206 protein-coding genes, 1 tRNA gene and 1 riboswitch (1 of these 208 running past the window's edge) are annotated in these 225,080 nt (G+C 71.1%); of the genes, 113 read left to right on the top strand and 94 right to left on the bottom strand.

All coding sequences use genetic code 11. The features are described from left to right. From rsgA to ACIQ6Y_RS25880, 3 genes are all read right to left on the bottom strand, one after another. Positions 1–770 carry the 5' portion of a ribosome small subunit-dependent GTPase A gene (gene rsgA / locus ACIQ6Y_RS25890; RefSeq protein WP_404042362.1) on the bottom strand. 241 nt of this gene lie to the left of the window's left edge, so the window shows 770 of its 1,011 coding nt (coding positions 1–770); the start codon lies at positions 768–770; its stop codon lies beyond the left edge, outside the window. Positions 771–787: 17 nt separating this feature from the next. Then, positions 788–2,104: a 3-phosphoshikimate 1-carboxyvinyltransferase gene (aroA, locus tag ACIQ6Y_RS25885; RefSeq protein WP_404042361.1), complete on the bottom strand. Its 1,317-nt coding sequence runs from the start codon at positions 2,102–2,104 to the stop codon at positions 788–790. An 85-nt stretch (positions 2,105–2,189) separates the two neighbouring features. Then, a complete protein-coding gene (locus ACIQ6Y_RS25880) occupies positions 2,190–2,897 on the bottom strand; it encodes a M50 family metallopeptidase (RefSeq protein WP_404042360.1) in 708 nt (235 codons plus the stop codon). Positions 2,898–2,947: 50 nt separating this feature from the next. On the opposite strand from ACIQ6Y_RS25880, the gene ACIQ6Y_RS25875 reads away from it, so the two are divergent. From ACIQ6Y_RS25875 to ACIQ6Y_RS25830, 10 genes are all read left to right on the top strand, one after another. Beyond that, positions 2,948–3,763, top strand: coding sequence for an SOS response-associated peptidase (locus ACIQ6Y_RS25875; RefSeq protein WP_404042359.1), 816 nt, complete (start codon positions 2,948–2,950; stop codon positions 3,761–3,763). A gap of 1 nt (position 3,764) precedes the next feature. Next, positions 3,765–4,403, top strand: coding sequence for an alpha/beta family hydrolase (locus ACIQ6Y_RS25870; protein WP_404042358.1), 639 nt, complete (start codon positions 3,765–3,767; stop codon positions 4,401–4,403). 261 nt (positions 4,404–4,664) lie between these two features. Then, positions 4,665–5,360, top strand: a complete 696-nt coding sequence (gene sigR, locus ACIQ6Y_RS25865) for an RNA polymerase sigma factor SigR (RefSeq protein ID WP_404042357.1) — start codon at positions 4,665–4,667, stop codon at positions 5,358–5,360. Then, positions 5,357–5,659 carry a mycothiol system anti-sigma-R factor gene (gene rsrA, locus ACIQ6Y_RS25860; RefSeq protein WP_404042356.1) on the top strand — a complete coding sequence of 101 codons (303 nt, stop codon included), beginning with the start codon at positions 5,357–5,359 and terminating at the stop codon, positions 5,657–5,659. The genes sigR and rsrA overlap by 4 nt, the downstream gene beginning before the upstream one ends. A 132-nt stretch (positions 5,660–5,791) precedes the next feature. Next, positions 5,792–7,105 (top strand): HD-GYP domain-containing protein, encoded by a 1,314-nt coding sequence (locus ACIQ6Y_RS25855; RefSeq protein WP_404042355.1) that lies wholly within the window; start codon positions 5,792–5,794, stop codon positions 7,103–7,105. Continuing rightward, complete coding sequence (locus tag ACIQ6Y_RS25850) at positions 7,102–8,367, top strand: HD-GYP domain-containing protein (protein WP_404042354.1); 1,266 nt, start codon at positions 7,102–7,104, stop codon at positions 8,365–8,367. Before ACIQ6Y_RS25855 ends, ACIQ6Y_RS25850 begins: the two co-directional genes overlap by 4 nt. 107 nt (positions 8,368–8,474) lie before the next feature. After that, entirely contained in the window at positions 8,475–9,455 is a 981-nt protein-coding gene (locus ACIQ6Y_RS25845; RefSeq protein ID WP_404042639.1) for a tetratricopeptide repeat protein, read from the top strand. 71 nt (positions 9,456–9,526) lie between these two features. After that, the gene (def, locus tag ACIQ6Y_RS25840; protein WP_404042353.1) at positions 9,527–10,177 is read left to right on the top strand and encodes a peptide deformylase; all 651 of its coding nucleotides are present in this window, start codon (positions 9,527–9,529) and stop codon (positions 10,175–10,177) included. Positions 10,178–10,517: 340 nt separating this feature from the next. After that, the gene (gene cyc1, locus ACIQ6Y_RS25835) at positions 10,518–11,600 is read left to right on the top strand and encodes an epi-isozizaene synthase (RefSeq protein ID WP_404042638.1); all 1,083 of its coding nucleotides are present in this window, start codon (positions 10,518–10,520) and stop codon (positions 11,598–11,600) included. After that, positions 11,597–12,970, top strand: a complete 1,374-nt coding sequence (locus ACIQ6Y_RS25830) for a cytochrome P450 (RefSeq protein ID WP_404042352.1) — start codon at positions 11,597–11,599, stop codon at positions 12,968–12,970. The genes cyc1 and ACIQ6Y_RS25830 overlap by 4 nt, the downstream gene beginning before the upstream one ends. Positions 12,971–12,982: 12 nt before the next feature. On the opposite strand, the gene ACIQ6Y_RS25825 is transcribed toward ACIQ6Y_RS25830, so the two are convergent. From ACIQ6Y_RS25825 to ACIQ6Y_RS25815, 3 genes are all read right to left on the bottom strand, one after another. Next, complete coding sequence (locus ACIQ6Y_RS25825) at positions 12,983–13,948, bottom strand: helix-turn-helix domain-containing protein (protein WP_404042351.1); 966 nt, start codon at positions 13,946–13,948, stop codon at positions 12,983–12,985. Positions 13,949–14,159: 211 nt separating this feature from the next. After that, positions 14,160–15,173: a ribonucleotide-diphosphate reductase subunit beta gene (locus ACIQ6Y_RS25820; RefSeq protein WP_404042350.1), complete on the bottom strand. Its 1,014-nt coding sequence runs from the start codon at positions 15,171–15,173 to the stop codon at positions 14,160–14,162. Beyond that, positions 15,173–17,536: a ribonucleoside-diphosphate reductase subunit alpha gene (locus tag ACIQ6Y_RS25815; protein WP_404042349.1), complete on the bottom strand. Its 2,364-nt coding sequence runs from the start codon at positions 17,534–17,536 to the stop codon at positions 15,173–15,175. The genes ACIQ6Y_RS25820 and ACIQ6Y_RS25815 overlap by 1 nt, the downstream gene beginning before the upstream one ends. Positions 17,537–17,657: 121 nt before the next feature. Then, positions 17,658–17,807: riboswitch (cobalamin riboswitch) on the bottom strand. 162 nt (positions 17,808–17,969) lie between these two features. On the opposite strand from ACIQ6Y_RS25815, the gene ACIQ6Y_RS25810 reads away from it, so the two are divergent. Next, complete coding sequence (locus ACIQ6Y_RS25810) at positions 17,970–19,208, top strand: RNA-guided endonuclease InsQ/TnpB family protein (RefSeq protein ID WP_404042348.1); 1,239 nt, start codon at positions 17,970–17,972, stop codon at positions 19,206–19,208. On the opposite strand, the gene ACIQ6Y_RS25805 is transcribed toward ACIQ6Y_RS25810, so the two are convergent. The 4 genes from ACIQ6Y_RS25805 to ACIQ6Y_RS25790 form a co-directional block, all read right to left on the bottom strand. Further along, entirely contained in the window at positions 19,205–19,723 is a 519-nt protein-coding gene (locus ACIQ6Y_RS25805; RefSeq protein ID WP_404042347.1) for a GNAT family N-acetyltransferase, read from the bottom strand. The two genes, ACIQ6Y_RS25810 and ACIQ6Y_RS25805, sit on opposite strands and share 4 nt — an antisense overlap. Before the next feature lie 130 nt (positions 19,724–19,853). Next, positions 19,854–21,473: a monocarboxylate uptake permease MctP gene (gene mctP, locus ACIQ6Y_RS25800; RefSeq protein WP_404042346.1), complete on the bottom strand. Its 1,620-nt coding sequence runs from the start codon at positions 21,471–21,473 to the stop codon at positions 19,854–19,856. Continuing rightward, positions 21,470–21,724 (bottom strand): DUF3311 domain-containing protein, encoded by a 255-nt coding sequence (locus ACIQ6Y_RS25795; RefSeq protein WP_404042345.1) that lies wholly within the window; start codon positions 21,722–21,724, stop codon positions 21,470–21,472. Before ACIQ6Y_RS25795 ends, mctP begins: the two co-directional genes overlap by 4 nt. Positions 21,725–21,837: 113 nt before the next feature. Further along, positions 21,838–22,602, bottom strand: a complete 765-nt coding sequence (locus tag ACIQ6Y_RS25790; RefSeq protein ID WP_404042344.1) for a GntR family transcriptional regulator — start codon at positions 22,600–22,602, stop codon at positions 21,838–21,840. A gap of 423 nt (positions 22,603–23,025) precedes the next feature. Between ACIQ6Y_RS25790 and ACIQ6Y_RS25785 the strand changes: the two genes are divergently transcribed. From ACIQ6Y_RS25785 to ACIQ6Y_RS25770, 4 genes are all read left to right on the top strand, one after another. Next, complete coding sequence (locus ACIQ6Y_RS25785; RefSeq protein ID WP_404042343.1) at positions 23,026–24,309, top strand: extracellular solute-binding protein; 1,284 nt, start codon at positions 23,026–23,028, stop codon at positions 24,307–24,309. Between the two features lie 95 nt (positions 24,310–24,404). Then, on the top strand, positions 24,405–25,388 hold the full coding sequence (locus tag ACIQ6Y_RS25780) for a carbohydrate ABC transporter permease (protein ID WP_404042342.1): 984 nt from the start codon (positions 24,405–24,407) through the stop codon (positions 25,386–25,388). A gap of 5 nt (positions 25,389–25,393) precedes the next feature. Continuing rightward, positions 25,394–26,254 carry a carbohydrate ABC transporter permease gene (locus ACIQ6Y_RS25775; RefSeq protein WP_404042341.1) on the top strand — a complete coding sequence of 287 codons (861 nt, stop codon included), beginning with the start codon at positions 25,394–25,396 and terminating at the stop codon, positions 26,252–26,254. A gap of 9 nt (positions 26,255–26,263) precedes the next feature. Next, positions 26,264–27,751 carry a glycoside hydrolase family 3 protein gene (locus tag ACIQ6Y_RS25770; RefSeq protein ID WP_404042340.1) on the top strand — a complete coding sequence of 496 codons (1,488 nt, stop codon included), beginning with the start codon at positions 26,264–26,266 and terminating at the stop codon, positions 27,749–27,751. A 189-nt stretch (positions 27,752–27,940) separates the two neighbouring features. Here the strand turns inward: ACIQ6Y_RS25770 and nagB are convergent, their stop codons facing one another. Together nagB and ACIQ6Y_RS25760 are read right to left on the bottom strand one after the other, a co-directional pair. Continuing rightward, positions 27,941–28,726 (bottom strand): glucosamine-6-phosphate deaminase, encoded by a 786-nt coding sequence (gene nagB, locus ACIQ6Y_RS25765; RefSeq protein WP_404042339.1) that lies wholly within the window; start codon positions 28,724–28,726, stop codon positions 27,941–27,943. A 181-nt stretch (positions 28,727–28,907) separates the two neighbouring features. After that, on the bottom strand, positions 28,908–29,660 hold the full coding sequence (locus ACIQ6Y_RS25760) for an SDR family oxidoreductase (RefSeq protein ID WP_404042338.1): 753 nt from the start codon (positions 29,658–29,660) through the stop codon (positions 28,908–28,910). A 106-nt stretch (positions 29,661–29,766) separates the two neighbouring features. On the opposite strand from ACIQ6Y_RS25760, the gene ACIQ6Y_RS25755 reads away from it, so the two are divergent. Both ACIQ6Y_RS25755 and ACIQ6Y_RS25750 read left to right on the top strand, forming a co-directional pair. Continuing rightward, on the top strand, positions 29,767–30,387 hold the full coding sequence (locus ACIQ6Y_RS25755) for a TetR/AcrR family transcriptional regulator (protein WP_404042337.1): 621 nt from the start codon (positions 29,767–29,769) through the stop codon (positions 30,385–30,387). A gap of 341 nt (positions 30,388–30,728) precedes the next feature. After that, positions 30,729–32,204, top strand: a complete 1,476-nt coding sequence (locus tag ACIQ6Y_RS25750; RefSeq protein ID WP_404042336.1) for a sensor histidine kinase — start codon at positions 30,729–30,731, stop codon at positions 32,202–32,204. Positions 32,205–32,428: 224 nt separating this feature from the next. Here the strand turns inward: ACIQ6Y_RS25750 and ACIQ6Y_RS25745 are convergent, their stop codons facing one another. Both ACIQ6Y_RS25745 and ACIQ6Y_RS25740 read right to left on the bottom strand, forming a co-directional pair. Beyond that, on the bottom strand, positions 32,429–32,686 hold the full coding sequence (locus tag ACIQ6Y_RS25745; RefSeq protein ID WP_003992873.1) for a WhiB family transcriptional regulator: 258 nt from the start codon (positions 32,684–32,686) through the stop codon (positions 32,429–32,431). Between the two features lie 319 nt (positions 32,687–33,005). Next, positions 33,006–33,974, bottom strand: coding sequence for a diacylglycerol/lipid kinase family protein (locus ACIQ6Y_RS25740; RefSeq protein ID WP_404042335.1), 969 nt, complete (start codon positions 33,972–33,974; stop codon positions 33,006–33,008). A gap of 216 nt (positions 33,975–34,190) precedes the next feature. On the opposite strand from ACIQ6Y_RS25740, the gene ACIQ6Y_RS25735 reads away from it, so the two are divergent. Next, positions 34,191–34,628, top strand: coding sequence for a hypothetical protein (locus tag ACIQ6Y_RS25735; protein WP_404042334.1), 438 nt, complete (start codon positions 34,191–34,193; stop codon positions 34,626–34,628). A gap of 40 nt (positions 34,629–34,668) precedes the next feature. Here ACIQ6Y_RS25735 and ACIQ6Y_RS25730 read toward each other — a convergent pair whose 3' ends face one another. The 3 genes from ACIQ6Y_RS25730 to ACIQ6Y_RS25720 all read right to left on the bottom strand — a co-directional run bounded on the left by ACIQ6Y_RS25730 (position 34,669) and on the right by ACIQ6Y_RS25720 (position 36,890). Beyond that, complete coding sequence (locus tag ACIQ6Y_RS25730) at positions 34,669–35,928, bottom strand: RNA polymerase sigma factor SigF (protein WP_404042637.1); 1,260 nt, start codon at positions 35,926–35,928, stop codon at positions 34,669–34,671. A gap of 17 nt (positions 35,929–35,945) precedes the next feature. Further along, positions 35,946–36,359 carry an anti-sigma factor gene (locus ACIQ6Y_RS25725; RefSeq protein WP_006136266.1) on the bottom strand — a complete coding sequence of 138 codons (414 nt, stop codon included), beginning with the start codon at positions 36,357–36,359 and terminating at the stop codon, positions 35,946–35,948. Between the two features lie 270 nt (positions 36,360–36,629). After that, positions 36,630–36,890, bottom strand: coding sequence for a UBP-type zinc finger domain-containing protein (locus tag ACIQ6Y_RS25720; protein ID WP_404042333.1), 261 nt, complete (start codon positions 36,888–36,890; stop codon positions 36,630–36,632). 57 nt (positions 36,891–36,947) lie between these two features. On the opposite strand from ACIQ6Y_RS25720, the gene ACIQ6Y_RS25715 reads away from it, so the two are divergent. Then, complete coding sequence (locus tag ACIQ6Y_RS25715) at positions 36,948–38,543, top strand: Na+/H+ antiporter (RefSeq protein ID WP_404042332.1); 1,596 nt, start codon at positions 36,948–36,950, stop codon at positions 38,541–38,543. Between the two features lie 16 nt (positions 38,544–38,559). Here ACIQ6Y_RS25715 and metF read toward each other — a convergent pair whose 3' ends face one another. The 3 genes from metF to ACIQ6Y_RS25700 all read right to left on the bottom strand — a co-directional run bounded on the left by metF (position 38,560) and on the right by ACIQ6Y_RS25700 (position 40,852). Next, positions 38,560–39,447 (bottom strand): methylenetetrahydrofolate reductase [NAD(P)H], encoded by an 888-nt coding sequence (metF, locus tag ACIQ6Y_RS25710; RefSeq protein ID WP_404042331.1) that lies wholly within the window; start codon positions 39,445–39,447, stop codon positions 38,560–38,562. Then, a complete protein-coding gene (locus ACIQ6Y_RS25705; protein WP_404042330.1) occupies positions 39,444–40,154 on the bottom strand; it encodes a LuxR C-terminal-related transcriptional regulator in 711 nt (236 codons plus the stop codon). The genes metF and ACIQ6Y_RS25705 overlap by 4 nt, the downstream gene beginning before the upstream one ends. A gap of 86 nt (positions 40,155–40,240) precedes the next feature. Continuing rightward, positions 40,241–40,852, bottom strand: coding sequence for a TetR family transcriptional regulator (locus ACIQ6Y_RS25700; protein WP_404042329.1), 612 nt, complete (start codon positions 40,850–40,852; stop codon positions 40,241–40,243). 157 nt (positions 40,853–41,009) lie between these two features. Between ACIQ6Y_RS25700 and ACIQ6Y_RS25695 the strand changes: the two genes are divergently transcribed. The 3 genes from ACIQ6Y_RS25695 to ACIQ6Y_RS25685 are packed head-to-tail and all read left to right on the top strand — an operon-like array spanning position 41,010 to position 43,613. Beyond that, positions 41,010–41,450: an ester cyclase gene (locus ACIQ6Y_RS25695; protein ID WP_404042328.1), complete on the top strand. Its 441-nt coding sequence runs from the start codon at positions 41,010–41,012 to the stop codon at positions 41,448–41,450. Further along, the gene (locus ACIQ6Y_RS25690; protein WP_404042327.1) at positions 41,450–42,859 is read left to right on the top strand and encodes an MFS transporter; all 1,410 of its coding nucleotides are present in this window, start codon (positions 41,450–41,452) and stop codon (positions 42,857–42,859) included. Before ACIQ6Y_RS25695 ends, ACIQ6Y_RS25690 begins: the two co-directional genes overlap by 1 nt. Next, positions 42,819–43,613: a BTAD domain-containing putative transcriptional regulator gene (locus ACIQ6Y_RS25685; RefSeq protein WP_404042326.1), complete on the top strand. Its 795-nt coding sequence runs from the start codon at positions 42,819–42,821 to the stop codon at positions 43,611–43,613. The genes ACIQ6Y_RS25690 and ACIQ6Y_RS25685 overlap by 41 nt, the downstream gene beginning before the upstream one ends. Here the strand turns inward: ACIQ6Y_RS25685 and ACIQ6Y_RS25680 are convergent. From ACIQ6Y_RS25680 to metK, 8 genes are all read right to left on the bottom strand, one after another. Beyond that, complete coding sequence (locus ACIQ6Y_RS25680) at positions 43,572–44,291, bottom strand: HAD family hydrolase (RefSeq protein WP_404042325.1); 720 nt, start codon at positions 44,289–44,291, stop codon at positions 43,572–43,574. The genes ACIQ6Y_RS25685 and ACIQ6Y_RS25680 overlap by 42 nt on opposite strands. Positions 44,292–44,363: 72 nt before the next feature. Next, positions 44,364–45,071, bottom strand: coding sequence for an AAA family ATPase (locus ACIQ6Y_RS25675; protein ID WP_404042324.1), 708 nt, complete (start codon positions 45,069–45,071; stop codon positions 44,364–44,366). A gap of 24 nt (positions 45,072–45,095) precedes the next feature. After that, on the bottom strand, positions 45,096–46,124 hold the full coding sequence (locus ACIQ6Y_RS25670) for an AvrD family protein (protein WP_404042323.1): 1,029 nt from the start codon (positions 46,122–46,124) through the stop codon (positions 45,096–45,098). Between the two features lie 3 nt (positions 46,125–46,127). Further along, a complete protein-coding gene (locus ACIQ6Y_RS25665) occupies positions 46,128–46,400 on the bottom strand; it encodes a phosphopantetheine-binding protein (RefSeq protein WP_404042322.1) in 273 nt (90 codons plus the stop codon). Further along, the gene (locus tag ACIQ6Y_RS25660) at positions 46,394–47,128 is read right to left on the bottom strand and encodes an SDR family NAD(P)-dependent oxidoreductase (protein WP_404042321.1); all 735 of its coding nucleotides are present in this window, start codon (positions 47,126–47,128) and stop codon (positions 46,394–46,396) included. Before ACIQ6Y_RS25660 ends, ACIQ6Y_RS25665 begins: the two co-directional genes overlap by 7 nt. Further along, positions 47,125–48,450, bottom strand: coding sequence for a class I adenylate-forming enzyme family protein (locus ACIQ6Y_RS25655; RefSeq protein ID WP_404042320.1), 1,326 nt, complete (start codon positions 48,448–48,450; stop codon positions 47,125–47,127). Before ACIQ6Y_RS25655 ends, ACIQ6Y_RS25660 begins: the two co-directional genes overlap by 4 nt. Before the next feature lie 155 nt (positions 48,451–48,605). Next, positions 48,606–49,541, bottom strand: coding sequence for a carbohydrate kinase family protein (locus ACIQ6Y_RS25650; protein WP_404042636.1), 936 nt, complete (start codon positions 49,539–49,541; stop codon positions 48,606–48,608). Between the two features lie 67 nt (positions 49,542–49,608). Continuing rightward, a complete protein-coding gene (metK, locus tag ACIQ6Y_RS25645) occupies positions 49,609–50,817 on the bottom strand; it encodes a methionine adenosyltransferase (protein WP_404042319.1) in 1,209 nt (402 codons plus the stop codon). Between the two features lie 191 nt (positions 50,818–51,008). Between metK and ACIQ6Y_RS25640 the strand changes: the two genes are divergently transcribed. Beyond that, positions 51,009–51,881: a helix-turn-helix transcriptional regulator gene (locus tag ACIQ6Y_RS25640; RefSeq protein WP_404042318.1), complete on the top strand. Its 873-nt coding sequence runs from the start codon at positions 51,009–51,011 to the stop codon at positions 51,879–51,881. Between the two features lie 107 nt (positions 51,882–51,988). Continuing rightward, positions 51,989–52,804 (top strand): methyltransferase domain-containing protein, encoded by an 816-nt coding sequence (locus ACIQ6Y_RS25635; protein WP_404042317.1) that lies wholly within the window; start codon positions 51,989–51,991, stop codon positions 52,802–52,804. 65 nt (positions 52,805–52,869) lie between these two features. Here the strand turns inward: ACIQ6Y_RS25635 and ACIQ6Y_RS25630 are convergent, their stop codons facing one another. Beyond that, a complete protein-coding gene (locus tag ACIQ6Y_RS25630; RefSeq protein WP_404042316.1) occupies positions 52,870–53,391 on the bottom strand; it encodes a MarR family winged helix-turn-helix transcriptional regulator in 522 nt (173 codons plus the stop codon). A gap of 133 nt (positions 53,392–53,524) precedes the next feature. On the opposite strand from ACIQ6Y_RS25630, the gene ACIQ6Y_RS25625 reads away from it, so the two are divergent. Then, a complete protein-coding gene (locus ACIQ6Y_RS25625) occupies positions 53,525–54,751 on the top strand; it encodes an MFS transporter (RefSeq protein WP_404042315.1) in 1,227 nt (408 codons plus the stop codon). A 112-nt stretch (positions 54,752–54,863) separates the two neighbouring features. Here the strand turns inward: ACIQ6Y_RS25625 and ACIQ6Y_RS25620 are convergent, their stop codons facing one another. Then, positions 54,864–55,775 carry a 1-aminocyclopropane-1-carboxylate deaminase/D-cysteine desulfhydrase gene (locus tag ACIQ6Y_RS25620; RefSeq protein WP_404042314.1) on the bottom strand — a complete coding sequence of 304 codons (912 nt, stop codon included), beginning with the start codon at positions 55,773–55,775 and terminating at the stop codon, positions 54,864–54,866. A gap of 219 nt (positions 55,776–55,994) precedes the next feature. Here ACIQ6Y_RS25620 and ACIQ6Y_RS25615 point away from each other — a divergent pair, with 219 nt between their 5' ends. From ACIQ6Y_RS25615 to ACIQ6Y_RS25580, 8 genes are all read left to right on the top strand, one after another. Further along, positions 55,995–57,401 (top strand): family 2B encapsulin nanocompartment shell protein, encoded by a 1,407-nt coding sequence (locus ACIQ6Y_RS25615; protein WP_404042313.1) that lies wholly within the window; start codon positions 55,995–55,997, stop codon positions 57,399–57,401. A gap of 643 nt (positions 57,402–58,044) precedes the next feature. Further along, positions 58,045–59,070: a family 2 encapsulin nanocompartment cargo protein polyprenyl transferase gene (locus ACIQ6Y_RS25610; protein WP_404042635.1), complete on the top strand. Its 1,026-nt coding sequence runs from the start codon at positions 58,045–58,047 to the stop codon at positions 59,068–59,070. Between the two features lie 244 nt (positions 59,071–59,314). Continuing rightward, positions 59,315–59,923, top strand: a complete 609-nt coding sequence (locus ACIQ6Y_RS25605; protein ID WP_404042312.1) for a GNAT family N-acetyltransferase — start codon at positions 59,315–59,317, stop codon at positions 59,921–59,923. 123 nt (positions 59,924–60,046) lie between these two features. Next, positions 60,047–60,631 (top strand): dihydrofolate reductase family protein, encoded by a 585-nt coding sequence (locus ACIQ6Y_RS25600; protein ID WP_404042311.1) that lies wholly within the window; start codon positions 60,047–60,049, stop codon positions 60,629–60,631. A gap of 342 nt (positions 60,632–60,973) precedes the next feature. Further along, positions 60,974–61,393: a YciI family protein gene (locus tag ACIQ6Y_RS25595; RefSeq protein WP_404042310.1), complete on the top strand. Its 420-nt coding sequence runs from the start codon at positions 60,974–60,976 to the stop codon at positions 61,391–61,393. A gap of 4 nt (positions 61,394–61,397) precedes the next feature. Further along, positions 61,398–62,606, top strand: coding sequence for an RNA polymerase sigma factor (locus ACIQ6Y_RS25590; RefSeq protein ID WP_404042309.1), 1,209 nt, complete (start codon positions 61,398–61,400; stop codon positions 62,604–62,606). 9 nt (positions 62,607–62,615) lie between these two features. Continuing rightward, on the top strand, positions 62,616–62,960 hold the full coding sequence (locus ACIQ6Y_RS25585; RefSeq protein ID WP_404042308.1) for a DUF952 domain-containing protein: 345 nt from the start codon (positions 62,616–62,618) through the stop codon (positions 62,958–62,960). Beyond that, positions 62,957–63,166 (top strand): hypothetical protein, encoded by a 210-nt coding sequence (locus tag ACIQ6Y_RS25580; protein ID WP_404042307.1) that lies wholly within the window; start codon positions 62,957–62,959, stop codon positions 63,164–63,166. The genes ACIQ6Y_RS25585 and ACIQ6Y_RS25580 overlap by 4 nt, the downstream gene beginning before the upstream one ends. Positions 63,167–63,380: 214 nt before the next feature. On the opposite strand, the gene ACIQ6Y_RS25575 is transcribed toward ACIQ6Y_RS25580, so the two are convergent. From ACIQ6Y_RS25575 to ACIQ6Y_RS25560, 4 genes are read right to left on the bottom strand one after another with little or no spacing between them, the layout of a single operon-like run. After that, positions 63,381–64,118: a VOC family protein gene (locus tag ACIQ6Y_RS25575; protein WP_404042306.1), complete on the bottom strand. Its 738-nt coding sequence runs from the start codon at positions 64,116–64,118 to the stop codon at positions 63,381–63,383. 43 nt (positions 64,119–64,161) lie between these two features. After that, on the bottom strand, positions 64,162–64,578 hold the full coding sequence (locus ACIQ6Y_RS25570) for a VOC family protein (protein WP_404042305.1): 417 nt from the start codon (positions 64,576–64,578) through the stop codon (positions 64,162–64,164). A gap of 18 nt (positions 64,579–64,596) precedes the next feature. Next, on the bottom strand, positions 64,597–64,998 hold the full coding sequence (locus ACIQ6Y_RS25565; RefSeq protein ID WP_404042304.1) for a helix-turn-helix transcriptional regulator: 402 nt from the start codon (positions 64,996–64,998) through the stop codon (positions 64,597–64,599). Next, a complete protein-coding gene (locus ACIQ6Y_RS25560) occupies positions 64,995–65,435 on the bottom strand; it encodes a winged helix-turn-helix transcriptional regulator (RefSeq protein ID WP_404042303.1) in 441 nt (146 codons plus the stop codon). The genes ACIQ6Y_RS25565 and ACIQ6Y_RS25560 overlap by 4 nt, the downstream gene beginning before the upstream one ends. Positions 65,436–65,541: 106 nt before the next feature. Here ACIQ6Y_RS25560 and ACIQ6Y_RS25555 point away from each other — a divergent pair, with 106 nt between their 5' ends. Beyond that, the gene (locus ACIQ6Y_RS25555; RefSeq protein ID WP_404042302.1) at positions 65,542–66,426 is read left to right on the top strand and encodes an NmrA family NAD(P)-binding protein; all 885 of its coding nucleotides are present in this window, start codon (positions 65,542–65,544) and stop codon (positions 66,424–66,426) included. 105 nt (positions 66,427–66,531) lie between these two features. Here ACIQ6Y_RS25555 and sodN read toward each other — a convergent pair whose 3' ends face one another. After that, entirely contained in the window at positions 66,532–66,927 is a 396-nt protein-coding gene (gene sodN / locus ACIQ6Y_RS25550; protein WP_404042301.1) for a superoxide dismutase, Ni, read from the bottom strand. 145 nt (positions 66,928–67,072) lie between these two features. Here sodN and sodX point away from each other — a divergent pair, with 145 nt between their 5' ends. Beyond that, positions 67,073–67,507 (top strand): nickel-type superoxide dismutase maturation protease, encoded by a 435-nt coding sequence (gene sodX, locus ACIQ6Y_RS25545; protein ID WP_404042300.1) that lies wholly within the window; start codon positions 67,073–67,075, stop codon positions 67,505–67,507. On the opposite strand, the gene ACIQ6Y_RS25540 is transcribed toward sodX, so the two are convergent. Further along, a complete protein-coding gene (locus ACIQ6Y_RS25540; RefSeq protein WP_404042299.1) occupies positions 67,411–68,040 on the bottom strand; it encodes a CGNR zinc finger domain-containing protein in 630 nt (209 codons plus the stop codon). The two genes, sodX and ACIQ6Y_RS25540, sit on opposite strands and share 97 nt — an antisense overlap. A 101-nt stretch (positions 68,041–68,141) precedes the next feature. Between ACIQ6Y_RS25540 and ACIQ6Y_RS25535 the strand changes: the two genes are divergently transcribed. The 3 genes from ACIQ6Y_RS25535 (at position 68,142) to ACIQ6Y_RS25525 (ending at position 70,295) form a co-directional block, all read left to right on the top strand. Continuing rightward, a complete protein-coding gene (locus tag ACIQ6Y_RS25535; RefSeq protein WP_404042298.1) occupies positions 68,142–68,918 on the top strand; it encodes a class I SAM-dependent methyltransferase in 777 nt (258 codons plus the stop codon). 127 nt (positions 68,919–69,045) lie between these two features. After that, positions 69,046–69,534, top strand: a complete 489-nt coding sequence (locus ACIQ6Y_RS25530) for a SigE family RNA polymerase sigma factor (RefSeq protein WP_404042297.1) — start codon at positions 69,046–69,048, stop codon at positions 69,532–69,534. Continuing rightward, positions 69,531–70,295, top strand: coding sequence for a hypothetical protein (locus tag ACIQ6Y_RS25525; RefSeq protein WP_404042296.1), 765 nt, complete (start codon positions 69,531–69,533; stop codon positions 70,293–70,295). The genes ACIQ6Y_RS25530 and ACIQ6Y_RS25525 overlap by 4 nt, the downstream gene beginning before the upstream one ends. Before the next feature lie 55 nt (positions 70,296–70,350). On the opposite strand, the gene ACIQ6Y_RS25520 is transcribed toward ACIQ6Y_RS25525, so the two are convergent. From ACIQ6Y_RS25520 to ACIQ6Y_RS25510, 3 genes are read right to left on the bottom strand one after another with little or no spacing between them, the layout of a single operon-like run. After that, entirely contained in the window at positions 70,351–71,157 is an 807-nt protein-coding gene (locus ACIQ6Y_RS25520) for an amino acid ABC transporter ATP-binding protein (RefSeq protein WP_404042295.1), read from the bottom strand. After that, positions 71,154–72,089, bottom strand: a complete 936-nt coding sequence (locus ACIQ6Y_RS25515) for an amino acid ABC transporter permease (protein WP_404042294.1) — start codon at positions 72,087–72,089, stop codon at positions 71,154–71,156. Before ACIQ6Y_RS25515 ends, ACIQ6Y_RS25520 begins: the two co-directional genes overlap by 4 nt. Positions 72,090–72,123: 34 nt before the next feature. Beyond that, positions 72,124–73,083, bottom strand: a complete 960-nt coding sequence (locus ACIQ6Y_RS25510; RefSeq protein ID WP_404042293.1) for an ABC transporter substrate-binding protein — start codon at positions 73,081–73,083, stop codon at positions 72,124–72,126. Positions 73,084–73,637: 554 nt separating this feature from the next. Here ACIQ6Y_RS25510 and ACIQ6Y_RS25505 point away from each other — a divergent pair. The 4 genes from ACIQ6Y_RS25505 (at position 73,638) to ACIQ6Y_RS25490 (ending at position 76,973) form a co-directional block, all read left to right on the top strand. After that, a complete protein-coding gene (locus ACIQ6Y_RS25505; RefSeq protein WP_404042292.1) occupies positions 73,638–74,873 on the top strand; it encodes an NADP-dependent malic enzyme in 1,236 nt (411 codons plus the stop codon). 229 nt (positions 74,874–75,102) lie between these two features. Then, complete coding sequence (locus ACIQ6Y_RS25500; RefSeq protein WP_404042291.1) at positions 75,103–76,068, top strand: zinc-binding dehydrogenase; 966 nt, start codon at positions 75,103–75,105, stop codon at positions 76,066–76,068. Positions 76,069–76,182: 114 nt separating this feature from the next. Further along, positions 76,183–76,392, top strand: a complete 210-nt coding sequence (locus ACIQ6Y_RS25495) for a helix-turn-helix domain-containing protein (protein WP_351836644.1) — start codon at positions 76,183–76,185, stop codon at positions 76,390–76,392. After that, a complete protein-coding gene (locus tag ACIQ6Y_RS25490; RefSeq protein ID WP_404042634.1) occupies positions 76,392–76,973 on the top strand; it encodes a Clp protease N-terminal domain-containing protein in 582 nt (193 codons plus the stop codon). Before ACIQ6Y_RS25495 ends, ACIQ6Y_RS25490 begins: the two co-directional genes overlap by 1 nt. A 369-nt stretch (positions 76,974–77,342) precedes the next feature. Here the strand turns inward: ACIQ6Y_RS25490 and ACIQ6Y_RS25485 are convergent, their stop codons facing one another. Together ACIQ6Y_RS25485 and ACIQ6Y_RS25480 are read right to left on the bottom strand one after the other, a co-directional pair. After that, positions 77,343–78,338, bottom strand: coding sequence for a helix-turn-helix transcriptional regulator (locus ACIQ6Y_RS25485; RefSeq protein WP_404042290.1), 996 nt, complete (start codon positions 78,336–78,338; stop codon positions 77,343–77,345). 1 nt (position 78,339) lies between these two features. Next, positions 78,340–79,365, bottom strand: a complete 1,026-nt coding sequence (locus tag ACIQ6Y_RS25480) for a DUF4097 family beta strand repeat-containing protein (protein WP_404042289.1) — start codon at positions 79,363–79,365, stop codon at positions 78,340–78,342. 148 nt (positions 79,366–79,513) lie between these two features. Between ACIQ6Y_RS25480 and ACIQ6Y_RS25475 the strand changes: the two genes are divergently transcribed. The 8 genes from ACIQ6Y_RS25475 to fxsT all read left to right on the top strand — a co-directional run bounded on the left by ACIQ6Y_RS25475 (position 79,514) and on the right by fxsT (position 92,496). Next, positions 79,514–80,356, top strand: a complete 843-nt coding sequence (locus tag ACIQ6Y_RS25475; RefSeq protein ID WP_404042288.1) for a hypothetical protein — start codon at positions 79,514–79,516, stop codon at positions 80,354–80,356. Positions 80,357–80,503: 147 nt separating this feature from the next. Continuing rightward, entirely contained in the window at positions 80,504–80,683 is a 180-nt protein-coding gene (locus ACIQ6Y_RS25470; protein WP_003992906.1) for a DUF6104 family protein, read from the top strand. Positions 80,684–80,853: 170 nt separating this feature from the next. Further along, positions 80,854–81,264 carry a CU044_2847 family protein gene (locus ACIQ6Y_RS25465; RefSeq protein ID WP_404042287.1) on the top strand — a complete coding sequence of 137 codons (411 nt, stop codon included), beginning with the start codon at positions 80,854–80,856 and terminating at the stop codon, positions 81,262–81,264. Beyond that, positions 81,261–83,357, top strand: a complete 2,097-nt coding sequence (locus ACIQ6Y_RS25460) for a trypsin-like peptidase domain-containing protein (RefSeq protein ID WP_404042286.1) — start codon at positions 81,261–81,263, stop codon at positions 83,355–83,357. The genes ACIQ6Y_RS25465 and ACIQ6Y_RS25460 overlap by 4 nt, the downstream gene beginning before the upstream one ends. A 157-nt stretch (positions 83,358–83,514) precedes the next feature. Beyond that, positions 83,515–84,540 (top strand): AAA family ATPase, encoded by a 1,026-nt coding sequence (locus ACIQ6Y_RS25455; RefSeq protein WP_404042285.1) that lies wholly within the window; start codon positions 83,515–83,517, stop codon positions 84,538–84,540. Between the two features lie 7 nt (positions 84,541–84,547). Next, on the top strand, positions 84,548–87,775 hold the full coding sequence (locus ACIQ6Y_RS25450; protein WP_404042284.1) for an SAV_2336 N-terminal domain-related protein: 3,228 nt from the start codon (positions 84,548–84,550) through the stop codon (positions 87,773–87,775). Positions 87,776–88,138: 363 nt separating this feature from the next. Then, positions 88,139–89,419: an aKG-HExxH-type peptide beta-hydroxylase gene (locus tag ACIQ6Y_RS25445; protein ID WP_404042283.1), complete on the top strand. Its 1,281-nt coding sequence runs from the start codon at positions 88,139–88,141 to the stop codon at positions 89,417–89,419. Positions 89,420–89,490: 71 nt separating this feature from the next. Further along, positions 89,491–92,496 carry an FxSxx-COOH system tetratricopeptide repeat protein gene (gene fxsT, locus ACIQ6Y_RS25440; RefSeq protein ID WP_404042282.1) on the top strand — a complete coding sequence of 1,002 codons (3,006 nt, stop codon included), beginning with the start codon at positions 89,491–89,493 and terminating at the stop codon, positions 92,494–92,496. 154 nt (positions 92,497–92,650) lie between these two features. Here fxsT and ACIQ6Y_RS25435 read toward each other — a convergent pair whose 3' ends face one another. From ACIQ6Y_RS25435 to ACIQ6Y_RS25415, 5 genes are all read right to left on the bottom strand, one after another. Further along, positions 92,651–96,463, bottom strand: coding sequence for a multifunctional oxoglutarate decarboxylase/oxoglutarate dehydrogenase thiamine pyrophosphate-binding subunit/dihydrolipoyllysine-residue succinyltransferase subunit (locus ACIQ6Y_RS25435; RefSeq protein WP_404042281.1), 3,813 nt, complete (start codon positions 96,461–96,463; stop codon positions 92,651–92,653). A 292-nt stretch (positions 96,464–96,755) separates the two neighbouring features. Further along, a complete protein-coding gene (locus ACIQ6Y_RS25430) occupies positions 96,756–97,865 on the bottom strand; it encodes an ATP-binding protein (protein WP_404042280.1) in 1,110 nt (369 codons plus the stop codon). Continuing rightward, positions 97,862–98,605, bottom strand: a complete 744-nt coding sequence (locus ACIQ6Y_RS25425) for a response regulator transcription factor (protein ID WP_404042279.1) — start codon at positions 98,603–98,605, stop codon at positions 97,862–97,864. Before ACIQ6Y_RS25425 ends, ACIQ6Y_RS25430 begins: the two co-directional genes overlap by 4 nt. A 113-nt stretch (positions 98,606–98,718) precedes the next feature. Next, a complete protein-coding gene (locus ACIQ6Y_RS25420) occupies positions 98,719–99,396 on the bottom strand; it encodes a spermidine synthase (RefSeq protein ID WP_404042278.1) in 678 nt (225 codons plus the stop codon). A 582-nt stretch (positions 99,397–99,978) separates the two neighbouring features. After that, on the bottom strand, positions 99,979–100,635 hold the full coding sequence (locus ACIQ6Y_RS25415) for a GNAT family N-acetyltransferase (protein WP_404042277.1): 657 nt from the start codon (positions 100,633–100,635) through the stop codon (positions 99,979–99,981). A gap of 175 nt (positions 100,636–100,810) precedes the next feature. Here ACIQ6Y_RS25415 and lon point away from each other — a divergent pair, with 175 nt between their 5' ends. Beyond that, on the top strand, positions 100,811–103,234 hold the full coding sequence (lon, locus tag ACIQ6Y_RS25410; RefSeq protein ID WP_404042276.1) for an endopeptidase La: 2,424 nt from the start codon (positions 100,811–100,813) through the stop codon (positions 103,232–103,234). Between the two features lie 93 nt (positions 103,235–103,327). Here lon and ACIQ6Y_RS25405 read toward each other — a convergent pair whose 3' ends face one another. Continuing rightward, the gene (locus ACIQ6Y_RS25405; RefSeq protein WP_404042275.1) at positions 103,328–104,146 is read right to left on the bottom strand and encodes a lysozyme; all 819 of its coding nucleotides are present in this window, start codon (positions 104,144–104,146) and stop codon (positions 103,328–103,330) included. A 230-nt stretch (positions 104,147–104,376) separates the two neighbouring features. Here ACIQ6Y_RS25405 and ACIQ6Y_RS25400 point away from each other — a divergent pair, with 230 nt between their 5' ends. Next, positions 104,377–104,868, top strand: a complete 492-nt coding sequence (locus ACIQ6Y_RS25400; protein ID WP_404042274.1) for a MarR family winged helix-turn-helix transcriptional regulator — start codon at positions 104,377–104,379, stop codon at positions 104,866–104,868. 9 nt (positions 104,869–104,877) lie between these two features. Here ACIQ6Y_RS25400 and ACIQ6Y_RS25395 read toward each other — a convergent pair whose 3' ends face one another. Continuing rightward, positions 104,878–105,666 (bottom strand): protein phosphatase 2C domain-containing protein, encoded by a 789-nt coding sequence (locus ACIQ6Y_RS25395; RefSeq protein WP_404042273.1) that lies wholly within the window; start codon positions 105,664–105,666, stop codon positions 104,878–104,880. A 369-nt stretch (positions 105,667–106,035) separates the two neighbouring features. Here ACIQ6Y_RS25395 and ACIQ6Y_RS25390 point away from each other — a divergent pair, with 369 nt between their 5' ends. Genes ACIQ6Y_RS25390 through ACIQ6Y_RS25370 form a run of 5 tightly spaced genes read left to right on the top strand, consistent with a single transcriptional unit; the run spans position 106,036 to position 111,531 of the window. Beyond that, a complete protein-coding gene (locus tag ACIQ6Y_RS25390; protein ID WP_404042272.1) occupies positions 106,036–108,741 on the top strand; it encodes a nitrate- and nitrite sensing domain-containing protein in 2,706 nt (901 codons plus the stop codon). Further along, positions 108,738–109,241 (top strand): roadblock/LC7 domain-containing protein, encoded by a 504-nt coding sequence (locus ACIQ6Y_RS25385; RefSeq protein ID WP_404042271.1) that lies wholly within the window; start codon positions 108,738–108,740, stop codon positions 109,239–109,241. The genes ACIQ6Y_RS25390 and ACIQ6Y_RS25385 overlap by 4 nt, the downstream gene beginning before the upstream one ends. Continuing rightward, positions 109,238–109,663 carry a DUF742 domain-containing protein gene (locus ACIQ6Y_RS25380; protein ID WP_404042270.1) on the top strand — a complete coding sequence of 142 codons (426 nt, stop codon included), beginning with the start codon at positions 109,238–109,240 and terminating at the stop codon, positions 109,661–109,663. Before ACIQ6Y_RS25385 ends, ACIQ6Y_RS25380 begins: the two co-directional genes overlap by 4 nt. Further along, complete coding sequence (locus ACIQ6Y_RS25375) at positions 109,644–110,288, top strand: GTP-binding protein (protein WP_404042269.1); 645 nt, start codon at positions 109,644–109,646, stop codon at positions 110,286–110,288. Before ACIQ6Y_RS25380 ends, ACIQ6Y_RS25375 begins: the two co-directional genes overlap by 20 nt. Before the next feature lie 13 nt (positions 110,289–110,301). Further along, positions 110,302–111,531 (top strand): styrene monooxygenase/indole monooxygenase family protein, encoded by a 1,230-nt coding sequence (locus tag ACIQ6Y_RS25370; RefSeq protein ID WP_404042268.1) that lies wholly within the window; start codon positions 110,302–110,304, stop codon positions 111,529–111,531. Positions 111,532–111,607: 76 nt separating this feature from the next. Here ACIQ6Y_RS25370 and ACIQ6Y_RS25365 read toward each other — a convergent pair whose 3' ends face one another. From ACIQ6Y_RS25365 to ACIQ6Y_RS25350, 4 genes are all read right to left on the bottom strand, one after another. Beyond that, the gene (locus ACIQ6Y_RS25365; RefSeq protein ID WP_404042267.1) at positions 111,608–112,666 is read right to left on the bottom strand and encodes an NlpC/P60 family protein; all 1,059 of its coding nucleotides are present in this window, start codon (positions 112,664–112,666) and stop codon (positions 111,608–111,610) included. Between the two features lie 300 nt (positions 112,667–112,966). Next, entirely contained in the window at positions 112,967–113,266 is a 300-nt protein-coding gene (locus ACIQ6Y_RS25360) for a hypothetical protein (RefSeq protein WP_404042266.1), read from the bottom strand. A 30-nt stretch (positions 113,267–113,296) separates the two neighbouring features. Then, the gene (locus ACIQ6Y_RS25355) at positions 113,297–113,947 is read right to left on the bottom strand and encodes a TetR/AcrR family transcriptional regulator (RefSeq protein ID WP_404042265.1); all 651 of its coding nucleotides are present in this window, start codon (positions 113,945–113,947) and stop codon (positions 113,297–113,299) included. A gap of 84 nt (positions 113,948–114,031) precedes the next feature. Beyond that, positions 114,032–114,970 carry a diiron oxygenase gene (locus ACIQ6Y_RS25350; RefSeq protein WP_404042264.1) on the bottom strand — a complete coding sequence of 313 codons (939 nt, stop codon included), beginning with the start codon at positions 114,968–114,970 and terminating at the stop codon, positions 114,032–114,034. A 166-nt stretch (positions 114,971–115,136) separates the two neighbouring features. Here ACIQ6Y_RS25350 and ACIQ6Y_RS25345 point away from each other — a divergent pair, with 166 nt between their 5' ends. Then, entirely contained in the window at positions 115,137–116,243 is a 1,107-nt protein-coding gene (locus ACIQ6Y_RS25345; RefSeq protein ID WP_404042263.1) for a ferritin-like domain-containing protein, read from the top strand. Positions 116,244–116,321: 78 nt separating this feature from the next. Here ACIQ6Y_RS25345 and ACIQ6Y_RS25340 read toward each other — a convergent pair whose 3' ends face one another. From ACIQ6Y_RS25340 to ACIQ6Y_RS25315, 6 genes are all read right to left on the bottom strand, one after another. Beyond that, complete coding sequence (locus ACIQ6Y_RS25340) at positions 116,322–117,794, bottom strand: penicillin-binding transpeptidase domain-containing protein (protein WP_404042262.1); 1,473 nt, start codon at positions 117,792–117,794, stop codon at positions 116,322–116,324. Continuing rightward, entirely contained in the window at positions 117,791–119,158 is a 1,368-nt protein-coding gene (locus ACIQ6Y_RS25335; protein ID WP_404042261.1) for an FtsW/RodA/SpoVE family cell cycle protein, read from the bottom strand. Before ACIQ6Y_RS25335 ends, ACIQ6Y_RS25340 begins: the two co-directional genes overlap by 4 nt. 77 nt (positions 119,159–119,235) lie before the next feature. After that, positions 119,236–119,589, bottom strand: coding sequence for an SH3 domain-containing protein (locus ACIQ6Y_RS25330; protein WP_404042260.1), 354 nt, complete (start codon positions 119,587–119,589; stop codon positions 119,236–119,238). A gap of 94 nt (positions 119,590–119,683) precedes the next feature. Next, positions 119,684–120,919, bottom strand: coding sequence for an ATP-binding protein (locus tag ACIQ6Y_RS25325; RefSeq protein WP_404042259.1), 1,236 nt, complete (start codon positions 120,917–120,919; stop codon positions 119,684–119,686). Continuing rightward, positions 120,916–121,635 (bottom strand): hypothetical protein, encoded by a 720-nt coding sequence (locus ACIQ6Y_RS25320; protein WP_404042258.1) that lies wholly within the window; start codon positions 121,633–121,635, stop codon positions 120,916–120,918. The genes ACIQ6Y_RS25325 and ACIQ6Y_RS25320 overlap by 4 nt, the downstream gene beginning before the upstream one ends. A 93-nt stretch (positions 121,636–121,728) precedes the next feature. Then, positions 121,729–122,235, bottom strand: coding sequence for a protein phosphatase (locus tag ACIQ6Y_RS25315; protein WP_404042257.1), 507 nt, complete (start codon positions 122,233–122,235; stop codon positions 121,729–121,731). Positions 122,236–122,339: 104 nt separating this feature from the next. Here ACIQ6Y_RS25315 and ACIQ6Y_RS25310 point away from each other — a divergent pair, with 104 nt between their 5' ends. Continuing rightward, positions 122,340–123,146 carry a nuclease-related domain-containing protein gene (locus tag ACIQ6Y_RS25310; protein ID WP_404042256.1) on the top strand — a complete coding sequence of 269 codons (807 nt, stop codon included), beginning with the start codon at positions 122,340–122,342 and terminating at the stop codon, positions 123,144–123,146. A 21-nt stretch (positions 123,147–123,167) separates the two neighbouring features. On the opposite strand, the gene ligD is transcribed toward ACIQ6Y_RS25310, so the two are convergent. Continuing rightward, a complete protein-coding gene (gene ligD, locus ACIQ6Y_RS25305) occupies positions 123,168–124,049 on the bottom strand; it encodes a non-homologous end-joining DNA ligase (protein WP_404042255.1) in 882 nt (293 codons plus the stop codon). 53 nt (positions 124,050–124,102) lie between these two features. On the opposite strand from ligD, the gene ACIQ6Y_RS25300 reads away from it, so the two are divergent. Then, positions 124,103–125,143 (top strand): Ku protein, encoded by a 1,041-nt coding sequence (locus ACIQ6Y_RS25300; protein WP_404042254.1) that lies wholly within the window; start codon positions 124,103–124,105, stop codon positions 125,141–125,143. A gap of 2,244 nt (positions 125,144–127,387) precedes the next feature. After that, complete coding sequence (locus ACIQ6Y_RS25295; protein WP_404042253.1) at positions 127,388–127,777, top strand: hypothetical protein; 390 nt, start codon at positions 127,388–127,390, stop codon at positions 127,775–127,777. 334 nt (positions 127,778–128,111) lie between these two features. On the opposite strand, the gene ACIQ6Y_RS25290 is transcribed toward ACIQ6Y_RS25295, so the two are convergent. After that, a tRNA-Arg gene (locus tag ACIQ6Y_RS25290) sits at positions 128,112–128,183 on the bottom strand. 120 nt (positions 128,184–128,303) lie between these two features. Here ACIQ6Y_RS25290 and ACIQ6Y_RS25285 point away from each other — a divergent pair. The 26 genes from ACIQ6Y_RS25285 to ACIQ6Y_RS25160 all read left to right on the top strand — a co-directional run bounded on the left by ACIQ6Y_RS25285 (position 128,304) and on the right by ACIQ6Y_RS25160 (position 155,871). Further along, the gene (locus ACIQ6Y_RS25285) at positions 128,304–128,810 is read left to right on the top strand and encodes a response regulator (protein WP_404042633.1); all 507 of its coding nucleotides are present in this window, start codon (positions 128,304–128,306) and stop codon (positions 128,808–128,810) included. 132 nt (positions 128,811–128,942) lie between these two features. Then, positions 128,943–129,947, top strand: coding sequence for an ArgS-related anticodon-binding protein NrtL (gene nrtL / locus ACIQ6Y_RS25280; protein WP_404042252.1), 1,005 nt, complete (start codon positions 128,943–128,945; stop codon positions 129,945–129,947). A 10-nt stretch (positions 129,948–129,957) separates the two neighbouring features. Further along, entirely contained in the window at positions 129,958–131,349 is a 1,392-nt protein-coding gene (gene lysA, locus ACIQ6Y_RS25275; RefSeq protein ID WP_404042251.1) for a diaminopimelate decarboxylase, read from the top strand. Positions 131,350–131,505: 156 nt separating this feature from the next. Continuing rightward, positions 131,506–132,798 (top strand): homoserine dehydrogenase, encoded by a 1,293-nt coding sequence (locus ACIQ6Y_RS25270; protein ID WP_404042250.1) that lies wholly within the window; start codon positions 131,506–131,508, stop codon positions 132,796–132,798. A gap of 6 nt (positions 132,799–132,804) precedes the next feature. Continuing rightward, the gene (gene thrC / locus ACIQ6Y_RS25265; protein WP_404042249.1) at positions 132,805–133,863 is read left to right on the top strand and encodes a threonine synthase; all 1,059 of its coding nucleotides are present in this window, start codon (positions 132,805–132,807) and stop codon (positions 133,861–133,863) included. 273 nt (positions 133,864–134,136) lie between these two features. Next, positions 134,137–135,066, top strand: coding sequence for a homoserine kinase (thrB, locus tag ACIQ6Y_RS25260; protein ID WP_404042248.1), 930 nt, complete (start codon positions 134,137–134,139; stop codon positions 135,064–135,066). A 400-nt stretch (positions 135,067–135,466) separates the two neighbouring features. Then, the gene (gene rho / locus ACIQ6Y_RS25255; protein WP_404042247.1) at positions 135,467–137,431 is read left to right on the top strand and encodes a transcription termination factor Rho; all 1,965 of its coding nucleotides are present in this window, start codon (positions 135,467–135,469) and stop codon (positions 137,429–137,431) included. 81 nt (positions 137,432–137,512) lie between these two features. Continuing rightward, the gene (locus ACIQ6Y_RS25250; protein WP_404042246.1) at positions 137,513–139,153 is read left to right on the top strand and encodes a trypsin-like serine protease; all 1,641 of its coding nucleotides are present in this window, start codon (positions 137,513–137,515) and stop codon (positions 139,151–139,153) included. 206 nt (positions 139,154–139,359) lie between these two features. Further along, complete coding sequence (locus ACIQ6Y_RS25245) at positions 139,360–140,499, top strand: LCP family protein (protein ID WP_404042245.1); 1,140 nt, start codon at positions 139,360–139,362, stop codon at positions 140,497–140,499. Positions 140,500–140,697: 198 nt separating this feature from the next. Beyond that, the gene (rpmE, locus tag ACIQ6Y_RS25240; protein ID WP_019326867.1) at positions 140,698–140,922 is read left to right on the top strand and encodes a 50S ribosomal protein L31; all 225 of its coding nucleotides are present in this window, start codon (positions 140,698–140,700) and stop codon (positions 140,920–140,922) included. Between the two features lie 107 nt (positions 140,923–141,029). Beyond that, complete coding sequence (gene prfA / locus ACIQ6Y_RS25235; RefSeq protein ID WP_404042244.1) at positions 141,030–142,106, top strand: peptide chain release factor 1; 1,077 nt, start codon at positions 141,030–141,032, stop codon at positions 142,104–142,106. 38 nt (positions 142,107–142,144) lie between these two features. Beyond that, complete coding sequence (prmC, locus tag ACIQ6Y_RS25230; protein WP_404042243.1) at positions 142,145–142,990, top strand: peptide chain release factor N(5)-glutamine methyltransferase; 846 nt, start codon at positions 142,145–142,147, stop codon at positions 142,988–142,990. A gap of 52 nt (positions 142,991–143,042) precedes the next feature. Continuing rightward, on the top strand, positions 143,043–143,690 hold the full coding sequence (locus ACIQ6Y_RS25225) for an L-threonylcarbamoyladenylate synthase (RefSeq protein ID WP_404042242.1): 648 nt from the start codon (positions 143,043–143,045) through the stop codon (positions 143,688–143,690). Next, a complete protein-coding gene (locus tag ACIQ6Y_RS25220) occupies positions 143,687–144,355 on the top strand; it encodes a protein-tyrosine-phosphatase (RefSeq protein WP_404042241.1) in 669 nt (222 codons plus the stop codon). Before ACIQ6Y_RS25225 ends, ACIQ6Y_RS25220 begins: the two co-directional genes overlap by 4 nt. A gap of 110 nt (positions 144,356–144,465) precedes the next feature. Further along, entirely contained in the window at positions 144,466–145,704 is a 1,239-nt protein-coding gene (gene glyA, locus ACIQ6Y_RS25215; protein WP_404042240.1) for a serine hydroxymethyltransferase, read from the top strand. A gap of 175 nt (positions 145,705–145,879) precedes the next feature. Then, entirely contained in the window at positions 145,880–147,199 is a 1,320-nt protein-coding gene (locus ACIQ6Y_RS25210) for an MraY family glycosyltransferase (protein WP_404042239.1), read from the top strand. 299 nt (positions 147,200–147,498) lie between these two features. Next, on the top strand, positions 147,499–147,936 hold the full coding sequence (locus tag ACIQ6Y_RS25205) for a hypothetical protein (protein WP_404042238.1): 438 nt from the start codon (positions 147,499–147,501) through the stop codon (positions 147,934–147,936). A gap of 210 nt (positions 147,937–148,146) precedes the next feature. After that, positions 148,147–148,983, top strand: a complete 837-nt coding sequence (gene atpB / locus ACIQ6Y_RS25200) for a F0F1 ATP synthase subunit A (protein ID WP_404042632.1) — start codon at positions 148,147–148,149, stop codon at positions 148,981–148,983. Positions 148,984–149,061: 78 nt separating this feature from the next. Next, positions 149,062–149,298, top strand: coding sequence for an ATP synthase subunit C (locus ACIQ6Y_RS25195; RefSeq protein WP_030042676.1), 237 nt, complete (start codon positions 149,062–149,064; stop codon positions 149,296–149,298). Between the two features lie 43 nt (positions 149,299–149,341). After that, positions 149,342–149,890 carry a F0F1 ATP synthase subunit B gene (locus tag ACIQ6Y_RS25190; protein WP_404042237.1) on the top strand — a complete coding sequence of 183 codons (549 nt, stop codon included), beginning with the start codon at positions 149,342–149,344 and terminating at the stop codon, positions 149,888–149,890. After that, positions 149,887–150,702 (top strand): F0F1 ATP synthase subunit delta, encoded by an 816-nt coding sequence (locus ACIQ6Y_RS25185; protein WP_404042236.1) that lies wholly within the window; start codon positions 149,887–149,889, stop codon positions 150,700–150,702. The genes ACIQ6Y_RS25190 and ACIQ6Y_RS25185 overlap by 4 nt, the downstream gene beginning before the upstream one ends. Positions 150,703–150,835: 133 nt before the next feature. Further along, complete coding sequence (atpA, locus tag ACIQ6Y_RS25180) at positions 150,836–152,428, top strand: F0F1 ATP synthase subunit alpha (RefSeq protein ID WP_404042235.1); 1,593 nt, start codon at positions 150,836–150,838, stop codon at positions 152,426–152,428. A 21-nt stretch (positions 152,429–152,449) separates the two neighbouring features. Continuing rightward, on the top strand, positions 152,450–153,367 hold the full coding sequence (locus ACIQ6Y_RS25175) for a F0F1 ATP synthase subunit gamma (RefSeq protein WP_404042234.1): 918 nt from the start codon (positions 152,450–152,452) through the stop codon (positions 153,365–153,367). Further along, entirely contained in the window at positions 153,367–154,803 is a 1,437-nt protein-coding gene (gene atpD, locus ACIQ6Y_RS25170; protein WP_404042233.1) for a F0F1 ATP synthase subunit beta, read from the top strand. Before ACIQ6Y_RS25175 ends, atpD begins: the two co-directional genes overlap by 1 nt. A 116-nt stretch (positions 154,804–154,919) precedes the next feature. Next, positions 154,920–155,294 (top strand): F0F1 ATP synthase subunit epsilon, encoded by a 375-nt coding sequence (locus ACIQ6Y_RS25165; RefSeq protein ID WP_404042232.1) that lies wholly within the window; start codon positions 154,920–154,922, stop codon positions 155,292–155,294. A 130-nt stretch (positions 155,295–155,424) separates the two neighbouring features. Beyond that, positions 155,425–155,871, top strand: a complete 447-nt coding sequence (locus tag ACIQ6Y_RS25160) for a DUF2550 domain-containing protein (protein ID WP_404042231.1) — start codon at positions 155,425–155,427, stop codon at positions 155,869–155,871. A 10-nt stretch (positions 155,872–155,881) separates the two neighbouring features. On the opposite strand, the gene ACIQ6Y_RS25155 is transcribed toward ACIQ6Y_RS25160, so the two are convergent. From ACIQ6Y_RS25155 to ACIQ6Y_RS25145, 3 genes are all read right to left on the bottom strand, one after another. Beyond that, positions 155,882–157,711, bottom strand: a complete 1,830-nt coding sequence (locus ACIQ6Y_RS25155) for a glycosyl hydrolase family 18 protein (protein WP_404042230.1) — start codon at positions 157,709–157,711, stop codon at positions 155,882–155,884. 135 nt (positions 157,712–157,846) lie between these two features. Then, positions 157,847–158,488, bottom strand: a complete 642-nt coding sequence (locus ACIQ6Y_RS25150; RefSeq protein ID WP_404042229.1) for a response regulator — start codon at positions 158,486–158,488, stop codon at positions 157,847–157,849. Continuing rightward, positions 158,485–159,666 (bottom strand): sensor histidine kinase, encoded by a 1,182-nt coding sequence (locus tag ACIQ6Y_RS25145; RefSeq protein WP_404042228.1) that lies wholly within the window; start codon positions 159,664–159,666, stop codon positions 158,485–158,487. The genes ACIQ6Y_RS25150 and ACIQ6Y_RS25145 overlap by 4 nt, the downstream gene beginning before the upstream one ends. 154 nt (positions 159,667–159,820) lie before the next feature. On the opposite strand from ACIQ6Y_RS25145, the gene ACIQ6Y_RS25140 reads away from it, so the two are divergent. After that, positions 159,821–160,399, top strand: a complete 579-nt coding sequence (locus tag ACIQ6Y_RS25140; RefSeq protein WP_404042227.1) for a hypothetical protein — start codon at positions 159,821–159,823, stop codon at positions 160,397–160,399. Here ACIQ6Y_RS25140 and ACIQ6Y_RS25135 read toward each other — a convergent pair. Then, positions 160,396–160,968 (bottom strand): cob(I)yrinic acid a,c-diamide adenosyltransferase, encoded by a 573-nt coding sequence (locus ACIQ6Y_RS25135; protein WP_404042226.1) that lies wholly within the window; start codon positions 160,966–160,968, stop codon positions 160,396–160,398. The genes ACIQ6Y_RS25140 and ACIQ6Y_RS25135 overlap by 4 nt on opposite strands. A 156-nt stretch (positions 160,969–161,124) precedes the next feature. Between ACIQ6Y_RS25135 and ACIQ6Y_RS25130 the strand changes: the two genes are divergently transcribed. The 3 genes from ACIQ6Y_RS25130 (at position 161,125) to ACIQ6Y_RS25120 (ending at position 165,399) form a co-directional block, all read left to right on the top strand. Next, positions 161,125–161,973: a 3-hydroxyacyl-CoA dehydrogenase family protein gene (locus ACIQ6Y_RS25130; RefSeq protein WP_404042225.1), complete on the top strand. Its 849-nt coding sequence runs from the start codon at positions 161,125–161,127 to the stop codon at positions 161,971–161,973. Between the two features lie 186 nt (positions 161,974–162,159). Beyond that, on the top strand, positions 162,160–162,483 hold the full coding sequence (locus ACIQ6Y_RS25125) for an STAS domain-containing protein (RefSeq protein ID WP_399644967.1): 324 nt from the start codon (positions 162,160–162,162) through the stop codon (positions 162,481–162,483). A 273-nt stretch (positions 162,484–162,756) separates the two neighbouring features. Further along, positions 162,757–165,399 (top strand): ATP-binding protein, encoded by a 2,643-nt coding sequence (locus ACIQ6Y_RS25120; protein ID WP_404042224.1) that lies wholly within the window; start codon positions 162,757–162,759, stop codon positions 165,397–165,399. A gap of 78 nt (positions 165,400–165,477) precedes the next feature. Here the strand turns inward: ACIQ6Y_RS25120 and nucS are convergent, their stop codons facing one another. Continuing rightward, positions 165,478–166,149, bottom strand: coding sequence for an endonuclease NucS (nucS, locus tag ACIQ6Y_RS25115; protein WP_404042223.1), 672 nt, complete (start codon positions 166,147–166,149; stop codon positions 165,478–165,480). Positions 166,150–166,433: 284 nt separating this feature from the next. Here nucS and ACIQ6Y_RS25110 point away from each other — a divergent pair, with 284 nt between their 5' ends. Further along, a complete protein-coding gene (locus tag ACIQ6Y_RS25110; protein ID WP_399644961.1) occupies positions 166,434–166,826 on the top strand; it encodes an SCO5389 family protein in 393 nt (130 codons plus the stop codon). Positions 166,827–166,910: 84 nt separating this feature from the next. Here ACIQ6Y_RS25110 and ACIQ6Y_RS25105 read toward each other — a convergent pair whose 3' ends face one another. Continuing rightward, the gene (locus ACIQ6Y_RS25105) at positions 166,911–167,939 is read right to left on the bottom strand and encodes an LLM class flavin-dependent oxidoreductase (protein ID WP_404042222.1); all 1,029 of its coding nucleotides are present in this window, start codon (positions 167,937–167,939) and stop codon (positions 166,911–166,913) included. Positions 167,940–168,170: 231 nt separating this feature from the next. Between ACIQ6Y_RS25105 and ACIQ6Y_RS25100 the strand changes: the two genes are divergently transcribed. After that, complete coding sequence (locus ACIQ6Y_RS25100; protein WP_404042221.1) at positions 168,171–168,506, top strand: ATP/GTP-binding protein; 336 nt, start codon at positions 168,171–168,173, stop codon at positions 168,504–168,506. A 6-nt stretch (positions 168,507–168,512) separates the two neighbouring features. Here ACIQ6Y_RS25100 and ACIQ6Y_RS25095 read toward each other — a convergent pair whose 3' ends face one another. The 7 genes from ACIQ6Y_RS25095 to mce all read right to left on the bottom strand — a co-directional run bounded on the left by ACIQ6Y_RS25095 (position 168,513) and on the right by mce (position 178,574). Then, the gene (locus ACIQ6Y_RS25095) at positions 168,513–169,364 is read right to left on the bottom strand and encodes an ABC transporter permease (RefSeq protein ID WP_404042220.1); all 852 of its coding nucleotides are present in this window, start codon (positions 169,362–169,364) and stop codon (positions 168,513–168,515) included. Further along, entirely contained in the window at positions 169,361–170,701 is a 1,341-nt protein-coding gene (locus ACIQ6Y_RS25090; protein WP_404042219.1) for an ABC transporter ATP-binding protein, read from the bottom strand. The genes ACIQ6Y_RS25095 and ACIQ6Y_RS25090 overlap by 4 nt, the downstream gene beginning before the upstream one ends. A 112-nt stretch (positions 170,702–170,813) precedes the next feature. Next, a complete protein-coding gene (locus ACIQ6Y_RS25085; RefSeq protein WP_404042218.1) occupies positions 170,814–171,584 on the bottom strand; it encodes an ABC transporter permease in 771 nt (256 codons plus the stop codon). A 2-nt stretch (positions 171,585–171,586) separates the two neighbouring features. After that, entirely contained in the window at positions 171,587–172,540 is a 954-nt protein-coding gene (locus ACIQ6Y_RS25080) for an ATP-binding cassette domain-containing protein (RefSeq protein ID WP_404042217.1), read from the bottom strand. An 85-nt stretch (positions 172,541–172,625) separates the two neighbouring features. After that, positions 172,626–173,561 carry a cellulose-binding protein gene (locus ACIQ6Y_RS25075; RefSeq protein ID WP_404042216.1) on the bottom strand — a complete coding sequence of 312 codons (936 nt, stop codon included), beginning with the start codon at positions 173,559–173,561 and terminating at the stop codon, positions 172,626–172,628. A gap of 182 nt (positions 173,562–173,743) precedes the next feature. Continuing rightward, positions 173,744–177,922 carry a polarized growth protein Scy gene (gene scy, locus ACIQ6Y_RS25070; protein ID WP_404042215.1) on the bottom strand — a complete coding sequence of 1,393 codons (4,179 nt, stop codon included), beginning with the start codon at positions 177,920–177,922 and terminating at the stop codon, positions 173,744–173,746. A gap of 211 nt (positions 177,923–178,133) precedes the next feature. Further along, on the bottom strand, positions 178,134–178,574 hold the full coding sequence (gene mce / locus ACIQ6Y_RS25065) for a methylmalonyl-CoA epimerase (protein WP_404042214.1): 441 nt from the start codon (positions 178,572–178,574) through the stop codon (positions 178,134–178,136). 147 nt (positions 178,575–178,721) lie between these two features. On the opposite strand from mce, the gene ACIQ6Y_RS25060 reads away from it, so the two are divergent. Next, complete coding sequence (locus ACIQ6Y_RS25060) at positions 178,722–179,927, top strand: acetyl-CoA C-acetyltransferase (protein WP_404042213.1); 1,206 nt, start codon at positions 178,722–178,724, stop codon at positions 179,925–179,927. 41 nt (positions 179,928–179,968) lie between these two features. Beyond that, positions 179,969–180,925, top strand: a complete 957-nt coding sequence (gene meaB, locus ACIQ6Y_RS25055) for a methylmalonyl Co-A mutase-associated GTPase MeaB (RefSeq protein ID WP_404042631.1) — start codon at positions 179,969–179,971, stop codon at positions 180,923–180,925. 105 nt (positions 180,926–181,030) lie between these two features. On the opposite strand, the gene ACIQ6Y_RS25050 is transcribed toward meaB, so the two are convergent. The 4 genes from ACIQ6Y_RS25050 to ACIQ6Y_RS25035 form a co-directional block, all read right to left on the bottom strand. Next, entirely contained in the window at positions 181,031–181,507 is a 477-nt protein-coding gene (locus ACIQ6Y_RS25050; RefSeq protein WP_404042212.1) for a MarR family winged helix-turn-helix transcriptional regulator, read from the bottom strand. A 94-nt stretch (positions 181,508–181,601) separates the two neighbouring features. Continuing rightward, on the bottom strand, positions 181,602–182,384 hold the full coding sequence (locus tag ACIQ6Y_RS25045) for an AIM24 family protein (protein WP_404042211.1): 783 nt from the start codon (positions 182,382–182,384) through the stop codon (positions 181,602–181,604). Beyond that, complete coding sequence (locus tag ACIQ6Y_RS25040) at positions 182,381–183,031, bottom strand: AIM24 family protein (protein ID WP_404042210.1); 651 nt, start codon at positions 183,029–183,031, stop codon at positions 182,381–182,383. Before ACIQ6Y_RS25040 ends, ACIQ6Y_RS25045 begins: the two co-directional genes overlap by 4 nt. Position 183,032: 1 nt before the next feature. Then, positions 183,033–183,665 (bottom strand): AIM24 family protein, encoded by a 633-nt coding sequence (locus ACIQ6Y_RS25035; RefSeq protein ID WP_404042630.1) that lies wholly within the window; start codon positions 183,663–183,665, stop codon positions 183,033–183,035. A 168-nt stretch (positions 183,666–183,833) separates the two neighbouring features. On the opposite strand from ACIQ6Y_RS25035, the gene ACIQ6Y_RS25030 reads away from it, so the two are divergent. The 5 genes from ACIQ6Y_RS25030 to ACIQ6Y_RS25010 all read left to right on the top strand — a co-directional run bounded on the left by ACIQ6Y_RS25030 (position 183,834) and on the right by ACIQ6Y_RS25010 (position 187,211). Further along, positions 183,834–184,178: a DUF3817 domain-containing protein gene (locus ACIQ6Y_RS25030; protein WP_404042209.1), complete on the top strand. Its 345-nt coding sequence runs from the start codon at positions 183,834–183,836 to the stop codon at positions 184,176–184,178. Further along, positions 184,175–184,468 (top strand): MTH1187 family thiamine-binding protein, encoded by a 294-nt coding sequence (locus ACIQ6Y_RS25025; protein WP_404042208.1) that lies wholly within the window; start codon positions 184,175–184,177, stop codon positions 184,466–184,468. Before ACIQ6Y_RS25030 ends, ACIQ6Y_RS25025 begins: the two co-directional genes overlap by 4 nt. 62 nt (positions 184,469–184,530) lie before the next feature. Next, a complete protein-coding gene (locus ACIQ6Y_RS25020) occupies positions 184,531–185,040 on the top strand; it encodes a MarR family winged helix-turn-helix transcriptional regulator (RefSeq protein WP_404042207.1) in 510 nt (169 codons plus the stop codon). A 56-nt stretch (positions 185,041–185,096) separates the two neighbouring features. Next, a complete protein-coding gene (locus tag ACIQ6Y_RS25015; RefSeq protein WP_404042206.1) occupies positions 185,097–185,435 on the top strand; it encodes a DUF3817 domain-containing protein in 339 nt (112 codons plus the stop codon). Positions 185,436–185,510: 75 nt separating this feature from the next. Continuing rightward, on the top strand, positions 185,511–187,211 hold the full coding sequence (locus tag ACIQ6Y_RS25010) for a methylmalonyl-CoA mutase (protein ID WP_404042205.1): 1,701 nt from the start codon (positions 185,511–185,513) through the stop codon (positions 187,209–187,211). A 188-nt stretch (positions 187,212–187,399) separates the two neighbouring features. Here ACIQ6Y_RS25010 and ACIQ6Y_RS25005 read toward each other — a convergent pair whose 3' ends face one another. Beyond that, entirely contained in the window at positions 187,400–188,029 is a 630-nt protein-coding gene (locus ACIQ6Y_RS25005; RefSeq protein ID WP_404042204.1) for a TetR/AcrR family transcriptional regulator, read from the bottom strand. A 253-nt stretch (positions 188,030–188,282) separates the two neighbouring features. Between ACIQ6Y_RS25005 and ACIQ6Y_RS25000 the strand changes: the two genes are divergently transcribed. The 4 genes from ACIQ6Y_RS25000 (at position 188,283) to ACIQ6Y_RS24985 (ending at position 192,599) form a co-directional block, all read left to right on the top strand. After that, complete coding sequence (locus tag ACIQ6Y_RS25000) at positions 188,283–189,254, top strand: tetratricopeptide repeat protein (protein WP_404042203.1); 972 nt, start codon at positions 188,283–188,285, stop codon at positions 189,252–189,254. A 577-nt stretch (positions 189,255–189,831) separates the two neighbouring features. After that, positions 189,832–190,464 carry a DUF6230 family protein gene (locus tag ACIQ6Y_RS24995; protein ID WP_404042202.1) on the top strand — a complete coding sequence of 211 codons (633 nt, stop codon included), beginning with the start codon at positions 189,832–189,834 and terminating at the stop codon, positions 190,462–190,464. A 190-nt stretch (positions 190,465–190,654) separates the two neighbouring features. Then, positions 190,655–191,245: a DUF6114 domain-containing protein gene (locus ACIQ6Y_RS24990; RefSeq protein WP_404042201.1), complete on the top strand. Its 591-nt coding sequence runs from the start codon at positions 190,655–190,657 to the stop codon at positions 191,243–191,245. Beyond that, the gene (locus tag ACIQ6Y_RS24985) at positions 191,235–192,599 is read left to right on the top strand and encodes a hypothetical protein (RefSeq protein WP_404042200.1); all 1,365 of its coding nucleotides are present in this window, start codon (positions 191,235–191,237) and stop codon (positions 192,597–192,599) included. Before ACIQ6Y_RS24990 ends, ACIQ6Y_RS24985 begins: the two co-directional genes overlap by 11 nt. A 96-nt stretch (positions 192,600–192,695) precedes the next feature. Here the strand turns inward: ACIQ6Y_RS24985 and pyk are convergent, their stop codons facing one another. From pyk to pta, 3 genes are all read right to left on the bottom strand, one after another. Further along, the gene (gene pyk / locus ACIQ6Y_RS24980) at positions 192,696–194,126 is read right to left on the bottom strand and encodes a pyruvate kinase (RefSeq protein ID WP_404042199.1); all 1,431 of its coding nucleotides are present in this window, start codon (positions 194,124–194,126) and stop codon (positions 192,696–192,698) included. Between the two features lie 83 nt (positions 194,127–194,209). Continuing rightward, entirely contained in the window at positions 194,210–195,421 is a 1,212-nt protein-coding gene (locus ACIQ6Y_RS24975; protein WP_404042198.1) for an acetate kinase, read from the bottom strand. Continuing rightward, positions 195,418–197,508 (bottom strand): phosphate acetyltransferase, encoded by a 2,091-nt coding sequence (gene pta / locus ACIQ6Y_RS24970; protein ID WP_404042197.1) that lies wholly within the window; start codon positions 197,506–197,508, stop codon positions 195,418–195,420. The genes ACIQ6Y_RS24975 and pta overlap by 4 nt, the downstream gene beginning before the upstream one ends. A gap of 256 nt (positions 197,509–197,764) precedes the next feature. On the opposite strand from pta, the gene ACIQ6Y_RS24965 reads away from it, so the two are divergent. Then, positions 197,765–198,790: an ATP-dependent 6-phosphofructokinase gene (locus ACIQ6Y_RS24965; RefSeq protein ID WP_404042196.1), complete on the top strand. Its 1,026-nt coding sequence runs from the start codon at positions 197,765–197,767 to the stop codon at positions 198,788–198,790. A 44-nt stretch (positions 198,791–198,834) separates the two neighbouring features. Here the strand turns inward: ACIQ6Y_RS24965 and ACIQ6Y_RS24960 are convergent, their stop codons facing one another. The 5 genes from ACIQ6Y_RS24960 to ACIQ6Y_RS24940 form a co-directional block, all read right to left on the bottom strand. Next, positions 198,835–199,551 (bottom strand): helix-turn-helix domain-containing protein, encoded by a 717-nt coding sequence (locus ACIQ6Y_RS24960; protein WP_404042195.1) that lies wholly within the window; start codon positions 199,549–199,551, stop codon positions 198,835–198,837. A 109-nt stretch (positions 199,552–199,660) separates the two neighbouring features. Further along, positions 199,661–200,482: a carbohydrate ABC transporter permease gene (locus ACIQ6Y_RS24955; RefSeq protein WP_404042194.1), complete on the bottom strand. Its 822-nt coding sequence runs from the start codon at positions 200,480–200,482 to the stop codon at positions 199,661–199,663. A 5-nt stretch (positions 200,483–200,487) separates the two neighbouring features. Continuing rightward, positions 200,488–201,348, bottom strand: a complete 861-nt coding sequence (locus ACIQ6Y_RS24950) for a carbohydrate ABC transporter permease (protein ID WP_404042193.1) — start codon at positions 201,346–201,348, stop codon at positions 200,488–200,490. Next, positions 201,345–202,703 (bottom strand): ABC transporter substrate-binding protein, encoded by a 1,359-nt coding sequence (locus tag ACIQ6Y_RS24945; protein WP_404042192.1) that lies wholly within the window; start codon positions 202,701–202,703, stop codon positions 201,345–201,347. The genes ACIQ6Y_RS24950 and ACIQ6Y_RS24945 overlap by 4 nt, the downstream gene beginning before the upstream one ends. A gap of 117 nt (positions 202,704–202,820) precedes the next feature. Beyond that, positions 202,821–203,657 (bottom strand): 5'-methylthioadenosine/S-adenosylhomocysteine nucleosidase, encoded by an 837-nt coding sequence (locus ACIQ6Y_RS24940; protein WP_404042191.1) that lies wholly within the window; start codon positions 203,655–203,657, stop codon positions 202,821–202,823. Positions 203,658–203,703: 46 nt separating this feature from the next. On the opposite strand from ACIQ6Y_RS24940, the gene ACIQ6Y_RS24935 reads away from it, so the two are divergent. Continuing rightward, positions 203,704–204,273, top strand: a complete 570-nt coding sequence (locus ACIQ6Y_RS24935; protein WP_404042190.1) for a hypothetical protein — start codon at positions 203,704–203,706, stop codon at positions 204,271–204,273. A gap of 19 nt (positions 204,274–204,292) precedes the next feature. Further along, positions 204,293–206,722: an ATP-binding protein gene (locus ACIQ6Y_RS24930; protein ID WP_404042189.1), complete on the top strand. Its 2,430-nt coding sequence runs from the start codon at positions 204,293–204,295 to the stop codon at positions 206,720–206,722. Here ACIQ6Y_RS24930 and ACIQ6Y_RS24925 read toward each other — a convergent pair. Both ACIQ6Y_RS24925 and ACIQ6Y_RS24920 read right to left on the bottom strand, forming a co-directional pair. After that, positions 206,613–207,293: a response regulator gene (locus ACIQ6Y_RS24925; protein WP_404042188.1), complete on the bottom strand. Its 681-nt coding sequence runs from the start codon at positions 207,291–207,293 to the stop codon at positions 206,613–206,615. The genes ACIQ6Y_RS24930 and ACIQ6Y_RS24925 overlap by 110 nt on opposite strands. Further along, the gene (locus ACIQ6Y_RS24920) at positions 207,290–208,909 is read right to left on the bottom strand and encodes an ATP-binding protein (protein WP_404042187.1); all 1,620 of its coding nucleotides are present in this window, start codon (positions 208,907–208,909) and stop codon (positions 207,290–207,292) included. Before ACIQ6Y_RS24920 ends, ACIQ6Y_RS24925 begins: the two co-directional genes overlap by 4 nt. A gap of 144 nt (positions 208,910–209,053) precedes the next feature. On the opposite strand from ACIQ6Y_RS24920, the gene ACIQ6Y_RS24915 reads away from it, so the two are divergent. Further along, positions 209,054–210,451 (top strand): cation:dicarboxylate symporter family transporter, encoded by a 1,398-nt coding sequence (locus tag ACIQ6Y_RS24915; protein ID WP_404042629.1) that lies wholly within the window; start codon positions 209,054–209,056, stop codon positions 210,449–210,451. 92 nt (positions 210,452–210,543) lie between these two features. Here ACIQ6Y_RS24915 and ACIQ6Y_RS24910 read toward each other — a convergent pair whose 3' ends face one another. Continuing rightward, positions 210,544–211,161 carry a TetR/AcrR family transcriptional regulator gene (locus tag ACIQ6Y_RS24910; RefSeq protein ID WP_404042186.1) on the bottom strand — a complete coding sequence of 206 codons (618 nt, stop codon included), beginning with the start codon at positions 211,159–211,161 and terminating at the stop codon, positions 210,544–210,546. Positions 211,162–211,302: 141 nt separating this feature from the next. On the opposite strand from ACIQ6Y_RS24910, the gene ACIQ6Y_RS24905 reads away from it, so the two are divergent. Then, a complete protein-coding gene (locus tag ACIQ6Y_RS24905) occupies positions 211,303–213,012 on the top strand; it encodes an MFS transporter (RefSeq protein ID WP_404042185.1) in 1,710 nt (569 codons plus the stop codon). 191 nt (positions 213,013–213,203) lie between these two features. Then, on the top strand, positions 213,204–214,673 hold the full coding sequence (locus ACIQ6Y_RS24900) for an AAA family ATPase (protein WP_404042184.1): 1,470 nt from the start codon (positions 213,204–213,206) through the stop codon (positions 214,671–214,673). Here the strand turns inward: ACIQ6Y_RS24900 and ACIQ6Y_RS24895 are convergent. Both ACIQ6Y_RS24895 and ACIQ6Y_RS24890 read right to left on the bottom strand, forming a co-directional pair. Next, positions 214,661–215,554, bottom strand: a complete 894-nt coding sequence (locus ACIQ6Y_RS24895; RefSeq protein ID WP_404042183.1) for an aldo/keto reductase — start codon at positions 215,552–215,554, stop codon at positions 214,661–214,663. The genes ACIQ6Y_RS24900 and ACIQ6Y_RS24895 overlap by 13 nt on opposite strands. 1 nt (position 215,555) lies before the next feature. After that, on the bottom strand, positions 215,556–216,485 hold the full coding sequence (locus ACIQ6Y_RS24890) for an NAD-dependent epimerase/dehydratase family protein (RefSeq protein WP_404042182.1): 930 nt from the start codon (positions 216,483–216,485) through the stop codon (positions 215,556–215,558). A 45-nt stretch (positions 216,486–216,530) separates the two neighbouring features. Here ACIQ6Y_RS24890 and ACIQ6Y_RS24885 point away from each other — a divergent pair, with 45 nt between their 5' ends. Beyond that, positions 216,531–217,040 carry an Lrp/AsnC family transcriptional regulator gene (locus tag ACIQ6Y_RS24885; protein ID WP_404042181.1) on the top strand — a complete coding sequence of 170 codons (510 nt, stop codon included), beginning with the start codon at positions 216,531–216,533 and terminating at the stop codon, positions 217,038–217,040. Between the two features lie 178 nt (positions 217,041–217,218). Next, the gene (locus ACIQ6Y_RS24880; RefSeq protein WP_404042628.1) at positions 217,219–219,447 is read left to right on the top strand and encodes a HelD family protein; all 2,229 of its coding nucleotides are present in this window, start codon (positions 217,219–217,221) and stop codon (positions 219,445–219,447) included. Positions 219,448–219,527: 80 nt separating this feature from the next. On the opposite strand, the gene glgB is transcribed toward ACIQ6Y_RS24880, so the two are convergent. After that, positions 219,528–221,852, bottom strand: coding sequence for a 1,4-alpha-glucan branching enzyme (glgB, locus tag ACIQ6Y_RS24875; protein ID WP_404042180.1), 2,325 nt, complete (start codon positions 221,850–221,852; stop codon positions 219,528–219,530). Here glgB and ACIQ6Y_RS24870 point away from each other — a divergent pair. Then, positions 221,812–222,303: a hypothetical protein gene (locus tag ACIQ6Y_RS24870; RefSeq protein ID WP_404042179.1), complete on the top strand. Its 492-nt coding sequence runs from the start codon at positions 221,812–221,814 to the stop codon at positions 222,301–222,303. The two genes, glgB and ACIQ6Y_RS24870, sit on opposite strands and share 41 nt — an antisense overlap. 5 nt (positions 222,304–222,308) lie before the next feature. Here ACIQ6Y_RS24870 and ACIQ6Y_RS24865 read toward each other — a convergent pair whose 3' ends face one another. Then, positions 222,309–223,697, bottom strand: coding sequence for a maltokinase (locus ACIQ6Y_RS24865; protein WP_404042178.1), 1,389 nt, complete (start codon positions 223,695–223,697; stop codon positions 222,309–222,311). 99 nt (positions 223,698–223,796) lie between these two features. Further along, a partial coding sequence (treS, locus tag ACIQ6Y_RS24860; protein WP_404042177.1) for a maltose alpha-D-glucosyltransferase occupies positions 223,797–225,080 on the bottom strand: 1,284 nt, incomplete at its 5' end.

Below are 225,080 nucleotides of genomic sequence, written 5' to 3'. Positions count from 1 at the left end.
TCCGCCGCGTCGAGCGGCAGGGCCAGCGCCGAGGTCGTCGTGTGCCGGCCGCGACCCGTGACCACGTTGACATGGCCGGTCAGACGCCTGCGCTCCTCCGGCACCAGCGCGTTGACCAGCGTCGTCTTGCCCACGCCCGAGTGGCCCACGAAGGCCGTCACCTTGCCGTCCAGGTGCTCGCGCACCCGGTCCGCCGCGCCGCCCGTCTCCAGCTCCTCGCGGCTGGTGACGACGTACGGGATGTCGAGCGCGCCGTAGAGCTCGAGGAGCTTGTCCGGCGGGGCCAGGTCCGACTTGGTCATGACCAGCAGCGGGGTGAGACCGCCGTCGAACGCCGCGACCAGGCAGCGGTCGATCAGCCGCGGGCGGGGTTCGGGGTCGGCCAGGGCCGTGACGATCGCCAGCTGGTCGGCGTTGGCGACGACCACCCGCTCGAACGGATCGTCGTCGTCGGCCGTGCGGCGCAGCACCGAGGAGCGCTCCGCGATGCGGACGATCCGTGCGAGCGTGTCCTTCTTGCCCGACAGGTCGCCGACCAACCACACCCGGTCGCCGACCACGGCGGCCTTGCGGCCCAGCTCGCGGGCCTTCATGGCCAGGACGGGCCGGTCGTCGACCAGGCAGGTCAGCCGGCCCCGGTCGACGGTGAGGACCATGCCCTCGGCCGCGTCCTCGTGCTTGGGCCGGATGTTGGTCCGCGGCCGGTTGCCCTTGCGGTTGGGGCGCTGGCGGATGTCGTCCTCGTCGGTGTGCTTGCCGTAGCGGCGCATGGTGTTTCCCCGCGTCCCTACGCCCCGAGCATCCCGGTCCAGAGTTCGGGGAAGTCCGGCATGGTCTTCGCCGTCGTCGCCACGTTCTCGATCTGTACGCCCTCGACCGCCAGGCCGATGATCGCGCCGGCCGTCGCCATGCGGTGGTCCTCGTAGGTGTGGAAGACGCCGCCGTGCAGCGGGCGCGGGCGGATGTGCAGGCCGTCGGCGGTCTCGGTGACGTCACCGCCGAGTTCGTTGATCTCCTTGGTGAGCGCGGCCAGCCGGTCCGTCTCGTGCAGCCGCAGATGGGCCACGCCCCGCAGGGTGGACGGGGAGTCGGCGAGGGCCGCGACCGCGGCGATGCCCGGGGTGAGTTCACCGACCTCGGAGAGGTCCACATCGATACCGTGGACGGCACCCGAACCGGTGAACACCAGACCGTAGTCGGTCAGCTCGCAGGTGCCGCCCATCTCGGTGAAGATCTCCCGCAGCCGGTCACCCGGCTGGGTGGTGCGGGCTGGCCAGTCCGGGATCAGCACCTTGCCGCCGGTCACCAGCGCCGCCGCCAGGAACGGCTGGGCGTTGGACAGATCCGGCTCGATCACCAGGTCCCGGCCGAGCAGCGCGCCCGGCGTGACCCGCCAGACGTTGGGCTCGCCGCCGGACTCCGGGGTGTCCACCTGGGCGCCGACCGCGCGCAGCATGTCCACCGTCATCCGGATGTGCGGCATCGACGGCAGGTTCGAGCCGGTGTGGCGGACCTCGACGCCCTGGTTGAAGCGCGGGCCGGAGAGCAGCAGGGCGCTCACGAACTGCGACGACGAGGACGCGTCGATCTCCACCGGGCCGCCGTCCAGGGCACCGCCGCCGTGCACGGTCAGCGGCAGCGCGCCGCGGCCGTCGTCGTCGATCCGGGCGCCCAGGACCCGCAGCGCGTCGATGACGCCGTTCAGGGGACGCTCGTACGACCTCGGGTCGCCGTCGAAGCGGATGGGGCCGTCGGCGATCGCCGCGACCGGGGGCAGGAACCGCATGACCGTGCCCGCGTTGCCGACGTCGACCGTGGCCGGGCCGTGCAGCGCGGTCGGGATGATCCGCCAGAACTCGCCCGTCCCGTCGGGGCCGACACCCTCCTCGATGCCGACGCCCATCGCCCGCAGGGCGCCCGCCATCAGCAGGGTGTCGCGGGAGCGGAGGGGGCGGCGCAGCCAGCCCGGTTCTCCGGCGAGGGCGGCGAGGACGAGGGCGCGGTTGGTGACGGACTTGGACCCCGGCACATGGACCGTTGCGTCGACGGCCTCGCGAGCGTAGGGGGCCGACCAGAGGGCGGTTTCTGCGGGGGTTCGGGACATGGGTCCACTCTATAAGGGTGGGGTTATGTGGGTTGTCTGTCGGGTGCGGCGCCATCGTGGTTGATCGCGCAGTTCCCCGCGCCCCTTAAAAGAGCCACCGTGTGCCGCCCACCAGCGAGCTCAGGGACACCACGTGGAAGAGGAAGAGCCACAGGGCCGCCGGGGTGTGTGTCAGCCTCGCCAGCTGGTCCGCGTCCGAGTCTCCGGCTCCTCCCCTTGACCTCTTTGACTGGAGCTCGAAAGCCGGTCGTACGCCCCCCAGCAGCAGGAACCACACCACCGCGTACGCGAACCCCGCCTGCACCTGGGGTCCCGCCAGCCAGGACACCAGCAGGAAGGCACCGCCGGTCAGGACCACCGTCAGGACGCCGTAGGCGTTGCGGATCATGACCAGCATCACCAGCAGCAGGGCCGTCGCCAGCCACAGCAGCAGCGTGATGCGGCCGGCGGCCAGCAGGGCGGCGCCGCCGAGGCCCAGCAGGGGAGGTGCGGTGTAGCCGGCCGCGGCGGTGAGGATCATGCCCAGGCCGTACGGCTTGCCGCGGCTGACCGTGAGGCCGCTGGTGTCGGAGTGCAGCCGTATGCCGGTCAGGCGGCGGCCGGTGAGCAGCGCGACCAGGCCGTGGCCGCCCTCGTGGGCGATGGTGATCGCGTTGCGGGCGACGCGCCAGACGCCGGGCGGGACCACCACCGCGAGGGCCGCGACCCCGGTCGCGATCACCACCCACAGGTCCGGGTCGGACTGCGTGCCGACGAGCTCGTCCCACAGGGAGGTCGCTGTGCTGGTGTCCATGTTTCCGGGCTGCTCCCTGTGTCGCGGCGGAGTCTGGCAGTGTGGCACGCATGTGCGGACGGTATGCAGCGAGTCGGAGGCCCGAGGATCTCGCCGGGATCTTCGAGGTCGAGAAGTGGGAGCCCGAGGAGACGCTGGCTCCCGACTACAACGTGGCGCCGACGAAAGAGGTCCACGCCGTCCTCGACCGTCCCCTGAAGGACGCGGCCGACCCGCGTCCGGTTCGCCAGCTGCGCAGGCTGAAGTGGGGGCTCGTGCCCTCGTGGGCCAAGACGCCCGAGGGCGGCGCCCGGATGATCAACGCGCGCGCGGAGACCGTGCACGAGAAGCCGGCCTTCCGCCGCGCCTTCGCCGCCCGGCGCTGCATCCTGCCCGCCGACGGCTACTACGAGTGGGTCACCGGCAGGCAGGAGCGCGACCTGGAGGTCGAGGGGAAGAGGAAGCGGCCGCGCAAGCAGCCGTACTTCGTGCTCCCGGCCGACGGGTCGGTGTTCGCCATGGCCGGGCTGTACGAGTTCTGGCGCGACCGCACTCTGCCCGATGACCACCCGCAGGCCTGGTGGGTGACCTGCTCGGTGATCACCACCGAGGCCGAGACGAGCCCGCTGGCCGAGGCGCCCGCCGAGGGCCCGCACGCGCTGGCCGACATCCACCCGCGGATGCCGCTGATGCTCACCCCGGACCGCTGGGACGCCTGGCTGGACCCCGCCCGCACCGACCCCGACGACCTGCGCGAACTCCTCGCGGCCCCGCCGGCCGGACTCATGCGCGCCTACCCGGTGTCCACCACGGTCAGCAACGTCCGCAACAACGGCCCGGAGCTGCTGAAGGAGCTGGAGGGGCCCGAAGAGGGCACACTCTTCTGACGTGACCCGAGAGATCACCGAGATCATCAGCACGGACGCGGGGGACGCCCGCGTCACCTGGCACAGAGCGAGGAAGGCACGCCTCGTCCTCGCCGTCAGCCATGGTGCGGGCGGCGGCATCGAGGCCCGCGACCTCCAGGCACTGGCCGCCGCCCTGCCCGCGCACGGAGTGAGCGTCGCCCTCGTGGAGCAGCCCTGGCGGGTGGCGGGCAAGAAGGTCGCGCCCGCGCCGAAGACCCTCGACGTCGGCTGGCGGGGCATCTGGCCCGCGGTGGCCGAGCCCGGGCTCCCGGTGATCTCCGGCGGGCGCTCCGCCGGGGCCCGCGTGGCCTGCCGTACGGCGACCGAGCTGGGGGCCGCCGCCGTCCTCGCGCTCAGCTTCCCGCTGCACCCGCCCGGCAAGCCCGAGAAGTCCCGCGCCGACGAACTGCTCGGCGCCGGGGTGCCCACGCTCGTCGTCCAGGGCGGCAACGACCCCTTCGGAAAGCCTGAGGAATTCCCGAAGGGCGCTCATGAACTGGTCGAGGTCCCCTACGGCGACCATGGCTTTGCCGTGCCCAAACGGGCCGGCATCAGCCAGGAAGAGGCGCTGGCGCTCCTCACCGACGCGGTCGTCGAGTGGACCCGGTCACTCGGCTGAACGGCCGGGAATGCGCAGGCCCCGGCCTTGGTTGAGGCGGACAGATGTGCCGAGAGCCACCGGCACTTCACCGTCGTAGGAGAGGAAGTCCGCCGCATGGGTTCGACCTACTGCCCGAGCCGCAGTGCCCGCGCTGACCTGGACTGGACGGTGCTGCACGCGGCGAAGACCGCCCCTATTCGGGCGGCGGCAGGTGGGGATAGTCGTCTATTCTCCGATTCCAGTGGGACCGGCCTCGGTCCCGCCCGGGATCTTGAGGAGGTGGGTCCGGTCACTGGGACCGACGCAGGGACCGACAACGGCCAGGCGGAGCTGCCCGAGGGCCAGGGCACAGGCGCGGACGCGAGCGACGAGTCGGCCGCGGAGCGCACCGCGCGCTTCGAGCGGGACGCGCTCGAGTTCCTCGACCAGATGTACTCGGCCGCGCTGCGCATGACGCGCAACCCGGCCGACGCCGAGGACCTGGTGCAGGAGACCTACGCCAAGGCGTACGCGTCCTTCCACCAGTTCCGCGAGGGCACGAACCTCAAGGCGTGGCTGTACCGGATTCTCACCAACACCTTCATCAACTCGTACCGCAAGAAGCAGCGCGAACCGCAGCGCTCCGCGGCCGAGGAGATCGAGGACTGGCAGCTCGCCCGCGCCGAGTCGCACATGTCGACAGGTCTGCGCTCCGCGGAGTCGCAGGCGCTCGACCATCTGCCCGACTCGGACGTGAAGGAAGCACTTCAGGCGATCCCCGAGGAATTCCGCATCGCCGTCTATCTCGCGGACGTAGAGGGCTTTGCGTACAAGGAGATCGCGGACATCATGGGGACACCCATCGGTACGGTGATGTCCCGGCTGCACCGGGGCCGCCGGCAACTGCGCGGCATGCTCGAGGACTACGCGCGCGAGCGCGGACTGGTCCCGGCCGGCGCCGGAGAGTCGAACGAAGCGAAAGGTTCGGGCTCATGAGCTGCGGAGAGCCGCACGAGACGGACTGCAGTGAGGTACTCGATCATCTCTACGAGTTCCTCGACAGTGAGATGCCGGACGTCGACCGCGACAAGTTCAAGCAGCACTTCCAGGAGTGCTCGCCGTGCCTGGAGAAGTACGGCCTGGAAGAGGCCGTGAAGAAGCTCGTCAAGCGCTGCTGCGGACATGACGACGTGCCCACCGACCTGCGTTCCAAGGTCCTGGGCCGGCTCGACCTGATCCGCTCCGGGCAGGCCGTGCCCGAGCACGACGTCACGGCCGCCCCGCAGGAGTCCTGACTCCCGGAAGACCGAACACCCCCCGGGTCACCCGAATGTGCTAATCCGCGGGCTTTCTGCCCGCGGACGCCTCCCTCCCCGCCCTAGGCTCCGAGCCTGGACAGGCACGGGCGTGCCCGGGGAGGGGCGGTCATGGAGGCGATACCGGGGCGGGCGCGCGTGTACGTCGCCTGTGTCGTCTGTCTCGTCCTCGTCGCCCTGAGCGGGCTGCTGCCGCTGCCGGGCGTGCGCGTGCCCTGGTGGGCGGTGGCCCTCCTCGCCGGTCTGTACGCCGCGGGGGAGCGGATCGCCCGCCGCCGGCTCGCCGGCCCCTTCTACCCCGTGCTGCTCGCCGGGGCCTTTCTGCTGCCGCCGCCCGCCGCCGTGCTCGTCGCGCTGCCCGGGGCGCTGCTCTCCGGCACCGACCGGCGGCCCGTCCCGCTGCGCCGGATCTGGCGCGCCGCCCAGCTCTCCCTCGCCGTGTGGGCCGCCTCCCGGGTGCACCGGGCGCTCGGCGGCCCGGACGCCGTCGCCGGCTCCGGCCTCCCCTCCGCGCTGCTGCCCGCGGGCGCCGCGGTCGTCGTGTTCTGCCTGGTGCTGACCGCCCTGGACGGCGGCATCCTCGCGCTCGCCGAGCGGGTGCCCGTACGACGGGCCTGGCGCGGGCTGTTCCTGCGCTCGCTGGGCCCCCTGGCGGTGCACGGGCTCGCCGGGCTGATGATGGCCGTGCTGTGGCGCAGCCCCTACGGGCCGGTCGCCGCGCTGCTGGTGCTGCTGCCGATGTGCGTGTCCTGGTGGGTGTTCGCCCAGTACCACCGCGAGCGCGCCGCCCACCAGGCGACCATCCGCGCCCTCGTGCAGGCCGTCGACCTCAAGGACGGCTACACCCGCGGGCACAGCGAGCGGGTCGGCCGGGCGTCGATGCTCATCGCGCGCGAGCTGGGCATGGACGACGAGCGCGTCGAACTGCTCCGCTTCGCCGGCATCCTGCACGACGTCGGCAAACTCGGCGTGCCCACCCGGCTGTTGCGCAAGGAGGGGCCGCTGACGCCCGAGGAGCGGCGGGTGATCGAACTGCACCCCGAGTACGGCCACGAGATCGTGCGCGGCATCTCCTTCCTCGGCGAGGCCCGGGCCGCCGTCCTGCACCACCACGAACGCCTCGACGGCAGCGGCTACCCCTACGGGCTCGTCGGCGACCAGATCCCCGAACCCGCACGGGTCGTCGCCGTCGCCGACGCGTTCGACGCGATGACCTCCACGCGCTCCTACAGCCAGGCCCGCCCGGTCCAGGCCGCCCTCGCGGAGCTGGAGCGGTGCGCCGGCGCCCAGTTCGACCCCCGGATGGTCAGGGCCCTGTGCCGGGTGCTGCGCCGCGACGGCTGGCACCCGGCGGTCACCTCCGACGAACCCCACCCGCCCCGGCCCCGCGCATCCGCCGAGGGGCGGACAGGGGCCCACCGGTGAGCCCCAGGTGCGTCCGGCGGCCTCCCGTCCTGCTCGTGCTGGTGCACGGCGGCGCCGCGCTCCTCGCCGTCGCCTCGCTCGCCGTCACCGTGGACGCCGGGCTCACCGAGCGGCCCGTCGCCGTCGCCTTCGGGGTGCTCGTCGCGGTGGGGGAGCTGGCCCGGTGGACGGGCGCCCGGGTGCGCGAGGCCGCGCCGCTCGGGGGCGCCGGGGCGCTGGCGTACGCGCTGCTCGGGGAGCACGCGGGCCGGCACACCGAGCACGGTGCCGCCCAGGTCGTCGGCGTGGTCCTCGCGGGCGCGCTGCTCGGCAGCGTGCCGCACATCGCGCGGGGGCGCGGCCCGAGCGCCGACCAGCTGGCCCGGCGGTTGCTCACCGTCGGCTTCGCCGCCGTGTGCTTCCAGCCCCTGTACAACCAGGGCGCGTTCGACGGCTGGAGCGGCTCCGCGTACGCCCTGCTGCTGGTGGCGCTGCTCGCCCTGACCGCGCTGTGCGACGCCGTGCTCGCCGCCGCGCTGGCTCACTCCCGCACCGGCTGGCCGTTCGCCCCGCTGCTGCGCGAGGAGCTGCGGGCCATGCCGGGCATCGGCTCCGCCGTCGTCGCCACCGGCGTGGTGATGGCCCTCGCGGTCGCCGTCGTCGGGCTGTGGGCGCTGCCCGTGTTCAGCCTGCCGCTGCTGCTCACCCAGCTGTCCTTGCGCCGGTACGCCGCCGTGCGCACCACCTACCGGCAGACCATCGCCTCCCTGGCGCGGGCCACCGAGATCGCCGGGTACACCCCGGCCGGCCACGCCCGTCGCGTCGCCGCGCTCAGCCTCGCCGTCGGCCGGGACCTGGGGCTTTCCGGACCGGAGCTGACCGTCCTGGAGCACGCCGCCCTCATGCACGACATCGGGCAGCTCAGCCTCGTCGACCCGGTCCCGGACGGCGCCACCGCCGGCCTGCCCGCCGCCGAACAGCGGCGTATCGCACTGCTCGGCGGGGCCGTCGTACGGCAGACCGGGGTGGACGCGGCGGTCGCCGTGGTCGTCGAGCGGCAGGCCGACCCCTACCGGGAACAGCCGCCGGCGGCGAGGATCGTACGGGCGGTGAACGCGTACGAGGAGAAGGCGCACGGCGCGGGACCGGGCGGGCCGCTGAAAGCGCTGGAGGCGCTGGAGGAGCTGCGGCTCGGGACGGCCGGGGACTACGCGCCGGAGGTGGTGGAAGCGCTGGCCCGGGTACTGGCCAGGGACTGTCTGACCCTGCCCCTGGCTGGGTAACCCATGGGTAATGAGCGCCCTTCCGGCCGTACGTGGTTGGATGCGAAGGAGAGGGAGTGTCCGGGGGCACTGGCCAGCCCACTCCACGGAACTGGCAGGCGGGAATCGTGAGGATCTTCGGCAAGGGACGGCACCGGCCCTCCGCCTCCTGGCGGCAGGCCACGGACCGTGCGTTCACGCTGATCGGCGACGGCCGGTACGAGGACGCGGGCGCGCTGCTGACACGGGCGGCCGATCTGGAGCCGTGGCTGTCGGAGTCCTGGTTCAACCTCGCCCTGCTGCACAAGTTCCGGCACGACTGGGAGCAGGCCCGCACCGCCGGGCTGCGCGCGGTCGCCCTGCTCGACCGGGAGACCGGCGCACCCGACTGGTGGAACGTGGGCATCGCCGCGACCGCCCTCCAGGACTGGCCGCTGGCCCGGCGCGCCTGGCAGGCGTACGGGCTCGCCGTGCCGGGGGGTGCGGCCGACTCGGGCGAGCCCGTGGGGATGGACCTGGGCAGTGCCGCGGTGCGGCTGTCGCCGGAGGGCGAGGCCGAGGTCGTGTGGGGGCGCCGGCTGGACCCGGCCCGGATCGAGGTGCTGTCGATCCCGCTGCCGTCCTCGGGGCGCCGCTGGGGCGAGGTCGTCCTGCACGACGGCGTGCCGCACGGCGAGCGGACCACCTCCGCCGGGCACGCCTACCCGGTCTTCGACGAGATCGAGCTGTGGGCGCCGTCGCCCGTGCCGACCTGGGTCGTTCTGCTGGAGGCGGCGACCGAGGCGGACCGGGACGCGCTGGAGCAGCTGGCCGCCGACGCCGGGTTCGCCGCGGAGGACTGGTCGTCGTCGGTGCGGCTGCTGTGCCGGATGTGCTCGGAGTCGCGGATGCCGGCGGACGAGGGCGACGGGGAGCATCTCGACCCGCACGATCACAGCGAGCCGGGGCATCCGGGGCCGCTGGGGCATCGGACCGACGGGCAGTTGTGGGTGCCCGAGCGGGAGTGTGGCGTGGCCGCCCCCGCCTCGTTGGTCAGGGGGCTGCTGGACGGGTGGGTCGCGGACAGCCCGGACTCCAGGGACTGGCGTGATCTCGAAGAGGTCTGCTGAGAGAGCCGTACGGCACCTTTAGGCTGTACTCGGATCCATTTCTCCAGCTTGCAGGAAGGCATACGTCGGTCATGGCGCAGCAGGACACCGATCAGCAGCACGCGGGCGTGCTCCCCGTGGACGACGAGGGCTTCGTCATCGACACCGAGGACACCGAGGCCCGGGAGAAGGCGTGGCGCGAGACGGGGACCTCGCGGCCGATCACGGTCGTGGGCAACCCGGTGCTGCACAAGGAGTGCGAGGACGTCACCGAGTTCGGTGAGGAGCTGCGGCAGCTGGTCGCGGACATGTTCGCCAGCCAGCGCACCGCCGAGGGCGTGGGCCTGGCCGCCAACCAGATCGGCGTGGACAAGAAGGTCTTCGTCTACGACTGCCCGGACGACGAGGGCGTCCGGCACGTCGGCGTCGTCTGCAACCCCAAGGTGGTCGAACTGCCCGCCGACAGGCGCCGGTTGGACGACAGCAACGAGGGCTGCCTGTCCGTGCCGACGGCGTACATGCCGCTCGCCCGCCCCGACTACGCCGAGGTGACCGGGCAGGACGAGAAGGGCAACCCGATCAAGGTGCGCGGCACGGGCTACTTCGCCCGCTGCCTCCAGCACGAGACGGACCACCTGTACGGGTACCTCTACATCGACCGGCTCTCCAAGCGGGACCGCAAGGACGCGCTGCGGCAGATGGCCGAGAACGAGCCCCGCTACCCGGTCGTCGCCAACGACTGAGCCGACGGCCGAGCCGACGACTGAGCCGAGGCCGAGCCGGCCACCGAGTCGCTGATGTGTCAACGGACGGCGTCCGTCCGGGAGTTGATCCCAGGCGGACGCCGTCCGTCTTCTCCCGTTCGTCTGTCCGTCGCACGTTCGCTCCCATAGCACCCCGAGGCTGCTGCACACCAGTCACACAAGGGGTGCTTCTCAGCATGCTGGGGTAGTGAATGGAGCAAATCCGTTCCCAGAACGGTCAGTTGTGGTGCTGAATGGGAAGTGCGGGGATACGCAACGGCGCACGCCCGGCACAGCGGGAGGGGTGTGCGCACTCTGGTCGGCTGAGAGGGGTTTGTTCGTGTCTTCTTTCCCACACGGCACCACATCGACGACGGCGCTCGCGGTACCACCATCACTCTCTCTGCCGGTGATCGAGGCGGCGTTTCCCCGGCAACTGCACCCGTATTGGCCCCGGCTCCAGGAGAAGACCCGCACCTGGCTGCTGGAAAAACGGCTCATGCCCGCGGACAAGGTGGAGGAATATGCCGATGGCCTGTGCTACACCGACCTCATGGCGGGGTACTACATCGGCGCCCCGGATGCGGTCCTCCAGGCGATAGCGGACTACAGCGCGTGGTTCTTCGTCTGGGACGACCGCCACGACCGCGACATCGTGCACGGCAGGCCCGCCGCCTGGGAACGGCTGCGGCAGCGCCTGCATGTGGCTCTGGACTCCCCGGCGTCCCATCTGCACCACCCTGACCCCCTGGTGGCGGGGTTCGCGGACAGCGTCCAGCGGCTGTACGCCTTCCTGCCCGACACCTGGAACGCGCGCTTCGCCCGGCACTTCCACGAAGTCGTCGAGGCCTACGACCGGGAATTCCACAACCGCACCGAGGGATACATCCCGACGGTCGAGGAATACCTCGCCCTGCGCCGGCTCACCTTCGCGCACTGGATCTGGACCGATCTGCTGGAGCCGAGCGCGGAACTCGAACTCCCGGACACTGTAAGGAAACACCCCGCATATCGGCGGGCGGCACTGCTCAGTCAGGAATTCGCCGCCTGGTACAACGACCTCTGCTCACTGCCCAAGGAAATCGCGGGCGACGAGGTCCACAATCTCGGAATCAGTCTCGTCACCCATGAGGGACTGACGCTCGAAGAAGCAGTCGTGGAACTGCGCCGGCGCGTACTGGAATGCATCGACGAATTCCTCGTCGCCGAACGGGAGGCGCTGCGCTTCGCCGACAGCCTCGCCGACGGCACTGTACGGGGAAAGGAACTGAGCACTGCCGTACGCGCTTGCCTGGGAAATATGCGGAACTGGTTCAGTTCCGTGTACTGGTTCCACCACGAGTCCGGCCGTTACCGGGTCGACAGCTGGGACGACCGCGCCACACCCCCGTACGTCAACAACGAAGCGGCAGGTGAGAAATGACCGTCGAGTCCGTCAGGCCCGCACAGGCCGAAAATCGCGCATGGCGTGAGCCGCCCCTGGCCGGTGGCGGGGTACCGCTGCTCGGCCACGGCTGGAAACTGGCCCGTGATCCGCTCAGCTTCATGTCCCGGCTGCGCGAGCACGGCGACGTCGTCCGCCTCAAGCTCGGCCCCAAGACGGTCTACGCCGTCACGGCCCCGGACCTCACCGGAGCGCTCGCCCTCAACCCCGACTTCAAGATCGACGGGCCGCTGTGGGAGTCGCTGGAGGGCCTGCTCGGCAAGGAGGGCGTGGCCACCGCCAACGGGCCGCGCCACCGCCGGCAGCGGCGCACCATCCAGCCCGCCTTCCGGCTGGACGCGATCCCGAACTACGGCCCGATCATGGAGGAGGAGGCGCACGCCCTCACCGAGCGCTGGCAGCCCGGGCAGACCGTCGACTGCACCGCCGAGTCCTTCCGTGTCGCCGTCCGCATCGCGGCCCGCTGTCTGCTGCGCGGCGACTACATGGACGAGCGCGCCGAGCGGCTGTGCAACGCCCTGGCCGTCGTCTTCCAGGGCATGTACCGGCGGATGGTGGTGCCGCTCGGCCCGCTGTACCGGCTGCCGCTTCCGGCCAACCGCGAATTCAACCGCGCCCTGGCCGATCTGCATCTCCTCGTCGACGAGATCGTCGCCGAGCGCCGCGCCTCCGGGCAAAGGCCCGACGATTTGCTGACGGCATTGCTGGAGGCGAAGGACGAGAATGGCGACCCCATCGGGGAACAGGAGATCCACGACCAGGTCGTCGCCATTCTCACGCCCGGAAGCGAAACCGTCGCCTCCACGATCATGTGGCTGCTGCAGGTGCTCGCGGAACACCCGGAGCACGCCGACAAGGTGCAGAAGGAAGTTGAATCTCTGACCGATGGCGCTCGTCCCGTCGCATTCGACGACGTCCGCAGGCTCACCCACACCAACAATGTCGTCGTCGAGGCGATGCGATTGCGACCGGCCGTGTGGATATTGACCCGGCGGGCGGTCGCCGACACCGAACTCGGTGGCTATCGGATTCCGGCCGGGGCCGACATCGTCTACAGCCCGTACGCGATCCAGCGCGACCCGCGTTCGTACGCGCACAACCTGGAGTTCGACCCCGACCGCTGGCTTCCGGAACGCGCCAAGGAGGTGCCGAAATACGCCATGAGCCCCTTCAGCGTGGGCAATCGGAAGTGCCCGAGCGACCACTTCTCGATGGCCCAGCTGACGCTGATCACGGCGGCGCTGGCCACCAAGTACCGCTTCGAGCAGGTGCCCGGCTCCGACGACGCCACCCGGGTCGGCATCACCCTGCGGCCGCAGAAGCTGTTGCTCAGGCCCGTCCTGCGGTGAACCCCCAGGCCCTCAGGCCGCCTCCGGTCCCCGGAAGGTGCGCCGGTAGGTCTGCGGGGTGACCCCCACCGCCCGGACGAACTGATGCCGCAGCGCGGCCGCGGTGCCGAAGCCGGTCCGGCTCGCGATCGTGTCCACGGTCACGTCCGTCGCCTCCAGCAGCCGCTGGGCCAGCAGCACCCGCTGACGCAGGACCCAGCGGTACGGCGTCGTCCCGGTCTCCTGCTGGAAGCGGCGGGCGAAGGTGCGCGGGGACATGTGCGCGCGCTCGGCGAGCTGCTCGACGGTGACCTCCTCGTGGAGGTTGCGCTCCATCCAGGCGAGCACCTCGCCGACCGTGTCGCACGATGCGGCGGGCAGCGGCCGGTCCACGAACTGCGCCTGGCCGCCGTCCCGGTGCGGCGGCACCACCATGCGGCGGGCGATGGCGTTGGCGACCTCGGGCCCCTGCTCCTTGCGCACGAGGTGCAGACAGGCGTCGATGCCGGCGGCCGTGCCGGCCGAGGTGATCACCGGATCGTCGTCCACGTACAGCACATCGGGCTCGACGGCCGCGCGCGGGAAGCGCCGGGTCAGCTCGTCCACATGCCGCCAGTGCCCGGCACACCGCCGCCCGTCGAGCAGCCCGGCCGCGCCGAGCACGAAGACACCGGAACACACGCTCAGCACCCGGGCACCCCGCTCCACGGCCCTGACCAGGGCGTCGAGCAGCGCGGGCGGATAGTCCCGGACCGCGAAGTCGCTCCCGGCCGGCACCGTGATCAGATCGGCCTCCTCCAGCCGGTCCAGGCCGTAGGGCGTGGAGACGGTGAGGCCCGGGACATGGGTGGTCAGCGCCGGGCCCTCGGCCGAGACGACGGCGAAGTCGTACACCGGAAGGCCCTGGTCACTGCGGTCGAGGCCGAAGACCTCGCAGACGACACCGAGCTCGAAGGGATGCACGCCGTCGAGCAGGACGGCGGCCACGTTCTGCAGCATGCCCCCAGTGTGCCGCCCGGCTGGCAGTAAATCGAGGGTGTACGGCAGTCCTGCCACTGTCAGTGGTGTTCATGCGGAATGACACTGACGACATGAACGCACTCATGGAATACGCGGGAGTCGTCGTCCTCTTCCTGATCCTTGCGGGACCGGCGCTCGTGGGGGCGGCCCACGAGCGCCGGATCGACCGCCAACTGCGAAAGGCCGAGGCTCAGAAGTCCTCGTCCAGGTCGACGGTGCCCTCCACCGCGACCTGGTACGCCGACGGGCGCCGCTCGAAGAAGTTGGTCAGTTCCTGAACGCCCTGGAGCTCCATGAAGGAGAACGGGTTCTCCGAGCCGTACACCGGCGCGAAGCCCAGCCGCGTCAGCCGCTGGTCGGCGACGCACTCCAGGTACTGCCGCATCGACTCGGTGTTCATGCCGGGCAGGCCGTCTCCGCACAGGTCGCGGGCGAACTGCAGCTCGGCCTCGACCGCCTCCCGCAGCATGTCGGTGACCTGCTGCTGAAGCTCGTCGTCGAAGAGCTCCGGCTCCTCCTTGCGGACGGTGTCGACCACGTCGAACGCGAACGACATGTGCATCGTCTCGTCGCGGAACACCCAGTTGGTGCCCGTGGCGAGACCGTGCAGCAGGCCCCGGCTGCGGAACCAGTAGACGTACGCGAAGGCGCCGTAGAAGAACAGGCCCTCGATGCACGCGGCGAAGCAGATCAGGTTGAGCAGGAAGCGGCGCCGGTCCGCCTTGGTCTCCAGCCGGTCGAGCTTCTCGACCTCGTTGATCCACTTGAAGCAGAAGCCGGCCTTCTCGCGGATGGAGGGGATGTTCTCCACCGCGTCGAAGGCGGCCGCACGGTCCTCCGGGTCGGGCAGGTAGGTGTCCAGGAGCGTCAGATAGAACTGGACGTGGACCGCTTCCTCGAAGAGCTGCCGGCTGAGGTACAGCCGCGCCTCGGGGGAGTTGATGTGCTTGTACAGCGTCAGCACCAGGTTGTTCGCCACGATCGAGTCGCCCGTCGCGAAGAACGCGACCAGACGGCCGATCAGATGCTGCTCGGCCGGCGTCAGCTTCGCCAGGTCGGCGACGTCCGAGTGGAGGTCGACCTCCTCGACGGTCCAGGTGTTCTTGATGGCGTCCCGGTAGCGCTCGTAGAAGTCGGGGTAGCGCATGGGGCGCAGGGTCAGCTCGAAGCCCGGGTCGAGGAGATTGGTGTTGCGTTCGGACATCACTGGCAGGCCTCGCAGGACTCGGGGTTCTCAAGGGAGCAGGCGACGGCGTCGGGGTCGGCGGCCTGCTGGACGGGGATGGGGGCTTGCGCCTGTGCCGCGCGGGCGATCCTCGTCGCCGGGCGCGAGCGCAGGTAGTACGTCGTCTTCAGCCCGGACTTCCAGGCGTACGCGTACATCGAGGAGAGCTTGCCGATGGTCGGCGTCTCCAGGAAGAGGTTCAGGGACTGGGCCTGGTCCAGGAACGGCGTACGCGCCGCCGCCATGTCGATCAGGCCGCGCTGCGGGATCTCCCACGCCGTGCGGTACAGCGCCCGGACCTCCTCGGGAATCCACGCGAAGCCCTGCACCGAGCCGTTGGAGTCCCGCAGCGCCTCCCGCGTGCGGGCGTCCCACACGCCGAGGTCCTTGAGGTCCTGCACCAGGTAGGAGTTGACCTGGAGGAACTCGCCCGACAGCGTCTCGCGCTTGAACAGGTTGGACACCTGCGGCTCGATGCACTCGTACACGCCCGCGATGGAGGCGATGGTCGCGGTCGGCGCGATGGCGAGGAGCAGGCTGTTGCGCATGCCGACCTCGGCGATACGGGACCGCAGCGCCGCCCAGCGCTCCGGCCAGGTCAGCTCCACGTCGTAGTGGTCGGGGTGCAGCACGCCCTGCGCGGTACGGGTCTTCTCCCAGGCCGGCAGCGGGCCGTTGCGCTCGGCGAGGTCGGCGGACGCCTCGTACGCGGCGAGCATGATCCGCTCGGCGATCCGGGTGGACAGTGCGCGCGCCTCGGGCGAGTCGAACGGGAGCCGCAGCTTGAAGAAGACGTCCTGCAGGCCCATCGCGCCGAGGCCCACCGGGCGCCACTTGGCGTTGGAGCGGCCCGCCTGCTCGGTCGGGTAGAAGTTGATGTCGACGACCCGGTCGAGGAAGGTGACGGCCGTGCGGACGGTGGCGTCCAGCCGCTCCCAGTCGATGTCCCCGGTCGTCTTGTCGACGAACGCCCCCAGGTTCACCGAACCCAGGTTGCACACCGCCGTCTCGCCGTCGTCGGTGACCTCCAGGATCTCCGTGCAGAGGTTGGAGGAGTGCACGACGTGGCCCGGCAGGGCCGTCTGGTTGGCGGTGCGGTTGGCGGCGTCCTTGAAGGTCATCCAGCCGTTGCCGGTCTGCGCGAGGGTGCGCATCATGCGGCCGTAGAGGTCACGGGCGGCGATGGTCTTCTTCGCGAGGCCCTGCTCTTCCGCCTTGCGGTACGCCGCTTCGAACTCCTCGCCCCACAGGTCGACCAGCTCGGGCACGTCGGCGGGCGAGAACAGGCTCCACTGCTCGTCGGCGTTGACCCGGCGCATGAACTCGTCCGGGATCCAGTGCGCGAGGTTCAGGTTGTGCGTACGGCGGGCGTCCTCGCCGGTGTTGTCGCGCAGCTCCAGGAACTCCTCGATGTCGGAGTGCCAGGTCTCCAGGTAGACCGCGGCGGCGCCCTTGCGGCGGCCGCCCTGGTTCACGGCGGCGACCGAGGCGTCGAGGGTCTTCAGGAACGGCACGATGCCGTTGGAGTGGCCGTTGGTGCCGCGGATCAGCGAACCCCGCGAGCGGATGCGGGAGTACGACAGCCCGATGCCGCCGGCGTGCTTCGACAGGCGGGCGACCTGGTGGTAGCGGTCGTAGATGGAGTCCAGCTCGTCCAGGGGGGAGTCCAGGAGGTAGCAGGACGACATCTGGGGGTGCCGTGTGCCGGAGTTGAAGAGCGTGGGGGAGGAGGGCAGGTAGTCGAGGCGGCTCATGAGCCCGTAGAGCGCGGCGACTTCGTCGACGGAGCGGACCGTGTCGTCCTCGGCGAGGCCGGAGGCGACCCGCAGCAGGAAGTGCTGGGGCGTCTCGACGACCTTGCGGGTGATCGGGTGCCGCAGCAGGTAGCGGCTGTGCAGGGTGCGCAGGCCGAAGTAGCCGAAGCGGTCGTCGGCGGCGCGGTCGACCAGCGCGTCGAGCCGCTCGGCGTGCACGCGCACGAACTCCGCGGTCCGGTCCGCGATGAGCCCCTCACGGTGCCCGACGGCGACGGACTCGGTGAAGGAGGTGACACCCTGCGAGGCGGCCTCGGCGGCGATGGAGATCGTCAGCAGTCGCGCGGCCAGCCTGGAGTAGGCCGGGTCCTCGGAGATCAGCCCGGCCGCCGCCTCGGTGGCCAGCTCGCGCAGCTCCGCCTCGTCGGCCCGGGCGGAACGGCCCCGCAGCGCGGCGGCGGCCACTCGGCCGGGGTCGGCGTCGGGCAGGTCGGCGGTCAGCTCGGTCAGGGTCCGCAGCAAGGCCGTTCCCGGGGCGTCCTCGTCGGTCGGGACGGCTGAAGCCGGGTCTGCTGGCGCGATGGTCACGTGGAGGCTCTCCCTCGCTCGGCACGGGGCCTTCGCGAGGGGTACGGCAGCACACGAGCGCACGCGGCGTCGCGTCCACCGGCCCATTCCACGAGGCCCGGACGTCGGGGCACCCGACCGGTCGGCCGGTGCCACTGTCGGCAGGTCCTCGGACTGACGCTTATGCATGCATAAGTACACCGTTGCGGGACAGTTCCGGATTCGCACCGGATTCCCCTGCGACGACAGCGAGCATGAGCATACATCTTGTGCCGGGTGCGGGTGACGCCCCTATATGTTGTGTCGGCATGACTTCATAGCGTGTCAGGTGCGATGCAGTCCGCTGTCTGGCGAAAAGCCCGAACGGGGAGCTGTTTGCCGATGGGTCGCTCGATCGGGTGATCGATCTCGAATGAACTGCGTCCCGTCGTGCATGTGTCTACTTTGAATGACCGTGAAGTTGGTAACGCAGATCAGGCTGCTGCCGACGCCTGGGCAAGCGGCGGCACTTGAGGCGACCCTGCGCGCCTGCAACGAGGCGGCCAGCTGGGCCAGCGAGTTCGCGTTCGACAAAGGCGTGCAGCGGACCTTCGCGCTGCGCGAGCACACCTACCGCGAGATCAGGGCACGGTGGAACCTCGGAGCCCAGGCGGCCCAGCACGTGATCAAGAAGACCTGCGACGCGTACGCCGCGCTGAAGGCGAACCTGAAGGCCGGGAACCTGGGCAGGCCCGGCACGAGGCGGTACCGGAAGGCCACCGGGAAGCCGGTCGCCTTCCGGGCCGGCAGCGCGCAGCCCTACGACGACCGGATGCTGTCCTGGCAGATCACCGAGCGGAGGGTGTCGATCTGGACAACGGTCGGGCGGATCAAGGACGTGGTGTTCACCGCCTCGCCGGAGCAGTTGGTCACGCTGGCGCTGTACCGCAGGGGTGAGTCCGACCTCGTGTGGCGGGACGGGATGTGGTTCCTGCTGGCCACCTGCGAGGTTTCAGAAGCCCCACTGAACACCGCGCCGGTGGACTTCCTCGGCATCGACCTGGGCATTGTGAACATCGCCACCACGTCCGACGGCGAGATCCTGGCCGGACGCGAACTCAACCGGATCCGGGTGCGGGAACGGACGCTGCGCACCAAGCTCGAGAAGAAGAACACCCCGTCCGCCAAGCGTCGGCTGAAGAAGCGGCGCCGCAAGGAGGCCCGGCGGGCGAAGGACATCAACCACAAGATCGCGAAGCATGTGGTGGCCGAGGCGGAACGCACCGGTCGCGGGATCGCCCTGGAGGACCTGACGGGCATCCGTGAACGGGTACGGCTTCGAAAGCCCCAACGGGTTACCCACTCCAGCTGGGCCTTCGCCCAGCTGGGCAGCTTCATCGCGTACAAGGCCCGCCGGGCGGGAGTGCCGGTGGTGTACGTCGATCCGGCATACACCTCGCGCACCTGCGCCGAGTGCGGACACATGGAGAGGGCGAACCGGGTCTCGCAGGCCTGGTTCGAGTGCCGGTCCTGCGGATTCGTTGATCACGCGGACCGGAACGGCTCCCGCAACATCCGGGCTCGTGCCTGGCAGTTGTGGCGACGCGGGGCGCAGTCAACCGCCCCCGACCCACCTCCCGGACAGGGCCGTGGGACAGGACGCAAACGCAGCGCCACAGCCAGTGGCGCCCGTTGTGCAAGCCCGTCGCTTTAGCGACGGGTAGTTGACAGCGTCAACTCGTAGGTGAGCAGAGTGAAGTCGCTGCCCGGGATCGGCTGCCAGTCGCGGTGCGGGGCGCGGACGAAACCGAGGCGTTCGTAGATGCGGTGGGCTGCGCGCATGGCCGGCTGGGTGGACAGGACGATCGCCGTGCAGCCCGGGGTGGCCCTCGCACGGTCGACGCAGGCGCGTACGAGTGCCTCGCCGACTCCTCGGCCCCGGGCGGCGTGGGCGACGGCCAGCATGCGGATCTCGGCCTCTCCGGGGGCGGCCAGGTCGGCCATGGGGCCGGGGGCCGGGACGAAGGTGACCGTGCCGAGCAGTTGGTCCGCGTCCGTCGCGGCGAGGACCTCGGCGGCAGTGGCCCGTTTGGCCACGTTCTTGAGTTCGCCCAGGTACCAGTCGCTCTCGCCGAAGGTGAGGAGGGCGTCCTGGAGGTAGGCCTGGGCGGTGATCTCGCCGATCTCGTCGTATTCGGTCGGCTGTGCTTCACGGATCACGATGTCCATGGTCGTCAGTGTGTACGACAGCGGGCCGCCGTTGGTGCTTCTGTCGGCGGCCCGCTGCGGGTTGTGTGTGGCTGGTCGTGCCCACGCGGCGGAGCCGCATATCGATGCAGCCCCGCGCCCCTGGGTGCCCTTAGTGAGCTGCGTCCAAAGGCAGATCCTTCTTCACGCCCGGGTCGCCCGCGTCCGCCGTGTAGTCCTCGGGGCGGGTCTCGTCGATGCCCTCGGGGGCCTTGGCGGCCTTCAGGACGAAGGTGAGGACCACCGTGACGGCCACGTTGAGGACGAACGCCGTGAGGCCGATGTAGCCGATCTCGCCGATGCCGGGGATCTCCTTGGCGGAGCCGCCGAAGTGCTTCTGGGTCGGGGAGGCGACGCCGTACGCGGCGATGGTGCCGTACAGCATGCCGACCGCCCAGCCGGCGAGGAGGGCCCAGCGGTGGAACCAGCGGGTGAACAGACCGCCGACCAGCGCGGGGAAGGTCTGCAGGATCCAGATGCCGCCCAGCAGCTGGAAGTTGATGGCGACCGTCTTGTCCATGGTCAGGACGAAGACCAGCGCGCCCACCTTCACCAGCAGGGACACCAGCTTGGAGACGCGCGTCTCTTCGGCGGCTGTCGCGTCCGGCTTGATGAAGTCCTTGTAGATGTTGCGGGTGAACAGGTTCGCCGCCGCGATCGACATGATCGCCGCGGGGACCAGCGCGCCGATGCCGATCGCCGCGAAGGCGATGCCCGCGAACCAGTCCGGGAACATGTCCTCGAACAGCTGCGGGATGGCCAGCTGGCCGTTCTGCACCTTCACCCCGGCCGCGATCGCCATGAAGCCCAGCAGGGCGAGCAGGCCCAGCATCAGGGAGTACAGCGGCAGGATCGTGGTGTTGCGGCGGATCACGTCACGGCTCTTGGAGGAGAGCGTCGCGGTGATCGAGTGCGGGTACATGAACAGCGCGAGGGCGGAGCCCAACGCCAGCGTGGCGTACGTCCATTGGCCCGCCTCGGCCGGCACCAGCGCGCCGCGTGGCTTGCCCGTGGCCGGATTCGTCTGGCCGAACGCCTCGGAGGCCTTCGCGAAGATGTCGTCGAAGCCGCCCAGCTTGATCGGGATGTAGATGATCGCCACCGCGATGACGATGTAGATCAGCGTGTCCTTGACGAACGCGATCAGCGCCGGGGCGCGCAGTCCCGAGGAGTAGGTGTACGCCGCCAGGACGCCGAAGGCGATCAGGAGCGGCAGGTCCTTGACGAACCAGTTGGTGTCCTCGCCGCCGCCCACGCCCATCACGTCCAGCACGGCCTGGATGCCGACGAGCTGGAGCGCGATGTACGGCATCGTGGCCAGGATGCCGGTGACCGCGACCGCCAGCGACAGGCCCTTGGAGCCGAAGCGGCCGCGCACGAAGTCGGACGTCGTGACGTAGCCGTGCTTGTGGGAGACCGACCACAGGCGGGGCAGGAACGTGAAGATCAGCGGGTAGACGAGGATCGTGTACGGCACCGCGAAGAAGCCCGCCGCGCCGGCCGCGTAGATCGCCGCCGGCACCGCCACGAACGTATAGGCCGTGTAGAGGTCGCCGCCGAGCAGGAACCAGGTGATCCAGGTGCCGAAGGACCGGCCGCCCAGGCCCCATTCGTCGAGGCTGTGCTCGTTCTCGGCCTTGCGCCAGCGCGCGGCAAGGAAGCCCATGACCGTGACGGCCAGGAAGAAGATGATGAAGACGGCGAGCGCGACGCCGTTGACCCCGTCGTTCACCTGGAGCCTCCCCGACGGGCGCGCTGGTCACGCTGCCACAGCTTGTACGCGATCATCGTCAGCGCGGTCGAGATGACCACCCAGGCCATCTGGTACCAGTAGAAGAACGGGATGCCGCCGATGGACGGGTCGGTCTTGGCGTACGAGCCGACCCACAGCATGGCCACGAACGGTGCGACGAGACAGAGGCCGATGACGACGCGCACTGGCGTCACCACCGGGCCTCTGTTCACTTCTGGGGCTTGCGACATCGGGCGACTCCGTCCCCTCACTGATCACCTGCGTAATGGGCTGGCAATCTAGGTCACGGTGTCGCGGCTGCGGAACCCCTCGTCCGTATATCGGTATCGCCTTTACAAAGTCGCTACTCGGCGGGCCGCTTCAGCCTGGCCACGAACTTGTACCGGTCGCCCCGGTACACCGAGCGCACCCACTCCACCGGCTGGCCGTCGCGGTCGAGGGAGTGCCGGGACAGCATCAGCATCGGCAGGCCCACGTCGGTGCCGAGCAGGCCCGCCTCGCGCGGGGTGGCCAGGGAGGTCTCGATGGTCTCCTCGGCCTCGGCGAGATGGACGTCGTAGACCTCGGCGAGCGCGGTGTAGAGGGACGTGTACTTCACCAGCGAGCGGCGCAGGGCGGGGAAGCGCTTGGCGGAGAGGTGGGTCGTCTCGATGGCCATGGGCTCGCCGTTGGCCATGCGCAGCCGCTCGATGCGCAGCACCCGGCCGCCCGCGGTGATGTCGAGGAGCTGGGCGAGACGGTCGTCGGCGGTGATGTAGCCGATGTCCAGCAGCTGGGACGTGGGTTCCAGACCCTGGGCGCGCATGTCCTCGGTGTAGGAGGTCAGTTGCAGCGCCTGGGAGACCTTCGGCTTGGCCACGAACGTGCCCTTGCCCTGGATGCGTTCGAGCCGGCCCTCGACGACCAGTTCCTGAAGGGCCTGGCGCACGGTGGTGCGGGAGGTGTCGAACTCGGCGGCGAGCGTGCGCTCGGGCGGGACGGGCGTGCCGGGCGGCAGCGTCTCCGTCATGTCCAGCAGGTGCTTCTTCAGGCGGTAGTACTTGGGCACACGCGCGGTACGGACGGTCGCCCCACCCTCGTTCTCCGCACTGCTGACGTCGGTGCTCATGCTCTGCCTTCCCGGCTCCGGGTGCCGAAGCGACCGACATCCCGTCGGCCGCGGCTCACATCGTGGCACGGCTTCGTGGGTGGGTGACCTGTGTGGGTGTCCTCCGCACGCTCCGTGATCTCTCTGTATACCGGCGGGGCCCCCGTTGGTCTAGTCCAGCGCGCCACTCGGGGGCAGTGGTCCAGTGGCAGTGGTCCGTCCGTTTGGTCGCTTGCGGAATGAAAGGTCCCTGCATATCTCGGTCCCATCACGGACGCCTGGAGGCCGCTTGAACACCCTTGACAGCCCTATTGGTCTGGGCCAAGCTCCCCGTACTGGTCTACACCATTGGTCCAGGTCCCGGCCCCACGGACGGTTCGCACGGCGTTGACGCCAATTACCGCGGGGACGAGGGGGGTTTGTGGCATCCCTGAGGAGGGTGGCGTGAAGCGCAAGCTGGTAGCCGCGATCGGTATCGCGGGCATGATGTTCTCGATCGCGGCGTGCGGGGACAGTGACGACAAGGGCAGCGGCGGCGCCGGCGGGGACGCCAAGGAACTGACCGTCTGGCTCACGGTCGACGCGCAGAACAACTGGCCCGAGCTGGTGAAGGCCGCCGACGACGCGGTCACCAAGAAGCACCCCGGCATCAAGATCAAGCACGAGTACTACGGCTGGCCGGACAAGAACGCCAAGCTCGACGCCGTCCTCGCCACGGACAAGGCCCCCGACGTCGTCGAGATGGGCAACACCGAGATGCTGCCGTACGTCGTCAAGGGCGCGTTCGCCCCGGTCGACCCGGCGAAGTTCGACCAGTCCGACGCCTGGCTCGACGGCCTCAAGGACTCGGTGACGTACGAGGACAAGACCTACGGCGTGCCGTACTACGCGGGCACCCGCGTCGGCAACTACCGCAAGGACGTCTTCGGCGAGGTCGGCGTCAAGGCCGCCCCGAAGACCTACGCCGAGCTCACCGCCGCCCTGGACAAGGTCCAGAAGAAGCAGGGCGACAAGTTCAGCGCCTGGTACCAGCCCTCCCGCGACTGGTACGCGGCCATGTCCTTCGTCTACGACGCCGGCGGCTCCATAGCCAAGGAGGAGGGCGGCCAGTGGAAGGCCAGCCTCTCCTCGCCGGAGTCCCTCAAGGGCCTGACCGAGTTCAAGAAGGTCCTCGACTCCTACATGCACGGCGACAAGACCAAGGACGAGTCCGACCGTTACATCGTCTACGGCCAGGGCAAGTCCGGCATGATCTTCGCCCCGGCGTGGGAGGGCGGCAGCGCCGCGGACCCGAAGAACGACAAGACCGGCAAGCTCAAGGGCAACGTCGAGAACTTCGTCATGCCCGGCCCGTCCGGCAAGAACCTCCCGGTCTTCCTGGGCGGTTCCGACCTCGCCGTCCCGGTGAAGTCCGACGCGCAGGACGTCGCCGCCGAATGGATCAACGCCCTCACCGGCGCCGCCGGCCAGAAGGGCCTGATGGCCAAGGGCAACCTGCCCAACAACAAGACCGACCTCGCCACCCTGAAGAACGACCCGGCCACGGTCGTCCCGGCCACCGCCGCCGAGTCCAACTGGTTCGTCCCCATGGCCCCCGGCTGGGGTCAGGTCGAGAAGGCCCAGGTCCTGCAGACCATGCTGCAGTCCATCGGCACCGGCAAGAAGTCGGTCGAGGAGGCCGCGAAGGACGCGGACGCCGCGATCGACAAGGTCATCAACACCAAGTGACCTCCCGGCGGGGCTCCGTTGCAGGCGGAGCCCCGCCGTCTTTCCGTAACGCCCGTACGACCGGTACGACCTGAGGGACCGCTGAGGAGCGCGCGATGAGTGCCGACACGACCACCCCTGCCAAGGTGCCGCCGCCGCGGCAGGCACCGCCGCCGGCCGCACCGGACCGGCCCCGCGCGAAACGGACGTACGGCCCGGCCGCCACCGCCTGGCTGCTGCTCGCGCCCTGTCTGCTGATCCTCGCCCTGGTCATGGGCTATCCGCTGGTCCGCCTGGTCACCCTGTCCTTCCAGAAGTTCGGCCAGCCCCAGCTGTGGGGCTTCCAGCCGGCCGAGTCGGTGGGCTTCGAGAACTTCACCAAGGTCCTCGGCGACAGCGAGTTCTGGACCGTCGTCCTGCGCACGGTCCTCTTCGCGGCCGGCGCGGTGATCTTCACGATGGTCATCGGCATGCTGATCGCCCTGCTGCTCCAGCGGGTCTCCGGCTGGGTGAAGACCCTGATCAACATCGCGCTGGTGGCCAGCTGGGGCATGCCGGTCATCGTCGCGACCACCGTCTTCAAGTGGCTCTTCGACGCCGACTACGGCATCCTCAACGCGGTTCTGAGCAAGCTGCCGGGCGTCGACCTGATCGGCCACAACTGGTTCGCCAGCTCCACCCAGGGCCTCGCCGTGATCATGCTCCTCGTGGTCTGGGGAGCCGTGCCCTTCGTCGTGATCACCCTCAGCGCCGGACTCACCCAGGTCCCCAAGGAGCTGGAGGAGGCGGCCCGCCTCGACGGCGCCGGCGCCTGGGGCGTCTTCCGGTACGTCACCCTGCCCATCCTCAAGCCGATCATCGTGATGCTCACGACCCTGTCGGTCATCTGGGACATGGGCGTCTTCCCGCAGGTCTTCGTGATGCGCAACGGCCATCCCGAGCCGGAGTTCCAGATCCTCAACACCTACTCCTACGACCGCGCCTTCGTGGTCAACGACTACGCCCAGGGCTCGGCGATCGCCCTGATCACCGTGGTGCTGCTGCTCGGTGTGGTCGCTGTGTACATGCGTCAGATGCTGAAGATCGGGGAAGTCGAATGAGCGGCATGAGCGCGGTCGTCACCAAGGGCGCCGATTCCGGGACCTCCCGGAAGCGCTCCAAGCTCGGCTGGAACCTCGTCGGTCTGCTGGTCTTCGCGATCGCCGGCTTCCCCGTGTACTGGATGCTCAACACGGCGTTCAAGCCCGCCAAGGACGCCATCGACCCGGACCCCAGCCTGTTCCCGACCGGCCTGACGCTGTCCAACTTCGACCGCGCCCTGAACATCGCCGACTTCTGGGGCCCGGTCTGGCGCAGCCTCGTGGTCTCCGTGATCGTCGTCCTGATCGGCATCGCGATCGGCCTGCTCGCCGCGCTCGCCATCTCCCGGTTCGCCTTCCGCGGCCGCAAGATCGTGATCGTCGGCATCCTCGCGGTGCAGATGGTCCCGCTGGTCGCCATGATCATCCCGGTGTTCCTGCTGCTCAACGACCTGGGGCAGTACGACAGGCTCACCGGCCTGATCATCACGTACCTGACCTTCATCCTCCCGTTCACGGTGTGGACCCTGCGCGGCTTCATCGTCAACATCCCCAAGGAACTGGAGGAGGCCGCCATGGTCGACGGCTGCTCCCGCACCGGCGCCTTCGTCCGCGTCGTCTTCCCGCTCCTCGCCCCCGGCCTGGTCGCCACCTCCGTCTACGGCTTCATCCAGGCCTGGAACGAGTACCTCTACGCCCTGATGCTGCTCAGCCAGCAGAACCAGACCGCCACCGTCTGGCTCGGCAACTTCACCACCAAGCACGGCACCGAGTACGCCCCGATGATGGCCGGCGCCACCATGATGGCCGTGCCGATCGTCGTCCTCTTCCTCCTCGTCCAGCGCAAGATGGCCGCGGGTCTGACCGCCGGCGCCGTGAAGGGATAACGCCATCCGATGACGACATTCGCCAGCGGAACCGACACTCTGACCCGCGATGCGCTGACCGTCCTCCAGCCCGGCTTCCCCGGCACCAGCGCCCCCGACTGGCTGCTGCGCCGCCTGGGGGAGGGCCTCGCCTCCGTCGGCCTGTTCGGCCGCAACGTCGCCTCGCCCGAGCAACTGGCCGCGCTGACGGCCCAGCTGCGCGCCGAGCGCGACGACGTCCTCGTCGCCATAGACGAGGAGGGCGGGGACGTGACCCGCCTGGAGGTGCGCACCGGTTCCTCCTTCCCCGGCAACCACGCCCTCGGCGCGGTGGACGACGTCGCGCTCACCCGCGAGGTCGCCCACGAGCTGGGCCGCCGCCTCGCCGCCTGCGGCGTCAACTTCGACTGGGCCCCGTCCGCCGACGTCAACTCCAACGCCGACAACCCGGTGATCGGCGTCCGCTCCTTCGGCGCCGACCCGGCCCTGGTCGCCCGGCACACCGCCGCCTACGTCGAGGGCCTGCAGTCGGCCGGCGTGGCCGCCTGCACCAAGCACTTCCCCGGCCACGGCGACACCAACGTCGACTCCCACGACGCCCTGCCCCGCATCGACGTGGACGCCGATGTGCTGGCCGAGCGCGAACTGGCCCCGTTCCGCGCCGCGATCGCGGCCGGCACGCGCGCCATGATGAGCGCCCACATCCTGGTCCCCGCGCTCGACCCGGAGTACCCGGCGACCCTCTCCCGCCGCATCCTCACCGGCCTGCTGCGCGGCGAACTCGGCTACGACGGCCTCATCGTCACCGACGGCATGGAGATGCAGGCCATCGCCTCCACCTACGGCATCGAACGCGGCAGCGTCCTCGCCCTGGCCGCCGGCGCCGACGCCATCTGCGTGGGCGGCGGCCTCAACGACGACGAGACCGTCCGCCGGCTGCGCGACGCCCTCGTCACCGCCGTCCGCCGCGGCGAACTCCCCGAGGAACGCCTCGCGGACGCGGCCGAGCGGGTACGGAAGCTGGCCCGCTGGACGGCAGCGGGCGCCGGCGCCGGGGAGGCCGGGGGCACCGACCCCGAGGTCGGCCTGCACGCCGCCCGCCGCGCGCTGCGCATCACCGGCGCGGACACCTTCACCCCGCTCACCGAGCCGCCCTACGTCGCCACCCTCACCCCGGTCGCCAACTTCGCCGTCGGCGACGAGACCCCCTGGGGCGTCGCCGCCGAACTGTCGGCCCTCCTCCCCGGCACGGCCGCGGACACGCACACGGGCGCCGACGCGGCCCGCGCGGCCCTCGCAGCGGCGGGGGAGCGCAGGATCGTCGCGGTCGTGCGCGACGAGCACCGGCACCCGTGGATGGGCGCCGCCCTGGACACCCTCCTGCGGGAACGCCCCGACACCGTCGTCGTCGAGATGGGCCTCCCCCAGGCACCCCCGCGGGGCGCCCTGCACATCGCCACCCACGGCGCGGCCCGCGTATGCGGCCGGGCGGCGGCGGAGGTCATCACGGCCTCCTGACGCCACCCGCCAACCGAAAGGCGCCGGTTCCCACGGGAGGGGAACCGGCGCCTTTCGTGTGCCTGCGCTTCAGGTGCCTGCGCTTATTCACGCGCCTTCAGGGGGCGCCCTCAGGGGCGCGGGGAACTGCGCGAGCAACCACCCACGACCCGCACCCCGAAGACGTCAGAAGGAAGCAGACGGAACCGCTCAGATCCCCTGCCACTCCGGCTTGTTGGCAAAGGTATGCCGGAAGTAGTCCGCAAGCTTCAGCTTGGAAGCAGCCGCCTCATCCACAACAACCGTCGCATGCGGATGCAGTTGCAGCGCCGAGGCCGGACACACCGCGGCAACAGGCCCCTCCACCGTCGCGGCAACGGCATCCGCCTTGCCCTCACCGGTGGCCAGCAGAACAAGATGCCGCGCCTCCAGAATCGTGCCGATCCCCTGCGTGATCACGTGATGCGGCACCTGCTGGATGTCCCCGTCGAAGAACCGCGCGTTGTCCACCCGCGTCTGCTCCGTCAGCGTCTTGATCCGGGTCCGCGAGGCCAGCGACGAGCAGGGCTCGTTGAACCCGATGTGCCCGTCCGTGCCGATGCCGAGCAGCTGGAGGTCGACCCCACCGGCCTCGACCAGCGCACGGTCGTACGCCTCGCAGGCCGCCTGGACATCGGCCGCCGTGCCGTCGGGCCCCATGAACGCGTCCATGGAGATGCCCAGCGGCTCCAGCACCTCGCGGCGCAGCACCGAGCGGTAGGACTCGGGGTGGTCGGCGGGCAGCCCGACATACTCGTCGAGCTGGGCGATCCTCGCCCGGGAGGCGTACACGGCGCCGGAGCGGACCTTCGCGGTCAGCGCCTGGTAGATGGGCAGCGGGGTCGAGCCGGTCGCCACGCCCAGCAGGGCGTCGGGCTTGCGACGCAGCAGCTGCGCCATGGCCTCGGCTATGAGTTCGCCGCCGGCCTCGGCATCCGGAACGATGACAACTTCCACGCTGGGCCTGCCGTTCTGGAGAGGGGACTCGAAGGCACCCGGAGGGGATATGTGGTTTAGACCAATCTAACAGAGCGGACCCGCCGAGGCAGCTTGGTCCGTACCGTTCCCTCTCCATGCAAAGCCCCCCGGCACCCGCGCGCGTGCCGGCCTCGGGGTCAGGGCATCGAGCCCGGTCGGATCAGGGCATCGAGCCTCCGGTCGCGTCCAGCCAGTGCCCCGTCACCCAGCGGCCGTCGTCCGAGACGAGGAAGGCCACCGCGTCGGCGATGTCGGCGGGCGTGCCGACCCGGCCCAGCGCCGAGTACGCGGCGGCGCCCTGCCACGCCTCGTCGCTCGCGCGCAGCCACTCGGCGTTCACATCGGTGTCGACGATGCCGGGCGCGACGGAGTTCACGGTGATGCCGCGGGGGCCCAGCACCTTGGCGAGATCCCGGGTGAGGACGTCGAGCGCGCCCTTCGTCATGGCGTAGGCCATCACGTGCGGCATCGCGGCCGTCCGGGCGAGCCCGGAGGATATGTTCACGATCCGCCCGCCGTCGCGCAGCCGCGTCAGCCCCTGCTGGACGAGGAAGTGCGGCGCCTTCACATTGACCGCGAAGAGGCGGTCGTACTCCGCCTCGTCGATCTCCTCGAAGGGGCGGGACGTGGCGATCGCCGCGTTGTTCACCAGGATGTCCAGCCCGTCCGCGTGCCGGTCGAACTCCTCCCACAGGGCGGCCGCGTCCCCCGGCAGGCCCAGCTCGGCGCGGATCGCGAAGGCCGAGCCGCCGGCCTCCTCGATCGCGGCGACCGTCTCCTTCGCCGCCGTCTCGTTGCTGCCGTAGTGCACGGCGACCCGCGCTCCGTCGCGCGCCAGGCGCTCGGCGACGCCCCGTCCGATCCCCCTGCTCGCCCCCGTGACGAGTGCGGTCCTGCCCGTGAGCACGCCCATGAGCGCGCCCCCCTTTCATGAGCCGAGATTTATCTATCGGTCGCTACAGAAGGACCGTACAGCAGGCTGCGGGCATTTCTCTAGCCCGCGCTATAAAATCCACCCCATGGTGAGCACTCCGCAGTCCGCACCGGGGTCCAAGCCCCGCGGCCGTCCCCGCTCCTTCGACCGCGAGACGGCCCTGGAGAAGGCGATCATGGCCTTCTGGGAGCACGGCTACGAGGCCACGTCCGTGTCCGACCTCACCCGCACCATGGGCATCGGCGCCCCCAGCCTCTACGCGGCCTTCGGGGACAAGCAGGCCCTCTTCGCCGAGGTGGTCCAGGAGTACGGCGAGCGGTACGGCGCGTTCTTCGCGCGCGCCCTCGACGAGGAGGCCACGGCCCGCGCCGGTGTCGAGCGCGCGCTGCGCGAGGCCGCCGTCGAGTACACGGTGCCCGGCCGTCCGCACGGCTGCCTGGTCGTCCACGCGGCCATCAACTGCACCAGCCGCGAGGTGGAGCAGTCCCTGCGGGAGCGGCGCAACGCCACCATCGCCGCCCTGGAGAGCCGTATCGAGGCGGACATCGCCGCGGGGGAGCTGCCCGCCGGCACCGATGCCGCCGCCCTCGCCCGGCACACCGGCGCGATGGTCCAGGGCATGTCCCAACAGGCGCGCGACGGCGCAAGCCGGGAGGAACTGGAGGCGCTCGCCGAAATTGCCATGTCCATCTGGCCCCGTACCTGACCCGGGCGGGTTAGGCTTCCGCGGACAACAAAACACGTTCCGACGCATGGACACGCCCAATGGTCTAGTCCACAATGCGTAGAGGGAACCGAGAAGAACACACAAGACGTCCGTCTTCCCCGCACAGGAGGACGGCACGAGGAACCGCGGCTCTCTGCCCTGACTGCCCCGGCTCCTCACCTTCGGCCGACGGGACCGCACACCCCCCGGCCGTTGCTGCTCCGGGCTGCGGTGCCGGGAGGGTTGAGGGTCCCTCTCAGGCGCCGCGGCCCGCGGGTGTTTCCGGGGCCGGAGAAGTCGGTATTTCAGGGCCGCACAAACCCCCAGGTACGCTCGCAGACGTGCCCTCCATGAACGAACTGGTCCGCCAGCACACCGCCCTCGACGACTCCGACCTCGAGTGGCTCCATCTGCTGGTCTCGGAGTGGCAGCTGCTCTCCGACCTGTCCTTCGCCGACCTCGTCCTGTGGGTACCCACCCGCGACGGCACCCGCTATGTCTCCGTCGCCCAGATGCGGCCCAACACCGGCCCCACCTCCTACCAGGACGACATGGTCGGCCACCTCGTCCCGCGCGGCCGCCGCCCGATGCTGGACGCCGCCCTCGACGAGGGCCGGATCGTGCGCGAGGGCGACCCCGAGTGGCGCGAGGAGGTCCCGGTCCGGGTCGAGTCCATCCCCGTACGACGGGACGGGCGCGTCCTCGGCGTCATCGCGCGCAACACGAACCTGCTCACCGTGCGCACCCCGAGCCGCCTGGAGCTGACCTACCTCCAGTCGGCCTCCGACCTCGCGCAGATGATCGCGGCGGGCTCCTTCCCCTTCCCGAACCAGCAGGTCGACATGGACGCCTCGCCCCGCGTGGGCGACGGCCTGATCCGGCTCGACGCCGACGGCATCGTCCAGTACGCCTCCCCGAACGCGCTGTCCGCCTACCACCGGCTCGGCCTCGCCGCCGACCTCGTCGGCCAGGACCTCGGGCAGACCACCGCCGAACTCGCCCCGACCCGCGGGCCGGTGGACGAGGCGCTCGCCAAGGTCGCCAGCGGCTGGGCCCCGCGCGAGTTCGAGATCGAGGCCAAGGACGGGGTCATCCAGCTCCGGGCCATCCCGCTCAAGCCCAAGGGCACCCGCATCGGTTCGCTCGTCCTCCTCCGGGACGTCACCGAACTGCGCCGCCGCGAACGCGAGTTGATCACCAAGGACGCCACCATCCGGGAGATCCACCACCGGGTGAAGAACAACCTCCAGACGGTCGCCGCGCTGCTGCGCCTCCAGGCCCGCCGCATCGAGTCCGAGCGCGGCCGCGCGGCCCTCGAAGAGGCCGTACGCCGGGTCGGCTCGATCGCGATCGTGCATGAGACGCTGTCCCAGAACCTGGACGAGCGCGTCGAGTTCGACGAGATCGCCGACCGGGTGCTCGCGATGGTCGCGGAGATCTCGCCCGGCAAGGTCACCGGCCGGCGCACCGGCCGCTTCGGCATCCTCGACGCCGAGGTCGCCACCCCGCTGTCGATGGTCCTGACCGAAGTGCTGCAGAACGCGCTCGAGCACGGCTTCCGCGAGGGCGACACCGGCACGGTCGAGGTCTCGGCGGTCCGTGGCGGTACGTCGAAGGAAGCCCGCCTCCTCGTCACCGTCCAGGACGACGGTGTCGGACTCCCGCCCGGCTTCGACGCGCGCACCTCCGGAAACCTGGGGCTGCAGATCGTACGGACTCTGGTGGAAGGCGAGTTGGGCGGCAGCTTCGACATGGTGCCGGCGCCGGAGCGGGGGTGCCAGGTGATTCTGGACATCCCGGTGCGGGCGCAGAAGTAAGCCCCCTGGGGGCGTGTGGGAAGTCAGCGCCTTGGGGGCGTGTGGGAAGTCAGCCCCCTGGGGACAGCAAAGAGCCTCGGACCATCCTGTGGTCCGAGGCTCGTGCTCGCTGCTGCTTACTTGCTCAAGCGCATCGGGGGTACTGCGCGCTGCGTGCTCGGGGGCGGGATCGGCGTACTCGCTGTACGCGCCGCCAAGCTCAGGCTGTCAGCGGGGTGGGTATGTCAGGCGGAGGCCTGACGGGCCCGGTTGCGGGCGGCGCGGCGCTTCATGGCGCGGCGCTCGTCCTCGCTGAGACCACCCCAGACGCCGGAGTCCTGACCGGACTCGAGCGCCCACTGCAGACACTGCTCGATCACCGGGCAGCGACGGCAGACGGCCTTGGCTTCCTCGATCTGCAGCAGCGCAGGACCGGTGTTGCCGATGGGGAAGAAGAGCTCGGGGTCTTCCTCGCGGCAAACGGCGTTGTGACGCCAGTCCATGGCTGCTACCTCTCCTTGGTATTACGTGCAGGGTTGCTTGTGAATGTGAACGCTTTCACGAATCCCTCAACAAGGGAAGGGCCGACCGCCAGGTTCCCTGGCGTGGTCCTTGGTTTGGTGAGGGGTTCCGGTGATCTGTGCTAGCCGGTGTTGCGGGCTGTCCCGATCGCCACGTAGAGACTCGCAAACCTCAGCGGCGGATACAACCCCTTCCGGAAAGTTTTTTTTGATTCCTCGGTGTCGACTAGGTCACAGCCGTACTTCCATGGGGTGGATCCTGGCCTAAACGTTCGAGTGAAAGGACTTCAGCCCTTTCTGCTCACACAATCACACGCAGTGCACGGCGTACGCCTGTGAACGTCACGCTAGTGCGCAGCCCCAGGTGGTCACCGTCCATCTGGAGGGGGAGTGGGACCTTCGAATGCAAGGTGAACTCGCTCAGATCGTGCAGCGAGGCCGCGTGTTTTCCCTGAGGTCCGCGCTCGGGGGACGAAGTGAGCAACTGGGTCGCATACCGGGCAACCGCGGCCGTGGAGAGCCGGCTGAGGCCGAGCACGTCGAGGCCGGTATCGAACGACGCCTTAGGTGACGCGTACACCGGACGATTGCCCAGATAGGTCCACGGGGCGGTGTTACAGACTATGGACAGCACCAGATCGGTCACCGGGTCCTGACCCGGCGCCTCCAGGGTGATCGTGCCGTGTCTGCGGTGCGGCTCGCCCAGGAACTGCCGCAGGGCCTGCCGTACGTACAGCGCGTGCGTCGACTTCTTGCCGCGCTCGCGGTGCTGCTCGACGCGGCCGACCACGCCGGCGTCGAACCCGAGTCCGGCGTTGAAGGTGAACCAGCGGGGCGGCACGGCCTCGTCCTCGGTGCCGGGCGTGCCGGAGGTGAGTCCGAGCCCGACCGTGCGCTCGCTTCCCTCCCGCAGGGCGTCGAGGAGGGCGCCGGTGGCCTCCACGGCGTCGTTGGGCAGGCCGAGCGCCCGCGCGAAGACATTGGTGGAGCCGCCGGGGACCACCGCGAGACCGGGCAACTGCTCCGGGTCGGGTCCGGCGTGCAGCAGGCCGTTGACCACCTCGTTGACGGTGCCGTCACCGCCGAGCGCCACGACGAGATCGATGTCGTCGCTCTCCGCCGCCTGCCGGCCCAGGTCGCGCGCATGCCCGCGGTACTCGGTGGTGACCGCCTCCAGCTTCATCTCGCTGGCGAGCGCATGGATCAGGACATCGCGCGTACGTGCGCTTGTGGTGGTTGCCGCCGGATTGACCACGAGAAGTGCACGCATGCGTTGCACATTACCTACTGGGCGGTACCGATCCCAGACCGAGGCGGGGATCAGATCAGACAAACGGGCGTGAACATCACCACGGTCGCCTGCGGCGCTTCGGCGGCGCGACGCGCTCACTGCCCCCGGGCCCCGCCCGCGTCGGCGTGCTCGCCGCCCAGGCTCCGCCCCGCCTCGGTCCTCAGTGGCCTGAGGCCCTGGGGCTACCCTTCTGGGGTGAGCAGTGAGCAGAGCCCCAGTACCTCGGACGTCATCGGTCCTCGCCCCCGTCGGCTGACGTATGCCGCCGCACTTGCCGGGCTGGAGGGGCTCGCGCTGGTGATCGGGGGGGTCTGGATCCTCGTTCTGGGGATGACCGGCGAGCCCGATGACCGGCAGCAGGCCGTCACCGGGGGCATCACCTTGATCGTGCTGGCGCTGTTGCCGCTGCTCGCCGCGCGCGGGCTGCTCGCGCGGCGTGGCTGGAGCCGGGGGCCCGCGATCATCACGCAGGTCGTGGCGCTGCCGGTCGCCTACAACCTGCTGACGTCCGACGGCTCGGCCATCCCGGCCGGTATCGCGCTGGCGGCCGCCGCGGTGACGGCGCTGGTGCTGCTCGTGAACGCGGAGACGACCGAGGCGCTGGGCATCCGCGGACCGGGTCGCGCGGAGTAGGCACCACAGGGGGCTGCCCCGCAGCCCCCGGCGGTCCGGCTCACTCCTCGACGAGGAGCTTCTCCCGCAGCTGGGCCAGCGTGCGGGCCAGCAGGCGCGAGACGTGCATCTGGGAGATGCCGACCTCCTGCGCGATCTGCGACTGCGTCATGTTGCCGAAGAAGCGCAGCAGCAGAATCCGCTTCTCGCGCGGCGGCAGATCCTCCAGCAGCGGCTTGAGGGACTCGCGGTACTCGACGCCCTCCAGCGCCTCGTCCTCCGCGCCGAGCGTGTCGGCGACCGCGGGGGACTCGTCGTCGGTGTCGGGGACGTCCAGCGACAGCGTGGAGTAGGCGTTCGCCGACTCCAGGCCCTCCAGGACCTCCTCCTCCGAGATCGCCAGCTTCTCGGCGAGCTCATGGACCGTGGGGGAGCGGCCGTGCTGCTGGGACAGCTCGGCCGTGGCCGTCGTCAGCGCCAGGCGCAGTTCCTGGAGCCTGCGCGGCACCCGCACCGCCCAGCCCTTGTCGCGGAAGTGCCGCTTGATCTCGCCGACGACCGTGGGGGTGGCGTATGTCGAGAACTCCACGCCCCGGTCCGGGTCGAACCGGTCGACCGACTTGATCAGGCCGATGGTGGCGACCTGCGTGAGGTCGTCCAGCGGCTCGCCGCGGTTGCGGAAGCGGCGCGCGAGGTGCTCGACGAGCGGCAGATGCATGCGTACGAGGCGGTTGCGCAGCTCCGCGTACTCGGGGCTGCCCTCCTTGAGCTCCCGCAGCTCCAGGAACAGCGCGCGGGCGCCGCTGCGGTCCTGCGGGTCGTGGTGCGTGCGGCCCTCGGTGCCCGCCGCACGCGCCGTACCGGTGGCCACCGGGGCGGCCGCTGCACCGCCCGGCGCGTCGTCCTCGGAATTTCGCTCGTGCTCGCTCATCGTCCCGCCCGTCGCCCTTCCCCGAGCTTTGGCCTCTCGGACCGGGCGGACCCCGTCGTGCCCTGCCGAAGGCGCGCCCTTCCCGGCGCCGCCCGCCCGGACGCCGACGCCCTCGGTGGCCCGGACACCGGCGCCACCGGCGCCGTCGGCCGCCCCGACGCCGTCCCCGTCCGGCCGCCCCTCGCGCGGGGCGCCGGTCTCCGGGGAGTCCTCCGGATGCGGCCGGGCCTGCTCGGGGATGCCGTCGATGCCGTCAGCCACGCGCCGCGAACCGCCCGGAGCGGACTGTCCGGCCTGGCAGGCCTGGCCGAGGCTCTCGGCCCCGGACGAGAAGGGGCTGCCCCCGTCCTCGGCCCGCAGCTCCTGTGTGCCGCGCTCTTCGTCCCGCACCGGCCCGTCCCCGTTCTTCACGCCGGCCCGGGTCCCGCGCCGCGCTGTTTGTAGAGGCTGATCGAAACGGTTCTGTCCTCGTCCACCGCGGAGGAGACCTTGCCCGCGAGGGCGGACAGGACGGTCCATGCGAAGGTGTCCCGCGAAGGGGCGTGGCCGTCCGTGGTCGGCGCCGAGACGGTGACCTCGAGTGAGTCGTCGACGAGCCGGAAGACGCAGCTGAGGACGGAGCCGGGCACGGCCTGCTGGAGCAGGATCGCGCAGGCCTCGTCGACCGCGATGCGCAAATCCTCGATCTCGTCGAGGGTGAAGTCCAAACGGGCCGCGAGACCGGCCGTGGCCGTCCGCAGCACCGACAGGTAGGCACCCGCAGCCGGCAGCCGGACTTCCACGAAGTCCTGGGTAGCGGGCTCGCCTGCGATCTGGGACACCCTCACCTCCAAGGTGGTACAAGCTGTTCGGAGCCGAGGGTCACCCCCCGGGGTACGCGATGTGTGGTACAGCGGTGACGCTATCGCGCTCTCGACCGTACTGTCCCCGGGACCCCAACCCCCTGGCGTCACTCACAGTAAACCTGCGGATACGCTCCGTGTCTAGGGGTTCTGCGGGCCCAAATGGGAAGACCGCGCGCCGGGTTGACGTACCCAGACGTCAGAGAGTCGAACCGTCCCGGTCCAGGGTCACACGAGAACCGCCTTTGGTCACACGAGTACGTGATCCACGAAGCACCAGCGCCAGTCCTCGCCCGGCTCGAAGGTGCGCATCACGGCATGCCCCGACTCCTTGTAATGACTGGTGGCGTGCCGCCCCTGCGAGGAGTCGCAGCAGCCGACATGGCCGCAGGCGAGGCACAGTCGCAGCTGCACGGGGTGCGTGCCGGCCGCTTCGCACTCCTGACAGGTCTCCGTCAGCGGGGCCGGTTCCGGGTGCGGCAGCTCGTCCACGTGCGTGCACTGTTTCATGATTGCCAGGTTACGACGGGCGTGCGCATGACCGCGCGGAAAAAGGGTGGGCGAGACATGGACGTGATGCCACTGCTGTTGCTGGTTGCGGGGAGCGCGGCGGTGGCGGGTGCCGCGCGGCGCACCCCCGTACCGGCGCCGCTGCTGCTGGTGGCCGCCGGACTGGCGCTGTCGTACGCCCCAGGTGTCCCCGACTACCACCTCGACCCGCATGTGGTCCTGCCGCTCGTGCTGCCGCCGCTGCTGTACACCGCCGCCGTCGACAGCTCCTACCTCGACCTGCGGGCGCAACTGCGGCCCGTCGCGCTGCTGTCGGTGGGCTATGTGCTGTTCGCGACGGTCGCGGTCGGCTGGGCGGCGTATCTGCTCGTCCCCGGCCTGCCGCTGACCGCGGCGCTGGTGCTGGGCGCGGTCGTGGCGCCGCCGGACGCCGTCGCGGCCACGGCGATCGCCCGCCGGGTCGGCCTGCCCTCCCGGATCACGACCATCCTCCAGGGCGAGTCGCTGGTGAACGACGCCACCGCGATCACCGCCTACCGGGTGGCCGTCGCGGCCGCCGTCGGCGAGGGCGCGAGCTGGGCCGGGGGCGTGGGCGAGTTCCTGCTCGCGGCGATCGGCGGCATCGGCATCGGTCTGCTGCTGATGGTGCCGATCCACTGGCTGCGCACCCATCTGAAGGAGGCGCTGCTGCAGAACACCCTGTCGCTGCTCATCCCGTTCGTCGCCTACGGCGTCGCCGAACAGGTCCACGCCTCCGGCGTCCTCGCCGTCGTGGTCGTCGCCCTCTACCTCGGACACCGCGCGTGGGAGGTCGACTTCGCCACCCGCCTCCAGGAGGACGCGGTGTGGAAGATGGTCGCCTTCGTCCTGGAGTCGTCGGTGTTCGCGCTGATCGGCCTCCAACTGCCCGTCGTACTGCGCGGGCTCGGGGAGTACGAGGGTGTCGACGCGGCCTGGTACGCGGTGGCGCTCTTCCTCGTCGTGGTCGTGACCCGGTTCGTGTGGGTGTACCCGGCGACCTTCCTGCCCCGCATATTGTCCGCGCGGATCCGCAAACGCGAGGACAACCCCACCTGGAAGGGCGCGTTCGTCATCTCCTGGGCCGGGATGCGCGGCGTGGTCTCGCTGGCCATCGCCTTCTCCATCCCGGTGACCATGGAGGGCGACGAGCCCTTCCCCGGCCGCAACCTGATCCTCTTCCTCACCTTCACCACCGTCATCGGCACGCTCGTCGTCCAGGGCCTGAGCCTGCCCGCGCTGATCCACCTGCTGAAGCTCCCCGGACGCGACCAGCAGGCCGAGACGCTCGCCGAGGCCAACGCCCAGGCCCAGGCCTCCCGCGCCGCCGAACAGCGCCTGGACGAGCTGCTGTCCGACGAACGCAACGCCCTGCCCGGCCCGCTCGCCGACCGGCTGCGCACGGTCCTGGAACGCCGCCGCAACTCCGTCTGGGAGCGCCTGGGCCAGCCCAACCCCATCACCGGCGAGACCGCCGACGACACCTACCGCCGGCTCTCCCGCGACATGATCGGCGCCGAACGCGAGGTCTTCGTCAAACTCCGCGACATGCGCTACATCGACGACGAGATGCTCCGCACTCTGCTGCGCCGCCTGGACCTGGAGGAGGCGGCGGCGTACCGCGAGACGGCGTGAGGCCCTGGCCACACGATCAGCCCGGCACCGGTGACGGACACACGGCCCGGTGGATCTCGACCGCGGCCGTGGACCGGTTGAGGGTGATGTAGTGCAGGCCGGGGGCGCCCTCCGCCAGGAGGCGTGCGGCCATCTCCGTCGCGTGGCCGACTCCGATGCGATGCCCCTCGGCCGGGTCGTCCCGCGCCGCCTCCAGGCGTTCGGCCAGCGAGCGGGGGAAGCGGGCGTTGCTCAGCTGCGCGAAGCGGCGCACCTGGCGGATGTCGGTGGCGGGCATGATCTCCGGGACGACCGGGGTGTCGCAGCCGGCGGCGGCGAGCCGGTCGCGCAGCCGCAGGTAGTCCTCGACGTCGAAGAACATCTGCGTGACCGCGTAGTCGGCGCCCGCCCGGCACTTGGCCACGAAGTACCGGATGTCGCTCGCCTGATCCGGTGAGCGCGGGTGCCGCTCCGGGAAGGCGGCGACTCCGACGCTGAAGTCCCCCGACTCGCGGACCAGCCGGACCAGTTGGGACGCGTACGACAACCCCTGGGGGTGCGGGACCCACTCGCCGCGGGGGTCCCCGGGCGGATCGCCCCGCAGCGCCAGCACATCACGGACCCCGGCGGCGGCGTAGTGCCCGATGATGTTGCGCAGTTCGTCCACCGAGTGCCCGACCGCGGTGAGATGGGCGACGGGGCGCAGGGTCGTCTCCTGGGCCAGGCGCCGGGTCACGTCGATGGTCCGCTCGCGCGAGGAGCCGCCCGCCCCGTAGGTCACGGAGACGAAGGTGGGCGCGAGTGCCTCCACCCGCCGGATCGCCTGCCACAGGGTGCGCTCCCCGGCCGGAGAGCGCGGCGGGAAGAACTCGAAGGAGAACGTACGTCCGCCGGCCGCGAGCACCTCGCGCAGGTTCGCCGTCATGCCCCCACCGCCGTGTGTCCGTCGGGCCGGCAGAGCCCTTCGCGCAGCGCCCTGGCCACGGCCATGGTGCGGTTGGGGCTGTCCAGCTTGCCGAGGATGTTGGCGACGAGACGCTTCGCGCCGTGCTCGGAGATGTCGAGCCGGCGGGCGATCTGCTTGTTGCTGCACCCTTCCACCAGCAGCCCCAGCGTCTCCTGCTCGCGCGGGGTCATCCGCACCCCGCGCCGGGCGTCGCCCCCGCCCCCGTTTCCGCCGGCCAACTCCAGTAACGAATAGGCCAGTTCGGGCGGCATCGGCACCTCGCCGGTGCAGATGCGGTCCAGGGTGCTGCGTAACGACTCCTTGTCCAGGTCGGCGCTGGCCAGAAAGCCGGTGCCGGACACGCCTGCCAGATGGGCGAGTTGGGCGAGGTCGGGCTCGTCGACGAGCACCAGGACGCGGTTGCCCCTGGCGGCGGCCTGCCGGAGCAGCACGCCCACACGCGGATCGGCCTCTCGCAGGGAGACGATCAGGATGCCGGCCCGGCCGGCGCCGATCGCGGACCGCGCCGCCTGTTCGGCGTCGCCCAGCGAGAGGTACTCCCTGCCCAGGCCCTTCAGCATCTGTTCGATGCCGAAGCGCTCGAGCTGGTTCCGCATGCCCACCACGACGTGGGAGCAGGCGTTCCTCGGTTCCTGTACGGCGGTGATCTCCTGGACAACGGACACGGTTCCCCCTGAAGGCTGAAATCGCCCGATTGCTCGATCCTCAGGGGAGCATCACCGATGGACCTACCCTCCGGCTTTCGGAATCCTTACGTCCACCGCTCTCCCGGGGCGTCGGGTGCGGCCAGCCGGCGCGCCGCCCACACCACCGCGGCCCGGCGGCGCAGGTGTTCGTCGTCGGTGTCCTCGGTACCGGTGACCATGCGGGTGACATGGGGAACGGCGAACCACCAGGCGGTCAGGGCGAGGACCATCATCACCAGGTGGGAGGCCTCCGGCGCCTGCGGCAGCCCTCCCTCGGCCTGGGCGACGGCGAACGCGTCCACCTTCTTGCGGTAGTACCTGCTGCGCTCCGGCTCGTCCGGCACCCGGCCGGGCAGCGACAGACCCTCCCAGTGCATCAGGCGAACGAGTTCGGGGTGAGCGACGTTGTAGTCGTACACCCGGCCGGCGAAGTCGCCCAGGTCGTCGGCGTTCATCGAGGTGAGCGGAACCGCTTTGCTGATCTTGATCAACTCGTGCGAGAGGACCGTGGTGAACAGTTGCTGTTTGTTCCCGAAGTATTTGTAGAGCCGTTCCTTGTTGACCCCGGCACGCTTCGCGATTCGGTCCACGGTCGTGCCGTGAAGACCGTAGGTGGCGAACTCCGCGGTGGCGGCATCGCGTAACTTTCGCTGCGTTTCTTCTGTATTCCAGCTCACGTCACGCAGTGTAACGACTTTCGATGTTCGTGACCAGTGGCGGATTTGACCAAGTCTTGGCAGACGCGTCCTTGACCCTTAGTCGGGTGCCTCGTACGTTGAACTCCAACGATCTAGTTGGAGTGCAGTCACGGCTGTCTGGAACCGGGGGATGATCATGTCGGCTGAAGCGTCCTTAGAAACGACGCCGGAAGCTCGGAAGAAACTCATCGGTCTGCTTTTCGAGAGGATCATCACGCACGGCGAGCTGGAACTCGCCGACGAGATCTTCCATGAGGATTTCTACTGGCCTCAATTCGATCTGCGCGGCCCCGACGGGGTGCGCACCTGGGTCCGGAATTTCCGGACCGCATTTCCGGACGTGATCGACACCGTCCAGGAGCAGTACGCCGAGGGCGATGTGGTGGTCACCCGGGTCGCCCTCACCGGCACCCAGCTCGGCCCCTACCTCGGCATGCCGCCCACCGGCCGCTCCGCTCGATGGACGGCCACGGGCATCGACCGCTTCCGCGGCGGCAAGGTCATCGAGCGCACCGCGCTCTTCGACCCACTGGCTCTGATGAAACAGCTCGGGCACACCTCCATCACCCTGGTCTGATGGCCCAGGTGCTGCGCCCCGCGCCGGCCCGGGCAGGGCGGGCGGACGCCCTCGTGCTGTGCCTGCTGTGCACGGGCCAGTTCATGGTGGTCATGGATATGGCCGTCATCAATGTCGCGCTGCCGTCCGTGCGGGACCAGTTCGCCCTGTCGCCCGGCGCGCTCCAGTGGGTGACGACGGCATACACGCTCAGCTTCGCGGGGTTCCTGCTGCTCGGCGGCCGGCTGGCCGACCTGTGGGGCCGGCGCCGCGTGTTCCTGGCCGGCCTGGCGCTGTTCACCGGCGCCGGTCTGGCCGGCGGACTCGCACCGGGGCCGGGCCCCCTCATCGCGGCCCGGGCCGCCCAGGGGCTGGGCGCGGCGCTGCTCTCCCCGGCCACCCTGACCCTGCTGACCACGACCTTTGCCGAGGGTGCCGGCAGGGCGCGGGCCACCGGCATCTGGAGTGCCACCGCCGCGGCCGGAGGCGCCGCGGGCGCGGCCCTGGGGGGCCTGCTCACCCATGCCCTGGACTGGCGCTGGACCCTGCTGGTCAACGTCCCGCTGGGGCTCGGCGTGCTGGCCGCCGCCCGCAGGCTGCCCGCCGATCCGCCGTCCGGCGCCGACCGCGGCCGCCTCGACCTGCTCGGTGCCGTGCTCGCGACAGCGGGCCTGATGGCCCTGACCGCGGCCGCCACGGAACTGGGCGAACGCGGCCCGAGTGATCCCGTGCCCTACGGCTTCGCCCTGGCGGCCGCCGTCCTGCTGGGGTCGTTCGCCCGGCACGAACGCCGTGTGCCGCACACCGCCCTGGTGCCGCCGCGCGCGCTGCGCTCCCGCCGACTGAGCGCCGCGAACGCGCTGATGCTGCTGATCGGGGCCACGTCGTTCAGCACCTACTACTTCCTTCAACTGCGCCTTCAGGACGACCTCGGGCTCGGTCCGCTCGCCGCCGGCCTGGTCTTCCTGCCGTTCGCCCTGGCCACCGCGGCCGGGGCCCGCAGCGCCGCCCGGCGGGCCGGCCGTAGCTCACCCGTCCGGCTGCTGACGGCCGGTGCCCTGTACGCGGTGGCCGGCCGGTTGTGCCTCGCGGCAGCTCCGTTCGGCGGCGCCGTGCTGCCCGACGTCGTGCTGCCCGGCGTACTCGCCTGCTACGGCATCGGCCTGGTGACCACCCCGGCCACCCTGTGCGGGACCGCCGGCGCCGCCGCCGGTGACGCGGGTCTCGCCTCGGGGCTGCTGCAGACCTCTCGGCAGGTGGGCGCGACCCTCGGCATCGCGGTCCTGGGCGAGCTCCACAGCAATCGCGGCGCCCTGCTGGGCTGCGCCGCGACCGCTGCGGCGATCGCGGTCGTCGCACGGACCTCACTTCCGCCATCCGGAGCTTTCGATGCGCTACGAGATACTCGGTGCAAAAATCACCATCAGTGAGGGAGGTGAACGCAGGTACCTCATCCAGCGGAAAGTCCGCGTGGTTCTCGCGGCACTGCTCATCAATCGCAGCAGTGTGGTCTCCAAGGACCAGCTGATCGACGAGATATGGGTCGGCATGGATTCCCCGAGGACCGCCGTTCCCGGTGTTCATGTGGCCATTTCTCACTTGCGTAAGATGTTGTCCCAGGGGGAACGCCGTTCCTCTCGCCTCATCACCTCTTCACCTGGCTATTTATTGCGCCTGGAACCGGGGGACGAGCTTGATGTACTGGATTTCAAGAGGCTGCTCGTCGAGGGCCGGAACCATGCTCGGGAAGGCCGTCACAAGAAGGCGATCGACACCCTGCGTGCGGCATTGCTGCTGGGTGAGGGAACGGCCCTCGCCGACCTCGCGGCAGGACCCATTGTCAATGGTTTCGTGGCCTGGCTCGGCGAGGCCCGCCTGGAATGCCACGAGATCATCGTGGACTCCTCGCTGCGGATGGGCCGCTACCGCGAGGTCGTCAGCCTGCTCCAGCAGCTGATCGCGGAGAACCGCCACCACGAGGCCTTCTACCGGCTGCTGATGCTCGCGCTGGTCCACAGCGGACGCCGCGTGGACGCCCTGCGGACCTACCAACTGGCCTACGACCGGCTGACGTCGGAGATGGGCCTGGAGCCCGGCAGCGACCTCAAGCGCATCCAGCAGGCGGTGCTGCTGGGGCACGGCCTACCCGACCTGGCGCTGCCCGAGCCGGCCCGCCGCGCCTGAGGTCCCGGCCCCGGCGGGCGTCGGCCCGGGCAGGGTGAGCCAGTCGTGGCGGCGGGCATGCTCGGCCAGCTCGGGGTCCGCCCCGACCGCCACGGGATGGCCCACCATCTCCAGCAACGGCACATCGGACAGATGGTCGCCGTACGCCCAGGACCCGGCCAGATCCAGCCGGCGCGTGGCCGCCAGGGCGCGCACCGCCGCGGCCTTGAACGGGCCGATCATCGGCGTGGTCAGTTCCCCGGTGTAGCGCCCGTCCCGCACCCCGGGCAGGGAGCACAGCAGCTCGTCCGCGTCGACGAACTCGGCCACCGGGTCCAGGCACGCCGGGAAGGAACCGGAGACCAGGACGATCAGCCGGCCCGCCGCGCGGTGCCGGCGCAGCACGTCCAGAACGGCCGGGTCGAACAGGCCGCCCGCCCGCAGCTCCGCGGCGAACCAGGCCGCTCCTCGCTCGGCCACCTCCTCCACCCGGCGCCCCGCGAAGGCACGGTAGAAGACCCGGTTGGTGTCGGCGCGGGGCGCCCCGCCCGCCCTGAGCGCGCGCATCTCGTCACGCGTCCTGTCGTACAGCCAGGGCTGGTTCTGTGCCGCGCAGTCGTAGCGGAGGAAACGGAACATGCTGGTGACGGTGATCAGAGTGTCGTCGACGTCGAAGAACGCCGCCTGTCGTGGGGTCATGCCGAATCCCTTCTCGACCGCGTTCGGCGCGACCGCGAGAGCGGCCGCGCCGAACGGCGTGGGGGTGTGCGGTCAGGCCGCCGAGCCGGAACGCTCGGTCTCCAGGCGCAGGTCCTGGCGCCCGTAGTCGATCTCCGCCTTCTCGACGGCCTGCTCGACCGACATGACGGGCGTGAGGTGGAAGAGGCCCACGATCGTGTCCAGCCGCTCGGCCACCGAGCCGCCGATCACATGGTGCTCGACGCCCAGCTCGGCCAGGGTGCTCAGCACCATCTCGTCGCAGGTCGAGCGGAACCGGTCGTTCATCGGGCGGTGTCCGTCGTTGCGCACCGGCAGTTCGTTGCGCAGGTGCACGAAGGCGTCGTAGGTGTCCCGCACATGCTGCTTGAAGGCGTGCCCGAGCTGGGCGAACACCTCGCCGAAGTAGCGCATCTCGTCGCTCTGCGCGAGCTTCTCGGGCTCCGCCACGTCCGCGGTGGCCGCCGGGTCGATGCCGTACACGACGCGTGCGGTGCCGTACGACCATTCCTGCAGCGACGAGCCGTCGGCCACGAAGCTGTCCAGCCTGGCCTCGTTGACGGCCCGCTCCACATGCCGGCGCACCACCAGCTGCACGAACTCCGCCGAGCTGCACTCGGCGAGGGTCTTGCCCGGCACCGCGTCGGGCAGGATCTCCCGCATGGTCTTCGCCATGGTGCGGGGCAGACCGGTGTAGTGCGACAGTGCCATCACCGTCAGGGTCTTGCCCGACGAGTACGTCCCGGAGATAGCCAGCTTCATCTGTTCAGGCTCCTGATACGGGTGTCAACGGGCCGGGGAGACGGCCGAGGCGGGCAGTTCGTGGGCGAACGAGCAGCGCAGCGCGACTCCGCCGCAGTCGCCGGTGATGTCGACATTGCGCCAGGTGGCGCCGCGCAGCGGAAGCAGGTGCTTGCGGGCGATGGAGCAGGTCACCGGGGTGGGCTCGGCGACGGGACGGGGCACGGCGGGCAGCTCCAGGCTGGTGTGCAGCATCCACAGCGTGTTGCTCTCCGCCCGGGTGACGCCGTCCAGTTCGTACATGAGCACCTGGGCGAGCTGGAGGGAGGAGACGAAGGCGTCGATGGCGGACAGCGACGGCTGGACCAGGCCGTCCACGCCCTGGCGGGGAGTGTCCGCGCTGTCCTCCAGGCCGAGTTCCGCCCGGGCCTGCAGCGTGCGGGGGTCCACGGTCACTTCGGTCAGCCGCTGGCTCCGGCGCTTGAACCCGTCGCCGAAGTAGCGGTCGTCCGCCGGGCCCAGCAGCGCGTCGAACCCGGCGAACGTCCGCTCCTCGCAGGCGGGTTCGCCCTCGGAGTGCTCGATCTCGCAGCGTGCCCGCATGACACCGGCTGAGGTGTCGAAGACGGAGACAAGGCCGCCGACCGCCTCCGCTTCAGGGCGGGTCTCCAGCAGCCGGGCGGACAGGGGCACGTCCCGGAGCTCCTCCTGCGGTGTGGTGCCGGCGCGCAGCACCACCCGCCGCAGCCGGGCCGCCCGCCGTGCCTGCGCGGTCAGCCCCTGGCCGTGCGCCAGGAAGGCCTCGGCGAGCTGCACGCCCAGGACGAGCGCGTCCACCGTGCTCAGATGCGGTCGCAGATCGATGTCGTCGGACTTCCTGGACCAGTCGCCGGGGTACCGCAGTGTCGCCGTCGCGCGCACCCCCGCGTCCGCGCCGGCGGCGGACACCGTGACGGCGCCGATGTCGTAGTCGACACGGCGGAAGCCGTGCGAGAAGAAGCGGGTCTCACCGGGACCGAGATAGTCGTCGAGCGAGGGCAGCCGCAGCGGGCGCCCCGTCCGGGTCTCCGTCACCGGTCAGACCTCCACGCGGCGGGACAGCGCCTTCTCGTACGTCGCCACAAGGTCGCCGACGCTGCGGATGTCGGCGAGGGAGGCGCCCTCGGCGAACGGGTCCGTGCCGGTCTCCTCCTCCAGGACGATGATGAGCCGGGCGAGCAGCAGGGAGTTCAGGCCCAGGGCGATCAGCTCGTCCCCGGGCTGCGGGGAGATCTGGTCCCCCGAGGACTCCTCCAGCAGTCGCTGGAGCTGCTGGACCACGGTCGAATGGACATCAGCTGGGGTCAGCATGTGATACCTCCGTCGACAACCAAGGACTGTCCGGTGATGAAGGACGCGGCAGGTGAGAGCAGGTAGAGCACGGCGTCCGCGATCTCCTCGGGCGTGGCGAGCCGGCCGAGCGGGGTGCGCCGCCGGATCCGCTCCCGGTTCTCCGCGCTGACCTCACCGGTCATGTCGCTGTCGAAGAAGCCGGGGACCAGGCAGTTGACCTGGATGCCCAGCGGGCCGAGTTCGCGGGCGAGCGCGCGGGTGAATCCGTCGAGGCCGGACTTGGCCGCCGTATAGGCGGCGACACCGCGGTAGCCGCGGACGGCGTTCACCGACGAGATGTGGACGATGCGACCGCCACCGGTGCGGCTCATGGCCCGGGCGCAGGCCTGGGCGAGGAGCACGGGCGCGGTCAGGTTGGCGGTGATGAGCATGTCGATCGTCTTCGGCGCCGTGGTCAGGAACAGCTCCTGGTGCTGGAGCACCCCGGCGTTGTTCACCAGGGCGTCCACCCGCCCGAACCGCTCCACGGTGTGCCGCACGAACGCGCGGAGCGCGGCTGGCTCGGTCAGGTCGGTGGGCTGCCACAGGAAGTCGTCCGGCCGCTCGGCGGTGAGCTTCTCGGTGAACGCGTTCGGGGTGCGGCTGAACGTGGCGACCCGTCGGCCGTCGGCGAGGAGCCGCTCCACCAGCACCCGGCCCAGTCCCCGGCTGCCGCCGCTGACGACCGTCACCAGCGGGGCGTTCATACCGTGCTCCGGATCTTCTTGAAGCGGTCCGAGTGCTGCGCGGTGCCGGCGATGTCTATCGCCGCGGGGATCTTGAACGGCTCCAGCCGGCCGGCACAGTACGCGCGGATCCGCCGGGCGACCGAGGCCCGCTCCTCGGGTGCGGCGAGACTCACCGTCGCCGCGACCACCATGCCGGTCACCGGGCTGGGCCGGCCCGAGACCACCACGTCGGTGATGTTCGGGACCTCCAGCAGGACGCCCTCCACCTCGACGGGGTAGACCTTCTCCCCGCCGACGTTGATGATCTCCGAGGTGCGGCCCAGGATGCGCACCCACTCGCCGTCGGTCTCCACCACGTCCTGGGTGTCGAACCAGCCCTCCTCGTCGAAGGGGGCGGGCGCGTTGAGGTAGCCCAGCATCGCCATGTCGGAGCGGATGCGCAGCACCGAGTCGACGATCTTGTACTCGAAGCCGGCGCTCTGCCCGAGCTTCACCCAGAGCGTGTCGTCCCCGCGGGACTTGGTGGGCAGGATGCCCAGCTCCGACAGGCCGTACGTCTGCTTCAGCCGTACGGCGGGCAGCGCGCGGCGCAGGGCGCGCAGGGTCTGCTCGGGCATCGGTTCGGTGCCGTAGGTGATCAGCCGGAGACTGGAGGTGTCGTGACGTTCGTGGGCGCCCGAGATCAGCACCATGTTGAGGAACGTGGGGGTGGTGGGCAGCACCTCGACGCGGTGCGCGGCCACGGCGGAGAACACCGCGTCGGGGGTGCGTTCGGCGACGGTGACGAGTGTGCCGCCCTGACTGAGCGTGTGCAGCAGTGTGTTGATCCCGCCGATGTGGTCGATGTTCATGAAGGAAAGCGTGCGGCGCGGCTTGACCGGCTCTCCGTAGCGCTGCAGCACTTTCGAGAAATCCAGGACGGACGCTTTGCTGCGGCCCGTCGTACCGGAACTGAACAGCACCAGGCCCGGTGTCCGCCCGGCCCGCAGGCGTTCGTATATCTCATGCCGCGCACGGCGTCCGGTCCGGTGGAATTTCACGGTGTTGTGCTCGCCGTCGACGGTCAGGACCGCCTCGGCCTGCGAGATCTCCTCGAATTCCCGCCGCTTGGCCTCCGGGAGCCCGGTCATGGGCACCACGATCGCGCCCCGCTCGACGAGGGCGAGGAGACCGGCGCAGGTCTCGGGGGAGTACGTGGCCTCCAGCGCCACGACCTGGCCGGGTCGCACCTCGTGCCCGGCCAGCCGGGAACGCCAGCCGTCGAGCAGTTTCAGCAAGTCCGCGTAGGTGCAGATCTCTTCATGGAAGATCAAGGCCTCGGTTTCGCCGAATGTTTTCATCCTGGACACAAGAGGAAGCGGCACATCGCCCTCCGCGCTGTGTGGTCGTAAGGATGAAATCAGCTTAGAAAGCATGGAGTTCGGCGGACAACGCCTGAATTAGTGCACGCGATTCATGCACATCGACCGGGGTAGCCGTTCGGGTAGGCCGCCTTTCACGGAAGGCTCACCTCCGCGAAAGCGCCGGCCGCCTGTGGTCCGTAGACGCGGGCCAGCCGCGTCGCGAGACCGGCGTCGTCCACCGCGTACTCCTGGGTGCCGACGGACTCCAGCGCGTACGCCGCCAGCGCGCACCCGGCCTGCGCCGCCGGGGTCAGGGCGGTGCCGCGCAGCCGGGCCGCGGTGAAACCGGCGCGGAAGGCGTCGCCTGCGCCCGTCGGGTCGGCCATCCGCGCCGGCGTCACCGCGGGCACCTCGACGGCCGGCTCGCCGGCCCGCTCCAGGCGCACGCCCTTCTCTCCGAGCGTGGTGATCCACACACCCACCCGGCCGAGTACGTCCGCCGTGGTCCAGCCCGCCCTCCTGAGCAGCAGGGCGCCCTCGTACTCGTTGGTGAACAGATACGTCGCCCCCGTCACCAGGGCACGCGCCGCCGACCGGTCGATCCTGGCCAGTTGCTGCGAGGGGTCGGCGGCGAAGGCGTAGCCCAGCGCACGACAGGCGGCGGTGTGCCGGAGCATGGCGTCCGGGTCGTCGGGGCCGACGAGCACCAGGTCCGGCCGGCCGGTGCGAGCCGTGACATCGGCGAGGTCCAGGCCGGCCGCCTCGCTCATCGCCCCCGGGTAGAAGGACGCGATCTGGTTGCCCGCACGGTCGGTGGTGCACACGAAGCGGGCCGTGCGCCGGGACGCCGACACCCGCACCGACGCCAGGTCCACACCGTGCGAGCGCAGCCTGCGGCCGTAGTCGTCGAAGTCCTGCCCCACCGCCGCCACCAGCGTGGGCCGCTCGCCCAGCCGGGCCAGCCCGTAGGCGATGTTCGCGCCGACCCCGCCGTGGCGCACCTCGAGATCGTCGACGAGGAACGACAGCGAGACGTGGTCGAGCCGGTCGGCCATCAACTGGTCGGTGAAACGGCCGGGGAAGGTCATCAGATGGTCGGTGGCGACCGAGCCGGTCACCACCACGGTCCGGCCGCTGCCGGTACGGGCCGCCACCTCAGAGCCCCGCCGCCGTGCGCAGCGCCTCGGCGCGATCGGTGCGTTCCCAGGTGAAGTCGGGCAGTTCACGGCCGAAGTGGCCGTAGGCGGCGGTCTGGGCGTAGATCGGGCGCAGCAGGTCCAGGTCACGGACGATCGCGGCAGGACGCAGGTCGAACACCGTGGTGATCGCCTTCTCCAGCACCTCCTGGGCGACAGCGGCGGTGCCGAAGGTCTCGACGAACAACCCCACCGGCTCCGCCTTGCCGATCGCGTACGCCACCTGTACCTCGCAGCGGGCGGCCAGCCCGGCCGCGACGACGTTCTTGGCCACCCAGCGCAGCGCGTAGGCCGCCGACCGGTCCACCTTGGACGGGTCCTTACCCGAGAACGCGCCGCCGCCGTGCCGGGCCATGCCGCCGTACGTGTCGATGATGATCTTGCGGCCGGTCAGTCCGGCATCACCCATCGGACCCCCGATCTCGAACCGGCCGGTGGGGTTCACCAGCAGGCGGTGGCCCTCGGTCTCCAGCTCGACGCCGTCCTCGGCGAGTTCGCGCAGCACGTGCTCGACGACATGGCGGCGTATGTCGGGTATCAGCAGGGCGTCCAGGTCGATGTCGCCCGCGTGCTGCGCGGAGACGACCACCGTGTCCAGCCTGACCGGGCGGCTGCCCAGGTACTCGATGGTGACCTGCGTCTTGCCGTCGGGCCGCAGATAGGGGACGGCGCCGCTGCGCCGGACGTCGGCCAGGCGCTTGGCCAGCCGGTGCGCGAGGAAGACCGGCAGCGGCATCAGGGTGGGCGTCTCGTCGGTGGCATAGCCGAACATCAGGCCCTGATCACCGGCGCCCTGCCGGGCGAACTCGTCGCCGCCGCCCTCCACGCGGGCCTCGTAGGCGGTGTCCACGCCCTGTGCGATGTCCGGGGACTGGGCGCCGATGGACACCGACACACCGCAGGAGGCCCCGTCGAAGCCCTTGGCGGAGGAGTCGTAGCCGATGGCGAGGATCGTCTCGCGGACCAGCGAGGCGATGTCCGCGTACGCCTTCGTCGTGACCTCGCCGGCGAGGTGCACCTGCCCCGTGGTGATCAGGGTCTCCACGGCGACCCGGGACGCCGGGTCCGCGGCCAGGAGCGCGTCGAGGACGGTGTCGCTGATCCGGTCGGCGATCTTGTCGGGGTGGCCCTCGGTGACGGACTCCGAGGTGAACAGACGACGGGACATGGAGGACTCCCTGGGGTCGCAGCGGCTGCTGACTGGTCGCGGCGGCCCGGCGCGGGCAGGTGCCGGCCGCCGCGGGCTCAGCCTGACAACGTCCGGCCGTGCGGCGGAAGGACGTACCGTTCCTGGGGACTGCCGGACCCGGATCCGCGTTCCGGGTACTGGCAGGGCCACCCTGCGGACACAATGCCCCCATGGACAACGAACTGGGGGAGTTCTTACGTACGCGCAGGTCGCGCGTGGCGCCCGAGCAGGTCGGCATGGCACGCGCCGCCGGTCCGAGGCGCACACCGGGCCTGCGCCGGGAGGAACTGGCGGCCCTGACCGGCATCAGCGTGGACTACTACACGCGCATCGAGCAGGGCCGGGCCCGGCAGCCGTCACCGGCGGTCCTGGAGTCGATCGCGGACGCCCTGCGCCTGGACGACGGTGAGCGGGCGCATCTGTTCGCCCTGGTGCACCGGGACGTGCCGCGGGAACGCGGCGCGGCCGACGAAGGGCGCGTCAGCGCGTCGATCCGCCGACTGCTCGATGCGCTGCCCACGCCCGCCTGGGTCGTCAACCACCGCCTGGACGTGCTGGTCTGGAACCGCGGGGCGGCGGCCCTCATCACTGACTGGGCAGAACTCCCGGTGCGGGAGCGCAATCTGCTGCGGTTCGTCTTCCTCGATCCGCGGGCGCGCGGTCTGTGGGCCGACTGGCCCGGCACGGCCGCCGAGTACGTGGGAAAGCTGCGCTCCGCCGCCGCCCGCCGGCCGGACGACCCCACCATCGTCGACCTGGTTGCCGAACTCTCCCGGGCGAGCGAGGAGTTCGTGCACTGGTGGAATCGGCACGACGTGGCGATGTCCGGCCGCGGCCGCGTCGAGTACCGCCATCCCGAGGTGGGCCGTCTCTGCGTCGACTACGAGTCCCTTCGCCTGGCCGGCCCCGGTGAACAGCGGTTGATCGTGGTGAACGCGGAGCCCGGCTCGCGGACCGCCGAACGCCTCCGCACGCTGGCCGACCCCACCCGGGGTAGCCGTCCGGGTACTCCGAACGAGCCCGTGACTCCGCTGGATTGCTAGTCCGGGCTGGCATTGTCCGGCCCCGCGGATACTTGCGAGGGTGAGGCCGTCCCCGGTCCCGGCAGCGCCCGGGCGCGGCATCGACCTTGCGAGGAGAGCAGCGGACCATGGCATCGAGTGTGGGCAACCTGGTGGAGTTCACGGGCGTCGACGGCACCGACGACGCCTCGTGGTTCATCCGCTTCATGGATGTGGCCAACGCCCATCCCGAGTACCGGGACATCGATCTGGCCCTGATCAGGGCGATGGGCGGGGTGAGCGGCAAGACCGTGCTGGACGCGGCCTGCGGCACGGGTGACGACGCACGCGAGATCGGGCGGCAGGTGGGCGGGTCGGGGCGGGTGGTCGGTATCGACCTCAGCGCGGCGATGGTCGCCGAGGCCCGCCGGCGCAGCGCCGGTTCGCCGTGGCCGGTGGAGTTCGCCACCGGTGACATACGCAAGCTCGACTTCCCGGACGCCTCGTTCGACGCCGTACGGGTCAAGCTGGTGCGTCAGCACTGCGACGACCTCGACGCGGCCGACGCCGAGCTGATCCGGGTGACCAGGCCGGGCGGCCGGATCGCCGTCTTCGACTTCGACTTCGAGGCCATGCTGGTCGACCATCCGGACCGGGCCACCACCCGCGAGATCCTGCACAGCTGGACGGACGAGTTCGAGCACGGCTGGACCGGCCGGCAGGCCGCGGGCCGACTGCGCCAACGCGGCTTGACGGACGTCACGATCACCCCGGTCACGGTCCAGTGGCCCTACGACTTCTTCCGGATGTCCCTGGTCGGTCCGCTGGCCCGGGCCCAGGCGTCCGGGGCGCTGCGCCTGTCGGAGGAGCAGCTGCGGCAGTGGTGGGAGCCGCTGGCGCGGGCCGAGGAGCAGGGGCGGTTCTTCTGCGCGCAGACCGGTTTCGTGGTGGGCGCCACGCGCTGATCCGGACGTTCCCGCCGCGGCGCCGTTGTCCCGGACACCGGCGCCGCTGTGCTGCGCGGTCCGGGTCAGACCTGCGTGGCCCCGGTGGGCGCGGGCTGCTCGATCGTGATGAGCAACTTGCGCAGCAGCGCGACGAGTTGTTCCTGCTCCTCGGGGGCGAGCCGGTGGACCAGGTCGGCGGTCGTGTCGGAGTGGGCCATCACCGCCGACTCCGCGAGGGAACGACCGGTGGGGGAGAGGGCGACGAGCAGGGAGCGGCGGTCGTCCGGGTCCAGATAGCGGGTGACGAAACCGCGCTGCTCCAGCCGGGTCAGACGCTTCGTCAGGCCGCCCGAGGAGATCATCAGTTGCTGCTTGAGCGCCGTGGGGGTCAGCTCGTACGGCGGTCCGCTGCGCAGCAGTGTCGCGAGCACGTCGAACTCGCCGGGGTCCAGCTCCAGCGGAGCCAGTGCGGCGGCGTCGAGGCGCGCGAGGTGCTGCGCGATCCGCGCGACGCGCTTGGAGACGGCCAGAGCCTGCAACGGCAGCTCGTACTCACCGGACGCCCACTGATCGAGCAGCTGATCGACGGTGTCGTGGCCATCCATGCGCCCAGCGTAGCACCGGCCTCCGGAGAGTTATCCCGCTGGAAAGTAGTTTTCCAGGAAGTAGTTTGCTAGCGTGGCATCGAGTGAGCGCATGCCTCCGTCCCCCTGTCACCCTCCGACTTGGAGACCGTTCATGAGCAGCACCAACGTCACCCGACGCCAGGCCTTAGCCGAGGCCCCGCCCAGCGTCGCCGCCGGGGCGCGACTGGGGCTCGTCGTGGCCTTCGTCACCCTGCTGGTCCTGGGAACCGACCTGTTCATCGCCTCGCCGCTGCTGCCGGACATCGGCAAGGAGTACGACATCTCCGCGGGCATGGCCGGCAACTCCGTCACGGCCTTCTCCGTGGCCTACATCATCGGCGCGCCCACCGCCGGCGCGCTGACCTACCGGGTCGGGCCGCGGACCGTGCTGGTGCTGGGCCTCGCCGGCTTCGCCCTCGGCAACCTGCTGACGGCGATGTCGCCCTGGTTCTGGATGCTGCTGGTCGTCCGCATCCTGGCCGGCTTCTGCGCCGCCGCCGTCACCCCGACCATCCTCAGCCTCGTCGGACAGGTCGCCCCCGCGGAGCGGCGCGGCGTATGGATGTCCACCGTGATCGCCGGGTTCCTCATCGCCCTCACCACCGGCGCGCCGCTCGGCACGTTCATGGCCGAACGCTGGGGCTGGAAAGCGCCTTTCCTGGCGATCGCCGTCGCCTCCGCCGTCCTCATCGCCGCCAACCGGATCACCTGGCGCTCCGCGGCCTCCCCGGCCGGCCAGGCCGCCGGCTCGGCCGGTGACAAGCTGCCCCTGAGCACCAAGCTGCGCGCGGTGGGCGTCACCGGGTTCTGGTCCTTCGCCGTCTACTGCTTCTACACCTACCTGGGAACGGCCCTGGAGGAGGACGCGCACTTCTCCACCGGCATGATCGCCACCACCCTCGCCGTCTTCGGCGTCGGCGCGGTCGTCGGCAGCTTCGGCGGCGGCGCCCTCGCCGACCGCTTCGGCCAGCAGCGCATCGCCGTACTCAGCCTGCTGCTGCTCTCCGCCGCCCTGGTGCTGATCGACCTCACGCTGACCGGGCCCAAGTGGGTGCTGATCGCCGTACTCTGCCTGTTCGCGCTGGTCGCCTACCCGTGCCTGCCGGCCCACCAGTCCCGGCTGGTGCACACCTTTCCGCAGCATCACATCGGCTCGATGTTCGCCTGGGACGGCTTCTTCATGTACCTGGGCACGTCGATCGGCGCCGCCATCGGCAGCGTGCTGATCACCCAGATCTCCTTCGAGTCCATCCCGGTCGTGTGCGCGGTCGTGGGCGTCCTCGGTGCCTTCTTCTACCGCGCGGCCTTCCCGCGCTCAGGTGCGCCGCAGTCCGTCTGACCCGGGCTCGGCCGAAAGACTCCGCGTTCACGCATTCCCCCGTCGCGAACGCGGACAGGGTTCCGGCCCGCCGCCACCCACGGCAGCGGACCGGAACCCTCGCGCGTGCGGCTCAGCCGGCCGGTGGCGCGGGAAAGGGGCTGCCCGTCACCGTCGCCGCGAGGCTTGTCCCGCGGGGGAACGCGCCCTCCTCCGTCAACGCGACAAGGGCGTAGAGCATCTTGGCGACGTAGAGGCGCTCGACGGGCAGGCCGTGGCGCTGCTCGAAGTCGTCGGCGAAGGCGTCCAGCTCGGGTGTCGTGCGGGCGTATCCGCCGAAGTGGAAGCGCTCGTCCAGTGACCAGGTGCCCTGCGGGCCCCCGAAGGCGGCCTCCTGGAGCCGGCGTATGTCGGCGGCCAGGAAGCCGCCTTTGAGCACCGGGACGCCCAACGCCCGCTGCCCCGCGCCCAGTCCGGCGGCCAGGCCCGCCAGGGTGCCTCCGGTGCCGCAGGCGATGGCCACGACATCCGCCACGCCGCGCAGCTCTGCGCCGAGGGCCGTACAGCCGCGCACGGCCTCGGCGTTGCTGCCGCCCTCCGGGACGACGTACGCCTCCTCGGCGCGGACCGCGCGCAGGATCGCCGCCAGCGTCTCGGGTTCGGCCTTGTGGCGATACGTCGACCTGTCGACGAAGTGCAGCCGCATGCCGTCGGCCGCGCACCGGGCGAGCGAGGGGTTGAGAGGGCGGTCGGCCAGTTCCTGACCGCGGACCACGCCGACCGTGGGCACGCCGAGGAGGCGGCCCGCCGCGGCGGTGGCGCGCAGGTGGTTGGAGTAGGCGCCGCCGAAGGTGACGAGCGGGCGGCCGGCCGCCGCCTCCAGGTTGGGTGCGAGTTTGCGCCACTTGTTGCCGATCAGCTCCGGGTGGATCAGGTCGTCGCGCTTGAGCAGCAGCCGTACGCCGTGACGCTCGAACCGGTCGTCGGCCATTTCCCGCAGCGGCGAGGGCAGGCGGGGCCGAAGAGCGGAGTCGAGGCTGGTCACTCACCCATTGTCGAACATCCGACCGGCTCGGACCGGCGCGTGTGGGCCACTCGCCCGGCGGCCGCGTGAAAACGCGATCCCTGTATGTGCCCAGACTGACAGTGATCCATTCCCGCTCTTTCGTGTAATGGCACGGATACGCTCAGTAATGGAAGGCTTGCCCGAGATATCGGTGCCCACGCAGATCGCTGTCGGGCAAGACCGGGAGGGCAGTTCCTTATGTCGGTAGGCGAAGAGGTCCGCACGGAGCAGGACAAGCCGCAGCAGAGTCTCGGCACCGCGGCTGCGCGGAACCTGGCCACCACCACCAAGTCCGTACCGCAGATGCAGGAGATCAGCTCCCGCTGGCTGCTGCGCAACCTTCCCTGGGTGGAGGTGCAGGGCGGCACGTATCGCGTCAACAGGCGGCTCACCTACGCCGTCGGGGACGGGCGTGTCACCTTCGTGAAGACCGGCGACCGGGTCGAGGTCATCCCGGCCGAACTGTGCGAGCTGCCGGCCCTGCGGTCCTACGAGGACGACGAGGTCCTCGGAGAGCTGGCTCAGCGCTGCAGGCAGCGCGAGTACGCGGCGGGTGAGGTCATCGCCTCCTTCGGCAGCCCGACCGACGAGGTCTACCTGCTGGCGCACGGCCGGGCCGAGAGGGTCGGCGAGGGCCCCTACGGCGACGACGCGGTGCTCGGTGTCCTCGCCGACGGCGCCTACTTCGGCGACACCGCGCTGCTGGACGCGGACGCCATCTGGGAGAACACCGTCCGCGCGGTCACCGCGTGCACCGTGCTGATCCTGTCCCGCCAGGACGTCGAGCAGATCGCCGAGCGTTCGGACTCCCTGCGCGAGCACCTCCAGGAGCTGCGCTCGGTTCCGACGCAGCGCACCAACAAGTACGGCGAGAAGGTCGTCGAACTCGCCTCGGGCCACTCCGGAGAGCCGGACATCCCGCACACCTTCGTCGACTACGAGGCCAAGCCGCGCGAGTACGAGCTGAGCATCGCCCAGACCGTGCTGCGCATCCACTCGCGCGTGGCCGACCTCTACAACCAGCCGATGAACCAGACCGAGCAGCAGTTGCGGCTCACCGTCGAGGCGTTGAAGGAGCGCCAGGAGCACGAGCTGGTCAACAACCGCGACTTCGGCCTGCTGCACAACTGCGAGTACGACCAGCGGCTCCAGCCGCACGCCGGTGTGCCCAGCCCCGACGACATGGACGAGCTGCTCAGCAGGCGGCGCGGGACCAAGCTGTTCCTCGCCCACCCGCGCGCGATCGCCGCGTTCGGGCGTGAGCTCAACAGGCGGGGCCTGGTGCCGGAGACGATCGACATCGGCGGCAACCGCATCCCCACCTGGCGCGGTGTGCCGATCTACCCCTGCAACAAGATCCCCGTCACCGAGGCCCGCACCACCTCGATCATCGCCATGCGTACCGGCGAGCAGGACCAGGGCGTGATCGGCCTGCGCCAGTCCGGCATCCCGGACGAGATCGAGCCGAGCCTGTCGGTGCGGTTCATGGGCATCAACGAACAGGCGATCATCAAGTACCTGGTGACGGCCTACTACTCCGCCGCGGTCCTGGTGCCCGACGCGCTCGGCGTGCTGGAGAACGTCGAGATCGGCCGCTGGCAGTGACCCTTGCCGTCCGTCCGGCGCCGTGCGTCCGCCCCTCGTCGGGGCGGGCGCACCCGTCGTCACGCACCCGCCCCGGCGGAGCGCAGGCACCGGCGTTCCGGGGCTTCGACAGGGGGGTCGTATGGCCGAGTTCATGACGGACACCAGACAGCGCCCCGGCGGCGCCCGGCGCGGCGGGGAGGGACGGGGGCCCATCGGGAGCCAGACGGCGAACGGCGACGGGCGAACGGCTCCGCTCGACGAGGGCGAGCTCGAGCGCGACGGCGAGGGCGCGGGCGAGCGCGAGCGTGATGCCGAGGCCGACGGCGACGGTGACTGCAACGGCCTGGACGGTGGCGGTACCGGCGGTGCGCCGGGGTCGCCGGAGGTCCGGGCGGGCGCCGGTGCTGGTGTGGATGGCAGTGGTGCGGGTGGTGGCCGGTCGATTCCGTCCGCGCGTGATGCTGCGGACAGCGGCGGTGCCGGCAGTGGTGGCGATGCCGACAGCGGCGAGTCCCGCAGTGGCAGCGGTGCCGACATCGACCGTGCCTGCACTGGTGGCGGTGCTGACGTTGGCCGTGTCGGCAGCGGTGGCGGTGTTGACGTCGGCCGTTCCGGCAGTGGCAGCCGTGCCGGCGGCGACGACTCCGCCCCCTCCGGGGCCATCGACGCGCATGAGGCCGTGGCCATTCTGGAGGGTGTCCGGGAGTCGGTCGATCCGGTTCTGCGGGCCGCCCTCGACTCGTTGCCGAGCGGGATGCGGCGGGTCGCGCTCTACCACTTCGGCTGGGAGCGCGCGGACGGTACGCCGGCCGCGGGCAACTCCGGCAAGGCGATCCGGCCGGCGCTGGTGCTGACGGCTGCCGCGGCGCTCGGCGGGCCCGCGGCGCGGGCCGCGGCCGTGCGGGCGGCGGCGGCCGTGGAGCTCGTCCACAACTTCACGCTGCTGCACGACGACGTGATGGACCGCGACACCACCCGGCGGCACCGGCCCACCGCCTGGGCGGTGTTCGGCCACGCCGACGCGATCCTCGCGGGCGACGCCATGCAGGCCCTGGCGCTGCGCCTCCTCGCGGAGGACCCGCACCCGGCGTCCGCGAGGGCCATCGCCCGGCTCACGGCGTGTGTCGTCGAGCTGTGCGAGGGCCAGCAGGTGGACACGGCGTTGGAGCGGCGCGCGCCCGCCGAGGTCGGCCTCGACGAGGTGCTCGCCATGGCGGAGGCCAAGACGGGGGCCCTGCTGGGCTGCGCGTGCGCGCTGGGCGCGCTGTACGCGGGGGCCGCGCAGGAGGACGTCGAGGCGCTGGATGCGTTCGGCCGGGAGGCGGGCCTCGCCTTCCAGCTCATCGACGACGTCATCGGCATCTGGGGCGACCCGGGGCACACCGGCAAGCCGGCCGGAGCGGATCTCGCGGCGCGCAAGAAGTCGCTGCCGGTCGTCGCCGCGCTGACCTCGGGTACGGCGGCCGCGACCGAGCTGGCCGGGCTGTACGAAGTCCCGTACGCGCAGGAGGATCTGGAGCGCACCGCCCTCGCCGTGGAGCGGGCCGGCGGGCGCGACTGGGCCCAGGCCCAGGCCGCCGACCGCATGTCCCGGGCCATGTCCGAACTGGCCCGCGCCGTCCCCGACCCCGAGACGGCGGGCGGCCTCCTCTCCCTGGCGGAGTTCGTCACCCGCCGCACGAGCTAGGGGAGAGGCGCTTCAGAGGCCCGGCGGCCTCCGCGGCTCCGGCCCCGGCGCGGTCCTGACCCCGCGCGGGCGCCGGGGCCCCGGCCGGCCCCTTCGACGCCCTCGGCCTCTCCGACCACCCCGGGCACCTCCCCCCGGCCTCTCCGACCACCCCGGGACCTCCCCCCTCGGCCCCTCCCACCCCACCACACCCCCCGCTAGGCTCAACCCCCATACGATCATGGTCCGTTGAGAGGCGTGCGGCATGGGTGTGGGCATACGGGTGGCAGGGGAGGGCGACCGGGAGGCGGTCGTGGCGTTGTTGGACCGGGCGTTCATGGACGACCCCGTGAGCGGCTGGGTGTTTCCCGGGGAGGCGTACCGGCGGGCGACGCATCACCGGCTGATGGCGGCCTTCACGGACATCGTGCTCGCGGACGGGTGGGTCGACCTCACCGAGGACGGCGCGGCCTGCGCGCTGTGGTTGTCCGTACCGGCGCAGGAGCATCAGGAAGAGGGCGACGAGGACGGGTTCGCGCAGATGCGGGAGGCCGTCGATCCGGAGAACGAGCGCGTCGAACTCATCGGGCGGCTGACCGCCGGGATCCATCCTTCGGACCGAGCCCACGCCTACCTGTGGATGATCGGCGTGGACCCGGCCCAGCAGGGGCGCGGACTGGGGACCGCGCTCGTCGAGCACGTCCTGGAGCGCTGCGACCGCGACGGACTGCCCGCCTATCTGGAGGCCAGCAACGCCCGCAGCCGGGCGCTGTACGAGCGGCTCGGGTTCGAGGTGCTCGGCGCCCCGCTGGAGCTGCCCGGCGGTCCGTCGATGTGGCCCATGTGGCGCGAGCCGCGAGGAAACCGCGCGTAAACCCCTTGAACCACTCCGACTGAAGTACTACAACTGGAGCGGTCAAGAAACGCGGTCAAGAAACGCGGTCAAGAAACGCGGTCAAGAAACGCATCGTGCGGCAACCCACGGAAAGAGACCCGCTTGCGCAAGCTCACGTACTTCATCGCCTGCTCCCTCGACGGCTTCATCGGAGACCCGTCCGGCGACGCATCGGCGATGATGGCCCTCCTCGACGAGGAGTTCATCGGCTACCTCGCCACCGAGTGCCCCGACACCCTCCCCGCCCCCGCCCGCGCGGCCATGGGGCTCGCCGACCGGCCGCTGGAGCGGTTCGACACGGTGATCCAGGGCCGCGGCAGCTACGAGGTGGGCCTGAAGGAGGGCGTCACCAGCCCCTACGCCCACCTGCGTGAGTACGTCGCCTCGCACAGCCTGACCGAGTCCCCCGACCCGAACGTCGAGATCATCTCCGGGGACCTCGTCGCCAAGGTCCGTGAACTCAAGGCGGAGGACAGCGAGTTCGACATCTACCTGTGCGGCGGGGCCACGGTCGCCGGTGAACTGCTCGACGAGATCGACGAGCTCGTCATCAAGACGTACCCGCTCGTCTACGGCAGCGGCATGCCGATGTTCGCCGCCGGCGTGTCCCTCACGTACTTCACCCTGGACTCGGTGCGCACCTTCGGCAACGGCGCGCTGGTGCGGACGTACAGCAGGAAGCGCTGAGCCCCCGCCCGCCCTACCCTGAAGGCATGGACAGCGAAGAGCCCGTCTGTCCCGTCTGCGGACAGCCCGTCGAAACGGTCGTCCGGCGTCACAAGACGCTGGGCGCATGGGTTCCCAAGTGGGAGCCAGGCCCCTGCCGAAACCCGGAGTGCGAGGCGTACGACACGGAGGGCGCCGAGCGTCCGCACGGACACGGCCACGCCCCCGCACGGGAGGACGAGCCGCGGACCGGACAGCCGGCTCCGGAGAATTCCTGAACCCCGCTGTCGAGAATTCCCGGCCGGCTCCGACGTCCCCTGTGAGAGCCGCCCACCGGGGGCGGCCCGGCCGAAGGAGCCGACGATGAAGTACCTGGTCATGGTGCAGGGCAGCCAGGCGGACTACGAGGCGATGCGGGGCAACGGCTCCGCGCAGTCGCCGGCCTGGACCGAGGACGAGGTCAAGGCCATGTACGCGTACATGAGCGCCATCAACGACGACCTCGCCGAGACCGGCGAGCTGGTCGACGGGCAGGGCCTCGGCGAGCCCGCCGGCACCCGGCACGTCACGCTGGGCGAGGACGGCAAGGCGGTCGTCACGGACGGGCCGTACGGCGAGACCAAGGAGCTGCTGGCCGGCTACTGGGTGCTGGACTGCGCGAGCCTGGAGCGGGTCACCGAGATCGCCGAGCGTGTCATCCGCTGCCCCCAGCCCGCGGGTGCCCCGGTCTATCCGGTGGTGATCCGGCAGATCATGGAAGGCGCCGGGGACGACGTCTGCTGACCCCGTGTCCGAGCCGTACGCGATCGAGGACCTGCTGCGCAGCCACGTGCCGCAGGTCCTCGGCGCGCTCGTCCGCCGCCACGGTCACTTCGACGCCGCCGAGGACGCCGTGCAGGAGGCCCTGCTCGCGGCGGCCCGGCAGTGGCCCGAGCAGGGGGTGCCCGACAATCCGAGAGGCTGGCTGATCAGGGTCGCCTCGCGGCGGCTCACCGACGCCCTGCGCAGCGACGAGGCGCGGCGCGAGCGGGAGCGCCGGGCCGTCCGGCTCACCTCGCGCGACGCGCCGCCCGCCGACGACGGGGCACCGCGCGAGGACGACACCCTCACCCTGTTCTTCCTGTGCTGCCACCCCGACCTGCCGCCCTCCGCCCGGATCGCCCTCACCCTGCGCGCGGTCGGCGGTCTGACCACCGCCGAGATCGCCCGCGCCTGTCTCGTCCCCGAGGCGACCATGGCGCAGCGGATCAGCCGGGCCAAGAAGAAGCTGCGCGGGGTGCGCTTCGGCCGCCCGGACCACTGGGAGGAGCGCCTCCCGGACGTCCTGCACACCCTCTACCTGATCTTCAACGAGGGCTACACCGCCACCTCCGGCAGCAGCCTCCAGCGGCGTGACCTGGCCCGCGAGGCCGTCAGGCTGGCCCGCGCCCTGCACCGGCTGCTCCCCGGCGACGGCGAGGCGGCCGGGCTGCTGGCCCTGATGCTGCTCACCGACGCCCGCCACGAGGCCCGCAGCGGTCCGCACGGCGAGCTGATCCCGCTCGACGAGCAGGACCGCGGCCGCTGGGACAGGGCCGCGATCGAGGAGGGCGTCGCCCTGGTGACCCGGGCGCTCACGGCAGGACCGGCCGGACCGTACGCGCTGCGCGCCGCCATCGCCGCCGTCCACGACGAGGCCCCGACCCCCGAAGCGACCGACTGGCGCGAGATCCTGGGCCTGTACGACGTGCTCGTCGGTCTGGTCCCCGGCCCCGTCGAGCGTCTGAACCGGGCCGTGGCCCTCGCCATGGTCCACGGCCCGCGCGCGGGGCTCGCCGCGCTGGACGCCCTCGACGGCGAACTGGGCCACCGGCTGGACGCCGTACGCGCGCATCTGCTGGAGCGGGCGGGCGAGCACCGGGCCGCGCGCGCCGCCTACGAGTCGGCGGCCGCGAAGACCCTCAGCCTGCCCGAGCAGCGCTATCTGCGGCAGCGGGCGGCACGGCTGAGCGGCTAGCGTGGGCCCATGCCCGAACAGCCGTCCAACCAGCCGTTGATCCTGCACATCACCGAGCGCTCCCTGTGGGACGCGGCCCGCGAGCGCGGCGCCTACGAGATGTCGACCCGCGGCCGCACCCTCCAGGAGGAGGGCTTCATCCACTGCTCGACCCGCGAGCAGCTCCCGCGCGTCGCCGCCTTCCTCTACGGCTCCTACGACGGCCCCGACGAGCTGGTCGTCCTGGTGATCGACCCGGCGCGGCTCGCATCGCCGCTGAAGTACGAGGCACCCGAGCCCGGCGCCGAGGAGTTCCCGCACGTGTACGGGCCCGTCCCGGTGGACGCCGTGGTCGACGTGGAGGTCTGGGCGTGAGCCGGTTATGGCGGCGGGCGGTCCTGTGCTGGGCGGTCCTGGTCGCCGTCGGGGGCGGGCTGACCCTGTGGCTCCAGGACTCGGCGCAGCCGCCGCCGCGGGCCCGCTGGGAGGAGTCCCGCACCCCCGTGCCGGTGCCCAGCGACTACACCTGCCCGACGCAGGACGCCGACCTCGTCGTGTGCGCCTACGCCACCATCGGCTAGGCCCTGTCTTCCGGATCATGCCGGCGTCGCGGGGTCTGGCACGCACTCCCCCACTGCCTTAAGGGCGTGGGGGGACCCCCAGCCGCGTTGTCGTCACTCGCCGACGCTCCGCGTCGACTCCCTCCTCCGCCTTGCAGCTGCACGCACCAGACCCCGCTCGACCCGGCCAGGAGGCAGAAGCGCCTCGCAGCCGACCTGATCCGGAAGACAGGCCCTAGCGCCCCGGCAGCGCGCCCGTCTCCGGGTCCCGGCCGGTCAGGCAGTACGTGCCGCCCGCCGGGTCGCGCATCACCGTCCAGTGGCCGCCGCGGGCCACGAGCTCGGCGCCCAGCTTCTCGTGTTCCGCGCGGGTCGCCTCGATGTCCGCGCAGGCGAGGTCGAGGTGCGCGGAGGCGGGCCGCTCGGTGCCCAGGCGTTGCAGCAGCAGCCGTACGGGCAGCCCGGGCGGCGGCATGAGCACATGGAACTCCGGCCGGGAGCCGGGCAGCGACTGCCAGCCGGCCAGCAGGCCGGTCCAGAAGGCGACTTCGGCGTCGTAGGCGGAGGGCGGGACGTCCAGGGCGAGCTGGTCCAGCCGGCTGCCGTGCACCACGGGCGGCCGGACCGCCTCACCCTGCCAGGGCACCGCGCAGAACAACTGCCCGGCCGGGGAGCGCAGTACGGCCCACCCCTCGTGCCCGGCGGCCAGGTCCGCGCCCAGCCCCAGCGCCTGTTCGGTGAAGGTGTCGACGTCGTCGACGGCGAAGTCCGGATGCGCGCCGCCCTCGCCCGATGCGACCCCCTGCACCTTCACGCACGGGTCGGCGCCGTCCGGCAGCAGTGTGGTGAACTCGCCCAGGTCGCCGCGGAGTTCGGACAACCGGGTGTCCGTCACCGCGGTCCAGAACGCGCACGCCTCCTCGAAGCGCGCGGCGGGCCGGTCGGCGAAGGCGTACGTCCAGCGGATGCTCATGCCGGTGATCGTAGGCGCGAAGTCCTGTGCGGCCGCCGGAATTTCAGTGCGCGGGCCGCTGCAGGAAGCGCAGCATGTTCCCGGCCGGGTCGCGGAACGCGCAGTCGCGCACCCCGTACGGCTGGTCCATCGGCTCCTGGATCACATCGGCGCCCGCCTCGCGCACCCGGTCGAACAGGGCGTCGCAGTCGGCGGTGGTGAAGTTGACCCCGCGCAGCAGCCCCTTGGCCAGCAGCACGGCCATCGCCTCCTTGTCGGCCGGGGAGGCGTCCGGGTCCGCGGCCGGCGGCTCCAGGACGATCTCCACGTCCGGCTGGAGCGGCGAGCTCAGCGTCACCCAGCGCATGCCCTCGAAGCCGACGTCGTTCCTGACCTCCAGGCCGAGGACGTCACGGTAGAAGATCAGCGCCTTGTCGTGGTCGTCGACGGCGATGAAGCACTGCCTGAGTTTGAGGTCCATGCCCTCACGCTAGGACGCTCAGCGCTGGGGCGCACGACGCGGCCGCGTGTACTTGCGTGCGACGCACGGCGGGATCACCGCACTGTCCTCGTGCGAGCGCGCCCGGTACGCGCTCGGCGTCTCGCCCACGAGCTGTGTGAAGCGGGCGCTGAACGAGCCGAGCGAGGTGCAGCCCACCGCCATGCACACCTCGGTCACGCTCAGGTCGCCGCGCCGCAGCAGCGCCTTGGCCCGCTCGACCCGGCGCGTCATCAGATAGCCGTACGGTGTCTCGCCGTACGCCTCGCGGAAGCTGCGCTGGAAGTGGCCGGGCGACATCAGCGCGGTCGCCGCGAGCGCCGCCACGTCCAGCGGCTCGGCGTACTCGCGGTCCATGCGGTCCCGCGCCTTCCGCAGCCGGACCAGGTCGTCCCTGTTCACGCCCTCAGCATGGCACGGTCCGGCGCGCCCGAGGTCTCCTCGGCGTGCTCGGCGTCCCAGCGGGCGCGGGCCTCGGTGATGGCCGGGGTGTGCGCGCGGGACCAGTCGGCGAGGCCCTCGATCATCCCGGCGAGACTGCGGCCCGTCGCGGTCAGGGCGTACTCGGTCTGCGGCGGGATCGTCGGGTACACCGTGCGCTCCACCAGGCCGTCCCGGCACAGCCGCCGGGTCGTCACGGTCAGCATGCGCTGGGAGATGCCGGGGATCGCGCGCTGGAGCTCGCGGAACCGCCGAACGCCCTTGGCGAGTTCGACGACGACCAGCACCGACCACTTGTCGCCGATGCGGTCCAGCACCTCCCGGATGCCGCAGTCGTCGTCCCCGCAGGGGCCGTGCGCGGCCTCGGGGGTGGTTACCGGTGTGTGCCCCACTGACATGAAAGTGCCTCCTTACGCCCGGAGCCGATCCCGGCGAAGCTGGTCGTGGCGATCATCCAACGCGATGATCACTCGATCCAACCACCGTCGATGCGGAGGCATTTCCATGATTCTCGTGACCGGCGCGTCCGGAGCGCTCGCGGGCCTCGTCCTGGACCGGCTCAGGGCCGCCGAAGCGGCCGGTGGCCCCGAGGTGGTCGCCGGCACGCGCGCGCCGGCGCCCGGTTCGGGGCAGCGCCGCGTCGACTTCGACGACCCGGCGTCCCTCGCGGAGAGCTTCGCGGGTGTCGACGTCCTGGTGTTCGTCTCGGCCGGGTACGCCGAGGACGACGTGGTGATGGACCGGCACGGGGCGGTGGTCGACGCGGCCGCGGCGGCGGGCGTACGTCATGTGATCTACACCAGCCTGGCCGGCTCGGGCGAGCGGATCACCCTGTCCGTCGCGCACCGCTGGACCGAGGAGCGCCTGGCCAAGGCCCCCTTCGCCACCACCGTGCTGCGCAACGGCCTGTACGCCGAGATCCCGGCCGTCCTCGCGCTCGCCGCGGCCGCCGCTCCGCCGGCCGTGACCGGCGTCTTCGGCGCGCCCTTCGGCGACGGCCGGGTCTCGGTGGTGGCCCGCGAGGACCTCGCCGACGTCACCGCGAAGGTCGCGCTGGAGGCGCACGCCGAGCCCGGCCGGCACGCGGGCCGGACGTACGAGCTGGAGGGCGTGGAGACCCTGCACGGGGACGACATCGCCGCGGCGCTGACGGACGCTCTGGGCCGGCCGGTGCGCTACGAGCCGACGCCCCTGGGCCCCGCCCGTGAGGTCCTGGCCGCAGGCGGCCAGCTCCCCTACCAGATCGGCCACACCGTCTCGTTCTTCGCCAACCACCGTGCCGGCTGGCTCACGGCCGACCGCAGCGACCTGCCGGAGCTGCTGGACAACCCGCCGCGCCCGGTCCGGCCGCTGGTCGTGGCCGCGGTGGAGGGCGCCGGGGCACACTGACCGCAAACGACTCAGGGGTCCGGCCGATGGTTCGGCCGGACCCCTGAGTCGAGGCGATGGACCCGCGGTGGTGCACCGACCGCCGGTCAGAGGGGGTTGCCCTCGTCAGCCCTTCTTCGTCTCCGCGAAGATGACGGCGATCTGCTCGATGAGCTCCAGAGCCTTCTCGCCGGTCTTCGGGTCGGTCGACGCCTTGGCGGCCGAGAGGGCCTTCAGGGTGTCGTTGACCAGCTGGTGCAGCTCCGGGTACTTCTCGAAGTGCGGGGGCTTGAAGTAGTCGCTCCACAGCACCGAGACGTGGTGCTTGGCGAGCTCGGCACGCTGCTCCTTGATGACCGTGGCACGCGCCTGGAAGTGCGGGTCGTCGTTGGCGGCCATCTTCTCCTGCACGGCCTTCACCGACAGCGCCTCGATTTTGGCCTGGGCCGGGTCGTACACGCCGCAGGGCAGGTCGCAGTGCGCGCTGACCTTGACCGTGGGGGCAAACAGGCGGGAAAGCATGGAGCGTTCCTTCCTCGTGATCGTCTTCTCAGGTGGGACATTACTCCCTGAGCCACGGGTTTTCGCGAGTGCCCCCATGGGCTTAGGACAAAAGTCCAGGGTCAGACTGAGACTGGTGGAGGATGAACCGGGGAGGTGCCGGGTGATGCCGGAGCTGTCGCAGGACACCGAGCGCAGGGGCGCGCTGCTGCCCTTCGGGCTGGCCGAGGTGACCGGGCCGTCGATGGTGCCCACGCTGTACCACGGCGACCGGCTCGTCGTGCACTACGGCGCCCGGATCAGGCCCGGTGACGTGGTCGTCCTGCGCCATCCCTTCCAGCAGGACCTGCTGGTCGTCAAGCGGGCCACGGAGCGCCGCGAGGGCGGCTGGTGGGTGCTCGGCGACAACGCCCGCGCGGGCGGGGACAGCACCGACTACGGCGTCGTACCCGAGGAGCTCGTGCTGGCGCGGGCGCGGCTGCGGCTGCGGCCCCGTACGCCCGGTCAGCGCGGGCCGCTCGCCGTACTGGGCTGGGCGCTGTCGGCGGTGCGGCCCGTGCTCGCCGTGCGGTCGGCCTCCTGGCGCTTGCGGGCGCGGTAGGCGGCGACGTTCGCGCGGGTGGCGCAGCGGTCGGAGCAGTAGCGCCGGGAGCGGTTGGTCGAGGTGTCCAGGAAGGCGTTGCGGCACGGCGCCGCCTCGCACAGGCCCAGCCGGTCGACGCCGTACTCGGTGAGGTGGAAGGCCAGGCCCATCGCGGCGATGGCGGCGTAGCCCGCGGTCGCGTTGGAGGGGTGGTCGGCCAGGTGCATGTGCCACAGGGGGCGGCCGTCGTCGTCGCGGTGGTCGTGGCCGGAGATCTGCGGGCTGACCGGGAACTCCAGCAGCAGGGAGTTCAGCAGGTCCACGGCGAGGGTCTCGTCGCCCTGGTCGGCGGCCTCGAAGACCGCCCGCAGCCGGGAGCGGACCGAGCGGAAGCGCGTCACGTCCGCCTCGGTGGCGCGCCGGGCCGCCGACTGGTTGCCGCCGAACAGCTCACGGACGGCCTCGACCGAGGTCAGGCTGTCCGTGCCCCGGGCCGGTTCCTCGCTGTTGACGAGTCGTACGGCGTAATCCGAGTAATAGGCCAGTTCCACTTGTAGTCCTTACGGAGGCGATCTATCGTCGTGGCGTGCGGTCGGTAACAGCTGATCGTGCATCCAGGGTATTACGGGACATGCGTGGACGGAGGGCGTCGATGACGGACACCACCACCGGCTTCACCGCGGCCGGGGCCGACTGGCCGGCCTGGCAGCGCAGCTGGGACCGGCAGCAGGAGTGGTACATGCCCGACCGCGAGGAACGCTTCCGCATCATGCTCGACATGGTGGAAGCCCTCGTCGGTTCCACGCCACGCGTCCTCGACCTCGCCTGCGGCACCGGCACCATCACCGCCCGGCTCCTCGCCCGCCTCCCCGGCGCCACCAGCACCGGCGTCGACCTCGACCCCGCCCTCCTGACCATCGCCGAGGGCACCTTCGCCGGCGACGACCGCGTCACCCTCGTCACCGCCGACCTCAAGGACCCCGACTGGACGGCGAAACTGCCGTACGACTCCTACGACGCGATCCTGACCGCCACCGCCCTGCACTGGTTCCACAGCGAGCCGCTCGCCGCCCTCTACGGCCAGGTCGCCGGGCTCGTCCGCGCCGGCGGTGTCTTCATGAACGCCGACCACATGATCGACGAGACCACCCCGCGGATCAACGCCGCCGAGCGCGCCCTGCGCCACACCCGCATGGACCGCGCCAAGGACGGCGGCGCCCTCGACTGGTCCGAGTGGTGGCAGCTCGCCGCCCAGGACCCCGTCCTCGCCGCGCCCACCGCCCGCCGCTTCGAGATCTACGGCGAACACGCCGACGGCGAGATGCCCTCCGCCGCCTGGCACGCCCGCGTCCTGCGCGACCACGGCTTCGGCGAGGTCCGGCCGGTGTGGTGCTCGCCCTCGGACACACTGCTGCTCGCGCTCAAGTAAGCAGCCCGTACGACGGCACAGAGGCGGTACGACGAATTCGTACCGCCTCTGGTGCGTCCTGACGCGCCCCCCACCGCACTGAAGAGGTGAGACGGTCCGTATCCGGTGGGCCGGGAGAGGGGGAGCGATGACGCGGGGCGATGACGCGGCGCTGCACGCCTTCGTCGACGGCAGACGCACGGCGCTGTTCCGCAGCGCCTATCTGCTGTGCGGCAACCGCGACGAGGCCGAGGACCTCGTACAGACCACGCTGGTCAAGGTCGTCCTCGGCGCGCGCAGACACGGGCGGCTGGACAACCTGGAGGCCTTCGCGCGCAAGACGCTCGTCAACACCTTCATCTCGGCCCGCCGCCGGTTCTGGCGGCGCGAGCAGGCGTACGGCGAACTGCCCGACATCCCCGGGCACAGCGCCGACCGCGACACCGGGCTGATGGTGCGGGCCGCTCTGGCAGGGCTCGCGCCCAAACAGCGGGCGGTGCTGGTGCTGCGCTACTGGGAGGACCTCAGTGTCGCCGCCACCGCCGAGCTGCTCGGGATGCGGGAGAGCACGGTCAAGAGCCACACGGCGAGGGGACTGGCGGCCCTCAGGGCCGCGGTGCGGGAGGAACACGTATGAACGAGACAGAGACAGAGGAAGTGCGCTCGCTGCTCGGACGGGCCGTCGACGGCGTGCCCGCACCGGCCGGGCGCGGCGCCGAGGCCGTCTTCACCCGCGCCGCGCGCCTACGGTGGCGTCGGCGGGCCGCGGTGACCGGAGCGGTCGCGGCCGTGCTGGCCGGGGGAGTCCTGCTCGGGCCGGGCGCGCTGCCCGGGGGCGGGCAGGGGGCGCCGGTCGCCGCCTCGCCCACCGGCGGCGGCCTCGGCACGGGCGCCGACGGTTTCGCGAAGCTGCTGCCCGAGGACGTGGGCGACCTCCGCGAGGTGTCGCTGATGCGCCTGATCAAGCAGGCCCCGGACGCACAGCTGCCCGAGGACGTGGGGCCGTACGACGGTGACTACGCGGTCGAGCGCGACGGCGGGGTCGGATACCTCACCGTACGGGCGTACGGGCCGAAGGAGGCCGAGCTCAAAGGGACGCTCCAGGACCCCTGCGCGCTCGCCGACGAGGACACGGGCATGACCGACTGCACGACCGAGAAGCTGCCCGACGGGGCCCGGCTGTCGCTGTGGCGATGGACGTACGCCGACGACGGAGGGCAGCCGCAGTGGGGGCCCGAGCTCACCGCGAGCCTGCGGCTGAAGGACGGCACCGTGCTGCGCCTGCGGGACACCACCGGCTTCCTCGGCCGGGGCTCCCAGGGCCCGCTGCTGAAGGAGTTCCCGCTGGACCGTGACCAGCTGCGCGAACTCGCCCTGAAGCCGGAGCTGTTGCCGTAAGGACATGCGTGAGGGGCGGTACGGGTCTGCCGTACCGCCCCTCGACGCGTGTGGATCAGAGGACCTTGGACAGGAACGCCTGGGTCCGCTCGTGCTGCGGGTTGGTCAGGACCTCGCGCGGGTTGCCGGCCTCGACGACCACGCCGCCGTCCATGAAGACCAGGCTGTCGCCCACCTCGCGGGCGAAGCCCATCTCGTGGGTGACGACGACCATCGTCATGCCGGACTCGGCCAGGTCGCGCATGACGTCGAGGACGTCACCGACCAGCTCCGGGTCCAGCGCCGAGGTCGGCTCGTCGAACAGCATCAGCTTCGGGTCCATGGCGAGGGCCCGGGCGATGGCCACGCGCTGCTGCTGGCCGCCGGAGAGCATCGAGGGGTAGTTCCCGGCCTTGTCGGCCAGGCCCACGCGCTCCAGGAGCTGCGCGGCGCGCTCCCTGGCCTCGGCCTTGCTCTTCCCCTTGACCTGGATCGGGGCCTCCATGACGTTCTCCAGGGCCGTCATGTGCGGGAAGAGGTTGAACCGCTGGAACACCATGCCGATGTCCCGGCGCTTCAGCGCGACCTCGCTGTCCTTGAGCTCGTAGAGCTTGTCGCCCTTCTGCCGGTAGCCGACCAGCTCGCCGTCGACGTACAGCCGGCCGGCGTTGACCTTCTCCAGGTGGTTGATGCACCGCAGGAAGGTCGACTTGCCGGAACCGGAGGGGCCGATGAGGCAGAACACCTCGCCCTGCCTGACCTCCAGGTCGATGCCCTTGAGGACCTCGATGGGGCCGTAGTTCTTGTGGACGCCCTCGGCCTTGACCATGGGAACGCTGGAGTGCTTCACGGGCTCGTCCGTCTTGCTGAGCTTGTCGGTCATCGGGTCGCCCCCTGCCGGTGCGAGAAGGCGGCCAGGTTCGCCTTGACCTTCTGCCACGGTGTGGGCGGCAGCTGGCGGCTGGATCCGCGGGCGTAGTAGCGCTCGACGTAGAACTGGCCGACGCTCAGCACGGACGTGAGGATCAGGTACCAGGCCGCCGCGAGGAACAGCGCCTCGACCGTGGCACCCGAGCTCGTGCCGATGTCCTGGGCGTACCGCAGGAGCTCGTAGTACTGGACCGCCGCCACGAGCGAGGTGGTCTTCAGCATGTTGATGACTTCGTTGCCCGTCGGCGGCACGATCACGCGCATCGCCTGCGGGATCACGATCCGGCGCAGGGTCTTGCTGTGGCTCATGCCCAGCGCGTGCGCCGCCTCGCTCTGCCCCTCGTCGACGGCGAGCAGACCGGCACGGCAGATCTCCGCCATGTACGCGGCCTCGTTGAGGCCGAGGCCCAGCAGCGCCGTCAGGAACGGGGTCATGAAGTCCGACCACTCGTCCTTGTAGAACGGCCCCAGGTTGACGTACTCGAACACGAAGCCCAGGTTGAACCAGACGAACAGCTGGACCAGGACCGGGGTGCCCCGGAAGAACCAGATGTAGAACCACGCGATGGACGAGGTCACCGGGTTCGTCGACAGCCGCATCACGGCCAGCATGAGGCCGCCGGCGATGCCGATGACCATCGAGAGGAACGTCAGCCAGAGCGTCTCGCGGACACCCTTGAGGATGCGGTCGTTGAAGAAGTAGTCGGGGATCGCGCCCCAGTTGATGTCGCCGTTCGCGAAGGCCCAGATGATCGAGCCGAAGATCGCGAGCGCGATCACCGCGGAGACGTACCGGCCGTAGTGCCGGACCGGGACGGCCTTGATGGCCTCCGGGCCGGCGGACGGGGTGTCCGCCGGGCCGTCCGTCTTGTCGATGTCAGTCACGGGTGTTGCCTTTCAGTGGCCGCGAGCCGAGCGGTCACTTGCCGCCGTTGACGGCGGCTTCCTTGACGGCGCCCTCGGCAGCGCCCCACTTCTCCAGGATCTTCTGGTACTCGCCGTTCTCGATGATCGCGTTCAGCGCGGCCACCAGGGCGTCCCGCAGCTCCGTGTCGTTCTTGGCGACGGCGATGCCGTACGGGGCGGCCTCGACCTGCTCGCCGACCAGTTGGAAGTCCTTGCCGCCGCCGGAGGTCTTCACCGCGTACGCGGCGACCGGGAAGTCGGAGGACCCGGCGTCCGCGCCGCCCGAGCGCAGGCGGGTCTGGGCCTGCTGGTCGTTGTCGAAGGCCTCGATGGAGAGCTTCTTGCCCTTCGGACACTTCTGGGCCTCGGCCTTGGCCAGGTCCTCCGAGACCGTGCCGCGCTGGACGACCAGCTTCTTGCCGCACAGGTCCGACCAGGTCTTGATGCCCTGGTCGTCGCCCTTCTTGGTGTAGATCGACACGCCGGCCGTGAAGTAGTCGACGAAGTCGACGCCCTCACCGACCTTCTTGCCGGTGTCGGCGTCGATGCCCTCCTGACGGTCCTTGGTGTCCGTCATGGCCGACATGGCGATGTCGTAGCGGTTGGAGCGCAGACCGCCCAGCAGGGTGTCGAACGTGCCGTTCTCGAACTCGAACGTCACGCCGAGCTGCTTGCCCATGGCGTCGGCGATGTCCGGGTCGATGCCGACCGTCTTGCCGGAGCTGTCCTTGAACTCGACCGGGGCGTACGCGATGTCCGAACCGACCTTCACGACACCCTTGTCGCGGATCGCCTTGGGGAGCTTGTCGGCGAGCGGGGCCGCCGAGGTGGCGGTGTCCGCGGTGTCGGAGCCGCCGTCCTTGGTCTGGTCACCGCAGCCGGTGAGAAGCAGAGCGCCTGCGACCGCGATCGAGCCGACCGCTGCCAGCCGGGAGCGCGCGGCGGTCGTACGACGGGTGGTGCTTGCGGTCATGGTGGGTTCCTCCGGCGGATGGGTGGAGTTGCCGATGGGTCGACGAGAACACACACCTTCGGGTGTCGCGACCTCGTGTGATTACCGCATCTTGCCATTCGGACTCGGCCATTCAGGGGGGCCGCAATGTCAAAATCGGATAACGGGATGACGGTGAACCCCCTCCGTCCCGTCCTTCCAGGCCGAATCATCTGTCGGCATCCCGTATTTCGGCCGGAAGATCTTCGGTTTGTCTCGGCATGCGGATGGCTGGTCCCCGGTCGCATCGACCGCTTGGGCGGTTGTAGCGGGTTTGTCCAGGCCTTGTCCCGATATCGCGGCATGAGTCGGGGCACCCGCGTGTGACCTTCGCGTTATGGACTCGTCCGGAACGCGGTCCGTCCGGTAAGAAGGTTCTTTACACCCCTCATCCGGGGCCCAGGGCGCGTGTGCGGCGCGCCCGTCGCGTACATGTCCGTATGCATCACTCAGCAAGGGACGTACGCGGTGCCCGCCCACCCCTCACCGGGAGTGGACCAAACCCTCAACCTTGAATACTTAAGGGGTAAAGAGAAGTGGCAGCGGAGATCGTCAATCCTCGCAGCGACAGTGACACCGGTACGGGCAGGGAAGCCGGGGGCGAGCCCCTCGATTCCTTCGATCTCGACCCGGCGTTCGCGCTGCACCGCGGCGGCAAGATGGCAGTGCAAGCCACCGTGCCGGTCCGTGACAAGGACGACCTGTCCCTGGCGTACACGCCCGGCGTCGCGAAAGTGTGCACCGCGATCGCCGAGCAGCCGGAACTCGTCCATGACTACACGTGGAAGTCGTCCGTCGTCGCCGTCGTGACCGACGGCACGGCCGTGCTCGGACTCGGTGACATCGGGCCCGAGGCCTCCCTTCCGGTGATGGAGGGCAAGGCCATCCTCTTCAAGCAGTTCGGCGGTGTGGACGCGGTTCCCATCGCCCTGGCCTGCACCGACGTCGACGAGATCGTCGAGACCGTGGTGCGTCTGGCCCCGTCCTTCGGTGGCGTGAACCTGGAGGACATCTCGGCGCCGCGGTGCTTCGAGATCGAGCGCCGGCTCCAGGAGGAGCTGGACATCCCGATCTTCCACGACGACCAGCACGGCACGGCCGTCGTCACCCTGGCGGCCCTGCGCAACGCCGCGCGGCTGAGCCGGCGCGAGATCGGGCAGCTGCGCGCCGTCATCTCCGGCGCCGGCGCGGCCGGTGTCGCCATCGCGAAGATGCTGGTCGAGGCCGGTATCGGGGACGTGGCGGTGGCCGACCGCAAGGGCGTCGTGTCGGCGGACCGGGACGACCTCACGCCGGTCAAGCGTGAACTGGCCGGGTTCACGAACAAGGCCGGGCTGAGCGGGTCCCTCGAGGACGCCCTCGTCGGCGCGGACGTCTTCATCGGCGTCTCCGGCGGTACGGTGGCGGAGGAGGCTGTCGCCTCCATGGCCGAGGGCGCGTTCGTGTTCGCCATGGCCAACCCGAACCCCGAGGTCCACCCGGAGGTCGCCCACAAGTACGCGGCCGTCGTCGCGACCGGGCGGTCGGACTTCCCGAACCAGATCAACAACGTGCTGGCGTTCCCCGGGATCTTCGCGGGCGCCCTGCAGGTGCGGGCCTCGCGCATCACCGAGGGCATGAAGCTGGCCGCCGCGGAGGCGCTCGCCTCTGTCGTCGGCGACGACCTCGCGCCCGACTACGTCATCCCGTCGCCGTTCGACGAGCGGGTGGCTCCCGCCGTCACCGCGGCGGTCGCTGCGGCGGCTCGGGCGGAGGGTGTGGCTCGGCGGTGATTCGCTGAGTCGGCCGAGTGGCCCCGTCCTTTTCGGGCGGGGTCATTTTTTACTTTGGGGCTGGGTCTTTCGGGTGATTTCTTCGGGTGCGGGTCGTCTGTGGCTGGTCGCGCCCACGCGGCGGAGCCGCATATCGATGCAGCCTCTCGCCCCTGGGAAGTTGCAAGAGGGTGTGTGTCACACGGGCTCGGCGTTCCCCCTTGGGTCTCGGGAACCTAGGGTCGGCTCTATGTTCGCTGTCTACGCCGCCCGAATCGATCGTGAGCAGCCGCTTCGCGGCCTGGAGTTGGGGGAGCGTCCGGCTCCCGAGGCCCGGGCCGGGTGGGCGACCGTCGATGTGAGGGCCGCTTCTCTCAATCACCATGACCTCTGGTCCCTGCGCGGGGTGGGCCTCGCGGAGGACAAGCTGCCGATGATCCTCGGCTGTGACGCCGCCGGTGTCGACGAGGACGGCAACGAGGTCGTCCTGCACTCCGTCATCGGGCAGACCGGCCACGGGGTCGGGCCGAACGAGCCCCGGTCCATCCTCACCGAGCGCTATCAGGGCACCTTCGCCGAGCGGGTGGCCGTGCCGGTCTGGAACATCCTGCCCAAGCCGAAGGAACTGTCCTTCGAGGAGGCCGCCTGCCTGCCGACGGCCTGGCTGACGGCGTACCGGATGCTGTTCACCAATGCCGGGGTACGGCCCGGGGACTCGGTGCTCGTGCAGGGCGCGGGCGGCGGTGTCGCCACTGCCGCCATCGTGCTGGGCAAGGCGGCCGGGCTGCGGGTGTTCGCCACCAGCCGGGACGAGGCCAAGCGGAAGCGGGCGCTGGAGCTGGGCGCCGTGGAGGCGGTGGAGCCGGGGGCGCGGCTGCCGCAGCGCGTCGACGCCGTGATCGAGACGGTGGGTGCCGCCACGTGGTCGCACTCGGTGAAGTCGCTGCGCCCCGGCGGCACGATCGTCATCTCCGGTGCCACCAGCGGGGACCGGCCCTCGCACGCGGAGCTGACCCGGATCTTCTTCCTGGAACTGAAGGTCGTCGGCTCGACCATGGGCACCAAGGACGAGCTGGAGGACCTGCTGGCCTTCTGTGCGGCCACCGGGGTGCGGCCCGTGATCGACGAGGTGCTTCCGCTGGACCGGGCTCGGGAGGGCTTCGAGAAGATGGAGTCCGGTGAGCTGTTCGGGAAGGTCGTTCTGACCAATTCCTGAGCCCTCCGGGGTGTTTGGGGCGGGCGGGTCCTTGGGTGGGCCCGCCCGCCCCTTTTTCGGCCGCTGCTGTCAACGTCGGTTGACGTGGCCCTCGCGTCAACCTATGTTGACAGCATGACCGAAGCAACGGATCTCGCCGAGCGGGCGGGGGACCGCGACCCACGGGTCGGACTGCGGGCCGTCGCCGCGCTGCGGAGGCTGCTGGAGCAGTTGGAAGCGGTACAGGTGCGCAGCGCGCGCCATCAGGGCTGGTCGTGGCAGGAGATCGCCGCGGAACTGGGCGTCAGCAGGCAGGCCGTGCACAAGAAGTACGGGAGGCGATGATGTTCGAGCGGTTCACGAAGGAAGCCCGGGCCGTGGTCGAAGGGGCCGCGGCGCATGCCGAGAAGGCGGGTGCCGAGCAGGTCGACGAGACGCATGTGCTGCTCGCCCTGCTCGACCGGGACGGCAGCCGCGGGTCGTTCGCACTGTCCGCGCTGGGGCTGTCCGATGAGCTCCGGGAGCGGGTCGCGCGCGACCTTGCCGAGGCGCGGCGCAAGGGCGGGCTCTCCCGCGCGGACGAGGAGGCGCTGTCGGGACTGGGCATCGACCTCGCGGCGATCGTGTCGCGGGTCGAAGAGGCCCACGGGCAGGGCGCGCTGGCCCGCGACGGCGGCCGGCGCCTGCGTCGGCGCCCGTTCGGGCGGGGCGCCAAGGACCTGCTCACGCAGACCCTCCGTATCGCCCTCGCCCACAAGGACCGCGCCATCGGCGACGAGCACCTCCTCCTCGCCCTCACCGCCCGCCCCGGTGTCCCCGCCGAGGTGCTGGCCGACCACGGGGTGACGTACGACGGCGTCGTCCGGGTGCTCTATGGCGCCGACGGCGCCGACAGCGCCAACGGGGGTGCGGCGAAGGCCGGCTGAACGGTGACGGGGGGCGGGGGTCGCCCGCGGCGGTCCTCAGGGCTTCGGTGCCGGCCGGCTGGGCGGCGGCGAACCCGGGGGGCGCTCGCCGTCGGTCGTCAGGGCTCGGTGCAGGCCGGCTGTCCGGAGGCGACGGCGAACGGTCCAGGCCGTCCGGGTGGCGGCGACGGGGTGCGGTCCAGGCCGTCCGGGTGGCGGCGACGGGGTGCGGTCCAGGCCGTCTGGACGGTGGCGAACGGGGTCCGGTGCAGGCCTGCCGGGCGGGGGCGAACCGGGAGGCGAGAGCGCTCGCCGTCGGTCGGCACGGCTTCGGTGCAGGTCGGCCGCCCGGTGCAGGTCGGCCGCCCGGGGCCGGCCTGCCCGCGGGTGTCAGGGTTTTGGTGCCCGCAGCAGGGCGCCGATGTGGGCGGCCGCCGTGGAGAGATGGCGGCGGGTGTCGTGGAGTTGCTCCGCGGTGACGCCGTGGTCGCGGGCCGCGTCGCGGATGTCGTCGCGGAAGCGGTCGAGGAGCCGGTCGAGGTCGCGGGCCGGGTCGCCGGTGCCGGGCTCGTGGGCCCAGGCCGGTTCGTAGTCGGCGGGGAAGTCCTCGCGGGTGACGGTGTACTCCGGCTCGGAGGGCGGGCGGTGCGTGCCGTTGCGGCCGAAGGGGAAGTCGCGGCCGAAGTCGCCGAACTCCTTGGCCAGTTCCGTCAGCCCCTCGCGCACGCCCGACGGCCAGTCGCCGCGCGCGAAGTGGTCCTGCACCTGCTCCTGGACCCGGCGGGCGATGCGCTGCACCTCCTCCTGGGCCTGGGCACGGGCCCGGTCCTGGGCCTCCTTGGCCTGGCGGCGGGCGCGCTGGGCCTCCTCGCGGGCGCGGCGGCTCTCGTCCTTCGCGCGCCGGGCCTGCTCCTTCCACTCCTGCCGGACCCGGCGCATCTCCTCCTTGGCGGCGCGCCAGGCCTCCTGCTCGGTGGGCTGCTCCTCGGCGGGGCCCTGCCGCGCCTCGCTCGCCGCGGCCCGCATCTCGCGCCGCAGGTCGCCCGCAGCGCCGCGCACGTCGGCCCGGATCTCGGCGGCCAGTTCGGCGACGGACTCGCGGATCTCCAGCTCCAGGTCGGCCAGCTCCCCGCTGCGGTCGGCCAGTTCGGCCCGGCCCGCGTCGGTGATGGCGTACACCTTGCGGCCGCCCTCGGTGGTGTGGGTGACCAGGCCCTCGCTCTCCAGCTTGGCCAGGCGCGGATAGACGGTGCCCGCCGAGGGGGCGTACAGACCCTGGAAGCGCTCCTCCAACAGACGGATGACCTCGTAGCCGTGGCGCGGGGCCTCGTCCAGCAGCTTCAGCAGGTAGAGCCGCAGACGGCCGTGGGCGAAGACGGGGGGCATGTCAGAGCACCTTCTTGTCGGTCGGGCCGTCAGCCTGGTCGGGGGTGGCCTGTTCGGTCTGGCCGGATACCGCATTGTCTCCCGGGGTGCCCGGTGTCCCGCCTCGCGGTGCCTCGTCCGACGGCTCCCCGCCCTGCGGTGCCTCGTCCGACGGCTCCCCGCCCCGCGGTTCCCCGTCCCGCCGTGCCTCGTCCCGCGGCTCCCCGCCCCACGGCTCCTCGTCCGTCTGCGGGCGGCGCAGGAGGGCGATCGAGCCGGAGACGGTGGTGGCCTTCAGCCGGCCGTTGCCCGCGCCCAGGCGGCCGGTGATCCGCTTGGCGCCCCACTGGCCGCTGACCCGCAGGTCCTCGAAGGCGTTGGAGACGGAGCCGCTGGCGGTGTTGGCCTCCACCCGCGCGTCGGCCGGCTGGGGCAGCCGGATGGCGATCTCGCCGGAGACGCTGGTGAGGTCGATGTCGGTGGGTCGGCTCGCCGGGTCGAGGTCGACGACCATCGAGCCGCTGATCGAGTCGGCCTTCACCGAGGAGCCCGCCTCGACGACCGTCAGATCGCCGGAGACGGAGTTGAAGCGCAGGTCGCCGGTGAGGGCCTGGGCCTCCACGGCCCCGGAGACGGTGTCCGTGCGCACCGGGCCCGCGAGGCCCACCAGGGTGGTGTCGCCGGAGACGCCCTTGACCTCGGCATGGCCGTCGACGCCGGAGACCACGGCGGCGGCGCTGATCACCCCGACCTCGACCCGGGTGGCCGCGGGCACGGCCAGGGAGACGACGGCGCTGCGGCGCCAGCCCTTGCGGTCGAGCCACTTCAGGAAGCCCTTCCAGGGCAGGTCCTCGTACGCCACCGTCAGGACGCCGTCCCGATGGGTCACCAGCAGGGGTGGGCCCTCGACGTCGGTGACCTCCAGGCGGGCGGAACCCTCGTCCGTGCCCACCACGTTCACCGTGCCGTTGACGATGCGGACCTGAAGCTCGCGCACGGGCTCGTCGAAGGTGAGCTTCTGGGGCTCGGCGACGGACCACTCGGACATGTGCAGACCTCCGGCGACTGGATGGCGGATCAACGCGGCATATCGCGTCTCCTTGCATTCACGATATATCGCGGATAGGCAAAGTCAAGACACTCGTTCTGGTGATCAGCCGCCCGTGCGAGGGGATGAATTGTCCTAGCGTGTGACCATGTCGACGGATGAGTCCCGCTTCGGTGCCCGAGGTGTCCGCGCCCCCGGCGCCCTGCTGCTCTGCCGGGCGGATCCCGACTCCGTCGCCCCCGCCGCCCAGCTGCTGCGCGAACCCGTGCTGCTCGCCCCGGCCGGCGACGGCTGGAGCGTGCTCGTGCCCGAGGGGAAGCCCTGGCTGCAGGGCGGCGAACCCGTCGACCGCGTTCTCACCGGCTGGGCCACCGCCCTCGCCGTCGCCGCGCCCTGGCCCGTGCTCGCCCTGTGGTGGGACGCCGACCGCAGCGGCTACACCCTGGCCTCCGGTTTCCGGCGCGGCGTCGGCTACGTCTGGCTCGCCGACGGCACGCCCGCGGGCGAGGACGAGGCCATGCGCACCTTCGCGGCACGGCTCGGGCTCGACCCCGTCCTGGATGTGCAGGCCCTGGACCGGCTGGCGAAGCCGGACCCCGACGCCGACGGGCACACGCGTGTGCAGGGCGTGATCGCCGTTCTCACCCGCGTGGGCGTGTCCCTGCCCGACGGCCTGGCCCCCGGCGAACCCGTGGACCGCCTGCGCGAGGCGGCCCGCAGCCATCCAGAGGTACGGCAGATCGAATGGGCCGGCCTGCGCGAGGCCGTCCGCGCCGAACTCGACGTGGTCGAGCGCGGCCCCCTCGGCCCCCGCCCGCCCTCCGGCGGCACCGAGGCCCGCCTCTTCGCCCTCGCCCAGGTCGCCCTCGCCGTCCCCTTCCTGGTCCACGGCGCCCGTCGCCGCAGCGGCGGCTGGCTCGCGGCCGGCGCGGTCCTGCTCACCCACGGGGCCGTCGGTCTGGCCCAGGCCGTGATGCGCCCCCGCGACTGAGCGGCTCCAGGGCGCCGGGGTTCCAGGGCGCCGGGGCTCCAGGGCGCCAGGGCGGCGGGGCCCCGGGCCTGAGGCCCTGGCCTGCCGCACCTCCGCCTACGCTTGTCGTACCGGAACGTCACCCCCGTACGCAGGAGAGAACACCCCATGTACTTCACCGACCGCGGCATCGAGGAGCTGGAGAAGCGGCGCGGCGAGGAGGAGGTCACCTTCGAGTGGCTCGCCGAGCAGCTGCGGACGTTCGTGGACCTCAACCCGGACTTCGAGGTGCCGGTCGAGCGGCTCGCCACCTGGCTGGCGCGGCTGGACGACGAGGACGACGAGTGACCGTACCCGCCCGCGGACGAGTGCCCGCCTCCGACCGGCGGACTGTCTGAACAACCGCTCCACTTCAGCCAGTTGATCGTTCTCCCTCGCTCCCCGACTTCATCGGGAGTTAGCCTTTCCCTCCCATTGCGGTAGAGCCACAGCAGTACCTGCGAACGGACGGGGGCGCCATGGGTGGAGGAATCCAGCGGATACGGCTCGACGACGGGACCGTCGTCTGGGCGAGGATCGGTACGGACGAAGAAGGAGCGCCCCACGGGGGCGGATACCGGGACACCGGCGCAGGGGACCGGGTCATGGAACTCGCGGGCGGCCTCGCCGGCACCGTCGGCGGAGTCGTGCGCTCCCTGCGCGCCGGTCTCGACACCACGGCACCTGTGGAGGTCGGCGTCAGCTTCGGCATCGAACTGTCGGCGCAGGCCGGCCGGATCGTGAGCGCCATCGCGAGCGGCGGCGGCCAGGCCACGCTGTCGGTGTCCCTGACCTGGACCGAGCCCCCGGGCGACGGCGGCGCGGCCGGCCCGGGCACGGGCGACGGCGCCGCCGCGGGGGCCGCCGACCCGGCCTCCGGCGTCGTATGAGCGCCCTCGAGGAGATGGTGCGCCCCTCGCTCGCACGCATCGTCGCGCCGCGTGACGGGTATGCACCGGACCGTGACGGATATTGGGGCAGTGGATTCTTCGTCGCGCCGGGTTGGTTGCTGACCTGCGCGCATGTGGTGGCGGAGGGGGGAGCGGCTGTGTGGCGAGGGGAGAGCGCTGTGGGCGTCACCTGGCAGGGCGGCCGCACCACCGGTGAGGTGGTCCTCGCCAAGCCCCGGCCCGAGGAGGCCGACGCCGGCCGGCGTCACTGGGACTTCCCGGACGTCGCCCTGGTGCGCGTGCCCGACGCCGTGGACGCGCGGTGCGTGTGGCTGAGCGACCGGGCACCCGTGCTCGGCACCCCGGTGAGCCTGCACGGCTGGTCCCGCCAGACCGGCGAGCTCGGCGTACGGGACGTCACCGGCGAGATCCAGGGCGTCGACGACAGGGCGCTGGTGCTCGGCGGCGGCCGGCTCGTCGACGGCGTCTCCGGCGGGCCGGTCGTCGACCTGCGGCACGGCGCGCTGGTCGGCATGAACAAGGGCCGCAACGAACACGAGGGCGCCGCCGTCGCCGTCACCGCCCTGCGCGAGCTGTTCGACGTCCGCGGCGGCGACCTGCTGCACACCGTCGTCCGCGAGCACGACCTGCACCACCTCCAGCAGTACCTCGACGGCTCGGCCGACGCCGACTGGACCACCGTCCAGAGCGGCCTGCCCGGCTACGCCGCCTCCGGTGTCACCCCCGAGCTGCGGGTCCACCTCTACGGCCACTTCGCGCATCTGCCGCCGCCCGGCCGCAGCGGCGAGGTCATGACCCTGGTGCACAACGTCCGCCGCCGGGTCACCGGCGTCGGCCAGCCCTCGCCGATCCTGCACGAGCCCCGCACCTGGCGCGAGGGCGCGGGCCTGCTGCTCGGCCTGCGCGACCGCCAGGCCCTGCGCAGCAGATCCGAGGCCGAACTCGACGCCGTCCTGCTCTACGCCGCCGAGGTCGCCCGCCACACCGTCGAGACGCACCCCGCCGGCGTCGACCGGGCGCGGCTGCGCGCGTTCGCCGACTGGATCACCGAGCACGCCCGCCGGCACGCCCACTGGGGCGCCCGCGACACCATCGACGGCCTGCTGCGCGGCCTGTTCATCACCACCCGCCCCGCCGAACCCCGGCTGCGCGCCGACGTCCTCGTCCGCGTCGGCGACCGCGTCTACGGCGACCTGTACCCGTGGAGCGTCCAGCTCCTGTACGACGGCCAGGACGTCACCCCGGTCGCGGCCGACGACCGCGGCGTACCGCTCGACGGCCTCTACGACGCGATCCGCGAGCCGCTGCTGCGGGCCCTGCACCAGGGCGACCAGGGCGAACACCTGGCCGCCGTCGAGGTCTTCCTGCCGCGCCGGCTGTTCGACCTGCCCGTCGACGAGTGGCGGCTCGTCCCGGAGGAGAACCCTCCGGCCGAGGAGGACGACCTGGACCTCGACCTCGATGCAGACGCCGACGCCGACTTCGAGTTCGACTTCGACGAGGACTCCGTGCCGCTCGGCCTGCGCCGTACGGTCGTCATCCGGGACCTCAAGCGCAACAACCGCGCCCCGAGCCCCGAGTGGCGCACGCGCTTCGGCGGCGTACGGCGCGGCAGCCTGGGCCACACCCCGCTGCGCGCGGAGGCGCCCGCCGAAGGGCATGCCCCGGGCGTCCGCCGGGAGTCGGCCGTCGCCGCGTACGGCAGGCTGTCCACGCTGACGGACGGGCGTGTCCCCGTGCACTGTGGCCCGGTCACCGGCCGCGAGGGCCGTGAGGCGATGGCGGCCGCGCTCACCGCGGGCCATGCGGTGCTGCTGTGGCGCCGCGACGGACACGACCACGCCGACTGCGCCGCCTTCCATCACCAGGCCGCCCGGGTGCTGGAGCTGGCCGGCCGGGCGGACGGACTGCACGAACCGGTGCGCGAGCTGCGCATCAGCCTGGCCGATCCCGAGACCGCCCGCGCGCAAGGTCTCAAAGGCAAGATCGCCGTGCTTTTCGATCCCCCGGACCGGCCCCCGCACGGGGAGGACACCATGCAGCCGCCGCCGCTGGTCGGCCCCGACAACTGAATGTCCGTCAACCCCACTGTCCTGTACGGACTTTCGGTGGATCGGAAATGAGACCCGAGGCGTCCGGGAACTCGGCAGGCCCGGCCGCCTGACGGTAACGTCGTACGTCGAACGGCCGGACCCACAGCACGATCACCACAGCCGGGAGGAGACCGAGGTGAACGACTGGCGGATCTACCGCGGCGTGGGTCAGCCGCACGACGGTGTGCGGCAGTTACCCGAGCCGCCCCCGTGGCGCGACTTCGCGGCCGGCCGCAGCGACCCGGAGGCGGGCCCGGAGGACCCCAGCAGCGCCCGCCGCCTCGGCGTACGCCGCCGGATGGTCGAGAACTACGCGCCCCGCCCCGCCGAGGTCGACGCCGTCAACGCGGCGCTCTATCTGCGCCGCCCCCTGCTCGTCACCGGCAACCCCGGCACCGGCAAGTCCACCCTCGCCTACGCCGTCGCCCACGAACTCGGCCTCGGCCGCGTGCTGCGCTGGCCCATCGTCAGCCGTACGACCCTCCAGGACGGCCTCTACCGCTACGACGCCATCGGCCGGCTCCAGGACGTCCAGCTGGAGCGCGCCCAGGGCGCCGAGGCCGGCGCGGCGGCCGCGTCGGCCACATCGGGCATCGGCTCGTACATCCGGCTCGGCCCGCTCGGCACCGCGCTGCTGCCCTCCGAAGTGCCGCGGGTGCTGCTCATCGACGAGCTCGACAAGAGCGACCTCGATCTGCCCAACGACCTGCTGAACACCCTGGAGGAGGGCGAGTTCGCGATCCCCGAGCTGGAGCGGATCGCCGACCGCGAGCCGGTCGTGGAGGTGCTCACCCACGACGGCCGGCGCGTCGAGGTGCACGGCGGGCGGGTCGCCTGCACGGCCTTCCCGGTGATCGTCCTGACCTCCAACGGCGAACGCGACTTCCCCGCCCCGCTGCTGCGGCGCTGCGTCCAGCTCGAACTGGAGCCGCCCGGCGAGGAGCAGCTCACCGCCATGGTCGCCGCCCACCTCGGCGACGACAGCGTCAGCACCGGCCGCGATCTGATCGACCGCTTCCTCGACCGCGAACCCGGCGAGGTCGTCGCCGCCGACCAGTTGCTGAACGCGCTCTTCCTCACCCAGCACGCCCCCCACGCGGAACGCGTCACGCGCGAGCGGATCGCGGACCTGCTCATGCAGCCACTCGACCGTTCGAGGTGATGACCGGATGCCGGGGATGCATCTGGACGAGCTGATCCGCAGGCTCCGCCAGGGCGGCCTCGACCTCACCGCCGAAGAGGTCGCGGACGCGGTCTGGCTGGCCCGGCGGATCGGCTCGCGCCCGCCCCGCGACGCCCCCGCGGACCCGGCGCCCGGCGGGGGCGCCGTGCTGCCGCCGGACACCCGCCGGGACTCCCCGCCCGACGACGCGGCCGACGACGGTGCCGACTCCGGCGACCCGGGTGAGGCGCCGCGGCCCGCGCCCGACCGTTCCTCCGACGTCGTACCCCTGTACCGGTCGGGCGGCGGAGCCCCGCGCTCGCGCGACGCGGTGAACACCGAAAACACCGAGGACACCGCGCCGTCCTTCCCGGTACGGGTGCCCGCGGCCAGCGCGCTGCCCGGGCTGCTCGGCCTGGAGAAGGCGCTGCGTGCCCTCGGCCGCTACCGCGTCACCGCCGACACCGCGCAGGACGGTGGCATCGACGAGGAGGCCACCGCCGAACGCGCCGCCGCCAGCGGCATCCTGCTGCCCGTCCCGCGCACCGGCCGCCGCCGGCGCTGCGACATCCAGCTGCTGATGGACACCGGGCCCGCCATGGCCGTCTGGGGCCAGATGGTCGAGGAACTGCGCCAGGCCTGCCAGCAGTCCGGCGCCTTCGACTCCGTACGCGTCCACCATCTGTACGCCGACGGCGGCGGCACCCCGCTCGTCGGGACGACCGCCGGACCCGGCCGGCACACCCGGCTGCGCTCCGCCGAGGAACTGCACGACCCCACCGGACGCCGCCTCACCGTGGTGATCAGCGACTGCGTCGGCCCGCTGTGGCAGAACGGCAGCGCCCAGCGGCTGCTGCACGCCTGGCCCCGCACCTCCCCGATCGCCGTCGTCCAGCCCCTGCCGCCGCGCCTGTGGGGGCGTACGGCGCTGCCCGCCGAACCCGGCACGCTCGTACGCCCCGGTGAACTGGGCGGCCGCATCGACTTCGAGCCCGACGAGGAGCCCTGGGACGAGCCCGCGCCCGACGCCCGGCCCGTGCCCGTCCTGCAGCCCACCCCGGAGGCCTTCGAGGCCTGGGCGCGGCTGCTGTCCGGCACCGGCCCCACCAGCGAGCGCGCCTGGGCCGCCTGGACCGCCCCGCGGCCCGCCGGACCGGCCGCCGTGCCCACGGGCCGCGCCCGCACCGACGAGGAGCTGCTGCGCGCCTTCCGGGCCGGTGCCTCACCCGGCGCCGTCCGCCTCGCCGTCTACCTCGCGGCCGCGCCGCTCACCCTGCCGGTCATGCAGCTCGTGCAGCGGGCCATGCTGCCCGACACCGGCCCCATGGAACTGGCCGAGGTGCTCCTCGGCGGCCTGCTGCGGCAACTGCCCGGCACCGGCGACCAGCCCTGCTTCGCCTACCCCGGCCGCCTCCAGGACCTGCTGCTCGGCTCCCTCGACCAGGACACCGCCGTCCTCGTCCTCAAGCACTGCTCCGCCTACGTCGAACGCCACTTCGGCAAGGGCACCCGCAACTTCGCCGCCCTGGCCGCGGCCCGCCTCGCCGACCACGCCGCCCCGGACCCCGACCCCGCCGAGGCCCTCGCGGAGGCGGCTGAGCCGGACGCCCACGGCGACGCCCGGGCCGAGCTGTTCGCCCGCATCCCCGCGCGCGTGCTGCGCCACTACCTGCCCGACCTGGTCGCCGCCCAGCCGGTCGCCGCCGCCCGCAGGCTGCTCGGCCAGTACCGCAGCCTCGCCGACCCCGCGGTGCTGCACCGGGCCAGGGAGGAGGCCGAGGCGGCGGTACGGGCCGTCGACACCCGGCCCGGCGACAGCGCCCAGGCCGGCGAGACCGCCCAGCCCCTGGGCGTGCAGGCCCGCCTCGTCCTCGGCCAGATCCTGCGCGCCGAGGCCGGCACCGCCGCCGCCCGCACCGGTGACCGCCGTACGGAGCTGCTGCGCGAGGCGGTGACGGAGCTCGCCGCCGCGCACGGCGGGGCCTCGCCCGACAGCGTCGAACAGGCCGAGGCGGCCCTCGAACTGGCCGCCGCCCGGCACGAGTTGTGGCGGCTGACCGGACAGCGCGAGCTGCTCACCGCCGCGCTCGCCGTACTGGCTCCCGACACCGCGCCCTGGCCCGAGGCCGCCCGCCGCGCCGCCCCGCCGGACCAGGCCGACCCCTGGCCCGCGGCCCACCGCTCCCGCCTGCTGCACCGCGGCCGCCTGCTGCTCGCCCTGCGCCGGCCCGGCGCGGCCGCGCCCGAACTGCGCGAGGCCTGCGCCCTGCTGGACGCCGAGGGCGCCTCCGCGTCCGTCCGCAGCCGGGCCCTGCTCGACCTCGTCGCGGCCCTGCGCGGCGCCGGGGCCGACGACACCGGCATCCGCGACGCCCTCGACCGCGCCGAGGAGGCCGCGGGCCGCGACCCCGAGCTGCTGCTGCCGGTGCTCGCCGCCCGCGCCGCGTTCCACGACGCGGCCGGCGAGGCACGCGCCGCGGACCAGGCGTACGAGACCGCCGCCATGCTCGCCCCCGCCGACAGCGCCCGCCGCTGCGAACTCCTCACCGCCTGGGGCGAGTCCCTGCTGCGGCGGGCCTCCGCCGAGGACGGCGCCGTTGTCGTCGACCGCGCCGAGAACGTCCTGCGCGAGGCCCTGAAGGCACTGCCCGCCCGCTCCGGCCAACGCGGCCGCCTCCAGGGCCTGGTCGGCAGCGCGCTCGCCCAGCGCTTCCGGCATCTGGGCTTCCTGCCGGACCTGTTCGAGAGCCGCCACCTGCTCGGGCAGGCCGTCCGCGCCGCCGCCGACGCCGGCGTACGCGCCGAAGCCTGGCTGCAACTGGGCCGCGTCCGCCTGGAGGGCTGGTACCGGGCCGGCGCCCCCGTCCTGGTCGACGCCCTCCAGGCCTACGAGAACGCCGAACGCGAGGCCCGCGCCGCCCACGGCGCCGACCCCGGCTCGATGACCGCGGCCCGGGCCCGGCACGCCTGCGGAGCGGTCCTCGCGCTCATGGGCCGCCCCGGCGCCGCGCGAGAGGCCTACCGGGCGGCCCGGGAGCAGTGGCAGCGGCTGGTGGGGGCGCTGCGTGAGGTGGACTGGGGGGATGTGGAGCTGACCCGCGCGGCCGAGCGGGTGCTGGACGCGAGCGCCCCCGCCCCCGCCGGGCTCACCGAGCCGGACTGGAACGAGGCCGCACCGCCCTGGTGGCCCTGGGCGCGGGAATGGTCCACCAGCGCCTCGACTGACCGGAGTTGATCCACACAGGGTTTCCGTGCTGGGCCCGTCGGGAAGAACTGGGCAGCCAATGCAGCCGTGCGGGGCGGTGGCGGGCAGGGAGGAGCCGAGGGTGCCGGAGCAGAGGGAGAGGGCGGCAAGCCCTGGCGCGCGCACCGTACGGACCGCGCCCCTGCCCGACCTCACCTACGTCGACCTGCGGGCATTGCGTGCCATGGACGATCCCGGGCTCATCGCGGCGGTGGACCGGGTGCTGAGCCGGGCCCGCGAACCGCACATGATCTGGTACGCCAACCCCGACCCGGACGGCGTGACGGATCGGCCCCGCGTACGTCCATTTTCGGCCGGTCACGGAGACTCCCCCCGGGGTGAGGACCCCGGGGCATGACCCCGGCGCCCGGCTCCTTCGAGATTCTCTCCCCGCTGGCGCGGACCCGGCCGCGGCCCGCCCTCACGGCGACACTGCGTGCCGCGCTCCACTCCCATCGGCTCCTGCTGCTCAAGGCCCTGCTCGTCAGGGCCGACCGCACGGGCGACCGTCTCTCGGCCGCTGTGCGGCGCCGGCTGGAGGACGACTGGACGCTCCTGGTCCGGGCCGAACAGACCGACGCGGCCGCCGTACGGGACGTCGTCGACTACCCGACCATCGGCGCCTGGCTGGCCGAGGCCCTGGCCGCGCCCGACGGGCCGGAGTTCGAGGAGCACCTGGGCCGGCTGACCGGGCCGGCGCTGGCCGCAGCGGTGCGCGCGGGCTGCCGTTTCGGGACCGAGCGCGTCCTGACCGCCCCCACACTGAACCTTCCCGGCCTCGGCCTGCTGCGCTGCCGTCCCGGCCACGTCACCCTGACCGCGGGCGCGGACGGCCTGCGCGTCACCGCCGACGGCGACTGCGTCCTCGCCACCCCCGTCGCCGGACCGAACCCGCGCGCAGGGAACGGCGCCCTGTCCTGGTCCGCGCTGCGGCGCCTGCCCGACAGCACGGCCGTCCTCGACGACCAGGACCCCTACCGGGCCCCGCCCGACGGGATCGGGCCCGCGGCCCTGCGTGCCGCCGAACGCCCCCACACCGACCACCCGGCCTGGGCCGCGCGCTGGCGCGACGCCCGGGTCCTGCTGTCGGCCACCGACCCCGGGCGCGTCGCCGAGACCACCGCCCTCGTACGGGCCGTCGTACCCCTGGCGACCCCGGCCCGCCCCGGCACACCCACCAGCGCCACCCTGCACACCGCCCCCGGAGCCGTCCTCAGTCAGCTGCCCGCCACCCCTGCGGACCTGGTGGAGCTGCTGGTGCACGAGACGCATCACACCAAACTGGCCGCGCTCGACGAACTGCTCCCGCTGTGCCGCCCCGACGGCCGCACCCTGCACCGCGTCGGCTGGCGGCGCGACCCGCGCCCCGTCCCCGGCGTCCTGCAGGGCGCCTACGCCCATCTGGCGCTGCTGGACCTGTGGCACCGGGCCCGGGACTCGCCCACCTCCTTCACGGCGTGGCGCCGACGGGCCGCCGAGCGCTTCGAGGCCCACCGCGAGCGGGTGGGCGAAGCCTTGTCCATCTTGCGCGAATCCGATGAACTGACCTCTGCAGGAAGGGAGTTCGTCCACGGCATGGTCGCCTGTCATGAAAGGCTCGGCAGTGCGGCCGACCGGCCGGGTAACCCTGCGTAGAACGTCGATTGCGTTACGTTATGCGGTGCGGCCGTCCGACAGGGAGACAGCCGCAGGAACAAGGAGCGGCGATGGCGGAACAGCGGCGGTCGGGCGGGGACGGAGCGGCGGCCTCCGAGCACTTCCTCGTGGTCTTCCCGGGGTACCACCGCTCATGGGCAGCCTGGATCGCCCACTGCCTGGAGCGCAACGGCCACCGGGCCACCCTGCAGCGCTGGGACCCGCCCCGCGAGGTGCCGCTGGAGGACTCCCTCGGTGACCTGCTGCTCGCCCGGGGCCGGGTGCTGCTCGTCCTCAACGACTGGTTCTTCGAACTGGGCCCCCGCCCCGCGGGCGAGTGGAACGACGTGCTCCGCGGATTCGTCGCCGCCAACTCCGAGCGCTTCGCCGCCGTCAACCTCACCAACCGCCCGCTGCTGCCCGCCACCGCCGTCCTGGAACCGGCCAGCCTGTGGGGGCTCGGCGAGGCCGCCGCCGAGGAGCGGCTGCTCAGCAGACTCGGCCTGGAGCGACTGCGCCCGCCGCGTGCCACGCAGGGCCGCGTCCGCTACCCCGACACCCGCGCCGAGATCTGGGGCGAGATCCCGCGCCGCAACCCCCGCTTCACCGGCCGCGACGACCTGCTGAACGAACTGCACCAGCGCCTCGCCGACGCCGAGCGCGGCGCCGCCGCCTGCGCCCTCGTCGGAATGTCAGGCATCGGCAAGACCCAGCTCGGAGCCGAATATGCCCACCGCTTCAGCACCGACTACGACCTGGTGTGGTGGGTCAACAGCGACGACCGCAACATCCAGCGTGACCGCCTCGGCGAACTCGCCGTGGAACTCGGCCTGAGCATCGGCAACGAGCCCGGCGAACGCATCCGCGCCGTGCGCAACGCCCTGCGCCGCGGCGAGCCGTACGCCAACTGGCTGGTCATCTTCGACGGCTGGGACGACGTCGAGGGCGCCGCCGCACTGCTGCCGCAGGGCCCCGGACACGTGCTGATCACCTCCCGCAACCGCGGCTGGAGCGAGCACACCGACGTCCTGGACATCCCCGCCTTCGTCCGCCCGGAGTCCACCGGCTACCTGATGCGCCGCGCCCCGCACATCACCGCCGCCGAGGCCGACGAGGTCGCCGCCGAGTTCGGGGACGTCCCGCTGCCGCTGGTGCAGGCCGCCTCCTGGCTCGGCGAGTCGGGCATGGAGGTGTCGGAGTACCTGCGGATGGTCCGCGAACGCAAGCTGTCCACGGTGGACGAGCCCGCCGCCACCGGCGACGGCTACCCGCAGTCGTCCCTCACCTCCTGGTCGATACTGCTCAACCGGCTGCGGCGGGCCCAGCCCCAGGCCATCGACATCCTCAGCCTGTGCACCTCGTTCGCCCCCGGCCGTATCCCGCTCGGCCTGATCCGCGCCTACCCGCGGGCCGAACTGCCCGAGGAACTGCGCTGGATGACGACCGACCTGCCGGCCTGGACCCGCGCCCTGGACACCCTGGTCAACTACTCGGTGCTCACCCGCGAGACCCGCGGTCCTCTCGCCGCGGAGATGGGCCCGCACCAGGAGTCGGTCCACATGCACCGGCTGGTGCACGACATCGTCTCCAAGCTCACCAGCGACGACAACCGCGACCTGCACCGCAGGGCCGTGCGCACCCTCCTCGCCGAGGCCGACCCCGGCAACCCGGCCGACAGCCGTACCTGGCCGACGTACGCCGAACTGCTGCCCCATCTGGAGCCGTCCGGCGCGCTGGAGAGCCGCCAGCCGCGTGTGCAGGAACTGGTCCTGAACTGTCTGCGCTACTGCGTGCGCAGCGGCGAGTACAACGGCGGCCTGGCGCTGGCCCGGCGGGTCAGGGAGTGGTGGCCGCGGTTCATGGACCCGGTGGACCAGCCCATGCTGGATCTCGCCACCCAGGAGGGCAACCTGCTGCGGGCCGGCGGCCGGTTCCGCGACGCCTACGAACTGCACCGGGGCGTCCTGGCCAAGCTCCAGGAGGCCCCCGAGCGCGACCCGCTCGGCGAGCTCGTCACCAAGAGCGCCGTCGCGGCCGGCCTGCGCCACCTCGCCCGCTACGAGGAGGCCTACGAACTCCAGCGCGAGGTGCTGGAGGGCAACGAGCAGCTCCTCGGCGCCGAGGAGCCCCAGACCCTCGTCGCCCGGCACAACCTGGGCGTCGCCCTGCGGCTCCTGGGTCGCTACGCGGAGGCTCTGGAGCTGGACCTGGAGACCCTCACCCGACGCGAGAGCGTGCTGCGCGCCCGGCACATCACCACCCTCAACTCGGGCAACGCCGTCACCCACGACCTGCGACTGCTCGGCCGCTACCGCGACGCCCTCGCCCGGCAGGAGCCGATCGTCCGCCTCCACGTGCAGGTGCTCGGCGCCCAGCACCCGCAGACCCTCGCCGCACGCGCGCAACTGGCCATGTGCCGCCGCCGCGAGAGCGGGGCCTCACCGGACGTCGGCCCCTCCATGGCGAGCCTGCTGGACCAGCTCGTCCAGCTGCACGGCCGCGAGCACTACCTCACCCTGTCGTTCATCACCAACTACGCCAACTTCCTGCGCGAGCACGGCGACCTCACCCAGTGCCGCCGGCTCATCGACGAGGCCGAGGCCGGCTATCGCGCCCTGCTCGGTCCCGCCCACCCCGTCGCCACCGGCATGCTCAGCAACACCGGGCTGGTCATGCAGGCCGCCGGGGAACGCGCCGAGGCCCTGTCCATGTTCGAGGCCGCGCTGGCCGGCCTCACCGCCACCCTCGGCCCCGACCACCCGTGGGTGCTGGGCTGCGCCCTCAACGCGGCCAGCGGACGCAACTTCACCGGCCGGATCTCCGACGCGGTGGAACTGAGCCGCGACACCCTGCGCCGCGCCCGCCACACCCTCGGCGAGGATCACCCGCTGACCCTGTCCTGCACGGTCGCCCTCGCCGCGGACCTGCGCGCCGCCCGCGAACAGGAAGAGGCCACCAAGCTGGAGGAAACCGGCCTCCTCGCTCTCACCCGAGCCCTCGGCGCCCAACACCCCCACACGATCTCGGCCCGCCAGCGCACAAGGCCGTACTGGGACTTCGAACCGTACCTGGGCTGAAAGCGCCCCCAAAGGGGCGCGGGGAACGGCGCGACCAGCCATCCACAACCCGCACCCGCACACGAACAGCACAACCCCGTTGGGTAGGCGAAAGGGCCCGCCCCCGAGCAAGAACTCGGGGCCGGGCCCTCAGGGCTGCTGAACCGCCGGAGGCTTACGCCTCGAACACCTCACGCACCAGCTGCTCCTGCTCGGCCTGGTGCCGCTTCGCGGAGCCCACCGCCGGGGACGAGCCGTGCGGGCGCGAGATGCGCCGCAGTCGCTCGCCGTGGGGGACGTCCGCGCCGACCGCGAGGTCCAGGTGGTCGATCAGGTTGAGCGCGATGAACGGCCAGGCACCCTGGTTCGCCGGCTCCTCCTGGGCCCACAGGTACTTCTCGGCGTTCGGGTACTTGGCGATCTCCGCCTGGAGCTCGGCACCCGGCAGCGGGTACAGCCGCTCGATGCGGATGATCGCCGTGTCCGTGACGCCGCGCTTGACCCGCTCGGCCTCCAGGTCGTAGTAGACCTTGCCCGCGCAGAAGACGACCTTGCGGACGGCCGCCGGGTCCACCGAGGCGTCGCCGATGACCGGGCGGAACTGGCCCGTGGTGAACTCCTCCGCCTTCGACGCGGCGGCCTTCAGGCGCAGCATCGACTTCGGGGTGAAGACGACCAGCGGCTTGTGGTGCGGGTTGTGCACCTGCCACCGCAGGAGGTGGAAGTAGTTCGACGGCGACGTCGGCATGGCGACCGTCATGTTGTTCTGCGCGCACAGCTGGAGGAAGCGCTCCGGGCGGGCCGAGGAGTGGTCCGGGCCCTGGCCCTCGTAGCCGTGCGGGAGGAGCAGCGTGACGCCGGAGGTCTGGCTCCACTTCTGCTCCGCCGAGGAGATGAACTCGTCCACGACCGTCTGCGCGCCGTTGACGAAGTCACCGAACTGCGCCTCCCAGAGCACCAGCGCGTCCGGGCGGGCCAGCGAGTAGCCGTACTCGAAGCCCATGGCCGCGTACTCGGACAGGAGCGAGTTGTAGACGTTCAGCCGCGCCTGGTCCTCGGAGAGGTACTGCAGCGGCGTGTACTCCTCGCCGGTGCTGCGGTCGATGATGACCGCGTGGCGCTGGCCGAAGGTGCCGCGCTGGGAGTCCTGGCCCGCGAGGCGGACCGGCACGCCCTCGAGGAGCAGCGAACCGAAGGCCAGGGTCTCGCCCATGCCCCAGTCGATGGTGCCGTCCTCGACCATCGCCGCCCGGCGCTGCAGCTGAGGCAGCAGACGCGGGTGGACGGTGATGTGGTCCGGGACGTTGACCTGGGACTCGGCGATCCGCTTGACGACCTCCGCGGACACCGCGGTGTGCACGGCGACCGGGAACTCGGGCTGCGCGTCGGGGACCTCCACCGCGGCCGGCTGCGAGGTGGCCTCGCGGACCTCGGTGAAGACCTTCTCCAGCTGGCCCTGGTAGTCCTGCAGCGCCTGCTCGGCCTCTTCCAGGGTGATGTCGCCGCGACCGATGAGGGACTCGGTGTAGAGCTTGCGCACCGAGCGCTTCTTGTCGATCAGGTCGTACATCAGCGGCTGGGTGAAGGCCGGGTTGTCCGACTCGTTGTGACCGCGGCGGCGGTAGCAGATGAGGTCGATCACCACGTCCTTGTTGAACGCCTGGCGGAACTCGAAGGCCAGCCGCGCGACGCGGACCACGGCCTCCGGGTCGTCGCCGTTCACGTGGAAGATCGGGGCCTCGATCATCCTCGCCACGTCCGTCGCGTACATCGACGAGCGGGAGGACTCGGGCGCGGCCGTGAAGCCGACCTGGTTGTTGATGACGATGTGGACCGTGCCGCCGGTGCGGTAGCCCCGCAGCTGCGACATGTTCAGGGTCTCGGCCACCACGCCCTGGCCCGCGAAGGCCGCGTCGCCGTGGATCGCCACCGGCAGGACGGTGAAGTCCGTGCCGCCCTTGTTGATGATGTCCTGCTTGGCGCGGGAGACGCCCTCCAGGACCGGGTCCACCGCCTCCAGGTGCGAGGGGTTCGCGACCAGGGAGACCTTGATCTGCTCGCCGTCCAGGCCCGTGAAGGTGCCCTCGGCGCCCAGGTGGTACTTCACGTCGCCGGAGCCGTGCATCGACTTCGGGTCGAGGTTGCCCTCGAACTCGCGGAAGATCTGGGCGTACGACTTGCCGACGATGTTGGCGAGGACGTTCAGCCGGCCGCGGTGGGCCATGCCGATGACGACCTCGTCCAGGCGCGACTCGGCAGCGGAGTCGAGCACCGCGTCGAGCAGCGGGATGACGGACTCGCCGCCCTCCAGCGAGAAGCGCTTCTGGCCGACGTACTTCGTCTGCAGGAAGGTCTCGAACGCCTCGGCCGCGTTCAGGCGGCGCAGGATGCGCAGCTGCTCCTCGCGCTCCGGCTTGGCGTGCGGGCGCTCCACGCGGTCCTGGATCCACTTGCGCTGCTTGGGGTCCTGGATGTGCATGAACTCGATGCCGGTGGTGCGGCAGTACGAGTCGCGCAGCACGCCGAGGATGTCGCGCAGCTTCATCATCGACTTGCCGGCGAAGCCGCCGACGGCGAACTCGCGCTCCAGGTCCCACAGGGTGAGGCCGTGCTCGACGATGTCCAGGTCGGGGTGCTTGCGCTGGCGGTACTCCAGCGGGTCGGTGTCGGCCATGACATGGCCGCGGACCCGGTAGGAGTGGATCAGCTCGAAGACACGGGCGGCCTTGGTGACGTCGTCGTCGTGCGACGCGTCGATGTCCTTCAGCCAGCGGACCGGCTCGTACGGGATCCGCAGCGCCTCGAAGACGTCGTCGTAGAAGCTGTTCTCGCCGAGCAGCAGGTTGGCGACGACGCGCAGGAACTCGCCGGAGGCGGCGCCCTGGATCACCCGGTGGTCGTACGTCGAGGTCAGCGTCATGACCTTCGAGACGCCGAGCTTGTTCAGGGTGTCCTGGGAGGTGCCCTGGAACTCGGCCGGGTAGTCCATGGAGCCGACGCCCATGATCACCGACTGGCCGGGCATCAGACGCGGCACGGAGTGGACCGTGCCGAGGCCGCCCGGGTTGGTCAGGGAGACCGTGACGCCGGTGAAGTCGTCCATCGTCAGCTTGCCGTCACGGGCGCGGCGGACGATGTCCTCGTAGGCCTGCCAGAACTCGAAGAAGTTCAGGGTCTCGGCCTTCTTGATGGCCGCGACGACGAGCTGGCGGTCGCCGTTGGGCTTCACCAGGTCGATGGCGAGGCCCAGGTTGACGTGCGCCGGCTTGACCAGCGTCGGCTTGCCGTCCTTGATCTGGTACGACCAGTTCATCGACGGCATCGACTTGATCGCCTGCACCATCGCGTACCCGATGATGTGCGTGAAGGAGATCTTCCCGCCGCGGGCGCGCTTGAGGTGGTTGTTGATGACGATGCGGTTGTCGAACAGCAGCTTCACCGGGACGGCGCGGACCGAGGTGGCGGTCGGCATCTCCAGCGAGGCGTCCATGTTCTTCGCGACGGCGCCGGCGGGGCCGCGCAGCGTCACGAACTCCGGACCGGCCGGGGCCTCGGTCGCCGGGGCGGCCTTGGCGGCGGCGGCCGGCTTCGGGGCCGGGGCAGCGGCGGGCTTCGCCGGAGCCGGAGCCGGAGCGGCCGGGGCCTGCGCGGCCGGGGCCTGAGCCGGGGCGGCCGGTGCCGGGGCGGCGGGCGCGGGCGCGGCGGCCTGTGCGGGAGCCGCCGCGGTCGCGGCCGGAGCCGTGGTGGGGGTCTCCGCGGCCCCCGCGGCCGCGGCACCCGACGCAGCCTGGGACGCGGCGGCCCCGGGCTTGTAGTCGGCGAAGAAGTCCCACCAGGCACGGTCTACCGAATTCGGGTCCTGGAGGTACTGCTGATAGATCTCGTCGACGAGCCACTCGTTGGCGCCGAACGCGGCCGCGGGGTTCTTGCCCGCTTGGTCGGCGTCGGTCGAGATGCTCGATGAGTTACTGGGGGACTGTGGCGACACGGCGGCAACCGCCCTCTTCCGCTTCACAAGGTGATGGACAGCGGGAATAAAGGCTACGCCTCCCAGACCGAGAAGGTCAGGTCGGGCCCGTTCATCGTCGCGTAAGTCACATTGCAGGGGGTGTTTCGGCGCCGTAAATGGCGGGAAACAAGCGGGGTTCCGCTTCTGTGAGGGTACGCAAAGGGTGCGTCGATGCAGGTCCGGCGCCTGATCGGCGCGGACCTGTGCCTGATCACACGTGTCCGTCAGCGCGGACGCTCGTGGATCTTGGGACTGCGGTTCGAACCCTACGTCAACTTCCCGACCGGGGGATCCCCGGAAGGCTGACAAGGATCCGGCAGCCCCGCTCGGATTCGGCCACTCCGATCCGGCCGCCGTGCAGATCCACCGCCCAGCGCGCGATCGCCAGCCCCAGACCGGTGCCGCCGTCGCTGCCCGGGCCGTGCGGCCGGGTCACCGCGCCGCGGTTGAACCGCTCGAAGACCTTGTGCCACTCCGACCGCGGAATGCCGGGGCCCTCGTCGAGGACCTCCAGTTCCAGCGACTCCGGATACGCCCCGCGCCGCGCCTTGACCGTGACCCGGCCGTGCGGCGGGCTGTGCTTGACCGCGTTGTCGATGAGATTCGCCACGACCTGGTGGATGCGCTCGGGGTCGGCGTGCGCGGTCAGCTCCGGCGGCGACACGTCCAGCGCCAGATGCACGTCCGCGCGGGTGTGGCTGCCCGAGCCGGAGGCGATCCCCGCGCGCGCCGAGGCGACCATGTTGGCCTCCTTCAGCACGCCGGAGAGGTACGGCCACACCTCGAAGCGGCGGGTCTTGAGGGGGACGACGCCGTTGTCCAGCCGGGACAGGTCCAGCAGCGTCTCCACCAGCCGGCCGAGCCGCTCCGTCTGCTTCAGGGCCGTGCGCATCGTCTCGGGGTCGGCCTCGGTGACCCCGTCCACGATGTTCTCCAGCACCGCCCTGAGCCCCGCGATGGGGGTGCGCAGCTCGTGCGAGACGTTCGCCACCAGCTCCTTGCGCTGCCGGTCCTGCGCCTCCAGCTCGTCGGCCATCACGTTGATGGTCTGGGCCAGGTCGCCCAGCTCGTCCCGGCGGTTCTCACGCACCCGGCGCGTGTAGTCGCCGTACGAGATCGAGCGCGCCACCAGATTCATCTCGTCCAGCGGCGACGTCAGCGAGTGCGCCACGAACTGCGTGATCAGCAGCGTGGCGATCATCGAGAAGACGGTGATGAAACGCAGCTCCGTCTTCGTGTGCACCGCGATCACCGAGAGGCCGGTGGTGATCAGCACCGAGATGACGACCAGCGCGCCCAGCTTGGTCTTGATCGAGAACGGGCGTACGCCGCCCCAGGGCTCCCCGGGGCTCCTCCGTGCGGCTCTCCGCCCGTCGCTCATGGCGTCGGCGTCTCCAGCGCGTAGCCCACGCCGTGCACCGTACGGATCCGCTCCGCGCCGATCTTCCGGCGCAGCGCCTTGATGTGGCTGTCGACGGTCCGGGTGCCCGAGGCGTCCGCCCAGTCCCACACCTCGGCGAGGAGCTGCTCGCGGGAGAGCACCGCGCGCGGCGTGTTCGCCAGGCAGACCAGGAGGTCGAACTCGGTCGGCGTCAGATGGACGTCCTCGCTGCGGACGCGTACCCGGCGCTGCGCGTGGTCGATCTCCAGCTCGCCGAGTCGGAGGATGCCGCTGCGGGGCGTCGTCGCCGCCAGTGCGGCGCGCTCGACTCTGCGCAGCAGGACGTGCACGCGCGCCGCCAGCTCGCGCATCGAGAACGGCTTCGTCATGTAGTCGTCCGCGCCGACGCCCAGGCCGACCAGCATGTCCGTCTCGTCGTCACGCGCCGTGAGCATCAGCACCGGCACCGGGCGCTGGGCCTGCACGCGGCGGCAGACCTCCAGGCCGTCGAAGCCGGGCAGCATGATGTCGAGGATCAGCAGGTCCGGCTGCCAGGCCTCGGCCGTGTCGACCGCGGCCGGTCCGTCGCCTGCGGTTTGCACCAGAAATCCCTCGGCGCGCAGGCGGGCCGCGATGGCGTCGACGATCGTCGCGTCGTCCTCGACCACCAGCACCCGGCGCTGCGCGCCCGGTGAGGTCGTCGCCGTGCCGTTGTTGTGGGAGGTGTGTGTCTGCTCCATCGCCCGCCCCTGAAGTGTGCTTTCCGGAATCAGTGGGGTGATCCCATGTCTGCGATTGACGCTTGAATGATCGGCGTCAGGGAAGCAGCGTACGGGGAGTCACCACGGCATTGCTATTCAGGTCGGATGCCGAGGTGCACGACGTCCGGAACGCCCCGGGCAACGGGGATCTCTTCGGTACGCACACGTTGGAATCCGGCATTCCACAAGGTTTCTTCAAAACCCGGGGAGGGCTGGGCGGACCATACGGCGAGTACCCCGCCGGGTCTCAACGCCCTTGCGCAGCTTGCCAGTCCGGGGGGTGAGTAGAGGCTGTCGTTGCCCTCCGAGACGGTCCAGTCGGGGCCGTTGTCGATGTCGAGGCAGAGGGCGTCGTACGTGGCGTATGTCTCATTGACGTGTGTGAGGAGATCGGCCTCGACGATCCGGGTGCGGGGATCTTTCAGTGCCTCGTCGGAAAGTTCCGTGAGGGGGCCGTCCCGATGCCAGTCGATGACGGCGCGCTCCCGCTCGACCACGGTGATGCGTCCCCAGCGGGGGTTCGCTGTGGCGTGTGCGAGCGAGAAGCCGACGCCCAGGCCGCCGACCAGCAGGTGAGGGCGGGGTCTGTCGTCGAGGGCGTCCAGTGCGGCGTCGACGAGCAGGCGCTCCGAGCGTCCGTCCGAGGTGTCCATCAGGAAGCAGCCGTTGGCGATGATCTGCAGCAAATTTCCGTGCCGGCGCAGGACGATCTCACCGTACGGGCCCTCGCGACGGTCCAGGACTTCGGGGATGTCGTAGGAGGTGGCCATCCGGCCATCCTGGCACTTTCCTGACGGGGTGTCGGGGGAATTGGGGCCGGCTCAGGCTTTGGTGGCTTCGACCACCGGATGCCTGCGGCGGCCTGCGCGGCTTCGGTGGGGGCTGATGTAGCGCATTCGGTTCGGTTGTGGGCCGGGGCCGGGCCGGGGGGTTGTCCGTCCTCGGTCCGGCGATCTGGTCGGCTACAGGGGTCGAACTGGGTTTCCGCCGGCCGCTGCGGGCGGACAACCCCCCGTCCCGTCCCCTCCCCGCCGTACGCGACTGACCGCATTGCCCACCGCCCGTGGTGGCTTACGGCCGTACGCGGCTGACGGTGGCGTCCTTAAGGGGCGCGGGGAACTGCGCGACCAGCCGACGACGGCCCGCGGTCGCATACGGCGGGAACGGCCCACGTCCTTTAGGGGCGCGGGGAACTGCGCGACCAGCCCACGGCGGCCCGCGGTCGCATACGGCGGGAACGGCCCACGTCCTTTAGGGGCGCGGGGAACTGCGCGACCGGCCCACGACGGCCCGCGGTCGCATACGGCGGGAAGGGGGCAGGTGGGATGGCGGTCGGGGCGCGGGGCCCCGGGTCAGTGGGGTCCCTCGCTGCCCAGGTGCTTCGCGCTGGTCAGGAGGGCCTCCACGCGCCAGCCCAGTGACTCGTACAGGCCGCGCCCAGCGGGTGTGCCGGCCAGTACGGCGGTGTGGGCACCCTGGGTGGCGGCGGCGTGGTGGAGGGTGCGCATGATCACGGAGCCGAGGCCCCTGCGGCGGTGGTGGGGGGCCGTTTCGATCTGGTCGGCCACGGCGGTGGGGCCGGTCACCGCGATCTGGCCGCGGGCGGCGAGGGAGCCGTCCTCGGCGGTGAGCATCACGCGGGTCACCCCGGCCCTCGTCCAGGAGGTGAGGCGGTAGCCGGAGGGGGTGTCGGGGGCGGCCGTCGAGGTGAGGGGGAGGGACATCAGGTAGCCGGTCTCGGGGTCGATCCACCAGTTGCCGCGCAGCCAGCCCGCCGTGTCGGCCGGGTCGCGGAAGATCTTCAGCCAGACGCCCTCACCGGTCACCGAGTCGGCCACCTTGCGGACGACCGTCTCCTCGACGTCGTCGCCGACCGCCCCGAGGACGTGCCGGGTGACCTCCTTCAGCTGGCCCGAGTCGATCGTCCAGCCCCAGGGCTCGGCGTACGGCTCCGCCGCCCCGCGCGAGACGACCCAGCCGTCGATCCAGGCCCGTACGAACTCGTTCATGTCCCGCCCCCGTAATAGGTGATGATGCGTAGTGGCTATTACCTGGGCCTACCGTAGGTGGGGCGCCGGTCGTCCGGCAGAGGTGATCGCTCAGAGCGAACAGCGGGTCGGGAACATCCCGGGGCTCACATGCATTGAGTCGGCATAGCTCAACTTGACTGCCGAAGGGGAGATCATGGCTGCTGAGTCCACGGCGTTCACACCGCTGGCCCTGCCTGTGCTGCCGCTCGACGACGAGGTCGTGCTGCCCGGGATGGTGGTTCCGCTGGACCTCAACGACACGGACGTACGGGCCGCGGTGGAGGCCGCCCAGGCCGCCGCCCGCACGGAGCCCGGCAAGCCCAGGGTGCTCCTGGTGCCGCGCATCGACGGGACGTACGCCGGCACGGGCGTCCTCGGGACCGTGGAGCAGGTCGGCCGGCTGGCCGACGGCGACCCGGGCGCGCTGATCCGCGGGCGGGGCCGAGTGAAGATCGGCGCCGGGACCACGGGGCCCGGGCGCGCACTGTGGGTCGAGGGCACCCGGATCGACGAGACGGTGCCCGAGCCGCTGCCCGGTGCCGTCGCCGAGCTGGTGAAGGAGTACAAGGCCCTCGCCACGACCTGGCTGAAGAAGCGCGGCGCCTGGCAGGTCGTCGACCGGGTGCAGGCCATCGACGACGTGTCCGCGCTGGCGGACAACTCCGGCTACTCGCCCTTCCTGACCATCGAGCAGAAGGTCGAACTGCTGGAGACCAGCGACCCGGTCGCCCGGCTGAAGCTCGCCACCCAGCAGCTGCGCGACCACCTCGCGGAGCAGGACGTCGCCGAGACCATCGCCAAGGACGTCCAGGAGGGCGTCGACAAGCAGCAGCGCGAGTTCCTGCTGCGCCGCCAGCTGGAAGCCGTACGCAAGGAGCTGCGCGAGCTCAACGGCGAGCAGGAGGGCGAGGAGTCCGACGACTACCGCGCCCGTGTCGAGGCCGCCGACCTGCCGGAGAAGGTGCGGGAGGCCGCGCTCAAGGAGGTCGACAAGCTGGAGCGGGCGTCCGATCAGTCGCCCGAGGGGTCCTGGATCCGGACCTGGCTCGACACCGTTCTGGAACTGCCGTGGAACGAGCGCACGGAGGACGCGTACGACATCCAGGGCGCCAAGGCCCTGCTCGACGCCGAGCACGCGGGCCTGGAGGACGTGAAGGAGCGCATCACCGAGTACCTGGCGGTGCGTAAGCGGCGTACCGACCGCGGGCTGGGTGTCGTCGGCGGGCGGCGCGGTGGGGCTGTGCTGGCGCTCGTCGGGCCTCCCGGTGTCGGCAAGACCTCGCTGGGGGAGTCCGTCGCCCATGCGATGGGGCGCAAGTTCGTCCGGGTCGCCCTCGGCGGTGTGCGCGACGAGGCCGAGGTGCGGGGACACCGGCGTACGTACGTCGGTGCGCTGCCGGGGCGCATCGTGCGGGCCATCAAGGAGGCCGGGTCGATGAATCCGGTCGTGCTGCTGGACGAGATCGACAAGGTGGGGTCCGACTTCCGGGGCGACCCGGCGGCGGCTCTGCTGGAGGTGCTGGACCCGGCGCAGAACCACACCTTCCGGGACCACTACCTGGAGGTGGAGCTCGATCTGTCGGACGTGGTCTTCCTGGCGACGGCGAATGTCCTGGAGGCCATCCCCGAGGCCCTGCTCGACCGGATGGAGCTGGTCCGGCTGGACGGCTACACCGAGGACGAGAAGGTCGTCATCGCCCGGGACCACCTGCTCCCGCGTCAGCTGGAGCGGGCCGGCCTGGACAAGGACGAGGTCGTCCTGGAGGAGGGCGCGCTGCGCAAGCTGGCCGGGGAGTACACCCGCGAGGCGGGCGTGCGCACGCTGGAGCGGTCCATCGCGCGGCTGCTGCGCAAGGTCGCGGCCCAGCACGAACTGGGCGAGCGGCAGCTGCCCTTCACCGTCGGTGCCGATGACCTGCGGGGTCTGATCGGGCGGCCGCACCACGTGCCCGAGTCCGCGCAGGACCCGGCCGAGCGCCGTACGGCGGTCCCGGGTGTGGCGACGGGCCTGGCGGTGACCGGGGCCGGTGGTGACGTCCTGTACGTCGAGGCGTCGCTGGCCGACCCGGAGACGGGCGCGGCCGGTCTGACCCTGACGGGCCAGCTGGGCGACGTCATGAAGGAGAGCGCCCAGATCGCGCTGAGCTTCCTGCGCAGCCACGGGGCCGAGCTGGAACTCCCCGTCGCCGACCTGAAGGACCGGGGCGTGCACATCCACTTCCCGGCCGGCGCGGTCCCGAAGGACGGCCCGAGCGCGGGCATCACGATGACGACGGCCCTGGCCTCGCTCCTGAGCGGCCGCCTGGTCCGTACGGATGTCGCGATGACCGGCGAGGTCTCCCTGACCGGACGCGTCCTGCCGATCGGCGGTGTGAAGCAGAAGCTCCTGGCCGCCCACCGCGCCGGGGTCACCACGGTGATCATCCCCAAGCGCAACGAGCCCGACCTGGACGACGTCCCGGCCGAGGTGCTCGACAAGCTGGACGTCCACGCCGTCACCGACGTCCGCCAGGTCCTGGAACTGGCCCTCACCCCGGCCACCAGCACCGCGACCCCCGAGGTTCCCGTGGCGGCGTGACGGACGCCATGGGGAGAAGAGCGAAGGCCCGGGTCCCGTGAGGGAGGCCCGGGCCTTCGCCCTGTTGTGGGGAGCGCGGAGCGGGAGCTCGGATCAGCCGAGCGCCAGCGCCTGGACGCGGTCCAGTGCGCCGTTGAACTTGTCGTGGTCACCGACCGTCGGGCCGCTCGAGGTGTACTGCCACATGGTGTAGTACGCCCATCCGGCCGGCAGCTCGCCCACCTCGGTGGCGTACCGGGCGATCCAGAGGGGGTTGTAGGAGGCGAAGCCGCCGTAGTTGCCGGTGCACTGCTTCCACCAGCTGGTGGCGGTGTAGATGACGGCGTCGCGGCCGGTGCGGGCCTTGTACTGGTTCAGGAAGTCGCGGATCCAGGTGACCATGCCGGACTGCGTCTTGCCGTAGCAGGCGGCGCCGTACGGGTTCCACTCGATGTCGAGGGCCCCGGGGAGGGTCTTGCCGTCGCGGGACCAGCCGCCGCCGTGGTCGACGAAGTAGTTGGCCTGGGTGGCGCCGCTCGTGGTGTCCGGGGTCGCGAAGTGGTACGCGCCGCGGATCATGCCGACGTTGTAGGAGCCGTTGTACTGCTGGGCGAAGTACGGGTTGGTGTAGTACGTCCCCTCGCTCGCCTTGACGTAGGCCCACCTGACGCCGCTGTTCCACAGGGTCGTCCAGGCGACGTTGCCCTGGTGGCCGCTGACGTCCACGCCCTCGGTCTGGGTGGCGTCACCGGGGACGGGCGTGCCGTCCTGGCCGTCGTGGGCGATGACGCCCATGCCCATGTGGGCGGAGCCGCGCGGCGGTACGTCGGCCGCCGAGGAGGGCGTGGTGAACAGCAGGGAGAAGGCCGCGGCGAGGGTGCCGGCGAGCGTGAGGCGCCGGCGGCGAGTGGTTCCGGGTCTGTGCACGAGCATATGACGTGCCTTTCGAAAGACTCGGTGGTGCTCGGTGGGGGGAAACGCGTGGCATGGCGTGGGCATGCCAGTATGTGCAGGGTTACGAAGCTACGCACGTAGACCTCCGTGAGGGAAGAGGGTCCGGATACCGCCGTTGGTCTACGCCTGCGAAATACTGACCGAGCTGCGGCGATGGTCGCCTTTGGCGGAAACTTTCAGGAACGGGAAACCGGAGCAGGGGTGCTGACGTGCACGAGCGCGGTAACGGTGGCGGGCGGCCGGGCGAATCCGACGCCCCGCCGAGTGGTGTGGACCAGGAATTCCTGGCCCTCGAACGCGAGCTGACCGTCTTTCTGCGGCGGGCCCGCGCCAACCAGGGCGAGATGGCCCGCGAGGTCCATCCCGACCTGGAGTCCTCCGCGTACGGCCTGCTGGTCCGGCTCGACGAGAGCGGCGGACAGCGCGCCACCGACCTCGCCGGCTACATCGGCGTCGGCAAGGCCACCATGTCCCGCCAGCTGCGCGCCCTGGAGGAGCTGGGCCTGATCGCCCGCGAGCCCGACCCCGCCGACGGCCGCGCCTGGCTGGTCCGCCTCACCGAGGAGGGCCGCACCCGCGTCGGCCGCGTCCGCGAGGCCCGCCGCGCCCGCTACGTCAGCAAGCTCGCCCACTGGGACCGCCACGAGGTGGCCGAACTCGCCCGGCTGCTCCACCAGCTCAACCGCGGCTTCGAGAAGTAGCTCCCGGCCTCACAGCTCCGCGTACACCACCGTCGCGTCGTCGTGCGTCTTGCCGCGGCCCAGATGCCTTCGCTCCTCGGCGTCCGCCCGTTCCAGTTCCCGTACGCGCTCGATCAGGGCGCGCGGGCCGAGCTTGCGTACGTACGTGAACAGGTCCGTCCAGTCGCCCTCGTGGAACTTCTCCGTCCAGCGGGTCGCCCCGTCGGTGAGGGCCGCGAGGGCGCTGACCTGTGAGCGCGCCACCGTGCCCGTGACCGCGTGGGCGGCGACAGCCGGGTCGGCGGCGGCCGTGAAGAAGCCGCCCTCCTTGTTGCGCGCGGCGGCGTCCAGCACCTCGTCGGAGACCCGCAGATGGCGCGGGACCCGGTCCAGGCGGTCGTCGAGTACGGCGGTGACGGCGCCGTCGGGGGACTCCAGCAGCAGCGCCGAGTCCGAAAGGACCAGGTACTCCAGCGTCTCCGCGTCCCAGCGCGCCAGGACCACCGTGGCCTGAGGGGTACGTGGGTGAGAAAGGTCACAGGTGTTCGCGTGGTACTCGGCGGTACGCGTGAGGGCACGGGAAAGGGCCTCGGCGAGGGAGACATCCAGGAGTGAAACGGTCAGTTCGGTCAGGGCGCCGCCCAGCCGTGCCGTGTACCAGGGGACGGAATGCAGACACCCCGTGCCGCCCTTCGGGGGCGTCACGCCGTCCAGCACGACGAGCGAACCGCCCTGTCCGCAGGCGGATGTGCCGACACTCGCGAAGTCCTCGTTGGGGCGTGTGCGGGTGCCGGGTTCGCAGACGACTTCGGTTCGCATCCGGCCAGTCTGCACGACCCCTTCACGTCCTTCGCCAAAGGCTGGCAACCGCCCGGGAATCGACGCACCGGCGCAGGTCACGCGCCTGGTTTGGGGTGGAATACCGCACTCCGGGAAGGCGTGGTGGCGAATCCTGTCAAAGCCCGTCGCCCACGTCCAACCGGCCCGCCGCACAAGGCCGTCGCACCGGCCACGGGAACTTGCCCGCCAACTCCCCTCCGATGTTCACTCCTTCGGGTGGCGGGTCTGGTGATGCGCGCCCCCTGCCGACCGGCACTGGGAGGGTCTGGAGCCGTAACCCGGTGTGCGCGCACCAGTTGCAGCGATTGACGGAGCGTCACCCGGGCCCATGGGTACACGAGTACAGGAATGCGAGCACCGGTGCAGAAGATGCGGCCTCGGCGCACAGGCAGGCAGACGGCTCCCACGGGGAGCCCGGAGCAGCAGCCCGGCACCCCGGCCGGCAAGGGGCGGCCCACCCATGTGCGCAACCGGCTCATCGTCGCGTGTGCCGTCGTGGCGGCCGCCGTCGCCGGCGCGGGCGCACCCTCGGTGCTCGCCGCGTCCGGGCAGCTGAAGGACACCCAGGACCTGGTGACCCTCGCCGAGCAGACCCGGGACGCGCTCACCCTCGCCCACTCCCTCGCCGACGAGCGTGACGAGGTCACCTCCTTCGTCGCGGCAGGCCGCCCGAAGGCCAAGGCGCCCTCGGAGCAGCGCAGTGCCCGCGTCGACCGGCAGGTGGACGAGCTGCGCGCGAACAGCGACACGCCCGCCGCGCTGCGGGAGGACCTGGACGCCGTCGCGGCCCTGCGCCGAGCGGCGCTCACCGGCCAGAGCACCGCTCTCCAGACGCACGAGGCCTACTCCGCGGCCATCACCGAGCTGCACCGCCTCGCCGAGGACCTCGCGGAGCAACTGCCCCCCAGGGCCGGCTCCGGCGCCTACGCGCTGGCCGAACTGGACGCCGCCGTCCAGCAGTCCGCCGCCACCCGCGGCCTGCTGCTGGCCGCGCTGAACGTGCCGAGCGAGACCGAGACCGTCTGGGACCCGGTCACCGGCCAGAACGTCGAGAACAGCGTCTCCTCCGACCCCAAGCAGCGCGACGCCCTCACCGCCGCCGCCCAGCAGGCCCGGCTGCGCGCGGACGCCGCCCTCGCCGACTTCTCCGACACCGCGACCGCCAAGGCCCGTACCTCCTACGAGTCCACGGTCACCGGTGCCGAGGTCAACTCCGCCGAGAAGTACCTCGCCTCCCTCACCGACGAGCCCACCCTCTCCGACGACGAGCTCGGCACCAGCCCCGAGAAGCTGGACGCCGCCCTCACCGCCCGCATCGAGACCATGCGCGGCGTGGAGTCGGCCCTCTACAACCAGCGCGTCAAGGACCTCGCCCAACTGCGCGACGACGACGTCACCGCGCTGGAGATCCGGGTCGCCGTCCTGGGCGCCCTGATGCTGCTGGCCATCGGTATCGCCACCGGCATGGCCCGCACCCTCACCCGCCCGCTCGCGGTGCTGCGCCTGGGCTCCAAGCGCCTGGCCGAGGCGGCCGACCCGGCCGCGGAGGAGCCGGTGAAGTTCACCGGCCGCAACGACGAGTTCGCGCAGGTCGTCCGCTCCGTCAACGCCCTGCACGCGCACGCCGCCGGCCTGCACGAGCGGATCGCCACGCTGGAGTCCGACCGCAAGCATCTGGTGGGCCAGCGGCAGAGGATGGCCGACGCCCGCGAGGAACTGCGCGCCGAACTCGGCGAGTCCACCGCCGCCCTGGAGCGGCTGCGCGGCAGCATCGGCTCCACCTTCGTCAACCTCGCCCTGCGCACCCTCGGCCTGGTCGAGCGGCAACTCGCCGTCATCGAGGGCCTGGAGGAGCGCGAGCAGGACCCGGAGCGGCTCGCCACCCTCTTCAAGCTCGACCACTTCGCCACCGTCATGCGCCGGCACAGCGAGAACCTCCTCGTCCTGGCCGGCACCGAGCACGTCCAGCAGACCGCGCACCCCGTGCCGCTGGTCGACGTCGTGCGCGCCGCGGTCAGCGAGATCGAGCGCTACGAGCGCGTCCGGATCGCCGCCCTGCCGCCGCACGCGCACATCGCCGGGTTCGCCGCGGACGACCTGAGCCATCTGCTGGCCGAACTCATGGAGAACGCCACCTCGTTCTCCCCGCCCGACCTGCCCGTCGAGGTCTCCGGCTGGCTCCTGGAGAACGGCGAGGTCATGCTCTCCGTCCAGGACGAGGGCATCGGCATGGCCGCCGAGCGCCTGGAGCGCCTCAACTCCCGCCTCGCCGACTTCGACCCGGAGACGCCGTACGACCAGGAGGGCGAGGACGGTCTCGGCCTCGGCCTCTACGTCGTCGCCCGCCTCGCCCACCGGCACGGGGTGCGGGTGCAGCTGCGCGAGCAGAAGCAGGGCGGTGTCGCGGCGGTCGTCGTCCTGCCGACCTCGCTGCTCGCCGCGGCCCCGCAGACCCCGGTCCCACCCACGGCCGTCACCGCCCCCGGCGGCACCCACTCCTTCTCCCTCCCGGGCGCCGACGCCGAGGCCAACTCCAACGTCCTGCCCGGCCGCACGGCGAGCGCCGACCCGCTGGTGGACCTGGCGGAGAAGGCCGTACGGGAAGCGGAGGCGGAACCGGCGGCGGCAGAACCGGCGGAGGCGGGGCCGAAGGCGCCGCCGGAGACGCCCTCCGAGACGACCATGGAGCTGCTGGCCCCGGTCCCGGCGGTGGAGGAACCCGCCGCGCCGGCCCCGGAGGAGCCCACCACCCACGACCGGGTGCCCGACGACCAGGACGAGCCCCTCACCGACAAGGGCCTGCCCAAGCGCACCCCGAAGATCACCGCTCCGGCGCAGGCACCGCGCCAGCGCAGCCGTTCCGTGGACGCGGACGCCCTACGGCGTCGCCTCGGCGGCTTCCGCCGGGGGGCGGAGGCCGGTTACCGGGACGTGGAGGCGGAGATCGCCGAGCACACCGCACAGACCGAGGCACCGACCGCAGGAACCGTACGAGAAGCACACGCACACGCTGATGAAGCCACGGGGGGCACAGTCGAGGAGGCAAGCAGTTGACCGCGCCCAGTACCTTCGGACTGAGCAGTGAGGCCCGCAATCTGCACTGGCTGCTGACCAATCTGGTCGAGGAGGTGCCCGGCATCCTCTCGGTCGCCGTGGTCTCCTCCGACGGCCTGCTGCTGCTCTCCTCCGACCCCGGACGGAACGAGGCGGCCCGGCAGGCGCCCGAGGGCCGGCCCACCGGACCCCGCGGCTCCGCCGCCGACCTGGCCACCGTCGTCTCCGGCATCGGCAGCCTCACCGTCGGCGCCGCCCGCCTGCTGGAGTTCGGCGGCGTCAAGCACACCATGGTCGCCATGGACGAGGGCAGCCTGTTCGTGATGTCCATCAGCGACGGCTCCCTGCTCGGCGTGCACGGCTCCGCGGACTGCGACATGAGCGTGGTGGCGTACCACATGGCGCTCTTCGTGGGCCGGGCCGGCCATGTGCTGACCCCCGAACTCCGCAGCGAGCTGCGAAAATCCCTGGAGACCGAGACCGCCGGGAGCGTGCGATGACCGCGGGCGGGCCGAAGAACCGGCTCCCCGTCCGCGGCGGCGAGCGCAAGCCCGCCCGCGTGCGCCCCTACTCGCTCACCGGTGGCCGCACCCGCTTCGGCCATGTGCTCCTGGTGGAGACCTTCGTGGCGACCACGGCCGAGTTGGAGGCGCCGGAGCAGCGCCGGGAGCTGGCGAATGGTTCCCTCAGCACCCGGGTCATGCCGGAGATGCGGGCCATCGTCGAACTGTGCCGCCGTATGCGCACGGTGGCCGAGATCGCCGCGCTGCTGAAGATGCCGCTCGGCGTGGTCCGGGTGCTCCTCAGCGACCTCGCGGACCAGGGAAAGATCAGGGTGTACGGCACGGGCACCGGCCACGGCACGGGCCGTCCGGACCGCGCACTGCTCGAAAGGGTGATGAGTGGACTCCGTCGTCTCTGACGTCGCCTCCTCCTTGGGCGTCGCCCCTCTCGTCGACGAGGACGAGAACCTGAAAGCCTGGCAGACGGACCGCACCCGCGCCCCCATCGCCACGAAGATAGTGGTGGCCGGCGGCTTCGGTGTCGGCAAGACCACCCTGGTCGGCGCCGTCTCGGAGATCACGCCTCTGCAGACGGAGGCGCTGATGACCGAGGCGAGCGAGGACACCGACGACCTGTCGGCCACGCCGGGCAAGCTCACCACGACCGTGGCGATGGACTTCGGCCGCATCACGCTCGACGACGACCTGGTGCTCTACCTGTTCGGTACGCCGGGCCAGCAGCGGTTCTGGTTCATGTGGGACGACCTGGTGCGCGGCGCGATCGGCGCCGTCGTGCTGGCCGACACGCGCCGGCTCAAGGACTGCTTCCCCGCGCTCGACTACTTCGAGAGCTGCGGGATGCCGTATGTCGTCGCGGTCAACCACTTCGACGGCACCGAGCTGTTCGAGCCGGAGGATGTGCGCGAGGCCCTCACCGTCCCTCCGCATGTGCCTGTCATGATCATGGATGCGCGTCGCCGGATCTCCGTGATCGAGACCCTCCTGGCCCTGGTGGGCCACGCGCTCGACGAAACCCCCGAGTAGGAGACACCCCCGCATGCGGAAGATACTCGTCGTCGGAGCCGGCCAGTCCGGTCTCCAGCTCGCCCTCGGGCTCCAGTCGCACGGCTACGAGGTCACCCTGATGTCCAACCGGACCGCGGACGAGATCCGCTCCGGGAGGGTCATGTCGACGCAGTGCATGTTCCACACGGCACTCCAGCACGAGCGTGACCTCCAGCTGAACTTCTGGGAGTCCCAGGCCCCGAAGATCGAGGGCGTCGGCGTCTCCGTGGCCGGCCCCGAGGCGCAGCGCGTCATCGACTGGGTGGGCAAGCTCGACGGCTACGCCCAGTCCGTCGACCAGCGCGTGAAGATGGCCGGCTGGATGGAGACCTTCGCCCAGCGCGGCGGCCAGCTCGTCATCCACGGCGCCGCGGTAGGCGACCTCGACTACTTCTCCCGCGCCTACGACCTCGTCCTGGTCTCCGCAGGCAAGGGCGAGCTCGTCCAGATGTTCGGCCGCGACGCCTCCCGCTCCCCGTACAGCGAGCCGCAGCGCGCCCTCGCGGTCGCCTACGTCCACGGCCTCGGCCCGCGCCCGGAGCACCCCGAGTTCGACGCGGTCCGCTGCAACCTCGTCCCCGGGGTCGGCGAGCTGTTCGTCATGCCGACGCTCACGACGTCCGGCCGGGCCGACATCCTCTTCTGGGAGGGCGTCCCGGGCGGGCCGCTGGATGTGTTCCAGGGCGTCAAGGACCCCTCCGAGCACCTCGCGCTGACGCTGGAGCTCATGGAGAAGTTCCTGCCGTGGGAGTACGCGCGGGCGACCAAGGTCGAACTGACCGACGCCGGTGGCACGCTGGCCGGGCGTTACGCCCCCACCGTGCGCAACCCCATCGGGCGGCTGCCCGGAGGCGGGCTCGTGCTCGGTGTGGCCGATGTGGTCGTCGCCAACGACCCGATCACCGGGCAGGGCTCCAACTCGGCGTCCAAGTGCGCCGCCGCCTACCTCGCCTCCATCCTCGAGCACGGGGAGAAGGAGTTCGACGAGGCCTGGATGCAGGCGACGTTCGACCGGTACTGGGCCACGGCGCAGCATGTGGTGAAGTGGACCAACGCCATGCTGGCGCCGCCGCCGGAGCATGTGCTGAACCTCATCGGGGCGGCCGGGCAGATCCAGCCTGTCGCCGACCGGTTCGCCAATGGGTTCAACGATCCGGGGGACTTCGAGGAGTTCTTCTACGAGCCGGAGAAGACCTCGGCGTACCTGGGGTCTTTCGCCTGATCGTCGTTCGGGTTCTGCTGCGTGGGCGACTGCCCGTTGGTTGTGGTTGTTCGCGCCCACGCGGCGGAGCCGCATATCAGACAGAGCCCCGCGCCCCTTCCGGGCGTACTGCACCCAGGACCGGTAGAGAGGCCAGGGGAGCGACCTTGACGCTCTCTCCCGTTCTCGGGGCGTGGACGATCATTCCCTCGCCCAGGTAGAGGGCTACGTGGGTGGCGTCCGGGTGGTAGATGACCAGGTCGCCCGGGCGCAGGTCGCTCAGGGGGATGTGGGGGAGCTGGGCCCACTGCTCCTGGCTGGTGCGGGGGATGGGGATGCCTGCCTTCGCCCAGGCCTGGGAGGTCAGGCCCGAGCAGTCGTACGTCTCCGGGCCCTCGGCGCCCCATTCGTAGGGTTTGCCGATCTGCTGGACGGCGTACCGCAGGGCCGTGTCGCCGGCGCGGGAGGGCTCCAGTGAGGTGCCCGGGGCGCCGGGGGCGGACATGATCTCGCGCTGCGCCTGGTCGATGCCCTTCTTCTCGAAGTCGGCCAGGGCGGTGAGCTGTTCGGGGGTGAGGCCGGCGAGCAGTCCCTCGATGTCGTCGAGCCGGTCGCGGACGTCGTCGCGCTGCTTCTTCCGCTTCTGGGTGAGGGTGAGCTGCCGGTCGAGGGCCTCGCGGGCCTTGCGGGCCAGTTCGTCGGCCTTGCGCTCGGTGCCGGTGAGGCGGCCGACCGTCTCGGCGCGGTCGCGGGCGAGTTGGCCGATGACATGGCCCTGGTCGAGCGCCTGCTGCGGATTACGGGCGAGCAGCAGCCGTACGTAGGGGGAGATGTCGGTGCTGCTCTGGTACTGCTGGCGGGCCAGCCGTCCGGCGGCGCCCCGGCTGTCGTGCAGGGACAGCCGGACGCGCGCCAGTTCGCCGTCGAGCCGGGAGACCCGGGCGCGCTGCTCCTTCAGCTTCTCCTCGGTCGCGTTGTAGGTCTCGGTCGCCTGCTCGGCCTCGCGGTACAGCCGCTGAAGGTCCGTCAGCAGCTCGGCGACGGGCCGCTGACCGGCAGGGTCCGGTTCGGGCGCGGCCGTCGCGGGGACGGCCACGAGGACGGCCTGGGCGGCCACCGCCACCGTGCAGACCAGACGCAGAAGCCTTCCTGACACGTCATCACCTCCGGTGCGTGAGGAGCGGTCGCTCCGCACCGCGAGCATGGGACGGGTCCGGGCAGGTCCGCGCGCCGAGTGTCGGTGAGGTGGCCCAACACCGTCACCCGTCGGTGTCGTCCGATTTGCCGCCCGGCGTGGCGTGTGGCTTCCGGCGGGGCCGCCGCGCGCAGCTGCCTGGGCAGCTGTGGCCTGCTTTCGTCGCGCGGCCCACACCGGTGCGTCGGCGCGGTCACTCGGCGCCGCGGGCACGCGTGGGCCGTCCGGGCAGGTCCGCGCGGCGGCCTGAAGGCGTGACCGTCAGGTGCCGTCGGCTTCGCCGCCCGGTGTGGCGCGGGGCTTCGACCAGGGCCACCGCAGGCCGCTGCCGCCCTGGTCGCCCTGCGGGTCGTAGCGGTACTTCCAGCGGTTGCGCAGTCCGACGGGCCTGCCCTCGTGACGCGGCACGCGCCGGTACACCAGCACGGCCGGGCTGCCGCCTGCCGGGTCGGGCACGGGGATCTTGTACGTCTTGGGCGGGTGCCCGGTCATGCCGAGCAGGACCGGCAGCACGCGGCCGTCCATCGGCCCGCCCTCGAACGGGGTGTCTTCGCTCTTCACGGCACCAGTGTGCGCTTCAGCGCACCCGGGTCAGCCGTCCGCCCCGGCGAGCGCGGCCACGATCGCCTCCGTCTGGGGGTCGCGCCCGGCGGTCACCGTGAGCATCGCGAAGAACTGCTCGACCAGCCAGTCCCGCAGCTCCGTCACGGGCGGCTGCTTGTCCTCGTCCAGCCAGATCAGGGAGGCCGCCTCCACGGCCGTGATCCAGGTCCGCACCGTCATCCGCAGCCGGGGCCCCGGTTCGGCGACCTGGAGATGGCTGAGGATGTGCTCCGCCGCGGACCGCCGTACGCCGTCCACGATGGCCGTCGTACGGGAGGTCTCCACCACGCTGCCGCCCTGGAGCAGCGCGCTGAAACCGGCGTCGTGCTCGTCCACGAAGGCGAGATAGCGGTCCAGGGCCCGTGCCAGCCGCATCAGCAGCGGGCCCTCGCGCGGCTCGTCGAAGCAGTGCTGGAGCTCCTCGGCAGCCGACCGCAGGGCAGCCTCGTACAGCTGCTGCTTGCCGCCGGGGAAGTACCGGTACACCAACGGCCGGGAGACCCCGGCCGCCTCCGCCACGTCGTCCAGCGACACGTCCTCGGGCGCGCGGTGCGCGAAGAGGGAGAGGGCGGCGTCGAGGAGCTGTGCTCGCCGCTCCTCGACGCTGAGCCGACGGTAGGCGGGGGCGGAGGGACTCATGCATGGCAGCGTAGTCCCAGGTGAGGTAGTTCAGGGGCGCGGCGAACTGCGCGACCGGCCACATACGGACGCGCAAGCCGGAACTCAGGCCAGCAGCCCCGAAGACCTCCAGAGCTTCCGGCCGACACCCCTGAGCACCCCGATGTCGTCGAGGAAGTCGGTCAGCCGCTTGGCCCCGTTCTGCATGACCTCCCGCCGGTGCCCGCTCGCCTTCACCTGGGCCATGGCCTCCCGCTTGTCCAGCCCCACGTTCGTGTAGACGTCGGGATTCACGAACGCGACGGAGAACACCCGGGCGAACTCGCCGGAGGTGACCCGCGTGAACTCCTGCGACCAGCGCGGCGCGGTCACCATCTGGCGGCGCAGCTCCTCACGGGCGTACCGCACATGCCGGGCCTCCTCCACGACGTGGATCCGCGTGACGCCCCGGACCAGGGGCTGTACGCGCTCGTCCGGGAAGGTCAGCCGCTGCATCCAGTCGAGGACCTCCTCACCGAGCAGGGTCGCGGTGAAGGAGCCGGGGGTGGTGGAGATGGTCTTGAAGAGCCGGCCGAGGTTCTGGTGGACGCGGCTGACCGGGTACCAGGGCGTCTCGCCGCGCGAGATCAGCCGGGCGAACATCTTCGAGTGCCGGCACTCGTCCTCGATCTCGGTGAGGGCGTAGCGCACATGCGCGCTCGTGGCGGCCTTGTCGTAGATGTGCCGGCACAGCAGCTGCATCAGGATGATCTCGAACCAGATGCCCAGTGAGGCAAGTGCTGCCGCCTCGTGCTGGGAGAGCAGGATGCGCTGCTCCTCGCTCATCCGCTTCCACATCGGGGTGCCGTACAGCGACACCAGCTCGGGCGGCCAGAACCACTTGCCCGGCTCGAAGGGCGCGTCCCAGTCCAGCTCCTTGTCCGGATCGAAGGAGTGCTTGGCGGAGGAGGCGAGCAGCCGCTCGGCCACCTGCTCCCGGTCCTTGAGCAGACCGAGCGCGTCGCGCAGCCCGTCCAGCGCGTCGGCTTCCGTCAGGGTCGTCATGGCTGATCCACCTCGTCGTACGGGGGCGTGGCGGGTTACCCGCCGGTCACTGCTCTTATAAGACTGCCTGTCAGCAAGGTCGTCAATCCCTCGCGCACGAACTTGTCCTTCCGGTGTGAGCGAGACCCTGTTGCTTCGGTGTCGTGTGCATGTGAGCCTGCGGGGCATGTCGACGTATGAGCTGTACGCCCGTGACCCCGGAGATCCGCAGTGGCAGGTGCCCGCGAGCGGCGCGGCCCGCTTCGGCTGGGAGTACGACGACGGACGCGAACGGCTCCTCGCCCTGTACCAGAAGGGCAAGGACAAGCAGTGGGACGGGCAGCTGCGGATCGACTGGGACCTGGAGGTCGACCCGTACGACCCGCTCGGTACCCCTGACCAGGCGATGAGCCTCTACGGCACCAAGCACTGGGCCAAGCTCACCGACAAGGACAAGGCCGAGTTGCGCCGGCACACCGCCTCCTGGCAGTTCAGCCAGTTCCTGCACGGCGAGCAGGGCGCGATGATCTGCGCCGCGCGGATCGTGGAGTCGGTGCCGGACATGGACGCCAAGTTCTACTCCGCGACCCAGACCATGGACGAGGCCCGGCACGCCGAGATCTACGGCCGCTTCCTGCACGAGAAGATCGGGATGCTCTACCCGATCAACGACAACCTCCAGTCGCTCCTCGGCGACACCCTGCGCGACAGCCGCTGGGACATGCCCTACCTGGGCATGCAGGTGCTGATCGAGGGCCTCGCCCTCGCCGCGTTCGGCATGATCCGCGACACCACCGACAAGCCGCTGCCCAAGCAGATCCTTGCCTACGTCATGCAGGACGAGGCCCGTCACGTGGCCTTCGGTCGCATGGCGCTGCGCGACTACTACAAGCAGCTCACCGACGCCGAACTGCGCGAGCGCGAGGAGTTCGTCATCGAGGGCTGCTACCTCATGCGCGACCGGCTGCGCGGTGTCGAGGTGCTGGAGAACTTCGGCATCCCCAAGGCCGAGGCCGAGGCCCTCAGTGAGCAGTCCGAGTTCCTCGCGCTCTTCCGCAAGCTTCTGTTCTCGCGCATCGTGCCCTGCGTCAAGGACATCGGTCTGTGGGGCAAGCGGCTTCAGCAGGCCTACGTCGACATGGGCGTCCTGGAGCTGGGGGACTCCGACCTGGACCTGTTGATGTCCCAGGACGAGGAGATCGCGGAGAGGCTGGACGCCGAGCGGTTCGTGGTGGAGGAGCGGGAGCGGGTGGCTGAGGTGGAGCAGGCGATCGAGGAGGGTGCGCAGTCCTGAGCGCCGGGGTGTCCTCCCGTCGTGGTCCGGTCCAGCGCGGGGGTCCCCGCGCCCCTGGGGACGTGCCCCCGAAGGGCGTCAGCCGCCGGTGCGTGGTGTGGTCAGGACCGCCTTCATCACCGCTCGGGCGATCGGGGCCGCCATCCCGCCGCCGGTGATGTGGTCGCGGTCGATGGAGCCGTCCTCGACGACCACCGCGACGGCGACCTTCGGCTCCATGTCGCGCGCGCCCTGGGCCCAGGAGACGAACCAGGCGTAGGGGATGCCGGAGTTGCCGACGCCGTGCTGGGCCGTGCCGGTCTTGCCGCCGACGACCGCGCCGGGGATGGCCGCCTTCTTGCCGGTGCCCTTCTCCACGACATCCCGCATCAGCTCCCGCAGCCGTTCCGCGGTCATCGGGCGCATGGCCTGGCGGACCGGGCGCGGGCCGGGTGTCATCAGGGTCGTGCCCCGGGCCGTCGTCGTACGGTCCACCAGATACGGCGCCCGCACCTGCCCGCCGTTCGCGACGGCCGCCGCCACCATCGCCATCTGCAGCGGCGTGGCCCGCGTGTTGTACTGCCCAATCGACGACAGCGCGAGCTGCGCCCGGTCGACGCTCGTGTCGAAGGTGCTCGGCACGACCGAGAAGGGGATGCGCAGCTCGGTGTCGTTGAACCCGAACGCATGTGCCGTGGCCGCCATGTCGGCCAGCCCGACCTGCACCCCGAGCCTGGCGAACACCGTGTTGCAGGACCACTCGAAGGCCACCCGCAGCGGGGCGTTCTCGCAGCCGTCGGACTCGTTCGTCAGCGAGGTGGTGGTGCCCGGCAGGGTGTAGGGGGCGGGCGAGTCGGTCGGCTCGTCCACGTCCCGGACCACGCCCGCGTCCAGCGCCGCCGCCGCGGTGACCACCTTGAACGTCGACCCCGGCGGATACGTCTGCCGCACCGCCCGGTTCAGCATCGGCTGCTCCCGGTCGCCGTTCAGCCGCGCCCAGGCGTCCGTCACCTCGGGCCCGTTGCCCGACAGCACCGCCGGGTCGTACGACGGTGTCGACACCAGCGCCAGGATCCGCCCGGTCGCCGGCTCGATCGCCGCCACCGCGCCCTTGCGCGCCCCGAGCCCCGCGTACGCCGCCTTCTGCGCGGCCTCGTTCAGCGTCGTTGCGACGTCGCCGCCCGGGTTGCGCGCCCGCGTGAGGTCGCTCCACAGCTGCAACGGCGTCAGCATCGGGTCCGTGCCGGACAGCACCGGGTCCTCGGCCCGCTCCAGCAGACTCGTGCCGTACTTCTGCGAGGCGAACCCGGTCACCGGGGCGTACAAGGGCCCGTTGCTGTACGTGCGTTCATGCCGCAGTTGCTCGTGGGTGTCCAGGGAGCCGGTGACCGGGCGCCCGCCCACCAGGATGTCGCCGCGCGGTTGGCCGTACTGGGCGATGACGGGCCGCCGGTTGGCCGGGCTGTCGTCGTAGCGCTGGGCCTGGAAGACCTGGATGCGGGCCGCGTTGACCAGCAGCGCCGTCAGCAGCAGCGCGCAGAAGGCGGCCGCGTGCCGGATGTAGCGGGTCATACGGCGGCCCGCCCGTCGTAACTCCGGCGCGCCGAGTGGCTGATCCGGATCAGCAGGGCGGTGATCGCCCAGTTGGTGACCACGGAGGAGCCGCCCTGCGCCAGGAACGGCATCGCCATTCCGGTCAGCGGGATCAGCCCGGTCACCCCGCCCGCGATGACGAACACCTGAAGCGCCACGATCGAGGCCAGCCCGACCGCCAGCAGCCGCCCGAACGGGTCGCGCAGCGCGAGCCCCGCCCGGTAGCCGCGCTCCACCAGCAGACCGTAGAGCAGGAAGATCGCCGACAGTCCGGCCAGGCCCAGTTCCTCCCCGGCCGTCGCCAGGATGAAGTCCGACTTGGCGGCGAAGCCGATCAGGATGGAGTGCCCGAGCCCCAGGCCCGTGCCCAGGACGCCGCCGGCTGCGAAGGCGAACAGCGACTGGGAGAGCTGGTTGGGGCCGTCGCCCGCCTCGATCGACGCGAACGGGTGCAGCCAGTCCTCCACCCTGCTGTGCACATGCGGCTCCAGCCAGCCCACGGCCACCGCCCCGGACGCTGCGAGCAGCAGGCCGACCGCGATCCAGCCGGTGCGGCCGGTGGCGACGTAGAGCATGACGACGAACAGGCCGAAGAACAGCAGCGAGGTGCCCAGGTCGCGTTCCAGGACGAGCACGCCGACGCTCAGCAGCCAGATGGTGACGATCGGGCCGAGCACCCGGCCGGTCGGCAGCTGCACGAACCACACCCGGCGGCCCGCGTACGCCAGCGCGCCCTGGTTCGCGGCCAGATACGCGGCGAAGAACACCGCGAGCAGCACCTTCGCGAACTCGCCCGGCTGGATGGAGAACCCGGCGATCCGGATCCAGATGCGGGCGCCGTTCACCGCGGGGAACAGGATCGGCAGCGACAGCAGGGCGAGGGCCGCGGCCCCGCACACGTACGCGTACCGCTGGAGCACCCGGTGGTCGCGCAGGGCGGCCACGACCAGGGTGAACAGCCCGACGCCCAGGGTGGACCACACCAGTTGGGTGAGGGCCGCCCGGTCGCCGGGTGTCTGCAGGTCGAGCCGGTAGATCAGGACCAGGCCCAGCCCGTTGAGCAGCACCGCGATCGGCAGCAGCAGCGGATCGGCGTACGGGGCGCGCAGCCGCACCGCGAGATGCGCCAGCAGCGCCAGCACGCCCAGCCCGGCGCCGTAACCGGCGGCGCCGGGCGGGACGGTGCCGTTCCGGGCGAGGCCCACCGCACAGTAGCCGTACACCGACAGCAGGACGGCGAGGACGATGAGGGCGAGTTCGACGCCCCGGCGCCGGGGGAGGCGCACCGCGGGAGCGGGCGTGCCCGTAGCCGTCGCGGTGATTCCGGTTCCGGCCTTGGTCATGTCCGGAACTTACCCAAATGGAGCTCCTTGTGAGCCTTGCGGCCCGCTGACGCCTTGCGGTGTCGCGTCGATGTCGCTCAGCACCAGCGGGGCGCGGTCCCGATGGTCTTGATGTAGTACGCCGACGCAAAGGCCCAGCTGCCGTCCCTGAGGAGGTACCAGCGGTTGTTGCCGTAGATGTTCTCGCCGGTCGTCTTGCAGAAGATGTTCACGATGTCGCCCTTGCGGACGGACCCGATGATCTGGCCGCCGCGGTTCGGCGCGCTGCGCAGCAGCAGCGTGCTCGCGGTGACCTGGCCCTTGTACAGGCGGGGGGCGAGAGTGCCTCGCTGACCGGCCCCCTCGTCGTTCGCGACGGCGGGCGTCGCCAGGGCCCCGGCGGCCAGGGCGGCGACGGTCAGGGATATGCCGAGACGGGAGCGCAAGGACATGCGGACCTCCGTGAAGGGGGGCGGAACTGACTAATCGCCACGCTAGGAGGACCGACGGGCGCCTGCCCGCTGAGCTGGGCCAAACGAAGGCGCCCTACCCGCCCTGGCGCAACGTCAGCGTCGCCACGGCCCCACCGTCGACGGCGTTGGAGAACTCCAGCCGCGCCCCGAGCACCTCCGCCTGCCCGCGCGCGATGGTCAGCCCCAGCCCGTGCCCCTTCGAACCCCCCTCCGTGCGGAACCGCTGCGGCCCGTGCCGAAGGAGGTACTCCGGATACCCCTCCCCGTGGTCCCGCACCGTCACCACCGGCCCCTCCACGGTCAGCACCACCGGCCCCCGTCCGTGCCGGTGCGCGTTGGCCACGAGATTGCCCAGCACCCGCTCCAGCCGTCGCCGGTCCGTCTCGACGGTGACATCCCGTACGACCCGTACCTCGGTCTCGCCGCCGGCCCCGCGCACGACCCGCCCGGCCAGCGCGCCCAGCTCCACGGTCGTCAGATCCAGCCGCTCACGCCCGGTGTCCAGCCGGGAGATCTCCAGCAGGTCCTCCGTCAGCGTCCTGAGCGCCGCCACCCGGTCGCGCACCAGCTCCGTCGGCCGCCCCGGCGGCAGCAGCTCGGCCGCCGCGTGCAACCCCGTCAGCGGTGTGCGCAGCTCGTGGGCCACGTCCGCCGTGAACCGCTGCTCGGCCAGCAGCTTGCCCTGCAACGACGCCGCCATCGAGTCCAGCGCGGCGGCCACCGCGGCCACCTCGTCCTGCGGGCGCCTCGGGTCCTTGGAGCGGCGGTCGTCCACCCGCGCGTCCAGGTCACCGGCGCTGATCCGCCGGGCCACCCGCGCGGTGGCGTGCAGCCGTCGGGTCACCCGCTGCACCGCGAGCGCGCCGACCAGCAGCGTGGCGCCGATCGCCAGCGCCGAGGACCACAGGATCGCCCGGTCGAGTCCGTCGATGGTGCGGGCCTGCTGCGAGTAGTCGACCCGCACCGCGAGGACGCGCCCGCCGTCGGCCGGACCCGCCGCCCACATCGTGGGCCGGCCGTGGTGCCGGGCGACCATCGTGCCGCGCTCGCCGCCCGCCGCCAGCTCCCGCAGCCGCGTGGGCAGCCCCTCCGGGTCCACGCCCGTGCCGGGCATCGGGGTGTCCCCGGCCTCGAACGCGTCCGTCGCCTGCGCCAGCCGGTCCAGGGCCAGGTCGCGGGCCTGGCCGACGGTCTGGTTCGTCACCGACACATGCACCAGTACGCCGAGCAGCGCGGCCAGCGCGCAGCACATCACCGTGATGAACACGGCCGACTTCACGGCGAGCGTGCCGGTCGGGGCGAGCCTCATCGGGGGGCCGCCGTGAGGGAGGGGGTGGGGGTGGGGGTTCGTCCGCTGGTGCGCAGCATCTCGTCCTGGGTCAGCAGCATCGCCTTCTGGTCCGGGTCCCAGGTCCACTGCAACCGGTACTCGTAGCCCGCGACCTCCGACGGCGAGCGGATGATCACCGAGTGCCCGGCCAGCTCGACGCCGCTCAGGGCGTCCTCGTAGTGCATGACCTGCACCAGCCGGTGCCGGTCCACCGTGTACACGCGTACGGCGGTCAGCGTGCCCGACAGCTGCCGGAAGCCCAGTGTCAGATCGTCGCGGCCGTCTCCGGTCAGGTCGCGGTAGTACGGCCGCAGCACCGGGCAGCGTCCCTTGCCGGGGCCGTCCGCGCAGTCCGCCATCCGCCGGCCGGTCTCCCGGAACTCGGCCTTCTCACCGGCGTAGCGCTTGGGGTCGCCGTCGACCTCCGCCCTGACGATCGCCACGGGGTCGACCTCGTGAATGCCGCCGGTCACCCGGACGCCCTTGATCACCTTCGTCTCCGCCTCGTCGAAGTCGAAGGCCGGCGAGGAGGCGGGCGCCAGCTCGGGCCACAGCCGCGCCGGCCCCACCGCGGTCGGCGTCGCCCCGGCACCGCGCAGCCCGCCCGCGTCACCGCAGCCGGTCACCACCGCGAGCACGGCAACGGCCCAGACGGCGAGAAGAGCCCGCGGGGGGCGGCGAAGGGGCGACGGCACGGGACTCCTGCGGATCGAACGGCGACGGGACGTGGCCGGGGCCCCGTAACTGTAGTAACGCGAAACCGGGGGGTGCGCACGCGGGAGGCTCCGCTACTCCGCGAGTTCCTCCAGCAGCCGGGCCGTCGGCAGGCCGGTCCGGAGGTAGTCCTCGAACAGCCCGTTGTGCAGGGCCCAGGGCGAGCGGCGGGTGCGGATGAGCCGGATGGCGTCCTCCGGGCGATGACCGCGGCGCACCAGGGCGTGGGCGACGACGAGGCCGGAGCGGTTGTAGCCGTGGAAGCAGCGCACCAGCACCCGCCGGCCCGCGTCCAGCGCGTCGCACGCGGCCTCGGCCAGCCGGATCACCCCCGCGAGCTGCGTGCCGTCCAGCGGCCCGTCCGGGATGGGCCACACCTGGTGCTCGACCCCCTGATCGGGCCCGTACCCCGGCAGCCGCAGCAGCGTCTGCACGAGGTCGAACTCGTCGCGGACCACCACGGTCTCCACCTGCCCCGTACGGCCCCGGACCTCGTGCCCGCCCATCCACAGACCGGGCACGACCTCGTCCCACGGGCGTTCCGGAGCGGGTACGTCGGGTTGCTTCCTGCGGGTACGCAACGGCGCCTCCCCAACCCCGGGACCTGCCCAACTGCTCTCCAAGGTAACCGGGTTCTTGCCCCGGGAGCACCCCGCCTGGTCCCATGGTCATGGGGTGATGGTGCATGAGCGGACTGCGCGTCATACCGACCTGGCGACACGGCCGTGAGCGGCTCTACGTCTGTCTCACCGACGGCCGGAACATCGCCTGGTACGACAGGGAGGGCGGCCGGGTGAACCTGATCGGGGAGGACCGCAGAGCCGACGTCCTCGAAGCCCTGGATCCCTTCATCACGGGCCCCGTCACGGTCGGCCCGCCCCCGCCGCCGACCCCCGCCGAGCTGGCCCGGCTCGCCCTGCATCCGGACGACGACCTGGCGCCCAACCGCCCCGGCGAGGCCCTCCAGATCGCCCTGGACCGCGACCCCGGCCACGCCCACCGGCTGCGTGCCGACCCGCGGCGCAGGGCGCTGCTGGCCGAGCAGGCGGTGGGGGAGGCGCTGGACCGGCTGGACGGTGCAGGGTGGCACGCCCTGCACTCCCTCCCGCTGCCCGGCGGCGACCGCGTCCACCACCTGGTGATCGGGCCGGGCGGCCTGTTCGCCGTCCACACCGTCTACGCACGCCGGCTGCGCGTCCTGATCGCCGACCCGATGGTGACCCTCGGCCGCGCCGAGCCGACTCCGCTGCTGCGCCGCGTCCGTGCCGCCGCCGACCGCGCCTCCTACGCCCTGACCGCGGAGGTCCGCCCCGTCCTGGCCCTGGTCGGCCCGACCGGCCGCCGCACGGTCACGGCCGAACCCCGGGAGGTCCGCATCCTGGAGGACACGGACCTCGGCGGCCTCGCCCGCCTGGGCGGCGTACTCAAACCGGCGGACGTGGAGGCCCTGCACGCGATGGCCCGCGACCGGAACACCTGGAGCCGGGTCTAGCCACGTACGGACGCACCCGGGCTACGGCAGCTCGCCCGCGTGGGCCGGATCGAGCAGGGGCGCCAGCAGATCGCCGTAGTCCTGGAGCCGGGGTGCGAGGTCGGCGGCGCCGAAGGACAGCTGGTCCGGGGCCCCGCACTCCTCGACCTCCGTCCAGGTCACCGGCGCGGACACGAGCGGCTCCGGCCGGGCCCGCAGGGTGTACGGCGTGGCGGTGGTCTTGCGCGCGGCGTTCTGGCTCCAGTCGACGAACACCTTGCCCGGCCGCAGGCTGCGCGTCATCCGGTGCACGACCAGCCGCGGCATGGCCCGCTCCGCCTCCACCGCCAGCGCCTTGGCGTACTCCGAGACCCGTTCGGAGGACGCTCCGCGTACGGCGGCCAGCAGATGCAGCCCCTTGGAGCCGGAGGTCTTGGCGTACGCCTCGATGCCGTCCGCGGCGAGCCGTTCGCGCAGCCAGAGCGCGACCTCGCAGCACTCGACGATCGTGGCGGGCGGCCCGGGGTCGAGGTCGAAGACCAGCCGGTCGGCCTCGCCGGGGTCGTCGACCAGCCACTGATGGGTGTGGAACTCGGTGACGAGGTTGGCCGCCCACATCAGTGAGGGCAGATCCTGGATCACCACCATCCGGGCGGGCCCCTCCGACCGCGGCACCACGGCGACGGTGACCCACTCGGGCGTACCCGGCGGCACGTTCTTGGTGAAGAACACCTGCCCGTCGGGGCCGTCCGGGTAGCGCAGGAAGGACACCGCCCGGTCCCGCAGATGCGGCAGCAGGGCCTCGGCGGTGGTCGCGTAGTAGTGCAGCACCTCGCCCTTGGTGAACCCGGTCGCCGGGTACAGCACCTTCTCCAGATTGCTGAGCGCGAGCCGCCGCCCCTCCACCTCTGTGATGGGCGTCATACGATGAGAATCACACGAATCCGGGTCAAACCACCGTGAAAGGTGTGCTGCACGTGCGATCCATATGGAACGGAGCCATCTCGTTCGGCCTGGTCAGCATCCCCATCAAGCTGGTGAACGCCACCGAGAGCCACTCGATCTCCTTCCGCCAGATCCACACCGAGGACGGCGGACGCATCCGCTACCGCAAGGTCTGCGAGCTGGAGGAGCGCGAGGTCAGCCAGGCGGAGATCGGCAAGGGCTACGAGGACGCCGACGGCACCATCATCCCGATCACCGACGAGGACCTGGCCCACCTGCCGCTCCCCACGGCCCGGACGATCGAGATCGTGGCCTTCGTGCCGGCCGACCGGATCGACCCGCTCCAGATGGACGCGGCGTACTACCTCGCGGCGGGCGGCGCCCCCGCGGCGAAGCCGTACACCCTCCTGCGCGAGGCCCTCAAGCGCAGCCACAAGGTGGCCATCGCCAAATACGCCCTGCGCGGCCGCGAACGCCTCGGCATGCTCCGCGTCGTCGGCGACGCCATCGCCATGCACGGCCTGCTCTGGCCGGACGAGGTCCGCGCCCCCGAGGGCGTGGCCCCGGACACCTCCGTCACCGTCCGCGACAAGGAACTGGACCTCGCCGACGCCCTGATGGACACCCTCGGCGAGGTCGACCTCGACGACCTCCACGACGAGTACCGCGAGGCCGTGGAGGAGGTCATCGCCGCCAAGGCCGCCGGCGAGGCACCCCCCGAGGCCCCCGAGCCCGCCACCGGCGGCAAGGTCCTCGACCTCATGGCCGCCCTCGAGAACAGCGTCCGCGCCGCCAAGGAGTCCCGCGGCGAGGAACCCGCCGAGGTCACCCACCTCCCCCAACGCAGATCCAGCCGCGCCCAGCCGAAGGAACCGGCGGGCAAGAAGTCGACCGCGAAGAAGACGACAGCCGCGAAGAAGACGACGGCGAAGAAGACGACGGCGGCGGCGAAAGAGACGACGGCGAAGAAAACCTCCGCCACCAAGTCGACGTCCAAGTCCACGACCAAGTCCACGTCCTCCGCCAAGAAGACCCCGGCCAAGAAGACGACGGCCCGCAAACGCACAGCGTGACGGACCGGCGCCCCCAGGCCGCGAACGCCCCCTGCCCTCCCGGCACATGCAAAAAGACCTCACCCTCAGCATCTCTGCTGGTGGTGAGGTCTCGGCACACTTGCACAGTGTGCCCCCGGCAGGATTCGAACCTGCGCACACGGCTCCGGAGGGCGCTTCGGTCCCGGACGTATGCGCAGGTCACAGGCTTTCGACTGATCGATTAGCGGAAGCCCGTCCACAGATAGTCCACGAGGCGTGGTTGCCTGCCATCCCCTCGATGCGAACTACAGGCGGGTAGGTCGCCGACCTCTGCGGGCCTAGTCAGCCAGCCTTTGAGGAGCCAGAACATACGCGGACGGTCAGCAGGGTTGCTGTACTCCGCTGCTGTACCGACTCACCGAAGAGGACAGCCATCAGGGCGAGAACGTCAGCGTACGCGCTCACCACGTGAGCCGCTGTACTGAACGTGATCACGACGACTACCACCACTGTGATCACCCACGGTTTCGGGCCGCGGTTTGACAGCCTGCATGGGGGAAGGGTCAGACTCATTCGTGAACCTCCTACAGGTTCGGTGCCCACCCGGTCGCCTCGCCGGGAAGCCTGAGCGACTGGGTGGGCGTTTCGTGGGCCCGAGCGTGGGAGCCATCTGGGTTTCTGGGATCGGTCCTGTGCTGCCCGTGCTCCTTGTCGAGCCGTTGGCTGCAGCCCGGAAGGACACCTTTCGCTTTCGGGCACAAGACCACCCCGCCCCCATTTCTCGGGCTGCGACTGGCGTCGCATAGTTGGATTCTTCAGTATGTCGGCGAGCGATAGCAAATGTGCAGGTCAGGGGGCCTGCCACCCGCTCAATTAGTTGTCGACTTAGTTGTCAATTAAGTCGCCGACTAGATTCGCTAATTAGATCCGCGCGTAAAGTTAGCCAACTAAGTTCGCCAACTAAGTTAGCCAAGTAAGTTCGCCGACTAGATTCGCTAACTGGATTCGCGCGCAAAGTTAGCGAACTAAGTTTGCCAACTAAGTTCGCGAACAAAGTTGCGCTGGAGTCGAGCCAAGTGTGTGGGTTAGATGGTCGAGCGGTCGGCGGAGCGACTTTGGCCGGGAGCTGCTTTGGCGCGAGTGATCATGGCCCCGTAAGCTTCCGGCGCGTCGGGCAGTCTGTGGACCTGCCCGCTAAAGCACGACGTTGGGGCCATGATCTTCGAGGCTCGCGCCAAAGTGGCTGGCTAAAGTCGCGGAGCCGACCGCCCCAGCCACAGAGGGTTTTCCTACCTCCGCCCGCATGCACGCAGCGCGCCGCCGGGCGCGGCCAGCCGGGGCGAAGACAGGAGGCAGGCCGCGCCGCAGAGGCGGCGCGCGCCCGCGCCGTGCGCGGGCCTTGATGAAGTAGAGAAAGTTTGTCCGCGCTGCTGGCCCTGGCTACGGCTCTGATCTTCCCAGCTTGCGTGATCAACCCCCTCACCACGGCTTTTGTGGCGTCTCACATTGGCATATGCGTATTGATGGAGACGGCTTGTCTCATGTGAGACAGCTCGGGACTCTGGATTCATGCCCAGCCGCCGGAACCGAGCCAAGCTCGCTCCTCAACGTCCTCGTGCGGCCGCCTCGACGCAGTCGCCCCCTGCCACTCCGGAGGATGTACGTGCTGCCGCGGTGCGCCGCCTCCTCGACCCCGGGCGGCAGCGTCAACGCCTCGCAGAAGAACTCGCGGCAGTCGATGCGGCTTTGCGCCCTCTGGTCGTCGATGCGGTCGAGGCCGGCGTGCCGTGCCGACGCATTGCCGAACTGACGAGCCTCTCCCGCGCAACAGTCGCGCGGTGGGGCAAGGAGGGTGGGCAGAAGGGCCCATAGAACCTCGCGGGCCGTGCCCGATGACAGCGGACACGGCCCGACCGATTCGAAGGAGTCGAAGCCATGTCGAATCGATCCGTATCCATCCTTGCAGAGGATCAAGCTTCTGCGAATGAGCGACTGCGAGGTGCCTTGATCGCTGCGAACGTAACTGTGGAAGGACTGGCCAAGCGCTTGGGGATGGATCCGAAGAGTGTGGAGCGATGGATCACCACGGCACGCGTTCCGCACGCCAGGAATGCACACAAAGCAGCCAAGGTGCTCCGCGCTGACCCATATGACTTGTGGCCGACGCTCGACGAGCGGCACCGTTCCAATGTGAGCCCACGAGACGAGCTCTTGGCCTGCTACCCGAGTCGGGGAGCCGTCCCTTACGACTTGTGGCGGACAACCCTGCAACAGGCGACAGGCGTGGTTGATCTCGCCGTCGCCAACGTCCTCTTCCTGGCCGATGCGGTGTGGGATCTCCGCGGCGTCCTTACCGAGCTGATCGAGGGCGGTGTCCGCGTTCGCATGGCTGTACCGACCCCAGGGCGAGACCAGTCGGCGACCGTGGAGGACGTCTTCCCCTCACTGTCGAACACGCCCGGTCTGAAGCTCGTCGTGCACCCGGAGTTGCGAACGGATGTGTTCAGAGCTGACGACGATCTCCTGGTGACCAGCCTCGTCGACGGGTTGGCTCCGGCGCTGTCCCCGGTGCTCCATCTGCGTCGCATCGGCCCTGCGCCCCTTACCGCGGGCTACCTCACCGCGCTTGACCACGTCTTCGACAGGGCCACTCCATGGCCAGGGGGAAGGTGATCGACGCCTGCTGACTCAACCGAAGGGGCACACCGGGGACATGCCGGACTGAACGCGGCTCTGGAAACGCATCAGGGCCAGGCGGAGGGATGATCCCCTAACCGGGCGCTAAAGACCACAGTGTGAGTCGGACTAGGCTTCAGGCCCTCGGATACGTCCGGGGGTCTTCGCCGTTCCCCGGACTGACCAGGCGCGATGCCGCAAGATCGTGTCCACGAATAGTCCACGGAACTCGTCATAGGGCTGCTCAGCGCTGCATGCGGCTGCACATACGCGAAGACCCCGGCCTCAGCGTTTCCGCTGGTGACGGGGTCTTTGGGCACCTGATCCAAGGTGCCCCCGGCAGGATTCGAACCTGCGCACACGGCTCCGGAGGCCGTTGCTCTATCCCCTGAGCTACGGGGGCGTGTCGGTGTGGAGCGTGTTGCTCGCGGCGACGGGTAGAACACTACCAGCTCTGTCGGGGTGATCCGGAACGGGTTTCGGGGAGGCCGGTGGGGTGCTGGGTCCCCCCGCAGGGGTGGAAGTGGGGAAAAGCCGGACGGGATGGCCGGTCCGGACCTACTCTCAAGTTGTGCCAGGCGCGTCGGGCCGGGTGCTTGTTGTGGACGACAACAAGGTCATCCGGCAGCTGATCAGGGTCAATCTCGAGCTGGAGGGCCTCGAGGTCGTGACCGCGGCCGATGGTGTCGAGTGTCTGGATGTCATCCATCAGGTGCGGCCCGATGTCGTGACGATCGATGTCGTCATGCCCCGCCTGGACGGACTGCGGACCGTCGCGCGGCTGCGTGCCGACCCGCGGACCCGTGATCTGCCCGTCGCCATCGTCAGCGCCTGTACCCCGTACGAGGTCGAGACCGGCCTCGACGTCGGCGTCGACGCCTTCCTTGCCAAGCCCTTCGAGCCCACCGAACTGGTCCGGCTCGTCCGGCAGCTCATCGAGCGGCCCCAGGACGGCGATTCAGAGGACGGCGAACAGGCCGCCTCCTTCGGAGACACCTTCGAAGGCGCCCTCGGCGGCGGCGAGGCGTAGCCGGGCGCAGTCGGGCCTAGTCGGGCATTGTCGGCCGACGGGCGGACCCCTGCCCGTCCCCTCCGTCCACATCGCGGACCATCGTCCAAACCGGCTCGCCTACCCACCCCCCTCCTCCCATACGCTTGTCCCGTGACCCCCGTCGAGCTCTCCCGTACCGTCCTGCACGCGGTTCGTCGTGCCGTGGACGAGGGTGAGCTGAGCGTGGCCGTGCCGGAGAAGGTCAAGGTCGGGCCGCCGGGGCCCGGGGGGCGTGGGGACTACGCCACCAACGTGGCGTTGCAGCTGGCCAGGCCCGCCGGGCGGCCTCCGCGGCAGGTGGCCGAGGTGCTGCGGTCGTATCTTGCCGGGGCCGAGGGTGTCCGCGACGTGGCCGTCACCGGGCCCGGGTTTCTCAATATCAGCCTCGCCCTCGACGCCGGCGCCGAACTCGTACGCAAGATCCTGCGCGACGGCGCGCGGTACGGGCACTCCGACGCCCTCGCCGGGCAGGTGCTCGCGCTGCGCGTGCCGTACGAGGTGCGCGCCGAGGTCGTCGCCGATGCCCTCGGCCGGATCATCGCCTCGCAGGGCGGCCGTGTCGAGGTGCTGCGTGGCAGTCGTAGTGGCGCTCGCGGTGAGGTCCCGCACGGCGAACCCGTCGATCTGCGCCCCGTGCCCGCCCCGCAGGACCCCGCGTCGCTCGGGCCCGACGCCGCCCGCTGGGCCCTGCTGTACCCCGCTCCGCACGACAGGCCCCGGATCGGTGCCGAGCACCTCGTGCAGCGGGAGAGCAACCCTCTCTTCCGTGTCCGGTATGCCCACGCCCGGACCCGGGCGCTCGGTCGCAACGCCGCCGACCTCGGCTTCGGCGCCGAGCCCGGTCCCGGTCCCGGTGGCGACGCCCTGGTCGCCCTCCTCGCCGACCACCCCCGCATCCTCGCCGCGTCCGCCGCTCACCGCGCTCCGGACCGGCTCGCCCGGCATCTCGTCACCGTCGCCGATGCCGTCCTCGCCCTGCTGCCCGGCGTGCTCCCGCGCGGTGACGAGAAACCCTCGGCCGCCCACCGCGCCCGGCTCGCCCTCGCCGAAGTCGCCGGGACGGTGCTGGCCGGTGGCCTGTCCCTGCTCGGCATCGACGCACCCGACCATCTTTGAAAGAGCCACGATGAGCCGTTCCGCCCACCCCGCCGGGCCCCGTCACGCCGATGTCCTGCCCGAGGGCCACTACAGCGCCCCGCCCGCCGATCTGAACGCCCTCGACCCCAAGGTGTGGGCCGAGACCGTCACCCGTGACGACAACGGCGTGCTCACCGTCGGCGGCATCCCCGCCACCCGGCTCGCCGAGGAGTTCGGCACCCCCGCCTACATCCTCGACGAGACCGACTTCCGCGAGCGGGCCCGCGCCTGGCGCACCGCCTTCGGGCCCGACGCCGACGTCTTCTACGCGGGCAAGGCGTTCCTGTCCCGGGCCGTCGTGCGCTGGCTGCACGAGGAGGGGCTCAACCTCGACGTGTGCTCCGGCGGCGAGCTGGCCACCGCCCTGTCCGCCGGGATGCCCGCCGACCGCATCGCCTTCCACGGCAACAACAAGTCCCCCGAGGAGATCCGCCGCGCGATCACCGAAGGCGTTGGGCGGATCGTGCTCGACTCCTTCCAGGAGATCGTGCGCGTCGCCCACATCGCCCAGGAGCTCGGCAAGCGGCAGCGGGTGCAGATTCGTATCACCGTCGGCGTCGAGGCGCACACGCACGAGTTCATCGCGACCGCTCACGAGGACCAGAAGTTCGGGATTCCGCTCGCCGGCGGGCAGGCCGCCGAGGCCGTACGGCGGGCCCTGAAGCTCGACGGGCTCGAGCTGATCGGCATCCACTCGCACATCGGGTCGCAGATCTTCGACATGTCCGGCTTCGAGGTCGCCGCCCACCGGGTGGTCGGCCTGCTGAAGGACATCCGCGACGAGCACGGCGTCGAGCTGCCCGAGATCGACCTCGGCGGCGGCCTCGGCATCGCCTACACCAGCGACGACGACCCGCGCGAGCCGCACGAGATCGCCAAGGCCCTCACCGAGATCGTCACCCGTGAGTGCGAGGCCGCCAAGCTGCGCACGCCCCGCATCTCCGTCGAGCCCGGCCGCGCCATCGTCGGACCGACCGCCTTCACCCTCTACGAGGTCGGCACCGTCAAGCCGCTCGACGGGCTGCGGACGTACGTCTCCGTGGACGGGGGCATGTCGGACAATATTCGTACCGCGCTCTACGACGCCGAATACAGCGTGTCTCTCGTCTCCCGGACCTCCGACGCCGAGCCGATGCTGACCCGGGTCGTCGGCAAGCACTGTGAGAGCGGTGACATCGTGGTGCGGGACGCGTTCCTGCCCGCCGACGTGGCGCCGGGCGACCTGATCGCCGTCCCCGCGACGGGTGCGTACTGCCGGTCCATGGCCAGCAACTACAACCACCTCCTCAAGCCGCCGGTCGTGGCGGTGAAGGACGGGGAGGCCCGTGTCATCGTCCGCCGGGAGACCGAGGAGGACCTCCTGCGGCTCGACGTCGGGTGATCGTCGGGTGATCGGCGAAACCCCCAGGTGGAAGATCTTCGGTCTGCCACCCCTGCACAGATGAAATAGATGTCTCACGATCCGGACCAGGGGCAGAAACTCCGGTCCGGTGAGTGAGACTGGACCAACCTAGACGGTATGAGGAAACGAGGTCGGATGATGCGTACGCGTCCGCTGAAGGTGGCGCTGCTGGGCTGTGGAGTGGTCGGCTCAGAGGTGGCGCGCATCATGACGACGCACGCCGACGACCTCGCCGCGCGCATCGGCGCGCCCGTCGAGCTCGCGGGTGTGGCCGTACGACGGCCCGACCGGGTCCGTGAGGGCATCGCGCGGGAGCTGATCACCACCGACGCCACCGCCCTCGTCAAACGCGGGGACATCGACGTCGTCGTCGAGGTCATCGGCGGCATCGAGCCCGCCCGCACCCTCATCACCACCGCCTTCGAGCACGGCGCCTCCGTCGTCTCCGCGAACAAGGCGCTGCTCGCCCAGGACGGCGCCGCCCTGCACGCGGTGGCCGAGGAGCACGGCAAGGACCTCTACTACGAGGCCGCCGTCGCCGGTGCCATCCCGCTGATCCGCCCGCTGCGCGAGTCGCTGGCCGGCGACAAGGTCAACCGGGTGCTCGGCATCGTCAACGGCACCACCAACTTCATCCTCGACAAGATGGACTCCACGGGCGCCGGCTACCAGGAGGCCCTCGACGAGGCCACCGCCCTTGGCTACGCCGAGGCCGACCCGACCGCCGACGTCGAGGGCTTCGACGCCGCCGCCAAGGCCGCCATCCTCGCCGGGATCGCCTTCCACACGCGCGTGCGCCTGGACGACGTCTACCGCGAGGGCATGACCGAGGTGACCGCCGCCGACTTCGCCTCCGCGAAGGAGATGGGCTGCACCATCAAGCTGCTCGCGATCTGCGAGCGGGCCGCGGACGGGCAGTCCGTCACCGCGCGCGTGCACCCCGCGATGATCCCGCTGACCCACCCGCTGGCCTCGGTGCGCGGCGCCTACAACGCCGTGTTCGTCGAGTCCGACGCCTCCGGCCAGCTCATGTTCTACGGCCCCGGCGCGGGCGGCTCGCCCACCGCCTCGGCCGTGCTCGGCGACCTGGTCGCCGTGTGCCGCAACCGGCTCAGCGGGGCGACGGGGCCCGGCGAGTCGGCGTACGCCGCCCTGACCGTCTCGCCCATGGGCGAGGTCGTCACGCGCTACCACATCAGCCTGGACGTCGCCGACAAACCGGGCGTGCTCGCCCAGGTCGCGACCGTGTTCGCGGAGCATGGAGTGTCCATCGATACGGTGCGCCAGCAGGGCAAGGACGGCGAGGCCTCCCTCGTCGTCGTCACCCACCGCGCGTCCGACGCGGCCCTGAACGGGACCGTCGAGGCGCTGCGCAAGCTCGACACCGTGCGCGGTGTCGCCAGCATCATGCGGGTTGAAGGAGAGTAACCAGCAATGACCCACCAGTGGCGCGGAATCATCGAGGAGTACCGGGACAGGCTGCCGGTGTCGGGCAGCACGCCGGTCGTCACCCTCCGCGAGGGCGGTACGCCGCTCGTGCCCGCGCAGGTGCTCTCCGAGCGCACGGGCTGCGAGGTCCACCTCAAGGTCGAGGGTGCCAACCCGACGGGGTCCTTCAAGGACCGCGGTATGACCATGGCCATCTCCAAGGCCAAGGAGGAGGGCGCGAAGGCGGTCATCTGCGCCTCCACCGGCAACACCTCCGCCTCGGCCGCCGCGTACGCCGTGCGCGCGGGCATGGTCTCCGCCGTGCTCGTCCCGCAGGGCAAGATCGCGCTCGGCAAGATGGGCCAGGCCCTCGTGCACGGCGCGAAGATCCTCCAGGTCGCCGGCAACTTCGACGACTGCCTCACCCTCGCCCGCGGGCTGAGCGAGAACTACCCGGTGGCGCTGGTCAATTCGGTCAACCCGGTGCGTATCGAGGGCCAGAAGACGGCCGCGTTCGAGATCGTGGACATGCTGGGCGACGCGCCCGACATCCACGTCCTGCCGGTCGGCAACGCGGGCAACATCACCGCCTACTGGAAGGGGTACACGGAGTACGCCGCCGACGGCGTCGCCTCGAAGACCCCCCGGATGTGGGGCTTCCAGGCCTCCGGCAGTGCCCCGATCGTGCGCGGCGAGGTCGTCAAGGACCCCTCGACCATCGCCACCGCCATCCGCATCGGCAACCCGGCCTCCTGGCAGTTCGCGCTGGCCGCGCGGGACGAATCGGGCGGTCTCATCGATGAGGTGACGGACCGTGAGATCCTGCGCGCCTACCGCCTGTTGGCCGCGCAGGAGGGCGTCTTCGTCGAGCCCGCCTCCGCCGCGTCGGTCGCCGGTCTGCTGAAGGCCGCCGAGCAGGGCTTGGTCGACCCGGGCCAGCGCATCGTCTGCACCGTCACGGGCAACGGCCTGAAGGACCCCGACTGGGCCGTCGCCGGCGCCCCGCAGCCGGTCACCGTCCCGGTCGACGCGGCCACCGCGGCCGAGCGCCTCGGTCTGGCCTGACCCCGACGCCGTCACGGGAATTCCCGGTAGTACGGGTTTTCCCTGTGACGGGTGCACAGGGGGCTCGCGACACGCATCGTGCGCCTCCTGTGCGCCCTATGTCGCCACAGAACCTTCCTTCGATAGGCTGTACCTAACCCGCCTGCCGCATATGCCCGAGCGTCGCGCTCGGGGCCCGCGTCTGCGCCGCGGCCCGAGGGTTCCTCGTACGTCATCGAATGTCTGTCGAGCGACTTCCGACAGTCACCGCAGCTCAAGGAGAGTCATCGAGCGATGGCCGGTCCAGCCTTCCGCGCCGCCGCCGTCAGGGTGCGCGTCCCCGCCACCAGCGCCAACCTCGGCCCGGGCTTCGACGCCCTCGGCCTCGCGCTGGGGCTCTACGACGACGTCGTCGTCCGGGTGGCCGACTCCGGGCTGCACATCGACATCGCGGGTGAGGGCAGCGAAACGCTCCCTCGCGACGAGAAGCACCTTCTCGTCCGCTCCCTGCGCACCGCCTTCGACGCGCTCGGCGGACAGCCGCGCGGCCTGGAGATCGTGTGCGCCAACCGCATCCCGCACGGCCGCGGCCTCGGCTCCTCCTCCGCCGCGATCGTGGCCGGAATCGTCGCCGCCCGCGCCGTGACCATAGGCGGCGAGTCCAAGCTCGACGACGCCGCTCTGCTGGAGCTGGCCACCGAGATCGAGGGCCACCCCGACAACGTGGCGCCGTGTCTGATCGGCGGGTTCACCATCGCCTGGATGGAGTCCGGTGCCGCCCGGGCGATCAGGCTGGAGCCCAAGGATTCCATCGTTCCGGTGGTTTTCGTCCCCGGGAAGCCGGTGCTGACCGAGACCGCCCGCGGCCTGCTCCCGCGCACCGTGCCGCACGTCGACGCCGCCGTCAATGCGGGCCGTGCCGCGCTGCTCGTCGAGGCCCTCACCCGGCGCCCCGAGCTGCTGCTGCCGGCCACCGAGGACCGGCTCCACCAGGAGTACCGCGCCCCGGCCATGCCGGAGAGCGCCGCACTGGTGGAGCGGCTGCGCGCCGACGGCGTACCCGCCGTGATCTCCGGCGCCGGACCCACCGTGATGGCCCTGGCCGACGCCGAGTCCGCCGACAAGATCGAGGCCCTGGCCGGTCCCGAATGGGCCGCCAACCGGCTCGGCCTCGACCTGCAGGGAGCGAGCGTCCTGCCGCTCGCGTCGGCGGGCGGGGAGTAGGGCACGCGTTGCCGGATTTGGAGAGGGGGAATGTTTGTTGGATCCGGTAGTGTTAATCTCAAGTCTGCACCCGACCCCACCATGGCGAGGTGCCTCGTGTCCCCGTCCGGGACAGACATTCTTCCGGGAGCCCCCCAAGCCGCACTGTGTTCCGTACGTCATACGCGGGCAGTACGCCGTATGCGGACACTGAGCGGTCCGCCGGGCACGCTCCGGAATCGGTGCGACCACGCCACGTGACACCAGGTGCCACGGCTCGAGGAAGCGCCATCACCAGATATCTCTTCCGCCGCTTCGGCGGATTACCGCCCCGGCCGGTCCACAGCAAGGACCGAAGCCGGACAGCACAACCGGTCGCCGAGCCAGACAGGCCGACGTCCGCTCCAGGGAAGGACCCTTCGTGAGCGACACCACCGATCTGATGGGCGCACGTGTCGAGGAGACCGCTGCCGCGCCCGCCACGGACGCCTCCGCGCCTGCCGCCGGTGCCGGCTCCCGGCGGCGCCGCGGTACCGGCCTCGAGGGCATGGTGCTGGCCGAGCTGCAGCAGGTCGCCTCCGGCCTCGGCATCAGGGGCACCGCGCGGATGCGCAAGAGCCAGCTGATCGAGGTCATCAAGGAGGCGCAGGCCCAGGGAGGTGCCGCGGCTCCCAAGGCGGAGACCGCCACCGAGACCAAGCCCAAGCGCCGCGCCACCTCCAAGGCTCGTACGGGCGACGACGCCGCCGCGAAGAAGGCGGACGCCAAGGCCGAGGCCCCCGCCGAGAAGGCCGTGGCCCAGCAGCAGATCGAGATCCCGGGTCAGCCCGCCAGCGACGACGCGCCCACCGAGCGCCGCCGTCGCCGCGCCACCGCCGAGGCCGGCAGCCCCGAGACGGTCGCCGCCGAGGCCAAGAGCGAGCCCAAGGCCGAGACGCCCGCCCCGCAGGGTGACGCCAAGTCCGACTCGGACGGCGGCGAGGGCCGTCGCCGCGACCGCCGTGAGCGCGGCCGTGACCGCGGCGACCGCGACCGTGACCGCGGCGACCGCCGTAAGGGCGACGACCAGCAGGGTCAGCAGCGCGGTCAGCAGCAGGGCGGCGGCCGCCAGGACCGCAACGCCGGTCCGCAGGACGACGACGACTTCGAGGGCGGCCGGCGTGGCCGTCGCGGCCGTTACCGGGACCGCCGTGGCCGTCGTGGCCGCGACGAGATGGGCACCCCCGAGCCGCAGATCGCCGATGACGACGTCCTGATCCCCGTCGCGGGCATCCTGGACATCCTCGACAACTACGCGTTCATCCGTACGTCGGGCTACCTTCCGGGCCCGAACGACGTGTACGTCTCCCTCGCCCAGGTCCGCAAGAACGGCCTGCGCAAGGGTGACCACATCACCGGTGCGGTCCGTCAGCCCAAGGAAGGCGAGCGCCGCGAGAAGTTCAACGCGCTGGTCCGCCTCGACTCCGTCAACGGCATGGCGCCCGAACACGGCCGTGGCCGCCCGGAGTTCAACAAGCTGACGCCGCTGTACCCGCAGGACCGCCTCCGCCTGGAGACGGACCCGGGCGTGCTGACCACCCGCATCATCGACCTCGTGTCGCCGATCGGTAAGGGCCAGCGCGGTCTGATCGTTGCCCCGCCGAAGACCGGCAAGACCATGATCATGCAGGCGATCGCCAACGCGATCACGCACAACAACCCCGAGTGCCACCTGATGGTCGTCCTGGTCGACGAGCGTCCGGAAGAGGTCACCGACATGCAGCGGTCGGTCAAGGGCGAGGTCATCTCCTCGACCTTCGACCGCCCGGCCGAGGACCACACCACGGTCGCCGAGCTGGCCATCGAGCGCGCCAAGCGTCTCGTCGAGCTGGGCCACGACGTGGTCGTCCTGCTGGACTCCATCACGCGTCTGGGCCGTGCGTACAACCTCGCCGCGCCCGCCTCCGGCCGCATCCTGTCCGGTGGTGTCGACTCGACCGCCCTGTACCCGCCGAAGCGCTTCTTCGGTGCGGCCCGCAACATCGAGGACGGCGGCTCGCTGACCATCCTCGCCACCGCCCTGGTGGACACCGGGTCCCGCATGGACGAGGTGATCTTCGAGGAGTTCAAGGGCACCGGCAACATGGAGCTCAAGCTCGACCGGAAGCTCGCCGACAAGCGCATCTTCCCCGCGGTGGACGTCGACGCGTCCGGTACCCGTAAGGAAGAGATCCTGCTCGGCAACGACGAGCTGGCTGTCGTCTGGAAGCTGCGCCGGGTGCTGCACGCGCTCGACCAGCAGCAGGCGATCGAGCTGCTGCTCGACAAGATGAAGCAGACGAAGTCGAACGGCGAGTTCCTGCTGCAGATCCAGAAGACGACGCCGTCGCCGGGCAACGGCGACTGACGGTTGTTCTTCTGAAAGGGCCGCCCCTTTCACCAGGGGCGGCCCTCTTTTTGTACAGCTTTCACCCCTAAGGGGACTGGAGTGGAGAAGTCCACATCCGAGGGTCGCAGGCGCCGTACGCGGATCGCCCTGCCCGTCGCCGCAGCCGCTGTCGCCGCCGTCGCCGCCGTGGTGTTCACCCGCGTCGCGGGGGCCGCCCCCGCCGTGCCCGAGCCGACGCTGACGCCGCCCGGGTACACCACCCTGGCCTCCGGCGAGCTGGAGCGGCGCGTGGCGGGTGCGCTCGATGCCGCCCCGTCCCCGAGTCCCTCCGCCCGGAGCACCACCACCGGCTCGACCGCCCCCTGGCTGGCCCAGCTCTGGTACCACGACGACCGCGGCACCGCCGCCCGGACCGACGACGTGAGCTTCTTCTGCACCGGCACGGTCGTCGCCCCGACGAAGATCCTCACCGCCGCGCACTGCGTCAAGGGCTACAACTGGTACGCGTACGGCGCCGTCGTCACCGGCACCACCGACCTTCCCACCCCCGGCACCCGTGGAGCCGACCTGCACGGCGGCACCGCCTCACTGCCGCTGCGCCAGTTCTACGACCCGGCGTACAACGCGGACACCTTCGACAACGACATCGCGGTCCTCACCCTGGACGCCCCCGTACGGGCCACCCCGATCCGTCTCACGACGGCCACGGACACCGCCGCCTACGCGCCCGGCACCGCGGCCAGGACCTTCGGCTGGGGGCACACCCGCACGGCCACGCTGCCGATCCGGCCGGACGCCGACTGCGCGCGGCAGCAGGACTTCGTCCCCGGCCACATGGTGTGCACGGGCGACACCGGCAGGGCCGAGCCCGGCGCCCCGCTGGTCGTCGGGGACCGCGTCGTCGGAGTCGCCGCCGCCGACGGCCGGTTCCTCGAGGTCCGGCACTACCTCGGTCCGGTCCGCGCGCGCATCGACGACAGCAACTTCAGCCGGGACCACCGGGCCGATGTGTTCGTCCGCCGCTCCGAGGACGACATGGGCTACTTCAAGGCGTCCAAGGGCAGCACCCTCGACAACCGCGACGAGGCCGGCAACTGGGGCGCGGCGGAACTGGTGCTGCAGACGGACCTGGACCGCGACGGCTTCGAGGACCTTCTCTGGCGCCGGGCCGACGACGGCGCGGTCTTCCTCGCGCACTACGCGCCCTCAGCCAAGACCTGGCGGACCACGGAACTCCCCGGCGACTGGGCTTCCCGCACCCGGCTCGTCGCCCCGGGCGACGTCACCGGCGACGACCTGCCCGACCTGCTCTCCGTCGACTCCGCCGGCGTGCTGTGGATCCACCCCGGCAACGGCGACGGCACCTTCGCCGCACAGGTGAAGGTCGGCCCCGGCTGGAACCGCTACGACTCCGTGGTGGGCCACGGCGACTTCAGCGGCGACGGCAAGGCCGACCTGATCACCCGGAGTGAGGACGACCACCACCTCTACCTCCACCCGGGCACCGGCACGGCGGGCCCGGACGCGTTCGCCCCGCGCATCGAGGTGCGCACCTGGCCCGACTACGACCTCCTCGACGCCGTCGGTGACGTCAACGGCGACAGCAGGGCCGACCTGCTCGCCCGCGACCACGGCGGCACGCTGTGGCTGTACAAGGGCACCGGCAAGGCCTCGCCGGAGATCTTCGCCACACGCGTCCCGGCGGCCCCGGACTTCGACCAGTACGACCTCCTCGGCTGAAATCGCTGGTCACCCAGGCATCCTCGACCTGCTCCGTGACGCTCCGTGATCGCCTGAACCACAGGGTGGTCACAGAACGCTGTGCAACCCTGTCCCGGGTTCCACCGTCTGACCGTTTGGAGTGACGATGGAGCGGTGCAGGTCGAAATGACCTGGCCTGTCCGCCGACCCAGGGGGTAACCGACCGGACGAGAGCCGAGGAGCACATGTCTGCCGACAGCACGCCGGGACCCGGCATACCGGGAACGCCCGGCACCAGCGGGGCGCGCCACCGCGCCAAGGGCCGTCGCCGCAAGCCCCGTGGCAGGCGCGGCAAGGGCCTGACGGTCGCGGCCTGGACCGCGGCGGGCGTCGTCGTCCTGGGCGGCACCGGGGCGGGCTACGTGTACTTCAAGCTCAACGGCAACCTCAACAGCGTCGACATCAACCAGGCGCTGGGCACCGACCGCCCCGGCAAGGCCGACAACGGCTCCGAGAACATCCTGGTCCTCGGCTCGGACACCCGCTCCGGCAGCAACCGGAAGCTCGGCGGCGGCGAGGACGACGGCAGCGCCCGCTCCGACACCGCGATGATCGTCCACGTCTACAAGGGCCACAAGGCGGCCAGCGTGGTCTCGATCCCGCGCGACACCCTCATCGAGCGCCCCGAGTGCACCGACACCGACGGCGTCACCCATGACGCGGCGAGCGGCGTCATGTTCAACTCGGCGTACTCCACCGGCGGCGCGGCCTGCGCCGTGAAGACCGTCGAGTCGATCACCGACCTGCGCATGGACCACTACCTGGAGGTCGACTTCGCCGGCTTCCAGAAGCTCGTGGACGAACTGGGCGGCGTGGAGGTCACGACGAACCAGGACATCAAGGACACCGAGAGTCATCTGAACCTGAAGTCCGGCACCCACCAGCTCACCGGCGAACAGGCCCTCGGCCTCGTCCGCACCCGCCACGGCGTCGGCGACGGCTCCGACCTCGGCCGCATCCAGCTCCAGCAGGCCTTCATGAAGGCCCTGGTCGCCCAGGTCAAGGACGTGGGCGTCTTCACCAACCCCAAGAAGCTCTACGACCTCGCCGACACCGCCACCAAAACGGTCACCACCGACTCCGACATCGGCTCGGTCAACTCCCTCCTGTCCTGGGCCAACGGCCTCAAGGGCATCAGCCCGTCCCACATGACCATGGTCACGATGCCGGTCCAGTACGACCCCGCGGACCTGAACCGCGTACTGCTGGACGAGCAGAAGGCCGACCTGGTGTGGACGGCCCTGAAGAACGACCAGCAGATCCCGAAGGCAGCAACGACAGGCACAGCCACAGGCCAGGCGAAGTCGGTGGTGAGTAGCTCTTGAGGGGCGCGGGGCCGTATCGATGTGCGGCTACCGCCGCGTGGGCGCGAAGAGCGACCACGGTCCGCACGGAATAGATAAGGGCAAGCCCCGGTTTTGGGAGATGGCCCCAGTCCTGGCAGACTGGTACGTCGGCTCCGGTTCACGCCCCCGCACCCCGCGGCAGGCGACCCGGCGCCCTCCCGAAACCTAGGAGACACCTTGAAGCGCGACATCCACCCCGAGTACGTCGAGACGCAGGTCAGCTGCACCTGTGGCGCGTCGTTCACCACCCGCAGCACGATCGAGAGCGGCACCATCCGCGCCGAGGTCTGCTCCGAGTGCCACCCGTTCTACACGGGTAAGCAGAAGATCCTCGACACCGGTGGCCGTGTGGCCCGCTTCGAGGCCCGCTTCGGCAAGGCTGCCGCCGGCTCCAAGAAGTAGCGAGCCCCAATTCGCCGGTCCACGGTCGCTCCCCCGCGGGGGTGCGCCCGGGACCGGCGTTTTTGGTCGCCCGCCCCTTCACCCCCGTACACCCACAGGAGCCCAAGATGTTCGAGGCCGTCGAGGAACTGGTCACCGAGCACGCCGACCTGGAGAAGAAGCTCGCGGACCCCTCGGTCCACGCCGACCAGGCCAATGCGCGCAAGCTGAACAAGCGCTACGCCGAGCTCACCCCGATCGTCTCGACGTACCGCTCCTTCAAGCAGCTCGGCGACGACATCGAGACCGCGCGCGAGTTCGCCGCCGACGACCCCGACTTCATCGCCGAGGTCAAGGACCTCACCGAGCAGCGCGAAGAGCTCACGGAGAAGCTGCGCCTCCTGCTGGTCCCGCGCGACCCCAGCGACGACAAGGACGTCATCCTCGAGATCAAGGCGGGCGCCGGCGGCGACGAGTCCGCCCTGTTCGCGGGCGACCTGCTGCGCATGTATCTGCGCTACGCCGAGCGCGTCGGCTGGAAGACCGAGATCATCGACGCCACCGAGTCCGAGCTGGGCGGCTACAAGGACGTCCAGGTCGCGGTGAAGACCAAGGGCGGCAACGGCGCGACCGAGCCCGGCCAGGGCGTCTGGGCGCGGCTGAAGTACGAGGGCGGCGTGCACCGCGTGCAGCGCGTGCCGGCGACCGAGTCGCAGGGCCGGATCCACACCTCCGCGGCCGGTGTCCTGGTGACGCCGGAGGCCGAGGAGGTCGAGGTCGAGATCAACCCGAACGACCTGCGCATCGACGTCTACCGGTCCTCCGGACCCGGCGGGCAGTCCGTCAACACCACCGACTCCGCCGTGCGCATCACGCACATTCCGACCGGAGTCGTCGCCTCCTGCCAGAACGAGAAGAGCCAGCTGCAGAACAAGGAGCAGGCCTTGCGTATCCTGCGCTCCAGGCTGCTCGCAGCGGCGCAGGAGGAGGCGGAGCGCAACGCCGCCGACGCCCGCCGCAGCCAGGTCCGTACCGTCGACCGCTCCGAGAAGATCCGTACGTACAACTTCCCGGAGAACCGCATCTCGGACCACCGTGTCGGCTTCAAGGCGTACAACCTGGACCAGGTCCTGGACGGCGACCTCGACGCGGTGATCCAGGCCTGTGTCGACGCGGACTCGGCAGCCAAGCTCGCAGCCGCGTAAAGCCCGGGACGTACGAGTACCACCCACGGAGGACGAGCGTGAACCTGCTGCTCGCAGAGGTGGCCCAGGCCACTCAGCGGCTGGCCGACGCCGGCGTGCCCTCGCCGCGCACCGACGCGGAGGAGCTGGCCGCGTTCGTGCACGGCGTCAAGCGCGGCGAACTCCACTCCGTGAAGGACTCCGACTTCGACGCGCGCTACTGGGAGGTCGTCGCCCGCCGCGAGGCGCGTGAGCCGCTCCAGCACATCACCGGGCGCGCCTTCTTCCGCTACCTGGAGCTCCAGGTCGGACCGGGCGTGTTCGTGCCGCGGCCGGAGACGGAGTCCGTGGTCGGCTGGGCCATAGACGCGGTACGCGCGATGGACGTCGTCGAGCCCTGCATCGTCGACCTGTGCACGGGCTCCGGCGCGATCGCGCTCGCCCTCGCCCAAGAGGTGCCGCGCTCGCGGGTGCACGCCGTGGAGCTGTCCGAGGACGCCCTGGTGTGGACCCGCAAGAACATGGAGGGCTCGCGCGTCGACCTGCGCCAGGGCAACGCGCTGGAGGCCTTCCCGGACCTCGACGGCCAGGTCGACCTGGTCATCTCCAACCCGCCGTACATCCCGCTCACCGAGTGGGAGTACGTCGCCCCCGAGGCGCGTGACTACGACCCGCAGATGGCGCTGTTCTCCGGCGAGGACGGCCTGGACCTGATCCGCGGCATCGAGCGCACCGCGCACCGGCTGCTGCGCCCGGGCGGCGTCGTCGTCATCGAGCACGCCGACACCCAGGGCGGCCAGGTGCCGTGGATCTTCGCCGAGGAGCGGGGCTGGGCGGACGCCGCCGATCACCCGGACCTGAACAAGCGCCCCCGCTTCGCCACGGCCCGCAAGGCCCTGCCGTGAGCACCCGCCAGACTTCACCCCAGAGTTACGTGTACGAGGAGGACCGCTAGACATGGCCCGGCGATACGACACCAACGACGCGACCGACCGCGTGACCGGTCTGCGTGAGGCCGCGTCCGCCGTCCGCCGTGGCGAGCTGGTGGTCCTGCCCACCGACACGGTGTACGGCATCGGCGCCGACGCGTTCTCCTCGGAGGCCGTCGCGGACCTGCTCGCCGCGAAGGGCCGGGGCCGCAACATGCCCACGCCCGTGCTCATCGGCTCGCCCAACACCCTGCACGGCCTCGTCACCGACTTCTCCGAGCAGGCCTGGGAGCTGGTCGACGCGTTCTGGCCGGGCGCGCTCACCCTCGTCGCGCGCCACCAGCCGTCCCTGCAGTGGGACCTCGGCGACACCCGCGGCACCGTCGCGGTGCGCATGCCGCTGCACCCGGTCGCGATCGAGCTGCTCACCGAGGTCGGCCCGATGGCGGTGTCCTCCGCCAACCTCACCGGCCACCCCTCCCCGGAGACCTGTGACGCCGCGCAGGGCATGCTCGGCGACTCCGTCTCCGTGTACCTCGACGGCGGGCCCACCCCGGGCAACGTGCCGTCCTCCATCGTCGACGTCACCGGCCCGGTGCCCGTCCTGCTGCGCGAGGGAGCCCTCTCCCCGGACGAGCTGCGCAAGGTCGTCCCCGACCTCGAGGTGGCCAATTGACAGCCCCTGACGCGGGGCGTGGCATAGGCGGCATCGGGGAGGAGACCACCACCTTCGGCTTTCCCCGGGACTCCTTCCGCATCCTCCACGTCAGCACCGGGAACGTCTGCCGCTCGCCGATCACCGAGCGGCTGACCCGCCATTTCGTCAGCCAGCGGCTCGGCGTGCTGGGCGGCCCGCTGATAGTGGAGAGCGCGGGCACCTGGGGCCACGAGGGCGCGCCGATGGAGGCCAACGCCGAGACGGTGCTGGCCGACTTCGGCGCGGACGCCGCCGGCTTCACCGGCCGTGAGCTGCTCGACGAGCACGTCATCATGGCCGACCTCGTCCTGACGGCCACCCGCGACCATCGCGCCCAGGTCATCTCCATGGGCCACTCGGCGGGGCTGCGCACCTTCACGCTGAAGGAGTTCACCCGCCTGGTGAAGGCGATAGATCCGGCCACGCTGCCTCCGCTGGAGGACGGCGTGGTCACGCGTGCCCGCGCCCTGGTGCGTGCCGCCGCCGCTCTACGCGGGTGGCTCCTCGCGCCGACCGCCGAGGCGGACGAGGTGCACGACCCGTACGGGGCTCCGCTGACGTTCTTCCGCTCGATCGGCGACGAGATACACGAGGCGCTGGACCCGGTGGTGACAGCCCTGACGGGCGTCGCTGCACGCACCTAGGGGCGCGCGGAACTGCGCGATCAACCACCGCGCACCCGAAGTCGCGCGACTGGAGCACACCCCGAGCTCTCAGGCGGGCGCCCCGGTCCCCCCAGTCCTACATTGGACCCATGACGGTCACTCCCGCCCAAGAGACCGACGCCCTACGCCGTCAGGACCCCGAACTCGCGGACGTCCTGTTCGGAGAACTAGCGCGGCAGTCCACGACGCTCCAGCTGATCGCCGCCGAGAACTTCACCTCGCCCGCCGTGCTGGCCGCGCTGGGCTCTCCGCTCGCCAACAAGTACGCCGAGGGCTATCCGGGCCACCGCTACCACGGTGGCTGCGAGATCGTCGACGTGGCCGAGCGGCTCGCCGTGGACCGGGCCAGGGCGCTGTTCGGCGCCGGGCACGCCAACGTCCAGCCGCACTCCGGCTCCTCCGCCGTGCTCGCCGCGTACGCGGCCCTCCTGCGCCCCGGCGACACCGTCCTCGCCCTCGGTCTGCCGCACGGCGGACACCTCACGCACGGCTCGCCCGCGAACTTCTCCGGCCGCTGGTTCGACTTCGTCGGCTACGGCGTCGACGCCGAGACCGGGCTGATCGACTACGAGCAGGTCCGCGCCCTGGCCCGCGCCCACCACCCGAAGGCGATCGTGTGCGGCTCGATCGCCTACCCCCGCCACATCGACTACGCCCTCTTCCGAGCCATCGCCGACGAGGCCGGCGCCTACCTCATCGCCGACGCCGCCCACCCGATGGGCCTGGTGGCCGGAGGAGCGGCGCCCAACCCGGTGCCGTACGCCGACATCGTGTGCGCCACCACCCACAAGGTGCTGCGCGGGCCGCGCGGCGGGATGCTGCTGTGCGGGCAGGAACTGGCCGAGCGGGTGGACCGGGCGGTGTTCCCCTTCACCCAGGGCGGCGCGCAGATGCACACCATCGCCGCGAAGGCGGTCGCGTTCGGCGAGGCGTCGAGGCCGGAGTTCGCCGTGTACGCCCATCAGGTGGTCGCCAACGCGAAGGCGCTGGCCGCCGGGCTCGCGGCCGAGGGCCTGGTCGTCACCACCGGCGGCACCGACACCCACCTGATCACCGCCGACCCGGCGCCGCTGGGCGTGGACGGCCGGGACGCGCGCGGCCGGCTCGCCGCGGCCGGGGTGGTGCTGGACTGCTGCGCCCTGCCGCACGGCGACACCCGCGGTCTGCGGCTGGGCACGGCCGCGGTGACGACCCAGGGCATGGGGGAGGCGGAGATGGGCCGGATCGCCGTACTGCTGGCGGGGGTCGTGCGTGACGAGGTCGACAGCCGGACGGCGCGCGAGGAGGTACGGCGGCTGACGGCGGACTTCCCGCCGTATCCCGGCTGATCCGGGGTAGGCGCTCCCGGGTGCGGAGGAGGCCGTGAGCCGGGGGTGTGCGGCGGCACACAGCCGCACGTGCAACCATCGTCGCTACCCGGAAGTCCCCACACATATGCGTCGCGTATGCGACCGTCGCTAGGGTGTGGGGCTGTGATGGCCAGCGAGACCTGTGGGGAAGCCCGTGCGTGAATACCTGCTGACGCTCTGCATCACGGCCGCGGTGACGTATCTGCTGACAGGGCCGGTACGGAAGTTCGCGATCGTGGCCGGGGCGATGCCGGAGATCCGGGCCCGGGACGTGCACCGGGAACCGACTCCGCGGCTCGGCGGTATCGCCATGTTCTTCGGGCTGTGCGCGGGCCTGCTGGTGGCGGCGCACCTGGCGAACCTCAGCGCGGTCTTCGAGACGTCCAACGAGCCCAGGGCGCTGCTGTCCGGCGCCGCGCTGATCTGGCTGATCGGCGTGCTGGACGACAAGTTCGAGATCGACGCGCTGATCAAGCTGGGCGGCCAGATGATCGCCGCGGGCGTGATGGTCATGCAGGGTCTGACGATCCTGTGGCTGCCCATCCCGGGCTTCGGCAACGTGGCGCTGACCCAGTGGCAGGGCACCCTGCTCACGGTCGCGCTGGTGGTCATCACCATCAACGCGGTCAACTTCGTGGACGGCCTGGACGGCCTCGCCGCGGGCATGGTGTGCATCGCGTCGGCCGCGTTCTTCCTCTACGCCTACCGCGTCTGGGTGTCGTACGGCATCGAGGCCGCCGCTCCGGCCACGCTGTTCGCGGCGATCCTGATGGGCATGTGCCTGGGCTTCCTGCCGCACAACATGCATCCGGCGCGCATCTTCATGGGCGACTCGGGCTCGATGCTGATCGGCCTGGTGCTCGCGGCCGGGGCGATCTCCATCACGGGTCAGGTGGACCCGGACGCGCTGAAGCTGTTCGCGGGGTCGGAGAAGGAGGCCGTGCACCAGACGGTGCCGGTGTACATCCCGCTGCTGCTGCCGCTGACCATCATCGCGATCCCGGCCGCCGACCTGATCCTGGCGATCGTCCGCCGCACCTGGCGCGGCCAGTCCCCCTTCGCCGCCGACCGCGGCCACCTCCACCACCGTCTGCTGGAGATCGGCCACTCCCACAGCCGCGCGGTGCTGATCATGTACTTCTGGTCCGCGCTGATCGCGTTCGGTGCGCTCGCCTACTCCGTCAACTCGGCGTCCATGTGGATCGTCCTCGGTGTGGTGGGCCTCAGCGCGATCGGCCTGGTGCTGCTTCTGCTGCCGCGCTTCAGGCCGCGCGTGCCGAGGTGGGCCCACCACTTCGTGCCGCCCCGCTACCGCCGCCGCCATGCCCCGGAGCCCGCCCCGCAGGCCCTGGCCGCCACCGCGGAGGAGCCCCGCACCCCGGTCGCGGTCGGCGCCCGCACGGTCAACGGAGCAACGGCTCTGAGCGCCCGCACACAGGTCTCGGACCGGCGTAAGGCCGGCACCTCGCGCTGACGCGAAGGTAAGAATCTGACTAGAGCATTGCCAAATCATGGGGGAGCGAACCGGGCCAATAGCAGACAAGTCGGCCCGGTTCCTGCACAGACGCGCACCTTCACTCTCATGTGTGACAGCGAGCACACCTGCCAGGTAAAGACCTCATCAAATAGTTTGTGATACGGTTCACGAGAACCCGGGATAGAGCCGAAGGACCCTAGTGCGAGGGTCCGCTCGGACGTGAGGTTCTCTCTCAGCCCGGGGCTACGCTCGTCCATGACGACACCCCTGCCCCCTTTGAAAGCGGAGTTGCCGCCATGCCGTCCAATGACGTCCGGATCCTGGCCAAGGTCGCTGTGCCCACAGCTGCCGTCGGTGCGGTTGCCGCTGTCGTCAGTGGCCTGTTGGTCGGCGGCAAGGGCGCCGTGGGGTCCGTCGTGGCCGCGGTGGTGACGATCCTCTTCATGGGGATCGGTCTGATCGTGCTCCAGCGCACTGCCAAATCGCTTCCGCACCTGTTCCAGGCGATGGGCCTGATGCTCTACGCGGCGCAGATCCTGCTGCTGTTCATCTTCCTCGCCGCGTTCAAGAACACGTCGCTGTTCCACCCCAAGGCCTTCGCGTTCACGCTCGTCGCGACCACCCTCGTGTGGATCGGCGCACAGACGTACGCGCACATGAAGTCCAAGATCCTTTACGTCGAACCCGACTCCTCCGAGGGCAGCAAGCCCGAGAAGACGGGCCCTTCGTCGTGAGGGGTAGGCCCGGGATAAAGACGCGTTCGACAAGCTGCTATCGTCCGGTGCCAACTGCGGCACTGCGGGCGCGGGCATCCGAGCTGACGCCTGTTCCATCGCGAGGCTCGACCCCGAACAGCCGCCCCCACATCCGAAACACCAGTCCAGTGCCGACCCGCGGCTGCGCGCCGCGCCGACACAACGAGGTTGCCGTACCTATGCGCCACGCTGAAGGAGCCCGCGGTGAGTGCTGACCCGACGCAGGTGCTCGCCTTCGAGACCGACTGCCACATCTTCGACGGCTGTGGCTTCCCCGCTCCCGGCCTGCACTCGTTCCTGTTCGAGCCCATCTGGGGCGACGCGGACAGCAACCTGTACTTCAACAAGACGATGCTGCTGGCGCTGCTCGGCTCCATCGTTGTGATCGGGTTCTTCTGGGCCGCCTTCCGCAAGCCCAAGGTCGTCCCGGGCAAGATGCAGATGGTCGCCGAGGCCGGCTACGACTTCGTCCGCCGCGGCATCGTCTACGAGACGCTCGGCAAGAAGGAGGGCGAGAAGTACGTTCCGCTGATCGTCTCGCTGTTCTTCTTCGTCTGGATGATGAACCTCTGGTCGATCGTCCCGCTCGCCCAGTTCCCGGTGACGTCGATCATCTCGTACCCCGCCGTCCTCGCCGGAATCGTGTACGTCCTGTGGGTCTCGCTGACCTTCAAGCGGCACGGCTTCGTGGGGGCGTTCAAGAACTTCACGGGCTACAACAAGGAACTCGGCCCGGTTCTGCCGCTGGCGATGGTCATCGAGTTCTTCTCGAACCTGATCGTCCGTCCGTTCACCCACGCGGTACGACTCTTCGCGAACATGTTCGCGGGCCACACCCTGCTGCTGCTCTTCACGATCGCCAGCTGGTACCTGCTGAACGGCATCGGCATCGCCTACGCCGGCGTCTCGTTCATCATGGTCATCGTCATGACGGCCTTCGAGCTTTTCGTCCAGGCCCTTCAGGCGTACGTCTTCGTGCTCCTGACCTGCACCTTCATTCAGGGCGCGCTCGCCGAGCACCACTGAGCACCCGCCACTTTCGAACCCCCGCAGACGTCCGGTGGCCAACCCCCACCGGTCCTTGAAAGAGAAGGAAGAACTGGCATGTCTACTCTTGCCGCTGTCACCGGTGACCTCAAGGCCCTCGGCTCCATCGGCTACGGCCTTGCCGCCATCGGCCCCGGCGTGGGCGTCGGCATCATCTTCGGTAACGGTACGCAGGCCCTCGCCCGCCAGCCCGAGGCCGCCGGCCTGATCCGCGCCAACCAGATCCTGGGCTTCGCCTTCTGTGAGGCGCTCGCCCTGATCGGTCTGGTTATGCCGTTCGTCTACGGCTCCTGATCACTTCAGGCTGACGACCGCAATCCAGACGAAAGGCAACGACATGAGCCAGCTGCTCATTCTGGCGGCCGAGGGGGAGACCGAGAATCCCCTCGTCCCGCCGATCCCTGAGCTCGTCATTGGCCTTCTCGCCTTCGTCATCGTCTTCGGCTTCCTCGCCTGGAAGCTCCTTCCGAACATCAACAAGGTTCTGGAAGAGCGGCGTGAGGCCATCGAGGGCGGTATCGAGAAGGCCGAGGCCGCGCAGACCGAGGCCCAGAGCGTCCTCGAGCAGTACAAGGCCCAGCTCGCCGAGGCCCGGCACGAGGCCGCGCGTCTGCGCCAGGAGGCGCAGGAGCAGGGTGCCGCGCTCATCGCGGAGATGCGTGCGGAGGGCCAGCGCCAGCGCGAGGAGATCATCGCCGCCGGTCACGCCCAGATCGAGGCCGACCGCAAGGCCGCCGCGTCCTCGCTGCGCCAGGACGTCGGCAAGATCGCCACGGACCTGGCCGGCAAGCTCGTCGGCGAGTCCCTCGAGGACCACGCCCGCCAGAGCCGTGTCATCGACCGGTTCCTGGACGAGCTCGACGCGAAGGCCGAGGCCGCGCGATGAACGGAGCGAGCCGCGAGGCCCTGGCAGCCGCGCGCGAGCGTCTCGACGCGCTGACGGACGCCACGTCCGTGGACGCGGCGCGGCTCGCCGACGAGCTGGCCGCCGTCACCGCGCTGCTCCACCGCGAGGTGTCGCTGCGTCGGGTCCTGACCGACCCGGCGCAGGCCGGAGAGGCCAAGGCCGAGCTGGCCCAGCGCCTGTTCGGTGGACAGGTCGGCGGCGAGACCGTGGACCTGCTGGCCGGCATGGTGCGCTCCCGCTGGTCGCAGTCCCGCGACCTGGTGGACGCGCTGGAGGAACTGGCGAACACCGCCGACCTCACCGCCGCGCAGCGTGGCGGCTCGCTGGACGACGTCGAGGACGAGCTGTTCCGGTTCGGCCGGATCGTCTCCGGCTCCACCGAGCTGCGTGCCGCGCTGACCGACCGCAAGGCCACCACCGCGGCCAAGGGCGAGCTGCTGCGCAGCCTGCTCGGCGGCCGTGCCAAGGCCACCACCGAGCGTCTGGTGACGCGCCTTGTGACCGCGCCGCGGGGACGTAGCCTGGAGTCGGGACTGGAGTCCCTGTCCAAGCTCGCCGCCGAGCGCCGGGACCGCATGGTCGCCGTCGTCACCTCGGCGGTTCCGCTGAGCGACGGCCAGAAGCAGCGCCTGGGCGCCGCACTGGCGAAGCTCTACGGGCGTCAGATGCACCTCAACCTCGACGTGGACCCGGCGGTCCTCGGCGGAATCCGGGTGCAGGTCGGTGACGAGGTCATCAACGGCTCCCTCGCGGACCGCATCGAGGACGCCGGCCGCCGCCTGGCGAGCTAGCCCGCAACTCAATACGCAGTACGTACTTACGACGGCCCATGTTGGGCCGTGCAGAGGATTCACCTCCTGATGGGGGGAGTCCCCATCCCCCCAAGTGAAACTTCGGGCCCAACAAGGAGAGCAGGGAACCCAGATGGCGGAGCTCACGATCCGGCCGGAGGAGATCCGGGACGCGCTGGAGAACTTCGTCCAGGCGTACAAGCCGGACGCGGCCTCGCGCGAGGAGGTCGGTACGGTCACCGTCGCCGGCGACGGTATCGCCAAGATCGAGGGTCTGCCCTCGGCCATGGCGAACGAGCTGCTGAAGTTCGAGGACGGCTCCCTCGGTCTCGCGCTGAACCTGGAAGAGCGCGAGATCGGTGCCGTCGTGCTCGGTGAGTTCAGCGGTATCGAGGAGGGTCAGCCGGTCACCCGTACCGGCGAGGTCCTGTCGGTCGCGGTGGGCGAGGGTTACCTCGGCCGCGTCGTCGACCCGCTCGGCAACCCGATCGACGGCCTCGGCGAGATCGAGACCAGCGGTCGTCGTGCCCTTGAGCTGCAGGCCCCCACGGTCATGCAGCGCAAGTCGGTGCACGAGCCGATGGAGACCGGCTACAAGGCCGTCGACGCGATGACCCCGATCGGCCGTGGTCAGCGTCAGCTGATCATCGGTGACCGCCAGACCGGCAAGACCGCCCTGGCTGTCGACACGATCATCAACCAGCGCGACAACTGGCGCACCGGCGACCCGAACAAGCAGGTCCGCTGCATCTACGTCGCCATCGGCCAGAAGGGCTCCACCATCGCCGGCGTGCGCCGCGCGCTGGAGGAGAACGGCGCCCTGGAGTACACGACCATCGTCGCCGCCCCGGCGTCCGACCCGGCCGGCTTCAAGTACCTCGCGCCCTACACCGGCTCGGCCATCGGTCAGCAGTGGATGTACGAGGGCAAGCACGTCCTCATCATCTTCGACGACCTGTCCAAGCAGGCCGACGCCTACCGCGCCGTGTCGCTGCTGCTGCGCCGTCCGCCGGGCCGCGAGGCCTACCCGGGCGACGTCTTCTACCTGCACTCCCGTCTGCTGGAGCGCTGCGCCAAGCTCTCCGACGACATGGGCGCCGGCTCGATGACCGGTCTGCCGATCGTCGAGACCAAGGCCAACGACGTGTCGGCGTTCATCCCGACCAACGTCATCTCCATCACCGACGGCCAGTGCTTCCTGGAGTCCGACCTGTTCAACGCCGGTCAGCGTCCGGCCCTGAACGTCGGTATCTCGGTCTCCCGAGTCGGTGGCTCCGCCCAGCACAAGGCGATGCGCCAGGTCTCCGGCCGTCTGCGCGTGGACCTCGCCCAGTTCCGTGAGCTGGAGGCGTTCGCCGCCTTCGGTTCCGACCTGGACGCCGCGTCGAAGCAGCAGCTGGAGCGCGGTCAGCGCATGGTCGAGCTGCTGAAGCAGGACCAGTACCAGCCGATGGCCACCGAGTACCAGGTCGTCTCCGTCTGGGCCGGCACCAACGGCCGTATGGACGACGTCCCGGTCGTCGACATCCGCCGCTTCGAGCGCGAGCTGCTCCAGTACCTCAAGGACCAGCACAAGGGTCTGATGACCTCCATCAAGGAGGGCGCGAAGATGTCGGACGACACCATCGCCGCCATCGACTCGGCCGTCGCGGAGTTCAAGAAGCAGTTCGAGACCTCCGACGGCAAGCTGCTCGGCGAGGACGCTCCGGCCGCTGCCGCCAAGTGACGTAAGGAAGGGACCTGACTCATGGGAGCCCAGCTCCGGGTCTACAAGCGTCGCATCCGATCCGTCACCGCGACCAAGAAGATCACCAAGGCGATGGAGATGATCGCCGCCTCGCGCGTCGTCAAGGCGCAGCGCAAGGTGGCGGCCTCCACGCCGTACGCGCAGGAACTGACCCGCGCGGTCACGGCGGTCGGCACCGGGTCGAACACCAAGCACCCGCTCACCACCCAGGCCGAGACGGTCACCCGGTCCGCAGTCCTGCTGCTGACCAGCGACCGTGGTCTGGCCGGTGCGTTCAACTCCAACGCCATCAAGGCGGCGGAGCAGCTGACCGAGCGCCTCGAGCGCGAAGGCCAGCAGGTCGACACGTACATCGTCGGCCGGCGCGGTGTGGCCCACTACAACTTCCGCGAGCGCAAGGTCGTGGAGTCGTGGACCGGGTTCACCGACGAGCCGACCTACGCGGACGCGAAGAAGGTCGCCGCGTCGCTGATCGAGGCCATCGAGAAGGACACGGCGGAGGGCGGCGTGGACGAGCTCCACATCGTCTACACCGAATTCGTGTCGATGATGACGCAGACGGCGATCGACAGCCGGATGCTGCCGCTCAGCCTCGAAGAGGTCGCGAAGGAGGCCGCCCCCCAGGGTGAGCTTCTTCCGCTGTACGACTTCGAGCCCTCGGCGGAGGACGTCCTCGACGCCCTGCTGCCGCGGTACGTCGAGAGCCGGATCTACAACGCGCTGCTGCAGTCGGCTGCTTCCAAGCACGCCGCCACCCGCCGCGCGATGAAGTCGGCCACCGACAACGCGGGAGACCTGATCAACACGCTCTCCCGTCTTGCCAACGCGGCCCGCCAGGCCGAAATCACCCAGGAAATCAGCGAGATCGTCGGTGGCTCCGCAGCCCTTGCCGACGCGACCGCGGGGAGTGACAAGTAATGACGACGACTTCTGAGACGGCCGTTGCCACGGGCCGCGTCGCCCGGGTCATCGGCCCGGTCGTCGACGTGGAGTTCCCCGTCGACGCGATGCCCGAGATCTACAACGCCCTGCACGTCGAGGTGGCCGACCCGGCCAACGCCGGCGAGCTGAAGACGCTGACCCTGGAGGTCGCCCAGCACCTGGGTGACGGCCTGGTCCGCACGATCTCCATGCAGCCCACCGACGGTCTGGTCCGCCAGGCCCCGGTCACCGACACCGGTGCCTCCATCACCGTGCCGGTCGGCGACTTCACCAAGGGCAAGGTGTTCAACACCCTCGGTGAGGTGCTGAACGTCGACGAGTCCTACGAGGGCGAGCGCTGGGGCATCCACCGCAAGGCCCCGAACTTCGACGAGCTCGAGTCGAAGACCGAGATGTTCGAGACCGGCGTCAAGGTCATCGACCTTCTCACCCCGTACGTCAAGGGTGGAAAGATCGGTCTGTTCGGTGGTGCCGGCGTCGGCAAGACGGTGCTCATCCAGGAGATGATCTACCGCGTCGCCAACAACCACGACGGTGTGTCGGTGTTCGCCGGTGTCGGTGAGCGCACCCGTGAGGGCAACGACCTCATCGAGGAGATGTCGGACTCCGGCGTCATCGACAAGACCGCGCTGGTCTTCGGCCAGATGGACGAGCCCCCGGGCACCCGTCTGCGCGTGGCCCTGGCCGGTCTGACCATGGCGGAGTACTTCCGCGATGTGCAGAAGCAGGACGTGCTGTTCTTCATCGACAACATCTTCCGCTTCACCCAGGCCGGTTCCGAGGTGTCGACCCTGCTGGGCCGTATGCCCTCCGCGGTGGGCTACCAGCCGAACCTGGCCGACGAGATGGGTCTCCTCCAGGAGCGCATCACCTCGACCCGTGGTCACTCGATCACCTCGATGCAGGCGATCTACGTCCCCGCGGACGACCTGACCGACCCGGCCCCGGCCACCACCTTCGCCCACCTCGACGCGACGACGGTTCTGTCCCGTCCGATCTCCGAGAAGGGCATCTACCCGGCCGTGGACCCGCTGGACTCGACGTCCCGCATCCTCGACCCGCGGTACATCGCGGCGGACCACTACAACGCCGCGATGCGCGTGAAGAACATCCTGCAGAAGTACAAGGACCTGCAGGACATCATCGCGATCCTCGGCATCGACGAGCTCGGCGAGGAGGACAAGCTCGTCGTCCACCGTGCCCGTCGCGTGGAGCGCTTCCTGTCCCAGAACACCCACGTCGCCAAGCAGTTCACCGGCGTGGACGGTTCGGACGTGCCGCTGGACGAGTCGATCGCGGCGTTCAACGCGATCTGCGACGGCGAGTACGACCACTTCCCGGAGCAGGCGTTCTTCATGTGCGGTGGTCTCGAGGACCTGAAGAAGAACGCGAAGGAGCTGGGCGTCTCCTGACCCGGGCAGCTGCCTGAGTCGTGAGGGGGCGGGCACGTCCCGCCCCCTCACTCACGCCTACTAGACTTGTAACCAACACCCGGCAGAACCGCCGGGTGGTGACCCGAGGAGCCACCTTGGCTGCTGAGCTGCACGTCGCGCTGGTCGCGGCCGACCGAGAGGTCTGGTCCGGCGAGGCCACCCTGGTCGTCGCGCGCACCACGTCCGGCGACATCGGCGTCATGCCCGGTCACCAGCCGCTGCTCGGTGTGCTGGAGTCGGGCCCGGTGACCATTCGTACGAGTGACGGCGGGACCGTGATCGCCGCGGTGCACGGCGGTTTCATCTCGTTCGCGGACAACAAGCTGTCGCTGCTGGCCGAGATCGCCGAGCTGTCGGACGAGATCGACGTCCAGCGCGCGGAGCGGGAGCTCGAGCGGGCGAAGGCGGAGGGCGACGCCGCCGCCGAGCGCCGTGCGGATGTCCGCCTGCGGGCGGCGGCGGCGCGCTGACACAGCGCTCGCACGCGATGATGTAACTCAGCCGCGGCCGGCACCGGACACTTCCGGTACCGGCCGCGGCTGAGGCAGATCTGGGTGTTTTTTACGTTCCGTTACCTAGCAGACGAGGAGGTCGGTGTCGATGGTCCTCGCTCTGACTGTGTGCGGAATCGTCGTCGCCCTCGTGGTGATCGGGTTGTTCGTCTTCGGCCTGCGCCGCAGGCTGATCCAGCGCTCCGGCGGCACCTTCGACTGCTCCCTGCGCTGGGACGTCCCCGAGGGCGGTGACACCAGCGGCAAGGGCTGGGCCTACGGCATCGCCCGCTACAACGGCGACCGCATCGAGTGGTTCCGGGTCTTCTCCTACGCTCCTCGCCCGCGCCGCGTCCTGGAGCGCTCCGCGATCGAGGTGGCCGGCCGCCGCGTCCCCGAGGGCGAGGAGGAGCTGGCCCTGCTGTCCGACGCGGTGATCCTCGTCTGTCTGCACCGGGGCACGCGTCTCGAGCTCGCCATGAGCGAAGACGCGCTGACCGGTTTCCTCGCGTGGCTGGAGGCAGCCCCGCCCGGTCAGCGCGTCAATGTCGCTTAGTGCGTGATCTTTACTTCAGGCCGTTGCTGATCGCGGTGACCAGCTCGCCGTTGCTGGTGTCGCCGCTGAACTCCCAGAAGAACGCGCCGCCCAGGCCCTGGTTCTTGGCCCAGCTCATCTTCGTGCCGATGGTGGCGGGGGTGTCGTAGGACCACCAGTTGCTGCCGCAGAAGGCGTACGCCGTGCCGCCGACGGTGCCGGTGGCGGGGCAGGAGTTCTTGAGGACCTTGTAGTCCTCGATGCCGGCCTCGTAGGTGCCGGGGGCCGCGCCCGTGGCCGAGCCGCCCGGGGCCGCCTGGGTGACGCCGGTCCAGCCGCGGCCGTAGAAGCCGATGCCGAGCAGCAGCTTGCTCGCCGGGACGCCCTTGGCCTTCAGCTTGGCGATGGCGTCGGCCGAGTTGAAGCCGGCCTTCGGGATGCCCGCGTACGAGGTGAGCGGGGAGTGCGGGGCGGTGGGGCCGGTCTTGTCCCAGGCGCCGAAGTAGTCGTACGTCATCACGTTGTACCAGTCGACGTACTGCCCGGCGCCGCCGTAGTCGGCCGCGTCGATCTTGCCGCCGTCACTGGCGTCGGCGGTGATGGCCGCGGTGATCAGGTAGTTCGGGCCGAACTCGGTGCGCAGCGCCTGCATGAGGTTCTTGAAGGCGGCCGCGCCGGAGGTGTCGCAGCTCAGACCGCAGGCGTTGGGGTACTCCCAGTCGATGTCGATGCCGTCGAAGACGTCGGCCCAGCGCGGGTCCTCGATGACGGCCTTGCAGGACTTGGCGAAGGCGGCGGCGTTGGCCGCGGCCTGGCCGAAGCCGCCGGAGTAGGTCCAGCCGCCGAAGGAGTACAGCACCTTGATGTTCGGGTACTTGGCCTTCAGCTGGCGCAGCTGGTTGAAGTTGCCGCGCAGCGGCTGGTCCCAGGTGTCGGCGGTGCCGGAGACGGACTGGTCGGCGGTGTACGCCTTGTCGTAGGCGGCGTAGGTGTCGTCGACGGTGCACTGGCCGTTCTTGACGTTGCCGAACGCGTAGTTGATGTGGGTGATCTTCGAGGCGGAGCCCGAGGTCACCAGGTTCTTGACGTGGTAGTTGCGGCCGTAGACGCCCCACTCGGTGAAGTAGCCGAGGTTGACCTTGGAGCCGGGCTGCGGGCCGGGGTCGGTGCCCCCGCCGCCGGTGGTGCGCACGGCGACCGAGCCGCTGGCGGGGCCGGTCTGGTCGGCGGTGTCCCGGGCCTGGACGGAGTAGGAGTAGTCCGTGCCGGCGGTGAGGCCGGTGTCCGTGTAGCTCGTTCCGGTGACGGTGGCGACCTTGGCGCCGCCGCGCAGGACGTCGTAGTTCTTGATGCCCTTGTCGTCGGTGGCCGCGCTCCAGCTGAGCTTCACCGAGGTGTCGGTGATGTTCGAGGCGGTGGGGGTGCCCGGTGCGGAGGGCGCCGCGTCGCCGGGGACGGAGGTGCCGTCACAGGAGCCGCCGTTGAGCTTGCAGCCCGAGGGGGAGCCGGTGCCGGTGCCGTTGAAGCCGAAGGAGACGGAGGCGCCGGGGGCGAGGGAGCCGTTCCAGGACTTGTTCTTGGCGGTCCAGTGCAGACCGGAGGAGGTGACGTCGGCGTCCCAGGCGGAGGTGACGGAGGTGCCGGAGGGGAAGTCCCACTCGACGGTCCAGGCGCTGAGGGTGGTGGTGCCGGTGTTCTTCACCGTCCAGCGGCCCTCGAAGCCGCTGCCCCAGTCCGAGGCCTTGGTGTAGGTGGCGGTGGCGCTGGTGGCGGCCTCGGCGGGGCTCGCGAGTCCGACCATGCCGGCCACGGGGAGGAGGAGCGTGGCGAGTCCGGCCGCCGCTCTGTGTCTGAAGCGCATGCAGCGCCTCCTTTGTCGACAGGGGGTGTGGGGCGTGACTGAGCCTTCACGCCCACGGTGCCGCGAGGATAGGAAAGGTCTGGACCAGAGGTCAATAGGTCTGGACCACTTCGGAACTCTCGCGGCAGGCCCGTCCTAGATCCCCAACTCCTGCGCGAGCACCGCCGCTTGCACCCGGCTGCGCAGCTCCAGCTTCCCCAGCAACCGGCTGACGTGCGTCTTCACCGTCGCCTCGGCCATGTCCAGCCGGGTCGCGATGTCCGCGTTGGACAGCCCCTCGCCGAGACAGGCCAGCACCTCGCGCTCGCGCCGGGTGAGACCACCGAGGACGGCCGGATCGGCCTTCGGCTGCCGTACGGGCTTCGCGGCGAACTCCGCGATCAGGCGCCGGGTGACAGCGGGCGCGATCAGGCCCTCGCCGCGCGCGACCGTCCGCACGGCCTCGATCAGATCCCGCGCCTCGGTGTTCTTCAGCAAGAACCCCGACGCCCCCGCACGCAGCGCCCCGAACACATACTCGTCGAGGTCGAAGGTCGTCAGCACCAGCACATCGGCGAGCCCCTCCGCGACGACCTTCCGCGTCGCCGACACTCCGTCAAGTCGCGGCATCTGTACGTCCATCAGCACCAGGTCCGGTCGCAGCTCGCGAGCCCGCTCCACCGCCTGCTCGCCGTCGGCCGCCTCGCCGACCACCTCGATGTCGGGCGCGCTGCGCAGGATCAGCACCAGCCCCGCCCGCACGGCCGACTGGTCCTCCGCGACGAGCACCCGGATCATTCCCGCATCCCTTCCTCGATGTCCCCGGTCGGCAGCGTGGCCCGTACGGCCCACACCTTGCCGTCGGCCGACTCCTCCGGGCCGGCCTCGAACGTGCCCCGCAGCAGGGCCACGCGCTCCTGCATGCCCACGAGCCCGGCCCCGGAACCCGGCGCGCGCGGCCCGTCCCGGTCGCCGTACGGGCTGCTCACCGCGAGGCACAGCGCTCCGTCCCGCTGCCGCAGCCGTACGGTGACCCGGCCGGGCCCGGCGTGCTTCAGTGCGTTGGTCAGCGACTCCTGCACCAGCCGGTAGGCGGCCAGTTCCACCGGCGCGGGCAGCCCTTCCCCGCGGTCGGCGTCCAGCACGACGTCCAGGCCGTTGGCGCGGGCGCCCTCGACCAGGGAACCGAGCCCGTCGAGCGTGGGCGCCACGGCCGGTTCCAGATCGCCGCTGCTGTCCCTGAGGATGCCGATCAGCCGGCGCATCTCGGCCAGCCCCTGGACGCTGTTCTCCCGGATCACCCCCAGGGCCTCACGGGAGGTGGCCGGGTCGTCCAGGGACAGCGCCGCCGTGGAGTGGATCGCGATCGCCGAGAGGTGGTTGGCCACCATGTCGTGCAGCTCCCGCGCCATCCGGGCGCGTTCGGCGGTGACGGCCTGGGTGCGGTCCATCTCGGCGAGCAGCGCGGTCTGTTCGGCCTGCAGCCGGGCCGAGTCCGCGGCGTCACGGTGGTTGCGCACGATGGCGCCGGTGGCGGCCGGGCCGAAGGAGACGATGGCCGCGCCGAGACCGACCAGCAGCGCCTCGGGCCTGCGCCACCACACCAGGAAGCCCAGGGTGATGCCGATGCTGATCAGACCGGTGGTGACCGGGATACGGCGGACCGCGGCGGGCGTGCCGTACAGCACGGCCGCGTAGGCGAGGTCGGTGAACATCAGGATGGTCGCCGGGTTGCCCGGCGTGAAGGTGTCCGCGACCAGCGCGAAGGTGCCCACGACGAGCGCCGCCTGCGGTCTGGTGCGGCGCAGCGGTTCCATGAGCGCCGTCACGGCCAGCGGGATGAGGCCCCACTCCGACGGCAGCAGGCCGCCGCCCGCCGTGTTCAGCCCGAGCTTCCACATCACCAGCCCGCCGAGCAGCCCGGCGACACCGAGATACACGTCGAAGCGGTGAGGGCGGGGGAGCGGCGCGGCCATGAGCTCCATCCAACACGCAACCGCCCGCCGGTCGCATGGTCCGCCGGGAGGGTCGCCGACTGCATCTTTCGATGTACCGCGGCTTCCTCATCGGCGACGACGACCCCGGCCCTTTCGCGCGTCAGCCTGGAAGGGTGACCGAGAGGAGCGAGCCGTGATCGTCGGACTGATCGTCGCCTGTGAAGTGGCCTTCTGGGCGCTGCTGGCCGCGGGACTGTCCTTCCGCTATCTGCTGCGGATGCCGCGCGTGGGCCTGGCCCTGCTGCTGTGCGAGCCGCTGCTGGAGGTCGTGCTGTTCACCGTCACAGCGATCGACCTGAAGAACGGGGCGGAGCCCGACTGGAAGCACGGCCTGGCGGCCGTCTACATCGGCTTCACCGTCGGCCTCGGCCACTCCACCATCCGGTGGGCCGACGCCCGCTTCGCCCACCGCTTCGCGGGCGGCCCGCCGCCGGTGCGCCCGCCGAAGTACGGCACCGCCCGCGCGGTCCACGAGTGGAAGGTCGCCGGCCGCTGGACCCTCGCGGCCGTCGTCGCCCTCGCCCTGCTCCAGTCGGCCGTCTGGTACATCGGCACCGACGGCGACATCAGCTCCGTGCGCGCCTGGCAGCAGCGCATGCTCTGGGTGATCGGCATCAACCTGGTCATCGCCGGGAGCTACACGCTGTTCCCCAAGCGGGAGAAGGTGAGCCAGCGGGAGTGGGCGCTCCAGCGGGACAGGGAGGAGTCCTAGCGCTCCCCGCCCGGCACCCACAGCACGTCGCCCTGCTCCTGGTTGGCCGCCCGCGCCAGGATGAACAGCAGGTCGGAGAGGCGATTGAGGTAGGTCGCGGTGAGGGGGTTCATGGCCTCGCCGTGCACCTCCAGCGCGGCCCACGTCGAGCGCTCGGCCCGGCGGGCGACCGTGCACGCCTGGTGCAGCAGGGCCGCGCCCGCAGTGCCGCCCGGGAGGATGAAGGAGCGCAGCTTCTCCAGACGTTCGTTGAAGCGGTCGCAGTCCGCCTCCAGCTTGTCGACGTAGAACTGCTCGACCCTCAGCGGCGGGAACTCGGGGTTCTCCACCACCGGCGTCGACAGGTCCGCACCCACGTCGAACAGGTCGTTCTGCACCCGGGTGAGGACCTTGACGATGTCCTCAGCCAGGCCGCCCAGCGCGATCGCCGTGCCGATGACCGCGTTCGCCTCGTTGGCGTCGGCATAGGCGGCGATCCGCAGATCGGTCTTCGGCACCCGGCTCATGTCACCCAGGTTCGTGGTGCCCTTGTCGCCGGTCCGCGTGTAGATGCGCGTCAGATTGACCATGAGGCCAGGGTAGTTACGCGCCCCCGCCCCCACCGGTGTGATGTCCGTCATGTGAGACGTGACGCGCATTACTAACCGGTCACACAGCGGCTCACGCCCGCTAGTGTCCGCCGTGAGCAAACGTAAACAGCGTGTATGCACACAAGGGGAGTCGGAGTGGCACGGAAGCTCGCCGTCATCGGGGCCGGTCTCATGGGTTCCGGCATCGCCCAGGTCTCCGCGCAGGCGGGCTGGGACGTCGTCCTGCGCGATGTCACCGACGAGGCCCTCAAGCGGGGCACCGACGGGATCAAGGCCTCGTACGACAAGTTCGTGAGCAAGGGCAAGCTCGACGCGGCCGACGCCGAGGCCGCGCTCGGCCGGATCACCGCCACGACCGACCTGGACGCGGCCGCCGACGCGGACGTCGTCGTCGAGGCCGTCTTCGAGAAGCTCGAGGTCAAGCACGAGATCTTCCGCACGCTCGACAAGGTCGTGCGCCCGGACACCGTGCTCGCCTCCAACACCTCAGCCATCCCGATCACCAAGATCGCGGCCGTCACCGAGCGCCCCGAGCGGGTCGTCGGCGTGCACTTCTTCTCGCCGGTGCCGATGATGCAGCTCGTCGAGCTGGTGCGCGGCTACAAGACCAGCGACGAGACCCTCGCCACCGCGCGGGAGTTCGCCGAGTCCGTCGGCAAGACCTGCATCGTCGTCAACCGTGACGTCGCCGGGTTCGTGACCACGCGGCTGATCTCGGCGCTCGTCGTCGAGGCCACCAAGCTCTACGAGTCGGGCGTCGCCACCGCCGAGGACATCGACCTCGCCTGCAAGCTGGGCTTCGGCCACGCCATGGGCCCGCTGGCCACCGCCGACCTCACCGGCGTGGACATCCTGCTGCACGCCACCAGCAACATCTACACCGAGACCCAGGACGAGAAGTTCGCTCCGCCGGAGCTGATGCGCCGGATGGTTGACGCCGGTGACATCGGCCGCAAGAGCGGGCAGGGCTTCTACAAGCACTGAGGCACCCGGCCTCCGAAACCGCACACGCCCCAGGGGTGTCACACCTCGGGGGGAATTCGGTATCGGTTCGCTTACGGACGGCAACCTCTGGCAGCGCGACGCCGTCAGAGGTTGCAACCGTGGCTCGCAGCACGCGGCCCACACTCATCGCATCGCGGAGCACCAGACGCACGCACAGGAGCGCATATGCACATCAGGGGCGACCACGCCGAGGTGGTCGTCGGGGGCCGCCTCGACGTCCGCACCGCGGCGGACGCCCGTACGGTCCTGCACTCGGCCGTCGACGACGGAGCCGGCGATCTGATCCTGAACCTGTCCGAACTGGACTCGTGGGACGCCACCGGACTCGGCGTGATCATGGGCGCCCACCGGCGGGCCGGCCGCTGCGGCCGCCGACTGGTGCTGCGCGGCGTACCGCCGCAGATGCAGCGCCTGCTGGTGGCCACTCGGCTGCACCGGATCCTCGCGATCGAGGGCGGCCTCGGCGTGGAGTCGCTGCCCCGCGTGTGACCGCGCGCACGGCCGGTGACCAGGACCGCGGGGGCGGTGACCCAGGACCCGGACGTCAGGCGTCGAAACACCCGACGCGCCCAATCATCACGAGACCATGACGTCTCGGGCGGCCCGGCACCCCGGGCTGTCGCAGACACCGGGCGACGGTTTACGGTTCGACTGCCCGCCGCCAGAAACCCACGAGCGGGTACCGGACCAGAAGCGACAGCGCAGTGTGCAGCAAGGCCGGGAAGGGCTACGCCACACGACGCTTTTGGGGGTTGGACACCGATGGACCCGAACACCCGGGGCCCCGAGGCGGGCGGCCACGACAGCGCCGGCCAGCCGCCGCGCCAGCGCCCGCCCAGGGACCCGCTGGCCAACGACCTCGGCCAGCACACGCCCGCCCAGGCCCGGACGACGCAGCTCGTCTCCGGCGACTACCTGCTCACCGTCAACCCCGTCGACGGCAGCGAGATCGAGCTGTGCCCGCCGGCCCAGCGGCCCGCCGCGCCCGAGAGGCGCACCCCCGCCGAACGCGCGGAAGCGGCCCGCGCCGCCGCGCCGGCCCCGCCCGGGCCGCCGCGCCCCGAACTGCCGCTGCTCGGCCGCCACGACGAGCACGAGCGGCTCGTCCGCCTCCTCGCCCGCGGCCGCTCCGTACGCCTCACTGGCCCCGCCGGCTCCGGCCGCACCCGCCTCCTCGACGCCGTCGCCGCGGACTGCGCCGACCTCGCCCCCGACGGCGTCGTCCGCCTCAGCGGCTTCCGTCGCACCGCCGACGAACTCCTCCACGACCTCTTCCACGCCGTCCACCGCGCCCCCCTGCACCGGCTGGAACGCGCCGAACTGCTCGACCACGTCCGCGAGGTCGGCGCCGTCGTCGTCCTCGACGACATCGAGTTCGGCGGCGCCGCCCTCGACACGCTGCTGGACGCCACCCCCGAGTGCGCGTTCCTGATCGCCGCGACCCCCGACGTGCCCGCGCCGTCCGCCGACTCCCCGATCGAGGAGGTCTTCCTCGACGGCCTCGACCGCGCCGGCGGACTCCAGCTCCTGGAACACGCCGTCGGCCGCACCCTCACCGAGGACGAGGCCAACTGGGCGGGCGACCTCTGGTTCGAGTCCGAGGGCCTGCCCCTGCGCTTCGTCCAGGCGGGCGCCCTGCTGCGACAGCGCGACCGGCTGCGGGCCGGGGCCGACGCCCTGGACGACCATGGCGTTTTCGAACCCGAAGTCCCGGTCGAGGACGCCGTCCCCGCCGAACCGCCCGTCGGCGAGGACATACCGCTGCCCTCGCTCGCCGAAGGGGCCGCCCCCGCTGCCCTGCTCGCCTCCCGGCTCAGCGCCTGTGCCCGCGCCACCCTGCGCTTCGCCGTCGCCCTGGGCGGCGAGATCCCGCACCAGGCCCATCTGCCCGCCCTCGTCGGCGACACCCACGCCGACGCGGCCCTCGGCGAACTCATCGGCTGCGCCCTGGTCTCCCCGGTCGGCGGCCGTCACCGCCTCGCCGCCGGTGTGCTGACCCAGCTGGAGGCCGCCGGCTACGCCGACGACATCGATGCCTACGCCCTGACCGCCGCACAGCACTACACCTGGTGGGTCGGACACCCCTCGGTCGGCCCCGAGCGGGTCTGCGCCGAGGCCGACGCCGTGCTCGCCGCGCTGAGCGTGCTGGTGCCGCTCACCGCCGTGCCCGCCGAGGACGAGGAGAGCCCGGCCGTCCAGCTGGCCCGCACGGCCGCGCCCGCCTTCGCCGCGGGCCTGAACTGGAGCGCCTGGGAACGCGCCCTGCGCTCCGGCGCGGAGGCCGCCCGGCTCGCCGGTGCCGTCTCCGAACAGGCCTACTTCCACCACGAACTCGGCATCCTCGCCCTGTGCGGCGGACAGCTCGACCGCGCCCGCGCCGAGCTGGAGGCTTCCATCGGGCTGCGCGGCGCCCTCGCCGACAAGCGCGGCACCGTCGCCGGCCGCCGCGCACTGGCCCTCGTCGACGACCGCTCCGGTACGACCCCGGGCCCGGGGCTGCCGCTCGGCACCCTCGGCGCGAGCCCGTCCGGCACGCCCGGTGCGGGACTGCCGGCACTCGCCGCGGGCACGACCCCGTCCGGGGCCCTGCCGTACGGCGGTCCGGCCCCGGTCGGCGCCCTGGGGCAGCTCGGCCCGGGGGCGGACGGCGCCCAGGGGAAGTCCGCCTCGCCCTCCGACGGCGTCCCGGCGGGCCTCGCCGCCTTCCCGCCGCTGCACCGGCCCGACGACTCCTTCGACCTCGTGACGGACCGGGCCACCGCCTCCGGCCCCGGGCCGCGGCGCGCCTTCCGGGGCGGCCTGCGCGGGCTGGCCCGGCGCAACCTCGCCGCCACGGGTGCGGGCGCGCTGCTCGTCGCCGTGCTGGGCACGGTGGTGACCCTCGGCGCGACGTCCGGCAACAACGACGCCGACGACCCGTCGAACCGGGTGGGCGTCAACCCGACCTCCGTCCAGAGCGATGACGACGACGACCTGGGCGGCGAGGAGACCGAGGCCACCCCCGGCGGCGACACCGGCTCCGCCACCAGCAGGCCCACCGCCTCCGGCACCGGCAACGGCGGCAGCTCCGACGCAGAGGCTCCCCCGGCCGCCACGGACCCGGCCGAGCCGTCGGACACCCCGAGCGGCTCACCGCGGCCCACCACCGAGCCGTCGGCGACCTCCACGACGAAGAAGCCGCCGTCCCAGTCGCCGACGAGCCCCCCGTCGATGTCCCCGAGGCCGACCCGGACGGAGAGCGAGTCCCCGACGCCGTCGTCCTCGCCGACGCCGACGCAGACGCCCACCGAGACGCCTGCCGAGCCCCCGACGACCAACACCGCCAGCGGCACGGCCAGTGCGTCCGCGAGCGCCTCGGAGTCCGGTGCCGGGAGCACCCCGAGCGGTTCGGACGCCGTCATCTGACCGACCCCGCGCACACATCAGGGCCGGGCTCCCGTGGGGGAGACCCGGCCCTGATCGTCGTAAGGGGGAAGGCGTCTGTCAGAACAGCCGCAGCTTGTCGTCCTCGATGCCGCGCAGGGCGTCGTAGTCGAGGACCTGGCAGCCGATGCCGCGGTCGGTGGCGAGGACGCGGGCCTGGGGCTTGATCTCCTGGGCCGCGAAGATGCCGCGCACCGGTGCGAGATGCGGGTCGCGGTTCAACAGCTCCAGGTAGCGGGTGAGTTGCTCGACCCCGTCGATCTCGCCGCGCCGCTTGATCTCCACCGCGACGGTCTGCCCCTCGGCGTCCCGGCACAGGATGTCGACCGGGCCGATGGCCGTCATGTACTCGCGCCGGATCAGGGTGTAGCCCTCGCCCAGCGTCTCGATGCGGTCGGCGAGCAGCTCCTGGAGGTGCGCTTCCACGCCGTCCTTGATCAGACCCGGGTCGACGCCCAGTTCGTGCGACGAGTCGTGGAGGACTTCCTCCATCGTGATGATCAGTTTCTCGCCCGCCTTGTTGACGACGGTCCACACGCCGTCCTCGGCGCCGGTGCCCTCCTTCAGCGTGCAGGGCGGCGACATCCAGTTGAGGGGCTTGTAGGCCCGGTCGTCGGCGTGGATGGAGACGCTGCCGTCCGCCTTGACCAGGATCAGGCGGGGAGCCGAGGGCAGATGGGCGGTGAGCCGGCCGGCGTAGTCGACGGAGCACCGGGCGATGACGAGACGCATGGTCCGCAACGCTACTCGACGGGCAGGGGTGCACGCGATTCGCCCACCCTCACCCCGAGGCCCCCGGGGCCGCCCCTTTTGATCCGGATGCAGCCTGTTCGGCAATGGCCGATTGTGCGCACACTCGTCGTTCTCTATGTGTGCAATCTCCTGGTGCGGTCACCGTCCGTTGCCTACCGTATTAAACGGGAGGTTGCGATGTGTGTACGCAGCGTATCGAGATTCGCGAACTCCCATACCTGTCCGGCAACCCCTGCTGGTGCGGGGGTGCGAGAGGAGAACCCATGTCGCTCGACGTCTCACCGGCCCTACTCGAACAGGCCGAGCGAGGCGAGGTCGACGAAGCAGCTTTCGTCGACTGCGTCCGGACCTCCCTGCCCTACGCGTGGGAGATGATCAGCTCCCTGGTGGCCCAGCTGAAGGTGGACGGCGGACAGTTCGCCGACAACCAGACGCCCCCGCCGGACGAGCAGGCACGGGGTCAGCTGCTGCGTGCGCTCGCGAGTGACGCCATACGCGGAGCGCTGCAGCGGCACTTCGGGGTGCGGCTGGCCTTCCAGAACTGCCACCGGGTGGCGGTGTTCCCGCTGGATGCCTCTGCCGACGAGAGGCTGGCCCGATTCACCTCGATCCGCGGTCAGCTGCTGAACCAGTCTCCGGAGCTGCGGGACTGCTGAAGCGGTTGAACAGCCCGCTTGCCGCTCCGTACGCGGGAGGTGCAGATTGTGCCGGGGCGGCAGGCATTCAGGGGGCACGGCGGTTCAGCGCAGGTGCGGAAGCACTTCGGCGCCGAGCCGCCGTACGTTCTCCTCCGTGGCCGTCAGATCGCCCGAGCCCTCCACGAGCAGGGCGAAGCGGGAGACGCCGGTGCGCTCGGCGGTCGCGGCCAGCCGGTCCGCGCACAGCCGCGGAGTGCCCACCGGGTGCAGCCCGCAGAGCAGTTCGGTGTAGGCCAGCGGATCGCGCATACGGCGCGTGCGGCCGTCCACCGTCACATGCGCGTCCAGGCCCTGCTTCAGCCAGCCCGGCATCGCCTTCATGAGCGTCTCCGCCGCGTCCGTGCGCCGGTCCGCGATCTGGCAGACACCGGCCGACACATGGGCCGCCTCCCGGATCTCCTCCGGGGACCGGCCGGCCGCCCGCGCGCACTGCCGCCACAGGGAGACCATCTCGGCCTTTTCCTCGTCCCCGACATGCATGCCGAGCAGCATCGGCAGCCCGCGCTCGGCGGCCCGCCGGACGCTCGCCGGGGAGGTGCAGGCGACCAGCACCTCGGGGCCCGCGGTGTCCGTCAGCGACTCCGACGGGCGCGGTACGACGGGGACTTCACGGAAGACGAAGCGCTCACCCTCGGCCGCCACCGAGGGTTCGCGCAGCCAGCGCACCAGCAGATCGAGTGATTCCGTGAAGCCGTTCTCGTAGGCGTCGAGGCCCGCGCCGAACACCTCCAGGTCCACCCACGGCCCGCCGCGCCCCACGCCCAGCGAGAAGCGGCCGCCGCTCGTCAGATGCAGCAGCGCGGCCTGTTCACCGAGGGCCACGGGGTGGGTCGTGGGCAGCACGCTCACCGCGGTGCCGACCCGGATCCGGCGGGTGCGGCCGAGCAGCAGCGCGGCCAGCGTGACCGCGGACGGGCAGGTGCCGTAGGGCACGAAGTGGTGCTCGGCCAGCCAGACCGCGTCCAGCCCGGCCTCCTCCGCCACCTCGGCCGAACGGACCGCCCGGTGCAGCGCCTCCCCCTGGCCCTGCCCCGGGAACTGGGCCGCCAGCACGAAACTTCCTACGCGCATCGCAATTCCTGCTTCCTTGGCTCCGACACGGAGCTCCCCCACCCGGCATAACCGCCCGACACGTGCCGAGGACACGGCCTGACGGAGTAATTTGCGGATTGTCTGCGGAATGGGCAGCCCCGTCGGGGGACTTGCGGGCGCCCCGGCTCGCCCCGGACCCTCCGGGTGCCCTCGTGCCCGCCGCGTACGCTGGACGGACCCTGCTTCCTGTATAGCTCCGTGAGGTGTTCTGTGTCCCCGCGTCGCAACCGACCCAAGGGTGGCGATTCCGCGTCCGGCCGCGCTGCCGACGCCGACCGGCCGGGCCGCTACGGCGGCTGGGAGTCCTCGGTGGACTGGCAGGGCGAGGACTGGACCGTGCGGCATGTGGCGGGCGCGAGCGCACAGGGCAAGACCTACCGCTGCCCCGGCTGCGACCAGATGATCCCCTCCGGCGTCCCGCACGTGGTGGCGTGGCCCGCGCACGCCGGGGTCGACGACCGGCGGCACTGGCACAAGGCGTGCTGGAACGCGCGAGACCGCCGCACCACGCGGGTGCAGCGGTCCCGTAACGCGCCGAAGTTCTGAACCGACCTACACGTCGCGCTTCTGCAGCAGGGCGTAGGCGCCGCCGAAGGCCGCGGCGACCGCGACCAGCATGATCCACAGCGGGACCCAGCCCGAAGGGCCGGTCTCGGTGAGGGAGTTGGAGTAGAACACGCTGAGCTGGTTCGGGATGGAGTACTCGAACAGCGCCTGGCGCAGGTCCTCCAGCGACGACGAGAACATGAACAGCGCGATCACCAGCGGGGCCAGCAGGGCGCCGATCATGAGGGTGATGGCGCCCGCCGAGTGCCGGATGACCGAGCCGATCAGCAGCGACAGCAGGCCGAGCAGAGCCAGGTAGAGCGAGACGCCGACCGTGCCCTTGAACCACTCCGCGCCGGTGGGCTCGCGGGCGTCGGAGACCATGCCGATCTGGGCGACGGCGACCAGGCCGGAGGACACCAGGGTCACCACGAAGGCCAGCGAGAAGAACACGATCGACTTCGCGGCGAGCACCCGGCCCCGGCTGGGGCAGGCGGTCATGGTGGTGCGGATCATGCCGGTGCCGTACTCGGAGGCCGTGGTCAGCACGCCGAGCGTGATGACGCACATGGTGCCGAGCAGCAGTCCGAAGAAGCCGAGGCCCAGCGGGTTCTCGTCGCCGAGACCGGCCTCGTCGGAGTTGGCCGCCACCACACCGCCGGTCAGCAGGCCGATGCCGACGACCAGCAGCACGAACACGCCGAGCGTCCACATGGTCGACCGGATCGACTTGATCTTCGTCCACTCGGACGCGATCGCGTGCCCGAGGTGCGTGCGCACCACGGGGATGGGCGAGGTGTAACCGGCGTACGGCGATCCGGCCGCCGCCTGCGGCATCGGGGGCTGGGGCGTGCTCATCGGGCGTCCTCGGACTTGGTGGTGTCTACGGAGGGAGCGGGGGCCTGCGGCGCGGGTGCCTGCGGCGGCTGGGCCGGGCCGCCCTGGGGGGTCGTCTGCGGGTGCGGGGCGGCGGCGGGCGCGCCCGGGACCGGCCGGCCGGCCGGGGCGGGCGCGGCGCCGAGCGGGGGCTGGGGAGCACCACCCTGCGGGGCGCCCGCACCCTGCGGGGCCGGGCCGCCGGCGAACGCCTGATGGCCCGCGCCCGGGGCCTGGGGGCCGCCCTGGAGGTAAGGGTTCTGACCCTGCTGCATCGCGAAGGGCTGTCCGCCCTGCTGGGGCGGCGGCGGGGCGTACCAGCCGGGCTGGCCCTGGCCGGCGACCGGCATGGGCGGCTGGGCGCCGGGCGGCAGCGGCTGCTGGAGGCCCGCCTTCTGGTCGACGGTGGAGCGGTAGTCGACGGCGCCCTGGGTCATCCGCATGTACGCCTCCTCCAGGGAGGCCTGGTGCGGCGACAGCTCCCACAGGCGTACGTCCGTGTCGTGCGCGATGTCGCTGATGCGCGGGAGCGGCAGCCCGGTCACCCGCAGGGCGCCGTCCTGCTCGGGCATCACGTGCGCGCCCGCCTCGGTCAGGGCGGAACTCAGCTTCTCGCGCAGCTGCGGCTCGGTGTCCGGGGTGCGCACGCGCGCGAAGCCCGCCGAGTTCGCGGCGATGAAGTCCTGCACGCTCATGTCCGCGAGCAGCTGACCCCGCCCGATCACGATGAGGTGGTCGGCGGTCAGGGCCATCTCGCTCATCAGGTGCGAGGAGACGAAGACGGTACGGCCCTCCGCCGCGAGCGCCTTCATCAGGTTGCGCACCCACAGGATGCCCTCGGGGTCGAGGCCGTTGACCGGCTCGTCGAAGAGCAGCACCTGCGGGTCGCCGAGCAGCGCGCCGGCGATGCCGAGGCGCTGGCCCATGCCGAGCGAGAAGCCCTTGGACCGCTTGCGGGCGACGTCCTGCAGTCCGACCACGCCGAGCACCTCGTCGACCCGGCGGGCCGGGATGCCGGACAGCTGGGCGAGGCTGAGCAGGTGGTTGCGGGCCGAGCGGCCGCCGTGCACCGCCTTCGCGTCGAGCAGCGCACCGACCTGGCGCGGGGCGTTCGGCAGCTTGCGGTAGGGGTAGCCGCCGATCGTCACCTGCCCGGAGGTGGGGTTGTCCAGCCCGAGGATCATCCTCATCGTGGTCGACTTGCCCGAGCCGTTCGGCCCGAGAAAGCCGGTGACGGCGCCGGGCCGCACCTGGAAGGAAAGGTTGTGTACAGCGGTCTTGTCGCCGTAGCGCTTCGTCAGGCCGACTGCCTCGATCATGCTCCGCACCCATCGAAAGGTTCAGGACAGCGGGGCACACGCCCCCGTAAGGGTTAGGAGGATATCGAGGCGCTGACGGTTCCCTCCAAGAGAGGGTAAAAACCGGCCGGTTCTAGGCGTCCCGCCGCTTGAGCAGCACGTAACCGCCCACGAGCGCGGCGACCACCCACAGCGCCATGATGCCGAGTCCGCCCCAGGGGCCGTACGGGGTGTCGTCGTCGACCGGGCGGACCACCTGCATGATCGTGCTGCCGGCCTGGTCGGGCAGATAGCGGCCGATCTTCTTCGTCGCGCCGACGTTGCCGAGGATGTTGGAGATGAGGAAGAAGAACGGCATCAGGATGCCGAGGGAGAGCATCGGCGAGCGCAGCATCGCGGCGACGCCCATGGAGAACATCGCGATCAGCGCCATGTACAGGCCGCCGCCGAGCACCGCCCGCAGCACGCCCGGGTCGCCGATGGACGCCTTCAGCGAGCCCAGCATCGACTGCCCGAGGAAGAACGTGACGAAGCTGGTCGCCATGCCGACCACCAGCGCGAGCCCCGTCGCCACGGCGACCTTGCTGAACAGGAACGTGGCCCGCTGCGGTACGGCGGACAGCGAGACGCGGATCATGCCGGTGCTGTACTCGTTGGACACCACCAGCACCCCGAACACGATCATCGCGAGCTGGCCGAGACTCATCCCGGCGAAGCTGATGTAGGTCGGGTCGAAGTCCAGCCGCTGCCGGGCGTCCATGCTGTCGAACTCGTTCTTCGACAGCGCCGAGATCAGCATCCCGAGCGCGACGGTGACCACCACCGAGAGCGAGAGTGTCCACACCGTGGACGCCACCGACCGGATCTTGGTCCATTCGGACCGGATGACCTGTGTGGCCGCCATGCTCAGTCCCTCTTCCAGCCGTCGCCCCACGCCTGCTGCGGGGCAGGTGTGCCGGCGTGCGCGTGATACTCGACGGACTCGGCCGTCAGCTGCATGAACGCCTCCTCCAGGGAGGCCTGCTGGGGGCTCAGCTCGTGCAGCACGATCTGGTGCTGCGCGGCCAGCTCGCCGATCAGCTCGGGCTTGCCGCCGTCGACCTCCAGTGCCCCGCCGCCCGTCTCCACCACCGTGATCCCGGCCCGGCGCAGCACATCGAGCAGCCGCTCGCGCTGCGGCGTACGGATCCGGACGTACGTCCTTGAATTGCGGGCGATGAAGTCCGCCATGGAGGTGTCGGCGAGCAGCCGCCCCTGGCCGATGACGACCAGATGGTCGGCGGTCAGCGCCATCTCGCTCATCAGGTGCGAGGAGACGAACACCGTCCGGCCCTGGGCCGCGAGGGATTTCATGAGGTTGCGGATCCAGTGGATGCCCTCGGGGTCGAGGCCGTTGACCGGCTCGTCGAACATCAGGATCCGCGGGTCGCCGAGCAGCGCCGCCGCGATGCCGAGCCGCTGCCCCATGCCGAGCGAGAACCCCTTGGCCTTCTTGCGGGCGACCGCGGTCAGGCCGACCGTGTCCAGCACCTCGTGCACCCGGGTCTTCGGGATGCCGTTGCTCTGCGCCAGACACAGCAGATGGTTGAAGGCGCTGCGCCCGCCGTGCACCGCCTTGGCGTCCAGCAGCGCCCCGATGTAGGTGAGCGGGTCCTTCAGCTGGTCGTAGCGCTTGCCGTCGATACGGACGTCGCCGGCTGTGGGCCGGTCCAGGCCCAGCATCATCCGCATGGTGGTGGACTTGCCGGCGCCGTTCGGGCCGAGGAAGCCCGTGACGATGCCCGGTCTGACGGTGAAGGTCAGGTTGTTGACCGCCACCTTCTCGCCGTACCGCTTGGTCAGCCCCTCGAGCTCGATCATGCGGCCACGCTAAAACGGGACAAAGCCCTCTGCCACCGGAGTGACAGAGGGCTCGTCAAGTGTTCAGCGGATGGACGCCGTCCGGTTACCGGGTCTGCTGCGCCGGAACCCCGCGGGAGATCGGCTCGTCCTCGGCCGGAGCACCGGCCGCGGCCACCGCGGCGCCGGTGAGCGTCGCGAGCATCTCGCGGACGTTCGTCAGCTGCGCGTTGATGGAGTCGCGGCGGTTGGTGAGGGCGGCCAGCTCGCGCTCGGATTCCGAACGAATGCGGTCGGCCTTGGCGTTGGCGTCGGCCACGATGTCCTCGGCCTGGCGCTGGGCCGTCTCCACCGTCTGGCGGGCACGGCGCTCGGCGTCGGTGCGCAGCTTCTCCGCCTCCAGACGCAGCTGCTCCGCGCGGTGCTCGATCTCCGCGAGGCGCTTCTCCGCCTTCTGCTGACGGGAGGCCAGGTCGCGCTCGGACTGCTCGCGGCGCTTGGCCAGGTTGGTCTCGAAGTCCGCGGCGGCCTGCGCGGCCTTGGCGCGGGTCTCCTCGAAGAGCGCGTCGGCCTCCTCGCGCTTGGACTGCGCGTCCTTCTGCGCCTCCGAGCGCAGCTGCGCGGCGTCGCTCTTGGCCTTCTCGACGATGCGGACGCCCTCGTCCTCGGCCTTGGCCTTGCGCTCGGCCGCGAACGACTCGGCGTCGTTGCGCACCTGCTGGGCGGCCGACTCGGCGAGCTCACGGTGCTGCTCGGCCGCGCGGCGGGCCTCCTCGCGCAGGTCCTTGGCCTCTTCCTCGGCGAGGCGCAGGATCTTCTCGACGCGCGCACCGAGACCGGCGTACGACGGCTCGGCGTCGCTCACCTGGGCCTGGGCGTTCTGCGTCTCGAGGTGGAGTTCCTCGATGCGCTTCTCCAGAGCGGTGATGCGGGCGAGAGCACTGTCACGGTCGGAGACGAGCTTGGAGATACGTTCGTCCACCTGAGCGCGGTCGTATCCACGCCGCACAAGCTCGAAGCCGTAGGGGGAAGTGTCGCTCATGGGGTTCCTGTCGAATGAGACCGGTGAGGTGATAGGGGGAATCCTAGGGGTCGGAACGGTGTGTCATCGAGCGGATGCGTGTTTGATCTGGAGAATGACACCTCTTTTGAGTGGCTGACCGCCGGATCGCTTGCCAAGTCTTGGGCAAAGGTCCCAGAACACACCGGAACGCCGCTTGCTGACTAGCCGTCCGACGTCTTGCCACCCGAACGAGGTGCCCCCACCGTGGCGCCCGCCTTGACGCCGCCGTCCTTGGCCGGGGACGGCGCCTCGAAGGATTCCAACGCCTCCAGGACGTCCTGGACACGGGAGATCTCGGCGTTGATGTCCTCGCGCCGGCGCACCAGGACCTCCAGCTCCCGCTTGCCCTCCTCGACCGTGCGCCGGGCCTCGCGGATCGCCTCGGCCTTGAGGTCCTCGGCCTCCTTGACCAGCTTGGCCTTCTTCTGCTCGGCCTCCTTCAGCAGGCCCTCGGCCTTCTTCACCGCGGCGATGCGGACCTTGCCCGCCTCGGAGCTCGCCTCCGACACCAGGTCCTTGGCCTTCGCCTCGGCCTTGGCGAGCTGCTCCTCGGCGGCCTTGATCAGCGCGTCGCAGCGGTCGCCGGTCGACTTCATCGTCTCGGCGGCCTCACGGCGGGCCCGCTCGTGCAGCTCCTCGATCTCGGAGGTGATGCGGTCGCGCAGCTCCTCCGCGCGCTCCCTTATCGCGGTCGCGTCCCGGCGCGCCCCGACCAGCAGCTCGTCGGCGTCCGTACGGGACTTCTCCACCCGGGAGTTGCCCTCGATCGTCGCCTCGGAGACGATCCGCTCGGCCTCCTTGCGGGCCGCGCCCACCATCGTGTCGGCCTGCGACTCGGCGTCCGCGGTGGTCTTCAGCGCCTGCTCCTGCGCCTCCGCGAGCAGCTTGTCGACCTCGGCCGTGGTCTCCGTGATGAGCGTGTCGACCTGCTCGGCCGCCTCCGAACGCCGCTTGTTGGCGTCCTGGCGGGCCTCGTCCAGCGTGCGCTCGGCCTCCTCGCGGGCGGCCGTGGTGACCCGCTCGGCCTCCTGCGCCGCCTCCTCGCGCAGCCGCTCGGCCTCGGCCCGCAGCCGCTCGGCGTGCGCCTGCGCGGAGCCGACCGTCTCCGCGGCCTCGGCCCGCAGCCGCTCCGCGTCGCCGGACGCGTCCGCGAGCATCCGCTCGGCGGCCGCCTTGGCCTCCGCGCGCACCCGCTCGCTCTCCGCCGCCGCGTCGGTGGCGAGCCGCTCGGCCTCGGCCAGCGCCTCGGTCCGTACGCGGTCGGCCTCGGCGACGGTCTCACCGGTGAGCCGCTCGGCCTGCTCGCGTGCCTCGGTCCGTACCCGGTCCGCCTCGGCCGCAGTCTCCGACGTCAGCTGCTCGGCGAAGGCCAGCGCCTCCGCGCGTACCCGGTCCGCCTCGGCCGCAGTCTCCGACGTCAGCTGCTCGGCGAAGGCCAGCGCCTCCGTGCGCACCCGCTCCGCCTCGGCGGTCGTCTCGGTGGTGAGCCGCTCCGCCTCGGCCAGGGCCTCCGAACGCACGCGCTCGGCCTCGGCGTTGGTCTCGTTCGTCAGCCGCTCGGCCTCGCTGCGGGCCTCGGTGATGAGGGTGTCCGCCTGCGTCGCCGCGTCGGAGCGGATGCGGTTGGCGTCCTCGCGGGCGTCCGCCCGGGTGCGCGCCGCGTCCTGGTCGGCCTGCGCGATGGTGTCCGAGGCCTCCGTGCGCACCCGCTGGGCGTGCTCGGCGGCGTCCGAGCGCATCCGCTCGGACTCGGCCATCGCCTCGGCCATCGTGCGCTCGGCCAGCGCCTTGGCGGCCTCCGACTCCTCGGACGCCTCGCGGCGCAGCCGGGACGCGTCCTCGCTCGCCCGCTCCCGCTCGGCGTAGGCGTCGGCGCGGACCCGGTCCGCCTCCTCCTCGGCCTCCCGGCGGGTACGGTCCGCCGCGTGCTCGGCGGCCGAGCGCAGCCCGGCGATCTCCTCCTGCGCCTGCTCGTGCAGGCCCGCCACCGACTCGCGCACCTGCTGCGCGTGCTGCTCGGCGGCCGACACCATCTCGGTCGCGCGCCGGTCGGCCTCCTCGACCAGCCGGGTCGCCTCGGCCTGCGCCTCCTCCACGCGCTTGCGCGCGCTCGCCAGCAGCTCCTCGCTCTGCTCGCGGGCCCGCTCGCGCTCCTGGTCGGCCTCCTGCCGGGCCGAGCCCAGCAGCTCCTCCGCCTCGCGGCGGCGCCGGGCGGCCTCCTCCTGCGCGGCGGCCAGCGTCTCCGACGCCTCCGTGCCGAGCCGCTCCGCGGCGGCCTGGGCCTCCGCGCGCACCCGGTCGGCGCTCTCCTGCGCCTCGGTCCGCAGCCGCTCCGCCTCGGTCGCGGCCTCCGTGCGCAGCCGTACGGCGACGGCCTCGCCCTCGGCACGGGACGCCGACGCGTCGGCCGCGGCCTCGGTGCGCAGCCGCTCCGCCTCGGTCTCCGCCTGCTGCTGGAGCGTCCGGATGCGCTCGGCGGCCTCGGTGCGCAGCCGCTCGGTCTCCTCGGCGGCCTCGCGGCGGATGCGCTCGGCCTCCTCGCGGGCGTCGGTCAGCGCCTGCTCGGCGGCGGCGAGGCGCTGCTCGGCCTCGGTGTGCAGCCGGGTCAGCTCCTCGGCGGCCTCCGCCTGCCGGGCCGCGACCGCACGCTCGGTCTCCTCGCGCAGCTCCTGCGCGGCCCGCTCGGCGTCCGCGCGGATGCCCTCGGACTGCTCCACGACCTCCTCGCGGTGGCGCTCGGCCTCCGCGCGGGTGCGCTCCAGGGTCTCCTCGGCCTGCCGGCGCAGGGAGGTCGCGCGCTCGATCGCCTCGGTGCGGACCTTCTCGCTGTCCGCGGTCGCCGTGCGGCGCAGCTCGTCGGCGTCGGCCTTCGCCTTGGACAGCAGCTCCTCGGCCGACTTGGCGGCCTCCTCGATCTGCGCCACGGCCTCGCGCCGGGCCTCGGCGCGGATCTTCTCGCCCTCGTCGACCGCGTCGGCCCGCAGCTGCTCGGCCTCGCCGCGCAGCCGGCGCGCCTCCTCCTGCAGCTCGACCGTCTTGGCGCGGTACTCCTCGGTGTCGTCCTTCGCCGCGCCCTTGAGCTGCTCGGCGATGTCGTGCGCCTCGGCGCGCAGCCGGTCCGCCTCGGCCTCGGCCTCGCGGCGGATGCGCTCGGCCTCCTCGGCGGCGGCCTTGGTGGTCTGCTTGGCTTCCTCGGCCGCCTTGTTGAGGACGTCCTCTGCGGTCTTGGCCGCCTTGGACAGCTGGGTCGCGCTCTCCTCGGCGGTGATCGTCCGGGCCTTCTCGGCGGCCTCCGCGACCAGCTTCTCGGCCTCGGCGCGGGCGTCGGCGAGCTGCTGCTCGGCCTCCGCCCTGGTGGTCTCGGCCTCCTTGGTGGCCTCGCCGACCAGCCGGGCGACCTGCTCCTTGGCGGTGCGGGTGCGGGTCTCGTTGGCGGCCTCGGCGCTGGAGAGCGTCTTGGCGGCGGCCTCCTTGGCCTCCGTGACGAGCTTCTCCGCCTCGGTCTGCGCCTTGCGCAGCGCCTCCTCGGCCTCGGCCATGCGCTGCTCGGCGGTGCGGGAGAGCTCGGCGGCCTGGCGGCGGGCCGCGTCGGACTCGCCGGCCGCGGACGAGCGCAGCTGCTCGGCGTGGTCGGTGGCCTCCTGGGCCTGGGTGGACGCCGCGTTCAGCAGCCGCTCGGCGTCCGCGCGGGCCCGGCGCAGCAACTGCTCGGCCTCGGTGCGGGCGCTCTCGGCCTCGGACTGCAGCCGCTGCCGGGCCTCGGCGGTCAGCCGCTCGGCCTCCGCGCGGGCGGCCGCCATGGCCTGCTCGGCCTCGGCGCGGGACTCCTCGAGGAGGCGGCGGGCCTGCGACTCGGTGCGGGCGCGCAACTGCTCCGCCCACGCCACGTTCTCGTTGACGTGCGACTCGACGGTCTGCCGGCGCTCGGCCAGCTCCTGGTCGAGCTGCTGGCGGCGCGTCACCGCCTCCTGGTGCAGCTCGGCCTGGAGCCGGGCGGCCTGCTCGGCGTGCTCCTGGAGGATGCGCTGGGTCTGCGCACGGGCCTGGCTCAGCTCGCGCTCGGCGTCGGCGCGGATCTGGTCGGCCTGCACCTGCGCGCTGCGCAGCAACTGCTCGGCCTGGTAGCCGATGTCGGCACTGTCGTAGGCGGGCCTGGTCATCAGGGTGCGGCGCGCCTCGTGCAGCTTGGCGCGCAGCACCTCGACCTGGTAGCCGAGGTCCTCGGCGTGCTGGATCGCCTTTTCCCGCTCGGTCCTCAGCCGCTTCATCTCGGCCTCGAACCGAGAGAGGTGGTCGACGTCAGCCGCCGGCTCTCGCTCCTGGCTCTCGTAGCCCCGCACTGCGCGGTCCCATCCGTCCCCTGGTCGCAAGTCTTTCCGAACGAGCTCCGTCCGTCCGCCGAACGGGGCCCCCGGGGAATGGTGTCAGATCAACGGCGGAGCTTGGGCTGCTGCCCGGCGCTCGTCCCCCTAAAACCCGGACCCCGGCGTGCGGACGCCCGCTGTGAGGCGGGCGACCGCACCCAACCCTACCGGCCCATATGTACGGGGGTCAGTGCTCAGGTGACTCAACGGCCGCCGAAGTGACCAGTTCTGTGAGAACGCCGTGGCAGTCCTTGGGGTGCAGGAAGGTGATCCGTGACCCCATGGAGCCGCGCCGCGGCTCTTCGTAGAGCACCCGGACACCCTTGCCGCGGATGTCCTCGGAGTCCCCGTCGACGTCCGCCGTGCCGAAGGCGATGTGGTGGACGCCCTCGCCGTTCTTGGCGAGCCACTTGCCGACCGCGGAGTCCTCCCGGGTCGGTTCCAGCAACTGGAGGTAGGAAGCACCGCCGTCGGACGTATCGTTGATCTTGAGCATGGCCTCGCGCACGCCCTGCTCCTCGTTGACCTCGGAGTGGAACACCTCGAAGCCGTACGTGGCCCGGTAGAACTCGACGGTCTTGTCGAGGTCGAAACAGGCGATCCCGATGTGGTCGATTCGCGTCAGCATGGAACTCAGTGGAGCGCTCCGGAGGTGGTTACGCAACGTGCGCGCGATCACACCGACGGCCCGATGACGGGCGGAGTACCGCTCAGTACATTCGAGTAAACCCTCGTTCACTCCTCGGCTGTGCAGCCGGTAAGGGGATCGCAGCTCATGTCTTCTGCAACGAACGGCACGACGTCCGTCATCGTCGCGGGCGCCCGCACCCCCATGGGGCGGCTGCTCGGCTCGCTGAAGTCCTTCTCCGGAGCCGACCTCGGCGGCTTCGCGATCAAGGCCGCCCTCGACCGTGCGGGGATCGGCGGCGACCAGGTGCAGTACGTCATCATGGGCCAGGTGCTCCAGGCCGGCGCGGGCCAGATCCCGGCGCGCCAGGCCGCCGTCAAGGCCGGCATCCCGATGAACGTCCCGGCGCTCACCATCAACAAGGTGTGCCTCTCCGGCCTCGACGCCATCGCGCTCGCGGACCAGCTCATCCGCGCCGGTGAGTTCGACATCGTGGTCGCGGGCGGCCAGGAGTCGATGACCAACGCCCCGCACCTGCTGCCGAAGTCCCGCGAGGGCTTCAAGTACGGGGCGATCGAGATGCTCGACGCCATGGCGTACGACGGTCTGACCGACGCCTTCGAGGGCATCGCCATGGGCGAGTCCACCGAGAAGCACAACACGCGCCTCGGCATCCAGCGCCCCGAGCAGGACGAGATCGCCGCCCTGTCCCACCAGCGGGCCGCCGCCGCGCAGAAGAACGGCCTGTTCGAGGCCGAGATCACCCCGATCGAGATCCCGCAGCGCAAGGGCGAGCCGGTCGTCTTCAGCAAGGACGAGGGCATCCGCGCCGAGACCACCGCGGAGTCGCTGGGCAAGCTGCGCCCGGCGTTCGCCAAGGACGGCACGATCACCGCCGGTTCCTCCTCGCAGATCTCCGACGGCGCCGCCGCGGTGGTCGTGATGAGCAAGGCCAAGGCGCAGGAGCTGGGCCTGGACTGGATCGCCGAGATCGGCGCCCACGGCAACGTGGCCGGCCCGGACAACTCTTTGCAGTCGCAGCCGTCGAACGCGATCCTGCACGCCCTGAAGAAGGAGGGCCTGGAGGTCTCCGACCTCGATCTGATCGAGATCAACGAGGCGTTCGCGGCCGTCGCCGTGCAGTCAATGAAGGACCTCGGCGTGTCCACGGAAAAGGTGAACGTCAACGGCGGCGCCATCGCGCTGGGCCACCCCATCGGCATGTCCGGCGCCCGTCTGGTGCTGCACCTGGCGCTGGAGCTCAAGCGGCGCGGCGGCGGTGTCGGCGCGGCCGCGCTGTGCGGCGGCGGCGGTCAGGGTGACGCGCTGATCGTCCGGGTACCCAAGGCCTGAGTTCGTTTCCGTACGACCCTGAAGTGAAGAACGGAGCTGTGATGCAGGACGTCTCCTCGCTGGTGGCCCAGGCCAGGGAAGGCCGGCCGCGTGCCGTGGCCCGGCTGATCTCCCTGGTGGAGGGGGCGTCCCCGCAGCTCAGGGAGGTCATGGCGGCGCTGGCCCCGCTCACGGGCAACGCCTATGTGGTGGGTCTGACGGGCTCGCCCGGTGTCGGCAAGTCGACCTCCACCTCGGCGCTCGTCACCGCCTACCGCAAGCAGGGCAAGCGGGTCGGCGTCCTGGCCGTCGACCCGTCCTCCCCGTTCTCCGGGGGCGCCCTGCTCGGCGACCGGGTCCGGATGTCGGAGCACGCCTCCGACCCGGGCGTCTACATCCGCTCCATGGCCACGCGCGGCCACCTGGGCGGCCTCGCGTGGGCGGCGCCCCAGGCGATCCGCGTCCTGGACGCGGCCGGCTGCGACGTGGTCCTGGTGGAGACCGTCGGCGTGGGCCAGTCGGAGGTGGAGATCGCCTCCCAGGCCGACACCTCCGTGGTGCTGCTCGCCCCGGGCATGGGCGACGGCATCCAGGCCGCCAAGGCGGGCATCCTGGAGATCGGCGACGTCTACGTCGTCAACAAGGCCGACCGGGACGGCGCCGACGCCACCGCCCGCGAGCTGAACCACATGCTGGGCCTCGGGGAGTCCCGGGCCCCGGGCGACTGGCGCCCGCCGATCGTGAAGACGGTCGCCGCGCGCGGCGAGGGCGTCGACGAGGTCGTGGAGGCACTGGAGAAGCACCGCGCGTGGATGGAGGAGCACGGCGTCCTCCAGCAGCGTCGGCGGGCCCGCGCCGCGCACGAGGTGGAGACCATCGCGGTCACGACCCTTCGCGAACGCATCGGTGATCTGCACGGCGACCGCCGGCTCAGCGCGCTGGCCGAGCGGATCGTCGCCGGCGAGCTGGACCCGTACCGGGCGGCGGACGAGTTGGTGACCGGGCTTACCCAGAGCTGAGGACCGGCCTTCGAGCAGCCGGGCCGGTGCCTGTCGCCGGGCGGCGGGCCGTCTTCGGCCGGTCGCGCAGTTCCCCGCGCCCCTTGGGCGCGGGGAACTCGCGTTTCAGGGGCGGCCGCGCTGTCCGCGCAGGTGTTCCGCGATCGGCTTCAGGGACTTGTCGAGCTCGGAGAGCGCCTCGGGGGACAGCAGGTCGATGAAGTGCCTGCGCACGGAGGCGACATGGTGGGGTGCGACCCGCTGCATGGTCTCCATGCCGTGCTCGGTGAGGACCGCGTACAGCCCGCGACGGTCGGACTCGCAGTTCTCCCGGCGCACCAGGTCGGCGTTCTCCATGCGGGTGATCTGGTGCGAGAGACGGCTCTTGGACTGGAGGGTGGCGGAGGCGAGGTCGCTCATCCGCATCCGCCGGTCCTCGGACTCGGAGAGGTTGACCAGGATTTCGTAGTCGTTCATCGTCAGGCCGAACGGCTGCAGATCCTTTTCGAGCTGGTACGTCAACAGCCTGTTGACCTCCAGGTGGGTGCGCCAGGCGCACTGCTCCGCATCGGTCAGCCAGCGGGTGGCCGTTTCGGTCTCCATAAATGAAGTCTACCTAAGAAGTTGAAAGGCGTACTAACGGGGGGTGGCTGTGACTACGTGCACGCGTTCGATGTCACTCTCCGAAGACTACCGCTCACAGTCCGAAGCGACGCTGGAGGTCCCCCAACTGTCCGGGAAGACGCGGTCCACCCTGGACGCCCTGAGCCCCGCCGCCGGGCACGCCCGGCTGCTGGGGGGTCGCCCCCGTCGCCTGCTCGGCCATCAGGGTCTCGGTCGACTGCAGCAGCACCGTCCCGGCCCCGACGAACTCGAACTGATGCTCCTCCCCGGAGGCCCCGCCGAGGCCCGTCAGTGCACGTAGACCGCCCATCACACCGGTCATGTAGCCATGGTCGTAGTGATGGCACGGTGACGGGCAGTCGGCCCAGCCGACGAGCGCCTGCGGATCCACCCGGATCGGGGGTTCCATGAACACCACCGGACCGTTAGATGCGGCGACGAACTTGCCGGTTCCGATGAGAGTCAGAAAACCCGGCACGATCGATTGCTTCAGTGACAGAGTTGGCTGAAAAGCGAGCAGGTTGCCCGAGCGAATGGTCAGATTGCCGTCCTCGAGGTCATAGGAATTGACGTCGAAGGCCCGGTCGGCGAGCAGCATCTTGCCCGAGCCCTCCGCCACGACCCAGTCGGAGGCGTGCAGAGGCGAATGGAACGACGTACGGACAAGCCGGTCCAATCGCCCGTGCCCGATGCCGTTGAACTCGATCGAGCCGTAGTAGGCGATCATCTTCCCCTTCTGCAGGAACCACTGGCTCCCCTTGAGCTCCACGCAGAAGGTGTACGCGTTCACGTTGTCGTCGGCGGGCAGCGTCATCGGGTCGTGCACGACGGGACCCGCGCCGGGATGGGCGGTCACAGCTTCTCCTCCGAGGCCTGGACGTACACCGAGCCGCTGCCGCTGAGCTCCAGCTGGAAGGCCTCACCGGACCCACGGCCCACCATGTCGCGCCAGCCGAGCGCGGTCGACAGCTTGTTGCGTACGTCGCCGTGGTGGGCGACGTAGGCCTGCGGGTCCACGTGCACGGGCCGCTGCGGGGTGATCGGCACCTCGAACACACCGCCGTGGGCCATCACGGCCACGGCCCCGTGCCCGGTCAGGGACGTCGTGAACAGCCCCTGCCCGCTGACCTGCCCGCGCACCATGCCCATCACCCCGCCCTGCGCGCCCAGGAACACGGTCCGCTGCTCCAGCGTGCCCTCGAAGGCGAGCAGCCGGTCGGCCTCGACGTACAAGGTGTCACCGGTCAGCTGTATGACGTGCACATGGTGGCCGCCATGCCCGAAGAGCACAGTGCCGCTGCCCTCGACGGTCATCAGCGGGGTGTCCTCGCCCGCGGCCCTGCGCCCGATCATCGACATCACGCCGCCCTGGCCGCCGGAGACGTTCGGAGCGAAGGTCACCTCGCCCTGGTAGGCGAGCATCGCCCCGCGCTGACTGAACAGCCGCTGTCCCGGCGCGACGGTCGCCTCGACCATCTTCGAGTTGAGCTCCCGGAAGGCCATGTCACACATCCCCCGCGATCGTGTTCCGCTCGCTGGGCTGTACGTAGACCAGCCCGTCCCCCTCGAAGCGGATCTGGAAGGCCTCGCCGCCGCCCTCGCCGAGCAGCGTGCGGAAGGTCACACCCGACTGGAAGGACTGCCGCAGGTCGCCCTGATGCGCGACATAGGCGCCGGGGTCGACGCTCAGCGGATACTGCGGAGTCACCCGCAGCACCACGGCCGGCCCGTCGGAGGTGATGGCAGCCTGTCCGTGCCCCTCGACGGTCGTCGTGAACAGCCCGTTGCCCTGAGAGGCGCCCCGCAGCCCGGTGAAGGTGGTCCCGGTCTTCAGCCCCGCGTCGGTGGCCAGCAGATTGCTGCTCTCCACGTACAGCTTGTCCCCCCGCAGTCCGACGAGGTTGATCTCGGACGCGCGATCCGCGAACCAGCAGGTCCCCTGCCCTCTCACCTCCATCACCGTCATCTGCTCGCCGGTGAGCCGCCGGGTCACCATGCCCCGGAGCCCCTCACCGCCGCCGCTCAGCTTCTTGAAGGCCATCTGCCCGTCGTACGCGACCATCGAGCCGTTCTTCGCCTTCACGGCGTCCCCGGTCATGTCGACGGCGAGCACCTTGCTTCCCTGAAGTCGGAACATCGCCACGCTGCGAAGGTAGCCCGGAGGGCCTGCCACCGACAGAGCCCCCAGGCGGAGCCGGCCCCTAGGGGCCCGGTCGCCGGGACCCTCAGCCGGTTTGTCACAATGGCGAGGACGTTTGTGCACCCGTTCACAAACTGCCGACGAACCTCCCACCGAAGGTGACCCGTGGACATCAAGACCGCCTCCGCCCTGCGCCGGCTCCGCCTGGTCTCGACCCCTGAGGCCGTGTCGTTCCTGCTGCTGCTGACTTGTTCCGTACTCAAGCGGACTACGGAGTTCGACGCGGTGTTCCCCATGGGGCTGATCCATGGTCTGCTCTTCGTCCTCTACGTGATCTTCTGGGCGGACGCCTGGAACCGCACCAAGTGGCCGGTGAAGACGGCCGTCCTCTACTTCGTCCTGTCGGTCCTGCCGACCGGCGGCTTCTTCGCCGACCGCAAGCTGCGCCGTGAGTCCGAGGACGCGGTGATCGCCTCCCGCGCCCGCAAGGAAGGGGTCGTCGGCGCATGATCGTCGCCTTCTCCGTGACGCCGCTCGGTGTCGGTGAGGACGTGGGGGAGTACGTCGCCGACGCCGTGCGCGTGGTCCGCGCATCGGGCCTGCCCAACCGTACGGACGCCATGTTCACCTCGATCGAGGGTGAGTGGGACGAGGTCATGGACGTGGTCAAGCGGGCGGTGGCCGCCGTTCAGGCGCGTGCGCCTCGGGTGTCCCTGGTCCTCAAGGCGGACATCCGCCCCGGGGTGACGGACGGGCTCACCGCCAAGGTCGAGAGGGTGGAGCGGCACCTCGCGCAGTAGCCGCGGACCGAAAGGCGAGACAAGGCTGACCAGCATGTGACCGGCCGGTAAGGTCTGATGCCGTGCCGAAGCCGCTCAGTCTCCCGTTCGACCCCATCGCCCGCGCCGACGAGCTCTGGAAGCAGCGCTGGGGCGGCGTGCCCTCCATGGCCGCGATCACCTCGATCATGCGGGCGCACCAGATCCTGCTCGCCGAGGTCGACGCGGTGGTCAAGCCGTACGGGCTGACGTTCGCGCGCTACGAGGCGCTCGTGCTCCTCACCTTCTCCAAGGCCGGTGAGCTGCCGATGTCCAAGATCGGCGAGCGCCTCATGGTGCACCCCACGTCCGTGACCAACACCGTCGACCGCCTGGTGAGGTCCGGCCTGGTCGACAAGCGCCCCAACCCCAACGACGGCCGCGGCACCCTCGCCTCCATCACCGACAAGGGCCGCGAGGTCGTCGACGCCGCCACGCGCGACCTGATGTCCATGGACTTCGGCCTCGCGGCGTACGACGACGAGGAATGCCGGGAGATCTTCGCGATGCTCCGGCCACTGCGGATCGCGGCGGGGGACTTCGAGGAGGAGTGACCGGGACCCGGGACCCCGGCCAAGATCTCCCGGAACGGGCGGTTACGCTCGACGGCATGAAGAAATCCGTGCTGACCCGCTACCGCGTCATGGCCTACGTCACCGGTGTGCTGCTGGTCCTGCTGACCCTCGGCTGCATCGCGAAGTACGGGACCGACATGAGCGGGGCCGACAGCTTCGTCAAGATCGTCGGCATCGCGCACGGATGGCTGTACGTCCTGTACCTGGTCTTCGCCTTCGATCTGGGCTCCAAGGCGAAGTGGCCGGTCGGCAAGCAGCTGTGGGTCCTGATCGCCGGCACGATCCCGACGGCCGCCTTCTTCGTGGAGCGCAAGGTCTCCCACGAGGTCGAGGCGCTGGTCGCGGACGGTACCCCCGCGGTCGCCAAGGCGTAAACCCTCTACCGCCGTGAGCATGCTCGCGGCGGTCTCCCATCGACATTTACTAGGACGTCCTAGTAAATTCGAAGTATGGACGCTGACGCCATCGAGGAGGGCCGCCGACGCTGGCAGGCCCGGTACGACGCCGCGCGCACGCGCGACGCTGACTTCACCACGCTCTCCGGCGATCCCGTGGAGCCGGTGTACGGGCCGCGGCCGGGAGACACGTACGAGGGTTTCGAACGGATCGGGTGGCCCGGTGAGTACCCCTTCACCCGCGGGCTGTACCCGACCGGGTACCGGGGGCGCACGTGGACCATCCGGCAGTTCGCCGGGTTCGGCAACGCCGAGCAGACCAACGAGCGCTACAAGATGATCCTCGGCAACGGCGGTGGCGGGCTCTCCGTCGCCTTCGACATGCCGACCCTCATGGGCCGTGACTCCGACGACCCGCGCTCGCTCGGCGAGGTCGGGCACTGCGGTGTCGCCATCGACTCCGCGGCCGACATGGAGGTGCTGTTCAAGGACATCCCGCTCGGGGACGTCACCACCTCCATGACCATCAGCGGGCCGGCCGTCCCGGTCTTCTGCATGTACCTCGTCGCCGCCGAGCGGCAGGGTGTCGATCCGGGGGTGCTCAACGGCACGCTCCAGACCGACATCTTCAAGGAGTACATCGCGCAGAAGGAGTGGCTCTTCCAGCCCGAGCCGCATCTGCGCCTCATCGGCGACCTGATGGAGTACACCAGCGCGCGCATCCCGGCGTACAAGCCGCTGTCCGTCTCCGGCTACCACATCCGTGAGGCGGGTGCGACGGCCGCGCAGGAGCTGGCGTACACGCTGGCCGACGGCTTCGGGTACGTCGAGCTGGGGCTCAGCCGCGGCCTCGACGTGGACGCGTTCGCGCCCGGGCTGTCCTTCTTCTTCGACGCGCACCTCGACTTCTTCGAGGAGATCGCCAAGTTCCGTGCCGCGCGGCGCATCTGGGCGCGCTGGATGCGGGACGTCTACGGCGCCCGGTCCGCCAAGTCGCAGTGGCTGCGCTTCCACACGCAGACCGCGGGTGTCTCCCTCACGGCCCAGCAGCCGTACAACAACGTCGTCCGTACGGCGGTGGAGGCCCTGGCCGCCGTCCTCGGCGGGACCAACTCGCTGCACACCAACGCCCTGGACGAGACCCTCGCCCTGCCGAGCGAGCAGGCGGCGGAGATCGCGCTGCGCACGCAGCAGGTGCTGATGGAGGAGACCGGGGTCGCCAACGTGGCCGACCCGCTGGGCGGTTCCTGGTACATCGAGCAGCTCACCGACCGGATCGAGGCCGACGCCGAGAAGATCTTCGATCAGATCAAGGAGCGGGGCCTGCGGGCGCACCCCGACGGGCAGCACCCCATCGGGCCCATCACCTCCGGCATACTGCGGGGCATCGAGGACGGCTGGTTCACCGGCGAGATCGCCGAGTCCGCGTTCCGCTATCAGCAGGCGCTGGAGAAGGGTGACAAGAGGGTCGTGGGCGTCAACGTCCACACGGGTTCCGTCACCGGTGACCTGGAGATCCTGCGCGTCAGCCACGAGGTCGAGCGCGAGCAGGTGCGCGTCCTGGCCTCCCGCAAGGCCGACCGCGACGAGGCGGCCGTGCGTTCCGCCCTGGACGCCATGCTGGCCTCCGCCCGCGACGGGTCCAACATGATCGAGCCCATGCTGGACGCGGTCCGCGCGGAGGCGACTCTGGGCGAGATCTGCGGGGTGCTCCGCGAGGAGTGGGGCGTGTACACGGAGCCGGCCGGGTTCTGACGGGGCGTTCCGTTTCAGGCGGGGGTGGGCGCGCAACTCGGCGCTACGAGGTGCCTCCCCCAGAGGGGGGACCCCCAGCCCACCCGTGCCGCCCCAGGCGGCACGCATGCCCGCAGCTAGGACGTCCCTGAAAGGGGCGCGGGGAACTGCGCGACCGGCCACGGTCCACCCGCACCCGGCCGCTCAGCTCAGCCCGCCCCCTCCAGGCCCGCTCCCGCCAGACCCAGCACCAGTACACGCGTGAAGCCCCGCACCCACTCCTCGTCCGCGGGCTCCGCGCTCACCAGCGTGCGATGGACCACCGCACCGGCGACCATGTCGAAGATCAGGTCGGCCATGCGGGCGGCCTCGGCCGCGTCGCCCTCCGTGGGCAACTCCCCCCGCGCCTGGGCCCGTTCACGCCCCTCCGTCACCAGGCACTTCTGCCGCTCGACGATGGACGCGCGGATGCGCTCCCGCAGGGCGTCGTCCCGAGTCGACTCGGCCACCACCGCCATCAGCCCGCTCTTGGCCTCGGGCCGCGCCAGGATCGCCGCGAACTGGAGCACCACGCCCTCGATGTCGGCCGCCAGGGAGCCGCGGTCGGGGAGGCGCAGTTCGTCGAAGAGTTCCGCCACCGCGTCCACGACCAGCTCGTTCTTGCCCGCCCACCGGCGGTAGAGCGTCGTCTTGGCGACACCCGCCCGCGTCGCCACGTCCCCCAGCGTCAGCTTCGACCAGCCCAGCTCCACCAGGGCGGCCCTCGTCGCCGCGAGGATCGCCGTATCGGCGGTGGCACTGCGCGGACGGCCTCGGACGGCTGGGGAGCGGCTCTGCATCCCATGACCATAAACCGCTGGTCCGCACACCACAGCGGCTGCGACAGTGAGGCAGATCACCGGCCCGCGGCACCCCGGCCGGCCCCCGACCGCATTACGCTACGACTCGTAGCGAAAGCTGAACGGCGATCCGTGCTGGACGTGCACGGAGGAGCACCGCGCGGCGCGGGTGGGGACCCGGCGTCACCGAGCGGAGCGGCCGGCTTTCGCACCGCTTTTTCGCTCACGCGCGGGTACGGGGGAGGATAGACGCATGCAGCCACGGAACATGTCCATGAGCGGCGTCGTCGACCTCGCAGCGGTCAAGGCGGCCCAGGAGGCCAAGGCGAAGGCGGAGCAGGCGCGCGCGGAAGCGGCGCGTCGGGGCGGGGGCGGAGCGGTGTCCCCGGCCGACCTCGTCATCGACGTCGATGAGGCGGGGTTCGAGCAGGATGTCCTGCAGCGCTCCGCCGAGGTACCGGTCGTCATCGACTTCTGGGCCGAGTGGTGCGAGCCCTGCAAGCAGTTGAGCCCGGTGCTGGAGCGCCTCGCCGTCGAGTACAACGGGCGCTTCCTGCTCGCCAAGATCGACGTCGACGCCAACCAGATGCTGATGCAGCAGTTCGGGATCCAGGGGATCCCGGCCGTCTTCGCGGTCGTCGCGGGGCAGGCGCTGCCGCTCTTCCAGGGAGCCGCCGGCGAGGCGCAGATCCGCCAGACCCTCGACCAGCTGGTGGAGGTCGCCGAGCAGCGCTTCGGGCTGACCGGCCTCACCGTCGACCCGGAAGCCGAGCCGGGCGCCGCCCCGGCCGCCGCGCCCGCGGCCGGCCCCTACGACTCCCTGCTCAACGCCGCCGCGCACGCGCTGGACGCCGGTGACCTGGCCGGCGCCGTCCAGGCGTACAAGAACGTACTGGCCGACGACCCGGCCCACCCGGAGGCCAAGCTGGGTCTGGCGCAGGCCGAGCTGCTCCAGCGGGTGCAGGACCTCGACCCGCAGCAGGCGCGCCGGGATGCCGCCGAGCGGCCTTCCGACGTGCCGGCGCAGATCGCCGCCGCCGACCTGGATCTGGTGGGCGGGCATGTGGAGGACGCCTTCGGGCGGCTCATCGACACGGTGCAGCGCACAGTGGGTGACGACCGGGACACCGTACGGCTGCGGCTGCTGGAGCTGTTCGAGGTGGTCGGCGCGGAGGATCCGCGGGTGGCAGCCGCTCGACGGGCGCTGGCCCGCGCCCTGTTCTGAGGCTTCGGACCCCGACAGCGGCCGCGCTTTACCAAATCTTGGTAATCGCGGCCGCTGTTACTGCAAGTAAGTCCAGCGCATCGATCTGTCGGCTTCTGTCCAGCGATCAATAGTTTTGTCCCGCACCTCTCTGACACCGAGCGTCGCCGACCGAGATCAGCGGGTCGTTGTTCGGTTATCCGGCCGTTACTAGCGAGTAACGAACCCCCTTGTGCGGGCGGCGAGAATGCACCACGATCGGCCACGCTCGGTCCATTGACGTACCCCGGCAGCCGGCCGGGTCGCGGCAGCTCCTGGGTCCCCACCGAGCAGAGACGGCGGCAGTGGAGCCGGCTCTTGGGCAGGGGGGTCTTCGCCGCTCGGTGAAGCCTGTCCAGCAAGGTTGTGCGTGATGTGTGTCAGGCGCGACCAGTGGTTGTCGCTCGGGGGTGATCGCCGGTGATTCGGGCGCGATAAGCGCCGCCGAGCGCGGGCGCTCTCCTTACCGAGGACGTAGCACTTCTCCCATCCCTGCCCGGCTGAGCCGCCTTCACGGGGCAGTCAGGGCCGGAGATGTACGTCCGAGAAGGAGGAAATCATGGGTTCCAAGCCTCGTGGCGGGACCAGATGGAAGCGGTTCGCTGTGGTCATGGTGCCCAGCGTCGCCGCGGCCGCAGCGGTCGGCGTGGGTCTGGCGCAGGGTGCGCTCGCCGCGTCGTTCGCCGTCTCCGGCCAGCAGTTCAAGGTGCGCGCCGGTCACCTCGAAGGTGACGGCTTCGCGCAGTACGGCGGTGTCGACGAGGGTTACACCGACATCAGTGGTTCCAAGACCACCAAGCGTCCGGTCGCGATCTCGACGTTCGAACACGCCGAGATCAACGACATGTGCCAGTCGCTGAAGACGGACATCCCGCTCCTGGGCACCATCTACATGCGTCTGGACGCGGGTCGCAAGGACCCCGTCATCGCGGACCAGCTGTACCTCGACATCGCCCAGCTCGACGCCGACGCCACCTTCAAGGGCATCGACATCGGTGTGGCCGTCAAGGACCAGAACAAGGGTCCTGCCGTCAAGGACAAGGGTGTGCTGCCGGGCGGCTTCGCCCAGCAGGCGGACAAGGCGATCCTCGACGACGCCAAGCAGACGGCGTGGGCCACCACCGCCGGCACGTTCAAGCTGAGCGGTCTGAGCCTGCGGCTCGGCACCGACTCCAAGATGGAGTGCTTCTGAGCCTCCGTCGCGCGGGTACCCACCGGTACTTGAGCTGACCGCCGGGCGGGGAAGCCACGGCTTCCCCGCCCGACCGGACTCCTCGTCCGGTGCGGGAGCACCGGGCACCGCTCTTCGCGCGCCGACCTCGAACTCTCCACGGCGACAGCGCCGGTACGTACTTCCCCCGGATCCAGGGAGCTGTTTTTCCATGAGTGCCGAGACTCCGGTCCAGAGCGCCGGGGCCTTCACCCGGACGCGACTGCGGTTCCGCGCCTGGCGGGGCGACCGGCCTTTCTGGGCGGGCCTGTTCACGCTGCTCGGCGGTGTGCCGATCGCCTACTTCCCGTACGCCACCCTCAAGCTCGGCCATATCTCCATCGCGATGGCGACCACGGCCGGTGCGGGCTCCCTGATCATCGGTGTCCTTCTGGTCACGCTCGGCCTGACCATGTGGTTCCAGCAGGCCACCCGCATCTTCGCGGGCGTCGCCTCGATCGTGCTGGCGCTGGTCTCGCTGGTGGTGTCCAACATCGGCGGCTTCGTGATCGGCTTCCTGCTGGCCCTGATCGGCGGCGCGCTCGCGCTGTCCTGGGCGCCGGGCGAGGAGAGCGCCCAGTCCAAGGCCGCCAAGGCCAAGGACGAGGCCGCCGACGCCATGCTGGCAGCCACTGCGGCCGCCTCGCCGGTCCGCCGCGAGCCGCAGGCCGCCGAGGAAGGCGCGGGTGCCGTGCCCGGTCCGCGAGAGCACAGCGAGGACGTCGTGCCCGACAACGACAACGGGAGGCACCGTGCCGGCTGAGCCGCAGGGCGCGGACGACGTCGCGGCCGAGCCGCGCATCAGATCAGGGCCGCGGCACGCGGCCCCCAAGAAGCCGCTCCTGACCCGACTTCACATGCCCACGGGCCGTGCCATCGCGCTGGCCGCGATGCCCACCGCCGTCCTCATGGGCGTCGGCATGGGCCCCCTCGCCCAGGCCGACGGCCAGGACCCCAAGCGGCTGACGGCCGAGGAGTACCAGGCCTGCGTGGAGGCCCTCGAGGTCGCCCAGGACGGCGCGGACGGGGCCGACAAGAGCGCCGAGCCCTCCGTGACGCCGTCCCCGAGCGCCTCGGAGACCGCGGACGACGGTTCCGCCGACGGCGGTTCCACGGACGGCGGTTCCACGGACGGGGGTTCGACCGACACCGACACCGGCTCCGGCGACACCGGTTCCGACACCGGCACGGACACCGGCTCCGGCACGGACACCCCCGCGCCGACCCCGACGACCGAGGCACCCGAGCAGCCGGCCGGCTCCACGGACACGGACGCAGGCCAGCAGTCCGCCGAGCCCGCCCCGTCCGAGAGCGAGACCAGCAACCCGCTGGACCCGCTGGGCATCGGGGACGCGCTCGGCGACCTCCTCACCGGCGGTGAGGAAGAGGCCCCGGCACCGGCTCCCTCCACCGCCACGCCCACGCCCACGGCGACCCCGAGCGCGTCGGACACCGATGCCCCGGACCCCGTCCAGTCGGCGAAGGACACCGTCGAGGACACGACCGGGACCGTCGAGGATACGGCCGAGGACGTCACGGACACGGTCGACGAGGCCGGCGACAAGGCCGAGGAGGCCGCCTCCGAGGCGCCCTCCGCCACGGCCACGCCCAGCCCGTCCGCCTCCGAGAGCGCGGACCCCGAGGACTGCCCGGTCGCCACCGACGCCGAGGGCGAGTACGCCAACGCACCGCAGCTGCCCGACCGGCCCTGGCGCCTGGAGGCCAGCTCCCTGCTCCTCAAGGGCGCCGACTACCAGGGCATCGTCGAGGTGCGCACCGCCAACGGCACGGTGAAGAAGGTGCTGAAGTACGTCATCAGCGACGGCACCGAGATCGGCGACCTGCACCAGCTCGTCAAGGACGAGGACGGCGGCAAGACCTACCACGTCCAGGCCGCCAAGGGGTCGAAGTCGACCATCACCAACGGCAAGACGACCATGTACACGGAGAAGATATCGGGCAAGCTGTTCGGCCTGATCCCGGTCACGTTCAGCCCGGAGAGCCCGCCGCCGCTGAACATCCCGCTGATCTACTTCACCGACGTCGAGGTCACCCAGGCCGGCCAGTTCGGCGGCGACCTGCACGTCCCCGGGCTGCACCAGTTCATCACGGACTGAGAGCCCGCAAGGCCACTCCGGGAGCCGCGGAGAACACCGAGGGCGCCCCCTCTCCAAGAGAAGGGGCGCCCTCGGTGTCGTATGCCCTGAGGGGCGTCAGTCGCGCTCGCCGCCGCCGAGGTGGTGGACGCGGACCATGTTGGTGGTGCCGGGCACGCCGGGGGGCGAGCCGGCGGTGATCACGACGGTGTCGCCGTCGGCGAAGCGGCCCAGGCGGACCATCTCCTGGTCCACCAGGTCGACCATCTCGTCGGTGCTGTTGACGAACGGCACGACGTGCGGCTCCACGCCCCAGCTGAGCGCCAGCTGGTTGCGGGTGCCCTCGTCCGTGGTGAACGCGATGATCGGCTGGGCGGCGCGGTAGCGGGAGAGCCGGCGGGCGGTGTCACCGGACTGCGTGAAGGCGACGAGGCCCTTGCCGCCGAGGAAGTCGGCGATCTCGCAGGCGGCGCGGGCCACCGAACCGCCCTGCGTGCGCGGCTTCTTGCCCGGGACCAGCGGCTGCAGGCCCTTGCTCATCAGCTCCTGCTCGGCCGCGGTGACGATCTTCGACATCGTCTTGACGGTCTCGATCGGGTACGCGCCCACGCTCGACTCGGCGGACAGCATGACCGCGTCGGCGCCGTCCAGGATCGCGTTGGCCACGTCGGAGGCCTCGGCGCGGGTCGGCCGGGAGTTGGTGATCATCGACTCCATCATCTGGGTCGCCACGATCACCGGCTTGGCGTTGCGGCGGCACAGCTCGATGAGGCGCTTCTGCACCATGGGGACCTTCTCGAGGGGGTACTCGACGGCCAGGTCGCCACGGGCCACCATCACGGCGTCGAACGCCGCGACGACGTCCTCCATGTTCTGCACCGCCTGGGGCTTCTCCACCTTGGCGATGACGGGGACGCGGCGGCCCTCCTCGTCCATGACGCGGTGGACGTCGGCGACGTCCTTGGCGTCCCGGACGAAGGACAGCGCGACCAGGTCGCAGCCCATGCGGAGCGCGAAGCGGAGGTCCTCGATGTCCTTCTCGCTGAGCGCGGGCACGTTGACGGCCGCGCCGGGCAGGTTGATGCCCTTGTGGTCGGAGATGACGCCGCCCTCGATGACGATCGTCCGCACCCGCGGGCCCTCGACGTCCAGGACCTTCAGCTCGACGTTGCCGTCGTTGATCAGGACCTGGTCGCCGCGCGAGACGTCGCCGGGCAGGCCCTTGTAGGTGGTGCCGCAGATCGTCTTGTCGCCCGGGACGTCCTCGGTGGTGATGGTGAACTCGTCACCGCGCACCAGCTCGACGGGGCCCTCGGCGAATGTCTCGAGACGGATCTTGGGGCCCTGGAGGTCGGCGAGGACACCGATGGCCCGGCCGGTCTCCTTGGCGGCGGCCCGGAGCCGGTCGTACCGGCCCTGGTGCTCGGCGTGCGTGCCATGACTGAAGTTGAAGCGGGCCACGTTCATGCCGGCCTCGATCAGCGACACGAGCTGTTCGTGGGAGTCGACCGCGGGGCCGAGAGTACAGACGATTTTCGAACGGCGCATGAGGCGATCCTATCGGTTTGTTTCGCTCCGGAATATTCCGTCTGGCGGAAGATACAAATGAGTGCCCTTTTGCTCAGGTGGGCTTAACTGTTCTTTCCGACCAGTGCGTAGGTCTGCGTCGCGATCTCCAGTTCTTCATCCGTCGGCACCACCGCGACGGCGACACGCGCGTCCTCGGGCGAAATCAGCCGCGGCTCGTCCCCGCGTACGGCGTTCAGCTCGCCGTCGACCGCCAGGCCCAGCTCCGCCAGGCCCGCGACGGCGGCCTCCCGCACCTCGGCCGCGTTCTCGCCGACCCCGGCGGTGAACGCGACCGCGTCCACCCGGCCGAGAACGGCGTAATAGGCGCCGATGTACTTCTTCAACCGGTGAATGTAGATGTCGAAGGCGAGGCGCGCCTGTTCGTCGCCCTCCTCGATCCGCCGGCGGATCTCCCGCATGTCGTTGTCACCGCACAGCCCGATCAGCCCGCTCTTCTTGTTGAGAAGAGTGTCGATCTCGTCGGCGGACATTTCACCGACACGCATCAAATGGAAGATGACGGCCGGGTCGACATCTCCGGAGCGTGTACCCATCACCAGCCCCTCCAAGGGCGTCAGCCCCATGGAGGTGTCCACGCACACCCCGCCCCGTACGGCGGAGGCGGACGCGCCGTTGCCGAGGTGCAGCACGATCACGTTGACGTCCTCGGGCGCCCTGCCCAGCAGCTTCGCCGTCGCCCGGGAGACATAGGCGTGCGAGGTGCCGTGGAAGCCGTAGCGGCGGACGCGGTGCTGGTCGGCCGTCTCCACGTCGATGGCGTAGCGGGCCGCCGACTCCGGCATCGTCGTGTGGAACGCGGTGTCGAACACGGCGACCTGCGGCAGGTCCGGGCGCAGATGCTGGGCGGTGCGGATGCCGGTGAGGTTGGCCGGGTTGTGCAGCGGGGCGACCGGGATGAGCCGCTCGATCTCGGCGAGGACGGTGTCGTCGATGACGGTCGGCTCGGTGAAGTGCTTGCCGCCGTGCACCACCCGGTGGCCGATGGCCGCCAGCTCCGGGGAGTCCAGGCCCAGGCCGTCCTTGGCCAGCTCGGCCGCCACCGCCTTCAGTGCCGCGTCGTGGTCGGCGATCGGGCCGGTCCACTCGCGGGTCTCGCCGCCGCCGGCCAGGGGCGTGTGCTTGAGCCGGGAGGTCTGCTCGCCGATGCGCTCGACGAGGCCCATCGCCAGCCGGCTGCTGTCGCGCATGTCGAGCAGCTGGTACTTCACCGACGAGGAGCCGGAGTTGAGGACGAGGACACGGGTGGAGCTCACTGGGCGGAAACCTTCTCGCTCGGGTTCTGGGCCTGGATCGCCGTGATGGCGACGGTGTTGACGATGTCCTGGACGAGCGCGCCCCGGGACAGGTCGTTGACGGGCTTGCGCAGACCCTGCAGCACCGGGCCGACGGCGATCGCGCCGGCCGAGCGCTGCACGGCCTTGTAGGTGTTGTTGCCGGTGTTGAGGTCCGGGAAGATCAGAACCGTCGCCTGTCCGGCCACGTCCGACTCCGGCAGCTTGGTCGCCGCCACGGTCGGCTCCACGGCCGCGTCGTACTGGATCGGACCCTCGATCTTCAGGTCGGGCCGGCGCGCGCGCACCAGCTCGGTCGCCTCACGCACCTTGTCCACGTCCGCGCCCGAGCCCGACGTGCCGGTCGAGTACGACAGCATCGCGATCCGCGGCTCCACCCCGAACTGCGCGGCCGTCGCCGCCGCCTGGACGGCGATGTCCGCGAGCTGCTCGGCGTCCGGGTCCGGGTTGACCGCGCAGTCGCCGTAGACGAGGACCTTGTCGGCCAGGCACATGAAGAACACCGAGGACACGATCGAGGCGTCCGGCTTGGTCTTGATGATCTCGAAGGCCGGCCGGATGGTCGCCGCGGTGGAGTGCACCGAGCCCGACACCATGCCGTCGGCGAGGCCTTCCTGGACCATCAGCGTGCCGAAGTAGTTCACGTCCGAGACGACGTCGTACGCCAGCTCGACCGTGACGCCCTTGTGGGCGCGGAACTGGGCGTACTTCTCGGCGAAGGAGTCGCGCAGCTCGCTGGTCGCCGGGTCGATCAGCTGGGAGTCGCCGAGGTCGATGCCGAGGTCGGCGGCCTTCTTGCGGATCTGGTCCTCGGGGCCGAGCAGCGTCAGATCGCAGACGCCCCGGCGCAGCAGCACCTCGGCCGCGTGCAGCACCCGCGCCTCGGTGCCCTCCGGCAGCACGACCCGGCGCCTGTCGGAGCGGGCCTGCTCCAGCAGCTTGTGCTCGAACATCATCGGGGTGACCCGGTCGGAGCTGGGCGCCGAGACGCGCCGGGCGAGGTCGGCGGTGTCGACGTACCGCTCGAACAGGCCGAGCGCGGTCTCCGCCTTGCGCGGGGTGGCCGCGTTGAGCTTGCCCTCCAGGGAGAACAGCTGCTCGGCGGTGGGGAAGCTGTTGCCGGACACCGACAGCACCGGCGTGCCCGGGGCGAGGCGGGCGGCGAGGGTGAGGACCTCGTCGCTGGGCACCTCGTCGAGGGTGAGGAGCATGCCGGCTATCGGCGGGGTGCCCGCGCTGTGCGCGGCGAGCGAGCCGATGACCAGGTCGGCCCGGTCCCCGGGGGTGACGACCATGCAGCCCGGGGTCAGGGCGCCCAGGAAGTTCGGCAGCATCGCGCCGCCGAACACGAACCCGAGCGCGTCCCGCGCCAGCCCCGAGTCGTCGCCGAGCAGCACCTTCGCGCCGAGGGTCTGGGCGATCTGGGAGACCGTCGGCGCGGACAGCGCGGGCTCGTCCGGCACCACGTAACAGGGCACCGGCAGCCGGGAGGCCAGTTTGTCGGCGATCAGCTCGCGGTCCTCGCGGTCCACCCGGTTGGCGACCATCGCCAGCACGTCACAGCCCAGGGTGTCGTAGGCGCGGTAGGCGTTGCGGGTCTCGGCGCGCACCGACTCGGCCGGCTGTTTGCGGCCGCCCACCACCGGGATGACCGAGGCGCCGAACTCGTTGGCCAGACGCGCGTTGAGGGCCAGCTCGTCCGGCAGCTGGGTGTCGGCGAAGTCGGTGCCGAGGACCAGGACGACGTCGTAGTCGCGGGCCACCGCGTGGAAGCGGTCCACCAGCACCGACACCAGCTCGTCCGTGCCCTGCTCGGCCTGGAGCGCGGACGCCTCGTGGTAGTCCATGCCGTAGACCGTCGCCGGGTCCTGGGAGAGCCGGTAGCGGGCGCGCAGCAGCTCGAAGAGCCGGTCCGGGCCGTCGTGGACGAGAGGGCGGAAGACACCCACCCGGTCGACCTGCCGGGTCAGGAGTTCCATGACCCCCAGCTCGACGACCTGGCGGCCGTCGCCGCGGTCGATACCGGTCACGTACACGCTGCGCGTCACGCGTGCTCTCCGTTTCATGGGTGATGTTTCGTGGGCGGTGTTGGGCGGGTGGTGTCCTGTGGGTGGTGTGTCGATGCCCTGGGCCTGCCCGCCGGGCTGTCATAAAAATCGCCCACCGAGGTGAGCAGAACCCTCTTGACAATACCTCCCTCGATAGATAAGGCGCCCGTCAAGTGTGGAGGCGGCAGCGCACTGTGGGACGTGGAACAATCGGAACCGGCTCACCGGAACCACAGCGAGCAGGAGACACAGCACGATGCGTATCGGAGTTCTCACCGCAGGCGGCGACTGCCCCGGCCTGAACGCAGTGATCCGGTCGGTCGTGCACCGAGCGGTCGACAATTACGGCGACGAGGTCATCGGCTTCGAGGACGGCTACGCGGGCCTGCTGGACGGCCGCTACCGCACCCTCGACCTGAACGCGGTCAGCGGCATCCTCGCCCGTGGCGGCACCATCCTCGGCTCCTCCCGTCTCGAGCGCGACCGCTTCCGCGCGGCCTGCGACAACGCCAAGGAGCTCATCGAGAAGAGCGGCTTCGACGCCCTCATCCCGATCGGCGGCGAGGGCACCCTGACCGCCGCCCGCATGCTGTCCGACGCGGGCGTGCCCGTCGTCGGCGTGCCGAAGACCATCGACAACGACATCTCCTCCACCGACCGCACCTTCGGCTTCGACACCGCCGTCGGCGTCGCGACCGAGGCCATGGACCGGCTGAAGACGACCGCCGAGTCCCACCAGCGGGTGATGGTCGTCGAGGTGATGGGCCGCCACGCCGGCTGGATCGCCCTGGAGTCCGGCATGGCCGGCGGCGCCCACGGCATCTGCCTGCCCGAGCGACCCTTCGACCCCGCCGACCTGGTGAAGATGGTCGAGGAGCGCTTCGCCCGCGGCAAGAAGTTCGCCGTCATCTGCGTCGCCGAGGGGGCCCACCCCGCCGAAGGCACCATGGACTACGGCAAGGGCGCCATAGACCAGTTCGGCCACGAGCGCTTCCAGGGCATCGGCACCGCCCTCGCCCACGAGCTGGAGCGCCGCCTAGGCAAGGAGGCCAAGCCGGTCATCCTCGGCCACGTCCAGCGCGGCGGCACCCCCACCGCGTACGACCGTGTCCTCGCCACCCGCTTCGGCTGGCACGCCGTCGAGGCCGCGCACCGGGGCGACTTCGGCCGGATGACCGCGCTGCGGGGCACCGACGTCGTGATGGTGCCGCTGGCGGAGGCGGTCACCGAGCTGAAGACCGTACCGAAGGACCGGATGGACGAGGCGGAGTCGGTCTTCTAGGAGCCTTCGAGGCCGTGCCGGTAGGAGCCTTCAAGGCCGTCCGGCTAGTACGCCGAGCTGTTCTCGACGGCCGTCCAGAACCGCTCGACGATCCGGTCCAGGAAGTCGCGGCCGGCATCCCGTGAGTCGTCGGCCGCGTTGCCGCCCGCCCAGCTGAGGGTGGCGACCATCTGGCCCTGGTACTCCTGGTGCAGCGCCTGGAGCGTGTGCTCCAGGTGGCGCCGCTCCAGCGGCACGATCTTGCCCACGGGCCGCACGTACGCCTGCCAGCGCGTGGCGACCGCGCTGCGCAGCAGCTCGCCGAGCTTGCCCTCGCGCCCCGTGACGGTCACCAGGTCCGGCAGCGACAGCTCCAGCACCTCCGCGAGCGCGGCGGCCTGCCGGTCCGTGCCCCGCCACTGGCCGGTGTCCTCCATCCGCAGATACACGTCGAGGTCGTGCCCGACGGCCCGCGCGACGTCCTCCGGGGCCAGCGCGCGGGCGATGCGGTGCTCCTTCAGGGTCCGCGCCCGCCCGATGAGCTCGCCCGGCGAGCACCACAGCACACCCGCGAGCGCGGTGAGCTCCGGATTGCTCGGGCTGAGCGTCCCGCGCTCCCAGGCGATCACGAGGTCGGGTGTCACATAGGGCAGGCCGTACGACGCACGCAGCCCGTAGGCGACGTGCTCGGGGCCCATGCCGAGCGCGGCTCGGAGTCTGCGGGCGGCCGGGGCGTTGAAGGGCGGACCGGGGTGGTTCGGCTGAGCTGAGGGTTGGCGCACGGGACCTCAAGCTAGAGGTGTGACGGCCCTGGTGACTACGGTCTGTTCGGCCACAATCACGCATTGTATGAACGTACGGTTTTCCCCGCCACGCAGTGTTACTCACGGGTCACCCCTTGACGGCTCCTCCCAGGGCGAAGCCTCCGCCGAGCCGCCGGGCGATCAGCACGTACAGCAGGATCACCGGCGTGGAGTAGACGATCGAGAACGCCGCGAGCTGACCATAGGCGACCATGCCACGATTTCCGAAGAACTCGTTGATGCTCACCGACGCCGGCATCTGGTCCGGGGTGAGCAGCAGCATGAACGGGACGAAGAAGTTCCCCCACATCATCACGAACGAGAAGACGGTCACGACGGCCACCCCGGGCCCCATCAACGGCAGCACGATCCTGATGAGGGACTGCGCCGCGGACGCCCCGTCGGTCCACGCCGCCTCCTCCAGCTCCTTCGGCACGCCGTCCATGAAGTTCTTCATCAGCCAGACGGCGAACGGCAGTTGGGAGGCGGCGAAGAACAGGATCACCCCGTACATGGTGTCGATCAGATCGACCCGCACATACAGCGCGTACACCGGCACCATGACCGCCGTCACCGGCAGACTCGTCGCGAACAGGATCGTCAGCAGGAACGGCCGGTTCAGCCGGGACCGGAACCGCGACAGCGGATACGCCGCGACGGCCGCGCAGGCCACGGTCAGCGCGGTCGCCCCACCGCACAGGAGCAGGCTGTTGAGCAGCGGCGTGAAGGTGATCTCGTCGGTCCAGATGGCGTCGAAGTGCTCCAGCGTGAGCCCGTCGGGCGCCTTCACCTTCAGGTCGGCGCGCGGATCGAAGGCGGAGAGCACCACCCAGGCGAGCGGCAGCGCGAACGCGGCGGCGAACAGCAACAGGCCGGCGTCGGCGGCGAGACGGCGTCGTGCGCGGGCCATGTCTCTCAGACCTCCGTCCGCAGCAGCCGCAGATACAGGACCGAGAACAGCGAACCGACCAGCAACAGCAGCAGGGCCACCGCCGTGCCGTACCCGATCAGGCTGTTCTGGAAAGCCTGTTCGTACATGAACAGCGGCAGCGTCTGCGACTTGCCGCCGGGCCCGCCGCGGGTCATCACCCAGATCAGCCCGAAAACGGACAGCGTCTGCAGTGTGTTCAGCATCAGGTTCGTGCCGATCGAGCGGCGGATCATCGGCAGCGTGATGTGCCACGCCCGCCGCCAGCCTCCGGCCCCGTCCATCTCGGCGGCCTCCTCGATCTCCCGCGGGATGTCGTTCAGCGCCGCCGAATAGACGAGCATCGAGAACGCCGTCCCGCGCCAGACGTTGGCGAAGGACACCGCGAGGACGGGGAGGCTGAACAGCCAGTTCTGGGCAGGCAGACGGAGCAGGCCGAGGACGGCGTTCAGGGTGCCCTGGTCCCGGAAGAACGCGTACAGCAGAAACCCGGCCACCACCTCCGGCAGCACCCACGCCGTGACGACGATCCCTCCGGTGAGGGTCCGCACGGGCCTGGAGGCCCGCCGCATCAGCCCGGCCAGCACCAGCCCCAGGGTGTTCTGGCCGACCAGCGAGGACAGCACGGTGAACACCAGCGTCAGCCATACGGCGTTCAGGAACGCCTCGTCCTGGAACGCCGTACGGAAGTTCTCCAGGCCGACGAAGGAGGACTCGGCCTGGCCGGTGAGCTGGAGGTCGGTGAAGGCGATGTAGACGCAGTAGGCGAGGGGGCCGCCGAGGAAGAGGAGAAGCAGGACCACGGCGGGGGAGAGGGGGAGAAGCCGGACGAGCGAGCGGCCTCTCACCGGGCGGTCACCTGGTCGTCGGTGATCTCCTTCAGGGCCTGGTCGTACGCGCGCGCGGCCTCGTCCACGGACTTGTCGCCGGTCGTCACCCCTTCCATCGCCTCCTGGATCGCCACCGACACCCGCGGATACGCCGGGTACGCCGGCCGGTAGTGGGTGCTGGCGACCAGCTCGGTGAAGAACGCGATACCGGGCTGCGCCTCGGCGTAGGCGGGGTCGGCGGCGACGTCCTCGCGGACGGCGATGCCGGAGTTGGCGACGTACCACTTCTGGGCGTTCGCCTTCGTCTGCATCGTCTTGACGAACTCGAAGGCGAGGTCCGGGTTGGCGGCCTTGGCGGGGATCGCCCAGGTCCAGCCGCCGGACATGCTCACCTTGCCCGGTGCCTGCCCGGCTTGCGTCGGCATGGCGGCCAGGCCGAGCTTCTGCGACCACTCGGGCCATGCGTGCCCGGCACCGGGGAGCCAGTCCTGCGGGAGCCAGGAGCCGTCGAGGTCGATCGCGAGCTTGCCCTTGGGCAGGAGATCGCCGCGCACGATGGTCTGGATGTTGGGGTCGAGCGCGGTGGACACGTCCGGGCCGAGCTTCTCCTTGTAGACGGTCTCGACGAAGGCGAGCGCGTCCTCGAAGCCCTGACTGTTCACGACCCACTTCTTCGTGGCGGGGTCGTAGAGGGGGTCCTGCCCTGTCCCGTAGAGCAGCATCTCGAAGCCCTGCATGGTGGCGGCCTCGCCCGCGGGCTTGCCGGTGTAGATGTTGAGCGGGATGACATCGGGGACCCGCTGTTTGACGGTCCGGGCCGCGTCGAGGACGTCGTCCCAGGTCTTCGGCTGCCAGTCGGCGGGCAGGCCCGCCTCGGCGAAGATCCCCTTGTCGAACCACAGACCCCGGGTGTCCGTCCCGTCCGGTACGCCGTACGTCTTCCCGTCCTCGGCCTTCGCCGCCTGCTTGGCCGTGTCGATGAACTGCTCCCAGTCCGGCCACTTGGCGAGGTACGGGTCGAGCGGCTTGAGATAGCCGCTGGTGATGTCCGAGTTGATGAGGAAGGTGTCCTCGTAGACCAGATCGGGAGCCGTCTTGGGGGAGCGGAGCATCTGCTGGAGCTTGGTGTAGTACTCCGAGTCCGGCGCCTTGATCGGCACGAACTCCACCTTCTTGCCCGGGTGTTGCCTCTCGAACTGCTTCTTCACGTCCGCGAGGTAGTCGTCCATCACCCGGACCGAGTTGTCCGTGGACTGCTTGAAGGAGACCTTCAGGGTGTCGGGGTCACTTCCGGAGCCGCTGCCGCACGCGGTGAGGGTGGCGGCTGTCAGGGCGACGACCGTGGTCAATAACACGGTGGGGCGGACACGCACGGGCAGACCTCCTGCGGACTCACTTCTTTGTGGCCGGGGATGGGTGCGTGGTGAACGTAAACGCGTGGGGTGGTCAGGTCAATGCATCTGCGGCGGATGGGGGCATGGACTGTCCCTCTAGTGCTGCCGCTTGCCGGTGACGGGTCCGTGGAAGGTGGCGCCCCGGAAGTCGATGTGGTCGCCTCCGTACGTCGATCCTGGATGCGGCCCCTCCTCGGGGACCGAACTCCCCTGCGGCCGGTGCCTGCGCAGGACCGCGACCGCCACCGACGCGGCCTGCGCGGCAGCCGACTCCTGCGAACCCCGCCCGTCGGCCGCGGACTTCGCCGCATCCGCGTGGTCGCTGATGCCCCGCACGACCAGGGCGTGCAGCTGGCCGTTGAGGTGGGCGGCCTGGACCGCGCCCACACCCTCCATCTCGATGGCGGCGGCGTCGTTGTAGTGCTCCCGCAGATGCCGGGCGATGTCCGACTCGGCATCCGCCAGGACGACATCCCCCGAGGCGATCGGCTTGAAGTGCGCCCGTACGCCGTCCATGTCCCGCACCGCGGAACGCGCGGCGCTCAGCAAGGCGTTCGACACCGGCCAGGCCTCGGGGCGCACCTCGAAGCCGGTCGGGGTCAGCTTGCCGCCGTGGATGCCGTACACCTTCGTGCCGATGACGACGTCCCCGAGGCCGATGTCCCTCTTGAGGCTGCCCGCCACCCCGACGAACAGCACCGCCTCCGGCTCCAGCCAGTCGATGATCCGCGTGGTGAGCGAGGCGGCCGTCCTGGTGCCCTCACCCAGCTCCGCGAGGGCGACCTGCCAGTCGGTGCCGGGCAGCCGGCCCACCTCGACGCGGGTTCCGTCGCGGTGGACGCGCTCCTCCCGCTCCGGGACGTACGGCCGTACGGCGGCGTACTCCAGCGCGAGCGCGGTCAGGACGACGACGGTGTGGTCTCTGGGCGGCACCCCCTTAAAGTACTGCCAAGGGGTCCGGGGGAAGGGGGCGTCGGCGATGGCCGAGCGTGAACGGGACGTCAGCGTCGGGCAGTTGCTGCTCGCCGAGTACCAGACCGTCAAGGACGAGCAGAAGACCCGCATCGGTTTCCGCGACAACCTCCTCTACGTCACCCTCGCCGCGGCCGCCGCCGTCATCGCCGCCGCGGCCCAGGCCAGGCAGCCGGCGATGCTGCTCGCCCTGCCGCCGGTGTGCGTCGTGCTCGGATGGACGTACCTCGTCAACGACGAGAAGATCTCGGCGATAGGGCTGTATGTGCGGGACGAGCTGGGTCCTCGGCTGGCGGCCCAAGTGCCCGGCACCGGCGGTGGGTTCTCGACCTTCGGGTGGGAGGCGTACCACCGCCGTGACGCGCGGCGCAGGTCCCGCAAGGCGATCCAGTGCGTGGTGGACCTGGTGGCCTTCTGCGCGGTGCCGCTGGCCGCGCTGGTCGTCTTCTGGGTGAGCGGGGAGGGCGGCGTCCTGATGGTCGTGCTGTCCGTCCTTGAGGCCCTCGCGGTGGTCGGGCTCGGCGTGCAGGTCGTGCTGTACACGAGGCCGGCGGGACCGGCGCTGACTCCGCCGTGACGCCGTACCGTTGGTGCGCATGAACGCGGCTTTACAGGCGGCTTTGGCGGCCCTGGAGGAGGGCGCGGCTGGCTCCGCCGGGCAGCGGGCGGTGGAGGAACTGGCCGGGCTGCTGGGCGCGGGCGGCTCGATGCAGGCGCTCGCCGAGGCCGCGGGCCGTCCGGAGGGGCGCGAGGCGGTGCGGGCCTGGGGTGACCGGGTCGCGGACCTGCTCGACGGAGACCCGCAGGTCGCCGGTGCCGTCGCGGCCGCCATGGAGCGGCATACGCCCGGCAGCGCGGCCGCCTGGTACCGCGGTGACCACACCGACTTCCGGGGCGGGGTCTTCCTGCGCGAGGTGATCGGCCTCCAGGTCGTGGTCCACCAGGCCGCCGCCGCGCCGGAGGCCCTGGCCTCGCTGCCGCCGCGGCCCGGTGGGTTCACCGGGCGGGGCGAGGAGACCGCCGAGCTGCTGCGGGCGCTGGACGACTCCGCCGCGGTGCTGGTGACCGCCGTGTCGGGGCTGGGCGGGATCGGGAAGACCGCGCTGGCCGTGGAGGTCGCGCATCAGGTGTGCGGCGAGGGCCGTTTCCCGGGCGGCGTGCTGTTCGTCGACCTGCACGGGTACGACGACGAGCCGGTCAGCGCCGACCAGGCGTTGCAGTCTCTGCTGCGGGCGCTGGGGGTGCCGCCGGAGCACATTCCCGCGACGGCGGACGACCGGGCGGCGCTGTATCGCTCGGTGCTGGCCCGGCGGGGGCCGGTGCTGTTGCTGGCCGACAACGCGTCGTCGCCGGATCAGGTGCGGCCGTTGTTGCCGGGGGAGGGTCGGCATCGGGTGCTGGTCACGTCCCGGGACCGGCTGACCCAACTGGGGGCGCGCCTGGTGCCGTTGGATCAGCTCACGCTCGAGGCGGCGCAGGAGCTCCTCGATCTCGCGCTGAGGATCGCCGAGCCCGAGGACGGCAGGGCCGCCGACGATCCGGCTGCGGCCGGGCGCCTCGCTGCCCTCTGCGGTTACCTGCCGCTGGCCCTGCAGATCGCTGCCGCGCTGCTGACGGAGGACCTCGACATGCCGGTCGCGGAGCTGGTCGGCGAGCTGGAGGCATCGCACGACCGGCTGTCCCACCTCGACGACGGCGAGCGCAGCGTCCGCGCGGCCTTCGAGCTGTCGTATCGCCGTCTGCCTCCCGAACAGGCTCGTCTGCTGCGGCTGTTGGCTCTCGCACCGGGGCCGGAGGTGAGCGACGAGGTCGCTGCCGCGCTGATGGGGGCCGAGGCTCCTCCGCTGCCGGAGCTGAGGGCGCTGGCTCGTGCGCATCTCGTCGAGCGGGGAAGTGGGCGGGGGTGGTGGCGGTTGCACGACCTGGTGCGGGTGTTCGGGGCGGGCGTAGTGGCGGCCGAAGAGGGGCCGGCTGCGCGGGAGCGGGTCCTGCGGTACTACCGCCGGTGGGCCGATGCGGCCGATCAGCGGCTCCGGTGGCTGCCGGGGCAAGCGGAGCCGGAGCGGTTCGCCGACCGTCGACAGGCGTTGTCGTGGCTGGACGCGGAACGGGCGGGTTTGGTGGCGGCGGCCTTGTGGGCGCGAGAGGAGCGGTTCTCCGTCACGGCGGGGCAGCTGGCTCTGTGCCTGGGGGAGTATCTCGACTGGCGGCGGTACTTCGACGACAAGATCACGATTTTCCGTGTCGCGCAGGAGGCGGCCTTCCGCGCAGGGGCCCAGGTGCGTGAGGCCGGCGCTTGGTGCAACCTCGGCATCGCCTTGCTGCGTGCGGGCCAGGTGGAGGACGCCGTCGATGCTCTTGCCCGGGCCCGCGACCTGTTCGAGGCTGCCGGAAAGTGCCGGGGCGCGGCCATGGCATGGGACAACCTCGGCCTGGCCGTGTGCGAGGCGGACCGGGTGGACGAAGCGGTCGAGGCCCATACCCGGGCCCGCGACCTGTTTCGAGCCGCCAAGGACAGCCACGGCGAGGCCATGGCGTGGAACAACCTGGGCCTCGCACTGCGGGCGGCGGGCCGGGTGGGGAAGGCGATCGACGCCCACACCCGGGCTCAGGGCCTGCATGAGGCTGCCGGGGACCGCCTGCGGGAGGCCAGGGCGTGGCACAACCTCGCCATTGCCCTGCGCGAGGCGGGGCGGACGAGAGAGGCGATCGAGGCGTTCGGCCACGCACTGAAGACCTTTCAGCAGTTCGAGGACTGGCACCGGGCAGGCCACTCGCTCATCGGCCTGGCCGTCATCCACGAGCACGCCGACCGCCCCGCTCAAGCCCGTACGTTCTGGCTCCAGGCCGTCGACGCCTATACCCGAGCCAATGCCGTCGCCGAAGTCGCCCGGGCCCAACGGCATGCCTCCAGGCTCACCTCCCCCACCGATAGACCAACTCCGGCCGCCCCACCTGCCCGTACAACGGACTCCGCCCGGCCCGCCCCGCCTCCACCAGGTGCTCCAGATACCGCCGGGCAGTGATCCGAGAGATCCCCACCGCCTCGGCGACCCCCGCCGCGGTGAGCCCCTCCGACGCCTCGCGCAGAGCGACGGTCACCCGCTCCAGGGTCGGCGCGCTCAGCCCCTTCGGCAGGGCGGCGGGCCCAGGTGCGCGAAGCGTCGCCAGGGCCCGGTCGACCTCGTCCTGGCCGCTCGCCTCACCGGCGGCCCCGCGGAACTCGGCGTACCGTACGAGCCGGTCCCGTAGCGTCGCGAAAGTGAAGGGCTTGAGGACGTACTGGACGACCCCCAGCGACACGCCCTCCCGTACGACGGCCAGATCCCGGGCCGAGGTGACCGCGATGACGTCGGCGTGAAGGCCGGCCGCCCGCAGGGAACGGGCCAGTTGGAGACCGTGCACGTCCGGCAGGTGCAGGTCCAGCAGCAGGAGGTCCACCGGGGTGCGCTCCAGCGCCCGCCGGGCCTCCGCGCCCGTGTGCGCCTTCCCGACCGCGACGAACCCCGGCACCCGGCCGACGTACATCACATGCGCGTCGGCGGCCACGGGGTCGTCCTCCACGACCAGCACGCGGATGGGAGCCACGCCCGTCACGCCGTACCTCCTCTCACCGGCGCCGTGCGCAGCGGCAGGCGTACCTCGAACGACGCCCCACCGCCGGGGGCCTCCGTCACCGTCAGGGTCCCTTCGTGCCGGTGCACGGCCTGCCGGACCAGGGCCAGTCCCAGGCCCCGGCCCCCCGGTCCGGCCGGCTTCGTGGTGTAGCCGCGCTGGAAGACCAGCTCGGCCTGCGCGGGGTCCACCCCGGCCCCCGTGTCCGACACGCGCAGCACCAGCTCCGCGGCGCCCGACGTGTACGCCGCCACCGTCACGCGCGCCGGCACCCCGCCCTGCGCCGCGTCGACGGCGTTGTCGATCAGGTTGCCGAGGATGGTCACCAGGTCACGGGCCGGCAGGGACGAGGGCAGGAGGCCGTCGTCGAGGAAGCTGTCCTCCGACACCACCAGCTCCACGCCCCGCTCGTTGGCCTGCGCGGTCTTGCCCAGGAGCAGGGCCGCCAGGACGGGTTCGCCGACCGCCGCGACGACCTGGTCGGTCAGCGCCTGCGCCAGCTCCAGCTCGGCCGTCGCGAAGTCCGCGGCCTCCTCCGCCCGGCCCAGTTCGATCAGCGACACGACCGTGTGCAGACGGTTGGCCGCCTCGTGGGCCTGGGAGCGCAGTGCCTGGGTGAAGCCGCGTTCGGAGTCCAGTTCGCCCATCAGGGACTGGAGTTCGGTGACGTCCCGCAGGGTCACCACCGTGCCCCGGCGCTCGCCGCCCGACACCGGCGAGGTGTTCACCACCAGCACCCGGTCCGCCGTCGGATGCACCTCGTCGACGCGCGGCTCGGACGACAGCAGCGCGCCCGTCAGCGGCGCGGGCAGCCGCAGGTCGGCGACCGACCGGCCGACCACCTCGCCGGACACCCCGAGCAGCTCGCGCCCGCCGTCGTTGATCAGCGCCACCCGATACTGCCCGTCCAGCATCAGCAGCCCCTCGCGTACGGCGTGCAGCGCGGCCTGGTGGTAGTCGTGCATGCGGCTCAGCTCGGCGGCGTTCATGCCGTGGGTGTGGCGGCGGAGCCGGGCGTTGACGACGTAGGTGCCGATCGCGCCCAGGGCGAGGGCGCCGGCCGCGACGCCGACGAGCGCGGTGAGCTGGTCGGAGACGCGCCTGCTGATGGCCTCGACCTTGATGCCGGCGCTGACCAGGCCGATGACCTGGCCGCCCTCCAGCACCGGGGTGACCGCACGCACGGACGGGCCGAGGGTGCCGGTGTAGGTCTCGGTGAAGGCCCGGCCGCGCTGGGCGGGGGCGATATGGCCGAGGAACCGTTTCCCTATCTGCCGCTCGTCGGGGTGGGTCCAGCGGATGCCCCGCGGGTTCATGATCGTGACGAAGTCGACGTCGGCGTCCCGCATCACCGCCACGGCGTACGGCTGGAGCTGCGCGGTCGGGTCGGAGGTGCGGATCGCCGCGTGCACCGAGGGGGCGTCGGCGACGGCGCGGGCCACCGCCATGGCCTGCCGGCCCGCGGCCTCCTCGGCCTGGCTGCGGTCGCCGGCGTACGTGAACAGCGCGTATCCCGCGACGACGACCGCGAGCAGCACGGCCTGCACGGCGAACAGCTGGCCGGCCAGGCTGCGGGGTCTCGGGAGGCGGGGGCGCATGCCGTCAGTGTGCCTCCACGCCCCGCCGCCGGGTAAATGCCTGTCACGCGTGAACTCAATGAACGTAAAGGTGACCGCCCTCACATGCCGGGAGATAGTCACGGCATTCCTCAAATTCGCCCGGACGTGAGCCGCACGCCGGTGATGCCGACGACGACGTCAAGGAGGGCAGCCGTGGCCGCCAGAACCCTCGAAACGGCACCCGCAGTGAAACGGGACCGCACGCACTACCTCTACATCGCGGTGATCGTCGCGGTCGCCCTCGGTATCACCGTGGGTCTGATCGCCCCCGACTTCGCGGTCGAGCTGAAGCCCATCGGCACCGGGTTCGTGAACCTGATCAAGATGATGATCTCGCCGATCATCTTCTGCACGATCGTGCTGGGCATCGGGTCGGTGCGCAAGGCCGCCAAGGTCGGCGCGGTCGGCGGGATCGCGCTCGTCTACTTCCTCGCGATGTCGCTGGTGGCGCTCGCCATCGGTCTGGCCGTCGGCAACATCCTGGAGCCGGGCACCGGCCTCGCGGTGACCGACGCGGTCAAGGAGACCGGCCAGGCGCAGGTGTCGCCGGAGGCGAAGGACACCACCGAGTTCCTGCTCGGCATCATCCCGACGACCATCGTCTCCGCCTTCACCCAGGGCGAGGTGCTCCAGACGCTGCTGATCGCGCTGCTCGTGGGCTTCGCGCTGCAGGCCATGGGCTCCGCCGGGCAGCCGATCCTGCGCGGCGTCGAGCACATCCAGCGGCTGGTCTTCCGGGTGCTCGCGATGGTGATGTGGGCGGCCCCGATCGGTGCGTTCGGCGCCATCGCGGCCGTCACCGGCTCGGCGGGACTCGACGCGCTCAAGAGCCTGGCCGTGCTGATGCTCGGCTTCTACGTCACCTGCTTCCTGTTCGTCTTCGTCGTCCTCGGCGCGCTGCTCCGGGTGGTCGCCGGGCTGAACATCCTCACCCTGTTCAAGTACCTGGGCCGGGAGTTCCTGCTGATCCTGTCGACGTCGTCGTCGGAGTCCGCACTGCCGCGCCTCATCGCGAAGATGGAGCACCTCGGCGTCAGCAAGCCGGTGGTCGGCATCACCGTCCCGACCGGGTACTCCTTCAACCTCGACGGCACCATGATCTACATGACCATGGCCTCGCTGTTCATCGCCGACGCCATGGGGACGCCGATGTCCCTCGGCGAGCAGATCCCGCTGCTGCTGTTCCTGCTGGTCGCCTCCAAGGGCGCGGCCGGTGTCACCGGCGCGGGCCTGGCCACGCTGGCCGGCGGCCTCCAGTCGCACAAGCCCGCCCTGGTGGACGGCATCGGCCTGATCGTCGGCATCGACCGCTTCATGAGCGAGGCCCGCGCCCTGACGAACTTCGCGGGCAACGCGGTCGCCACCGTGCTGGTCGGCACCTGGACCAAGGAGATCGACAAGGAGCGCGTCTTCGAGGTCCTCGCGGGCCGGCTGCCCTTCGACGAGGAGACCCTCCTGGACGACCACGCGTCGGCCCCCGCGGAGGTGCCGGACCAGCGCGAGGAGCTGGCCAAGGCCTGACCTGCCCGCCCTCCGAGCCACCGGACGCCCGGCCCCACCTGAACGGGGGCCGGGCGTCCGGTCGTACGGGGATGCACCTGCAGGGACACGGCTCAGGCGATCAGTTCCCGCACCAGCGCGGCGGCGCGGGTGGCCGGCACGCCTGCCGAGGTCAGCACGGTGACCGCGGCCGAGCGGCCGGCCTCCTCGGTCGGCAGCAGCCCGTCGTTGACGGCCTCCATGAGCGCGAAGATCGTCTGTTCCTGCACATAGGCCAGGGCCTCGGCCGGCAGCGGTGAGGCGAAGACGCCGTCGTCGAGGCCCTGCTGGAGATGGGCGACGGCGTCCCGCCTGAGGGGGGCCAGCCGTTCGCGGATGCCCTGCATGGTGACCGTGCGCTGGGCCAGCGCGGTCAGCAGCCGGTAGCGGTCGGCGATGTCCCAGACGGCGAGCACGGAGCGGGCCACGGCCTCCGCCGGGTCGGCGACCCCGTCCCGGGCCGCGGTGTGCACGGCCTCCACCGCCGCGACCGCGTCGTCGACCAGCGTCGCGATCAGCGCCTCGCGGCTCGGGAAGTGCCCGTACACCGTGCGCCGTACGACACCTGCGGCGCGCGCGATCTGGTCCATGGACGCGTCGGGGTCGCGCAGCAGCTCCGCGAGGGCGACGTCGAGGATGCGCCGCCGGTTGGCGTCGGCGCGGCTGGTGTGGCCCGTGGTCATGGCTGTCATTCTGCACGCCTTTCGATTTGCACACCTGTGTGCAGAGTCGTACATTGCACAGTGTTGAGCAATTGCACACCCCTGTGCAACCGGTGCCCGTCACGAGCGGGAGCCGGTGCCGCGCACGACCCCAGGAAGGCCGCCTCCGCCATGCCACTCGTCCTCAACGAACCGGTCGAACGGATGGAGGGCCCCTACCGCCGCCGCTGGTGGGCCCTGCTGGTGCTCTGTCTGAGCCTGCTGGTCATCGTGATGGCGAACACCGCCCTCACCGTCGCCGCGCCCGACATGACCCGCGACCTCGGCCTGTCCAGCGCCGACCTGCAATGGGTCATCGACGGCTACACCGTCCCCTACGCGGCGCTGATGCTGCTGCTCGGCGCGATCGGCGACAAGTACAGCCGCCGCGGCGCGCTCGCGCTCGGCCTCGTCGTCTTCGGCGGCGGTGCCGTCTTCGGCTACCTGGCCGATAGCGCGACGACGGTCATCGCGGCCCGCGCCGTGATGGGCGTCGGCGCCGCGCTGATCATGCCCGCGACGCTCTCCCTCCTCGCCGCGACCTTCCCGCGCGCCGAGCGCGCCAAGGCCATCGTGCTGTGGACCGCCACGGCAGGCCTCGCCATCGCCGCCGGCCCGCTGGTGGCGGGAGCGCTCCTGGAGCACCACGGCTGGTCGTCGACCTTCCTGATCAACGTCCCCGTGGCCGCGGTCGCCCTGGTCGCCGCCTTCGTCCTCGTACCGCCGTCCAAGGCCGGACACCACGGCCGTATCGACTACGTCGGCGGACTGCTGTCGGTGGTCTGGATCGCCGCGCTGGTCTACATGATCATCGAGGGCCCGCACTTCGGCTGGGGCGCGAAGGCGATCGGCGCGGCCGTGGTGGCGGGGGCGGGCCTGCTCGCCTTCGTCCTCTGGGAGCTGCGCCACCCGCGCCCGGTCCTGGACGTCCGCCGCTTCACCGACCGCCGCTTCGCCGGCTCCAACCTCGCCGTCGCCCTGTTCTTCCTGGCCGTCTTCGGCGCCTTCTACTACCTCACCCAGCACCTGCAGTTCGTCCTCGGCTACGACGCCTTCGACACCGGCCTGCGCATGCTGCCGCTGGCGGGCGCGGTCTTCGTCGGCTCGGCCCTGACCGGCCTCCTGACCCCCCGGGTCGGCATGAAGCTCACCGTCACCGCGGGCATGGTCGGCGGCACGGCCGCGCTCGCGCTGCTCACCCAGGTCGACGCCGGATCGTCGTACGGCGATCTGGTCGCACCCCTCGTCGTGCTCGGCCTCGCCATCGGCCTGGCGCTCTCGCCCTGCACCGACGCCATCATGGGCGCCTTCCCCGAGTCCGAACTGGGCGTCGGCGGCGCGGTGAACGACACCTCGCTCGAACTCGGCGGCTCCCTCGGCATCGCCATCCTCGGCTCCCTGCTCGGCACGTCCTACGCCGACCACCTCACGGACGCGACCCGCGGCAGCGGGCTCCCCGGGGACGCCCTCGCCACCGCCCAGGACTCCGTGGGCGCCGGTTACGCCACGGCCCAGGCCATCGGCGCCCAGGCCCGCAACCTCGCCGAGCGCGCCGCCCTGGTCACGGACCCGCAGCAGGCCGCGCAGCTGAAGGCCAAGTCCGGCCAACTCACCGAGGGTGCCCGGCAGATGGCCGACGCGGTCGGCTCCTCCTTCTCCGAGGCGGTCGCCCACACCAGCCTGGTCGGCGCGGTGATCCTGGGCGTCGGGACAGTGCTGGTCGCGGTGCTGCTGCCGAGGAAGGGCGGGGAGGCGGCGGAGGTCTCCAAGGAGGAGCCGGAGGCCGTTTCCGAGACGGATGCGGAGGCCGTTTCCGAGGGCGCCACGCCCACGGGTCGGTGATCCCCGGCCGTCCCGAGGGCGCCACGCCCACGGGTCGGTGATCCCCGGCAGCAATGTCACGGGACGGGGGCGTACCGCCGGCGCGGTGCGCCCCGTCCCTTCTGGACGAATTCCTTTGACCGGTCCGCCCCCGCCCGCCCACGCTGGAACCCCTGCGCACCACCCACCTCCGGCACACGGGGAGACGCTGCATGACGGATTCCGGCAAGGTCGAGATCGTCAGCTCGGACGAGTACGAGGCGCGGTTCGGACCGGGCCGCGAGCCCTCGCCGCTGTCGATCGAGGAGGTCAGCGGGCTGTTCACCGAGTTCCTCATGGCGGTGGCCCGGCCGCGCCGCAAGGAGGCCGACGAGAGTCGGGACCTCAGCCGGCGCCTGCGTGAGCATCTCGGGGCCGCGCCCGCCGACCGGCCGGTGGTGAAGGCGGCGTACCCGCCCTACGACCTGCCCAATGTGCACCTCGCGCTGGAGCGCTGGTTCGAGGCCGAGGATCGCTCGTACGAGCTGATCGGCATGCGTGGCGCCCAGCACCACGGCGAGCTGACCCTCGGCGACATCCTGGAGGCCGCCGACCGCTACGACCGGTTCACCGTCGGCGCGGTCGACCACGCCCATCTGCCGGTGTCCCCGGACGAGGAACTCGCCTGTGTGTCCTGCGGGTTCTACCTGGGCCGGGAGGGCGGCGAGCGTTTCGCGGTGCTGCTGCGCGGCCCGCAGGACGAGTACGGACGCAACAAGGTGGAGGTCGAAGTCCTCACGCAGGACAAGGAGTTCGCCGACCGGATGCTCGCCGGGCTGGACGCCCTGGTGCGCGAGCACAACATCTTCCGCGGCCAGGTGCTCTCCTTCGAGGGCTCGGAGTTCGGCCACGGCCTCGGCCCGTTCCGCTTCCACCGCCGCCCCGCCCTGACGCGCGCCGACATCGTCCTCCCCGACGGCCTGCTGGACCGCGTCGAACGCCAGGTCGTGGGCGTGGCCCGGCGACGCGAGCGACTGCGGGCCGCGGGCCAGCATCTGCGCCGCGGACTGCTGCTGTACGGACCGCCCGGCACGGGCAAGACGCACACGATCCGCTATCTGCTGTCCCACCTGCCGCAGTTCACGGTCGTCGTCCTGTCCGGCGAGAGCATCGACGCCATCGGCCCGGCCTGCGCCCTCGCCCGCATGCTCCAGCCGGCCCTCGTCGTCCTGGAGGACTGCGACCTGATCGCCGAGTCCCGCGACCACGGCGGCGGTGAACAGCCCCTGCTCTTCCAGGTGCTGAACGAGATGGACGGCCTCGGCGACGACGCCGACGTCGCCTTCCTGCTCACCACCAACCGGGCCGACCTGCTGGAGCCGGCCCTGGTGCAGCGGCCGGGCCGGGTCGACCTCGCCGTGGAGATCCCGCTGCCGGACGCCGCGGGCCGCGCCCGGCTGCTGGGGCTGTACGGTGCCGGCCTCGGGCTGGACGAGGAGATCACCGCGGAGGTGGTGGCCCGCACCGAGGGCACGACAGCGTCCTTCACCAAGGAGCTCGTACGCCGGTCCGTGCTGATCGGCGCCGAGCGCGAGGCCCCGCGCACCGAGCCCGCCGACGTACGGGCCGCTCTCGACGAGCTGCTCTCCGACCGGGACCTGCTGACCCGGCGGCTGCTGGGCGTGCCCGATCAGGAGGAGTGAACCGCCGCGTCCAGGCGGGCCCGTTCCTGCGCCGACAGCTCCAGGTCGGCCGCTGCCGCCGAGTCCCGGATCGTCTCCGGCCGGCTCGCCCCCGGGATCGGGATCACCGTCGGGGACTGCGTGAGCAGCCAGGCCAGGCACACCTGCTGGGGGCTGACCCCGCGCTCGTCGGCCACGGCGTGGAAGGCCGCGAACCGGGGCTCGCGCTCCTGCCGGGACGGCCCGTCCAGGGAGCTGCGGGAGATGCCGCCGAGCGGGCTCCAGGGCAGGAAGGCGAGCCCGAGCCCGGCGCACAGGCGCAGCTCGGGGTCGCTGTCCCGGACGGCCGGGGAGTACTGGTTCTGCACGCAGACGAGCCGGTCGCCGAGGATCGTACGGGCCGTGCGGATCTGCCCGGCGTCGGCGTTGGAGAGGCCGGCCAGCCGGATCGTGCCCGCGTCGAGCAGGTCGCGCAGCGCGCCCACGGACTCCTCGAAGGGGACGGACGGGTCGGGCTTGTGCAGCTGGTAGAGGCCGATGGCGTCGACGCCGAGCCGCTTCAGGGACGCCTCGGCGGCGGCCTTCAGATGCGCGGGGTCGCCGTTCACCGTCCAGGACCCGTCCGCCGGCCGGCCCCGGCCGCCCTTCGTCGCGACGAGCACCTCGGAGGTGTCACCGCCGTACGTCGCCAGGGCGCGGGCGAGCAGCAGTTCGTTGTGGCCGGGTTCGGCGCCGGGCAGGTGGTAGGAGTCGGCCGTGTCCAGCAGGGTCACGCCCGCGTCGAGGGCTGCGTGCACGGTGGCCAGGGCGCGCGCCTCGTCGGGGCGGCCCTCCAGGGACAGCGGCATCGCGCCGAGCCCGATCGCGCTCACCTGCACGTCACCGAGGGTGCGGTAGCGCATGTCAGTGGTCCTTTCCGGGAGTCTTCGCGGCAGCGAGGGTCTCCGTGACGGCCCGCGGGAGCCACTGCCGTGCGTTGCCGAAGCGGAAACCGAGCTCGACGGCCCGGGAGTTGTCCATCCCGTACGAGCGGCGGAAGGAGAACGGCGACACGGCGCCCACCTTCACCTCCTGGAAGACGGTCTTGCCGTGGGGCAGGTGCACGGCCAGCTCCGCGCACAGGTCGTCGGTGGTCAGCCGCCCGTGGGAGGCGGCGTTGACCGGCCCGGTGAAGTCCTGGCCGGCCGCCCAGAAGAGAAAGTCGGCGATCTCCTCGACGTGGATGTACGTCGCCGGATGGTTCGCCTCCGGGACGGCGATCGGCTCGCCCGCGCTGATGCGGTCGGCGTAGTGGGCCAGCCGGCCGGTGAAGTCGTCGGCCCCGCCCAGAACATGGGCCACGCGGACGGCGACGTACGGGAGGCCGGGCGCGGCCGCGAACACCGCCTCGGCCTGCCGCTTGCCCTCGCCGTAGTGGGCTTCGAGGAACTCCGGGTCCTGCCAGGGGAGTTCCAGGTCCACGGCGACCGTGCGCGGGTCCAGGTCGCTCTCGCGGACGGGGGCGATGGAGTCCTCGTACTCGTACACCTCCACCGTGGACGTCATCACGTAGCGGCCGACCCGGCCGGCGAGGACACGGACCGCGAGGTCGGCCTGGCGCGGGGTGTAGCAGACCTGGTCGACGACGACGTCGAAGGCGCGCTCGCCGAGCGCGGCACGCAGCGCGTCCTCGTCGTCCCGGTCGGCGATCAGCCGGACCGCGCCGGGCGGGGGCGGGGCCGAGCCGCGATTGAGGACCGTGACCCGGTCGCCCGCGGCCAGCAGCCGTTCGATCAGCCGCCTGCCGAAATAGCGGTTGCCTCCGATGACCAGTACCTCGCGTGCCTTTGTCATGGCCATAATTCTCCTGGCCGGACAGCGCGCCATGAAGGGGAGAACATGGGAGATCAGGCGGCCGCGCCGAAAGAAACACGGCATCTGCGGGCGGCGACCAGCGAAACATCGGCGGCCTTCGACGCCCTGGACCGGCAGATCCTGCACCTGCTCCAGGCGGACGGCCGGATCAAGCTGAGCGAGCTCGGGCGGCGGGTGCGGCTGAGCCCCGCCGCGGTCACCGAGCGGGTGCGCCGGCTGGAGGCGGCGGGCGTGATCAGCGGCTACGGCGCCCGGGTCGTCCCGGCCCGCCTCGGCTACGGCATCCAGGCGTTCATCAGGGTCAATCCGCACGGCGGCTACACCCTCAAGCATCCGCGGACCCTGGAGCTGATCGAGCGCCCCGAGATCACCGAGGTGCACCACGTGGTCGGCGAGGACTGCTGGATCCTGAAGGTCGCCGTGCGCGACACGGTCCATCTGGAGGACGTCCTGGAGGAGGTCTCCGCGCTGGGCCGCACGACGACCTCGATCGTGCTGACCTCGCCGGTGGAGGGCAAACCGCTGCTGCCGTGAGAAGCGCGCTGCCGCACGCAGGACACAGAAAATCCCCCGGCAATTGCGCTCGGGGGATTGCTTTGCGTATATTTATTGATTCGCGACTTCAAGAAGATTGGGTCGCAAAGAAGTTCAGTGAGCACAGTATATCTGCGCGGGAGTGGCATTGTCAAACAGGGTTGAAAACAGCGGTGAAATTCTTGCCGAGCAGGAATTCATCGACGGTCTGTACGCCCGCGTGGACCTGCTGCGCGGCGAGACCGAGACGTCCGTGGGGGACGCCCTCGCGCAGGGCGACACGCCCATGCAGGCCCGGCTGGAGCGGGACATCCTCGTCGCCGAGCGCTCCGGACTGCTCGCCGCGCTGAACGCCGTGGACGGCTCGCTGTGCTTCGGCAGGATCGACCTGTCCTCCGGCGACAGCCACCACATCGGCCGTATCGGCCTGCGCCGCGACGACGCCGAGCGCACGCCCGTACTGATCGACTGGCGCGCGGAGGTCGCCCGCCCCTTCTACCTGGCCACCGGCCACACCCCGATGGGCCTGCGCCGGCGCCGCCACATCTCCACCGACGGCCGCCGGGTCACCGCCCTGCACGACGAGTTCCTCGACGTCGGCGACCGGGAGCGCACCGGCTTCGAGGACCCGGCCGGTGACGCCGTGCTGCTCGCCGCGCTGAACTCCGCCCGCACCGGCCGGATGAGCGACATCGTGCAGACCATCCAGGCCGAGCAGGACGAGATCATCCGCGCGCCCCACCGCGGCGTGCTGGTCGTCGAGGGCGGCCCGGGCACCGGCAAGACCGCGGTCGCGCTGCACCGCGCGGCCTACCTCCTCTACGAGCACCGCGAGCTGCTCGCCCGCCGCGCCGTGCTGATCGTCGGCCCCAACCCGGCCTTCCTCGGCTACATCGGCGAGGTGCTGCCCTCCCTCGGCGAGACCGGCGTGCTCCTCGCGACCGTCGGCGAGCTGTTCCCCGGCGTGAAGGCGACCGCCGCGGACACGCCCGAGGCCGCCGCGGTGAAGGGCCGCGCCGACATGGCCGACGTGCTCGCCGCCGTCGTACGCGACCGGCAGGCGCTGCCCGACCCGGTCATCGCCGTCGAGCACGACCGCGAGGTGCTGATGCTCGACGACGGCCTGGTCAATGTGGCCCGGGAGCGGACCCGCGCCGCCAAGCTGCCGCACAACGCCTCCCGCGAGTACTTCGAGGGCCACATCCTCAACACCCTCACCGAGCTGTACGCCGAACGCGTGGGCACCGACCCCTACGACGGCTCGAACCTGCTCGACGCCAGCGACATCACCCAGATCCGCGACGACATCGCCGAGAACCCCGAAGTCTGGACGGCCATCGACCAGTTGTGGCCGCGCCTGACCCCGCAGCGACTGGTCGCCGACTTCCTCGCCGCCCCCGAGGGCTACCTCGCCGACGCGGACGCCGCCGCCATCCGCCGCCCGGTCACCCGGGCCTGGACGGTGGCGGACGTGCCGCTGCTGGACGAGGCGGCCGAACTCCTGGGCGAGGACGACCGGTTGGCCCGCGCCCTGGCCGAGCGGGAGCGCGAGACGCAGGTGGCGTACGCGCAGGGCGTGCTGGACGTGTCGTTCGCGTCGCGGACGTACGAGTTCGAGGACAAGGAGGAGGGCGACCCTGAGGCCTCCGAGGTCCTGTCCGCGCACGACATCATCGACGCCGAGCGGTTCGCCGAGCGGCATGAGGAGGCCGACCACCGCAGCGCCGCCGAGCGCGCCGCGGCCGACCGCACCTGGGCGTTCGGGCACATCATCGTCGACGAGGCGCAGGAACTGTCCCCGATGGCCTGGCGGCTGCTGATGCGCCGCAGCCCCACACGCTCGATGACCCTGGTCGGCGACCCGGCCCAGACCGCCGAGGCGGCCGGCGTCGGCTCCTGGGAGAAGATCCTCGCGCCCTACGTCGAGGACCGCTGGGAACACACCCGCCTCGGCGTCAACTACCGCACCCCGGCCGAGATCATGGACCTCGCGGCAGCGGTCGTACGCGCCGAACACCCGGACTTCGAGCCGCCCCGCTCGGTCCGCTCCACGGGCGTACACCCGTGGATCCGCGCCACGACCGACCTGCCCGCGGCAGTCGAGGAGGCGGTCACCGAACTCACCCCCGAGGACGGCCGCCTGGCCGTCATCGCCCCACGCGACCTCCACCGCAGGCTGGCCGCCCACCTCCACGGCGTCACGGCGGGCGGAGAGCCCGACCTGACCCACCAGGTCGTCCTCCTCGACCCCCGCCAGGCCAAGGGCCTCGAATTCGACTCCGTCCTGGTCGTCGAACCCGCCCGCTACGGCACGAGCGACCTCTACGTGGCCCTGACCCGGGCCACGCAGCGGCTGGGGGTGCTGCACACGGGGGCGTTGCCGAAGGGACTGGTGGACGGGGCCTGAGCCGCACGGCCGCGGTCCCGTACTGGTGCAGCGCACCGGCCGGAGCCCCGAAGGACGGGACCCCGGCCCGGCAGCGGGCCTCAGGCCGGCCGCAGCCAGAGCGTGGCCAGGGGCGGCAGGGTCAGCCGGATGCTGGCCGGGTGGCCGTGCCAGGGCTGGGGCTCGGGCTTGACCGGGCCGGGGAGGGTGACGTCGGTGCCGCCGTAGCGGGCGGCGTCCGTGTTGAGGGCCTCGTGCCAGGCGGGGACGTCGTCGGGGACGCCCAGGCGGTAGTCCTCGCGGGGCACCGGGGAGAAGTTGCTGACCGCCAGCAGGGGCGAGCCGTCGGCGTCGTGGCGGAGGAAGGCGAGGACGTTGTCGTCGGCGGCGTCGGCGGTGACCCACGCGAAGCCGTCGGGGTGGCTGTCGCGCTCCCAGAGGGCGGGGACGGCCCGGTAGGTGGTGTTCAGGTCACGGACCAGGTCGCGGACGCCCCGGTGTTCCTGCTCGGCCCCGTAGGCCGGGTCCAGCAGCCACCAGTCCGGGCCGTGCGCCTCCGACCACTCCGCGCCCTGGGCGAACTCCTGCCCCATGAACAGCAGTTGCTTGCCGGGGTGGGCCCACATGTAGCCGAGGTAGGCGCGGTGGTTGGCGCGCTGCTGCCACCAGTCGCCCGGCATCTTCGACACCAGGGACCGCTTGCCGTGGACGACCTCGTCGTGGGAGATCGGCAGGACGTAGTTCTCGCTGTACGCGTACACCATCGAGAACGTCATCTCGTTGTGGTGGTACTTGCGGTGCACCGGCTCCTTGCTCATGTAGTCCAGCGAGTCGTGCATCCAGCCCATGTTCCACTTCAGGCCGAAACCGAGCCCGCCGAAACCGCTGGGGCCCTTGTGGTGGGTGGCACGCGTGACGCCGTCCCAGGCCGTCGACTCCTCCGCGATCGTCACCACACCCGGCGCCCTGCGGTACACCGTCGCGTTCATCTCCTGCAGGAACGCCACCGCGTCCAGGTTTTCCCGGCCGCCGTGCTCGTTCGGCACCCACTGACCCGGCTCGCGCGAGTAGTCCAGGTAGAGCATCGAGGCCACCGCGTCGACGCGCAGGCCGTCGATGTGGAACTCCTCGCACCAGTACACGGCGTTCGCCACCAGGAAGTTGCGCACCTCACGGCGGCCGAAGTCGAACTCCAGCGTGCCCCAGTCGGGGTGCGCCGACTTCAGCGGGTTCTCGTGCTCGTACAGCGGACGCCCGTCGAACTCCGCCAGCGCCCAGTCGTCCCGCGGGAAGTGCGCCGGCACCCAGTCCATCAGCACACCGATGCCCGCCTGGTGCAGCTTGTCCACCAGGTACCTGAAGTCGTCCGGCGTACCGAGCCGGGCCGTCGGCGCGTAGAAGCCGGTGACCTGGTAGCCCCACGACCCGCCGAACGGGTGCTCGGCGACCGGCATCAGCTCCACATGCGTGAAGCCCAGGTCCTTCACGTACGCCGGGAGCTGCTCGGCCAGCTGCCGGTAGGTCAACCCGGGCCGCCAGGACGGCAGGTGCACCTCGTACACCGAGAACGGCGCCTCGTGCGCGGGGCGTTCAGCCCGCTGCGCGAGCCACTCCTCGTCGCCCCACTCGTAGTGCGACGCGTACACGATCGACGACGTGGCCGGCGGCTCCTCCGTACGGCGGGCCAGCGGGTCCGCGCGCAGCGTGCGCGAGCCGTCGGGGCGGGTGATCTCGAACTTGTACAGCTCACCCTCGCCGATCTCCGGCACGAACAGCTCCCACACCCCCGAGGAGCCCAGCGAGCGCATCGGAGAGCCGGTGCCGTCCCAGTAGTTGAAGGTGCCGGCCACCCGCACACCCCGCGCGTTCGGCGCCCACACCGCGAACCGGGTGCCGGTCACCCCCTGGTGCGTCATCGGGTGCGCGCCCAGCACCTTCCACAGCTCCTCGTGGCGGCCCTCACCGATCAGATACAGGTCCAGCTCACCGAGCGTGGGCAGGAAGCCGTAGGCGTCCTCCACCTCCAGCTCGCTCCCCTCGTACGTCACCCTCAGCCGGTACTCCGGCACCTCCCGCAGCGGCAGCAGGCCCGAGAAGAAGCCGTCCCCGTCGTCGTGCAGGTCGGCCCGCAGGTCGCCGGTGACGACGGTGACCGACAGGGCGTACGGCCGCAAGGCGCGGAAGACGACACCGTCCGGGTGCGGGTGCGCGCCGAGGACACCGTGCGGGTCGTGGTGCGTGCCGGAGAGCAGCCGCTCGCGGTCGACGGCGTCGAGGGCGGGGGAGGGGGCGGGGGTGACCGGGGTGGCGGGCGTGATCGGGGTGGCCTTCTTGGCGGCGGTGGTCTTCTTGGTGGCAGTGGTCTTCTTGCTAGCAGGGGCCTTCTTGGTCGGAGCCGCCTTCTTCGTGGTCGCCTTCTTCGCCACGGCCTTCGTCGTCTTCGCCGCGGCCTTCGTCGCCTTCTTCGCGGCCTTCGTCGCCTTCTTCGCGGCCGGGGCGGTTGTCTTCTTCGCCACCGCGGTCGTTGCCTTCTTCGCCGTCGCTGCCGTCTTCTTCGCAGCCGCGGTGGTCGTCTTCTTCGCCGCCGCCGTGCTCGACTTCTTCGCCGCCGGAGCCGTCGTCTTCGCCGTGGCCTTCTTCGCGGGAGCCGCCTTTTTCGCGGAAGCTTCCTTCTTCGCGGGTGTCGCCTTCTTGGCCGGGGCCGGGGCCGGGGCCGGGGCCTTCTTCGCCGTAGGAGTCTTCTTGGCCGCAGCAGCCTTCTTCTGCGCCGGAATGCGCGTCTCCTTGGCCGTCTCTTCGGCCGTGGTTTCCTGGCGCGGGCCGCTGGACGGGGAGCTGGGGGTCACGGGAGGAGCCTCCTGGGCGCGGGTCTGGTGAGGTGGTCAGGTCAGGTCGGGTGACGCGAGCCGGTGCACCGCGGAGAGCGGGACCGGAAGCCAGTCGGGGCGGTGGCGGGCCTCGTAGACCACTTCGTAAACCGCCTTGTCGGTCTCATAGGCACGCAGCAGCACCGGATCGGTCCGCGGATCGGGTCCGCCCGCCTCCGCGTACCCGGTGCAGTAGGCGGACCGGCAGGCGTGCGCCCAGTCGGGCGCGGGCGGGTTCACGGAGTGGGCCGCGTAGTCGAAGGAACGCAGCATGGCGGCGACGTCCCGGACGGCCGGCTGCGGCATCCGCCGCTCGGCGAGCGGCTTGGCGGGCTCGCCCTCGAAGTCGATCAGCGACCACCGGCCCGACGGCGACCGCAGGCACTGCCCGAGGTGCAGGTCGCCGTGGATGCGCTGGGCGGTCCAGGTGTGGCCCTCGGCGGCGAGGTCGGCCAGCGCGTCGAAGGCGGTGCGCAGGCCGGGGGCGTAGGGCCGCAGCGCGGGCACCGCCTGGGCGGCCGCGTCCAGACGTTCCCGCATGCCGGCCACCAGGGGCTCCAGTTGGGCGTGGCCGAGAGTGACGGTCGGCAGGGCGGCGGCGAGGGCCGTGTGCACCTCGGCGGTGGCCCGGCCCAGCGCGCGGGCCTCGGCGGTGAAGTCCTCGCCCTTGGCCAGCTCGCTCAGCGCCAGCTCCCAGCCGTCGGCGGCGCCCTGCACGAACGGCTGCAGCACACCGAGGACGTACGGCTCGGGGTCCAGCTCCGCCCGTATCCAGGCCGTCGGCTCCGGCACCCGCGCGCAGCCCTCACGCGCCAGCGCCAGCGGCAGCTCCAGGTCGGGGTTGACGCCCGGCACGACCCGGCGCAACAGCTTCAGGATGAACGTATCTCCATAGACGACGGACGAATTGGACTGTTCGGACGTCACCAGCCGCGGCACCAGCCCGGACCTGATCTCCTGGGCCGACTCACCGTCGAAGCGGAGGGCGCCCACCCGGGCCCGCCCGCGTAGCGCCTCCAGGAGCAGCTCCGCGGGGCGCTGGTCGTAGAGGGCGTCGTACACGGTGCGCCCGGCGAGCGGGCCGTCCTGCACATGGCCGATCAGCGCGGGCGCGAGATGCGGCGGCAGTGCCTCGCGCGCCCCGATCAGCAGCTGGTAGCAGTCGCCGGGGTGGGTCGGGGCGCCCAGCGTCGAGGGCTGATGGGCGCGGACGAGCAGATGGTGCAGGCCCAACCGGCCGGTGGCGGGCACCAGTTCGGTCGCCGACACCAGGGACAGACCGGTGACCGGGCGTCCCTTCCCCGCGAACCAGCGCTGCCGCGGAAGCCATTCGCGCAATAAGGGTTCGAGTGACGGGAGCAGGCCGCTGCGGACCGTTGCGGGGCGGGTGACGGCTTCCGACATGGCATGCGTCCTTTCCCCGGCAGGGTGATTACTGTTGCGTGCCCCGGGCGGGACGGTGAAAACCGACCCGCCCCAGGTTGTGGACGACGTCTTCCGGTCTTATACGGCGTCCTTGCGGAGCCGGAACCAGTAGAAGCCGTGGCCCGCCAGGGTCAGCAGATACGGCAGTTCGCCGATCGCCGGGAACCGCACCCCGCCGATCAGCTCGACCGGGTGGGCCCCGCTGAACTCCCGCAGGTCCAGCTCGGTGGGCTGGGCGAAGCGGGAGAAGTTGTTGACGCAGAGCACCAGATCGTCGCCGTACTCCCGGAGGAACGCGAGGACCGCCGGGTTGGTGGAGTGCAGTTCCGTGTACGAGCCGAGCCCGAAGGCGTGGTTCTGCTTGCGGATCTCGATCATCCGGCGGGTCCAGTGCAGCAGCGACGACGGCGACGACATGGACGCCTCGACGTTGGTCACCTGGTAGCCGTACACCGGATCCATGATGGTCGGCAGGTAGAGCCTGCCGGGGTCGCACGAGGAAAATCCTGCGTTGCGATCAGGTGTCCACTGCATCGGCGTCCGTACGGCGTCCCGGTCGCCGAGCCAGATGTTGTCGCCCATGCCGATCTCGTCGCCGTAGTACAGGATCGGCGAGCCCGGCAGGGAGAGCAGCAGGGCCGTGAACAGCTCGATCTGGTTGCGGTCGTTGTCGAGCAGCGGCGCGAGCCTGCGGCGGATGCCGATGTTGGCCCGCATGCGCGGGTCCTTGGCGTACTCCGCGTACATGTAGTCGCGCTCTTCGTCGGTGACCATCTCGAGCGTGAGCTCGTCGTGGTTGCGCAGGAAGATGCCCCACTGGCAGCTCGAGGGGATCGCCGGGGTCTTGGCGAGGATCTCGGAGACCGGGTAGCGGGATTCCCGCCGTACGGCCATGAAGATGCGCGGCATCACCGGGAAGTGGAACGCCATGTGGCACTCGTCGCCACCTGACTGGAAGTCGCCGAAGTAGTCGACGACGTCCTCCGGCCACTGGTTGGCCTCCGCCAGCAGCACCGTGTCGGGGTAGTGGGCGTCGATCTCCTTGCGCACCCGCTTGAGGAACTCATGGGTCGCGGGGAGGTTCTCGCAGTTCGTGCCCTCCTCCGCGTACAGGTACGGCACCGCGTCCAGGCGGAAGCCGTCGATGCCCAGGTCCAGCCAGAACTTCAGCGCCGACAGGATCTCCTCCTGCACCACCGGGTTCTCGTAGTTGAGGTCCGGCTGGTGGGAGAAGAACCGGTGGAAGAAGTACTGCTTGCGCACGGGGTCGAAGGTCCAGTTGGAGACCTCGGTGTCGACGAAGATGATGCGGGCGTCCTGGTACTGCTTGTCGTCGTCGGCCCACATGTAGTAGTCGCCGTA

The sequence above is a fragment of the Streptomyces sp. NPDC096205 genome (assembly GCF_044763135.1).
In the GTDB taxonomy this organism is placed as follows: Bacteria; Actinomycetota; Actinomycetes; order Streptomycetales; family Streptomycetaceae; genus Streptomyces.
Note: the sequence above shows the minus strand (reverse complement) of the source record. Positions and strands in the feature narration are given on the sequence as shown.

Bases quoted from the DNA above. Each gene is read 5' to 3' on its own strand.
- ACIQ6Y_RS25485 (WP_404042290.1), bottom strand. From the start codon at position 78,338: ATGCCCCCCGTCTTCGCCCACGGCCGTCTGCGGCTCTACCTGCTGAAG.
- ACIQ6Y_RS25635 (WP_404042317.1), top strand. From the start codon at position 51,989: ATGGCATCGAGTGTGGGCAACCTGGTGGAGTTCACGGGCGTCGACGGC.
- ACIQ6Y_RS25160 (WP_404042231.1), top strand. From the start codon at position 155,425: ATGGTCCTCGCTCTGACTGTGTGCGGAATCGTCGTCGCCCTCGTGGTG.
- ACIQ6Y_RS25795 (WP_404042345.1), bottom strand. From the start codon at position 21,724: ATGTCGCAAGCCCCAGAAGTGAACAGAGGCCCGGTGGTGACGCCAGTG.
- ACIQ6Y_RS25780 (WP_404042342.1), top strand. From the start codon at position 24,405: ATGAGTGCCGACACGACCACCCCTGCCAAGGTGCCGCCGCCGCGGCAG.
- ACIQ6Y_RS25395 (WP_404042273.1), bottom strand. From the start codon at position 105,666: ATGCGAACCGAAGTCGTCTGCGAACCCGGCACCCGCACACGCCCCAAC.
- ACIQ6Y_RS25630 (WP_404042316.1), bottom strand. From the start codon at position 53,391: ATGGATGGCCACGACACCGTCGATCAGCTGCTCGATCAGTGGGCGTCC.
- ACIQ6Y_RS25470 (WP_003992906.1), top strand. From the start codon at position 80,504: ATGTACTTCACCGACCGCGGCATCGAGGAGCTGGAGAAGCGGCGCGGC.
- ACIQ6Y_RS25060 (WP_404042213.1), top strand. From the start codon at position 178,722: ATGTCTTCTGCAACGAACGGCACGACGTCCGTCATCGTCGCGGGCGCC.
- ACIQ6Y_RS24915 (WP_404042629.1), top strand. From the start codon at position 209,054: ATGCCGACGACGACGTCAAGGAGGGCAGCCGTGGCCGCCAGAACCCTC.
- meaB (WP_404042631.1), top strand. From the start codon at position 179,969: ATGCAGGACGTCTCCTCGCTGGTGGCCCAGGCCAGGGAAGGCCGGCCG.
- ACIQ6Y_RS24895 (WP_404042183.1), bottom strand. From the start codon at position 215,554: ATGCGCTACCGCACCCTCGGTGACGTGCAGGTGAGCGCGATCGGGCTC.
- glyA (WP_404042240.1), top strand. From the start codon at position 144,466: ATGACGGTCACTCCCGCCCAAGAGACCGACGCCCTACGCCGTCAGGAC.
- ACIQ6Y_RS25085 (WP_404042218.1), bottom strand. From the start codon at position 171,584: ATGGCGGCCACACAGGTCATCCGGTCCGAATGGACCAAGATCCGGTCG.
- lon (WP_404042276.1), top strand. From the start codon at position 100,811: ATGGCTGCTGAGTCCACGGCGTTCACACCGCTGGCCCTGCCTGTGCTG.
- ACIQ6Y_RS25770 (WP_404042340.1), top strand. From the start codon at position 26,264: ATGACGACATTCGCCAGCGGAACCGACACTCTGACCCGCGATGCGCTG.
- ACIQ6Y_RS25015 (WP_404042206.1), top strand. From the start codon at position 185,097: ATGAAGAAATCCGTGCTGACCCGCTACCGCGTCATGGCCTACGTCACC.
- ACIQ6Y_RS25825 (WP_404042351.1), bottom strand. From the start codon at position 13,948: ATGCTGCAGAACGTGGCCGCCGTCCTGCTCGACGGCGTGCATCCCTTC.
- ACIQ6Y_RS25605 (WP_404042312.1), top strand. From the start codon at position 59,315: ATGGGTGTGGGCATACGGGTGGCAGGGGAGGGCGACCGGGAGGCGGTC.
- ACIQ6Y_RS24885 (WP_404042181.1), top strand. From the start codon at position 216,531: ATGGGAGATCAGGCGGCCGCGCCGAAAGAAACACGGCATCTGCGGGCG.
- ACIQ6Y_RS25555 (WP_404042302.1), top strand. From the start codon at position 65,542: ATGATTCTCGTGACCGGCGCGTCCGGAGCGCTCGCGGGCCTCGTCCTG.
- ACIQ6Y_RS25190 (WP_404042237.1), top strand. From the start codon at position 149,342: ATGAGCCAGCTGCTCATTCTGGCGGCCGAGGGGGAGACCGAGAATCCC.
- ACIQ6Y_RS24910 (WP_404042186.1), bottom strand. From the start codon at position 211,161: ATGACAGCCATGACCACGGGCCACACCAGCCGCGCCGACGCCAACCGG.
- ACIQ6Y_RS25660 (WP_404042321.1), bottom strand. From the start codon at position 47,128: ATGAACGCCCCGCTGGTGACGGTCGTCAGCGGCGGCAGCCGGGGACTG.
- ACIQ6Y_RS24995 (WP_404042202.1), top strand. From the start codon at position 189,832: ATGGGTTCCAAGCCTCGTGGCGGGACCAGATGGAAGCGGTTCGCTGTG.
- ACIQ6Y_RS25195 (WP_030042676.1), top strand. From the start codon at position 149,062: ATGTCTACTCTTGCCGCTGTCACCGGTGACCTCAAGGCCCTCGGCTCC.
- atpD (WP_404042233.1), top strand. From the start codon at position 153,367: ATGACGACGACTTCTGAGACGGCCGTTGCCACGGGCCGCGTCGCCCGG.
- ACIQ6Y_RS25595 (WP_404042310.1), top strand. From the start codon at position 60,974: ATGAAGTACCTGGTCATGGTGCAGGGCAGCCAGGCGGACTACGAGGCG.
- atpA (WP_404042235.1), top strand. From the start codon at position 150,836: ATGGCGGAGCTCACGATCCGGCCGGAGGAGATCCGGGACGCGCTGGAG.
- ACIQ6Y_RS25175 (WP_404042234.1), top strand. From the start codon at position 152,450: ATGGGAGCCCAGCTCCGGGTCTACAAGCGTCGCATCCGATCCGTCACC.
- ACIQ6Y_RS25490 (WP_404042634.1), top strand. From the start codon at position 76,392: ATGTTCGAGCGGTTCACGAAGGAAGCCCGGGCCGTGGTCGAAGGGGCC.
- ACIQ6Y_RS25655 (WP_404042320.1), bottom strand. From the start codon at position 48,450: ATGAAAACATTCGGCGAAACCGAGGCCTTGATCTTCCATGAAGAGATC.
- ACIQ6Y_RS25340 (WP_404042262.1), bottom strand. From the start codon at position 117,794: ATGACCCGCTACATCCGGCACGCGGCCGCCTTCTGCGCGCTGCTGCTG.
- ACIQ6Y_RS25830 (WP_404042352.1), top strand. From the start codon at position 11,597: ATGACCGTCGAGTCCGTCAGGCCCGCACAGGCCGAAAATCGCGCATGG.
- ACIQ6Y_RS25105 (WP_404042222.1), bottom strand. From the start codon at position 167,939: ATGCGCGTAGGAAGTTTCGTGCTGGCGGCCCAGTTCCCGGGGCAGGGC.
- ACIQ6Y_RS25570 (WP_404042305.1), bottom strand. From the start codon at position 64,578: ATGGACCTCAAACTCAGGCAGTGCTTCATCGCCGTCGACGACCACGAC.
- ACIQ6Y_RS24930 (WP_404042189.1), top strand. From the start codon at position 204,293: ATGAACGCGGCTTTACAGGCGGCTTTGGCGGCCCTGGAGGAGGGCGCG.
- ACIQ6Y_RS24965 (WP_404042196.1), top strand. From the start codon at position 197,765: ATGCGTATCGGAGTTCTCACCGCAGGCGGCGACTGCCCCGGCCTGAAC.
- thrB (WP_404042248.1), top strand. From the start codon at position 134,137: ATGGCCGGTCCAGCCTTCCGCGCCGCCGCCGTCAGGGTGCGCGTCCCC.
- ACIQ6Y_RS24955 (WP_404042194.1), bottom strand. From the start codon at position 200,482: ATGGCCCGCGCACGACGCCGTCTCGCCGCCGACGCCGGCCTGTTGCTG.
- ACIQ6Y_RS25145 (WP_404042228.1), bottom strand. From the start codon at position 159,666: ATGGCCGCGCCGCTCCCCCGCCCTCACCGCTTCGACGTGTATCTCGGT.
- thrC (WP_404042249.1), top strand. From the start codon at position 132,805: ATGACCCACCAGTGGCGCGGAATCATCGAGGAGTACCGGGACAGGCTG.
- nucS (WP_404042223.1), bottom strand. From the start codon at position 166,149: ATGCGTCTCGTCATCGCCCGGTGCTCCGTCGACTACGCCGGCCGGCTC.
- ACIQ6Y_RS25510 (WP_404042293.1), bottom strand. From the start codon at position 73,083: ATGACCGCAAGCACCACCCGTCGTACGACCGCCGCGCGCTCCCGGCTG.
- ACIQ6Y_RS25345 (WP_404042263.1), top strand. From the start codon at position 115,137: ATGTCGACGTATGAGCTGTACGCCCGTGACCCCGGAGATCCGCAGTGG.
- ACIQ6Y_RS25010 (WP_404042205.1), top strand. From the start codon at position 185,511: ATGGACGCTGACGCCATCGAGGAGGGCCGCCGACGCTGGCAGGCCCGG.
- ACIQ6Y_RS25650 (WP_404042636.1), bottom strand. From the start codon at position 49,541: ATGACCTTCCCCGGCCGTTTCACCGACCAGTTGATGGCCGACCGGCTC.
- ACIQ6Y_RS25530 (WP_404042297.1), top strand. From the start codon at position 69,046: ATGACGCGGGGCGATGACGCGGCGCTGCACGCCTTCGTCGACGGCAGA.
- ACIQ6Y_RS25095 (WP_404042220.1), bottom strand. From the start codon at position 169,364: ATGAGCACGCCCCAGCCCCCGATGCCGCAGGCGGCGGCCGGATCGCCG.
- ACIQ6Y_RS25080 (WP_404042217.1), bottom strand. From the start codon at position 172,540: ATGATCGAGCTCGAGGGGCTGACCAAGCGGTACGGCGAGAAGGTGGCG.
- ACIQ6Y_RS25615 (WP_404042313.1), top strand. From the start codon at position 55,995: ATGTCGGTAGGCGAAGAGGTCCGCACGGAGCAGGACAAGCCGCAGCAG.
- sodX (WP_404042300.1), top strand. From the start codon at position 67,073: ATGCCGGAGCTGTCGCAGGACACCGAGCGCAGGGGCGCGCTGCTGCCC.
- ACIQ6Y_RS25185 (WP_404042236.1), top strand. From the start codon at position 149,887: ATGAACGGAGCGAGCCGCGAGGCCCTGGCAGCCGCGCGCGAGCGTCTC.
- fxsT (WP_404042282.1), top strand. From the start codon at position 89,491: ATGGCGGAACAGCGGCGGTCGGGCGGGGACGGAGCGGCGGCCTCCGAG.
- ACIQ6Y_RS25155 (WP_404042230.1), bottom strand. From the start codon at position 157,711: ATGCGCTTCAGACACAGAGCGGCGGCCGGACTCGCCACGCTCCTCCTC.
- ACIQ6Y_RS25665 (WP_404042322.1), bottom strand. From the start codon at position 46,400: ATGCTGACCCCAGCTGATGTCCATTCGACCGTGGTCCAGCAGCTCCAG.
- ACIQ6Y_RS25520 (WP_404042295.1), bottom strand. From the start codon at position 71,157: ATGACCGACAAGCTCAGCAAGACGGACGAGCCCGTGAAGCACTCCAGC.
- ACIQ6Y_RS25000 (WP_404042203.1), top strand. From the start codon at position 188,283: ATGCAGCCACGGAACATGTCCATGAGCGGCGTCGTCGACCTCGCAGCG.
- ACIQ6Y_RS25415 (WP_404042277.1), bottom strand. From the start codon at position 100,635: ATGAACGAGTTCGTACGGGCCTGGATCGACGGCTGGGTCGTCTCGCGC.
- rsrA (WP_404042356.1), top strand. From the start codon at position 5,357: ATGAGCTGCGGAGAGCCGCACGAGACGGACTGCAGTGAGGTACTCGAT.
- ACIQ6Y_RS25640 (WP_404042318.1), top strand. From the start codon at position 51,009: ATGGACAACGAACTGGGGGAGTTCTTACGTACGCGCAGGTCGCGCGTG.
- ACIQ6Y_RS25390 (WP_404042272.1), top strand. From the start codon at position 106,036: ATGCGAGCACCGGTGCAGAAGATGCGGCCTCGGCGCACAGGCAGGCAG.
- ACIQ6Y_RS25005 (WP_404042204.1), bottom strand. From the start codon at position 188,029: ATGCAGAGCCGCTCCCCAGCCGTCCGAGGCCGTCCGCGCAGTGCCACC.
- ACIQ6Y_RS25755 (WP_404042337.1), top strand. From the start codon at position 29,767: ATGGTGAGCACTCCGCAGTCCGCACCGGGGTCCAAGCCCCGCGGCCGT.
- metK (WP_404042319.1), bottom strand. From the start codon at position 50,817: ATGTCCCGTCGTCTGTTCACCTCGGAGTCCGTCACCGAGGGCCACCCC.
- ACIQ6Y_RS25350 (WP_404042264.1), bottom strand. From the start codon at position 114,970: ATGACGACCCTGACGGAAGCCGACGCGCTGGACGGGCTGCGCGACGCG.
- ACIQ6Y_RS25820 (WP_404042350.1), bottom strand. From the start codon at position 15,173: ATGTCCGAACGCAACACCAATCTCCTCGACCCGGGCTTCGAGCTGACC.
- ACIQ6Y_RS25500 (WP_404042291.1), top strand. From the start codon at position 75,103: ATGTTCGCTGTCTACGCCGCCCGAATCGATCGTGAGCAGCCGCTTCGC.
- ACIQ6Y_RS25330 (WP_404042260.1), bottom strand. From the start codon at position 119,589: ATGTCCTTGCGCTCCCGTCTCGGCATATCCCTGACCGTCGCCGCCCTG.
- ACIQ6Y_RS25460 (WP_404042286.1), top strand. From the start codon at position 81,261: ATGAGCGCCCTCGAGGAGATGGTGCGCCCCTCGCTCGCACGCATCGTC.
- ACIQ6Y_RS25525 (WP_404042296.1), top strand. From the start codon at position 69,531: ATGAACGAGACAGAGACAGAGGAAGTGCGCTCGCTGCTCGGACGGGCC.
- ACIQ6Y_RS25760 (WP_404042338.1), bottom strand. From the start codon at position 29,660: ATGGGCGTGCTCACGGGCAGGACCGCACTCGTCACGGGGGCGAGCAGG.
- ACIQ6Y_RS25465 (WP_404042287.1), top strand. From the start codon at position 80,854: ATGGGTGGAGGAATCCAGCGGATACGGCTCGACGACGGGACCGTCGTC.
- ACIQ6Y_RS25425 (WP_404042279.1), bottom strand. From the start codon at position 98,605: ATGGAGCAGACACACACCTCCCACAACAACGGCACGGCGACGACCTCA.
- prfA (WP_404042244.1), top strand. From the start codon at position 141,030: ATGTTCGAGGCCGTCGAGGAACTGGTCACCGAGCACGCCGACCTGGAG.
- ACIQ6Y_RS24900 (WP_404042184.1), top strand. From the start codon at position 213,204: ATGACGGATTCCGGCAAGGTCGAGATCGTCAGCTCGGACGAGTACGAG.
- ACIQ6Y_RS25880 (WP_404042360.1), bottom strand. From the start codon at position 2,897: ATGGACACCAGCACAGCGACCTCCCTGTGGGACGAGCTCGTCGGCACG.
- ACIQ6Y_RS25790 (WP_404042344.1), bottom strand. From the start codon at position 22,602: ATGAGCACCGACGTCAGCAGTGCGGAGAACGAGGGTGGGGCGACCGTC.
- ACIQ6Y_RS25075 (WP_404042216.1), bottom strand. From the start codon at position 173,561: ATGAGCGACACTTCCCCCTACGGCTTCGAGCTTGTGCGGCGTGGATAC.
- ACIQ6Y_RS25450 (WP_404042284.1), top strand. From the start codon at position 84,548: ATGCCGGGGATGCATCTGGACGAGCTGATCCGCAGGCTCCGCCAGGGC.
- ACIQ6Y_RS25535 (WP_404042298.1), top strand. From the start codon at position 68,142: ATGACGGACACCACCACCGGCTTCACCGCGGCCGGGGCCGACTGGCCG.
- ACIQ6Y_RS25805 (WP_404042347.1), bottom strand. From the start codon at position 19,723: ATGGACATCGTGATCCGTGAAGCACAGCCGACCGAATACGACGAGATC.
- ACIQ6Y_RS25405 (WP_404042275.1), bottom strand. From the start codon at position 104,146: ATGCTCGTGCACAGACCCGGAACCACTCGCCGCCGGCGCCTCACGCTC.
- ACIQ6Y_RS25120 (WP_404042224.1), top strand. From the start codon at position 162,757: ATGGACCCGAACACCCGGGGCCCCGAGGCGGGCGGCCACGACAGCGCC.
- ACIQ6Y_RS24865 (WP_404042178.1), bottom strand. From the start codon at position 223,697: ATGTCGGAAGCCGTCACCCGCCCCGCAACGGTCCGCAGCGGCCTGCTC.
- ACIQ6Y_RS25150 (WP_404042229.1), bottom strand. From the start codon at position 158,488: ATGATCCGGGTGCTCGTCGCGGAGGACCAGTCGGCCGTGCGGGCGGGG.
- ACIQ6Y_RS24890 (WP_404042182.1), bottom strand. From the start codon at position 216,485: ATGACAAAGGCACGCGAGGTACTGGTCATCGGAGGCAACCGCTATTTC.
- ACIQ6Y_RS25480 (WP_404042289.1), bottom strand. From the start codon at position 79,365: ATGTCCGAGTGGTCCGTCGCCGAGCCCCAGAAGCTCACCTTCGACGAG.
- ACIQ6Y_RS25310 (WP_404042256.1), top strand. From the start codon at position 122,340: ATGAGCGGACTGCGCGTCATACCGACCTGGCGACACGGCCGTGAGCGG.
- ACIQ6Y_RS25040 (WP_404042210.1), bottom strand. From the start codon at position 183,031: ATGGCCTTCCGGGAGCTCAACTCGAAGATGGTCGAGGCGACCGTCGCG.
- ACIQ6Y_RS25205 (WP_404042238.1), top strand. From the start codon at position 147,499: ATGCCGTCCAATGACGTCCGGATCCTGGCCAAGGTCGCTGTGCCCACA.
- ACIQ6Y_RS25575 (WP_404042306.1), bottom strand. From the start codon at position 64,118: ATGAGCATCCGCTGGACGTACGCCTTCGCCGACCGGCCCGCCGCGCGC.
- aroA (WP_404042361.1), bottom strand. From the start codon at position 2,104: ATGTCCCGAACCCCCGCAGAAACCGCCCTCTGGTCGGCCCCCTACGCT.
- ACIQ6Y_RS25625 (WP_404042315.1), top strand. From the start codon at position 53,525: ATGAGCAGCACCAACGTCACCCGACGCCAGGCCTTAGCCGAGGCCCCG.
- ACIQ6Y_RS25740 (WP_404042335.1), bottom strand. From the start codon at position 33,974: ATGCGTGCACTTCTCGTGGTCAATCCGGCGGCAACCACCACAAGCGCA.
- ACIQ6Y_RS25025 (WP_404042208.1), top strand. From the start codon at position 184,175: ATGATCGTCGCCTTCTCCGTGACGCCGCTCGGTGTCGGTGAGGACGTG.
- pyk (WP_404042199.1), bottom strand. From the start codon at position 194,126: ATGCGCCGTTCGAAAATCGTCTGTACTCTCGGCCCCGCGGTCGACTCC.
- ACIQ6Y_RS25050 (WP_404042212.1), bottom strand. From the start codon at position 181,507: ATGGAGACCGAAACGGCCACCCGCTGGCTGACCGATGCGGAGCAGTGC.
- ACIQ6Y_RS25110 (WP_399644961.1), top strand. From the start codon at position 166,434: ATGTCGCTCGACGTCTCACCGGCCCTACTCGAACAGGCCGAGCGAGGC.
- lysA (WP_404042251.1), top strand. From the start codon at position 129,958: ATGAGCCGTTCCGCCCACCCCGCCGGGCCCCGTCACGCCGATGTCCTG.
- ACIQ6Y_RS25680 (WP_404042325.1), bottom strand. From the start codon at position 44,291: ATGACCCCACGACAGGCGGCGTTCTTCGACGTCGACGACACTCTGATC.
- ACIQ6Y_RS25035 (WP_404042630.1), bottom strand. From the start codon at position 183,665: ATGTTCCGACTTCAGGGAAGCAAGGTGCTCGCCGTCGACATGACCGGG.
- ACIQ6Y_RS25715 (WP_404042332.1), top strand. From the start codon at position 36,948: ATGGACGTGATGCCACTGCTGTTGCTGGTTGCGGGGAGCGCGGCGGTG.
- ACIQ6Y_RS24905 (WP_404042185.1), top strand. From the start codon at position 211,303: ATGCCACTCGTCCTCAACGAACCGGTCGAACGGATGGAGGGCCCCTAC.
- ACIQ6Y_RS25125 (WP_399644967.1), top strand. From the start codon at position 162,160: ATGCACATCAGGGGCGACCACGCCGAGGTGGTCGTCGGGGGCCGCCTC.
- ACIQ6Y_RS25325 (WP_404042259.1), bottom strand. From the start codon at position 120,919: ATGAGGCTCGCCCCGACCGGCACGCTCGCCGTGAAGTCGGCCGTGTTC.
- ligD (WP_404042255.1), bottom strand. From the start codon at position 124,049: ATGACGCCCATCACAGAGGTGGAGGGGCGGCGGCTCGCGCTCAGCAAT.
- ACIQ6Y_RS25690 (WP_404042327.1), top strand. From the start codon at position 41,450: ATGGCCCAGGTGCTGCGCCCCGCGCCGGCCCGGGCAGGGCGGGCGGAC.
- ACIQ6Y_RS25270 (WP_404042250.1), top strand. From the start codon at position 131,506: ATGATGCGTACGCGTCCGCTGAAGGTGGCGCTGCTGGGCTGTGGAGTG.
- ACIQ6Y_RS25370 (WP_404042268.1), top strand. From the start codon at position 110,302: ATGCGGAAGATACTCGTCGTCGGAGCCGGCCAGTCCGGTCTCCAGCTC.
- mce (WP_404042214.1), bottom strand. From the start codon at position 178,574: ATGCTGACGCGAATCGACCACATCGGGATCGCCTGTTTCGACCTCGAC.
- ACIQ6Y_RS25475 (WP_404042288.1), top strand. From the start codon at position 79,514: ATGTCGACGGATGAGTCCCGCTTCGGTGCCCGAGGTGTCCGCGCCCCC.
- ACIQ6Y_RS25225 (WP_404042242.1), top strand. From the start codon at position 143,043: ATGGCCCGGCGATACGACACCAACGACGCGACCGACCGCGTGACCGGT.
- ACIQ6Y_RS25430 (WP_404042280.1), bottom strand. From the start codon at position 97,865: ATGAGCGACGGGCGGAGAGCCGCACGGAGGAGCCCCGGGGAGCCCTGG.
- ACIQ6Y_RS25355 (WP_404042265.1), bottom strand. From the start codon at position 113,947: ATGAGTCCCTCCGCCCCCGCCTACCGTCGGCTCAGCGTCGAGGAGCGG.
- def (WP_404042353.1), top strand. From the start codon at position 9,527: ATGGCGCAGCAGGACACCGATCAGCAGCACGCGGGCGTGCTCCCCGTG.
- ACIQ6Y_RS25875 (WP_404042359.1), top strand. From the start codon at position 2,948: ATGTGCGGACGGTATGCAGCGAGTCGGAGGCCCGAGGATCTCGCCGGG.
- ACIQ6Y_RS25775 (WP_404042341.1), top strand. From the start codon at position 25,394: ATGAGCGCGGTCGTCACCAAGGGCGCCGATTCCGGGACCTCCCGGAAG.
- ACIQ6Y_RS25745 (WP_003992873.1), bottom strand. From the start codon at position 32,686: ATGGACTGGCGTCACAACGCCGTTTGCCGCGAGGAAGACCCCGAGCTC.
- ACIQ6Y_RS25335 (WP_404042261.1), bottom strand. From the start codon at position 119,158: ATGACCAAGGCCGGAACCGGAATCACCGCGACGGCTACGGGCACGCCC.
- ACIQ6Y_RS25380 (WP_404042270.1), top strand. From the start codon at position 109,238: ATGACCGCGGGCGGGCCGAAGAACCGGCTCCCCGTCCGCGGCGGCGAG.
- ACIQ6Y_RS24935 (WP_404042190.1), top strand. From the start codon at position 203,704: ATGGCCGAGCGTGAACGGGACGTCAGCGTCGGGCAGTTGCTGCTCGCC.
- ACIQ6Y_RS25695 (WP_404042328.1), top strand. From the start codon at position 41,010: ATGTCGGCTGAAGCGTCCTTAGAAACGACGCCGGAAGCTCGGAAGAAA.
- ACIQ6Y_RS25560 (WP_404042303.1), bottom strand. From the start codon at position 65,435: ATGTCAGTGGGGCACACACCGGTAACCACCCCCGAGGCCGCGCACGGC.
- ACIQ6Y_RS24990 (WP_404042201.1), top strand. From the start codon at position 190,655: ATGAGTGCCGAGACTCCGGTCCAGAGCGCCGGGGCCTTCACCCGGACG.
- sodN (WP_404042301.1), bottom strand. From the start codon at position 66,927: ATGCTTTCCCGCCTGTTTGCCCCCACGGTCAAGGTCAGCGCGCACTGC.
- ACIQ6Y_RS25135 (WP_404042226.1), bottom strand. From the start codon at position 160,968: ATGGTCAATCTGACGCGCATCTACACGCGGACCGGCGACAAGGGCACC.
- ACIQ6Y_RS25720 (WP_404042333.1), bottom strand. From the start codon at position 36,890: ATGAAACAGTGCACGCACGTGGACGAGCTGCCGCACCCGGAACCGGCC.
- metF (WP_404042331.1), bottom strand. From the start codon at position 39,447: ATGACGGCGAACCTGCGCGAGGTGCTCGCGGCCGGCGGACGTACGTTC.
- ACIQ6Y_RS25420 (WP_404042278.1), bottom strand. From the start codon at position 99,396: ATGGCCACCTCCTACGACATCCCCGAAGTCCTGGACCGTCGCGAGGGC.
- ACIQ6Y_RS25245 (WP_404042245.1), top strand. From the start codon at position 139,360: ATGTCTGCCGACAGCACGCCGGGACCCGGCATACCGGGAACGCCCGGC.
- ACIQ6Y_RS25855 (WP_404042355.1), top strand. From the start codon at position 5,792: ATGGAGGCGATACCGGGGCGGGCGCGCGTGTACGTCGCCTGTGTCGTC.
- ACIQ6Y_RS25685 (WP_404042326.1), top strand. From the start codon at position 42,819: ATGCGCTACGAGATACTCGGTGCAAAAATCACCATCAGTGAGGGAGGT.
- ACIQ6Y_RS25495 (WP_351836644.1), top strand. From the start codon at position 76,183: ATGACCGAAGCAACGGATCTCGCCGAGCGGGCGGGGGACCGCGACCCA.
- ACIQ6Y_RS25445 (WP_404042283.1), top strand. From the start codon at position 88,139: ATGACCCCGGCGCCCGGCTCCTTCGAGATTCTCTCCCCGCTGGCGCGG.
- ACIQ6Y_RS25090 (WP_404042219.1), bottom strand. From the start codon at position 170,701: ATGATCGAGGCAGTCGGCCTGACGAAGCGCTACGGCGACAAGACCGCT.
- ACIQ6Y_RS25675 (WP_404042324.1), bottom strand. From the start codon at position 45,071: ATGAAGCTGGCTATCTCCGGGACGTACTCGTCGGGCAAGACCCTGACG.
- ACIQ6Y_RS24920 (WP_404042187.1), bottom strand. From the start codon at position 208,909: ATGCGCCCCCGCCTCCCGAGACCCCGCAGCCTGGCCGGCCAGCTGTTC.
- ACIQ6Y_RS25585 (WP_404042308.1), top strand. From the start codon at position 62,616: ATGCCCGAACAGCCGTCCAACCAGCCGTTGATCCTGCACATCACCGAG.